This is a genomic window from Pedobacter flavus, from assembly GCF_036324285.1.
Lineage (GTDB): Bacteria > Bacteroidota > Bacteroidia > Sphingobacteriales > Sphingobacteriaceae > Pedobacter > Pedobacter flavus.
Genome location: NZ_JAZDQU010000002.1, coordinates 828,446 through 1,059,131 on the forward strand (window position 1 = coordinate 828,446; position 230,686 = coordinate 1,059,131).

Annotated in this window: 206 protein-coding genes, 3 tRNA genes, 1 other RNA gene and 1 pseudogene (2 of these 211 cut by a window edge); 98 read left to right on the forward strand and 113 right to left on the reverse strand. The window is 31.9% G+C overall.

The genetic code is table 11. The features are described from left to right. The 3 genes in view from VRU49_RS09825 to VRU49_RS09835 are tightly spaced (at most 19 nt apart) and all read right to left on the reverse strand, a layout consistent with a single transcriptional unit that may run on beyond the window. Positions 1 to 1,424, reverse strand: the 5' portion of a protein-coding gene (locus VRU49_RS09825; protein WP_330146608.1) for a DUF6850 family outer membrane beta-barrel protein. Its footprint begins 94 nt before the window's first position; only the first 1,424 of its 1,518 coding nucleotides appear in the window; its start codon is at positions 1,422 to 1,424; its stop codon lies off the left edge, out of view. 6 nt (positions 1,425 to 1,430) lie between these two features. Then, entirely contained in the window at positions 1,431 to 2,768 is a 1,338-nt protein-coding gene (locus tag VRU49_RS09830) for a DUF4876 domain-containing protein (RefSeq protein WP_330146609.1), read from the reverse strand. Positions 2,769 to 2,787: 19 nt separating this feature from the next. Beyond that, entirely contained in the window at positions 2,788 to 5,487 is a 2,700-nt protein-coding gene (locus tag VRU49_RS09835) for a TonB-dependent receptor (RefSeq protein WP_330146610.1), read from the reverse strand. Positions 5,488 to 5,772: 285 nt separating this feature from the next. Here VRU49_RS09835 and gndA point away from each other — a divergent pair, with 285 nt between their 5' ends. From gndA to pgl, 3 genes are read left to right on the forward strand one after another with little or no spacing between them, the layout of a single operon-like run. Then, entirely contained in the window at positions 5,773 to 7,203 is a 1,431-nt protein-coding gene (gene gndA, locus VRU49_RS09840) for an NADP-dependent phosphogluconate dehydrogenase (RefSeq protein ID WP_330146611.1), read from the forward strand. Between the two features lie 36 nt (positions 7,204 to 7,239). Further along, complete coding sequence (zwf, locus tag VRU49_RS09845) at positions 7,240 to 8,748, forward strand: glucose-6-phosphate dehydrogenase (RefSeq protein ID WP_330146612.1); 1,509 nt, start codon at positions 7,240 to 7,242, stop codon at positions 8,746 to 8,748. Further along, positions 8,748 to 9,440 (forward strand): 6-phosphogluconolactonase, encoded by a 693-nt coding sequence (gene pgl / locus VRU49_RS09850; RefSeq protein WP_330146613.1) that lies wholly within the window; start codon positions 8,748 to 8,750, stop codon positions 9,438 to 9,440. The genes zwf and pgl overlap by 1 nt, the downstream gene beginning before the upstream one ends. 56 nt (positions 9,441 to 9,496) lie before the next feature. Here the strand turns inward: pgl and argS are convergent, their stop codons facing one another. Together argS and VRU49_RS09860 are read right to left on the reverse strand one after the other, a co-directional pair. Further along, on the reverse strand, positions 9,497 to 11,275 hold the full coding sequence (gene argS, locus VRU49_RS09855) for an arginine--tRNA ligase (RefSeq protein WP_330146614.1): 1,779 nt from the start codon (positions 11,273 to 11,275) through the stop codon (positions 9,497 to 9,499). Further along, complete coding sequence (locus VRU49_RS09860) at positions 11,275 to 12,228, reverse strand: arginase (RefSeq protein ID WP_330146615.1); 954 nt, start codon at positions 12,226 to 12,228, stop codon at positions 11,275 to 11,277. The genes argS and VRU49_RS09860 overlap by 1 nt, the downstream gene beginning before the upstream one ends. A 225-nt stretch (positions 12,229 to 12,453) precedes the next feature. On the opposite strand from VRU49_RS09860, the gene VRU49_RS09865 reads away from it, so the two are divergent. From VRU49_RS09865 to VRU49_RS09880, 4 genes are all read left to right on the forward strand, one after another. Further along, a complete protein-coding gene (locus VRU49_RS09865; RefSeq protein WP_330146616.1) occupies positions 12,454 to 13,689 on the forward strand; it encodes a glycosyltransferase in 1,236 nt (411 codons plus the stop codon). Positions 13,690 to 13,763: 74 nt separating this feature from the next. After that, positions 13,764 to 15,446 (forward strand): tetratricopeptide repeat protein, encoded by a 1,683-nt coding sequence (locus VRU49_RS09870; protein ID WP_330146617.1) that lies wholly within the window; start codon positions 13,764 to 13,766, stop codon positions 15,444 to 15,446. 10 nt (positions 15,447 to 15,456) lie between these two features. Further along, positions 15,457 to 16,122: a response regulator gene (locus VRU49_RS09875; protein ID WP_330146618.1), complete on the forward strand. Its 666-nt coding sequence runs from the start codon at positions 15,457 to 15,459 to the stop codon at positions 16,120 to 16,122. 92 nt (positions 16,123 to 16,214) lie between these two features. Further along, positions 16,215 to 16,424: a hypothetical protein gene (locus VRU49_RS09880; RefSeq protein ID WP_330146619.1), complete on the forward strand. Its 210-nt coding sequence runs from the start codon at positions 16,215 to 16,217 to the stop codon at positions 16,422 to 16,424. Positions 16,425 to 16,771: 347 nt separating this feature from the next. Here VRU49_RS09880 and VRU49_RS09885 read toward each other — a convergent pair whose 3' ends face one another. The 10 genes from VRU49_RS09885 to VRU49_RS09930 form a co-directional block, all read right to left on the reverse strand. Beyond that, positions 16,772 to 17,548 carry a hypothetical protein gene (locus VRU49_RS09885; protein ID WP_330146620.1) on the reverse strand — a complete coding sequence of 259 codons (777 nt, stop codon included), beginning with the start codon at positions 17,546 to 17,548 and terminating at the stop codon, positions 16,772 to 16,774. Further along, the gene (locus tag VRU49_RS09890) at positions 17,545 to 18,243 is read right to left on the reverse strand and encodes a lycopene cyclase domain-containing protein (protein ID WP_330146621.1); all 699 of its coding nucleotides are present in this window, start codon (positions 18,241 to 18,243) and stop codon (positions 17,545 to 17,547) included. Before VRU49_RS09890 ends, VRU49_RS09885 begins: the two co-directional genes overlap by 4 nt. Before the next feature lie 7 nt (positions 18,244 to 18,250). After that, a complete protein-coding gene (locus VRU49_RS09895) occupies positions 18,251 to 18,703 on the reverse strand; it encodes a sterol desaturase family protein (protein ID WP_330146622.1) in 453 nt (150 codons plus the stop codon). 39 nt (positions 18,704 to 18,742) lie between these two features. Continuing rightward, entirely contained in the window at positions 18,743 to 19,168 is a 426-nt protein-coding gene (locus VRU49_RS09900) for an SRPBCC family protein (protein WP_330146623.1), read from the reverse strand. Positions 19,169 to 19,178: 10 nt separating this feature from the next. Continuing rightward, on the reverse strand, positions 19,179 to 19,703 hold the full coding sequence (gene idi / locus VRU49_RS09905; RefSeq protein WP_330146624.1) for an isopentenyl-diphosphate Delta-isomerase: 525 nt from the start codon (positions 19,701 to 19,703) through the stop codon (positions 19,179 to 19,181). A gap of 6 nt (positions 19,704 to 19,709) precedes the next feature. Further along, entirely contained in the window at positions 19,710 to 20,168 is a 459-nt protein-coding gene (locus VRU49_RS09910) for a hypothetical protein (RefSeq protein WP_330146625.1), read from the reverse strand. After that, entirely contained in the window at positions 20,165 to 21,001 is an 837-nt protein-coding gene (locus tag VRU49_RS09915; protein ID WP_330146626.1) for a phytoene/squalene synthase family protein, read from the reverse strand. The genes VRU49_RS09910 and VRU49_RS09915 overlap by 4 nt, the downstream gene beginning before the upstream one ends. A gap of 6 nt (positions 21,002 to 21,007) precedes the next feature. Further along, the gene (locus tag VRU49_RS09920; RefSeq protein ID WP_330146627.1) at positions 21,008 to 22,480 is read right to left on the reverse strand and encodes a phytoene desaturase family protein; all 1,473 of its coding nucleotides are present in this window, start codon (positions 22,478 to 22,480) and stop codon (positions 21,008 to 21,010) included. Further along, positions 22,473 to 23,369 (reverse strand): MerR family transcriptional regulator, encoded by an 897-nt coding sequence (locus VRU49_RS09925; protein WP_330146628.1) that lies wholly within the window; start codon positions 23,367 to 23,369, stop codon positions 22,473 to 22,475. The genes VRU49_RS09920 and VRU49_RS09925 overlap by 8 nt, the downstream gene beginning before the upstream one ends. Before the next feature lie 124 nt (positions 23,370 to 23,493). Beyond that, positions 23,494 to 24,894: an MFS transporter gene (locus tag VRU49_RS09930; RefSeq protein WP_330146629.1), complete on the reverse strand. Its 1,401-nt coding sequence runs from the start codon at positions 24,892 to 24,894 to the stop codon at positions 23,494 to 23,496. Between the two features lie 351 nt (positions 24,895 to 25,245). On the opposite strand from VRU49_RS09930, the gene VRU49_RS09935 reads away from it, so the two are divergent. From VRU49_RS09935 to VRU49_RS09950, 4 genes are all read left to right on the forward strand, one after another. After that, a complete protein-coding gene (locus VRU49_RS09935; RefSeq protein WP_330146630.1) occupies positions 25,246 to 26,640 on the forward strand; it encodes an arginine decarboxylase in 1,395 nt (464 codons plus the stop codon). A 68-nt stretch (positions 26,641 to 26,708) separates the two neighbouring features. Then, entirely contained in the window at positions 26,709 to 27,419 is a 711-nt protein-coding gene (locus tag VRU49_RS09940) for a 3'-5' exonuclease (protein ID WP_330146631.1), read from the forward strand. Positions 27,420 to 27,592: 173 nt separating this feature from the next. After that, a complete protein-coding gene (gene rnr, locus VRU49_RS09945; protein WP_330146632.1) occupies positions 27,593 to 29,728 on the forward strand; it encodes a ribonuclease R in 2,136 nt (711 codons plus the stop codon). An 80-nt stretch (positions 29,729 to 29,808) separates the two neighbouring features. Further along, complete coding sequence (locus VRU49_RS09950) at positions 29,809 to 30,777, forward strand: polyprenyl synthetase family protein (RefSeq protein WP_330146633.1); 969 nt, start codon at positions 29,809 to 29,811, stop codon at positions 30,775 to 30,777. Between the two features lie 102 nt (positions 30,778 to 30,879). Here VRU49_RS09950 and rpmA read toward each other — a convergent pair whose 3' ends face one another. From rpmA to VRU49_RS09970, 4 genes are all read right to left on the reverse strand, one after another. Continuing rightward, positions 30,880 to 31,260: a 50S ribosomal protein L27 gene (gene rpmA, locus VRU49_RS09955; protein WP_330146634.1), complete on the reverse strand. Its 381-nt coding sequence runs from the start codon at positions 31,258 to 31,260 to the stop codon at positions 30,880 to 30,882. A 47-nt stretch (positions 31,261 to 31,307) separates the two neighbouring features. Further along, the gene (gene rplU / locus VRU49_RS09960) at positions 31,308 to 31,619 is read right to left on the reverse strand and encodes a 50S ribosomal protein L21 (protein WP_330146635.1); all 312 of its coding nucleotides are present in this window, start codon (positions 31,617 to 31,619) and stop codon (positions 31,308 to 31,310) included. 108 nt (positions 31,620 to 31,727) lie between these two features. Continuing rightward, complete coding sequence (locus VRU49_RS09965) at positions 31,728 to 32,243, reverse strand: hypothetical protein (protein ID WP_330146636.1); 516 nt, start codon at positions 32,241 to 32,243, stop codon at positions 31,728 to 31,730. A 22-nt stretch (positions 32,244 to 32,265) separates the two neighbouring features. After that, positions 32,266 to 33,693, reverse strand: coding sequence for a dicarboxylate/amino acid:cation symporter (locus VRU49_RS09970; RefSeq protein ID WP_330146637.1), 1,428 nt, complete (start codon positions 33,691 to 33,693; stop codon positions 32,266 to 32,268). Positions 33,694 to 33,825: 132 nt separating this feature from the next. Between VRU49_RS09970 and VRU49_RS09975 the strand changes: the two genes are divergently transcribed. Genes VRU49_RS09975 through VRU49_RS09985 form a run of 3 tightly spaced genes read left to right on the forward strand, consistent with a single transcriptional unit; the run spans position 33,826 to position 35,458 of the window. Next, positions 33,826 to 34,323, forward strand: a complete 498-nt coding sequence (locus tag VRU49_RS09975) for an RNA polymerase sigma factor (RefSeq protein WP_330146638.1) — start codon at positions 33,826 to 33,828, stop codon at positions 34,321 to 34,323. Next, a complete protein-coding gene (locus tag VRU49_RS09980; protein WP_330146639.1) occupies positions 34,310 to 34,903 on the forward strand; it encodes a hypothetical protein in 594 nt (197 codons plus the stop codon). The genes VRU49_RS09975 and VRU49_RS09980 overlap by 14 nt, the downstream gene beginning before the upstream one ends. Positions 34,904 to 34,930: 27 nt before the next feature. After that, the gene (locus VRU49_RS09985) at positions 34,931 to 35,458 is read left to right on the forward strand and encodes a DUF922 domain-containing protein (RefSeq protein ID WP_330146640.1); all 528 of its coding nucleotides are present in this window, start codon (positions 34,931 to 34,933) and stop codon (positions 35,456 to 35,458) included. Here VRU49_RS09985 and VRU49_RS09990 read toward each other — a convergent pair. The 5 genes from VRU49_RS09990 to VRU49_RS10010 form a co-directional block, all read right to left on the reverse strand. Further along, positions 35,455 to 36,054, reverse strand: coding sequence for a hypothetical protein (locus VRU49_RS09990; protein ID WP_330146641.1), 600 nt, complete (start codon positions 36,052 to 36,054; stop codon positions 35,455 to 35,457). The two genes, VRU49_RS09985 and VRU49_RS09990, sit on opposite strands and share 4 nt — an antisense overlap. 66 nt (positions 36,055 to 36,120) lie before the next feature. Then, on the reverse strand, positions 36,121 to 36,642 hold the full coding sequence (locus VRU49_RS09995; RefSeq protein ID WP_330146642.1) for a thermonuclease family protein: 522 nt from the start codon (positions 36,640 to 36,642) through the stop codon (positions 36,121 to 36,123). Further along, positions 36,635 to 37,588, reverse strand: a complete 954-nt coding sequence (trxB, locus tag VRU49_RS10000) for a thioredoxin-disulfide reductase (RefSeq protein WP_330146643.1) — start codon at positions 37,586 to 37,588, stop codon at positions 36,635 to 36,637. Before trxB ends, VRU49_RS09995 begins: the two co-directional genes overlap by 8 nt. A gap of 60 nt (positions 37,589 to 37,648) precedes the next feature. Further along, entirely contained in the window at positions 37,649 to 38,818 is a 1,170-nt protein-coding gene (locus VRU49_RS10005; RefSeq protein ID WP_330146644.1) for a dipeptidase, read from the reverse strand. A gap of 9 nt (positions 38,819 to 38,827) precedes the next feature. Next, positions 38,828 to 40,456 (reverse strand): acyl-CoA carboxylase subunit beta, encoded by a 1,629-nt coding sequence (locus VRU49_RS10010; RefSeq protein ID WP_330146645.1) that lies wholly within the window; start codon positions 40,454 to 40,456, stop codon positions 38,828 to 38,830. A gap of 193 nt (positions 40,457 to 40,649) precedes the next feature. Between VRU49_RS10010 and VRU49_RS10015 the strand changes: the two genes are divergently transcribed. Continuing rightward, complete coding sequence (locus VRU49_RS10015) at positions 40,650 to 41,084, forward strand: hypothetical protein (RefSeq protein WP_330146646.1); 435 nt, start codon at positions 40,650 to 40,652, stop codon at positions 41,082 to 41,084. A gap of 8 nt (positions 41,085 to 41,092) precedes the next feature. On the opposite strand, the gene VRU49_RS10020 is transcribed toward VRU49_RS10015, so the two are convergent. The 5 genes from VRU49_RS10020 to VRU49_RS10040 form a co-directional block, all read right to left on the reverse strand. Beyond that, on the reverse strand, positions 41,093 to 41,554 hold the full coding sequence (locus tag VRU49_RS10020; protein ID WP_330146647.1) for a MaoC family dehydratase: 462 nt from the start codon (positions 41,552 to 41,554) through the stop codon (positions 41,093 to 41,095). Positions 41,555 to 41,557: 3 nt separating this feature from the next. After that, positions 41,558 to 42,148, reverse strand: a complete 591-nt coding sequence (locus VRU49_RS10025; protein ID WP_330146648.1) for an LOG family protein — start codon at positions 42,146 to 42,148, stop codon at positions 41,558 to 41,560. A 2-nt stretch (positions 42,149 to 42,150) separates the two neighbouring features. After that, positions 42,151 to 43,620, reverse strand: a complete 1,470-nt coding sequence (gene guaB / locus VRU49_RS10030; RefSeq protein ID WP_330146649.1) for an IMP dehydrogenase — start codon at positions 43,618 to 43,620, stop codon at positions 42,151 to 42,153. Between the two features lie 88 nt (positions 43,621 to 43,708). Next, positions 43,709 to 44,983, reverse strand: a complete 1,275-nt coding sequence (locus VRU49_RS10035; protein WP_330146650.1) for a M16 family metallopeptidase — start codon at positions 44,981 to 44,983, stop codon at positions 43,709 to 43,711. Continuing rightward, positions 44,973 to 46,214 (reverse strand): M16 family metallopeptidase, encoded by a 1,242-nt coding sequence (locus VRU49_RS10040; protein ID WP_330146651.1) that lies wholly within the window; start codon positions 46,212 to 46,214, stop codon positions 44,973 to 44,975. Before VRU49_RS10040 ends, VRU49_RS10035 begins: the two co-directional genes overlap by 11 nt. Positions 46,215 to 46,523: 309 nt before the next feature. Between VRU49_RS10040 and VRU49_RS10045 the strand changes: the two genes are divergently transcribed. Then, the gene (locus tag VRU49_RS10045; protein WP_330146652.1) at positions 46,524 to 47,648 is read left to right on the forward strand and encodes a CofH family radical SAM protein; all 1,125 of its coding nucleotides are present in this window, start codon (positions 46,524 to 46,526) and stop codon (positions 47,646 to 47,648) included. 120 nt (positions 47,649 to 47,768) lie between these two features. Here the strand turns inward: VRU49_RS10045 and VRU49_RS10050 are convergent, their stop codons facing one another. The 3 genes from VRU49_RS10050 to VRU49_RS10060 form a co-directional block, all read right to left on the reverse strand. Next, on the reverse strand, positions 47,769 to 48,647 hold the full coding sequence (locus VRU49_RS10050) for a Ppx/GppA phosphatase family protein (RefSeq protein ID WP_330146653.1): 879 nt from the start codon (positions 48,645 to 48,647) through the stop codon (positions 47,769 to 47,771). A gap of 1 nt (position 48,648) precedes the next feature. Beyond that, positions 48,649 to 50,730 carry a polyphosphate kinase 1 gene (gene ppk1 / locus VRU49_RS10055; RefSeq protein WP_330146654.1) on the reverse strand — a complete coding sequence of 694 codons (2,082 nt, stop codon included), beginning with the start codon at positions 50,728 to 50,730 and terminating at the stop codon, positions 48,649 to 48,651. Between the two features lie 84 nt (positions 50,731 to 50,814). Further along, positions 50,815 to 51,468 (reverse strand): hypothetical protein, encoded by a 654-nt coding sequence (locus tag VRU49_RS10060; protein WP_330146655.1) that lies wholly within the window; start codon positions 51,466 to 51,468, stop codon positions 50,815 to 50,817. A gap of 152 nt (positions 51,469 to 51,620) precedes the next feature. Between VRU49_RS10060 and VRU49_RS10065 the strand changes: the two genes are divergently transcribed. After that, positions 51,621 to 52,112, forward strand: a complete 492-nt coding sequence (locus VRU49_RS10065; RefSeq protein ID WP_330146656.1) for a YajQ family cyclic di-GMP-binding protein — start codon at positions 51,621 to 51,623, stop codon at positions 52,110 to 52,112. Positions 52,113 to 52,173: 61 nt separating this feature from the next. Next, positions 52,174 to 52,632 carry a hypothetical protein gene (locus VRU49_RS10070; protein ID WP_330146657.1) on the forward strand — a complete coding sequence of 153 codons (459 nt, stop codon included), beginning with the start codon at positions 52,174 to 52,176 and terminating at the stop codon, positions 52,630 to 52,632. A 56-nt stretch (positions 52,633 to 52,688) separates the two neighbouring features. Here VRU49_RS10070 and VRU49_RS10075 read toward each other — a convergent pair whose 3' ends face one another. Next, positions 52,689 to 53,744: a nucleoid-associated protein gene (locus tag VRU49_RS10075; RefSeq protein ID WP_330146658.1), complete on the reverse strand. Its 1,056-nt coding sequence runs from the start codon at positions 53,742 to 53,744 to the stop codon at positions 52,689 to 52,691. Between the two features lie 97 nt (positions 53,745 to 53,841). Continuing rightward, complete coding sequence (locus VRU49_RS10080) at positions 53,842 to 54,120, reverse strand: hypothetical protein (protein ID WP_330146659.1); 279 nt, start codon at positions 54,118 to 54,120, stop codon at positions 53,842 to 53,844. 442 nt (positions 54,121 to 54,562) lie between these two features. Between VRU49_RS10080 and VRU49_RS10085 the strand changes: the two genes are divergently transcribed. From VRU49_RS10085 to VRU49_RS10100, 4 genes are read left to right on the forward strand one after another with little or no spacing between them, the layout of a single operon-like run. Continuing rightward, the gene (locus VRU49_RS10085) at positions 54,563 to 54,997 is read left to right on the forward strand and encodes an RrF2 family transcriptional regulator (RefSeq protein ID WP_330146660.1); all 435 of its coding nucleotides are present in this window, start codon (positions 54,563 to 54,565) and stop codon (positions 54,995 to 54,997) included. Between the two features lie 54 nt (positions 54,998 to 55,051). Next, positions 55,052 to 55,522, forward strand: coding sequence for a hypothetical protein (locus tag VRU49_RS10090; RefSeq protein WP_330146661.1), 471 nt, complete (start codon positions 55,052 to 55,054; stop codon positions 55,520 to 55,522). An 11-nt stretch (positions 55,523 to 55,533) separates the two neighbouring features. Then, positions 55,534 to 56,259: an iron-sulfur cluster repair di-iron protein gene (gene ric / locus VRU49_RS10095; RefSeq protein ID WP_330146662.1), complete on the forward strand. Its 726-nt coding sequence runs from the start codon at positions 55,534 to 55,536 to the stop codon at positions 56,257 to 56,259. A 16-nt stretch (positions 56,260 to 56,275) separates the two neighbouring features. Beyond that, complete coding sequence (locus VRU49_RS10100) at positions 56,276 to 56,764, forward strand: azurin (RefSeq protein ID WP_330146663.1); 489 nt, start codon at positions 56,276 to 56,278, stop codon at positions 56,762 to 56,764. A 117-nt stretch (positions 56,765 to 56,881) separates the two neighbouring features. Here VRU49_RS10100 and VRU49_RS10105 read toward each other — a convergent pair whose 3' ends face one another. Further along, positions 56,882 to 58,087 (reverse strand): redoxin domain-containing protein, encoded by a 1,206-nt coding sequence (locus VRU49_RS10105; RefSeq protein ID WP_330146664.1) that lies wholly within the window; start codon positions 58,085 to 58,087, stop codon positions 56,882 to 56,884. Positions 58,088 to 58,214: 127 nt separating this feature from the next. On the opposite strand from VRU49_RS10105, the gene VRU49_RS10110 reads away from it, so the two are divergent. The 3 genes from VRU49_RS10110 (at position 58,215) to VRU49_RS10120 (ending at position 61,577) form a co-directional block, all read left to right on the forward strand. Then, complete coding sequence (locus tag VRU49_RS10110; RefSeq protein ID WP_330146665.1) at positions 58,215 to 59,720, forward strand: sensor histidine kinase; 1,506 nt, start codon at positions 58,215 to 58,217, stop codon at positions 59,718 to 59,720. Next, positions 59,708 to 60,400: a response regulator transcription factor gene (locus tag VRU49_RS10115; RefSeq protein WP_330146666.1), complete on the forward strand. Its 693-nt coding sequence runs from the start codon at positions 59,708 to 59,710 to the stop codon at positions 60,398 to 60,400. Before VRU49_RS10110 ends, VRU49_RS10115 begins: the two co-directional genes overlap by 13 nt. Before the next feature lie 160 nt (positions 60,401 to 60,560). Beyond that, a complete protein-coding gene (locus VRU49_RS10120; RefSeq protein ID WP_330146926.1) occupies positions 60,561 to 61,577 on the forward strand; it encodes a calcium:cation antiporter in 1,017 nt (338 codons plus the stop codon). Positions 61,578 to 61,734: 157 nt separating this feature from the next. Here VRU49_RS10120 and VRU49_RS10125 read toward each other — a convergent pair whose 3' ends face one another. Then, positions 61,735 to 63,048 carry a nicotinamide mononucleotide adenylyltransferase gene (locus VRU49_RS10125; RefSeq protein WP_330146667.1) on the reverse strand — a complete coding sequence of 438 codons (1,314 nt, stop codon included), beginning with the start codon at positions 63,046 to 63,048 and terminating at the stop codon, positions 61,735 to 61,737. Positions 63,049 to 63,159: 111 nt separating this feature from the next. Further along, positions 63,160 to 63,588: an Hsp20/alpha crystallin family protein gene (locus VRU49_RS10130; protein ID WP_330146668.1), complete on the reverse strand. Its 429-nt coding sequence runs from the start codon at positions 63,586 to 63,588 to the stop codon at positions 63,160 to 63,162. Positions 63,589 to 63,702: 114 nt separating this feature from the next. On the opposite strand from VRU49_RS10130, the gene VRU49_RS10135 reads away from it, so the two are divergent. Continuing rightward, positions 63,703 to 64,149, forward strand: coding sequence for an acyl-CoA thioesterase (locus VRU49_RS10135; RefSeq protein WP_330146669.1), 447 nt, complete (start codon positions 63,703 to 63,705; stop codon positions 64,147 to 64,149). 4 nt (positions 64,150 to 64,153) lie between these two features. Here the strand turns inward: VRU49_RS10135 and VRU49_RS10140 are convergent, their stop codons facing one another. The 3 genes from VRU49_RS10140 to VRU49_RS10150 are packed head-to-tail and all read right to left on the reverse strand — an operon-like array spanning position 64,154 to position 66,782. Then, complete coding sequence (locus VRU49_RS10140; protein ID WP_330146670.1) at positions 64,154 to 65,023, reverse strand: aldose 1-epimerase family protein; 870 nt, start codon at positions 65,021 to 65,023, stop codon at positions 64,154 to 64,156. Continuing rightward, positions 65,023 to 66,420: an FAD-binding oxidoreductase gene (locus tag VRU49_RS10145; protein WP_330146671.1), complete on the reverse strand. Its 1,398-nt coding sequence runs from the start codon at positions 66,418 to 66,420 to the stop codon at positions 65,023 to 65,025. The genes VRU49_RS10140 and VRU49_RS10145 overlap by 1 nt, the downstream gene beginning before the upstream one ends. Beyond that, a complete protein-coding gene (locus VRU49_RS10150) occupies positions 66,420 to 66,782 on the reverse strand; it encodes a dihydroneopterin aldolase (protein ID WP_330146672.1) in 363 nt (120 codons plus the stop codon). Before VRU49_RS10150 ends, VRU49_RS10145 begins: the two co-directional genes overlap by 1 nt. A 61-nt stretch (positions 66,783 to 66,843) precedes the next feature. Between VRU49_RS10150 and VRU49_RS10155 the strand changes: the two genes are divergently transcribed. The 4 genes from VRU49_RS10155 to VRU49_RS10170 all read left to right on the forward strand — a co-directional run bounded on the left by VRU49_RS10155 (position 66,844) and on the right by VRU49_RS10170 (position 69,015). Next, positions 66,844 to 68,034 (forward strand): acyl-CoA dehydrogenase family protein, encoded by a 1,191-nt coding sequence (locus VRU49_RS10155; RefSeq protein WP_330146673.1) that lies wholly within the window; start codon positions 66,844 to 66,846, stop codon positions 68,032 to 68,034. Position 68,035: 1 nt separating this feature from the next. Then, positions 68,036 to 68,413 (forward strand): SRPBCC domain-containing protein, encoded by a 378-nt coding sequence (locus tag VRU49_RS10160; RefSeq protein WP_330146674.1) that lies wholly within the window; start codon positions 68,036 to 68,038, stop codon positions 68,411 to 68,413. A gap of 109 nt (positions 68,414 to 68,522) precedes the next feature. Then, complete coding sequence (locus VRU49_RS10165; RefSeq protein ID WP_330146675.1) at positions 68,523 to 68,726, forward strand: hypothetical protein; 204 nt, start codon at positions 68,523 to 68,525, stop codon at positions 68,724 to 68,726. Positions 68,727 to 68,802: 76 nt separating this feature from the next. Continuing rightward, positions 68,803 to 69,015: a hypothetical protein gene (locus tag VRU49_RS10170; RefSeq protein ID WP_330146676.1), complete on the forward strand. Its 213-nt coding sequence runs from the start codon at positions 68,803 to 68,805 to the stop codon at positions 69,013 to 69,015. Between the two features lie 55 nt (positions 69,016 to 69,070). Here VRU49_RS10170 and lysA read toward each other — a convergent pair whose 3' ends face one another. Together lysA and VRU49_RS10180 are read right to left on the reverse strand one after the other, a co-directional pair. After that, positions 69,071 to 70,231 carry a diaminopimelate decarboxylase gene (gene lysA, locus VRU49_RS10175; protein WP_330146677.1) on the reverse strand — a complete coding sequence of 387 codons (1,161 nt, stop codon included), beginning with the start codon at positions 70,229 to 70,231 and terminating at the stop codon, positions 69,071 to 69,073. A 171-nt stretch (positions 70,232 to 70,402) separates the two neighbouring features. Then, a complete protein-coding gene (locus VRU49_RS10180) occupies positions 70,403 to 71,716 on the reverse strand; it encodes an aspartate kinase (protein WP_330146678.1) in 1,314 nt (437 codons plus the stop codon). A gap of 135 nt (positions 71,717 to 71,851) precedes the next feature. Here VRU49_RS10180 and VRU49_RS10185 point away from each other — a divergent pair, with 135 nt between their 5' ends. The 6 genes from VRU49_RS10185 to VRU49_RS10210 all read left to right on the forward strand — a co-directional run bounded on the left by VRU49_RS10185 (position 71,852) and on the right by VRU49_RS10210 (position 77,392). Further along, positions 71,852 to 73,594, forward strand: coding sequence for a phospho-sugar mutase (locus tag VRU49_RS10185; RefSeq protein ID WP_330146679.1), 1,743 nt, complete (start codon positions 71,852 to 71,854; stop codon positions 73,592 to 73,594). Positions 73,595 to 73,658: 64 nt separating this feature from the next. Continuing rightward, positions 73,659 to 74,300: an SCO family protein gene (locus VRU49_RS10190; RefSeq protein ID WP_330146680.1), complete on the forward strand. Its 642-nt coding sequence runs from the start codon at positions 73,659 to 73,661 to the stop codon at positions 74,298 to 74,300. Positions 74,301 to 74,341: 41 nt separating this feature from the next. Continuing rightward, a complete protein-coding gene (locus VRU49_RS10195; protein WP_330146681.1) occupies positions 74,342 to 74,725 on the forward strand; it encodes a c-type cytochrome in 384 nt (127 codons plus the stop codon). 22 nt (positions 74,726 to 74,747) lie between these two features. Beyond that, positions 74,748 to 75,135, forward strand: an RNA gene (gene rnpB, locus VRU49_RS10200) — RNase P RNA component class A. 132 nt (positions 75,136 to 75,267) lie between these two features. Next, positions 75,268 to 76,659, forward strand: coding sequence for a sigma-54-dependent transcriptional regulator (locus tag VRU49_RS10205; protein ID WP_330146682.1), 1,392 nt, complete (start codon positions 75,268 to 75,270; stop codon positions 76,657 to 76,659). Between the two features lie 10 nt (positions 76,660 to 76,669). Next, positions 76,670 to 77,392: an RluA family pseudouridine synthase gene (locus VRU49_RS10210; RefSeq protein WP_330146683.1), complete on the forward strand. Its 723-nt coding sequence runs from the start codon at positions 76,670 to 76,672 to the stop codon at positions 77,390 to 77,392. Between the two features lie 271 nt (positions 77,393 to 77,663). Here the strand turns inward: VRU49_RS10210 and VRU49_RS10215 are convergent, their stop codons facing one another. Continuing rightward, positions 77,664 to 80,039, reverse strand: a complete 2,376-nt coding sequence (locus tag VRU49_RS10215) for an endonuclease MutS2 (protein ID WP_330146684.1) — start codon at positions 80,037 to 80,039, stop codon at positions 77,664 to 77,666. After that, the gene (locus VRU49_RS10220) at positions 80,023 to 80,382 is read right to left on the reverse strand and encodes a DUF4296 domain-containing protein (protein WP_330146685.1); all 360 of its coding nucleotides are present in this window, start codon (positions 80,380 to 80,382) and stop codon (positions 80,023 to 80,025) included. Before VRU49_RS10220 ends, VRU49_RS10215 begins: the two co-directional genes overlap by 17 nt. Before the next feature lie 60 nt (positions 80,383 to 80,442). On the opposite strand from VRU49_RS10220, the gene VRU49_RS10225 reads away from it, so the two are divergent. The 4 genes from VRU49_RS10225 to VRU49_RS10240 are packed head-to-tail and all read left to right on the forward strand — an operon-like array spanning position 80,443 to position 84,039. Further along, positions 80,443 to 81,108: a YggS family pyridoxal phosphate-dependent enzyme gene (locus tag VRU49_RS10225; protein ID WP_330146686.1), complete on the forward strand. Its 666-nt coding sequence runs from the start codon at positions 80,443 to 80,445 to the stop codon at positions 81,106 to 81,108. A 2-nt stretch (positions 81,109 to 81,110) separates the two neighbouring features. Further along, positions 81,111 to 81,581, forward strand: coding sequence for a GNAT family N-acetyltransferase (locus VRU49_RS10230; protein ID WP_330146687.1), 471 nt, complete (start codon positions 81,111 to 81,113; stop codon positions 81,579 to 81,581). Continuing rightward, positions 81,582 to 82,862: an aspartate kinase gene (locus tag VRU49_RS10235; RefSeq protein ID WP_330146688.1), complete on the forward strand. Its 1,281-nt coding sequence runs from the start codon at positions 81,582 to 81,584 to the stop codon at positions 82,860 to 82,862. Then, the gene (locus VRU49_RS10240; RefSeq protein ID WP_330146689.1) at positions 82,849 to 84,039 is read left to right on the forward strand and encodes a THUMP-like domain-containing protein; all 1,191 of its coding nucleotides are present in this window, start codon (positions 82,849 to 82,851) and stop codon (positions 84,037 to 84,039) included. Before VRU49_RS10235 ends, VRU49_RS10240 begins: the two co-directional genes overlap by 14 nt. Before the next feature lie 52 nt (positions 84,040 to 84,091). On the opposite strand, the gene VRU49_RS10245 is transcribed toward VRU49_RS10240, so the two are convergent. Next, positions 84,092 to 85,177 carry a S1C family serine protease gene (locus VRU49_RS10245; protein WP_330146690.1) on the reverse strand — a complete coding sequence of 362 codons (1,086 nt, stop codon included), beginning with the start codon at positions 85,175 to 85,177 and terminating at the stop codon, positions 84,092 to 84,094. A 19-nt stretch (positions 85,178 to 85,196) separates the two neighbouring features. Next, positions 85,197 to 85,763: an RNA polymerase sigma factor gene (locus VRU49_RS10250; protein WP_431311601.1), complete on the reverse strand. Its 567-nt coding sequence runs from the start codon at positions 85,761 to 85,763 to the stop codon at positions 85,197 to 85,199. A gap of 145 nt (positions 85,764 to 85,908) precedes the next feature. Here VRU49_RS10250 and VRU49_RS10255 point away from each other — a divergent pair, with 145 nt between their 5' ends. From VRU49_RS10255 to VRU49_RS10265, 3 genes are all read left to right on the forward strand, one after another. Beyond that, entirely contained in the window at positions 85,909 to 86,115 is a 207-nt protein-coding gene (locus VRU49_RS10255) for a hypothetical protein (RefSeq protein WP_330146692.1), read from the forward strand. A gap of 119 nt (positions 86,116 to 86,234) precedes the next feature. Continuing rightward, positions 86,235 to 87,581, forward strand: coding sequence for an adenylosuccinate lyase (purB, locus tag VRU49_RS10260; protein WP_330146693.1), 1,347 nt, complete (start codon positions 86,235 to 86,237; stop codon positions 87,579 to 87,581). Between the two features lie 64 nt (positions 87,582 to 87,645). Next, positions 87,646 to 88,197: a NifU family protein gene (locus VRU49_RS10265; protein WP_330146694.1), complete on the forward strand. Its 552-nt coding sequence runs from the start codon at positions 87,646 to 87,648 to the stop codon at positions 88,195 to 88,197. Between the two features lie 48 nt (positions 88,198 to 88,245). Here the strand turns inward: VRU49_RS10265 and VRU49_RS10270 are convergent, their stop codons facing one another. Then, positions 88,246 to 89,820 carry a hypothetical protein gene (locus VRU49_RS10270; protein WP_330146695.1) on the reverse strand — a complete coding sequence of 525 codons (1,575 nt, stop codon included), beginning with the start codon at positions 89,818 to 89,820 and terminating at the stop codon, positions 88,246 to 88,248. Between the two features lie 240 nt (positions 89,821 to 90,060). On the opposite strand from VRU49_RS10270, the gene VRU49_RS10275 reads away from it, so the two are divergent. Continuing rightward, positions 90,061 to 91,212 (forward strand): prolipoprotein diacylglyceryl transferase, encoded by a 1,152-nt coding sequence (locus tag VRU49_RS10275; protein ID WP_330146696.1) that lies wholly within the window; start codon positions 90,061 to 90,063, stop codon positions 91,210 to 91,212. Positions 91,213 to 91,243: 31 nt separating this feature from the next. On the opposite strand, the gene mtaB is transcribed toward VRU49_RS10275, so the two are convergent. From mtaB to VRU49_RS10345, 14 genes are all read right to left on the reverse strand, one after another. Beyond that, positions 91,244 to 92,566 carry a tRNA (N(6)-L-threonylcarbamoyladenosine(37)-C(2))-methylthiotransferase MtaB gene (mtaB, locus tag VRU49_RS10280; protein WP_330146697.1) on the reverse strand — a complete coding sequence of 441 codons (1,323 nt, stop codon included), beginning with the start codon at positions 92,564 to 92,566 and terminating at the stop codon, positions 91,244 to 91,246. Between the two features lie 79 nt (positions 92,567 to 92,645). Beyond that, positions 92,646 to 93,209, reverse strand: coding sequence for a UbiX family flavin prenyltransferase (locus VRU49_RS10285; RefSeq protein ID WP_330146698.1), 564 nt, complete (start codon positions 93,207 to 93,209; stop codon positions 92,646 to 92,648). Positions 93,210 to 93,567: 358 nt separating this feature from the next. Continuing rightward, on the reverse strand, positions 93,568 to 94,260 hold the full coding sequence (locus tag VRU49_RS10290; protein WP_330146699.1) for a sulfite exporter TauE/SafE family protein: 693 nt from the start codon (positions 94,258 to 94,260) through the stop codon (positions 93,568 to 93,570). Then, positions 94,260 to 94,679, reverse strand: coding sequence for a FixH family protein (locus tag VRU49_RS10295; protein ID WP_330146700.1), 420 nt, complete (start codon positions 94,677 to 94,679; stop codon positions 94,260 to 94,262). The genes VRU49_RS10290 and VRU49_RS10295 overlap by 1 nt, the downstream gene beginning before the upstream one ends. A gap of 3 nt (positions 94,680 to 94,682) precedes the next feature. After that, on the reverse strand, positions 94,683 to 96,050 hold the full coding sequence (gene ccoG, locus VRU49_RS10300) for a cytochrome c oxidase accessory protein CcoG (RefSeq protein ID WP_330146701.1): 1,368 nt from the start codon (positions 96,048 to 96,050) through the stop codon (positions 94,683 to 94,685). 8 nt (positions 96,051 to 96,058) lie between these two features. Then, positions 96,059 to 96,940: a cbb3-type cytochrome c oxidase N-terminal domain-containing protein gene (locus VRU49_RS10305; protein WP_330146702.1), complete on the reverse strand. Its 882-nt coding sequence runs from the start codon at positions 96,938 to 96,940 to the stop codon at positions 96,059 to 96,061. Continuing rightward, positions 96,927 to 97,109, reverse strand: a complete 183-nt coding sequence (locus tag VRU49_RS10310; protein WP_330146703.1) for a hypothetical protein — start codon at positions 97,107 to 97,109, stop codon at positions 96,927 to 96,929. Before VRU49_RS10310 ends, VRU49_RS10305 begins: the two co-directional genes overlap by 14 nt. 2 nt (positions 97,110 to 97,111) lie before the next feature. Then, positions 97,112 to 99,253 carry a cytochrome-c oxidase, cbb3-type subunit I gene (gene ccoN / locus VRU49_RS10315; protein WP_330146704.1) on the reverse strand — a complete coding sequence of 714 codons (2,142 nt, stop codon included), beginning with the start codon at positions 99,251 to 99,253 and terminating at the stop codon, positions 97,112 to 97,114. 70 nt (positions 99,254 to 99,323) lie between these two features. Further along, positions 99,324 to 99,497 (reverse strand): cbb3-type cytochrome oxidase assembly protein CcoS, encoded by a 174-nt coding sequence (gene ccoS, locus VRU49_RS10320; protein WP_330146705.1) that lies wholly within the window; start codon positions 99,495 to 99,497, stop codon positions 99,324 to 99,326. Next, complete coding sequence (locus VRU49_RS10325) at positions 99,494 to 101,869, reverse strand: heavy metal translocating P-type ATPase (protein WP_330146706.1); 2,376 nt, start codon at positions 101,867 to 101,869, stop codon at positions 99,494 to 99,496. The genes ccoS and VRU49_RS10325 overlap by 4 nt, the downstream gene beginning before the upstream one ends. 3 nt (positions 101,870 to 101,872) lie before the next feature. Further along, positions 101,873 to 103,210, reverse strand: coding sequence for an oxygen-independent coproporphyrinogen III oxidase (hemN, locus tag VRU49_RS10330; protein WP_330146707.1), 1,338 nt, complete (start codon positions 103,208 to 103,210; stop codon positions 101,873 to 101,875). Continuing rightward, positions 103,210 to 103,653, reverse strand: a complete 444-nt coding sequence (locus VRU49_RS10335; RefSeq protein WP_330146708.1) for a Rossmann-fold NAD(P)-binding domain-containing protein — start codon at positions 103,651 to 103,653, stop codon at positions 103,210 to 103,212. The genes hemN and VRU49_RS10335 overlap by 1 nt, the downstream gene beginning before the upstream one ends. Positions 103,654 to 103,738: 85 nt before the next feature. Continuing rightward, positions 103,739 to 104,761, reverse strand: coding sequence for a response regulator (locus tag VRU49_RS10340; protein WP_330146709.1), 1,023 nt, complete (start codon positions 104,759 to 104,761; stop codon positions 103,739 to 103,741). Further along, complete coding sequence (locus VRU49_RS10345) at positions 104,761 to 105,945, reverse strand: PAS domain-containing sensor histidine kinase (protein WP_330146927.1); 1,185 nt, start codon at positions 105,943 to 105,945, stop codon at positions 104,761 to 104,763. The genes VRU49_RS10340 and VRU49_RS10345 overlap by 1 nt, the downstream gene beginning before the upstream one ends. 173 nt (positions 105,946 to 106,118) lie before the next feature. On the opposite strand from VRU49_RS10345, the gene VRU49_RS10350 reads away from it, so the two are divergent. The 4 genes from VRU49_RS10350 to VRU49_RS10365 all read left to right on the forward strand — a co-directional run bounded on the left by VRU49_RS10350 (position 106,119) and on the right by VRU49_RS10365 (position 110,409). After that, complete coding sequence (locus VRU49_RS10350; RefSeq protein ID WP_330146710.1) at positions 106,119 to 107,384, forward strand: TlpA family protein disulfide reductase; 1,266 nt, start codon at positions 106,119 to 106,121, stop codon at positions 107,382 to 107,384. A 23-nt stretch (positions 107,385 to 107,407) separates the two neighbouring features. Further along, on the forward strand, positions 107,408 to 108,799 hold the full coding sequence (locus VRU49_RS10355) for a sensor histidine kinase (RefSeq protein WP_330146711.1): 1,392 nt from the start codon (positions 107,408 to 107,410) through the stop codon (positions 108,797 to 108,799). After that, positions 108,792 to 109,544, forward strand: a complete 753-nt coding sequence (locus VRU49_RS10360) for a LytR/AlgR family response regulator transcription factor (RefSeq protein WP_330146712.1) — start codon at positions 108,792 to 108,794, stop codon at positions 109,542 to 109,544. Before VRU49_RS10355 ends, VRU49_RS10360 begins: the two co-directional genes overlap by 8 nt. 79 nt (positions 109,545 to 109,623) lie before the next feature. Next, positions 109,624 to 110,409, forward strand: coding sequence for a hypothetical protein (locus tag VRU49_RS10365; RefSeq protein WP_330146713.1), 786 nt, complete (start codon positions 109,624 to 109,626; stop codon positions 110,407 to 110,409). Between the two features lie 39 nt (positions 110,410 to 110,448). On the opposite strand, the gene VRU49_RS10370 is transcribed toward VRU49_RS10365, so the two are convergent. Next, complete coding sequence (locus VRU49_RS10370) at positions 110,449 to 111,174, reverse strand: LolA family protein (RefSeq protein WP_330146714.1); 726 nt, start codon at positions 111,172 to 111,174, stop codon at positions 110,449 to 110,451. A 35-nt stretch (positions 111,175 to 111,209) separates the two neighbouring features. Then, a complete protein-coding gene (locus VRU49_RS10375; protein ID WP_330146715.1) occupies positions 111,210 to 111,959 on the reverse strand; it encodes a hypothetical protein in 750 nt (249 codons plus the stop codon). Positions 111,960 to 112,191: 232 nt separating this feature from the next. Here VRU49_RS10375 and VRU49_RS10380 point away from each other — a divergent pair, with 232 nt between their 5' ends. Then, a complete protein-coding gene (locus VRU49_RS10380; protein ID WP_330146716.1) occupies positions 112,192 to 113,838 on the forward strand; it encodes a M28 family metallopeptidase in 1,647 nt (548 codons plus the stop codon). A gap of 83 nt (positions 113,839 to 113,921) precedes the next feature. Next, positions 113,922 to 114,044, forward strand: a complete 123-nt coding sequence (locus VRU49_RS11485) for a DUF2933 domain-containing protein (protein WP_431311604.1) — start codon at positions 113,922 to 113,924, stop codon at positions 114,042 to 114,044. On the opposite strand, the pseudogene rnhA reads toward VRU49_RS11485, so the two are convergent. Beyond that, a pseudogene (rnhA, locus tag VRU49_RS10385) lies at positions 113,986 to 114,384 on the reverse strand (ribonuclease HI); the annotation flags it as partial. The gene VRU49_RS11485 and the pseudogene rnhA sit on opposite strands and share 59 nt — an antisense overlap. A 164-nt stretch (positions 114,385 to 114,548) precedes the next feature. Between rnhA and VRU49_RS10390 the strand changes: the two are divergent. Both VRU49_RS10390 and VRU49_RS10395 read left to right on the forward strand, forming a co-directional pair. Next, positions 114,549 to 114,624: transfer RNA gene (locus VRU49_RS10390), tRNA-His, on the forward strand. A gap of 106 nt (positions 114,625 to 114,730) precedes the next feature. Continuing rightward, positions 114,731 to 115,666, forward strand: a complete 936-nt coding sequence (locus VRU49_RS10395) for a 3-keto-disaccharide hydrolase (RefSeq protein ID WP_330146718.1) — start codon at positions 114,731 to 114,733, stop codon at positions 115,664 to 115,666. A gap of 200 nt (positions 115,667 to 115,866) precedes the next feature. On the opposite strand, the gene fbp is transcribed toward VRU49_RS10395, so the two are convergent. Genes fbp through VRU49_RS10410 form a run of 3 tightly spaced genes read right to left on the reverse strand, consistent with a single transcriptional unit; the run spans position 115,867 to position 118,117 of the window. Further along, positions 115,867 to 116,901 (reverse strand): class 1 fructose-bisphosphatase, encoded by a 1,035-nt coding sequence (gene fbp / locus VRU49_RS10400; RefSeq protein WP_330146719.1) that lies wholly within the window; start codon positions 116,899 to 116,901, stop codon positions 115,867 to 115,869. A gap of 21 nt (positions 116,902 to 116,922) precedes the next feature. Further along, complete coding sequence (locus tag VRU49_RS10405) at positions 116,923 to 117,414, reverse strand: metallophosphoesterase family protein (protein WP_330146720.1); 492 nt, start codon at positions 117,412 to 117,414, stop codon at positions 116,923 to 116,925. 1 nt (position 117,415) lies between these two features. Next, positions 117,416 to 118,117, reverse strand: a complete 702-nt coding sequence (locus tag VRU49_RS10410) for a tRNA1(Val) (adenine(37)-N6)-methyltransferase (protein WP_330146721.1) — start codon at positions 118,115 to 118,117, stop codon at positions 117,416 to 117,418. 127 nt (positions 118,118 to 118,244) lie between these two features. Here VRU49_RS10410 and purL point away from each other — a divergent pair, with 127 nt between their 5' ends. The 3 genes from purL (at position 118,245) to VRU49_RS10425 (ending at position 125,789) form a co-directional block, all read left to right on the forward strand. Then, on the forward strand, positions 118,245 to 121,898 hold the full coding sequence (gene purL, locus VRU49_RS10415) for a phosphoribosylformylglycinamidine synthase (RefSeq protein ID WP_330146722.1): 3,654 nt from the start codon (positions 118,245 to 118,247) through the stop codon (positions 121,896 to 121,898). A 416-nt stretch (positions 121,899 to 122,314) separates the two neighbouring features. Beyond that, positions 122,315 to 124,498: a glutamine synthetase III family protein gene (locus VRU49_RS10420; RefSeq protein WP_330146723.1), complete on the forward strand. Its 2,184-nt coding sequence runs from the start codon at positions 122,315 to 122,317 to the stop codon at positions 124,496 to 124,498. A gap of 109 nt (positions 124,499 to 124,607) precedes the next feature. Continuing rightward, the gene (locus VRU49_RS10425; RefSeq protein WP_330146724.1) at positions 124,608 to 125,789 is read left to right on the forward strand and encodes an AIR synthase related protein; all 1,182 of its coding nucleotides are present in this window, start codon (positions 124,608 to 124,610) and stop codon (positions 125,787 to 125,789) included. Between the two features lie 124 nt (positions 125,790 to 125,913). On the opposite strand, the gene VRU49_RS10430 is transcribed toward VRU49_RS10425, so the two are convergent. Next, positions 125,914 to 129,198 (reverse strand): TonB-dependent receptor, encoded by a 3,285-nt coding sequence (locus VRU49_RS10430; RefSeq protein ID WP_330146725.1) that lies wholly within the window; start codon positions 129,196 to 129,198, stop codon positions 125,914 to 125,916. 321 nt (positions 129,199 to 129,519) lie between these two features. Between VRU49_RS10430 and lpdA the strand changes: the two genes are divergently transcribed. The 4 genes from lpdA to VRU49_RS10450 all read left to right on the forward strand — a co-directional run bounded on the left by lpdA (position 129,520) and on the right by VRU49_RS10450 (position 134,493). Further along, a complete protein-coding gene (lpdA, locus tag VRU49_RS10435) occupies positions 129,520 to 130,905 on the forward strand; it encodes a dihydrolipoyl dehydrogenase (protein WP_330146726.1) in 1,386 nt (461 codons plus the stop codon). 80 nt (positions 130,906 to 130,985) lie between these two features. Beyond that, positions 130,986 to 131,825: an MBL fold metallo-hydrolase gene (locus VRU49_RS10440; protein ID WP_330146727.1), complete on the forward strand. Its 840-nt coding sequence runs from the start codon at positions 130,986 to 130,988 to the stop codon at positions 131,823 to 131,825. 273 nt (positions 131,826 to 132,098) lie between these two features. Next, the gene (locus VRU49_RS10445; protein ID WP_330146728.1) at positions 132,099 to 132,959 is read left to right on the forward strand and encodes a sigma-70 family RNA polymerase sigma factor; all 861 of its coding nucleotides are present in this window, start codon (positions 132,099 to 132,101) and stop codon (positions 132,957 to 132,959) included. An 85-nt stretch (positions 132,960 to 133,044) separates the two neighbouring features. Continuing rightward, positions 133,045 to 134,493 carry a glyceraldehyde-3-phosphate dehydrogenase gene (locus VRU49_RS10450; RefSeq protein ID WP_330146729.1) on the forward strand — a complete coding sequence of 483 codons (1,449 nt, stop codon included), beginning with the start codon at positions 133,045 to 133,047 and terminating at the stop codon, positions 134,491 to 134,493. Positions 134,494 to 134,561: 68 nt separating this feature from the next. Here the strand turns inward: VRU49_RS10450 and VRU49_RS10455 are convergent, their stop codons facing one another. The 4 genes from VRU49_RS10455 to alaS form a co-directional block, all read right to left on the reverse strand. Then, entirely contained in the window at positions 134,562 to 135,251 is a 690-nt protein-coding gene (locus VRU49_RS10455; protein WP_330146730.1) for a response regulator transcription factor, read from the reverse strand. A gap of 87 nt (positions 135,252 to 135,338) precedes the next feature. Beyond that, positions 135,339 to 136,445, reverse strand: coding sequence for a TlpA disulfide reductase family protein (locus VRU49_RS10460; protein ID WP_330146731.1), 1,107 nt, complete (start codon positions 136,443 to 136,445; stop codon positions 135,339 to 135,341). Beyond that, positions 136,432 to 137,934 (reverse strand): Asp-tRNA(Asn)/Glu-tRNA(Gln) amidotransferase subunit GatB, encoded by a 1,503-nt coding sequence (gene gatB, locus VRU49_RS10465; protein WP_330146732.1) that lies wholly within the window; start codon positions 137,932 to 137,934, stop codon positions 136,432 to 136,434. The genes VRU49_RS10460 and gatB overlap by 14 nt, the downstream gene beginning before the upstream one ends. Further along, positions 137,912 to 140,545 carry an alanine--tRNA ligase gene (gene alaS / locus VRU49_RS10470; RefSeq protein WP_330146928.1) on the reverse strand — a complete coding sequence of 878 codons (2,634 nt, stop codon included), beginning with the start codon at positions 140,543 to 140,545 and terminating at the stop codon, positions 137,912 to 137,914. Before alaS ends, gatB begins: the two co-directional genes overlap by 23 nt. 111 nt (positions 140,546 to 140,656) lie before the next feature. On the opposite strand from alaS, the gene VRU49_RS10475 reads away from it, so the two are divergent. Next, positions 140,657 to 140,992 carry a MerR family transcriptional regulator gene (locus VRU49_RS10475; RefSeq protein ID WP_330146733.1) on the forward strand — a complete coding sequence of 112 codons (336 nt, stop codon included), beginning with the start codon at positions 140,657 to 140,659 and terminating at the stop codon, positions 140,990 to 140,992. 38 nt (positions 140,993 to 141,030) lie between these two features. After that, the gene (locus VRU49_RS10480) at positions 141,031 to 141,972 is read left to right on the forward strand and encodes a M28 family peptidase (RefSeq protein WP_330146734.1); all 942 of its coding nucleotides are present in this window, start codon (positions 141,031 to 141,033) and stop codon (positions 141,970 to 141,972) included. An 81-nt stretch (positions 141,973 to 142,053) separates the two neighbouring features. Here the strand turns inward: VRU49_RS10480 and VRU49_RS10485 are convergent, their stop codons facing one another. The 4 genes from VRU49_RS10485 to VRU49_RS10500 form a co-directional block, all read right to left on the reverse strand. Then, positions 142,054 to 143,538 (reverse strand): S41 family peptidase, encoded by a 1,485-nt coding sequence (locus VRU49_RS10485; protein ID WP_330146735.1) that lies wholly within the window; start codon positions 143,536 to 143,538, stop codon positions 142,054 to 142,056. Between the two features lie 71 nt (positions 143,539 to 143,609). Next, a complete protein-coding gene (locus tag VRU49_RS10490) occupies positions 143,610 to 144,152 on the reverse strand; it encodes a haloacid dehalogenase (RefSeq protein WP_330146736.1) in 543 nt (180 codons plus the stop codon). 2 nt (positions 144,153 to 144,154) lie between these two features. Continuing rightward, entirely contained in the window at positions 144,155 to 144,619 is a 465-nt protein-coding gene (locus tag VRU49_RS10495; protein WP_330146737.1) for a hypothetical protein, read from the reverse strand. Between the two features lie 7 nt (positions 144,620 to 144,626). Beyond that, positions 144,627 to 145,277, reverse strand: a complete 651-nt coding sequence (locus tag VRU49_RS10500) for an ABC transporter ATP-binding protein (RefSeq protein ID WP_330146738.1) — start codon at positions 145,275 to 145,277, stop codon at positions 144,627 to 144,629. Positions 145,278 to 145,435: 158 nt separating this feature from the next. Between VRU49_RS10500 and VRU49_RS10505 the strand changes: the two genes are divergently transcribed. From VRU49_RS10505 to VRU49_RS10525, 5 genes are read left to right on the forward strand one after another with little or no spacing between them, the layout of a single operon-like run. Beyond that, positions 145,436 to 146,218: a hypothetical protein gene (locus VRU49_RS10505; RefSeq protein ID WP_330146739.1), complete on the forward strand. Its 783-nt coding sequence runs from the start codon at positions 145,436 to 145,438 to the stop codon at positions 146,216 to 146,218. Next, positions 146,208 to 148,217, forward strand: a complete 2,010-nt coding sequence (locus VRU49_RS10510; protein ID WP_330146740.1) for a ComEA family DNA-binding protein — start codon at positions 146,208 to 146,210, stop codon at positions 148,215 to 148,217. The genes VRU49_RS10505 and VRU49_RS10510 overlap by 11 nt, the downstream gene beginning before the upstream one ends. Before the next feature lies 1 nt (position 148,218). Next, positions 148,219 to 150,267 (forward strand): ComEC/Rec2 family competence protein, encoded by a 2,049-nt coding sequence (locus VRU49_RS10515; RefSeq protein ID WP_330146741.1) that lies wholly within the window; start codon positions 148,219 to 148,221, stop codon positions 150,265 to 150,267. Positions 150,268 to 150,317: 50 nt separating this feature from the next. Further along, complete coding sequence (locus VRU49_RS10520; protein WP_330146742.1) at positions 150,318 to 151,094, forward strand: enoyl-CoA hydratase/isomerase family protein; 777 nt, start codon at positions 150,318 to 150,320, stop codon at positions 151,092 to 151,094. 13 nt (positions 151,095 to 151,107) lie between these two features. Further along, positions 151,108 to 151,740, forward strand: a complete 633-nt coding sequence (locus VRU49_RS10525; protein ID WP_330146743.1) for a hypothetical protein — start codon at positions 151,108 to 151,110, stop codon at positions 151,738 to 151,740. Between the two features lie 24 nt (positions 151,741 to 151,764). Here the strand turns inward: VRU49_RS10525 and VRU49_RS10530 are convergent, their stop codons facing one another. Further along, positions 151,765 to 152,211, reverse strand: a complete 447-nt coding sequence (locus VRU49_RS10530; RefSeq protein WP_330146744.1) for an NUDIX domain-containing protein — start codon at positions 152,209 to 152,211, stop codon at positions 151,765 to 151,767. Further along, positions 152,198 to 153,184, reverse strand: a complete 987-nt coding sequence (locus VRU49_RS10535) for a cation diffusion facilitator family transporter (RefSeq protein ID WP_330146745.1) — start codon at positions 153,182 to 153,184, stop codon at positions 152,198 to 152,200. Before VRU49_RS10535 ends, VRU49_RS10530 begins: the two co-directional genes overlap by 14 nt. Positions 153,185 to 153,302: 118 nt before the next feature. Between VRU49_RS10535 and VRU49_RS10540 the strand changes: the two genes are divergently transcribed. Beyond that, positions 153,303 to 154,496 (forward strand): pyridoxal phosphate-dependent aminotransferase, encoded by a 1,194-nt coding sequence (locus VRU49_RS10540; protein ID WP_330146746.1) that lies wholly within the window; start codon positions 153,303 to 153,305, stop codon positions 154,494 to 154,496. 8 nt (positions 154,497 to 154,504) lie between these two features. On the opposite strand, the gene VRU49_RS10545 is transcribed toward VRU49_RS10540, so the two are convergent. Beyond that, the gene (locus tag VRU49_RS10545) at positions 154,505 to 155,749 is read right to left on the reverse strand and encodes an ABC transporter permease (RefSeq protein WP_330146747.1); all 1,245 of its coding nucleotides are present in this window, start codon (positions 155,747 to 155,749) and stop codon (positions 154,505 to 154,507) included. A gap of 152 nt (positions 155,750 to 155,901) precedes the next feature. Here VRU49_RS10545 and queA point away from each other — a divergent pair, with 152 nt between their 5' ends. Then, on the forward strand, positions 155,902 to 156,951 hold the full coding sequence (gene queA, locus VRU49_RS10550) for a tRNA preQ1(34) S-adenosylmethionine ribosyltransferase-isomerase QueA (RefSeq protein ID WP_330146748.1): 1,050 nt from the start codon (positions 155,902 to 155,904) through the stop codon (positions 156,949 to 156,951). A gap of 20 nt (positions 156,952 to 156,971) precedes the next feature. After that, on the forward strand, positions 156,972 to 157,628 hold the full coding sequence (locus VRU49_RS10555; protein WP_330146749.1) for a 2-C-methyl-D-erythritol 4-phosphate cytidylyltransferase: 657 nt from the start codon (positions 156,972 to 156,974) through the stop codon (positions 157,626 to 157,628). A 33-nt stretch (positions 157,629 to 157,661) separates the two neighbouring features. Here the strand turns inward: VRU49_RS10555 and VRU49_RS10560 are convergent, their stop codons facing one another. From VRU49_RS10560 to VRU49_RS10585, 6 genes are all read right to left on the reverse strand, one after another. After that, a complete protein-coding gene (locus tag VRU49_RS10560; RefSeq protein ID WP_330146750.1) occupies positions 157,662 to 157,820 on the reverse strand; it encodes a lmo0937 family membrane protein in 159 nt (52 codons plus the stop codon). Positions 157,821 to 157,983: 163 nt separating this feature from the next. Beyond that, positions 157,984 to 158,205 (reverse strand): DUF2795 domain-containing protein, encoded by a 222-nt coding sequence (locus VRU49_RS10565; protein WP_008240955.1) that lies wholly within the window; start codon positions 158,203 to 158,205, stop codon positions 157,984 to 157,986. A gap of 87 nt (positions 158,206 to 158,292) precedes the next feature. After that, the gene (locus tag VRU49_RS10570) at positions 158,293 to 158,841 is read right to left on the reverse strand and encodes a cob(I)yrinic acid a,c-diamide adenosyltransferase (RefSeq protein ID WP_330146751.1); all 549 of its coding nucleotides are present in this window, start codon (positions 158,839 to 158,841) and stop codon (positions 158,293 to 158,295) included. 77 nt (positions 158,842 to 158,918) lie between these two features. Further along, complete coding sequence (locus tag VRU49_RS10575; RefSeq protein WP_330146752.1) at positions 158,919 to 159,674, reverse strand: ABC transporter ATP-binding protein; 756 nt, start codon at positions 159,672 to 159,674, stop codon at positions 158,919 to 158,921. 82 nt (positions 159,675 to 159,756) lie between these two features. Beyond that, positions 159,757 to 160,047 carry an Asp-tRNA(Asn)/Glu-tRNA(Gln) amidotransferase subunit GatC gene (gatC, locus tag VRU49_RS10580; protein ID WP_330146753.1) on the reverse strand — a complete coding sequence of 97 codons (291 nt, stop codon included), beginning with the start codon at positions 160,045 to 160,047 and terminating at the stop codon, positions 159,757 to 159,759. Then, entirely contained in the window at positions 160,044 to 160,775 is a 732-nt protein-coding gene (locus VRU49_RS10585) for a lysophospholipid acyltransferase family protein (protein WP_330146754.1), read from the reverse strand. Before VRU49_RS10585 ends, gatC begins: the two co-directional genes overlap by 4 nt. Positions 160,776 to 160,843: 68 nt before the next feature. On the opposite strand from VRU49_RS10585, the gene trpS reads away from it, so the two are divergent. The 11 genes from trpS (at position 160,844) to VRU49_RS10640 (ending at position 176,495) form a co-directional block, all read left to right on the forward strand. Beyond that, positions 160,844 to 161,842 carry a tryptophan--tRNA ligase gene (trpS, locus tag VRU49_RS10590; RefSeq protein WP_330146755.1) on the forward strand — a complete coding sequence of 333 codons (999 nt, stop codon included), beginning with the start codon at positions 160,844 to 160,846 and terminating at the stop codon, positions 161,840 to 161,842. Between the two features lie 37 nt (positions 161,843 to 161,879). Next, positions 161,880 to 162,494, forward strand: a complete 615-nt coding sequence (locus VRU49_RS10595) for a deoxynucleoside kinase (RefSeq protein WP_330146756.1) — start codon at positions 161,880 to 161,882, stop codon at positions 162,492 to 162,494. 16 nt (positions 162,495 to 162,510) lie between these two features. Further along, positions 162,511 to 163,245, forward strand: coding sequence for a 3-deoxy-manno-octulosonate cytidylyltransferase (gene kdsB, locus VRU49_RS10600; protein ID WP_330146757.1), 735 nt, complete (start codon positions 162,511 to 162,513; stop codon positions 163,243 to 163,245). Continuing rightward, a complete protein-coding gene (locus VRU49_RS10605) occupies positions 163,242 to 163,802 on the forward strand; it encodes a hypothetical protein (RefSeq protein ID WP_330146758.1) in 561 nt (186 codons plus the stop codon). Before kdsB ends, VRU49_RS10605 begins: the two co-directional genes overlap by 4 nt. A gap of 99 nt (positions 163,803 to 163,901) precedes the next feature. Further along, entirely contained in the window at positions 163,902 to 166,685 is a 2,784-nt protein-coding gene (locus tag VRU49_RS10610; RefSeq protein WP_330146759.1) for a TonB-dependent receptor, read from the forward strand. Next, positions 166,685 to 167,443: a GLPGLI family protein gene (locus tag VRU49_RS10615; RefSeq protein WP_330146760.1), complete on the forward strand. Its 759-nt coding sequence runs from the start codon at positions 166,685 to 166,687 to the stop codon at positions 167,441 to 167,443. The genes VRU49_RS10610 and VRU49_RS10615 overlap by 1 nt, the downstream gene beginning before the upstream one ends. A 122-nt stretch (positions 167,444 to 167,565) precedes the next feature. After that, a complete protein-coding gene (gene pyrG, locus VRU49_RS10620; protein WP_330146761.1) occupies positions 167,566 to 169,179 on the forward strand; it encodes a CTP synthase in 1,614 nt (537 codons plus the stop codon). A 21-nt stretch (positions 169,180 to 169,200) separates the two neighbouring features. Further along, positions 169,201 to 170,994: a membrane protein insertase YidC gene (gene yidC / locus VRU49_RS10625; RefSeq protein ID WP_330146762.1), complete on the forward strand. Its 1,794-nt coding sequence runs from the start codon at positions 169,201 to 169,203 to the stop codon at positions 170,992 to 170,994. Between the two features lie 154 nt (positions 170,995 to 171,148). Next, positions 171,149 to 174,001, forward strand: coding sequence for a S9 family peptidase (locus VRU49_RS10630; protein ID WP_330146763.1), 2,853 nt, complete (start codon positions 171,149 to 171,151; stop codon positions 173,999 to 174,001). A gap of 50 nt (positions 174,002 to 174,051) precedes the next feature. Next, entirely contained in the window at positions 174,052 to 175,221 is a 1,170-nt protein-coding gene (locus VRU49_RS10635) for a M14 family zinc carboxypeptidase (RefSeq protein ID WP_330146764.1), read from the forward strand. 2 nt (positions 175,222 to 175,223) lie between these two features. Then, positions 175,224 to 176,495: a nucleoside recognition domain-containing protein gene (locus tag VRU49_RS10640; protein WP_330146765.1), complete on the forward strand. Its 1,272-nt coding sequence runs from the start codon at positions 175,224 to 175,226 to the stop codon at positions 176,493 to 176,495. A gap of 102 nt (positions 176,496 to 176,597) precedes the next feature. Here VRU49_RS10640 and VRU49_RS10645 read toward each other — a convergent pair whose 3' ends face one another. The 3 genes from VRU49_RS10645 to VRU49_RS10655 all read right to left on the reverse strand — a co-directional run bounded on the left by VRU49_RS10645 (position 176,598) and on the right by VRU49_RS10655 (position 181,947). Next, positions 176,598 to 178,019, reverse strand: a complete 1,422-nt coding sequence (locus tag VRU49_RS10645; protein WP_330146766.1) for a SusD/RagB family nutrient-binding outer membrane lipoprotein — start codon at positions 178,017 to 178,019, stop codon at positions 176,598 to 176,600. A 10-nt stretch (positions 178,020 to 178,029) separates the two neighbouring features. Continuing rightward, complete coding sequence (locus VRU49_RS10650) at positions 178,030 to 181,239, reverse strand: SusC/RagA family TonB-linked outer membrane protein (protein ID WP_330146767.1); 3,210 nt, start codon at positions 181,237 to 181,239, stop codon at positions 178,030 to 178,032. 279 nt (positions 181,240 to 181,518) lie between these two features. After that, positions 181,519 to 181,947, reverse strand: coding sequence for a PaaI family thioesterase (locus VRU49_RS10655; protein ID WP_330146768.1), 429 nt, complete (start codon positions 181,945 to 181,947; stop codon positions 181,519 to 181,521). 101 nt (positions 181,948 to 182,048) lie between these two features. Here VRU49_RS10655 and VRU49_RS10660 point away from each other — a divergent pair. Both VRU49_RS10660 and VRU49_RS10665 read left to right on the forward strand, forming a co-directional pair. Next, positions 182,049 to 182,132, forward strand: a tRNA-Leu gene (locus VRU49_RS10660). A gap of 144 nt (positions 182,133 to 182,276) precedes the next feature. Next, positions 182,277 to 182,969, forward strand: a complete 693-nt coding sequence (locus VRU49_RS10665) for an SOS response-associated peptidase (protein WP_330146769.1) — start codon at positions 182,277 to 182,279, stop codon at positions 182,967 to 182,969. 66 nt (positions 182,970 to 183,035) lie between these two features. On the opposite strand, the gene VRU49_RS10670 is transcribed toward VRU49_RS10665, so the two are convergent. The 4 genes from VRU49_RS10670 to VRU49_RS10685 all read right to left on the reverse strand — a co-directional run bounded on the left by VRU49_RS10670 (position 183,036) and on the right by VRU49_RS10685 (position 187,727). Then, positions 183,036 to 183,509, reverse strand: a complete 474-nt coding sequence (locus tag VRU49_RS10670) for a hypothetical protein (protein WP_330146770.1) — start codon at positions 183,507 to 183,509, stop codon at positions 183,036 to 183,038. Between the two features lie 120 nt (positions 183,510 to 183,629). Then, positions 183,630 to 184,391 (reverse strand): MBL fold metallo-hydrolase, encoded by a 762-nt coding sequence (locus VRU49_RS10675; RefSeq protein WP_330146771.1) that lies wholly within the window; start codon positions 184,389 to 184,391, stop codon positions 183,630 to 183,632. A gap of 101 nt (positions 184,392 to 184,492) precedes the next feature. After that, complete coding sequence (gene lolA1 / locus VRU49_RS10680; protein ID WP_330146772.1) at positions 184,493 to 185,143, reverse strand: outer membrane lipoprotein periplasmic chaperone LolA1; 651 nt, start codon at positions 185,141 to 185,143, stop codon at positions 184,493 to 184,495. A gap of 73 nt (positions 185,144 to 185,216) precedes the next feature. After that, positions 185,217 to 187,727: an FtsK/SpoIIIE family DNA translocase gene (locus VRU49_RS10685; protein WP_330146773.1), complete on the reverse strand. Its 2,511-nt coding sequence runs from the start codon at positions 187,725 to 187,727 to the stop codon at positions 185,217 to 185,219. Positions 187,728 to 187,972: 245 nt separating this feature from the next. On the opposite strand from VRU49_RS10685, the gene VRU49_RS10690 reads away from it, so the two are divergent. Continuing rightward, positions 187,973 to 188,623 (forward strand): ankyrin repeat domain-containing protein, encoded by a 651-nt coding sequence (locus VRU49_RS10690; RefSeq protein WP_330146774.1) that lies wholly within the window; start codon positions 187,973 to 187,975, stop codon positions 188,621 to 188,623. Here the strand turns inward: VRU49_RS10690 and VRU49_RS10695 are convergent. The 3 genes from VRU49_RS10695 to pyrF are packed head-to-tail and all read right to left on the reverse strand — an operon-like array spanning position 188,620 to position 191,661. Then, positions 188,620 to 189,897, reverse strand: a complete 1,278-nt coding sequence (locus VRU49_RS10695; protein WP_330146775.1) for a DUF2851 family protein — start codon at positions 189,895 to 189,897, stop codon at positions 188,620 to 188,622. The two genes, VRU49_RS10690 and VRU49_RS10695, sit on opposite strands and share 4 nt — an antisense overlap. Before the next feature lie 46 nt (positions 189,898 to 189,943). Then, positions 189,944 to 190,837 carry a DMT family transporter gene (locus VRU49_RS10700; RefSeq protein WP_330146776.1) on the reverse strand — a complete coding sequence of 298 codons (894 nt, stop codon included), beginning with the start codon at positions 190,835 to 190,837 and terminating at the stop codon, positions 189,944 to 189,946. Next, positions 190,837 to 191,661 carry an orotidine-5'-phosphate decarboxylase gene (gene pyrF / locus VRU49_RS10705; RefSeq protein ID WP_330146777.1) on the reverse strand — a complete coding sequence of 275 codons (825 nt, stop codon included), beginning with the start codon at positions 191,659 to 191,661 and terminating at the stop codon, positions 190,837 to 190,839. Before pyrF ends, VRU49_RS10700 begins: the two co-directional genes overlap by 1 nt. 247 nt (positions 191,662 to 191,908) lie before the next feature. On the opposite strand from pyrF, the gene rho reads away from it, so the two are divergent. Together rho and pssA are read left to right on the forward strand one after the other, a co-directional pair. After that, positions 191,909 to 193,663, forward strand: a complete 1,755-nt coding sequence (rho, locus tag VRU49_RS10710) for a transcription termination factor Rho (protein ID WP_330146778.1) — start codon at positions 191,909 to 191,911, stop codon at positions 193,661 to 193,663. Between the two features lie 86 nt (positions 193,664 to 193,749). After that, positions 193,750 to 194,430 carry a CDP-diacylglycerol--serine O-phosphatidyltransferase gene (gene pssA / locus VRU49_RS10715; protein WP_330146779.1) on the forward strand — a complete coding sequence of 227 codons (681 nt, stop codon included), beginning with the start codon at positions 193,750 to 193,752 and terminating at the stop codon, positions 194,428 to 194,430. Here the strand turns inward: pssA and folK are convergent. After that, positions 194,419 to 194,922: a 2-amino-4-hydroxy-6-hydroxymethyldihydropteridine diphosphokinase gene (gene folK, locus VRU49_RS10720; protein ID WP_330146780.1), complete on the reverse strand. Its 504-nt coding sequence runs from the start codon at positions 194,920 to 194,922 to the stop codon at positions 194,419 to 194,421. The two genes, pssA and folK, sit on opposite strands and share 12 nt — an antisense overlap. Positions 194,923 to 194,987: 65 nt before the next feature. Here folK and sppA point away from each other — a divergent pair, with 65 nt between their 5' ends. The 4 genes from sppA (at position 194,988) to VRU49_RS10740 (ending at position 199,688) form a co-directional block, all read left to right on the forward strand. Then, positions 194,988 to 196,754, forward strand: coding sequence for a signal peptide peptidase SppA (gene sppA / locus VRU49_RS10725; RefSeq protein WP_330146781.1), 1,767 nt, complete (start codon positions 194,988 to 194,990; stop codon positions 196,752 to 196,754). 4 nt (positions 196,755 to 196,758) lie between these two features. Then, a complete protein-coding gene (locus VRU49_RS10730) occupies positions 196,759 to 198,432 on the forward strand; it encodes a helix-hairpin-helix domain-containing protein (protein WP_330146782.1) in 1,674 nt (557 codons plus the stop codon). Between the two features lie 81 nt (positions 198,433 to 198,513). Further along, positions 198,514 to 199,164, forward strand: a complete 651-nt coding sequence (locus VRU49_RS10735) for a hypothetical protein (RefSeq protein ID WP_330146783.1) — start codon at positions 198,514 to 198,516, stop codon at positions 199,162 to 199,164. Positions 199,165 to 199,199: 35 nt separating this feature from the next. Continuing rightward, positions 199,200 to 199,688, forward strand: coding sequence for a SixA phosphatase family protein (locus VRU49_RS10740; RefSeq protein ID WP_330146784.1), 489 nt, complete (start codon positions 199,200 to 199,202; stop codon positions 199,686 to 199,688). Here the strand turns inward: VRU49_RS10740 and VRU49_RS10745 are convergent. The 6 genes from VRU49_RS10745 to VRU49_RS10770 form a co-directional block, all read right to left on the reverse strand. Further along, a complete protein-coding gene (locus tag VRU49_RS10745) occupies positions 199,685 to 200,545 on the reverse strand; it encodes an AMP nucleosidase (RefSeq protein ID WP_330146785.1) in 861 nt (286 codons plus the stop codon). The two genes, VRU49_RS10740 and VRU49_RS10745, sit on opposite strands and share 4 nt — an antisense overlap. 63 nt (positions 200,546 to 200,608) lie before the next feature. Then, positions 200,609 to 201,844, reverse strand: coding sequence for an ATP-dependent Clp protease ATP-binding subunit ClpX (clpX, locus tag VRU49_RS10750; protein ID WP_330146786.1), 1,236 nt, complete (start codon positions 201,842 to 201,844; stop codon positions 200,609 to 200,611). A 41-nt stretch (positions 201,845 to 201,885) separates the two neighbouring features. Further along, a complete protein-coding gene (gene clpP, locus VRU49_RS10755) occupies positions 201,886 to 202,578 on the reverse strand; it encodes an ATP-dependent Clp endopeptidase proteolytic subunit ClpP (protein ID WP_330146787.1) in 693 nt (230 codons plus the stop codon). 272 nt (positions 202,579 to 202,850) lie between these two features. Continuing rightward, on the reverse strand, positions 202,851 to 204,200 hold the full coding sequence (gene tig / locus VRU49_RS10760) for a trigger factor (RefSeq protein WP_330146788.1): 1,350 nt from the start codon (positions 204,198 to 204,200) through the stop codon (positions 202,851 to 202,853). Positions 204,201 to 204,311: 111 nt separating this feature from the next. Further along, positions 204,312 to 204,393: transfer RNA gene (locus VRU49_RS10765), tRNA-Leu, on the reverse strand. Positions 204,394 to 204,594: 201 nt separating this feature from the next. Then, positions 204,595 to 205,176: a YdeI/OmpD-associated family protein gene (locus tag VRU49_RS10770; RefSeq protein WP_330146789.1), complete on the reverse strand. Its 582-nt coding sequence runs from the start codon at positions 205,174 to 205,176 to the stop codon at positions 204,595 to 204,597. Positions 205,177 to 205,342: 166 nt separating this feature from the next. On the opposite strand from VRU49_RS10770, the gene VRU49_RS10775 reads away from it, so the two are divergent. The 3 genes from VRU49_RS10775 (at position 205,343) to VRU49_RS10785 (ending at position 209,235) form a co-directional block, all read left to right on the forward strand. Beyond that, positions 205,343 to 207,313 carry a S9 family peptidase gene (locus VRU49_RS10775; RefSeq protein ID WP_330146790.1) on the forward strand — a complete coding sequence of 657 codons (1,971 nt, stop codon included), beginning with the start codon at positions 205,343 to 205,345 and terminating at the stop codon, positions 207,311 to 207,313. A gap of 7 nt (positions 207,314 to 207,320) precedes the next feature. Beyond that, a complete protein-coding gene (locus tag VRU49_RS10780) occupies positions 207,321 to 207,854 on the forward strand; it encodes a GNAT family N-acetyltransferase (RefSeq protein ID WP_330146791.1) in 534 nt (177 codons plus the stop codon). 190 nt (positions 207,855 to 208,044) lie between these two features. Next, complete coding sequence (locus VRU49_RS10785) at positions 208,045 to 209,235, forward strand: ATP-binding protein (protein ID WP_330146792.1); 1,191 nt, start codon at positions 208,045 to 208,047, stop codon at positions 209,233 to 209,235. Positions 209,236 to 209,284: 49 nt separating this feature from the next. On the opposite strand, the gene VRU49_RS10790 is transcribed toward VRU49_RS10785, so the two are convergent. Together VRU49_RS10790 and VRU49_RS10795 are read right to left on the reverse strand one after the other, a co-directional pair. Beyond that, on the reverse strand, positions 209,285 to 210,082 hold the full coding sequence (locus tag VRU49_RS10790; RefSeq protein WP_330146793.1) for an ABC transporter substrate-binding protein: 798 nt from the start codon (positions 210,080 to 210,082) through the stop codon (positions 209,285 to 209,287). 271 nt (positions 210,083 to 210,353) lie between these two features. After that, the gene (locus VRU49_RS10795) at positions 210,354 to 211,283 is read right to left on the reverse strand and encodes a fasciclin domain-containing protein (protein WP_330146794.1); all 930 of its coding nucleotides are present in this window, start codon (positions 211,281 to 211,283) and stop codon (positions 210,354 to 210,356) included. Between the two features lie 179 nt (positions 211,284 to 211,462). Between VRU49_RS10795 and VRU49_RS10800 the strand changes: the two genes are divergently transcribed. Beyond that, positions 211,463 to 212,071, forward strand: a complete 609-nt coding sequence (locus tag VRU49_RS10800) for a MarR family winged helix-turn-helix transcriptional regulator (RefSeq protein WP_330146795.1) — start codon at positions 211,463 to 211,465, stop codon at positions 212,069 to 212,071. Between the two features lie 55 nt (positions 212,072 to 212,126). Here the strand turns inward: VRU49_RS10800 and VRU49_RS10805 are convergent, their stop codons facing one another. Further along, complete coding sequence (locus tag VRU49_RS10805) at positions 212,127 to 212,801, reverse strand: arylesterase (RefSeq protein ID WP_330146796.1); 675 nt, start codon at positions 212,799 to 212,801, stop codon at positions 212,127 to 212,129. A gap of 133 nt (positions 212,802 to 212,934) precedes the next feature. Between VRU49_RS10805 and VRU49_RS10810 the strand changes: the two genes are divergently transcribed. From VRU49_RS10810 to VRU49_RS10820, 3 genes are all read left to right on the forward strand, one after another. Beyond that, entirely contained in the window at positions 212,935 to 213,615 is a 681-nt protein-coding gene (locus tag VRU49_RS10810; RefSeq protein ID WP_330146797.1) for an ABC transporter ATP-binding protein, read from the forward strand. Beyond that, entirely contained in the window at positions 213,599 to 216,136 is a 2,538-nt protein-coding gene (locus VRU49_RS10815) for an ABC transporter permease (protein ID WP_330146798.1), read from the forward strand. Before VRU49_RS10810 ends, VRU49_RS10815 begins: the two co-directional genes overlap by 17 nt. Before the next feature lie 91 nt (positions 216,137 to 216,227). Beyond that, positions 216,228 to 218,642 carry a TonB-dependent receptor domain-containing protein gene (locus VRU49_RS10820; protein WP_330146799.1) on the forward strand — a complete coding sequence of 805 codons (2,415 nt, stop codon included), beginning with the start codon at positions 216,228 to 216,230 and terminating at the stop codon, positions 218,640 to 218,642. 98 nt (positions 218,643 to 218,740) lie between these two features. Here the strand turns inward: VRU49_RS10820 and VRU49_RS10825 are convergent, their stop codons facing one another. Continuing rightward, on the reverse strand, positions 218,741 to 219,874 hold the full coding sequence (locus VRU49_RS10825; protein WP_330146800.1) for a serine hydrolase domain-containing protein: 1,134 nt from the start codon (positions 219,872 to 219,874) through the stop codon (positions 218,741 to 218,743). 242 nt (positions 219,875 to 220,116) lie between these two features. On the opposite strand from VRU49_RS10825, the gene VRU49_RS10830 reads away from it, so the two are divergent. Beyond that, a complete protein-coding gene (locus tag VRU49_RS10830) occupies positions 220,117 to 220,803 on the forward strand; it encodes a MarC family protein (RefSeq protein ID WP_330146801.1) in 687 nt (228 codons plus the stop codon). 47 nt (positions 220,804 to 220,850) lie between these two features. On the opposite strand, the gene VRU49_RS10835 is transcribed toward VRU49_RS10830, so the two are convergent. The 6 genes from VRU49_RS10835 to VRU49_RS10860 form a co-directional block, all read right to left on the reverse strand. After that, entirely contained in the window at positions 220,851 to 222,278 is a 1,428-nt protein-coding gene (locus tag VRU49_RS10835) for an alanine/glycine:cation symporter family protein (protein ID WP_330146802.1), read from the reverse strand. Positions 222,279 to 222,532: 254 nt separating this feature from the next. Next, positions 222,533 to 225,700 carry an efflux RND transporter permease subunit gene (locus tag VRU49_RS10840; RefSeq protein WP_330146803.1) on the reverse strand — a complete coding sequence of 1,056 codons (3,168 nt, stop codon included), beginning with the start codon at positions 225,698 to 225,700 and terminating at the stop codon, positions 222,533 to 222,535. Positions 225,701 to 225,792: 92 nt separating this feature from the next. Further along, on the reverse strand, positions 225,793 to 226,860 hold the full coding sequence (locus VRU49_RS10845; protein WP_330146804.1) for an efflux RND transporter periplasmic adaptor subunit: 1,068 nt from the start codon (positions 226,858 to 226,860) through the stop codon (positions 225,793 to 225,795). Between the two features lie 40 nt (positions 226,861 to 226,900). Beyond that, positions 226,901 to 228,271, reverse strand: coding sequence for a TolC family protein (locus VRU49_RS10850; RefSeq protein WP_330146805.1), 1,371 nt, complete (start codon positions 228,269 to 228,271; stop codon positions 226,901 to 226,903). Further along, positions 228,268 to 228,870 (reverse strand): TetR/AcrR family transcriptional regulator, encoded by a 603-nt coding sequence (locus VRU49_RS10855; RefSeq protein WP_330146806.1) that lies wholly within the window; start codon positions 228,868 to 228,870, stop codon positions 228,268 to 228,270. The genes VRU49_RS10850 and VRU49_RS10855 overlap by 4 nt, the downstream gene beginning before the upstream one ends. Beyond that, positions 228,848 to 229,465 (reverse strand): TetR/AcrR family transcriptional regulator, encoded by a 618-nt coding sequence (locus VRU49_RS10860; protein ID WP_330146807.1) that lies wholly within the window; start codon positions 229,463 to 229,465, stop codon positions 228,848 to 228,850. The genes VRU49_RS10855 and VRU49_RS10860 overlap by 23 nt, the downstream gene beginning before the upstream one ends. Before the next feature lie 221 nt (positions 229,466 to 229,686). On the opposite strand from VRU49_RS10860, the gene VRU49_RS10865 reads away from it, so the two are divergent. Next, positions 229,687 to 230,334, forward strand: a complete 648-nt coding sequence (locus VRU49_RS10865) for a DsbA family oxidoreductase (RefSeq protein ID WP_330146808.1) — start codon at positions 229,687 to 229,689, stop codon at positions 230,332 to 230,334. Between the two features lie 8 nt (positions 230,335 to 230,342). Here VRU49_RS10865 and VRU49_RS10870 read toward each other — a convergent pair whose 3' ends face one another. After that, on the reverse strand, positions 230,343 to 230,686 hold the 3' portion of the coding sequence (locus VRU49_RS10870; RefSeq protein ID WP_330146809.1) for an FUSC family protein. Its footprint extends 214 nt past the window's final position; the window shows 344 of its 558 coding nt (coding positions 215-558); the start codon falls outside the window, past its right edge — the gene reads right to left on this strand; the stop codon is at positions 230,343 to 230,345.

A 230,686-nucleotide genomic window follows, 5' to 3' on the forward strand; every position in this document is an offset into this window, starting at 1 on the left:
TTTTGAAATAATGCCCTAAATTGAATTGTTGATTTAAATCCAGGAATTAAATTTTTAGGTAAATATTCTACTGCTATTTCAGCTTTTCCTAAAGTGCTTCCCAAATACATATAATCGGCATAAGCCACCCCTTTTGTAAACATATTTACCTGTGTATTTGGCACTTTCAAATTAGTTGATAAAGGAAGCATTAAACCCAATCCCAATTGTGCACGAAATGTATTCTTCCAATATCTACCAACACTAATGGATGGTTCTAAAACAGAATAATCAAAAGTATGATTGGCTGCAGCATCTCTTTTATAATTTGAAAAATAATCAGCATTTACTGTAAACTCATAAGTTTTATATCCATCTACGATGGGTGCATATAAATATTTAGCTCTTAAAGCACTAAACTTATAAGTGAAATTTCTCGCTGCTAATCGTCTTAAATTATCGTCACCATAAGAATTGATAAAATTAAATCCAAATTGGTGCAATCGTGTTAAATTTTGTTGCGTAATTAAAAAATTAAAATCTATATTTTCTAATTGGAAGCTTCCAAATATTTGGTCTTGAACTGAGTTCTGAACTTCAATTTTATTTTCTGTTTCCTTAACTGAATATTTCAATCTTGCTGCAATTTCCCACGATTTAAAATTAGCCGCATAATTTAATTGCAACCCAGATAAGCTGGTTTTTCTGATAAAATTGTTCTGATTAATTTCCAGATAACCATATCCATAATTTAAATAAGATATTCTATCTGGATATAATAAGGTGCCCTGGTAATCTCTGTTTTTATAAAAAACATTAATACGCTCATTACCATAACCATATAAAACGCCTAAACCAATATAATGATGATTAAATTTATAAGAAATTTCAGGCGCAAAATTTAGTTGATAGGTATAAACTGAAGATCTTGGATCTACTGATCTATGAGAAGTATGATATTGATAATCAACACCAGTCCCAATAAATAATTTATCCTTAACAAGATTATAACTAATTAAGCCTCCCCCATTATATCCTTGTTTTTCGAATTTCCCAGGTTTACCAACAACAAAATAATAAGGCGAAAAATCATCGTGAATACCTTTCTGACTAAAAGCTAAACTATCTTCATTAGATCGTTCAAAATTAAAATACCCGTATAATTTAAATTTATTTACTTCACTAATTCCTTCGGCATTAAAAATTATCTTTTTTTGTGACTCTGCTTCTTGAGCTTGCTTTAAGCCACCTTTTTTATAATTATAGGTTAATCCAACTTGTGTTGATTTATTAATTGAAGAATTAAGTAACTGAGGGATTCCTAAACCAACTGTTTTAATTTTAGCTTTAGAAGAAGCATAAAAATACAAGCTATCTGTAGCGGATTGCGCCCTAACCACTACAGATAAAATGCTTAAACAAGAAAGTATTAAAGTCTTTTTCAATTTATATTATTTAAAAACTGTTTTCGATGGATCAGCCATATTGATAGATACAAAGTCTTCAGTTGAGTTATTCGTATCCTTTAAAATTCTTCTACCGTCAATGGTTTTACTGGTTGTTCTAATTACAGCATGTGAAGAATAGGCACCACCTAAAGTAAATGTAAATCCAGCATCTATGGCATCAGGCATTCTTTTAGCGGCTCTAGACGATGGTGTGGTATGTGCAATATCAACTGCATCGATAATTAAATTAATTGGCAATTGTTTGTATAATGTAGTGGTATTAGAAATCGCTTTTATTTCTGGAGAGGGAAAACCAGGTAATTCAGTCGGATTGGTTTTAGATTTAAAAATCACAATTCCTTCGTATCCATTATTATTTAAAATTAAATCGCGATCACCTCCTCTAAAAAACACTTTAACATTAGGAATTAAAGGATTATCTGTATCAGAGGCAAGTGGATTTATTCCTTCCAAATCGCCGTAATAAGCTTCAAAATCTGCGTTACTTAAGTCGATAGTAAGTTCTGGATTCTTAACCGAAACAGGTTTCCCATCAGAACCTACATAGGAAGCTTTATGGTTTTGTGCATTTTGCGCGATAATAATACTTGCACCTGGCTGTACTGGATATTGCTTACCATTTCCTGGAATCATTAAAAGCGACTTCATATAAACATAATTAGAATTCGGATTAGCTACATTCATCCCAATTGCATTTGCCCAATTATATTGTCCATTAGATAAATATGCAGGATCTGCAGTATCTACTGCCGACACTCTAGTATTTTTACCAAAAATCTGAGAAATATATAAACTATCGGCATAAAGAACCTGGTTAGAATTGTTATAGATTTCTATAAATTGATCTCTAAAAACAGCTCCATTAGTAGTACTAGAACCACCATAATAAATTTGCTTAATTACCCAATCGCCAATAGCCCCCGACTGCAAATTAATAGTAAGGGTACCAGAATTGGCCACAATATTGGTTTCTAAACTGCCATTAAACACAATATCTTGCGCAATAGTGGTACCGGTTAATAATTGATAATCTTTGGCTGATATAGTTAAGGCTGCCACAACACTGTAATTCCCAGGAGTAACACTTTCAAATACAATTAATCCGCTGGCGTCTGATATACCCTTTATAATTCTGCCATCCGTTTTATTGGTTAATGTTACTTCAGCATCTTTATAACTAAGGCCCAAAGATTTAATTTCTGGTGCAAAATTTAATTGCAAATTAGCAGCAACTCCAGCTACTTCATCTAAACTATCTTTTTTACAAGAAAACAGTATAATAATAAAGAAGGTAAAAAATGTAAATATTGATTTTTTCATTTTGTTGGTTTTTTTTTATCTAAAACTTAATTGAAATTTCTGCTCCTACACTGGTAGGATAAGAATAAGTTGTAACTTGATTTGTATTTGGATTAAAATGTCTGAATTGCAGGTTTAGAAAATTATATGCGTTTACAGAAAGTCGGATTTTTTCTTTAATCTCTTTAGAAATTCTAACACCTAAATTGGCATAAACAAATGGCAATTTAGTTTCACTATTGGCGGCAGTTGTTAAATTTAAATAGCCATAAGTTGGATCAGAGGCATTGAAATTTGGAATGTTAAACCTATTCATATCCTTATCCAAATAAGCAATAGGCTTATAACTGTCTGCTAATGTTTTGCTGATGTCCTGCCAATAAACATCGGCCAATAAGTTTACTACAAAACCAATTTTTGGAATGTGAGTAGTAGCAGCTACTTTACTCATTATATTTAAAGCTTCGTACTCATTGGCTGGATAAATTCCGAACCAAGCAGGTTTGCCTGCATCTATGTTCTCTTGTGATGTTGGAACAATTCGTTCTGCATTATTTTTATATTTACTATAACTAAATGAAGTATTTATACTAAAACTGGTTTTTATTGCTTCAATCTTATTCGAATTCACTCCCCATTCTAAACCCCAATTTTTAGAATGTAAATCGTTTCCTACGGTACTTACGCCTACATATTGCTTTTTATAAGTTCCAGTTGGCGCAATTATTGGTCTATTGTTAGGCACATAGGTGAACGAATAATTAGGTAAATTATAAGTATGGTAAACCGTATTACTACTAAAACCATTTTTATTATCTTTCCAATAGACTACTATTGAAGAATTAAAAACTTTGTTTTTGAACTGAAAACCCATTTCAGCTTGTTGAGATTCACTTGGTTTTAATTGACTATTATCTGCAACAATTTTATCCGTATAAACTAAAAAAATACTTTCATTTACATTTCCCGTAAATTGATTAAGAAGTATTAAATCGATATAATTTGGAGCGGGGAATCTATGCGCTAAAGTTGGAGATTTTGTAGCTCTACCATACGCTAAAGTTAAATTAAGATTCTTTTTAAACGCATAAGCTGCATTTATTCTGGGTTGAATAGAAGTTTTGGCATTCTGAACATCCAACCTCAAACCTACATTTAAATTTAAAGGCCGATTGTCTATCGTTATTTTTGTATTGTCTTGTAAATAAATACCATAATTTATAACATCGGGTAAGCTTTCATAAGAATATGGACGTTCATTTTGATAAGCAGAATTTGCCCAACGAGGCTTTGTAGGGTCTACAATTATACCTTCTCCATTGTTTTTAGAATAATACATATTGCTACCAACAGAGAAATTATGCCTTACCTTTCCTGTAAAAAACTGACTGTTTAAACTTAATCCCGCATTTAAATTATTCGGCTTTCCGATAATGTGTTCGGCTGCTAAATAAGTTCCTGGAATAAAATAACCTTCATAAATTTCCCCTGAAACATCTTTATCTGAAATACCCTTTGGTGATCCATTTAAATACCTTTGATTATAACTCTCCTGATAACCTTTACTATAACTAACATTAAAATTAATTGACTCTACAATTGATTCTTTTATAGATAAAGTAGCGCGATTAGAAAAGCTGAAATTTCTGGCTTTTGAAAATGTTTTTAATTCTAAACCATCATCGGGATCCAATTTAACATCATCTATTTTAGTACTAAAATCAACAGAAAAGGTGTTTTTCAACTGCGGTTTTAAATTTGCCGTCCAAATTAAATTGGTACTTATTCTATCATAAACTTTAGTTTTATCACTAGGATCTTCATTAGATTTAAGATAGTTTAATCCTAGATTTAACGCTCCCAAATTATGCTTTAATTTATATCCTTTAGATAAGGTATAATTTGTAGAACCTGCATTTATTCGCGTATTAAATTGATAAGGAGTTCTGCCCGCTTGTCTGTTAATAATAATGGCTCCATCTGTTAAATCACCATATTTTGCTGGTGCAACCCCAGAAATAACTTCTATACTTTCTATATTATCTGCTGGAATATCTCTTAAATCTAATCCTCCAAATGGCGTATCAAAACTTCCATAACTTGCACTCGAAATATTTCCATTACCCAGCCCCCATCTACCTAAATTCCTATTTTGCATATTCGCATTATTCGAAAGCTGAATATCATCTACCACAATAGCAATTCCTAATGAGTTATTCAATGCTTGTAATCCAGAAACTTCGGCTCTAAGTGTTAAGTTCTGAGGGCTATGCAAATTGGGCGCAACCATGCGTTTACCAGGCAAATTGTTTAAAATATCTGTTATACTAAAAGCCTGAGATTGCTCTATCGCTTGCCTATCGAATACGATTGATGAATTTGAATTTAATGTCTTTCTTTTTTGATTAAACTCTACATCTTTTAATAATAATGTAAGCGTTTGAAGTTTAAATACCGGTATTGTTTGTTGATTTAAACTAATGCTCGTTTCTAAACTTTTCTTGCCTACAAAAGTTATTTTAATTGTAAATGAAGTCGACTTACTTCTATTATTAAGATTAATGGTAAATATTCCATCGGCGTTAGAATATACCGTTTTATCGATGTCTATAAAATTAATGGCAGCAAATGACAAAGCATTATTTTGCTCATCAACTACTTTACCCTTAAGCTCAATCTGCTGAGCATTAATTTTTGAGATACCTGCAAACCAAACAAATGTTAATATTAGAAATTTCAATTTAGACTTATTATAAATAAGACGCAAATCTATTTAAAACCTTTCTAAATAACAACTTATTTAGAAAGATTCTTAATAAGTTGAACATCAATCCAATAGAAGCACATTACCTATAAATAAGCAAATTGTTACAATAAATTAAAGTAGAAAAAAGCTTGAATTTTGCTGATAAAACTCAAGCTTTTAAATAAATACCTCTTTAAAAATTGATAGAAATTAAATACCTCAGTTAATCAGGTTTTATAAAGCTTATTAGTAATTTCGCAGTATCATAAAACAACAATTATGCACACTGAAAAGTCTACTGGCTATAGTTTAGGAATGGTTGGATTAGGTACAATGGGAAGAAACCTCTTACTTAATTTGGCAAATAACGGTTTTAAGGTTACCGGATACGATAAAAATGCTGAAATGATTGCCTTACTTAAAGAAGAAGGTAAAGCGCATAAATTAGAAGCGTATAGCGATATAGAAAAATTTATTGCTAGTATTGAAACTCCAAGAACCATTATTTTATTGGTGCCTGCCGGAGCCATCGTAGATAGCGTGATTCAGGAATTAACCCCACTTTTAGCTGAAGGAGATATAATTATTGATAGTGGCAATTCGCACTTTACTGATACCGCTAGAAGATCTTCAGAATTAGAAAAAGTAAATATTAATTTTTTCGGGATGGGAATTTCGGGTGGCGAAGAAGGCGCTCGAAAAGGGCCAAGCATGATGCCAGGCGGCAATAAAGACGCTTATTCGGTTGTAGAGAAAATGTTCGATGCAATTGCTGCGAAAGTAGATGGAGTACCTTGTGTAACTTATATTGGCCCAGGTGCATCTGGTCACTATGTAAAAATGGTTCATAATGGTATTGAATATGCTATTATGCAACTTTTAGCAGAAGTTTATCAGCTATTAAAAGAAGGACTTAATTTATCTAATGAAGAAATTTATGCGACGTTAGACACATGGAATAAAGGGAGATTGGGTTCATTTCTCCTAGAAATTACCCGTGATATATTCTTATTTAAAGATGTAAAAACAGGAAATTACCTGGTGGATATGATTAAAGATGAAGCTAGATCTAAAGGAACCGGAAAATGGACTTCCCAAGAAGCTATGGACTTAGAAGTTCCCATTCCTACCATAGACGCTGCTGTTTCTACTCGTAATTTATCTAAATTAAAATCTTTACGTTTAAAATTAGAGTCGCAACTTAAAAAAGCTGAATCGCCTACCCCTACCCTAATAAATACGGATGATATAGAAAATGCTTTCTTTTATGCCATGGTATCTGCCTATGCTCAAGGAATGCACATGTTACATCAAGCATCAACTACTTATAATTACGATCTAAACTTAAGCAGTATTGCCAAAATTTGGAGAGGTGGATGTATAATTAGGTCTAAATTTTTAAATGAGATGTACGAAGCATTTGAAAAACAAGCAGATCTAACTCATTTATTCGAAGACACTAATATCCATGAAGCTGTAGAAGCGAGTAAAATAGCCACCCATAAAGTGGCTGATTTCGCTACAACATCTAATATTGCTATTCCATGCTTATCGGCTTCCATAAATTATTATAATATTTTGCATACCGGAAGAATGTCGTCTAATTTAACTCAAGCACAAAGAGACTTCTTTGGTGCTCATACTTTTGAAAGAATTGATGAAGATGGAATTTTTCATGCAGATTGGAACGGAATTTCACCTCAGGCATAAGAAATATAAAAATATAGACTTAGCTTTGTAATGCTAATGAAAGAAAATATAAATCCTACCATTATTGTTATTTTTGGTGGTACGGGAGACTTAAATTCTAGGAAATTGGGTCCGGCTTTGTATAATTTATATTTGGAAGGCTTTATGCCCGAAAAGTTTGAACTAATTGGTACCGCAAGAAGTAATTTAACGGACGCTAATTACTGCGATTTTTTAGAAGATGGCATAAAAAACTTCTCTCGTAAAGGGAAGGCACTTAAAAAAGATTGGCAGAAATTTACCAAGCACGTTTCTTATACGCCTGCTGATATAAAAGATCCAGAAAGTTTAATTACGCTAAAGAATAAAATTGAAAAAATTCAGGAAGAATTTGGTCCAGATACACAGGTAATTTATTACTTAGCTGTAGCTCCAAAATTCTTTTCTGCAATTGCAGACAGTTTACATAAATATGGCTTAGCAGGCGATAAAGACCATACCAGAATTGTAATTGAAAAACCTTTTGGCCACGACTTAGAATCTGCACAAGAGCTTAATCAAATGTTAAAACAACATTTTAGAGAGCGTCAGATTTATAGAATAGATCACTATTTAGGAAAAGAAGCCGTCCAAAACATAATGGCATTTAGATTTGCAAATTCGCTTTTTGAGCCACTTTGGAATAGAAATTATATTGAACATGTTCAAATTTCTGTTTCAGAATCTATAGGCGTTGAAGATCGCGGAGGCTATTACGATGGTGCAGGTGCTTTAAGAGATATGATACAAAACCATTTATTACAATTGCTTTGTATTATAGCTATGGAACCTCCAACCAGTTTTGATGCCAACGAAATTAGAGATAGAAAAGTAGATGCTCTAAAATCAATCAGAAAATTCACTAACGACTCGGTTAGAAAAAATGCAGTACGTGGACAATACACAGATGGTTGGATAAATGGCGTAGAAGTACCTGGTTATAGAAGTGAAAAAGATGTTAATCCGGAATCTAATACTGAAACGTATGCTGCTATAAAATTTAATATAGATAATTGGAGATGGCAAGGTGTTCCCTTCTACTTAAGAACAGGAAAAAGAATGCAACAAAGCTCTTCAATTATAACTATCCAATTTAAAGATGTTCCGCACCAGATTTTTCAAAATGAATCCGTTGAAACCTGGCAACAGAACAGACTAATCATCAGCATTCAGCCAGAAATGAGTATCAGATTGCAGGTTCAGGCAAAACGCCCCGGACTTAAAATGGTATTGAATCCTGTTGATATGATTTTTGATTATAAAGGCGCAAAACATACAGATACGCCTGAGGCCTATGAAACGCTATTATTAGATGTTATGACCGGCGATCAAACCCTATTTATGCGTGTTGATCAGGTAGAATATGCATGGGAATTATTAATGCCTATCTTAAATCATTGGGAAAATAAAACATCTATTAGCTTCCCTAACTATACCAGTGGAAGTTGGGGCCCAGAAGAAGCAGAAGCGCTAATTGCTAAAAATGGATTTTTCTGGTATTCACTACCTATTAAACATAAAGATTAATGCAAACTTTCTCTTTTAATACAACTCCAGAAGCCATCCAATCTTTAGCTAAACATATTATTGAAAGCGCTAAAGCTTGTATCGAAGAAAAAGGTTCATTTAATTTAGTTCTAACTGGTGGTAATTCGCCAAAAATGCTATACAATATTTTAGCAGACCAATATAAAAATGAAATAAATTGGGAGGTTGTTTACTTTTTTATTGGCGATGAAAGGCATGTTCCGTCTAATCATAAAGATTATAATGGATTAATGGCTAGAGAAAATTTATTAAACCCACTAAATATTAAGGAAGAAAATATTTTCTTGGTAAATACCAGCTTAACCCCACAAGAAGCTGCTGAAGATTATTATGCACGCATACTAAAACATTTTAACCAAGCCACTATAAATTTCGACTTTACCTTATTAGGCATGGGTGCCGATGCACATACAGCTTCCATCTTCCCTGGAACTACCATTTGTAAAATAAATCCAAACGAAAGTATAGAGGCCGTATTTGTTGAAAAATTAAACAGCTGGCGAATAAGTTTCAATGCCACCTTAATTAATCAATCGAAAGAAATAGCCTTTTTAGTTTTTGGTAAAGATAAATTAGATGCCTTTACCTCGGTCCAATCGCATCCCAATCAATTAGAATATCCTGCAAGTCTTATTCAAGGAAATGTGTTTTGGTACACAAATTTTAACTAACAAAAAAGGCAATGAATATAATCATTGCCTTTTTTAATTTCATTTAGTTCCTACAATTACATACGCTCTGGAACTTCAATTCCTAATAATTGCATTCCTTTTTTAAGGACTGATGCAGTTAAGGCAGATATATTTAATCTATGTTGTTTTAAAACTTCATTTTCCTCTTTTACAATTGGAGGAACTTCATGATAAAACTTATTAAATAATTTCGCTAAATCGTATAAATAATTTGCAATCAAAGCCGGACTATATGATTTTGCTGCCGATTTTATTTCATTTGGAAATTTAGAAATACTTAAAATTAATTCCAATGAAGTTGGATCTAAATCGACATCAATATTAGATACTTGTTGGTTATAATTGGCTTTACTTAATAAAGATTTTATTCTTGCATGTGTATATTGAATAAATGGTCCAGTATTCCCCTGAAAGTCTATACTTTCTGCTGGATCAAATAATAACCTTTTCTTTGGCTCAACTTTCAAAAGGAAATATTTTAATGCACCTAATCCAATTTGTCTGTATAAAACTACCTTGTCATCCTCATTAAAATCGTTGGTTTTACCTAAAGATTCCGTCTTTTCCTTAGCGGTTTCAATCATTTCATCAATCAAGTCGTCTGCATCTACCACAGTACCTTCCCTACTCTTCATCTTTCCGCTAGGCAAATCAACCATACCATAAGAAAGATGGTGTAAGCCCTTAGCCCACGACATGCCTAATTTTTCTAAAATCAGAAATAGAACTTTAAAATGATAATCTTGCTCATTTCCCACCACATAAATAGACTCCTCCATACCAAAATCAGCATACTTCATCTCAGCAGTACCTAAATCTTGCGTAATGTAAACCGAAGTACCATCGCCCCTTAAAACCAATTTCTGATCTAATCCATCAGCTGTTAAATCTATCCATACAGAGCCATCTTCTTTCTTAAAGAATACGTGCTTTGCTAAGCCCGATTCAATGGTATCCTTTCCTAATAAATAAGTATTACTTTCATAATAATATTTATCGAAATCTACCCCTAAATTTTTATAAGTAATTCCAAAGCCAGCATATACCCAGTCGTTCATCATCTTCCATAACTGAATAACCTCTGGATCGCCTGCTTCCCATTTCTGAAGCATTTCTTGCGCTTCAAGAATAAGTGGTGCTAATTTTTTAGCTTCCTCCTCGGTTTTACCAGACAATTTTAACTCATCTATCTGTTTCTTATACTCCTTGTCAAAAACCACATAGTATTTACCAACTAAATGATCTCCTTTTAGTCCAGAAGTCTCAGGTGTTTCTCCATTTCCCCACTTTTGCCAGGCCAACATTGATTTACAAATATGAATTCCTCTATCGTTAACCAAATTAACCTTAATTACATCATAACCTGCAGCCTTTAAAATTTCGGCGACAGAATATCCTAATAAATTATTTCTAACATGGCCTAAATGCAGCGGCTTATTCGTATTTGGCGAAGAATATTCTACCATTACTTTTTTACCATTAGCATTTGCAAAACCAAAATTTGGATTTAAGAGTGCCTCATTAAATAAGTTTAACCAATACTTATGAGCAATAGATAAATTTAAAAACCCTTTAATAACATTAAAAGAAACAACATCTTCAATATGCTCTTGCAAATATTTTCCTATTTCTTGTGCAGTTTCTTCTCCACTTTTTTTAGAAAATCTTAAAAATGGAAACACAACCAATGTAATTTCACCTTCAAATTCAGATCTAGTTGGTTGTAAATTGATTTGATTATCTGGAATTTCTGCCGAATATAATTCTTGGGCAGCTTTTTTAGTAAATTTTAATATTTCTTGTTCTATGTTCATTACGTTTCGTTTTGATAAGCATTAGATGCTTTAATCAGAATTTCAAATGCTAGTTCTGCGGTGATATTTTCTTTATCTAAGGTTGGATTTACCTCAACCATCTCAAAACAGCAAATCTTTTTATAAGTTAATAATCGGGAAATTAATCCACCTGCTTCCTTCTCTGTTAATCCCTGAGGAACCGGAGTTCCAGTACCTTTAGAAATAGTTGGATCAATAGAATCTACATCAAATGAAACATAAATAAGATCACAATCTTCTAAATATTTCATCGTTTCTATAACAATCCGTTCAACTCCCCGTTTCCGCACTTCTGTAGTGGTTACATTCTTAACTTTATGCTTTTTCAATAAATATTCTTCGGGTTTTTCCATATCCCGAGCAGATATTAAAACCAAATCCCGATAATTTATTTTTGGCGCAATATTTCCAGTATTCTTAAGCTGATACCAATAGTTAATTGTCTCTTGATCCGGATTATTAACACGCATATCTAAATTATCTTCGTCCAATGCCATTGCCAAAGGCATTCCATGCATATTTCCAGATGGTGTAGTATAAGGTGAATGCATATCAGAATGCGCATCTATCCAAATTACGCCTAATCTCGATTTTGGATGAGCCAATTTAATTCCCGAAATGGTACCTGCAGCCGTACTATGATCACCAGCTAAGATAATTGGAAACTGATTTTCGTTTAAAGTATGACTCACTTCCTTTTCTACCCGCTCTACCATGGTTAAAATACCAGATATACGTTTTGCATATGGACTTCCAGAGGCTTCCAACAATAAATGATTCTCATTTGGCACCTCAACAGTTTTATGTCTTTTAAAAAAACGACTATTAAAATCTAGGCCAGCAATCTTTATTGCATCGACACCCATACTTGCACCTCTGGTACCAGCACCAATTTCCGACTTAACTTCAATAACCTTAATAGCCTTAGTCATATTGTAGATGTTTAATTTGAAACTTTATTAATGAGTTAAAAATGTTAATATAGGTATAATTTAACACCCTAACCTACTTTCTCCAGAGAAAAAGCAATAAAAACACATTCTGTCCCAAATTTAATAAAAAGCTGTATAAGAAGGAATTTTTAAAGCGGGAAAATAGAGTTTATAAAAACCCAACAAAGCCAATTTTTAAGTCAAGATAACTTACATTTGCAAGGTATGGCTCCAATTTCTAATCGAATTTTAATAATAGGCTTAGTATGGCCAGAACCTACATCATCTGCCGCCGGAACCCGAATGATGCAACTCATTAAATTCTATAAATTGGAAGGATATGAAATCTTTTTCGCATCTGCCGCAAACAAATCTTCTTTTAGTGAAAATCTAGAAAAAATAAATATAACAGAAATTAACATTGAATTAAATAGCAATACTTTTAATGAAGTGCTACTTAATATAAATCCTAATATTGTATTGTTTGACAGATATATAACTGAAGAACAATATGGATGGAGAGTTAGGGAACAACTAGAGAATACTATTACCATTTTAGATACGGAAGACCTACATTTTTTGAGAATTTCTAGAGCTCAGTCTATAAAGAAAAATTCAGAAATTAACTTATATAACGATGTAACCCGGAGAGAAATCGCTTCAATTTTAAGATGTGATTTATCATTAATAATTTCTGAAGAAGAAATGAATCTATTAAAAGATGAGTTTAGAATTGATGAGGATTTACTGTTATATCTACCTTTCTTAGAAGAAATACCAGACCATAATCATACTTCAAATTGGAAAACATTTGAAGATAGAGCAAACTTTATGTTCATTGGTAATTTTTTACATGAACCCAATTGGCATACAACATTAACTTTAAAAAAAGAGATTTGGCCCAAATTGAGCAAATTATTACCCCATACTGAATTACATATTTATGGGGCATATCCTAGCGAAAAAGTTTACCAGTTAAATAATCCAAAAGAAAGGTTTATTATAAAAGGAAGAGCAGAAAATGCTGTAGAAACCCTTGGAAAATACAGACTTTTATTAGCTCCTATTAAATTTGGAGCCGGTGCAAAAGGCAAATTAATAGATTCTATGCAAAGTGGAACGCCTAATATAACCACTGTTATAGGCGCAGAAGGTATGAATATTGATCATATCTGGAATGGTGCTATTGCTCAAAACATGGAAGAATTTATTGATGAGGCTTATACTTTTTATACCCAATCTACAAATTGGTACAATGCTCAACAAAAAGGATTAGAGCTATTAAATTTAAAATACGATAAATTTAAGTTTTATCCTAAACTAACAGAAAAGCATCTTTACCTTTTAAATAATTTAAAAAACCATCGAATCAAAAATTTTATAGGTAGTATTTTAAATTACAACAATATTAATAGTTTTAAATATTTATCGCTTTGGATTCAAGAAAAAAACAAATTTTAAGTTAAAGTTCAAATTAAGAAGTGTTTCTTGTGTTTTTAAATTAAAAAATCTTTATTTTTAATTACTTAAAGCGCATGAAACAGAAAACAGTATTAATAATTATACTTTTAGTAGGATTATATTCTTGTAAAGAAAAAAACACACCCACTAATAAGGAACTAAAAAATGAATATTTTGAATTAGCAGAAAAGCAATTTGATGAAAACAAAATCGATTCTGCTTTTATAAATTATGCTAAAGCAAAAGAAATATTCAGAGAACTAAAAGACTCGGTTAACGAAGGAAAGGCATTATCTAACCAAGGAATGATTGCCGCCATGAAAGGAGATTATTATGGAAGTCAGCAAATTTTACTTGAAGCCCTCTCTAAATTCGACACCACTAACCACGAACATTTTCAATCTTTATCGTCTATAAATAATACTTTAGGTATTGCAAATTATTCGTTAAAAAACTATCAAGCATCCATAAAATTTTACAAAGAAGCATTTAAATATCAAACAGATAGTAATAAAATAATTACAGCATTAAATAATTTAGCGACTACCTATAGAAATGCAGGAGATTTAAAGCAATCGATTCAAATTTTTGAAGAAATTATTAAAAAACCAACTCATCCCGTAAATCATGCTCGAATCCTAGCTAATTATTCTTTTACTAAATGGAGCGCAGATAGTAGTTACAATCCTTTACCAGGCCTAGAAAAAGCATTAAATATTAGAATTAAAGAAAAAGATTATATAGGTCAAAATTCTAGTTATTCTCAATTAGCACAATATTACGAAGATTCTGACCGGTCAAAGGCGCTTTATTATGCTGAACAAATGTATAAAATAGCCAAATTAATCAATCACCCCGACAGTAAAATTGAGGCTTTAAGTTATCTTATAAATTTTAGTCACACCAATTTAGTCAAAAATTATTTCAATGAATATTTAAAACTAAATGACAGTTTAAATTCTGCAAGACAAATAGATAAAAATCAATTTGCATTAATTAGATATCAAACGGAGAAATTAAAAAACGATAAACTTCTATTAGAGCGAAACCTAGATGTTCAAAAAGACCAAATAATTAGGCAACGATTTATTTCTGGCTTAGTTGTATTTGGTCTAATTACCACCATATTTTTTTCAATACTATGGTATAAAAAAAGAAAGCAAAAATTAGAATTAGAATTACAAAGCTCTATCAGAGAAAATCAATTAAAAACTTCTAAAAAAGTACATGATGTTGTTGCCAATGGCATTTATAGAGTAATGAATGAAATTGAAAATCAATCTGAAATTGATAGAGAAGGAATCCTAGATAAACTGGAAGATATGTACGAAAAATCTAGAGACATTTCTTATGAAACCACCGATGAAGAATATGAAAATTTCCATTTAAAAATCTCCGATTTAGTAGATTCATTTTCTAATGAAAATAGAATTATTTTATTGGTAGGAAATTCGGAAAATTTATGGAAAAAAGTTAATGTTAATACCAAATATGAAGTAGAAAATATAATTCAAGAATTATTGGTAAATATGAAAAAACATAGCGAAGCCAATAAAATAACCTTGAAATTTGAAAATCTGAACAATTCAATAAACATAAATTATATTGATAATGGAAAAGGGTTTGATGATAAAGTAATTTACAAAAATGGATTAAATAGTACGGTTAACCGTATTAAAAACTTAAAGGGCGATATTACCTTTGATTCACAAATGAATAAAGGCCTAAATATTAAAATCAATTTCCCTATTTATTAAGTTTCAATAGATGATTCATAGAGTTCTAATTGCAGAAGACCATGAAACCGTAAATATTTCTGTACAGAAAACAATGAACGATTTCGGAGTTTCGGACATAAATTACAATTATTATTGTGACGATGCTTTTTTAAGAGTTAAAAAATCTATTTCGGAGAATAATCCATATGACCTTTTAATAACTGATCTTTCATTTGATACTGATCATAGAGTACAAACTCTAAAATGTGGCTTCGATTTAATAAAGGCAGTTAGAGAAATTCAACCAACAATAAAAATCCTTGTTTTTTCATCCGAGAATAAACCTGCTATTATTAAATCGCTTTACGATAATTATAATATTGATGGTTATATTAGAAAAGCTAGAAATGATGCAAAGGAGTTGAAATCTGCATTTGAAGCGCTCTTGGTAGGCAAAAAATATTTTCACCACGATTATAAAACCAATATTAACTCGCTAAATATTTTTGAATTTTCTGAATGGGATGTTTTTGTATTGAAGCTATTAGCTCAAGGCAAAATGCAAAAAGAGATTCCTGAAATCTTAGAACAAAATAATATTAAACCTTCTGGACTAAGCTCTATTGAAAAAAGGATAAATAAAATAAAGGAATCATTTGATATTATCACCACAGAACAACTCATCGCTTTTGTTAAAGAAAATGGAATTGTTTAAAAAAATTATATTTTTTTTAGCTTTTTACGGATAACCGTATAAATTGAGTTTGGCATTAATATACATTTGCTCTGTAACCAAACTATTAAACAATGATATACTTTGTAAACATTTTACCGCAATCAAATGGGGATCATGTTATTCATACAGAGAATTGTGCTCATTTACCAAACATGCGACAAAGAACTATCTTAGGATATTTCAAAACTAGCATGGAGGCAATAGAAGTTGCTAAAAAAAATTATGCTAAATGCAATGGATGTAGGGATTGTTCAGAAGCTATTTATAATAATTACAATTAGCACTTTTTTTTAAAGTGGGCAGACGCCTACTGCCCACTTTTATAACTGCATATTCTTTGATTTGTTTTGTTACCCATATCTTTAAAAAAAGATAATTTAATTACCTGAGCCTTTCCTCGGGCAATATTAACAATTGCCACAAGGAAAAACTCTGGAAGGATGATTAAAGGTGATAATGAATTTTTTAATTTCATAATCAGCTTATACAAATACTTACACTTCAAAAAACTCCAAAACGTAAGAATTATTTTCTAATTTAATTAATAATAATTAATATTCCAAATTTGGCATACTATATTTACTTTAAATTAGGATTTTGAAATCTAAAATTAACAAAACAACTTTTATTATTTAATAATTGTATTCTTTTTAGAATAAATTATAACCAAGGATGTTATTAATAAGAGGATTGCAACCACATTACTAACCATTACAATATTTGATGCTTCTATAACTGATCTATTTGCTACTGATATTGCTAAGAATGCCCAAACACCCACTAAACCAAAGAAAACTAAATATCGCCTCAATATCATAAAGATATTTACTACCCCGCCAATTAATATCATAAGAATGGTCCAGTTGATTGCAGAAATACCCCATCCCTCAAAACCAATACTGGTTAACCAAGCCGCAATGTTTGCTATCAAAGCTACTGATATCCAACCCGCATAAATACTAAATGGCCATAACACAAATAATCTAATTGCTAATGTATGTTTCTGTGTTTGGTCATCAAATTTCACTACTATCCTTAATATAGTGAATAACAGAAATATCATGATAACTACAGAAACTGCCATATATTCATACAACCAAGCCACAACCCATAATGAATTTGCTATACACGATAATACAAACCACCATCCTATTTTAGTGGATATTGTATTGTTCTTAGATTTATTAAACAAACCCCTTCCCGAATAAATTACGAATCCTAATAATCCAATATAAATTAAACCCCAAATTGAAAAAGCATAGCCTGCTGGGGTAAAATAATTGGAATATTTAGCAGAAACTATGCCCATGGTATTACCATTCAATACACCTGTGTTTGAAAGGTAATTCATTACAATTGTAAATACTAAGGCGAAGCCATTTAAAACAGAAAGTTTAAGGTTCATACAGGTTTTTCTTTATTGCCGTTCAAAAATTTCTTGTATAACAATAAATTCAATAAAATAAGTAAATAACCGTAAATGGAGTCTTCTACCGGAATGGTTAGCATTCTAATGCCCATAAAATCATCGGGGTTATATTTTACTACGGCATCTTCTATTCCAGTACCAGTTAATACACCATTTACAATAAAAAATGGCAATAATAGAATTCCATAAACAGTTGTAGCTTTTCCTATCCAATCTACTGGTTTAATGAATTTTAAATAAATACAAGCTAATGCAGTACTATAAAATGTTATTGCCGTATAAATTTGATTTATATAAATGGTTGCAATAACAATTAATGATAAAGAGAAAAGAATAAAAAAGAGGTTTTCAAATTTCTTATTCCAAGTTAAATCATAAAATTTATCTAGACAGAAATAGGTAAATATGCACGAAAATGGAATACAAATAAAGAATAAAATCTCTTCTATTGGCAAACCAACCAGTTTTATTCCGAGTATATAATTATCATTAAACCACCATACACCCATTTTAGTAAATATGGCATCCCAAATCACAAATATCAATCCAACTAAAATAGCTGCCGAAAAAAAAGCACCCCATGTTTTATTAAATTTAATCTTAGGATGAAATGAAAATAAAAATGGAATTATAATTGTGAAAAAATTCACTAATAAATATAATGATTTCATAGGATAATTATTTCTTTTTAGACTCTACAAAGTATTTAAATGGCACCCATAACATCCCAAAACATTCTCCATCTTCCTTTCCTAAATGTTTATGATGCATTTTGTGCGCTCTTCTTAACGCCTTTAAATAAGTGTTATTAGAATTTCTTAAAATTTTAAATCGTTGGTGTATAAAAATATCGTGAATAAAAAAATATGCAGCACCATAAAAGGTTATACCTAAACCAATAAAAAACCAAAAATTAAAGTTGTTTTGCATCCCCACATAGAGTGAAATAATGCCTGGTATTGCAAAAATTAGGAAAAAGAAATCATTATGCTCTAAAAATCCATCCGTTTCTTTTTTATGGTGATCCTTGTGGAATACCCACAGCCATCCGTGCATAATATATTTATGAGCAAACCACGCCACTCCTTCCATAATTATAAATGCGCCCAATACAATTAATATGTTTATCATCTTAAAACTTTATATAAAACGATTATGTAATACTTTTTTTCAATATGAAAAAATAAAGTCAACCTTATTTTTAACGAATAAAGAATGAGCTATATTTCCTAAAATCCCAAAAGGAAGCTCATATTTTAGATTATCTTTTATTAGTACTCCGTTATCTGACTCAACAAATGAATGGGTATGTTCCCAATACTTAAATGGTCCCCTTATCTGAATATCAGTAAATTCATGTAAAGGTTTAACATTTACTATTTTACTGGTCCATTTTAGAGGAACATTTAATAATGGTCTAACTCTATAATCTAATATCATCCCTTCCACAATATTAAAATTTTCTTTAGTCAAAAATTCAAATTGCATGAATTTAGGAGTTAGAATTTCCAAATTTCGAGGTTTAGTGAAAAATGACCAAGCTTCATCTAGTTGAATAGGCAGCCATTGTTCAGCATACAGTTCGTATCTTCTCATAATATATTTCTTAATTATTATGTAGCTTAATAGACGCCTCAATTTGTGGGAAACATATTCTTATCCAAGTTGAAAAATTATCTGGATACTGCTCCATTTCAAGTTTTAAATTATCTAAAGAGATATATCTCCAATCTTTTATTTCCGCAGGATTAATTTTTGGTTGCTGATCGCTCCATCCAAAATAAACATGATCTATTTCATGTTCTACCAGATCGTTCTCAAAATGAGATTTATATTGAAATTTAAATTGGAATGTAACTGGACATTGCATACCCAATTCTTGTTCTAATCTTCTAAATATGGCAGATTCTAAGATCTCGCCTTTTAAAGGGTGACTACAACATGTATTTGTCCAAACGCCAGGTGAATGATATTTTTCATCTGATCGTTGTTGCAGCAATAATTCGCCTTTACTATTAAATATAAAAACAGAAAACGCCCTATGAAGTAAGCCTATTTTATGTACATTCCACTTATCTAAATATCCCAATTCTACATCATCCTCATCTACCAGAATTAATAACTCTTCCATAAGTTGTTATTTAAGTTTATTATTTTTTAATGAATTAGAGATAAATTCTTTTAACTGAAGATCTTTTTCTTTATTCAAATTTTCATTTATAAAATCCAAATCCTCGGAGATATTACTTTTATACCCCAAGAATTTTGGAAGATTACTTTGTATCATCAGCCTTAAAAACCTCAATTCAATATTATTTTTATCTTTTGTAACTGCCTTTTCTAAAATATCTCTGCCCTTCTTAAAATTAGAATATTTAGAAATCGGATTAATTACATGCTTCGCCATAATTATAATCCCACTTCCTCTATATCCATGCAAAAGCGCATCATCCTCTCTTATTTTATTTAATCTGTTAATTAAATTTTCGCATGCTTCTTTACTTCTTACAGCATCTACATATAATTTTCTAACTTGATTTAGTTCTATTGATGTAGAGTTGATGAAAGTCAAGAATGCAATGAGCAATAATTTCATAGAATTCGCATTTTATAGCTCACAATACTATTAATCATTAGCCCAACTTTATGGGTATTGTTAATTCTTACTCTTTCTGCTAAAATCTTTGAAGCAGGCAATCTCTTGATTTTCTTGAATAACGATTTATAATAAATAAATGCTAAATAAACGCCTAATTTACAGTTAGCAGGCAACATTTTTATACCAACTAAAGCCTCTTTAAAATCAGATTCAATTTCACTTTCAATTTCTGATTTCTCTATTGCTGTGAATGCCTTGAAATTTACAGATGGAAAATAATTTCTACCCAAAATTTCATAATCGTCTTTTAAATCCCTTAAAAAATTAACTTTCTGAAAAGCTGCACCTAATTTCATAGCATAAGGTTTTAGCTTTTCATATTGTTCTTTGTTACCTTGACAAAACACATGTAAACACATTAACCCAACAACTTCTGCAGAACCTAAAATATATTCATTAAATTTTTCACGCGTATATTCAATTTTTTGCAAATCCATTTCCATGCTTTTTAAAAAGCTATCTATCAATTCAATTTCTACAGAATATGTGTTCACAACTTGTTGAAATGCGTTTAAAATAGGATTTGTAGAAATTTTTTGCTCAATTGCTTCATAAGTTTCTTCCTTAAATTTAGCCATGAGTTTTGCCCTATCGTATCCTTCAAAACTATCCACTATTTCATCTGCTACTCTTACAAAACCATAAATGGAATAAATAGCATTCCTTATTGTAGGACTCAAAAAATAAATACCATACGAAAAACTCGTACTATATTTTTGGGTAGTCATTTTGCTAATTCCTACAGATAAATCATCAAACAATTGCTTCATATATGTTTAGTTGGTTTTATTTAAAATAAGTTCTGCTGCTATTTTTCCGGATATTATAGATGGAGGTACACCTGGACCAGGTACAGTAAGTTGCCCTACGTAATAAAGATTTTCTATTTTCTTACTTTTAATAGAAGGCTTCAAATTAGCGGTTTGCATTAATGTGTTCGCCAATCCATATGCATTTCCTTTAAATGAATTATAATCCAATTTAAAATCTTCAACACAATAACTTTTCTTGTAGTCAATATGTTCCATCAACGGCTCTCCTATTTGCTTTTCTAATCGCGCCATCATCACTTTAAAATACTGCTCTCTTACTTCTTCAGTATCCTCCAAATCTGGAGCAATTGGCATTAATAAGAATAGATTTTCGTGTCCAGCCGGAGCTACTGTATTATCAGTTTTAGACGGACAACAAACATAAAATAAAGGTTTACTAGGCCATTCTGGTTGTTTATAAATCTCAACTGCATGTTGATCCAAATCTTCTTCAAAAAATAAAGTATGGTGTTCTAAGTTCTTAACTCTTTTATTTAGTCCGATATAATATATTAAACACGATGGCGCAAAAACTTTTTTTGTCCAATAATTATCTGAATAATTTCTTTCGTTGCTACTTAATAATTGCTTTTCAGTATGGTTATAATCTGCAGAAGAAATTACATAGTCGTATTCCAAATTTTCACCATTTACCTTGATTCCGCTGACAACCTTTTTTTGAGAATTGATCTTCTCTACTGGAGAATTTGTGTAAATCTTTACTTTATTTTCGATAGCAATTTTTGCCATAGCATCTATTACAGTCCCAAATCCACCAATTGGATACCATGTTCCAAGTTTTAAACCTGCATAATTCATTAAACTATAAAGTGCAGGTGTGTCTTTAGGCATAGCTCCCAAAAACAAAACGGGAAATTCCATTAATGCAATAAGCTTTGGATGCTTAAAATAGCTTCTAACGTGTTTACTAAACGAGGTAAAAACTTCCAGCTTGAAAACCCCCTTAATTAACTCGATATCTAAAAATTCTGTTAAAGATAAACCAGGTTTATAAACCAATTTTTTCATACCCACATCATATTTATATTGGGCATCATTCATAAAAGCTTGAAGTTTTAAGGAACTTCCCTTTTCTAAAGATTCAAAAAGTTCGCAAATTTCCTCAAAGTTAGATGGGATAGTCAGTAATTCTGATTGAGGAAAAACAATATTAAAGGCAGGACTTAATAAAATTAATTCATAGAAATCTGCAGCAGTATAACCAAAATCATTATAAAACTTCTCGAAAACATCTGGCATCCAATACCAACTCGGGCCCATATCAAATACATATCCCGACTCAGTTTTAATTTGTCGTGCTCTCCCACCTATCGTAGAATTTTTTTCATAAATATGAACTTCATGCCCAGCTTTCGACAAATAACAAGCAGCACTTAAACCAGAGAATCCAGAACCTATAATCGCTATTTTAGTCATTGTTTCCAACCCTTTCTAATAGTTCTTCAAAACACTCGAATGTCTCTAACCAAACTACATCATCTTTTAACTTTAATTGTTTAATCATTTTTGTTAAGCCACTAATAAATATTTTTCCTTTAATTTTTTTTGAGTTTATGGTTTCCAAATAGTTTTGAGGCTTAGAAACATGATTATTATGAACAAGAAACATTAAGACATTGTCGGGATTGAGCTCATTTAGTGATACATTTAAAGTATTTACAGGTACATTACTTCCTAAATATACTACATTTACGTTATTAATTTTTAATAAATAATAAGCAAACAACAATCCTATTTCATGAAACTCATCTTCAGGTAATAATAAAACCCAAGTTTCTTTATAATAATTATTACTTGGCAATAAATCTATTGAAGCAAATATTTTCTGCCTAATTAAATTAGTCATGAAATGCTCTTGCGCTGGAGGCAATAGGTTAGCAGTCCACATTAACCCTACCCTGTTTATTAATGGATAAACAATATTTTTGTAAGCAGATAGTACACCATAAATATTAAAACAATGCGCTAAAATTTTCGAAAATTCTTCTGCGTTAAATTGGGTTCCTGCTGTTATTAGCTGGGAAATAAAAACTTCACCCTTGTCTGGTGCTTCATCTAAATAAAGTTTTTTAATTAACGCTTCGAGCTCAGCATCAGATAATTTGCAAATTTTTGAAATCTTATAATCAGCTTCCAATAAACTCACAATATTCAGCAATCTTCTTAGTTGTAAGCCACTATAGTACCTTACGTTCCCTTCACTTCTTTCGGGTGTAAAGGCATTATAGCGCTGTTCCCATATTCTAATGGTATGCGCTTTAATTCCAGAAAATTGTGATAATTGAGCAATAGTTAAATTATCCATTTTGTTTAACTTTATTCAAATATAGTTAAACAAAATTAAAAACCTAATTTATGTTCAATTAGCAATGAAAATATAACATAAAACTTATAAACGCTTTTTTTAATTAGCCAATCCCCCAAATAATCTAGCCTACTTTCATATTATCGCCATCTTTAAAATGTAAACGACGAAATACAAAACCCGATAATATGGTTAAGAAACCTACTACTAAAAAAGTATATCTAAAGGCGTTATGCACTTCATGATGAATTAGATTGAGATCACCTTGAAAAAGCTTTAAAATAATTAAGCCAAAAGCAACGCCAAATCCTATAGCTAATTGCTGATTTACTGAAACAAATGAATTTCCACTACTGGTATGATAATGCCTTAAATCGGCAATAGAAATAGAGTTCATCGCTGTAAACTGAATGGAATTAAAGAAACCTAGAAAAGAAATAATAGGAATATACCAATAAATGGAACTGTTTATCCCAGGAATTGCTAAGCAACATATTAAAACTCCAATAATAAAAGTATTACTCATTAATGTTTTTCTGTAACCTAACTTATTCAGCACTTTTAATACGGCCGATTTACCAAACATAGCCGTGATTGCCATGGGCGCCACAATCCAACCAGAAGTTAAAGCAGATTTACCATATGCTATTTGAACCATCATGGGCAATAGCAAGGGAATAGAACTAATTCCTAATCTGGTAGCTAGATTACCTAAAATTCCCACCCTAAATGTTCTAACTTGAAAAAGATTTAAAGGGAAAATAGGATTTCTATCTTTCGAGGCATGTTTATAATAATAATACAACATAAAAAACCCAAGCAAGAAAATCAATAATACAGGGGTCATGTTTGCCGTATTTCCGAACATTTCGAGTGCAAGCGACAATGAAATTGAGGCAATCGCAAAAATTATAAAACCTTTTAAATCAAAATCAATTATAATGGATTTATAATTTGGCATATATTTTAAACTTAAAATCAACGCCAAAACTCCAATTGGGATATTTATTAAAAAAATCCAATGCCAACTCAAATAATCCACCATATAACCGCCCACCACAGGCCCCATAACTGGTCCGATTAAAGCGGGTATTATGGCAAAATTCATTGCTTTCATTAATTCTTTTTTAGGAAAAGTTTTAATTAAAGCCAGTTTTCCAACTGGAGTCATCAAGCTACCGCCAATTCCTTGAACAATCCTAGCAAATACCAATTGTGTTAAATCTTGAGCTAGCGAACAGAATAAAGATCCAATACTAAAAAGGATCAAAGAAATAATGAAGATTTTCTTAGTTCCAAACTTATCAGCCAAAAAACCACTTACAGGCATAAATAAAGCTAATGTTAAAACATAGCTTATTATGGCGTTTTGCATATCTAATGGCGACTCACTTAAATCTTTTGCGATGGCAGGCAACGAAGTATTAAGGATAGTTGAATCTAACATCTGCATAAAGATTGCAGTAGCCAATATTATGGGTAATATTTTTTTGGTAGTATTAGATACTTCAATTTGCGAATCCATTTATTTTATCCTATTCAATTAAAAAAATACATCCCAAATTATAAATACAAAACGCATTACAGGTTCAAATATTTATAAAATTTCCAGTTTCAAATTTTAGATTAAATCAAAACTAATTGTTCATATAAATGTATAAATAAAAACAACAGTGATTAATTAATTGTAAGTTTTATGTAAATGCAAAGGTTATACTTAATTCTACTTAAATAATTAACAAAACTTTATTCAAAGTGTCTTATATTTGCGAATTATTAGTACAATTTGTAAACCTAATCTGTTTTTTAGTTTTTACTTTTTTACCTTTAAAAATTCATCTATTTATACTTTTAAATTCTCATATTGAATTAAAAAATGCAGAGTTACTCCGAATTTCTTGACCTATCTGTTGGCTTCCCTCAGGAAGGTTTTACTGTAATCGACGATGAACTATATTTCCAAGATTTAAATCTAATGGAAATGATTGAAACTTACGGAACTCCATTGAGATTTACTTATTTGCCTCAAATCAGTAAAAAAATACAACAAGCAAAAATATTATTTCAACAAGCTATAATTAAAAATAACTATAGAGGAAATTATAAATATTGTTATTGTACTAAAAGTTCACATTTCAGACATATTGTCGAAGAAGCATTAAAAAACGATATCCACTTAGAAACTTCATCGGCATTTGATATGCCAATGATCGAAGCTTTAGAGAAAAAGGGGAAAGTAACTAAAGATATTACCGTAATCTGTAATGGTTTTAAAACATACCAATACAAGCAATATATAATTGATATGTTGCACGATGGTTATAAAAACATTATTCCAGTTTTAGATAATAAAGAAGAATTTAACCTTTACGATGATGAGGTGGAAATGGATACACCTTGTAATTTAGGTATTAGAATTGCAGCAGAGGAACAACCAGACTCTCAATTTTATACAAGCAGATTGGGCGTAAGATTAGAAGATGTTATAGAATTCTACAACAATAAAATTGTTTCTAACCCTAATTTCAGAGTTAAATTATTACACTTTTTTATTAATTCTGGTATTACAGATTCGCCTTATTATTGGAACGAATTAGAAAAGTACGTTACATTATATTGTAAATTTAAAAAGATAAATCCTGAATTAGATACGCTTGATATTGGCGGTGGAATGCCTTTCAAAGACAGTTTAGTATTTGATTTTGATTACGAATATATGGTTAACGAAATTGTGAAGCGTATTAAAGAAATATGTGCTGAACACGATGTAGTTGAACCAGATATTATTACCGAATTTGGAAAATACACAGTAGCCGAAGCTTCTGGTATTCTATATAAAGTATTGGGTCGTAAGCAACAAAATGATCGCGAAAAGTGGTTAATGTTAGATGGCTCTTTTATCACTAATTTACCTGATGTTTGGGCATTAAACCAAAAATATATTCTTCTACCGATAAACAATTGGGATGCCGAATATGAAAGAGTAAACTTAGGGGGAATTACTTGCGACGGACAAGATTATTATAATCAAGAAGCGCATATGAACTCTGTATTTATGCCTAAAACTAGAAAAGTACAATACCTAGGCTTCTTTAATACTGGTGCTTACCAAGAGGTATTAAGTGGCTATGGTGGTATTCATCATTGCTTATTACCTAGTCCAAAACATGTTATCATTAGAAGAAACAGAGACGAAAGTTTTAATTTCGAGGTTTTTGGTGAAGAACAAAACAGCAAACAAGTACTTAAAATTTTAGGATATACTTCCTAAATTTAAACTTATAATTTGATAGGCCTGTATTTAATTATATAGGCCTATTTTTTTACTTAACTTAGTGTATGCTCGCTCATATAAATTTACAACAGGTATTATTTTTAGACATAGAAACTGTTCCTCAATACCAAAATTTCGAGGAAATGCCTGAACATTTGCAAAAATTATGGGATAAGAAATCGAGCGGAATAAGAAAAGAAACTTCTGTAGAAGAGTTTTACAACAAAGCTGGAATTTGGGCAGAATTTGGTAAGATTGTTTGCATAAGTATTGCCAGGATAAAATTTGATTCCAACACCCCTCAATTAAGAATAAAATCGTTTTTTGGATCAGATGAAAAAGAAATATTAACGCAGTTTTTAGAAATTCTTAACAAACTCCCTCAGAAAGTACTTTTATGTGCGCATAATGGGAAAGAATTCGATTTCCCATATATCTGCAGAAGATTATTAATTAATGCCTTGCCCATTCCATCAATTTTAAATATTACAGGCAAAAAACCTTGGGAAATAAATCATTTAGACACATTAGAACTTTGGAGATTTGGTGATTTTAAGCATTATATTTCTTTAGATCTACTCGCGAATATTTTAGGTATAGAATCACCAAAAGCTATGGTTGATGGAAGTATGGTTAAAGACCTTTTTTATTTGGAAAAAGATTTAGAAAAAATTGTAAATTATTGTCAGTTAGATGTTCAAACAATTGCTCAAATTCTTTTGAAATTAAAAGGCAAAGCATTAATTAAAGATGAAGACGTAGAAATCGTTAAATAATTTAACAATTTCTGAATTTTAGGATTAAATTTTTATATCATCTTTAAGTATTTAAAATTATTAGATTCCTACAACAAACCAATTTTCCTTATATTGGTTTAATATAAAGAACCAGCAATTAAATAATGGTATGGGTTACTTTAAACCTACCTTTATAAAATCAATAAAAATATATGGCAAAAAACAAATCAGCCAACATTAAAGCAGTTTTAGCAAAATTAATAACTGGGGTTTTCGAAAAGAGCAAAAAGCAATCTTTAAATTATAAACAAATAGCAGCAAAGCTTAATTTAACTGATCCATTATCTAAGGAAATTATTCAAGAGATAATTCAGGATCAAATATTAGCAGGTGTTCTCGTACAATCTGAAAAGGGAAAATACAAGATCAAAGATTTAAAAATCCTAATTACCGGTACGGTAGATATGACTGCCGATGGGTCAGGTTATGTAGTTCCAGATGATGAATTTGAAAAGGATATTTATGTTGCTCCAAGAAAACTAAGAAATGCACTTAATGGCGATAAAGTAAGCGTGCATGTTTACGCCAATAAAAGTGGAAAAAAGAAAGAAGGCGAAGTAGTAGAAATTATAAAGCGCGCAAAAACAGAATTTATTGGTATTGCAAAAGTATCTGATAAGTTTGCTTTTGTAATTCCAGACGATAGAAAGATGTTGCACGATATATTTGTGCCTTTACCAGATATTAATCAGGCAAAAAACAACGAAAAAGTTGTTGTTTCTATCACAGATTGGCCAGAAGGTGCAAAAAATCCAATTGGAAAAATCACTAAAGTACTAGGTGTTCAAGGAGAGAATAACACTGAAATGAATGCCATATTAGCCCAATATGGTTTTCCACTTCAATTTCCTGATGCTGTAGAAGCTGAAGCAAATGCAATTCCAGAACAATTAACAGAGGAAGATTTAAAAGGAAGAAGAGATTTTAGAGAGGTTTTAACTTTTACAATCGACCCAGCAGATGCTAAAGATTTTGATGACGCAATTTCATTTAAAAAATTAGAAAATGGGGTTTATGAAATTGGTGTGCATATTGCAGATGTGTCGCATTATGTAAGACCAGGATCTGAATTAGACAAAGAGGCTTACGATAGAGCAACTTCTGTTTATTTGGTTGATAGAGTGATTCCTATGCTTCCAGAACGATTAAGTAATGGTGTTTGTTCATTACGCCCTAACGAAGATAAATTATGCTTCTCTGCTGTATTTAAAATGAATGATAAAGCAGAAATACTAGATAAATGGTTTGGCAAAACCATAATCCATTCTAATACAAGATTTTCATACGAAGATGCACAACTCATTATAGAAAATAAATTAGGTAAGCATGTTGATGAAATTTTAAAATTAAATGAATTAGCACATTTATTAAGAGAAGAAAAGTTTCGAAACGGCGCAATCAGTTTCGAAAGTACCGAAGTTAAATTTAAACTCGACGAAAAAGGAAAACCGATAGGTGTTTATGTGAAAGAAAGAAAAGATGCACATAAGTTAATTGAAGATTTTATGCTTTTGGCCAATAAACAAGTGGCAGAATATGTTGCAAAAAAACATAAAGGAAAAAATAAATTAACCTTCGTATATAGAAATCACGAAGCTCCTAACTTAGAAAATCTAAATAATTTTGTGACGTTTGCTGCCAGATTCGGATATAAAATAAACACCAAATCTGATAAAGAGATCGCTAAATCCTTAAATTATTTAATGGAAGATGTGGAAGGGAAAAAAGAGCAAAATATGCTAACATCCCTCGCAATTAGATCTATGGCAAAAGCCATCTATACTACTAAAAGAACCAATCATTATGGTTTAGCTTTTGATTTTTACACCCACTTTACCTCTCCTATTAGACGATACCCAGATATTATGGTGCATAGGTTATTGGAAAACTACCTCAACAATGGAAAATCAGCAAATGCTGAAGAGTTCGAGTTAGCAAGTATTCACTCATCTGCCATGGAGAAAAAAGCTGCCGAAGCAGAAAGAGCATCAATTAAATACAAACAAGCAGAATACTTAGAAGATAATATTGGTGAAGTTTATAAAGGAATTATTTCTGGAGTAACCGAGTGGGGTATGTATGTAGAAATCATAGAAAACAAATGTGAAGGTATGGTTAGATTAAGAGATTTAACTGATGATTTTTATGTTTTAGATGAAAAAAATTATAGAATTATAGGTCAACGTAAAGGAAAAATATACCAACTTGGTGATGAAGTTATGATTGTAATTAAAAAAGTAGATTTATCTAAAAGACAAATAGACTTTAAAATACATTCCGATTCCTAGATTTGAAATTAATAAGCTATTTTTGTTCCAAATAAGCGTTTTTTATCGCAATAAACAATACCTTTAAAGGGTAAAATATAATGCACAATATATCTGAATTACAAGTTATAGTAGAAGAGGCTATAAAACAATTACGATACCCCTCTAAGCCCGATAAACTTTATGCTCCAATAAGCTATATAATGGCACTTGGTGGAAAAAGAATTAGACCTGTATTGGTTTTAATGGCAGCAGAATTATTTGATGAAGATTTAAAAGAACCTCTACATGCTGCTATGGCAATAGAAACTTTTCATAATTTCACATTAATTCATGATGATATAATGGACAACGCTCCATTAAGAAGAGGAAAAATTACTGTCCACGAGAAATGGGGTGTTAATAATGCCATTTTAAGTGGAGATGTTATGATGGTTGAGGCCAACAAACAATTATCAAATCTAGATATATCAGTATTAAAAAGAGCGCTCTTTACATTTAATTCTACTGCACAAGGAGTTTGTCAAGGTCAACAATTAGATATGGAGTTCGAAAATCGTGATGATGTTACTCTAGAGGAGTATATTGAAATGATTAGACTAAAAACTGCTGTATTAATTGGTGGAGCATTAAAATTAGGCGCTGAAGTAGCGAATGCTTCTGTAGAAGATGCCGAAAATTTATATAGTTTCGGAGAAAATTTAGGAATTGCTTTTCAATTACAAGACGATATATTAGATGTTTACGCTAGTCCAGAGAAATTTGGAAAACAAATTGGTGGCGACATTATATCTAATAAAAAAACTTGGTTAATGTTACAAGCTATTCAAGAAGCAGAATCTGAAGAAATACTTACTATGCTACAGGTTTCAGAGGGCGATGAAGCTCTTTTAAAAGTAAAAACTGTAACTGAAATTTATAATAAATATAAAATTAAGGAACTCGCAGAGACGCAAGTTAAAATCTATATTGATAAAGCAATGCAAGCTTTAGATAATATTAAAGTTTCCGATGAACGTAAAGTTTATCTTCGAGCATTAACTCAAAAACTTATGGTAAGGGATAATTAAAATTATCCCTTTTTTTTATTCTTACTATTAAATAATATTCCAAAACAAAAAACCCCGAAATAAAAATTTCGGGGTTTTTTAATAATATTTTGCGAGTAATAATTACTCAGCAGTTTCAGTAGCTTTTTCTGCTTTTGGAGCAGCTGCTTTTTTTGCAGGAGCCTTTTTAACTGGAGCTTCTACAACTTCTTTTGCTTCAACTTTTTTAGCAGGTGCAACTGGTGCTTCTGTTAATGGAAGAATTGAAACATAAGATTTGTTATCTCTTTTCTTTTTGAATACTACTGTACCGTCTACTAATGCAAATAAAGTATGGTCTTTACCTAATCCAACATTTAAATCTGGATGGTGTTTAGTTCCACGCTGACGAACAATAATGTTTCCAGCAATAGCTGATTGACCACCAAATATTTTAATACCTAGGCGTTTGCTATGACTTTCGCGACCGTTCTTCGAACTACCGGCTCCTTTTTTATGTGCCATTTTTTATATTTTAAAAACCCTATTAAAGGATTAAAGTTAACAATTTATTATAAACTGATTCCTGAAATTTGAATCTTAGTGAATGATTGACGGTGACCATTTTTCTTTTTGTAACCTTTTCTACGTTTCTTTTTGAAAACGATCACTTTATCACCTTTTAAATGAGACACGATCGTAGCTGAAACTTTGGCTCCTTTTAATGCATCAGCACCTAAAGAAATTTTTCCACCATTATCAACCAACAACACATTGTCAAATTCAATACTAGCGCCTTCATCCCCTTGTAATCTGTGTACAAAAAGATGCTGGTCTTTTGCAACCTTGAATTGCTGTCCAGCTATATTTACTATTGCGTACATTGTTTATTTATTTTTTGTTATTGTTATTTTTTACGAGGTGCAAATATATGGGTTTATTTTGATAATTAAAAATATCTTTTACTTCTTACCCCTATTTCACAAAATATTTTAATTTTCAGCCTTGCCATAACGCGCATCAGCATCAGATATAGTAGTGAAAAATATTTTCTGCATTTGCGTTGCCACATCTTTCAATTTCTCACTTCCATTATAATCAGTAAGTAAGGTTACTGTTTTCGACCTACGTTGATAATTAATGGTCATCACATATCTTAAAGCTTTATTTGAATTTAGATCGGTTCCCGGATTTGCAATCAATTCTGGTAAATTCCAAAAACCTAATTCGTTTGCCTTGCTATGCAAATAAATAATTTCATTCTGCTTTAACTTAACTGTAGTTTTTATTAATGAATCCTGCGCATTTTCATACTGATATGCTCCAGTTGCAGAATCATATTTATTTATTTGATTATTCCCAGGGCCCCAGCTATATTGTAAAGAAACAAACTCCGACGACTTAAATGGAGCATTCATAATCATTGGTCTATAATAAATAACACAATAAATTAAGAATGGTATTACAATTACAATGGCAAGGAATATTTTCTTGGTTCTATCAGACACAATTATAAATTTAAATTAATAATTAAGTTAACTCTGGAGTAGGTGCTTCTGGATCATATTCGCCTTCCCATCTTGCAATTACAACAGTTGCCAAACAGTTACCAATTACGTTTACTGATGTTCTTGCCATGTCCATCAATTCATCAACTCCTAAAATTGCAGCAATAATAAACGTTGGTAAACCAAATTGATCTGCAGTTGCAATTAATATAATTAAAGAGGCTCTAGGAATTGCAGCTACACCCTTACTACTAATCATAAGAGTAAAAACAATTAATAATTGCTCGCTAAAACTTAAATGAATACCTGCTGCTTGAGCAACAAATATAGAAGCTAAAGAAAGATATAATGTAGTACCATCTAAATTGAAACTGTACCCAGTTGGAATTACAAACGATACAATTTTTCTAGGCACACCAAATTTCTCCATTGCACTCATCGCTTTTGGAAGCGCTGCATCTGAACTTGTTGTTGCAAATGCAATACTTACAGGTTCTTTTATAGCATTAATAAACTTCTTAATAGGAACTTTATTATATAATGCTATTGGGTACAACACAATTAATATAAATGCTATCAAAGCAACATATAAAGTGGCAACCAACATAAAGAGGTTCTTTAATATCTCTACGCCCATATGTCCAACTGTATAAGCCATAGCAGCCCCAACTCCAATTGGCGCAAAATACATGATTAAATTAGTAAACTTAAACATGGTTTCTGCCAAACTCTCACAAAAATCTACCAGTGGTTTTTTCTTCTTTTCGTCTATCATGGCTAAACCTATCCCGAATAGAACAGAGAAGATTACAATTTGTAATACTTGTGCATCATAGATGGCTTTAGCTATGTTTTCTGGAAATATATTTCTAAAAAAAGCTAAGGTTTTATATAACCAATGTACATTTTCTGGAAGCTGTTCTAACATTAAAGCATCACCTGGATCTACTGCCGGTTTTGGAAGTTCAGTATGCGGAATATTTGAAATATCAACACCAACACCTGCTTTTGATATATTAATAGCTGCAAGACCAATAAATAAAGCAATTGTAGTAGCACAGTAAAAATAAACCATCGACTTCCATCCCATTCTACCAACTTGCTTTAAATCGCTATGTCCAGCAATACCTACCACTAAAGTTGAAAATAAAATCGGCCCTACAATAGTTTTAACCAATTTAATAAATCCTTTACTTAAAGGTTGCATAGCTACTGCTACACTCGGATAATCTACACCCACAAATATCCCTATCGTCATACAAACAAGTATCCATGTTGTAAGATTCTTTTTAACAATAGCAAAGTAAAATAGAACAACAGCTAATATCCATCTAACGCTCATCATAGCTGGATCCGAAATCGCTACGATGTTAAAATCTTTTAGAATGGCCATTACAGAGGCAATGGTAATCATTAACAATGTAATTAACCCAATACGCTTTTTAATCATGTATATTTTTTTAATTCGTCCAACAAAAGTAATTATTTGAGACTATGAAGCAAACAATTATTACTTTTGCTTTGAAAAATATCGTAACATTTTCCACTACTTACTATCTAATAGTTACCGATTATATCGTAAATGGAGCAAAAAGATCAATTATTCAAACAAATTTTTGAGGCAAATTCTAAAAAGATTTTCCATTTATGCTATGGTTATACCGGTGATTCTGATATAGCCAATGATTTATTGCAAGAAACTTTCATGAAGGTTTGGCAAAATTTAGATAAGTTCAGAAACAAATCTCTCCTTTCTACCTGGATATATAGAATTGCTGTAAATACCTGCTTAACCTATTTAAGAACAGAAAAAAGACAAGCAAAAGACGAATTAACAGATAATATTATTGAAAATAAGTCGGAAGAGTATTCAGAAAAAAACGAGCAGATTGCTCTACTCTATAAAAGTATTTCTAAGCTAGAAGAAAATGATAGGTTTATTATAACTATGGTTTTAGACGAAATACCCTATCCGGAAATAGCGGAAATTTCTGGTATTAGTGAAGGAAATCTAAGAGTAAGAATACATAGAATAAAACAGAAATTAACCGAATTATATAATCAGCATGCAAAACTTTGATTTCATAGAAAAAATTTGGAATGATCATTCTGTTGAAGCTAAAATTTCTTCAGATGAGATGCTTGCGCAGGTAAAAAAAGATGTTGGCACGCTAAAGAATAAATCATTCGTGAATATTATTTTAATGGTAGGCTGTATAATTGTTTTATGTGTTTTATGGTATTTCTTAACTTTTTCATCAATAACCACTAATATTGGATTAGGCATAACTATTTTAAGTATCATAGTTTATTCGGTTTTACTTTATAAAGATCATGTGCTGATTAATAAAACTGATTTCACCGCCTACCCAGCCGAATATTTAACGTATTTAAAGCAATATCAAATAAATAGGTATAAATTATATAATTCTACTTACTGGATTTATGTTATTGCACTAACTGTAGGAATTGCACTTTATTTCATAGAAATTCTTCAATACTTCTCTATCGAATGGAGGTGGTTAGCAATTATCTTTACTTTTGGATGGATTCTATTTTGCTCTACTTATGTAAGAAAAATTGTAATGCGTAGAGAAAAAGATAGAATAGAAGCATTAATTGAGAAATTAGAAAGATTAAGCGCTCAATTTAAGTCGTAATACAATCTGTTTTTCGTAACTTACTGTATGTTTAAATACATAGTTTTATTTTCTGCATTATTCTTAATTACAGCAATTCCCCAACATAAGCCTATAAAATTAAATTGGGACGTGCATTTTAAAGGTGAACCCAACCTCAAATCAAAATATACTGCCTTAACTTCATTAGTTTTTAGATATGGTTATGAGTCTGCTGTTTCCAATAATAAGGTGAGTTTAAAATTTAATTTCCATGCAGATGTAAATCCACAAAAAAGTTGGTATAAATCTGATCGAATTAAAAATAAAGAAGAAAAAGATTATCTATTAAATCATGAACAAGGTCATGTTAACCTAAATTTTTTATTAAAAAAGGAAGCTGAAAGAGTTTTAGTTAAAGCAAAGTATTCTGCTAAAGATTATAAAACTACCATCAAAAAATTAGGAGATTCAATTATTAAAAAATACGATAATTTACAAAAACAATACGACGAAGAAACTGAACATAGTTTAAACAAAAAATCCCAGCAGAACTGGGATAATTATATTGATAATTTATTAGAATCTTATAATTAAGGGTTTTCTATTTGTTTAGAACTAAAGTTATTGTTTTGAATTTTATATTGAATTAATATTTCTTTGTTAGGCGTATTTAAAGAATCACTTTTAATGGTAAAAGTCCTAAATAATTCGCCGCTTTTAATATTAAATTTATCGTTTCCTAAATAATCATTTTTAAATTTAGTTGGTAATGATGGAAATGTAATCTTCCTAAATTCGTTATCTTCAAATTCATAAACCAATAAATCCGATTGATTTTTATTGCTCAATAACTCCACATAAAGTTCTGGATTTCCATCCGTATCCAAATCTAGATTCCAAAAACCTTTTATCTTTCCTTCTCTTTCTAAACTAAGCGCTTTAAATTTACTGTGAAGAGAATCAGACATTAAAATAGAAACACCGCCTACAGAATCATTACTATTACCCCACGAAATAGCTTCGAAATCTAATCCTGGTCTAATTTCTACTTTCTTATAAAAATGAAACGGATTCTTTGATTGCGGTGCAACATTGGTTTGTGATTGCTCGGTAGACTGTTTATCGCCACCACAAGCGAACATCATAAGAATAATGTTAAAAAACACGATTAATTTTATATACTTTTTCATTTGAGTTTATGATTTAAAAAACCAAATTATAAAAAGTATGAAGCATTAAGAAATTAATTATAGTTTTTACTTTTTAATTTTAGGCAACTTTCTAAATTCCCAAGGCGAAATTGGATTTTTATCTATCCATAATCCCTTTTTTAATTTTCTAGCTTCATTTTCCAATTGAGCTAATTCTGCAGATTTAGAATATTGTTTATAATGCCAAGCCAATCCTTGCTTTAAAAGCGATTTATTTAATGAAACTCCTTTGTCATTAAATACTTCACCTATAACTCTACCATATCCATCTTTGCCATTGTTCTTTATTCTAACATATTTTCCAAAACTAAAATCAGAAGTAAATTGCTTTGCTTTCTCTCCAAAAGCTTGCTTTTTTTCTGGACAGTCTATTCCATCAAGGCGAATAGTTATGGTAAACTTTTCTATAGTAATAATATCTATAGTATCACCATCTCTAACGCCAATAACTTTTACTCTGGGAAGCTGATAAAAATCAGAAACTGGCTGAAAAGATGTTAAAGATAATAGGCAGGTTAAAATTAAAAATGACCTGAAAAAACCTATAAACCGATTAGTTTTAAGCATGTTCTTTTGATGCCAAATAACGCTCTGCATCTAAAGCAGCCATACAACCAGAACCAGCTGCAGTTATGGCCTGACGGTAATAATTATCTTGTACGTCTCCGCAAGCAAATACACCCTCTATATTAGTTAAAGATGAGCCTGGCTTGGTAATTAAATATCCTGTTTCATCCATATCTAATTGACCTTTAAAAATATCTGTATTGGGTTTATGACCAATAGCAACAAAAAATCCAGTGATATTTAGTTCCTTGGTTTCTCCGCTAACATTATTTCTAACTTTAAGACCTGTGACATTTTTTCCATCACCTATAACCTCTTCGGCTTCTGTATTGTATAAAACCTCTAAGTTTGGCGTATTTAAAACCCTGTTTACCATAGCTTTAGAAGCTCTAAATTCGTCTCTTCTAACCAGCATATAAACCTTATTACATAGTTTAGCGAGATAAGTAGCTTCTTCTGCTGCTGTATCACCTGCACCTACAATTGCAACATCTTGGCCTCTAAAGAAAAAACCATCACATACAGCACATGCAGAAACCCCGAATCCATTATATTTTTGCTCACTTTCTAAGCCCAACCATTTAGCGGTTGCACCGGTAGCTATAATTACGGTATCGGCAGTAATTGTTTTAGTTTCATCAACCACAACTTTATGTGGAAGTGAAGAAAAATCAACTGAACTTACATATCCAAATCTAATATCAGTTCCAAAACGTTCGGCCTGTTTTCTAAAATCTTCCATCATCTCTGGACCCATAACACCTTCAGGATAACCAGGAAAATTATCAACATCTGTAGTTTTTGTTAATTGTCCGCCTGCTTCCATCCCTGTATACATTACAGGTTTCATATCTGCTCTAGCAGCGTAAATTGCAGCTGTATATCCAGCCGGACCAGAACCAATTATTAAGCATTGAACATGCTCTTGTACGTCGTTATTTTGCATTTGATTTTTTGTAGAGATGAGTGATATTTCTTAAAACAAAATTAAGAATTTTTAAAGATTTTATATCCCCTTAATGTCTTTTAAAAGTCTTAAAAAATTACCACCTAAAATTTTATGAATTTCATTTTTTGAATATCCTCGTTTATTTAAAACTTCTGTTAACTTAGGAAAATCTGCTACACTATTCATGCCTTGAGGAAAAGATTCTGCTCCATCAAAATCAGCCCCAATTCCTACATGATTTACCCCGATTAGTTTTACAATATGATCTATATGATCAGCAATTTTATCTATAGAAGGACCCAACAATTGAGCTTCTTTTATATGAATATTTACTACACTATCTATGGCTTTAGACCTTCCTATTGAGCTAGTTAAAGATTTTATTTCCGACTCATATTTATCGAAAAATTTCTTTCTATTATTGTCATATTCTGGATCTAAAAATCCACTGTAAAAATTCACTGAAATTACACCTCCATTTTTGCCAATTGCTTTTATCTGATCATCGGTTAAGTTTCTTGGTACAGGATTTATGGAATGAACAGAACTATGAGAAACCAAAACTGGCTTTGTGGTGTATTTTAAAGCGTCGTAAAAGGTTTTTTCACCAACATGAGATAAATCAACCATAACACCCACTTTATTCAATCTAGCAATAACCGATTTACCAAAATCATTTAATCCAGCTGAAGATGCTAATACTTTATTTTTAGACTCATCTGCAGCAGAACTTGCCCACGACAAGCTATTGTTCCAAGTTAAAGTTAGATAGATCATTCCTTTAGATGCCAAAGAATCTATATAATCTAAATTTTCATCGATCATATGTCCGCCTTCTACACCAATTAATGCTGCCAGTTTCCCATTTTTCACAGCATTTAGAACCGATTTACTGGAATTTACTAGTTCAATTTTATCAGGATTTCGCTTTATTAAGGCATTTAATGAATCTATTTGCTCTATCGCGGCTTTATAATTTCCTTTTTCATCGCTCCATACCGCAAAAATTTGAACATCTAAACCTCCAGCTTTAGCTCTTATTAAGTCAAACTGACCTGATGGCTGAAATTTTGCTAAATCGACCCCCGATTTTATCTGATTATGTAAAATATCACCATGAGTATCTACAACAATAGCAGAATTATGAATGATCTTTGCATCCTGAGCCCATGTATTTGACGAGATACTGAGTAATAATATTCCTAAAAAGGTAGATAATTTATGCATATTGTTATCCTAGGTTTGAATAATACCAGGGTTAAATCTTTTAGTTATTGGCGACTGCTGAGCGGCCTCTATACCCATAGATATTACTTTTCTAGTTTCTAACGGATCAATAATACCATCAACCCAAAGTCTAGATGCAGCATAATAAGGCGACGTTTGCGCATCGTAATCCTTTACAATCTGGTTTAATAAGTTTTCTTTCACTTTATCATCAATCACCTCCCCTTTAGCTTTAAGCGAAGATTCCTGAATTTGCAATAATACCTTTGCTGCTTGAGCTCCACCCATTACTGCAATTCTTGCCGAAGGCCATGCATAAATTAATCTTGGATCATAAGCCTTACCACACATAGCATAATTTCCTGCCCCATAAGAATTGCCTACTACGATAGTGAATTTTGGCACTACAGAATTCGCTACAGCACTAACCATTTTGGCTCCATCTTTAATAATTCCTCCATGTTCCGATCTGCTTCCAACCATAAACCCTGTAACATCTTGTAAAAATACCAATGGAATTTTTTTCTGATTACAATTCATTATAAATCGCGCAGCTTTATCTGCACTATCAGAATAAATAACACCCCCAAATTGCATTTCACCTTTTTTAGATTTTACAACTTTGCGTTGATTGGCAACAATTCCTACAGACCACCCATCTATTCTAGCTAATCCACATAATATACTTTGTCCGTACTCCTTCTTATACTCTTCAAATTCAGAATTATCAACTAAACGGTCAATAATATCATGCATATCATAGGGCTTTTCTCTATTATCAGGAAGTATCCCGTATAATTCTGCAGGATCTTTGGCTGGCATAACTGGAGCAATTCGGTTAAACCCTGCATTTTCTGGATTACCAATTTTACTTACAATATTTTTAATACTATCCAGACAAGCTTGATCATTTGGATGTTTATAATCAGTAACACCAGAAATTCCTGAATGAGTTTCGGCACCACCTAAAGTTTCGTTATCTACATCTTCTCCGATGGCAGATCGCACCAAATAAGAACCTGCTAAAAAAACTGAACCTGTTCCCTCAACAATCATAGCCTCATCGCTCATAATGGGCAAATATGCACCTCCAGCTACACAAGCACCCATAATTGCAGAAATTTGAACTATTCCTTCTGCAGACATTTGAGCATTATTCCTAAATATCCTTCCGAAATGTTCTTTATCTGGGAAAATTTCATCTTGCATAGGCAAATAAACCCCAGCACTATCTACAAGATAGATAATTGGCAATTTATTTTCCATAGCAATCTCTTGTGCGCGAAGATTTTTCTTTGCAGTCATAGGAAACCATGCACCAGCTTTCACAGTTGCATCGTTGGCAACAATCATGCACTGTTTACCCGAAATATAACCTATACCACAAATTACACCTGCAGAAGGACATCCTCCTTGATCTTGGTACATTCCATCGGCAGCAAATGCCCCTATTTCTAAAAAATTTGAATGATCATCTAACAAGTAAGCGATTCGTTCTCTTGCCAGCATTTTACCCTTTTCTTTATGCTTTTTGGCACTCTTTTCTCCCCCACCTTTCTCAATTACACTTAATCTATACTTTAATTCAGAAACCAGTTGTTTATTGATGTCTTCGTTGCGATTTTGGTCGATATTCATGTCTGCAATTTAATTTATTTTAATTGAATTCGCTAATTTCAATTCGTGAATTTACAGGTCAATTAGATTCAAAATGATAGATTTTTTTTATCCTATTTCACTAACAGTCATTATTCTATAATAATTGAAACTTTTAGACCAAATCCTGAAATAGTAAAGTAATTTTGCAAATTCAAAACTTTAATTTTAGAAAATGAAAAACTTAGTTTTAATCTTAATATTCGGTTTATTTTTCACCAATAGTTGGGCGCAAAAAGTTGCCACCTATTCTACTGGAACAACAGGTGAAGAAAATTATGAAAGTTTTGGATTTTGGGTAAATAACGAAGGAGAAAAAGATTTTATCACTTACAACTATGGTAAAGATAAAACTGAAGCCAAAATTACATATGCTGGATTAAGCAATTTTAAAGGAGTACCGTGTTTTAAAATACAATTCGCTAATAAACTACAATTATTTGTAATGATTAATGGAAATCAGCTACAAATTGCAGACAATTCAGGGAAATATTTAAAAACTTTTAAATGGGAATATGAAGGTCCCATTAATGGAATTGGGACCTATTGTAATGTCTGTGCAAGTGATGAAAATGAGGCCATTTTAATCACTAAAAAATTTATGAATTAAATAAATTTTTAATTATTGAAATGATATAAAAAGACGGTTTCACCTGTAAAAGCAGGTTTTGCCTCATCTTTTATTTCCATAGTTAGCGCAATTGTAACCTTTGTAACGCCACGTAGATTTACAATATTACTTAACTTTACTCTTAGCCTAATTTCACTATCTACCAACACTGGTTGTGCAAAACGAAGACTCTCTATTCCATAGTTAATCTCCATTTTTAAATTCTTAACTTCCGTTATTTGTTTCCATAACAATGGAATTAAAGAAAGTGATAAATAACCATGAGCAATGGTTTTTTTGAATGGACTTTCTATTGCTGCCCTTTCTGCATCACAATGAATCCATTGGTGATCTAAAGTTGCATCAGCAAACTTGTTTATTTGTTCTTGTGTTACCTTATGCCAATTAGAAATTCCTATTTCTTGTCCTAGGAATCGGGCAAAAGATTCGTGTGAGTCTATTATAACCATTTCTTAACTTAGATTTCTATCTTTAAACCAAACTTCATCTGGGGTTTCAGAAAACTCGCTCATTTTGTTTATTAAAATAGAAGGGTCTGATTCTACAAAAAGTAAATCTCTATTTTTAGGTTTCAAAAAACCTTCTTCAACCATTCTATCTAATTGAGCAATTAATGGGTCGTAAAAACCATTAAAATTTAGAATTCCTATTGGCTTGTTATGCAACCCAAGTTGCAGCCATGTAAGCACCTCAAAAAGTTCTTCTAATGTACCAAAACCACCCGGTAAAATCAAAAATGAATCAGAAAGATCTGCCATTTTTTGCTTACGCTGGTGCATATTTTCAGTTATTATTAGTTCTGTAACGCCTGTATGTCCAACTTCTTTATCTAAAAGAAACTGAGGAATCACACCTTTTACAATTCCATTACGCAACAGCATATTATCGGCCACTAACCCCATCAAACCAACCTTTCCGCCTCCATATACTACAAAAATACCTTGTGAAGTTAAAACTTCCGTAAGTTGTTCAATGAGTATTATTAGCTCAGGATTACCGTTAAAATTAGCGCCACAATAAATACAAACAGAGCGTAATTTCATGATTATCTACTATAATTTGGTGCTTCTTTAGTAATAGTAATATCGTGTGGATGACTTTCTCTCATACCAGCAGCGGTTATCTTTACAAATTGAGCTTTTTGTAATTGCTCAATCGTAGCAGATCCACAATAACCCATACTAGCTCTCAAACCTCCAACATATTGATACATTACTTCAGCTAATGTGCCTTTATAAGGTACTCTACCTACAATTCCTTCTGGAACAAGTTTCTTAATATCATCTTCAACATCTTGGAAATAACGATCTTTTGATCCTTTTTCCATGGCTTCAATAGAACCCATCCCTCTATAAGATTTAAACTTCCTTCCCTCATAGATAATGGTTTCACCTGGCGATTCTTCTACACCAGCAAATAAAGAACCAGCCATAACAGAACTAGCACCTGCAGCAATAGCTTTAGAAATATCTCCTGTATGCTTTATACCACCATCTGCAATTACTGGAACGCCAGTACCTTCTAGCGCTAATGCGCATTCATAAACGGCATATAATTGAGGTACACCCACACCAGCGATAATTCTGGTTGTACAAATAGAACCCGGACCAATACCTACTTTTACTGCATCTGCACCTGCTTCTGCCAATGCTTTTGCCGCAGCGCCAGTAGCAATATTACCAGCAATTACTTGTAATTCAGGGTATTTTGCTTTAACTTCTTTTAATTTATCAATTACGCCTTTAGAATGGCCATGCGCAGTATCAATTGCAATTACATCAACTCCCGCTTTCACCAATGCATCTACCCTTTCTAATGTATCGGCAGTTACACCAACCGCAGCACCTACACGCAATCTACCATGCTCATCCTTACAAGCTGCAGGGTAATGCTTAACTTTTTGAATATCCTTAAAGGTGATTAATCCTCTTAATAACCCTTCGCTATTCACAACTGGAAGTTTTTCTATTTTATGGTTCTGAAGTATTTCTTCAGCTTGTACAAGATTTGTACCTTCTGGTGCTGTAATTAAGTTTTCGCTCGTCATGATTTCAACGATAGGTCTTTCCATGTCTTTTTGAAATCTTAAATCGCGGTTTGTAATAATTCCAACCAATTTACCTGAATCATTTACTACTGGAATCCCACCTATTTTAAATTCCTTCATAATCTGAAAAGCATCAGCTACTACAGAAGACTCGTGTAAAGTTACCGGGTCGGTAATCATTCCACTTTCAGAACGTTTAACTTTGCGCACCTCTTCGGCTTGATTTTGAATGCTCATGTTTTTATGTAGCATCCCTAATCCACCATTCTGAGCAATGGCAATAGCCAACTCAGCTTCGGTAACTGTATCCATAGCGGCAGATACCAACGGCACTTTTAAACGAATTTTCTTGGTTAACCAAGTTGAAGTATCAACGTCTCTAGGTAAAATTTCTGAGTAAGAAGGAACGAGTAAAACATCATCAAATGTTAAACCTTCTGCTATAAATTTTGAGGAATTTGGCTGCATGTGCAAATAAATTAATAAGGATTATTTGCGGGGCAAATTTAAAGAAAAAACATTGAAAATTATAATTCTATTCCTAAAAAATAAGATTTTACTTCTTGCCGACAACCACCTCTACAAAATTAGCGGGCTCTAAATATTTCTGAGCTAAAGTTTTTAAGGTCGATGCATCAATCGTTTTAACTACATTTATATAGTGCTCAAAATACGCGTAATCCATACCAGAAAACAATAAATTTTTAAATTTCTGTGTATGAGAAAAAATATTTTCTAAGCTTCCTAACAATGAGCCCAACATAAAGTTCCTTACTAAATCTAGTTCCTTCTCCGTAATTTCCTCGGTTCTTAATCGCTCAATTTCTTTATAAATCTCTTCTAATGCCGATGCACATACATCAACACCTACCTCAGTTGTAATGTAAAACTGTCCGACTTCTTTTAATGGCACTATTGCGGCTCCAATCCCATAAGTATAGCCTTTATCTTCCCTAATATTTGTCATTAATCGAGAACCAAAATAACCCCCTAAAACACAAACTAACACGCATAATCCAGCGTAATCTTCATGTTTTCTATTGATAGAGATATTTCCAATTCTTATGGCAGATTGAAGAGCATCAGGTTTTTCTAAATAAACCTTTCTACCAATAGTTGGTTCAAAACTGTATTTTTTGGCTTCAGGTAGATTGTCGATCACTTTATTTTCGCCAAAAAATCCATTTAAATCTTCAAAATAACTAGGTTTTATATTCCCAGAAAGAATAATACTCATGTTATTTGGAATAAACGACTGATTATAATATTCGATTAAATCTTCACGCGTTAACAAATCATAATGCGATAACTGAATATCTATTCCGTATGGAGTATCTCCAAAAACTTCATGCGCAAAAGTTTTCTTAGCTAAGAAATCATTTTTTTGCATGTTTACTTTAAATTTTTGTTGTTGATTTCTTTTATAAATCACCAATTCTTCTTCTGGAAAAATACTTTCTTGAACAACTTCTTTAACAATAGGTAGAACCTGATTCCAATATTTTTCTAAAACATAAAGTGTTACAATTATACGGTCGGATGTATATTCTGCATCAAAAAATGCACCATATTGATCAATAATTTCTACCAGTTCTTTCGCCGAACGTTTAGTGGTTCCATTTTTAAGAAGCGCACTAACAGCCATTCCTTTCAATGGTTTATTTACATCAAAATATTTGTTCTCCACTAAAATTTCTAAACGGAGCATTTCCTGCTCACCACCCTTCATAAAATAAACAGGTATATTGTTATTAAGGTGTTTTAATTCTGGCTTTAAAAAATTAATATGGTTTATTGGATTGGCCTTAGGGGCTACAGTTCTATTTATCATTCGCTAAATAATATAAAATAGAGCATTTTTCGCGACCAAACTTTTGCTCTACTAATTTTAAAATTTCTGCCGTAGTTACAGCATTATATTTATCTCTCTCTAAATTAATTCCTTCGGCATCACCTAGTAATTCATGATAAGCTAAATCCATGGCTTTATCTAATAAACTTAATCTATTAAATGCTTCGATTGCAGCGCCTTTGTTTTTAACTTTAACCAATTCTGACTCAGAAATACCATCTTTTTTTAGTAAATCTAATTCATTCCAGATAGCTTGTTCAGCTTCTTCTACTGATACTCCAGTAGATAATCTACCTTCAATTAAAAACATTCCTGGATCAATACTTGAAGTTATATAAGCGTTTATATCGCTAAACAAAGGATTATCTTTTACTAAGTGCTGATGCAACCTAGAAGATTGACCCATCGATAAAATATCTGATAATAAATCGTACGCATAAAAATCCTTATCTAACCTACCTGGCATTTTAAAAGCCATGTAAATTGAATTTTGAGGAACATCTGCCTTTACAGTTAAAGATCTAAATTTTGTTTGTTCAGGTTCAACTGGTAAACTTCTAACGATTTTTTCTCCAGCATTAATCGGACCGAACCATTTCTTAGACAATTCTTCAACTTGCGCTCTATTTACATCGCCTCCTACAACTAAAATTGCATTTGCTGGATGATAATGTTTCTTGAAAAAAGCTTTTACATCTTCTATTGTCGCTTCTTCAATATGTTTTAACTCTTTACCTATGGTGGCCCATTTATAAGGATGCCTTGTATAAACTAATGGTCGTAATTTTAACCACACATCGCCATAAGGCTGATTTAAATAGCGTTGTTTAAACTCCTCAGATACTACGTTTCGCTGAACATCTAAACTTTTTTCGGAAAAGGCAAGATCCAACATACGATCGCTCTCCAACCAAAAAGCAGTTTCTAAATTTTCAGCTGGAAGTGTTATATAATAATTAGTTATATCGTTACTTGTAAATGCATTATTCTCACCACCCACACGCTGCAAGGGTTCATCGTAACTTGGAATATTAATAGAGCCGCCAAACATTAAATGCTCAAATAAATGCGCAAAACCAGTTCTATGTTCATCCTCATCACGAGCACCTACATCGTACAATACATTTAACACCGCCATTGGTGTAGTATGATCTTCATGGATTAGAACTCGAAGTCCGTTATCCAAGGTAAAACGTTCAAATTTTATCATAATTTATATGTGCAAATATAAGGAAAGTAGTTGGGAAGTTGGAAAGTCCGAGAAGTCGGGAAAGTCGGGAAAGTTGGATAGTCCGAGAAGTTGGGAAAGTTGGGAAGTTAGAATGGAATAGCAAGAAGACTTACCAAATAAGCAAAAAAGGACACATAATCATCTTTCAAACTTCACGGACTTTAGATCTACTCGACTTTCCCGTCTTTCGGTCTTTCGGTCTTTACTGTCTTACTGTCTTTCGGTCTTCACTGTCTTACTGTCTTTCGGACTTTACCTACTTTCGGACTTTACTTACTATATTTGTACATGAATGTTTCGGATTTACTAAAAAGAGCACTTCAATTTGAATTCTTAACAAAAGAAGAAGGTGTTTTTTTATATCATAACGCAAGTACTGCAGAATTAGCTTATGTAGCCAATGAACTTAGAATTATTCAAGTTCCGTCTGGAAAAGTAACTTGGCAGATTGATAGAAATGTAAATACAACAAATGTTTGTATCGCCAACTGTAAGTTTTGTAATTTTTTTAGACGCCCAGGCCACGAAGAAAGTTATATTACAGATATAGAAACTTACAAACAAAAAATTGAAGAAACATTTAGATTGGGTGGCGATCAACTTCTACTTCAAGGCGGGCATCATCCCGATTTAGGATTAGAGTTTTATGCAGACCTTTTTAAAAAATTAAAAGAACTTTATCCCGATTTAAAACTTCATGCTTTAGGTCCCCCAGAAATTGCACACATAGCAAAATTAGGAGGTTATTCGCATACTCATGTACTTCAGGTTTTAAAAGATGCTGGTATGGACTCCCTTCCAGGTGCTGGTGCAGAAATCTTAAACGACCGTGTAAGACGTTTAATTAGTAAAGGAAAATGCGGTGGAAAAGAATGGTTAGATGTAATGCGAGCTGCGCATCAGCTAAACATTACTACTTCTGCTACCATGATGTTTGGACACGTTGAAACTATTGAAGAAAGATTTGAACATTTAGTTTGGATTAGAGAAGTTCAATCGGAGAAACCTTCAGATGCTAATGGATTCCTAGCATTTATTCCATGGCCATTCCAAGACGATGGCACTTTATTAAATAGATTAAGAGGAATAAAAAACAATGTTACGGGTGATGAATATATCCGAATGTTGGCTTTAAGTAGAATTATGTTACCTAATATCAAAAATATTCAGGCTTCTTGGTTAACCGTAGGAAAACATGTTGCTCAAATTTGTTTACATGCTGGCGCCAACGATTTTGGATCAATTATGATTGAAGAAAATGTTGTTTCTGCTGCTGGAGCACCTCATAGATTTACTGCTGGTGGTATACAAGAAGCGATACTAGAAGCTGGGTTTACACCACAATTACGCGGCCAACAATATAATTATAGAGAATTACCTGCTGGTTTAAAAGATCAGGTTATTGACTATTAAGTATTTAATCATGTAGTTAGTAGTTAGTAAATAGTATTTAGTCTATAGTCTAAATACTGTCTATTGTCTATTGTCTAATGTCTACTGTCTACCGTCTACTGTCTACTGTCTTCTCCTCTTCTACAAATTCTCTTCCATCAGCATTCTTATAATACCGTCTGCTAGGCCAACCTTTGGAACATAAATATGTTTAATTCCAGCCCATTTAGCAATGGTAATATAAATTTCACTTGCAGGAATAATTACATCTGCCCTATCCGCTTTTAGGTCAAATTTTTTCATCCTTTCTTTTAAACTATAACTATTTAGTTCGCTATACATTTTTTGGAGTTTAGTAACAGATAATGCAACATCTTCCTTTTCTCCACTCATTCTAAACAACTTATTAATATTGCCCCCAGTTCCTATCCCATAAAGATTCTTCAATTTTGAGGTATGTTCTTTAATCCATTCCCGCATTTCAGTCCAAGTTTCTGGTCTATCCTGATTATCGAGCATTCTAATACCACCAATATTAAAAGATTTCGATTGGATTAATTTTCTTCCGATGAATATTGAAAGCTCTGTACTACCACCACCCACATCAATATATAAGTAGTTCTTATCTGGATCTAACTTTTCCTCTATATGATTAGCATAAATTATATTGGCTTCACGTTGTCCTTCTATAATTTCTATATCTAGCGCTGCTGTTTCTTTAATCTTATTAATTACCTCTTTTCCATTTTTTGCTTCACGCATAGCCGATGTAGCACAGGCTAAATAAATAGATACATTAAAAACCTCCATCAACTTTTTAAAAGCAATCATGGTATTTATTAAATCCTCTATTTTTTTAGGCGATAAATTTTGATTTATAAATGCATCATCACCTAACCTAAGCGGAACACGCAACAATAAATTCTTAGTATACTTGTAGCCCTTTTCGTTCTTAATTATATCTGCTATTAATAATCTAACAGCATTAGAACCTATATCTATTGCCCCGTATCTTAACATACTATTGATGCTTATTTTTCAAATAATTATAAGTCTCAAATTGAGACCTAATTTTAATTTTAGATGAATTTTTATTGTACTTATTCTTGTTTTGAGAATCTATTATTCTGGCTTTTACATTATCATTGAGCTGTAAATTGAGAATATGCTTAATTTCTTCTTTTAATTCAATATTAAGCACAGGAAATCCTACTTCAACACGCTTATCCAGATTTCTATTCATTAAATCCCCAGAAGATAAATACAACTCTTCGTTTCCATTGTTTCTAAACAAGAAAACCCTTGCATGTTCTAAAAATTTATCTATTATACTAACTACAGTAATATTTTCGCTAAAACCTGGAATACCTGGAACAAGGCAACATATGCCACGAACAATAAGTTGAATTTTTACTCCAGCATTGCTTGCTTTATATAAATGATGAATCATTTCTTCATCTGCCAAGCTATTAACTTTTATAATAATACTAGCTGGTTTTCCTGCTTTCGCAAAATTAGTTTCTCGTTTAATTAATTTATTAATTCTATTTCTTGAATCTAATGGAGAAACAATTAATGTTTTAAAATCACCTATAACTTTACCTTTATTTAAAGCTGCAAAAAGCCTTTTTAAATCTGATGTAATTAAATGATTAGACGTAAAAATACTATGGTCGCAATATAACCCGGCAGATTCTTCATTATAATTTCCGGTAGATAAATTGGCATAGTATTTTAATTTACCTTTCTCTAACCTTGATATTAAACAAATCTTAGAGTGTACTTTATAATTACTTAATCCATAAATTACATTGACACCAGCTTCAATTAAATTTGAAGTCCAGAATAAATTAGCCTGTTCATCAAATCTAGCCTTTAATTCTACCAAGCAGTTTACTTTTTTACCATTTTTAGCTGCATTAATTAATGCATTAATAACTCTACTATTCTCTGCTAATCTATATAAAGTAATATTTATTGATTTTACGCTTGGATCTATCGCTGCTTCCCTTAAAAACAAGAGAATATATTCGAATGATTGATAGGGAAGATTAATTAAAAAATCGCGATCTGCTATATTAGATATCAAGCTTTTCTTTTCGTTTATTCCCTTTATAGCAAGCGGTACAAATTTTGGATATTTTAAATGTTCGCCACCAATATCTGGGAACTTATAAAAATCCGAAAACTTATGATACTTATTCCCTTTAATTAAGTTTTCTCGATCTATTTTATATCCCTTCGAAATTTTCTTCACAATTTCAACAGGCATATCGCCATCATAAATTAAACGCATTGGATGACCTTTTTTGCGTTTATCTAAGCTCTTTTTTAATTCTTCAATAAATTTCTCATCAACTTCTTTTTCCAAATCTAACTCAGCATCTCTGGTGATTTGAATGGAATAAGCATTGGCCGATATATATTTGAAAATGTAAAATATATCGTCTAAACAGTACTTTATAATATCATCTAATAAGATAACAAAATTTAAATCGTTGGTTTTTGGTAATATTAAAAATCTAGGTAAATGAGTGGGCAATTCTATCCAAGCATAATCGCTTTTTTTGGTGTTTTCTTTTACAAGTTCTACTAAAAAGTATAAAGTTCTATCTTTTAATTCAGGAAAATAATGCTCGTCTCTTACCATAATTGGTACGAGTTGCGAAAGAATATTTTCTCTAAAATATTGCCTAACAAATCCTCCACGCTCAACGTTTAATTGCTTATCATTTAGGATAAAAATTTTCTCCTTACTCAACTGATTAACAATTTTTTGAGAAAAAAGATATTCGAATTTGCGCTCTTGTTTTACAACTATGGTTTTTATTTGAGCTAATAATTTCTTCGGACTATAACCTAATACTACTTTAGACTGATCATTTAAATTAGCAAGTCTTACCAATGTAGCTACCCTTACCCTATAAAATTCTTCGAGATTACTAGAATAAATAGCTAAAAACTTAATACGCTCTAACAAAGGAACAGTTTCATCTTCAGCTTCTTGCAATACTCGCTCATTAAAATACAACCAGCTTATTTCGCGGTTTAAAAACGGGTATATTTTGGTAGACATAATTTCTCTTTGCATAAGAAAATCCATACTGCATATGGACTTTCAAATCTCAAAATTATTGAGTTAAGTTTACATTAAATAATTGTTAAATCAATCTGATTTTTCTAGCAATTAAACATTAGTTGATGTATTGGATTTTGGCGTTTTATTTTGAATGTCAGTCTTTTTTGCAATTGTAGTTTTCTTAACCACTTTTGCCGTGCTGTTTTTTGGCGCTGATGAAATATTAGTTTCGCTTGGTGTAGAAACTTTAACAACTGGAATATTAGCTTTTTTAGTGGCATTAGCTCCCGAAGATCTTGTTGTTGCTTTTGTTAAAGTACTTTTAGCAACTGTTTTATTTGAAGGTGCTTTCTTTGCAACTGGTTCTTTAGTAGATTTCAATTTCCCAACTTCAGAAACATTTTTATTTATAGATTTCTTAACCTTTGCAATAACTTTTGGGGCTTCAACTTTTACACTACCCACTACTGGAGTACCTTTGACTTTTTTATCTTTTATTTTAGATTTAACTGGATTTTTAGAATCGGTTGATACCTTATCTATTTTTTCGGAAATAGCAGATTTTGCTTTTTTAAATTGCTTACCTAATTTTTTTGCAATTGCCTTACTTGCTTTTGCAATATCTGAAGCTAAAAATTCGGCATTATGACCTAAATCATTAACTACAGCTAAAAAACGTTCCGTTAAAGTTGATTCAATAATTTTCTTTGTTGAATCCTTTTCTTTCTTGGTTTTTGTATTCTTAATTTTGCTTGATTTCATGTCAAATTATATTTTAATAAATCTTAATCAATAAATTATTCTAATAATCATAAAAGGCTAAAAACCACTAAAATGTTTGCTTCTTGATAAGTAAACTTTAAAACCTAATAAATATCTATTAAATTTAACTAAAATATTTAAGATTATATAATATGCCAAGTTTTGATATAGTTAGTAAGGTAGATCCGCAAACACTTGATAATGCAATAAATAACGCAAAAAAAGAAATTTTAAACAGATACGATTTTAACGGCTCTGCTAGCACGATTGAGTTAGATAAAAAGTCAAATGTTATCACAATCGTAACAGAAGATGATATGCGTTTAAAAGCGATTATTGATTCTATTATTTCGAGGATGATGAAGCAAAATATTGATGCAAACAGTTTGGATTTTGGAAAAGATCAAGTTGCATCCGGAAATATGATTCGCAAAGAAGTAAAAGTTAAAGAAGGGATTGATAAAGAAGCCGCAAAGAAGATTGTTGCTAAAATAAAAGACAGTAAAATTAAAGTTCAAGCTTCAATTATGGACGACCAAGTAAGGGTTCAATCTAAGAATATAGATGATTTACAAAAAACTATTTCGCTATGTAAAGGAACTGATTTCGGTCAACCTTTACAATTTATAAATATGCGTAACTAATGAATTTCCGAAAACTTTAAAAGCATTTTTACATCTCCCTATCTATTTAGTAATACCATAAATGAAACAAACTTCAATTATTAAGAAAGAAGAATCCTTAAACGATATTAAAGTAAAACAGGCTTACGAAAGTTACGAAAAGTTGATAGTCGCCATTGAAGAAAAGAATATTCCTGAAAATATTAAAACTATAATTGATAAAGAAATTATTGAATTAAATGAGTTTGTAGGCACTAATAATGAACTTTTTATTAAAATAAAAAAATCACAAATTACCATTTTATCTATTTTACATTCCGAACTAAAAATAGTAGCAAAAAATCACCATAGAAATTATTGGCTAGTAATGGGTTTTACCATTTTGGGTATTCCTCTAGGCACTGCAATCAGTTTATTATTAGACAACTATGGCTATATTGGAGTAGGTTTAGCTGGAGGAATTCCTATTGGTATATTATTAGGAAAAGCGTTAGATAAAAAAGCAGCAATGGAAGGCCGACAATTAAATTTTGACAGATAAAAAGCAAGTTAATTTTTAAACTAAAAAGGTTTAAGCAATTGCTTAAACCTTTTTTATTATTCCTCTTCTTTAAAATATACTTTGTAATAATTCATGTGTTTATCATCATCATAACCTTTTTCTATCAAATCTTTATTCCCATGAATATAAATATGAAAATTACGATCTAATTTTAACACACTTTTATAATTTCTACTTTGTTTTTTTACTGCGGGTGCAGATATATCAAATTTTTCAGCAATTTCAACTTCAAACTCTTCTTCAAAATTCTGCTTATAGCTTTTAAAAGATTCAAATCCTGCCACACTACCTATTACTTCTTGTCCAAATTCTTCCAAATCAAACTGTTCTTTTTCTTTGAAATAATTTAAAGATTTATTTAACAAATCTATTTTCTCAGCCTTAGTAATATCATAATCTTCATCCAATTTCTGAGTTACAAAATTCTTATATACTCCTAAAATCTGTGAAGTATGACTGTAATTGTCATTCCTTGCTTTCAACATTAAAAAATCGTCCTTCCAGTACACTGCCTCTCCGCTTCTAGACGTCTGATCAACGACTGCAACTTTATATCCAGCTTCTTTTTCAGTTTTAAAAATTAAACAACCCTTATCTAGTTTATGCAAGTTAATAGCTTCCTGCTCGTAAGAAATTGAAAAATTGCCTTCTTCGGGCGCTACTTTTATATACGTTTCTTTGTTTTCAGATTTAAATATCCCAACGGCTTCTAATAGTTCACCTTCAATTTGCAAATCCGTAAATTTAGCGATATAAACCTCACCAGATTTAATTTTTGCATGATTACATTGATTATATAGATGTTTTGCTAATTGTTCAGTTTGTTCATGAAAACTACTAGGTTGTTCGAAAATTTGGGTAACAAAATGATATACTTCATTTAATTTCAAATCCTGATTAGGATGAAATAACCTGTAAATTTCATTTACCTTTTCGAACGGACTCAAAAAATAAGTTAATAGGATTTTATTAAGCTCCTGATCTTCTATCGTGTAAGGCGCATCTGATAAAGAATAATACTCATCAGCTAGTTTATTACCTACTTTATGGATAGAAACGGTTTCTAAGTTGGCTTGGAAATATGAAATCATGCGCAAATATAAGGGATATATGCAAGAGCATGGCGACAAATAAAAAATCGGAAAATATAGTTTTCAGCTTTCAAGAGGGCCGCTCTATTTCCAAAATCTAGGATATTCCCTCATCACTTCTTGCAATCAATACCCATTTATCTCCTTGTTTTTCAAAAAGGTATAACATAGCTCCACTTGCTGTAACTTCACCTATATATTCATAATAAACGGCTGCTTTTGTAAAATCATTAGAAAAAATGATAGGGCTCATAATTTCTGAAGCTTTATATCTCACGCTCCGATATTTTTTAGCATGAAAAGATTTAGTCTTTATAATATTCTGTTCAGGAGAAGATATTATTTTAGGGTCCAACAAAAAAGACCATTCCTCCATTTTCAGATATTTATGAACGGGGTCTTTAACCCGGTTTTGGGGAAGATCCCGATTTTTAATGGATTTTAAACCATCATAAATCAAATCTTTATTTATATAAATTTTCCTAGGCGGTCGCATATTCTTAATATATCTTTCTTGAAAAAAAAACTCTATACACAGATGTTTGAATATCATCAACTCCTTTATCCTTTTTGTGTATGCCACACTTCGACAATAACAGAATTGAAAGGAAAAGTATTGTATAGATTTTAACAACCCTTTGTACCTGTCCCAAATTGATTCTTAAATTCTCTGTTTCCATTGGTGCTAACTCCTGCCTATCATATTAATTCCGCAAAGCCAACCTAAACATACACAAGAATTATTTAAAAATTTATTTAAGATAAATTTGTCCGAATTAAAAATATAGCTTAACTTTATATCGTAATAAAAAGCAAGAATGTTCTCAAAAGCCTGCGAATATGGAATTAAAGCAATGATCTACATTGCTACCCAATCTCTTAACCATACAAGGGTTAAAATTGGCGATGTTGCCAAAAATTCAGGTTCTCCTGAAGCATTCACAGCAAAAATACTGGGATTACTAACCAAGCACAACATCGTTAATTCTTTAAAAGGTCCGTATGGCGGATTTGAAATAGATTTATTAAGAATGAAACAAATTAAAATCAGCGAAATTGTATTTGCAATAGATGGCGATTCTATTTATAACGGTTGTGCATTGGGTTTAAGTGAATGTAATAATGACAAGCCCTGTCCTATGCACGACAGATTTTTAAAAGTAAGAACCGAACTTAAACATATGCTTGAAACTACTACAATTTATGAGCTGGCAACCGAATTAAAGTCGGGTAACTCCGTATTAATGAAATAATTTTTTATCCTTATTTAAGACAAAAATATCCGAATTAAAAATTGAACAAACAATATGAAAGAAAATATCAGCACCGTAAAAATGCCTGTAGCGGTAATTTGCATTTTTGTGTGGATTGGATTTTTAGGCGCCATTAGTTTCATGGAAGCGTGGATGAAATTCCAGGCACCTGGCATTACCCTTCCCTTAGGGTTAGGAATTGGTAGAATGGTATTTAACGCCTTAAATAAAGTAGAATGGGTAATGTGTATCGCTATTCTGATAAATTTAATTTTTATCGGTAAAGACTTTTTAAAGTTCAAAAATATCACCTTTCTGATACCGCTGGTATTGCTAATTACACAAACACTATGGTTATTGCCCGCCCTGGATGCACGAGCACAATTAATTATTGATGGCGAAAGCGTAGCCCCCTCTAACCTACATGTGTACTTCGTACTAATAGAGGGCATTAAAACCATTTGCCTATTTATTTTTGGAGTTTCACTTTTTAAACGCGCAAAATCTATACAGGATATCACTTAAATTATAATAAAATGAGCATTACAAAAGAAACCATTATCGGACAACTAGTAGCTAACGATTATAGAACCGCTTCTGTTTTTAAACAAAAAGGGATAGACTTTTGCTGCAATGGCAACCGCACAATCGAGGATGCATGCAAAAAAAAAGGCATTGCTGCTAATTCACTTATAAACGAATTAACAGAGATTTCTACCCTAAAAAAAGATGGAGAAATTGATTATAAAACTTGGCCCCTCGATTTGCTGGCAGACTATATAGAGAAAAAACACCATAGATACGTGGAGTCTAAAATCGTAGAAATTATTCCCTTTTTAGACAAGGTAATGCGTGTTCATGGCGGTCGCCATCCAGAATTACTGGAAATTGGTAAACTTTTCAAAGAATCGGCGTCAGAACTTACCGGGCATATGAAAAAAGAAGAGCAAGTTTTATTTCCTTATGTCAGAAAAATGATAGAGTTTAATGAAGTAAATGCGCCATTTGGAACTGTACAAAATCCAATTCGAATGATGATGCATGAGCATGAAAATGAAGGCGATCGTTTTCGTAAAATTGCCGAGTTAAGCAATAATTACACCCCGCCTGCCGATGCTTGCAACACCTATAAAGTGACTTTTCACTTACTCAAAGAATTTGAAGAAGACCTACATTTACACATCCACCTAGAGAACAACATTCTGTTTCCAAAAAGCATCGCTATGGAACAAAAACAAACAACTGCAAATTCTATTAATTAACTATAATACACTTAAAATGAAAAAATCAATCTTATTATTAGCTGTAACAGCAATGTTTTTAGGTGCCTGTGGCAACAACTCGAATAAGGATACTACTTCAACAAATACAAAAACGGTTGCTACTGGCAATGAAGCGGTTGTTACTTTAAGCAGTGGCGACGATATGAAATTTGATCAATCTGAAATTAAAGTAAAAGCTGGTCAGACAGTAAAGCTAACTTTAAAACATACCGGAAATATGGATGCAACAATTATGGGCCATAATTTCGTTTTACTTGCTTCGGGAGTAGACTTTGATGGGTTTGTTACAGCGGCCATGGGCGCAAAGGCTACAGATTACATTCCTGCTTCTATGCAAAGCGATGTTTTGGCGCATACCAAAGTTGTTGGAGGTGGCGAAACTGTAACCATAGAATTTACAGCACCTGCGGCTGGCACGTACGATTTCTTATGTTCTTTTCCAGGACATTCTGGTTTAATGAAAGGTAAATTTATTGTTGAATAATTTATTGTTAATCAACAATATAAATGAAAAATAATTTAAAATTTGTTTTGTTTTTCAAATAATTTTCTTTATATTTATATATGGCTCGGCATGATTTATCATACCGAGCTTTTTTATTTATTTTTCAGAATCATAAAGCACTAGCATTTTCATTTTTCTTTCCGTTTTTTCTATCCGTAAACCAAGCGCTTCGATAGACTTAATAACATTATCGCGGGTTCGCATTTCCATCGTTGTTTTAATATCGTACTGGTCTTTTAAATTAGTTTCATCTACTACAGGTAAATCTAGTTCGTTACTCAGGTAATCGTTCGCAAAATCTTCTATACGAACCCCACTACCTTCATAACCATTCCCACTAAAACCATAAGTTGAAGGTTTAGAAGAAGGTGCAAGATTAAAATTCTCATTCGTTAACACATAAACGGGAATTATTTTATACTCTATACGCGCCTTTACAGGCAGTGAAGCGTTTAACGTCTTCTGAAAAATAGTATATAAACTATCTTTCTCTTCAGCATTCACCAAAATGTCTACACAATAAAGGCTTTGCTTATTCTGGTAATCATTAATTTTTTTTTCATCTGTTTCGTACATTACCTGCTTTTGTGAAACAATATTGTACGCAGATTTAAATATGGTTGTTAATCCGGTATTCACATAACTCAACCTTCTACCCGCATACGCACTTGTACCTCTGTACACCCTACCCATGCTCTGTTGTCCCTTCATATACCCACGAATGGTAAAGCTGTTGGTTAGGGTTGTATCAACTGCAAAAATATCGTCCGATGTGTTTACAGGTTTTTCATTTAACAATGCATCCGAATAAACCTTTCCGCCGGCCAAAAGTGTATCGATAAGGGATTGGGTAACTGAATGTGTTTTTACCAAGGCCACGATCTTGCGCTCCGCATTTAAGATCGCACTATGACTTACGGACGAGAGATTAAATAAATTATAAAACAGATAATTGGTATCTGTAGCCAACCACACGGTTGTAGGTTTATTCTTTAAATACGTTTTTAACTTCTGAGGGCTGTCATCCGAAATGCCAATAATCTGGACTTTGTCTGTATTTTTCTTTTGTAGTTTAGCCAATTCATCCATCTCTGGAATACATGGGCTGCACCAGGTACCCCAGAAATTTAATACATAGAGTTTTTTATCGCGGTTATTTACAAGATCGATGCTTTGAACAGGTGCGTTCATAATATTATATACCGGGATAGATGGGAACGGATCACCTACTTTAAGTGTAATACCTTGGGCAAAGGTAATACAAGGCAAAACTAGATAGACAAGAAAGAATGTTTTTTTCATATGATATGTTATTTATGCGTACAAATTTGGTACAACCTACCCTGAAACTGGGTTAACAAAAAGTTATTTCATGTTATATTATGTTAACAGAAAAGTTGAGAGCTAATTAATACTTATTTTTGAGTGAATGAAGAAATCGTTAATACTTCCTGGGCTCTCTATGTTTGCTATTTTAACTTTATTAGGATTGCAAGTGTATTGGATATCTAGTTTTTATAAAACCACTCAGCAGATTTTTGAGCGTGAAGTTAATATGGTCTATGAAGATGCTTTAAAAAAAGAATTTCAAATTCGAAATGACATTATAGCAAACAGGTTAACAAAAAAATTACTAGATACCAATTATATAGAAATAAGTAGTAGTATTAGGGAACAGGACAGTGTGGTTGTCTACAAAATAAGAAGTGTTAAAGATTTAAATGACGCCTTTTCTTCTAGTTTTTCCTTAAACCACTTTAACAAATCTTTAGATGCAAATAGATTACAAAGAGATAATGAGACGGAACTTAGCATAAAAAAGCAAGTTGTTAACCGTTATGTTGAAATGGTTAAATCTGAAGACTTAGAAAATCATATCATTTTTTTTCGTTCGCAATACTTAGGAAATTTCCTGGACACGCTTAAAAAGGAAGAATATTTCGATACGTTGAAATTAAGACCGGTTCTAGATCAATACTTAACAAAAAAAAATATTCATATTCCTTATAAATTTTATTCTGCAAAAACAGATAGTACAGTATACAGCTCTAATTTTCCTGAAGAACTAAAGAAAGAGTTTCCTGTAATTACACGTTCTCTGCCAACATATAGCGAACAAGCCTATGTTAGGGTTCTTTTTAAAAATCCTGCATCTTATATATTCAATGAAATGAAGATTTTAATTATCTGTTCTTTTATTTTAGTGATCGTTTTAACAACTTGTTTATATCAACTCATTAAAAATTTAAACAGAGAAAAAAGACTTTCTTCTATTAAAAATGACTTTGTTAGCAATATAACACACGAATTTAAAACCCCCTTAGCCACTGCAGTTGTTGCAATAGAATCATTAAAAAATGATGTCTTTTTTGAAGATAATGAAAAAAGAATGAGATACCTCAATCATGCGGGTCAGGAATTGCAGAGAATAAACACCTTAACTGATAAAATCTTAAAATTGTCTCTTTATGAAAACGAATTGCAACACTTTAAAAAATCGAATTTAAATGTAGATTTATTAATACGTGAACAGTTAGAATCTTTAAAAACAATATATAATGATCTAGGTGTTAACTATATAAACATGAATTCTTCTATCAGTATTTATGCAGACCCAATTCAAATGGAACATGCTATCAGTAATATTCTTGAAAATTCTATTAAATACGGAGGTTTAGATGTTAAAATTGAAATTGAAATTAATGCAGAAAACGATTACTTAGTAATGACCTTTTCAGATAATGGTCCCGGCATTCCTGCCCATGATCTGGCTTTCATATTTGATAAATTTTACCGGGCAAATTCCAATTCCAATATTAAAGGTTATGGATTGGGCTTAAATTACGTTAAGCAAATTATGCACAATCATAAAGGGTGGTATAAAGTAGCTAGTAACGAAAAAGGAACTACAATTATTTTAGGATGGCCGATTTAATAAAAGCTAAAATATTATTTGTTGAAGACGAGTTATCGCTTGCCGAAATCGTTAAAGAAACTTTAGAGTTGAAAGGATTCGAAGTAATACATGCTACAAATTGTGTCTCGGCACAAATCTTGCAAAAGAAAAATCCTGCAAACATATTTGTTTTAGATGTGATGTTACCAGATGGTGATGGATTCTCCTTATTAAAAAAATTAAGACAACATTATCAGACCCCAGCGATTTTTTTAACATCCAAATCCCTGCCCTCTGATGTTGTCTCGGGATTTGAAAGTGGAGCTAATGATTATTTAAAAAAACCATTCAGCATCGAAGAATTAATTGTTAGGATTAAATTTTTAATCGGACAAATTCAGACAACCAATAATGAAATAACCAAATATTCGAGAGTTATTGGAGATTATCTATTTCATTACCCAGTAGGAATACTAGAATATAAAGGCAACAATCGAAAACTAACCAACAGAGAATCAGAATTATTGCACAAGTTAACAACACATTCTGGCAATCTTCTAAAAAGAGAAGATTTATTAATGGAATATTGGGGAAATGACGACTACTTTTCAGGAAGAAGCTTAGATGTTTTTGTTACTAAACTAAGAAAATACCTAAAAGATGACCCTTCAATAGCCATCCTCAATTTTAGAGGTCAAGGTTATAAAATGATCTTATAATGTCACTTTTTAATAATTTAACAGGGCTATTCGAACATTATTTTGTTATTTTGTTAATATGGCATATAATAATTTTCTTAGTAAGAGATATAAAATATCTTTACCCTTATGGTCGGTATTCCTTCCGATACTATCTTTAGTTGTTTTACTATTGACCAACGTGGTAGAACCTTCTGCAATATTCTCAATTGCGATGGGCGCAACCTTAATCGCAGTGGTTTTGGCTGCAGTACACCATGCAGAGGTTGTTGCTCACAAAGTTGGTGAACCATTTGGAACTTTAATTCTTGCTTTAGCCATTACAGTTATCGAAGTTTCGCTAATTGTCTCTATAATGCTATCAGATAAAACAGGTGGTTCCGCAATGCTCGCAAGAGATACAGTATTTGCTGCCATTATGATTTTACTAACCGGTATTATTGGAATTTGTTTATTGGTGGGAGGATATAGATTTAAAGAACAATTATTTGTAAAACAAGGTGTTAGCGCATCTTTAATTGCCCTTACAGCCATTACCATTTTAACTCTTGTTTTACCTAATTATACAACTACAGAAAGCGGTCCATCTTATGCAAACAATCAATTAATTTTTATTGCAATTATGTCGCTGGTTTTATATTTAGGTTTTGTAGGGGTTCAGGCAGGTCGACATAGAGATTACTTCCTTCCCGAAGATAAATCGAGTGCAGAATCTGAAGACGAACACGCGGTACCTCCAAATACACTTACTACTATACTAAGTTTAGTTTTTTTAATAATTGCATTAACCTCAGTAGTTTTATTATCTAAAAAGCTTTCTCCAGATATAGAATCTTTTGTTTTTGAATTAGGCGCGCCAAAATCATTAGTAGGTATTATAATTGCAACTGTTATTTTATTACCTGAAGGATTAGCCGCACTTAGAGCTGCACGAAACAACCGATTACAAACCAGTTTAAATTTAGCCCTTGGCTCTGCATTAGCAAGTATTGGATTAACTATTCCTGCAGTAGCTATTGTAACACAATTAACGGATATGGAAGTAATTCTTGGGATTGATGCAAAATCTACTTTATTATTAGTCACATCTCTATTTACAATTTCTATAGCATTTAGCGCTGGAAGGACTAATATTTTACAAGGAATTGTGTTATTAGTGCTATTTGCAACTTATTTATTTACTACTGTTATTCCTTAGTAAATTTCAATATTTCTTAGAATAGAAATCGAGTATTTAAAGCATAAAAAAAAGAAGATAATTATCTTCTTTTTTTTATGCAATTCATTATTTCTAAAATGGAAATAACGAACAATATTTCTGAAAAAAGGTGTGTTTTTAATAAGTTAAAAACTAATTAAACTGTCTTTACATCCTCTTCTTTATAGTCTTGAATATCTGTAATGTAACCATTCACAATTAGGAAGTCAAATAATGGTTTTGCATCTTCAGTTACAGGCATATTTTTAGTGGTAATAACTTCCCCAGTCTTTTTATCTAAAAACGGATAAGCAAATAATTTAACATTCTTACTAAAAGTATCACTCACATAACTTAATAACTGATTACTATAATTATCTCCAAAATTATTGGAGTTAAAAACAAACTTTAAGTTGTTGATATTAGTAGAAATCCCTACACTCTTTGGTTTACTACGCTCTAAATATTTGGCTAATTTATTATGTCTGGCAAAATTACTCACAATTACCAAGTTACCAGTTTTGCATAAATCTCCGGCTCTTTGAGCTACGGCTTCTAAATCTACATTTTCTAAGTCGTCGTCGTCTGCAGTTAAAACATTAGACAATAAAACTTCAATAAGTACACTTAAATTTCCAGATTCAACTTTCTCTTTTCTTACGAACTCTTCAACTGCCTTATTTAACATACTAAAATTAGGATTTGATTTTTGACCATACTTGGTTCTCAAAATCATAATATCCTTTTTATAAAGTAAGTCTTTCGCTTGACAAGAATTGCCATTTTCATCGAAAATAGCAGCAGAAGAAAAGTCTTTTACAATAAGATATAGATTTAATAAAATATTATTACAATTCTTAAATGCTGGGCCAGAAACATTTACCAAATCTATTTCAACAGAGCCTACAGTTAAATTATCTGCCAATGACTCAATCATAGTTTTAGGATCTTGATAATGGTAAAAAGCAGCATAAACAAGGTTTACACCAATAATACCTAAAACATTATTCTGAATATGAGCATCTGTATCTAATAATCTTACATGAAAATGTATTTCACTTGGTTCTGAATCAGGTTCCGTTTGAAACTTAATACCAATCCAACCATGCGGATCATTACTTTTATTATAATTTAAAGTAGTTACCGTATTTGCAAAGGCAAAAAATGTTCTGTCTTGATATTTCTCTCCTACTAAACGCTCATTTAACAGCGAATACTCATGAGCTAACATTTTTTGAAGGCGAGATTGACTTACATATCTACCACTTTCTTCAGCCCCGTAAATAGCATCACTAAAAGTCATATCGTAAGCCGACATCGTTTTAGCTACAGTACCACTAGCGGCACCTGCAGTAAAAAAATTCCTAGCGACTTCCTGACCGGCTCCTATCTCGGCAAATGTGCCATAAATCTTAGAATTAAGATTAATTTTTAAAGCTTTTCTCTTAGTGTCTAATATTTCTCTTTGCATATTCAAAAATACCAAATTACTATGATATTGCATAAAAAAAGGGCGTTTCAAATATAAAACACCCTTTATTTGTGTAACAATTACACTAAACCAAACTTAACTAAACCAACTTTATAAAACCTTTATCTCTCTACTCATTAATTTTTCATCAACTTTTGCAATGGTAATGGTTAATATTCCATTTATATATTCAGCCTTGATAGACTCTAAATCTGCATTTTCAGGTAAGTTAAATGAACGAGCAAAAGAATTATAATCAAATTCTTGTCTAGAATAATCAATTGCAGTTCCTTCTTCTTTCTTCACTTCTGCCCATAAAGACAAAGTAGATTTCTTAACATTGATTTGAAAATCATCCTTATTTAATCCTGGTGCCGCTACTTCAATTTTGTAAGCTTCCTGATTTTCGTAGATATTAACCAATGGCATTTTACTAATACTATTAACTTTATTTATTGCATCACTGAACAATGAATCAAAAACATTGTTGAAGTATGGTGCACTATTGCGAGTTCTGTTATTGAATTTTACGAGTGTCATAATTTTAATTTTTATAGATTTATTGTTTACAAAGCTTATTCAACTGTTATACCAATGAGAATTTTTAACTTTTTTAAGTCATTTTGGCGTGAAAATAACAATCAACCAGTCAAAATGACCGAAATAAACCCCATTCAACCTTTTAAATACAAAACAAAAATTGATTTAAGATTCAATGATTTCGATTTATTAGGTCATGTTAACAACGCCACCTACCTAACCTATTTTGAAATCGGGAGAACAAAATATTGGCAACAAGCCATAAACTGGAATTGGAAAAAAACCGGAATAATTATCGGAAGTGCCTCTATTGAATATAAACAGCCTATTTTTCCAGAAGACACAATTTATATCTATATCAGAACTTCTAGAATCGGTATAAAAAGTTTTGATTTAGAATATTTAATCGTGAAAGAAATAAATAACAAAGAATCCATTTGCAGTACAGGTAAAACTTCTTGTATTGCATTTGATTACACTAGCAAAAAATCTGTATCCATTCCAGAAATTGAAAGAAGCAAAATGATTGACTTTGAGCAGTTAGATTTAAAAATCGCTTAAATCATTAAATTAAGCTTACACTCCATGATCTTTCGAAAGTTTCTGTAGGTGAAAGGGAATTTATACCTTCCTTTTCACTTAATTCTTGATTATGGTTAACCGAATCAGCAATTCCACACCAAGGTTCTAAACAAACAAAATTAGCGTTTTCTGCAGCCCAAATTCCGAAATAAGGAAAATCTTTAAATTCGAATTTCAACCCTGTCTGGCCCCCATCATTACTTAAAATAATTAAGTCACTTTTTAATGATTTAAACACCAATGCATCATCATAAAACAAATCGTAAGAAAGTGATAGTTGGTTATTTTTTAAGACCATTTCCTTATAGTCTTCACCAATTAATCCATCATAAATTTTATAGCAATTAATTTTATTATCCTTATTAAAATGCAAAGCATACTCGTTATATGAAGCTTCTGTACCGTTTCCAACTACAAATGCAGGATGAGCACCAATTGAAAACAACATCTCATCGTGGCCGATATTTACAACTTCATAATTGCAATATAAAACTGCATCGTTTAATTCATATTCCACATATAAACTAAAATCAAAAGGATAGAAATTTTTAGTTTTTTCAGAAGAATTCAATCGGAATTTTAACCTTGTCGAATTATTTTCTACAAGCTCAAACTCCATCTCCCTAGCAAAGCCATGTCTGTTTAATTGATATACCTTATCTTTAAACTTATATTCGTTTTGTTTTAGCGATCCTACAATTGGAAATAATAAAGGACTGGTTTTATTCCAATAAATAGGATCTCCAGACCACATTCTTTCTTTTAAATCCGGTTTAAATTTTAAACTTTTTAATTCAGCACCTAGTCCGCTAACTTCTACTTGTAGAAAATCATTTTCTAAAGCGTACATCATTAGAATATTTTTCCTGGGTTTAATATCCCATTTGGATCGAAAATAGATTTTATACCTTTCATCAATTGAATATGAATTGGAGAGTATTTAATCGACATATAATCTTTCTGCACATAACCAATACCATGTTCACCAGAAATAGTACCGCCAAGTGCAACCGTTAATTCAAATATTTCTACAATTCCAAACTTTAACTTTTCATTCCAATCTTCATCACTCATTCCTCCCTTAATAATATTGATGTGTAAATTTCCATCACCAGCATGTCCATAACACACGCTTTCAAATCCATATTTAATACCAATTTGTTTAATTCCATTAATTAATTTAGGCAATGCTGCCCTTGGAACTACTGTATCTTCTTCTTTATAAATTGAATTAGATTTAACAGATTCTGCCATCGTTCTACGCATTCGCCAAATATCTTCCTTTTGTTGGGCTGTATCCGCAAACAACACTTCGGTACAACCATTTTGCTCTAACACAGAATTTATGACCTCACAATTTTTAAAAATCTCGTCTAAATCATTGCCATCAATCTCAATCATTAAAAATGCTTCAATTTCCGGTTTTAAATCGAACTTAATATCATCAAATTCTATTACCCATTCTACCCCTCTACGTTCCATAAATTCTAAAGCCGAAGGTGTTACACCCGCTCTAAAAATTGCAGACACAGCAGCGCAAGCCGCCTCATTCGATAAAAATGAACCTAGCATCAAAACGTTTTGTTGAGGCTTTGGAATTAATTTGGTTACAATTTTGGTCACTATTCCTAATGTCCCTTCCGAACCAATTAAGAGTTGAGTTAAATTATATCCTGAAGCATATTTTAAGGTATTTGCTCCAGTCCATATTATATCGCCATTAGGCAATACAACTTCTAAATTTAAAATATACTCTCTTATTGTTCCATATTTAACCACTCTTGGTCCACCAGAACCATGCGCCACATTCCCACCTATGAAACAAGAACCTTTACTACTTGGATCAACCGGATAGAACAATCCCTTTTCTTCTACAGCATTCATAAAAACCTCAGTAATTACACCTGGCTCTACAGTAGCTTGTAAATTTTCGGTATCAATAGAAAGAATATTATTGAACTTCTCCATTGAAAGTAATAATCCGCCATAAATAGGAAGCGCCGCACCACTTAAACCGGTACCTCCTCCCCTTGGAGTTACTGGTATATGATGCTCATTACAATATTTTAATAATAAAGAAATTTGATCTGTATTTGTTGGTTTCACAACAATTTCGGGTAAAAACAATAAATCTTCTGTTTCGTCCTTACCATACTTTTCTAATTCTTCTTGATTTACAGTGTATGAAGCTGAATCAACAATTTTAGATATTTCCTCAATATGTGCTGAGGTTAATTTAGCGAATAACATTATTTAGTATATTTTAAACTTACTACCGAAGATCCAACTTCTCCAATCATAGGTGGATTATGTTTAATTATGGTTACCTCAGCCGAATTTATAAATGGGTAATCGTTTCTAATTTCCTCCAAAATTTCTTCAACTACTGTTTCTAATAGTTTTTTGGGCGTCTCCATAGCCCTATTGATGATGGCATTTAAATCTTCATAATTTAAAGTCTTAGAAAGCATTTCTTCTGTTTTAACTTTAAAAAATTCTACTTCCACATGCACTGTAAACCAACAACCTATAATTTGTTCTTCGGGATACCAACCATGGAAAGCATAAAATCTTACATCCTTAAGTGATATTTTCTGGATAAATTCTTCCATCTTTAGTATGCTATGGTCTATTTTATTACCTTTGAAAAAGAAGACCAAATATAAGAAAAAGATGAACCGTTCCGCTAAAAAAGACTTATACGAATCACCAGATTATTATTTATTAGACGAATTAATAACTGAAGAACACAAATTAATTAGAGCAACTGCCCGCGAATGGGTTAAAAAAGAAGTTAGTCCTATAATTGAAGATTATGCGCAACGCGCTGAGTTCCCTAAACATTTGATACAAGGATTAGGAGAAATAGGTGCTTTTGGACCAACCATTCCAGTAGAATATGGCGGTGCAGGTTTAGATTATATCTCTTATGGTATTTTAATGCAAGAAATTGAAAGAGGAGATTCTGGGATAAGATCTACTTCTTCTGTTCAAGGCTCATTAGTAATGTATCCTATTTTTGCTTATGGCTCTGAAGAACAAAAGAAAAAATATCTTCCAAAACTTGCTACTGGCGAAATGATGGGATGTTTTGGTCTAACAGAACCAGATCATGGCTCTAACCCAAGTGGCATGGTTACTAACATTAAAGATGCCGGCGATCATTATATTTTAAATGGAGCAAAAATGTGGATTTCTAATGCACCATTTGCTGATATTGCTGTTGTTTGGGCAAAAAATGAAGCTGGAAAAATTAAGGGAATGGTGGTTGAACGTGGAATGGAAGGCTTCTCTACTCCAGAAACTCATGGAAAATGGAGCTTAAGAGCTTCTGCTACTGGTGAGTTGGTATTCGATAATGTAAAAGTTCCTAAAGAAAATGTTTTCCCAAATATTGAAGGATTAAAAGGTCCATTAGGTTGCTTAAATCAAGCACGTTATGGTATTGCTTGGGGCGCATTAGGTGCAGCTATGGATTGTTATGATACTGCTTTAAGATATTCTTTAGAACGTCACCAATTTGGAAAACCAATTGGTGGGTTCCAATTACAACAAAAGAAATTGGCCGAAATGATTACCGAAATCACTAAGGGTCAGTTATTAGTTTGGCGTTTAGGAATGCTTAAAAACGAAAATAGAGCTACACCAGAACAAATTTCAATGGCTAAAAGAAATAGTGTTGAAATTGCATTAGATATTGCTAGAAATGCAAGACAAATGTTAGGTGGTATGGGAATAACAGGCGAATACAGTATTATGAGACATATGATGAATTTAGAGTCTGTTGTTACTTACGAAGGAACACATGATATTCATTTATTGATTACAGGTATGGATGTAACAGGTATCAACGCATTTAAATAAAATGGATTATAAAAAATATACCTATTTACCAGCCCCACCAGAAGAAGTTTATTTAGCGCTAACAAAAGCGCAAAGTATTCAATTGTGGACTGGAGCAGAAGTAGAATTTGAAGAAATACCTGAAACAGAATTTTCTTATTGGGATGGCGATATAACTGGTAAAAATATTAGTTTCGAGCCTTACAAGAAAATAGTTCAACAATGGTATTTTGGTGATAATAATCCACCTTCTATTGTTACAATTAAAGTTCATCCAGATAAAAATGGAACATCTTTAGAGTTTGTACAAACAAATATTCCTGACGAAGATTATAAAGATTTTACCGCCGGAATTGAAGAATATTTTATAGGTGGATTAATTGATTTCTTCGAAGAATAAATCAAATTTTAAAATTACTCAAACTCCAGAATTACTTTCTGGAGTTTTTTTGTGCTATTTTTTTATTTCATAATTTATTACGATATTTAATAAACTTAAACAAAAAAAAATGTCAAGGAAATTATCAGTAATAATATTAGACATCGGACTAATTCTGTTGGCTTATAGCACCCTAATTTATTTTAAACTAGATAAAGGAGAATCCAAAGGTCCTTTTTGGAACCATCAACTCTTAGATTGGATACCCTATTTAGGAGGAGCCATTACTATTATAGGTTTTATTTTGTTGAGCCTAAGTTTTAAAAAAAAATAATTTTATAGCCCGCCTCCATTTTCCCTAATTAAACTATACCATAAAACAAATTAGATCAATACTTTGTTATTTATATATGGGAAAATCAGTAGGAATTATTTTAATGATCTTAGGTTTAGTTATGTTGGTGTGGACCGGATTTACTTATACTAAAAAAGAAAAAATAGTAGATGCTGGTCCAATAGAAATTACATCAGACAAAAAAGAAAGTGTGAATTGGCCACCTTTTGCAGGTGGTATTGCATTAGTAGCTGGAGTTCTGGTTTTTATTGCCTCCAAAAAAAATTAAAATAACCTAAAACAGATCAGAAATGAGTCAGAAACATTGAGTTCCTGACTCTTTTTTATTTTACTTCATTATCGTAAACATGTACAATAGATGGCCTTAAATTATAATTTGATGCCATTACCTCGCCATATGCCCCTGTACTTCTTATAGCAAACAAATCGCCTCTTTGGGTTTCAGCAAGCAATATTTCTTTTCCAAAACTATCAGTACTTTCACAAATAGGCCCCACAACATCGTATTTAACCGTTTTTTCTACATCAATACGTGTTAAATTTTCCACTTGATGATAGGCTTGATATAAAGCTGGTCGCATTAACTCAGTCATTCCAGCATCTAGAATTATAAAATTCTTCTTTCTACCCAATTTAACATATAAAACTCTAGAAATTAACGAAGCACATTGTCCAACCAAAGCTCTACCTAATTCGAAATGAACTTCCTGATGAGGGCCAACATTTAAAAATTCAGCGAATATTTTAAAATATTCCTTGAAATCTGGAATTTGATTATTTGGATTCATATAATCTATCCCTAATCCCCCACCAACATTTAAAACTTTTAATGTAAATCCGCGTTCTTCAAACCAGGCAGAAAATTCATTTACTTTTATACACAGGTGTTTAAACACCTCCAAATTGGTTATTTGAGAACCTATGTGAAAATGAATCCCTAAGAATTTAATATTTTCAGAATTCCTTAAAACAGAGGCGCATAAAGGCAAATCCCAACTGTTTATCCCAAATTTATTTTCATCAAGGCCAGTTGTAATATTGGCATGAGTATGTGCATCAACATTTGGATTAATTCTTAAAGCTACTTGCGCAATTTTACTCTTTGCCTTAGCCAATTCGTTAATCACTTCTAGTTCTTGAACACTTTCTACATTAAATGCAAAAATATCTAGATCTAAAGCTTTGTTTATTTCTTTATCAGATTTCCCCACCCCAGCAAATACTACTTTATTTGGCGAAAAACCACATTCTATGGCCTTTTCTACTTCTGCTCCACTTACACAATCTGCTCCAAATCCAAATTCTTGAATTGTCTTCAAAACATTCTCATTAAAATTAGCTTTTAAAGCATAATGCACATGATATTTATAAGCCTTAGCTTCATTTGCACATGCTTCTAAAGTTTTTTTCAATAATTCTAGATCATAATAATAAAAAGGTGTTTCAATTTCTGCAAATTGCGCTATATTTTTAGGACTAAACATGTTAAAATTTATAATTGTAGGATTAGCTATTATTGTCTTACTATTTCTTCTGGCCAATCAAGTAGAATTTAAACTACAAAAAATTAGTCAAGAAGCATATAATAAAAAGAATAGAGCTATAATTTTCTTTGCGCTATTCCTCGTTTTTTTGTTTTTTCTATTTAGAAAATATTAATCAAAAAGTCTGCTGTGTAAACTTCTCAAGGCCTCTACTTTATCATCTTGATTAATTAACATAGAAATATTGTAATTACTTCCTCCATAAGAAATCATTCTGATAGGAATATGCTTCAAAGCTTCTAAAACTCGTACAGCAAAACCATGCTTTTCAGCTCCAAAATCGCCTACTACACAAATTATTGCTTGGTCTTTGTCTACTTCAACATTTCCAAAATCTTTTAATTCATCAATAATTTGAGGTAAGAAATCCAATTTATCAATTGTTAAAGATACGGCTACCTCAGAAGTAGTAATCATATCAATTGGAGTTTTATATCTTTCAAAAATTTCAAAAACTCTTCTTAAAAATCCATAGGCTAAAAGCATTCTGCTACTCTGAATTTTTATAGCTGTAATACCATCTTTTCCAGCAATAGATTTTATTTTACCTTTTTCACTTTCTGTGGCTATTAATGTTCCAGGTGCATTTGGCTCCATTGTATTTAATAACCTAACCGGGATCTTATATTTTTGAGCAGGAAAAACCGACTGTGGATGCAAAATTTTCGCACCAAAATAAGCCAACTCTGCAGCTTCATCAAATGATAATTTTGCTATAGGTTTGGTTCCTTTTACGATCCTTGGATCATTATTATGCATACCATCAATATCAGTCCAAATTTGAACTTCATCTGCCAATAAAGCGGCCCCAATTAATGAAGCTGAATAATCACTTCCCCCTCTTCTTAAATTATCAACTTCTCCAAAGCTATTTCTACAAATATATCCTTGAGTTATAAATAATTTTGTGTCAGGATGAGCTTCTATAAGAGGCTTTAAATGTGCAGTAATAAATGGGATTTCAGGCTCATTATCTACATCAATTTTCATAAAATCTAATGCAGGTAGCAATACTGATTTTATATTGATAGATTTTAAGTAAATATGAAACAATGAAGTGGATAGTAATTCGCCTTGTGCCAATACTATTTTCTCTTCGATTGATGTAAAATGCTCTTTGCAGAAATTATTTAAAATATTGAAATGATAATCAACAATATCATTTGCTTCTTCTTTTAATTCGTCCTTTAAACCTAATCCTTCAACTATTTCAACATATTGCTGCTTCAATTTCTTTATAGCATTTGCAGCATCCTCACGCTTATCATTTAATAATAACTTCGAGATTTCAGCTAAACTATTGGTAGTTCCAGAAACAGCACTCAACACAACAATTTGATGTTCAGCTGGATCTATAATGTCGACTAGGCTTTTCATTCGGTCGGCACTACCTACTGATGTACCACCAAACTTTAATATTTTCATTTTGGACTTTAAATTAATTTATAAATAATTGTGTGAATTTACCAATAAGGCGTGAAAATTCAGCTAGATGAAAACATTTTTAATTAAAATATAGATATAATCCATACTTTAGCCATAAGTAATACTTGAGCGTATATGAATATAGAATCTAACATTAAAGCAAATATAGAAAGCTGGTTAAACGGTGATTATGATGAGGCGACTAAAAAATCAATTCAAAATTTAATTGATACTGGTGATGAAACCACTTTAATAGATTCTTTTTATCGTAATCTTGAATTCGGCACTGGTGGATTACGTGGGATTATGGGGCCTGGTTCAAATAGAATGAATAAATACACGGTTGGAACTGCAACTCAAGGTCTGGCAAATTATTTAAATAAAACTTATCCAAATCAACCAATTTCTGTTGCCATTTCATACGATAGCAGAAATTTATCTAAATATTTTGCTGAAATAACTGCCGATGTTTTTTCGGCTAATAATATAAAAGTTTACTTTTTTAAAGCATTACGCCCTACCCCACTTTTATCATTTGCTATTCGCGAATTGGGTTGCAAAAGTGGCGTTATGGTTACCGCTTCTCATAACCCAAAAGAATATAATGGGTATAAAGCTTATGGTGAAGATGGCGGACAATTGGTAAGCCCTGCAGATAAGCTTGTTATGAAAGAAGTGGCCGATATTAAAAATATTTCTGAAATTAAATTTAATAGAGTTGATGAAAACATTGAATTTATTGGCTCCGAATTAGATACTTTATACCTTAGAAAAATTTCTGAACTCTCATTAGAACCAGAAATTATAACGCAAGAATCAGATCTTAAAATTGTATATACGCCTATTCATGGTACCGGAATAACCATAGTTCCTGCAGCATTATTAAAATTCGGATTTAGAAATATTCATGTTGTAAAAGAGCAAGAACAACCAGATGGAAATTTCCCTACCGTAATATATCCAAATCCTGAAGAAAAAGAAGCCATGACAATGGCACTTTCATATGCCGAAAAAATAGATGCTGATTTAGTTTTAGCAACAGATCCAGATGCAGACAGAGTGGGAATTGCGGTAAAAGATAACCATGGAAAGTTTATTTTGTTAAATGGTAATCAATCTGGCAGTTTACTAGTTCACTATTTGTTAGATAGATGGAATGCGGCAGGTAAATTAACAGGCAAAGAATACATTGTTAAAACGATTGTAACTTCCGATTTAATTGCAAAAATCTCAAAATATTATAACGTTGATTGTTTCGAAACCTTAACAGGATTTAAATACATAGGTGCCTTAATTACAGAATTACAAGGTAAAAGAGAATTTATTGGCGGTGGCGAAGAAAGCTATGGATTATCTGTTGGAGAATTAGTAAGAGATAAGGATGCAGTTATTAGTTGTGCATTTATTGCCGAAATGACTGCTTTTTATAAAAATCAAGGCAAGAGTTTATTTGATGCTTTAATTGACATATATATTAAACATGGTTTCTATAAAGAAACTTTACTTTCGCTTACTAAGAAAGGGAAGTCTGGCGCCGAAGAAATCAAATCAATGATGGAAAAGTTCAGATCAAATCCTCCTTCAACAATAGGAAATTCTAGGATTATTATACTTAAGGATTATGAAAAAGGAATTAAAACAGATCTAGTTAATAATACTACTCAACCGCTTAATTTTCCAAAATCTGATGTTTTACAATTTATCACAGAAAATGGAAATATTATTTCTGCAAGACCTTCTGGAACAGAACCTAAAATTAAATTCTATTGCAGCATAAATAGTAATTTAAACACGGTTGAAGATTATGAGAAAGTAAATACTGAATTAGACAATCATTTAAGTTCACTTTTAGTTGATCTTGGTGTTACAGAGATGTAATTTTTAATACTAAATTCTACCCATATAATCGTTTATACCTACATTTACGAATTATTTTAATACTATGAAATTTAGATCTATATTTTTATTTTCAATACTTGTTTTAAGTGTTATAACGGGATGTAAGGAAGAAAAAACATTACCAATTTACGGAGAAAGACATACGCAAGAAACTAAGCTTGCAAATGGCGAAATTAAGGTAGATACAATTTATAAAACCATCCCAGACTGGGAGTTTTTAAATCAAGATAGTGTTCTTATAAATCAAAAAACATTTGAAAATAAAGTATATATAGCTGACTTTTTCTTTACTTCTTGTTCAACAATATGCCCTATTATGCATAGGAACATGAAAACGATCTATGATGAGTTTAAAAATAATGATGATTTAATGTTCTTATCTCATACCATAGATTTCAAATACGATAAACCTTCGAGATTAAAAACCTATGCTCAAAAATTAGGTGTAGATACTAAAAAATGGCAATTTGCATATGGTTCAAAAGAAAAAGTTTATACCATTGCCGAAAAAGATTATTTGGTTGCTGCTAATGAAGACAGTACTGCAAGAGACGGTTATATTCATCAAGGTTTCTTTATTTTAATAGATAAACAAAGAAGAATTAGAGGCGCATACGACGGCACTAATGATGAGCAGGTAGAAAAATTGAGGAAAGATCTTCCTATATTATTAAAAGAAAAATAGTGCAGAGAAAAATTATAAGCTTATTATTTCTTAATTTTTTAGTGCTGATAATTATAAGTAGTTGCCAATCTGCTGAAGAATTGGAACAAGCAAAGTATTATATAAACGGCATGTCTGTTTATGAAAAAGCTTGCCAGAATTGTCATGGTAAAAAGGGAGAAGGATTAGGAGAATTAGTTCCTCCCCTAACGGATACTTTATTTATGCAAGCCAATAGAAATAAATTGGCGAGTATAATTAAAAATGGCACCAATGAAGAATTAATTATACATGGTAAAAAATATCAGGAAGAAATGAAAGGTTTCCCTGAAATGACTGATATGGATATTGCACAAGTTATAGTTTATATCACGAACTCATTTGGCAATAAACAAGGAATGTACCCATACAGCCAAGTTTCAATAGATTTATCACAGTCTAATTAGCCTTTTTACTATCTTTGTGAAAAATGTAGACTGTTCTATCGCTGCGATTTAGGTCGGAGAGGAAAGTCCGGGCAACAAAGTGCATCTCACTTGCTAACCGCAAGGTATTCAATTAACTTTGAGTAACGGAAAGTGCCACAGAAAATATACCGTCGGTCTTTTAGACCGATAAGGGTGAAAACGCGAGGTAAGAGCTCACGACAATTATGGGTGACCATGGTTGTGGTAAACCCTGGGAGTTGAAAGTCCAAATAGGTTCCATATGGAGTTGCACGCTTCGTTTTTTAGCTTTCAGCTAAAATTTAATGGAATGGGTAGGGCGTTTGAGCTATATGGCAACATATAGTCTAGATTAATGATAGAAATCCGTTTTACGGAAACAGAACCCGGCTTATAGGTCTACATTTTTTCTTTTTTATTAATTTAAAGAGAAATTTTAATTATCCAAACAATAGAATTTTTATCCTGTTTATTCCGTTAAAGAATAATAGAAATAAAAAAAGTATCTTGTTAAAAAAAAATCTAAAAGAAAATCATATTAAATGGCTAAAATTCTAATAATAGACGACGAAAGAGCTATCCGAAGTACCCTTCGTGAAATCCTAGAATATGAAAACTACGAAGTTGAAGATGTAGATAACGGAATAGATGGATTAGAACTAATTCGCAATAACAATTATAATGTAGTTTTATGCGACATTAAAATGAATAGAATGGATGGAATGGAAGTTTTAGAGCAATCATTGGCTTTAAAACCAGATATCCCATTTATAATGATTTCTGGCCACGGAACAGTAGAAACTGCCATTGAAGCTAGTAAAAAAGGTGCTTTCGATTTTATTTCAAAACCACCAGATTTAAATAGGTTATTAATTACAGTAAGAAATGCATTAGACAGAGGAACACTAGTTACCGAAACTAAAGTCTTAAAAAGAAAAGTAAGTAAAACCAGAGAAATTCTTGGAGAATCAGAAAGTATTACCAGAATTAAAGAGACTATAGAAAGAGTTGCCCCTACAGATGCTAGAGTCTTAATTACGGGTGCAAACGGAAGTGGTAAGGAACTTGTTGCTCGCTGGCTACATGAACGTTCTAATAGAGCTGAAAATGCATTAATCGAAGTAAATTGTGCTGCCATCCCTTCAGAATTAATTGAAAGTGAGTTGTTTGGACACGAAAAAGGCTCATTTACCTCTGCAGTTAAACAAAGAATTGGAAAGTTTGAACAAGCCAACGGCGGTACTTTGTTTTTAGATGAAATTGGCGATATGAGTTTGTCTGCTCAAGCCAAAGTTCTACGTGCTTTGCAAGAACATAAGATCTCTAGAGTTGGTGGCGAGAAAGAAATTGAAGTAAATGTTAGAGTTTTAGCTGCTACTAATAAAGATTTACTTAAAGAAATAGAATTAGGAAATTTTAGAATGGATTTATACCACAGACTAAATGTGATTAATATTCATGTACCTAATCTTACCGAAAGAACAGAAGACATACCAGTAATTGCTCAAAATTTTTTAGAGGAAATTTGCAGAGAATACGGTATGCCGATAAAAAAAATTAATGAAGCTGGAATGAAAGCCCTTAAATCGTTACCGTGGACAGGTAATGTTAGAGAGCTTCACAATATGATTGAACGTCTAATTATTTTAAGTGATAAAGTAATTAGTGAGCAAGATGTAATTGCATTTGCTAATCCAACAGGAGGTACTAATATTGGAAGTGGAAACGAATCTCAATCTACAAATGGCAATTCAATAAATTACGATGACTTCAAAAGTTTCCAGGATTATAAAGACCAGGCTGAAAAGGACTATATTAAATTTAAACTGGAGAAAAATAATTGGAACGTTAGCAAAACTGCGGATGAAATAGACATTCAGCGTAGTCATTTATACAGTAAAATAGAAAAATTTGGCCTAAAACGCCTCGATTAACCCCCATATTTTGAAAATACCACAGTTTAAAGATCTTATAATATTTGAAAATAATGATCTTATAGTAGTTAATAAACCCCCTTTCCTAGCTTCTTTAGATGATAGAACAGGAATGGGTGAAACCAATATTCTTAGAATGGCAAAAAAGTATCATGCAGATGCACAAGTTTGCCATAGATTAGATAAAGAAACTTCAGGCGCCATAATTATTGCAAAAAACCCTGAAGCATACCGACATATTTCAATTCAATTTGAAAAAAGAAAAGTAAATAAAATATATCATGCCGTAGTTCAAGGACAATTTGTTTTTGAAAATTTATTGGTTGATTTACCTATTTTAAATGAAGGAAATAAGCATGTTTCTATTGACAGAGCCGAAGGTAAAAGAGCAGAAACTTGGTTCAATTCTATTAAATACTTTAAACATTATACTTTAGTAGAATGTAAGCCGGTTACGGGTAGAATGCACCAAATTAGAATTCACCTAGCTACACAACGCGCTGCAATTGTAGGTGATGACATGTATAAAGGTAAACCTGTTTATTTATCGTCATTTAAAAGAGGATATAAATTATCAAAAGATGTAGAAGAACAACCCATTATGAAAAGGTTTGCTCTTCATGCAAGACAACTAAGTTTTAAAGATCTACAAGATAATACAATTGATATTACAGCTCCTTATCCAAAAGATTTTGAAATATTGCTAAAACTATTAGAAAAACACGATAGCTAATATCTAATTAAAAGTCATCAATCTACTTCATGATTGATGACTTTTAATTCATTTTGATCAATTCAAATTCAAAAACACTTATTATTATTTAGAATAATTAAAAATTACTACCTTTGTAGTAATGAATGATTCTACAAAAAACGCTGGGTTTCAAATTAATGATGAACAACAAAAAGGAATGCGATTCTTATTTTCTTGTACAGCAGAAATGAAAAAATGTTGCGAAAAATATAAAAAAGGAAAACGTTGTAAAAAATGTCCTAAGCGCTAATTAGGCAAGATAAACATAACTTATTCCATCCCCTCCTCTATCAGCGTGTTCATCCTCTATTCTTTTTACTTCGCTATATTTTCGTAGATATTCTCTGATCATTTTTCTTAATATTCCATCCCCTCTTCCATGAATAATCTTCAAAGATGGAAAACCTAACATGATAGCTTTATCTAAATATTTTTCAACTTCTGCCAAAGCCGCTTCGGTTCGCATACCTCTCAAATCCAACTCTGCTTTAAAATTAGTAGCCAAATCAGTCATACCACCAGCAAAAGCATTGCCTTGAGCTAACTTTTTAACCTGCTTATGGCTAACTTTTTTTACGGAATTTCTTTTTACCACAGTTCTTAAATCGCCCAAAGCCACTACCAAGGAGTTTTTATTAATAGTTATAACCTGACCAACCGCATCATTGCTTAATAATTTCACCCAATCTCCTGCAAGTATCTCATCATCATTTTCTTCAATTATAACTTTCTTTTTTGGCTCTTCTTTTATTTTATTCTCCTCTAAACTCCTATTTAAATTATCTCTAAGTGCTTTTGTAATTTCTTTATCAGCCTGCTTCTTCTTGATTTGAGAAATGGTATTTTCAACCAATTTATTTGCATTTTTGATGATGCTTTGAGCTTCCAATTTTGCTTCTTTAAGCAATTTCTTTTTATTCTCTTCTAAAAATTCTTTGTGCTTTTCATTTTCAGCCACTAAATTCTTAACCTTATTTTGCAGGTTTGCCAGATTAATTTTTGCTTGATGAACTTCCTTTTTCTCTTTCTCTAGTTCAACCAACATTTTATCTAAACTATTTTGCTTTGTACCTGTCTTTTTCTTAGCAAGTTCTATTACATCATTCTGTAAACCAATATTTTGAGCAATTTCAAATGCATAAGAACTTCCTGGCTTGCCTATATCCAAAATATATAACGGCTTCATTTTTGAGTTATCAAATAACATGGAGGCGTTTTCTAACCCTTCATTATTACCCGCAAAAAGTTTTAAGTTAGAATAATGTGTTGTTATTACACCTCTTACTTTTTTATTATTTAAAGTTTCCAAAACCGCTTCCGCAATTGGTCCCCCAAACTGAGGATCTGTACCCGTTCCAAACTCATCTATCAACACTAATGTTTTAGCGGTGGCATTTGAAATAAAATAGCGCATTTTATTTAAATGAGCACTATAAGTACTTAAATCACTTTCAATACTTTGATCATCACCAATATCAGCGAAAATTTTATCAAATACGCCAATTTCAGTATGTCCGTCGGCTGGAATTAATAATCCAGATTGTGCCATCATTTGCAATAACCCAATTGTTTTCATGCAAACAGATTTTCCACCGGCATTTGGCCCAGAAACCACTAGTATTCTTAAACTTTGATCAATATGCGCATTTAATGGAACTACAGTTCTATTTTCTTCTTTAAAGCTCAACATCAATAAAGGATGCCTTGCATTTTCTAATTTTAATTTAGGTTCATTCTTTAAAATTGGAAGTGATGCATTTATAGATATTGCAAATAATGCCTTTGCTCTAACAAAATCTAATTTGGTTAAAAACCCATGATAAGCAACTAATTGAGCATTATAAGGCCTTAACTCATCTGTTAATCGAGTTAAAATTTGAATAATTTCACGTCGCCTATCAAATTCTAAATCGCGAAGCTGATTATTTAAATTAAAAACCTCTTCAGGTTCTAAATAAACAGTTTGACCACTTGCAGATTCATCGTGTATAAAACCTTTTATTTTTCGTTTGTGGTCAGATAAAATCGGAATACACATTCTTCCATCACGCATAGTTAAAGAACCATCAGCAACATAATTCTTGCTTACTGCCGTTCTATAAATACTATCCATGCGCTTCCTAACTTCCTGCTCTCCTTTTGCTATTTCTGTAGTTATAGCCTGTAGCCTTTGAGATGCATTTGGTTTAATTTTTCCTTTTAAGTCAATTACAGACTCAATCGATCTTAAAATTCCTTGCTCTATTGGTAAATTTTCAAATAATGCCTCTAAAGCTGGATAAACATCCTTTCTTTCAGCAAAAAACCTTAAAACAGAAAATACGGTTTGCAAGGATATATATATTTGAAATACTTCTTCTTCTGTTAAATAACTACCTTCTACGCGTATTTTTTCGGTTAAACGTTTTATATCAAAAAATACATTTATCTGTAATGGCTCATTGTCTAAAAGAATGGTCTTAAACTCATGAGTCTGCCTTAAAAATTTGTCTATTTGGTCGAACCGGCTCATGACCTGCATTTTGCCCACCATTTCTTGTCCCATAGGACTTAGACAATGTTTCAACAATAATTGTCGGATTTCCGAAAACCCAACTCTTTCCTCGCAATTATTGGGATATAACATTTTGCTTATCTAATTTCTCCTCTTCTTTTAATATTTTATCCAAATCTGTAGTAACCTCTTGGTAAATAGCACTTAATTTTTCCGGATTTTGGTTGTAATAACTTAGGCTACGTGCGTATTGGGCAGAATCTACACCAAAATGCTTATAAATACTATTATAATAAACTGATCCAGACTTTCTTGAAGAATCTAACGATGTATAAGTCATTAAATAACCATCTACAACATGAATATTAATTAAAATATCCTTCATTTTTTCAGGAGCAATTACATCCTTTGGCACACCTGACTTACAGGCTAACAAAATAAGAATTGAACATATTAGTAAAATATTTTTGCGCATTCCAGATAAATTCTGTTGGATTTGAAATAAGGTTGTTAATTTTACCAAAAATACTGAATAATGAGCATTGAAGGGAAATTATTAAAATATAAAACATTAATTGAAGAAAAAAATGCAGTTTTAGTTGCAGTTTCTAAAAATCATCCGGCCGAAAAAGTTAAAATAGCATATGATGCAGGGCAAAGAATTTTTGGAGAAAACTTAGTGCAGGAGTTGGTAGAAAAAGCAAATTTATTACCTACTGATATTCAATGGCATTTAATTGGGCATTTACAAACCAATAAAGTAAAATACATTGCGCCATTTATTCAATTAATTCATTCTGTAGATAGTTTAAAGCTATTGAAAGAGATTAATAAACAAGCCTTAAAGAATGATAGAGTGATCGACTGTCTTTTGCAAATTTATATTGCAGATGAGGATACAAAATACGGTTTAGGCTTTGATGAAGTAATCGAAATTTTAAGATCACCAGAATTTGAATCATTAAAAAATATACGCATTTGTGGCGTTATGGGAATGGCTACAAATGGGGTAAGTAATACTCAAATTGGGATTGAATTTAATGAGTTAAAAGTGTTTTTTGATGGATTAAAAATTAGCTATTTTAAAAATCAGCCACATTTTAATATCATTTCAATGGGTATGAGTAGCGATTTTGAAATTGCATTAGCCGAAGGCAGTAATATGGTTAGAATTGGTAGTAGCATTTTTGGAGAAAGATAAATATGAATATTGAAATAAGAAAAGCTGTTAAAAGCGATTGCAAAAGACTACTGGAACTCATAAATGAACTGGCTGTTTACGAAAAAGCGCCTGAAGAAGTTACAGTAACTTTACAGGAATTTGAAGATGCAGGTTTTGGATCAAATCCTGTATGGGAGGCGATTGTGGCAATTGAAGATAATTTAATTATTGGATTTGCATTATACTATACGCGTTACAGTACCTGGAAAGGAAGAAGATTATATTTAGAAGATTTTATTGTTACTGAATCTAAAAGAGGTTTAGGTATTGGAAAAATACTTTTTGAAAGTGTAATTCAAGAGAGTAAAAATGGAAAATATAATGGCATGACTTGGCAAGTTTTAGATTGGAATGAGCCAGCTTTAAATTTTTATCAAAAATACAATGCCCAAATAGATAAAGGATGGCTAAATGGTTCATTAAGTAAACAACAAACAAAGGAGCTATTATAAATGCAAAAAGCAGTATATAAATTTGGTGGGGCATCTGTTAAGGATGCAGATGGTTTTAGAAATGTTGGCTCAATTATTAAAAATGCAAATATTCCGCAGTTGTTAATTGTGAACTCAGCAATTGCTGATATAACTAATCAACTCGAAAAGGTAGTTTCGGCCTTTAAAAATGACCAAATAGAAGTTGCGCAAGAATTATTACAAAAGATTAAAATCTTTCATTTTAATATAGCTCAAGAATTATTAGGTGAAAATGGTAGTTCACTTATAGACAACCTTTCGAATGCCTTAGTTGAAGTAGAATGGATTTTAGAAGAGCCTTTCCAAGACAGTGAAGATTATATTTATGACCAAATTGTATCTGTTGGTGAAATTTTATCATCCACCATTTTAGCAGCTTATTTAAACCATATTGGGGTAAATGTAATTTGGCAAGATGCACGAAATTATATTAAAACTGATAATAATTACCAAAACGCAAATGTTAATTGGTCGTTAAGTTGTTATTTAATTCAAAAAGATTTACAACCCTTACTAGACAAATATATTGTTGTAACACAAGGATTTATAGGAAGCAGTAGCGAAAATTTTTCTACAACCTTAGGACGTGAAGGTTCTGATTATTCTGCCGCCTTATTTTGCTCAGCAATAGATGGTGATCAAGTTACCATTTGGAAGGATGTACCTGGTGTATTAAATGCAGATCCAAAATGGTTTGATGACACTAAAGAAATACCTGAATTAAGTTATCAGGATGCTATAGAATTAAGTTATTATGGCGCGACAGTTATTCATCCAAAAACCATAAAACCTCTACAAAACAAAGGTATTCCACTATATGTAAGATCCTTTAAGGATTTAACTTTACCAGGAACAAAAGTCCAGAAAGACCAAATTCCTTTACCAATTCCATCTTTTATATTTAAGGTAAATCAAGTATTACTTTCTATTTCACCAAAAGATTTTTCATTTATAATTGAAGAAAACTTAAGTCAAATTTTTAGTTTATTTCACAAACATCAAGTTAGTGTGAATACTATGTTAAATTCTGCATTAAGTTTCTCAGTTAGTGTTGATGATCATCCAACAAAAATAAATTTGTTAATTGAAGATCTTAAGTTATTGTATAAAGTAAAATATAATAAAGGATTAGAATTAGTGACTATTAGGTATTACGATAAAGCTACTGTTGATAGAGTAACTGTGGATAAAAACATACTTTTAGAAATAAAAAGTAGATACACTTGCCAATTGTTAATGAAAAATAATGATTCCCTTTAATCCAACCCTTTTAAGTAAGGAGGTTCAAGCATTTATAAATAACAATTTAGACAAAGATATCTCGAAAATTAGTCTAAGTAAAAGTCCATTTTCTAATGTTTCTAGTGCTGAATTAGCCAATCAAATAGGTGCCAAATTAAAGGCTAAAAAAAAATTACCTACTTGGTTTAATACTGAAAATATATATTTCCCACCTACCCTTTCTATAGAACAAACTTCCTCAGAAATAACTGCTGAATTTAAAGCATCATTATTTAAAGGAAAATCTATGGTAGATTTAACACTTGGATTCGGGGTTGATGCGTATTATTTTTCAAAAAACTTTTCATCTGTTATTGGATTTGAAATAAATGATTCTTTAACTGCTATTACAAGACATAATGCACAACAATTAGGATTAGAAAATCTAAATGTTTTTAATGGTGATGGATTAGAAACATTACTTAATAACAATAAAGTTTACGATCTTATTTACATGGATCCTGCACGAAGAAACAGTGCTGGTAAAGTATTCAAATTAGAAGATTATACACCCAATTTCTTACCTCATCTAGATGAAATTTTATTAAAAACTAAGCTTTTGGTGATTAAAACTTCACCATTATTAGATCTAAATGCGGGCTTAAAGGAACTTAAAAATGTAAGTGATGTATATATAATTAGTGTAAAAAATGAATGTAAAGAGCTATTATGGATTATAAATCCGGATTATACAAAAAAAACAACCATTCATTCTGTCTGCCTAAACACAGAAATTAAGCAGTTTAATTCTGTTTTAAACCATATACCCTTTCAGCATAAGTATTTAAATCCAACAGAAATAGAATATTTATATGAACCAGACGTGGCTTTATTAAAATCTGGAGCTTTTAATGAAATTGCTGAACATTATAATTTAATTAAGCTAGATTTAGATGCTCAGCTATATACCAGTACAGCAATTAACCAACTTTTCCCTGGTAGAATATTTAGAGTAAAGCGAATTATAAATGCAAACGAATTAAAGAAAATAAAAAATTTATCTGCTAATGTTATTGTAAGAAATTACCCTGATACAGCTCAAAATTTAGTCAAGAAATACAAGGTAAAACCATCACAAAACACCTTTTTAATATTCACATCTCTAAAAGAATTTGGTTACTGTATTTTTGAGGTTGAAATAATTCAGTATTATTAAAAAAAAATCTGATGGTGCTCATCAGATTTTTTTAATTCTCTTATTCCCTATCCTAAAAAACTCTAACCATGAAAACGTAATCTTGTAATTTTTCAATTTGTTTAGTTCTCTTAAGCCCTAACAATTTACTGTTTTTACTAATTACAATTTTATTCACTAATGAGTCTTGAGGAATAGCATTTAATGCTTCTTTTATGAATTTAGACTTTACAGCAAATGCTGCACCATCCGTTTGATTTTCTTTACCTGAAATAACGCCTATAATTTGTCCATTGTTATTTAATAATGGTCCACCACTATTTCCTGGATTAACTGGTATAGCAACTTGGTATGCCATTGTGGTATCTCCACCAAATCCGCTTTTAGAGCTCACATAACCTTCGCCTAAAACAGCATCGTTCTTTGGATATCCAAGCGTATAAACATTCTCTCCTAATCCAATATTCGCAGTTTTTAAGGAATAAGGTAATTGAGGTAAGTTGCTAAATTTAGGGTCAACAATTTTAAGAATTGCTAAATCGTATTGCGGATCATTGTAAATATTAATTACTTTGAAAGATTCACCCTTACTATTTTGAACATAAATAGAGTCTGCATCTTTTACAACATGATAATTGGTACAGATATAACCATTAGCACTTAATGCGAAACCAGAACCTCCAAACTTTCCAGGATTTACCGCTGTTGGTTTGTTAGATTGTAGATTTCTTATTAGGTTATTTTGTGAGGTTCTTATTTTTGAAAGCTCGTTCTTCATTTCAGCATAAGTACCAACTTGATTTTTATTAGACTGAATAGTAAATAAAGCAACACTTAAAACCAATAGAAAAGATGCTGCAACCGCAATTGCCGACTTATTATTTCTCCATAATTGGATAATTTTGGTAGGTTTTGGGCCATGAACACTTACTAAGCTTTCTACATCTAACTCATCATGTATAGCATCTAATTTGGAATGAAACTCTAAATTAGACTTGTAGTTATTAATTGACTTTAAAAATAAAGCATGTTCGATAACTTTTTGGTCAATATTTACATCAGATTTACGTAGTGCTTCAAAAGCAGAAAGTTCATCTTCAGTTAATCTTCCCTCTAAATAATCTTCTATAATGGAATCTATCGCTAATTCTTTCCTCATTTCCCTATTTTTAATATTACTACTGCTGAAAAAACAACTTTTTTAATCGTTGAAGACATTTATACTTTTGGGTTTTTGCATTATCCGTATTCGTATAGCCAAATTTTTCAACTATTTCTTGCATGGATAAGCCTTTTATGTAAAAGTCTTGAATTATGGTACTACATGGTTCACCCAGCATTTCTAAAGAGGATTTCATTTTTGCAAACTCAAATTCTGTTTTTTCATGATCCTCAATCTCTTCTTCAACAGCTAAAACATCTTCAAAATCTTTAATATTACCAGCATTTCTACTTAAAACTGAAAGCCGTTTTAACCAAAGCCTTCTACAAACCGAATAAATAAAAGTTTTAAGTTTACTGGTTAATTCAAAATCCTCACTTTTGATTTTGTTGTATAATATTATTATGCATTCCTGATAAATATCTTTAGCATCATTTTCATCTCCGTTATTGTTTAAAATAAATTTTAGGACCATTGGAAAATAGCCTTTATATAATTTATCTAAAACCTGCTCAGTGTTGTTTAAAATGCCTAAAACAACTTCTTTATCTGATGGAATGGTATTACTCAATTTGTTATTCACTAATTAATACTTAATATCTTAAATAGTAACCCAAGGTCGGTATAAAAAATTAATATTTATTTTTTTTTCAAATCATTGGGTTACCTTTTTATCTTTGCGGTATTAAACATTAAAATTAATTAATTTATTTAAACAAAAATTTAGAATGAAAAACTTATTTAAATTCGGATTCTTAGCATTAGCTTTATCTTTATCAGTTGTTGCTTGTTCAGAGAAAAAAGCTGAAAACACTGACACTTTATTAACTGATTCAGGTATGGTTACTACTACTGTAGATACTTTAACTTCTGATTCTACAGTTACTGATACTTTAGTTGAAACTACTACAACTACTACTACTCCTGCTAACTAAGAATAGTAAGAAATATAAAAAATCCCAGTTTGTATTCAAACTGGGATTTTTTTTGTCCAATTTTTTTGCAATTCCTTTAAATCAATAAGAAAAAAGTAACTTTGCAAAAAAAATAATTCATGACCTTTACTGCATTACAAGCCATTTCACCTATCGACGGAAGATATAGAAGTACTACTGAAAACTTATCTACTTATTTTTCCGAATCAGCATTAATAAAATATAGAGTATTCGTAGAAATAGAGTACTTTATTGCACTATGTAATTCAGGAATTCCAAATTTAACCGAATTTGATTCAAGTTTATTCCCACAATTAAGAGCTATTTATGAGAATTTTTCGGAAGAAGATGCGCTTGATGTTAAGAATACAGAAAAAGTCACCAACCACGATGTTAAAGCTGTTGAATACTTTATAAAAGGTAAATTTGACGAGCTAAACTTATCAAAATATAAAGAGTTTATTCATTTCGGATTAACTTCTCAGGATATTAACAATACTGCAATCCCTTATTCTTTTAAATTGGCGTTAGAAGAAAGCTATTATCCAGCTATAGAGTCATTAATTGAAAAAATAAAATCATTAGCTACTGATTGGAAAAACATACCATTATTAGCTCATACGCATGGCCAACCTGCCTCGCCTACCAAACTTGGTAAAGAGTTTTTAGTATTTGCAGAACGATTAGAAATTCAATTAAATTCTTTAAAATCTATTCCTCATGCTGCAAAATTTGGTGGCGCAACTGGAAATTTCAATGCACATCACATTGCTTTTCCTAATCATAATTGGATTGAATTTGGCGATAATTTCCTGTCAAATCAATTAGGTCTTTTTAGAAGTAAACATACAACTCAAATTGAACATTACGATCAGTTTGCAGCCCAATGTGATGCTTTAAAACGTATTAACAATATTATTATAGATTTAGATAGAGATATCTGGACGTACATTTCTAAGAATTATTTTAAACAAAAAATAAAAGCTGGAGAAGTTGGCTCATCGGCCATGCCGCATAAAGTAAACCCTATTGATTTCGAAAATGCAGAAGGAAATGCTGGTCTTGCAAATGCTTTATTTGAATTTTTTGCCGCTAAATTACCTATCTCAAGATTACAAAGGGATCTAACAGATTCTACTGTACTAAGAAATATCGGGGTTCCTGTAGCGCATACTTTAATTACGATAAATGCTACGTTAAGAGGGTTAAACAAATTATTAATTAATGAAGAAGCCATTCATAATGATCTTGAAAACAATTGGCCAGTAGTAGCAGAAGCCATTCAAACCATTTTAAGAAGAGAAGCCTACCCCGATCCTTATGAAGCATTAAAGGAGCTTACTAGAACTAATGATAAAATAAATGCTGAATCGATCAGTAATTTTATAGAAACTTTAGAGGTAAATGAGGATGTTAAAGTCGAGCTCAGAAAAATAACACCATTTAATTATACAGGTGTTTATTAATTAAATGACGGAATAAAGACAAGCGTTCGAATAATGTCTATTAATTTTGAAAAAATTTGGTACTATGACTATTAACGTATATACAGAACAAACACCTAATCCTGCTACCATGAAATTCATGGTCAATAAATTATTAATTAATGGCAGTGAAGATTTTCCTACAAAAGAAAGTGCTGAAAATTCACCTTTTGCAAGAGAGTTATTTAAATTTAATTTTGTTAACGGGGTGTTTTTCGCAAGTAATTTTGTTACAATTACCAAAACAGATGATGCCGATTGGTCTGATATAGAAGACATATTAAAGGAATTTGTAAAAGGTGCTGTAGAATCTGAACAAAAAATAAAAGATAAGGAATTAGAAGAGAATTTAAATTTTGAAGGGACTGAAATTGAAATTAAAATTCAGCAAATTTTAAATGATTATGTAAGACCAGCTGTTGAACAAGATGGTGGTGCAATTTCTTATCGTTCTTTTGAAGATGGTGTAGTAACTGTAGAACTAAGAGGTTCTTGCAGTGGTTGTCCATCTTCAACGATTACCCTTAAATCGGGAATTCAAAATTTATTACAAAGGATGGTTCCTGAAGTAAAAGAAGTAGTTTCAGAAGCATTATAAAGAAGCAATTTATTCATTTAAAAAGTCCTTGAATTATCAAGGACTTTTTTATTTCGAAGAAAATTTAGAATTAAGTGAATTAATTAACTCTTTTAATTGAGCTTGTTGGTTTGCATTTATTTTCCCTTTATACAATTCAATTACACTTCTGTATTCTTCAATATATTTTTGAGAAGCAGTTGGACCAATAAATTCTACATCTTTAGAATTTAATGATTTAACCATTGTTTGCAAATCTGAAAAATTAGCCGCAAGATTTTCATTCACCATCAAATAGTTTAAATGATAATTTAAGTTATAAAATAGGTTTACTTGAGAAAAAACTGTACTCCCCTTGTACTTATTTAATATTCTAATTTTATTAAACTTATTAAGTAACAACCCTATTCTTTCATTTAAATAAGTAGCATCAAAATCCTTTAAATCAGCGTAATAAACCATATCTGAAATAGAATAATTATCAATCTTTTGAAAAACCGTTGCAACCAAATTATCACTAATAGAATTTGCCATTAGATAATCTTCAAGAAAATTTGAATACCTAAATATTGCCTCCATTTTAAAATTATCAAGTTTAATAATTAAATCCTTGAACGACTTATCCCAACTTATATTTTTTGGAGATAATAATTCTAATGAACCATCGTAAGGCAAATTATTTAAATAGGCAATGATTTTATTAAAGGCCTCTTCTCTCGAAGGTTGCAGCTTTATAAACTCTTCTACTAAGGCAGACTGATTAGCCTGATTATCATGAAACATAGTGTATAATAATCTAGCTTCTTTTATTGATTTTGAGGCATTTGGATAGGTAATAGAAGTAGCAGCTAAAATTCCATTTAGTGCGTAAATATATTCCTTTCTAACTTTAATACTTTCTTGTGGTGAGCTTACCCAATGTGCTTCGCCCCATAACAAATTCAATAAATCAGGCATATATTCTGGCTTTAAAGCAGCCATTTTATCAATAATAGCAGTAGAATACTCCAATCTTCTTTTCAGGAAAACTTGCTGTTGTGACGATAAATTTGCTGTTGTTTGATTTCCAATACCTGAAGCCATCACATAAAAATGATCGCTTTTTATATTTAATTTAGTGGCATTTTTTACAATAAAGGTTGAAATATCATCCAATTTAAAGCTTGATGAACCTCCTTGATAACTGGCATACATTCCATATGAAATCAAATTATAAAGTGGTTTAGCACCTTTATCAAATAAACTCTTCAATTCTAAAGTAGTTTTAGACAAAGCTTCAATATTTTCTGTTGCGAATGCTTTCCCATACCTTACCGAATTAAATCTGAATATTTCTTCATCATTTGTTGGCTTAATAGCTAAAAATTCATCTAAAACAGAGGCTGATTTTTCATGAAAAGCTTTAAAAAAATTGTATTTAAAGTTCATATCATTTAAAGAACCAACCCAAACTAATAGATCGTAAGTATCCTTTTTAGGAAACTCCTTCAATCTGCTAATAGATGAAATTATATCAACATCTTTTTCAGCATCATATAAAGATTGAGCTTCTTTTACTAAGGGGTTATTTTTATGGGAAAATAAAACCTGAGCTTTTGCAACAGAGAAAGTTAAAATAAATAAGGCTAAGAATAGAAATCGCAAAAATAGATTTTTAATTAAAAAAGATTGTAAAACCATACCCATAAAAAATTTGACTATTATTATTTAAATATAAATGATAATCAATCAATTAAACGAAAACTATATAATTATTTATTTCAAAAAATATTGAATTTACATCAACCTAACCGTTAGAAAATATGGTTGTTTATTTATTACACATAGGTTTTACTACCATTAGTTCAAAAAGTATTTTACTATCTTAGAGCTAAATTTTAATTTATGTTTCCTACCGTATCCCATTTTCTTGAATACTTATTTGGCGTAAATATTCCTCTTCCTTTTAACACATTTGGCGTTTTTGTAGCGCTTGCATTTGTTGCGGGTTATTGGGCAATGTCTAAAGAGTTACAAAGAAAGGAAGCCCTAAGCTTAATTTTTCCTATAAAAAAGAAAACAGTAATTGGCGAACCGGCATCTGTAATGGAAATTGGCACCAACGCTTTTTTTGGCTTTCTGGTTGGCTATAAGTTAGTTTATGGATTAATGAATTATAATGCATTAATTAACGATGCGCAAACTGTAATTTTATCTTCAGAAGGTAATTTATTGGGTGGTCTTGTAGCAGCTGGAATATTTGGTTATTTAGCTTATTCGGATAAGCAAAAGGCAAAATTACCTACACCAAAAACAGTTGAAGTTAGTATTCGTCCACATCAATTATTAAGTTCTATTGTAATTTGGGCAGCAGTATGGGGATTTTTTGGCGCAAAATTATTCGACAATTTAGAAAATTGGGATTCTTTTGTAAAAGATCCTGTTGGCGGATTACTTTCTTTTAGTGGTTTAACTTTTTATGGTGGATTAATTTGTGGAGGTGCAGCAGTAATTTATATTGCGAGAAAGAATGGAATTAAACCCATTCACATGTTAGATGTAGGTGGCCCTGGAATGATGTTGGCCTATGGAGTAGGAAGAATTGGTTGTCATTTATCAGGAGATGGCGATTGGGGAATTGTAAATTTAAATCCAAAACCTTTTTCATGGTTGCCCGACTGGATGTGGGCTTATACCTACCCCAACAATGTTGCTCAAGAAGGATTACCAATGGCAAATTGTGTAGGTAGATTTTGTTTTGAATTGCCACAACCTGTTTATCCAACACCTTTGTATGAAGTTTTTATGGCCTTGGTATTATTTGGCATCCTTTGGGCAATTAGAAAGTACATTAAAACACCAGGGGTAATATTTGGAATATATTTGATTATGGCCGGTGTAGAACGCGTTTTAATTGAATCTATAAGAGTTAACTCTAAATATCATATTGGAAATTTAGCTTTCACACAAGCAGAATTAATATCTACAATTTTAATCCTAGTTGGATTAGGTTTAATATTCTATGCAAATAATCGCAAAAAAAATGCTGTCGTTTAAAGCGACAGCATTATAAATAATATATATTTTTTTAATGTGTATGCACAGGTATTGAAGTTTCCATAACTTCCATCTCACCTTCTGGAGTTAACGCAACCATTTGAATTTGCTTTACTTCATTTACCATTACTGGGTCATACTTAGCTTTTACTTTAACATAGTTTCTAGTAAAGCCGTGCATAAATCCATTTTTTAAATCATCTTCGAACAAAACTTCTGCTTGTTTACCAATCTGACTTGTATAAAAAGCACGCTTTTTCTTTTCTGAAAGGATGTGTAACATCTTATTTCTTTCGAATGCTGTGCTACCTGCTACTTTACCTTTCATTTTAGTAGCTGGGGTATCTTGACGTTCAGAAAACGTAAATACATGTAGGTAAGAAATATCTAGATTATTTAAAAATTCGTAAGTATCTAAGAAATCTTCCTGAGTTTCACCTGGAAATCCAACAATTACATCAACGCCTATGCAGCAATCAGGCATAATTTGTTTGATGCGCTCAACACGTTCTTTGTATAAATCGCGCTGATATCTTCTACGCATTAAGCCCAAAATCTTATCAGAACCAGATTGTAAAGGAATATGGAAATGGGGTACAAACTTTTTGCTTGATGCCACAAAATCTATCACTTCATTACTCAATAAATTTGGTTCAATCGAAGAAATTCTAAATCTATCAATTTCTTCAACTGCTTCTAAAGCTTTTATTAAATCAATAAATTTATCAGATCTAACACCTTCCCTTATTCCAAAATCGCCAAGATTTACGCCTGTTAAAACGATTTCTTTAACTCCGCTTTTACCAATTTCTATGGCTCTTGCAACCACATTATCAATAGTATCACTTCTACTTCCACCTCTAGCTAAAGGAATTGTACAGTAGGTACATGGATAATCACAGCCATCTTGAACTTTAAGAAAAGTACGTGTTCTATCACCAAAAGAATAAGCTGCAACAAAATTATGGCCTACCTCTGAAATATCCTGTTGATGAATTTTTGCTTTAGGCTCTTTTGTTAAATCAGTAATAAATTCAACAATTCTAAACTTTTCTGCGGCACCTAAAACCATATCAACCCCTTCTATTTCTGCAATTTCTTGAGGTTTTAATTGAGCATAACAGCCCACAATGGTAATGTATGCTTGCGGTGAATACTTAAGCGCTTCTTTAACCACTTTCCTGCACTTTTTATCAGCATGATCTGTAACAGAACAGGTATTAATCACATAAACGTCAGCTGCATTAGTAAAGTCTACTATCTGATACCCTGCATCAGTAAAAAGACGTCCAATAGAGCTTGTTTCGGAGAAATTGAGCTTACAGCCCAGTGTATAAAAAGCTACTTTTTTCATGAATTTACAAAAATACGAAAAGATTAGTCAGTATTCTGTAAAATGAAAATCAAGTTGAAATTTTAATTAAAAATCTTGATTATTCATTCCATCTATAGGTAGTATGATCTAAACCAATCAAATCGACCACTCTATCAACTACTGTTAATGCCAATTCTTCTATATTTTGTGGTTTACTATAAAATGATGGCGTAGCCGGACAGATAATTCCATTTGCTTCTGTTACGGTTGCCATATTCCTTAAATGAATTAAACTTACTGGCGTATCTCTTGTTACTAAGATTAACTTACGTCTTTCCTTTAAAATCACATCTGCCGCCCTAGTAACCAGGTCGTTAGAAATACCATGCGCTATTCTTGCAACAGTACCCATACTACAAGGAATAACCACCATAGTATCGTACTTGGCAGAACCAGAAGCAAAAGGTGCATTGAAATCCATTTTATGGTAAAAATCAAACTGAAAGCCCTCAAATGAAGTGTCATCCAATTCATCCTTCCAAATTTGTTTTGCATTATCAGACATCACTACTCCAACTTGCTCTATTTGATCTGATAGAAGTTGTAATTTTTGAAGTAATAATTTAGCATAAATTGCCCCACTAGCCCCAGAAATAGCTACAATTATTTTCTTTTTATTCATGATTAAAGATAATAAAAAAAGGGCTGGAAACTAAAAGTAACCAGCCCCACATCTACCTATGAAAAACATACCCGGAAGGGTAAGTATCAAATATAGTTAATAATTTTTAATAAAATCAAAACATTATAAAAAATAAGCGCTCTTATTTTTACAAAATAAATTCAACACAAACATCACAATAAATTGATTATCAATAATTTAAATTATACAAAATCTAACAATATCATTATTTTTACAAAAATTAATTAAAGAGATATAAAATCCATATTGTGTTTAAAAAAGAACATTTAAACTATAATTTTTAACTAAAAACAATAAACTATTTGTGTTAAGAAATAATAAAATTCACTTCCTGTTTTTATTTACAGAAAGCGTCTATTGAATTTAAAATAATCGGAGAAATAAAAGGCAAGTCTAATTCTAAAGCCCTAGTAATAAAAAGTATTCCGAAAAATATACCGAATACTGGCACCCAAGTTTTAGGGTTAAATTTTATGTATTTTTTTATAAAGACACCTCCAACAGATAGAATTAATAATAAAGGAACTGTCCCTAGACCAAAAAACAACATAAATTTTGATCCTTCCATGATTGAATTGGCATTTGCCGATACACCTAATGCTACATACACCATTCCACATGGCAAAATACCATTTAACATACCTGCTAACAATGGAAAAAATCGAGATTGATAGAATTTTCCAAAGACTTTACTGAATAAATTTATAACCTTTTTATAGAAAGAATCATATTTCTTAAACCTAAAGCCAAATAGAGCATATATTGAAAGGGAAACCATAATGATTCCAATCCATAAACTTACTTTTTGATGGTCTATAAATAACCCTCCGGTTTTTCCAACTAGGACTATAAGTATGCCTAAAATTACATAAACCATAATCCTTCCAAAATGATAAATTAAATTTTTAAAAAAATTTACCCATCTAGAAGTATTATTGTAAGGTATAGCTAACAAAATCGGACCACACATGGCAACACAATGCACGCTGCCCATCAATCCCATTAAAGTAGCTACCCAATAAATGTTCATTATTTATTAATATAGGTCTCTTTTATATATTCCTTTCCATTAGATTTCCAATTTAATTCTAATAACCATAAACCACTTTTTAAATCAGTTATTGATTGTACAAATTCAGTTTTTGGAATATCGCTTTTAAATTCTTTATCTAATGCTGCATCCGCAGGACGTTTAATAGCTAAATTGAAAGTAGACGGAGATTTAAAACTAATAGAAATATTGGCGCTATCAACTTTAATTGCTGGTAAAGCAGCGGTATCTAATGCATTATTTAGCTTCACCAATTTCTTATCATATTCAATTCCTTGTTCGTAATAATCTTCATCTACTAAAGTATCTGTATGATGTAAAAACATATAATACGACATCCCCAAAATGAATATCATAAACAATATCATTCCTGTTATAATCTTGTGACCCCAATGCATATTTTAATTTGGCTGAGCGTAAAATGTTGATTTTACGGTGTTAATTTTTTGATTATTTTCAATAATAGAAATCCTTACTGGCGATTTAAATTCATCTATATCTGCCTTTTTCTTAATTAAGAAAAACGTAATGGACATACTACTATCCTTTTTTAAATGTTGGCCTCCTTGAACGATTTCTATACTATCTTTTTCATCTTCAGAAGCCAATCTAAAATGGATATCTCGATTAGATTTATTAGTAATCTCTGCGTTATATAAATTACTAATTTCTCCTTTTACTCTTTCTTGGTATAATGTTCCAGAAGCTCTTAATAAGGTTAAATCAACTTCTTTGCGATTATACATCATTAAGGAAATGGCGCTAAGCATTACAAATAAAACAATTATATAACCCCAGGCGCGCAAGCCTACCTTAAACGGTATTCCTTTTTTAATATAATCTGAATGATAGAAACCGATTAAATTGAGTGGTCTATTTGTTTTTTGCATTACAACATTGCAAGCATCAATACATGCCGTACAATTCACACATTCCATCTGAGTACCGTTTCTAATATCTATACCGGTTGGACAAACGTGTACACACAAGCCACAATCAACGCAATCACCTTTTGCGACAGAATCATTATGACTGATTTTACCTCTTGGTTCGCCCCTTCTTTCATCGTAAGCAACTATAATACTTTTATTATCTAATAATACACCTTGTAGTCTTCCATAAGGACAAATTGCTGTACAAACTATTTCTTTAACATAACTAAATACAAAGTAAAACACCATTGTAAATACCCATATCGAAATAAAACCAACTAAATGCTCGCTAATGGGCTCAGTAATTATTTTAAAAAGCGCTTTAGATCCAATTATATAGGCTAAAAAAGTATTAGAAATTAAAAGTGAAATAAAGATCCAAATGCCATGTTTTAAGACCTTTTTAAAAATCTTATTGGCATTATAAGGTTGCTTATCTAATTTCATTTGCTGGCTGGCATCGCCCTCAATCCAATATTCTATTCTTCTGAAAATCATTTCCAAGAATATGGTTTGAGGACACGCCCAACCACACCAAACTCTTCCAAAAATCGCTGTAAATAAAGCTATTGCAATTATCCCAACTAACATTGCAAAGCCAAATAAATAGAAATCTTGAGGTGTAAATTTCAACCAAAAAAATACAAATTTACGTTCAATAAAATTTAGTAAAACTAACTGTTCACCATTTACTTGAATAAATGGAAGAGCAAATAATATTACAATCAGTGTATAACTAAACCATTTACGACGATCGTATAATTTACCCGACGGCTTTTTGGGATAAATGAAATTTCTCCCAAAAAGTTTCAATGTATTTTTAAGGTCGGATGTCATAATTCTATTTATAAAGTTTCTTCCTCTTTTTCTTCCATCTTAACACCTTGAGGTGCTTTAGGATTTGGCGGATTACTTCCTTTAATTGAAATAATAAAATTGGTAATATCGCTAATATTTTTTGGAGACATATTTTTACCCCAAGCAACCATACCTTTATCTACAACACCATATTTAATAGTTTTAAAAATATCATTTACAGTACCTCCATGAAGCCAAAACTCATCAGTTAAATTTGGACCTACCGTTCCTTCACCCTTCTCTCCGTGGCAAGATTTGCAATAAGCGCCAAATAATACAGCACCATTTTCTATAACTGCAGGTGTTTGATCTACTTTAACACTATTTTCGTCGATAGATGCCCCTAACTTCTTTAAACTAGCTACTTTCTCTGCTTCAGCAATTGTAACTTCAGTTAAATACTCATCTCTTTGCGTACCTCCAATACCTGATACTTCGTAGATAAATAAATAAACAACTCCAAAAACAATAGTACCATAAAATAGAAAGTTAAACCATCCTGGAACAGGATTATTAAGTTCAGAAATACCATCGTATTTATGTTTTAACTCTAAATCCTTTTCTGCAGAAATTGGTTTTAAACTAAGTAGTTTTTCCCAAAAATTACTTTTCTTCTCCTCTACTTTTTCCCAACTAACTTTTTCATCTTTTACTAAAGGCTGAGGATTATTTCTTTCTGCAATTAACGTTTTAAAAGTGTTTAGCATTAAATAAACTACTATTACCAATAAAGCGGTAAATATTAATCCTGCTAAAACTACTATCTCTGTTGTACTTAAACCACCACCAGTGGCCACAACGGTTGTATCTTGGGCTGAGGTAAATTTTACCATCAGCCCTGCTATTAATAATAAACTAAACTTCTTCATCTTGTTTGTTTTGATCTATAATTGGCATATTGCTCATCTCTTCTATATATTCCTTCTTCATAAAGAATAGGTAAACAGCTACCAATAAGAAGAATCCAAAAAATACTAAGAGAGAAAAAATAAGGTAATTTTCGTCTCCAGAAAGCTGCTGTATAAAATGCTTAAACATATTTAGTTTTCTAAGTTGTTATCTAATTCTTGTCGTGCTTTAATATCTACTCCTAATCTTTGTAAGTAAGCTATTAAGGCAATAATTTCTCTATCACTCTCTATTTTGATGTTATCTTTAATCAAATCGTTTGCAATTTCTTCAGATTGCGCTTTCACTTGAATTAAAGCATTTTTAATCTGCCAATCAGCATATGGAACACCTAACTTAGACATAGCTCTCATTTTTGCTTCTGTAGTAGAAGCATCTAATTTTTGAGTAAATAACCATGGATAAGCCGGCATAATACTTCCTGGAGATAATGCAGTTGGGTCTAACATGTGGTTATAATGCCATGCGTTCGAATATTTACCTCCAACTCTATGTAAATCTGGTCCAGTACGTTTAGAACCCCATAAGAATGGATGATCATAAACATATTCTCCTGCTTTACTGTATTCACCATAACGTTCGGTTTCAGATCTAAATGGTCTAACCGTTTGTGTATGACAACCCACACAACCTTCTCTAATGTATAAATCTCTACCTTGTAATTCTAATCCAGTATAAGGCTTAACCGCTTGAATGGTTGGGATATTTGATTCAACTGTAAATGTTGGCATCATTTCGGCCATACCACCAATTAGAATCGCAATCAAAACAAAAATCATGAATTTAGTAGGTTTACGTTCTAATCTTCTATGCCATTTTTTGTCTAATGGATCTGTATCTGGAGTATTATCTAAAGGCATAGCTTCTGCCTCTTCGTTTGCCACCAATTTCCCTTTTTTCATTGTTTTCACAATGTTATACATCATTACAATAGCACCTAATAGGTATAAACCACCACCAATTGATCTTAAAATATGCATTGGGATAATTTGTAATGTTGTAGTTAAGAAGTTAGGGTATTTTAACATACCTTCTTCGGTAAACTCTTTCCACATTAACCCTTGAGTGAAGCCTGACCAGTACATAGGTACTGCATAAAATAAAATTCCAATTGTACCTATCCAAAAGTGGAAACTAGCTAATTTTTTAGAGTAAAGTTCAGTTTTATAAATTCTAGGGATTAACCAATACATTACCCCGAAAGTTAAAAATCCGTTCCAACCTAAAGCGCCTACGTGTACGTGTGCAACAATCCAATCTGTAAAGTGTGCGATACCGTTAATGTGTTTCAATGATAACATTGGCCCCTCAAAAGTTGCCATACCATAAGCTGTTAAAGCTACTACCATAAACTTTAAGGTAACATCTTCCCTAACTTTATCCCATGCACCTCTTAAAGTTAATAGTCCGTTAATCATACCTCCCCAACTTGGAGCAATTAACATAATTGAAAATACCACACCTAATGATTGAGCCCATCCTGGTAATGAAGTATATAATAAGTGGTGCGGACCTGCCCAGATATAAATAAATATTAATGACCAGAAGTGAAGAATACTTAATTTATAAGAGTAAACTGGTCTATTTGCCATTTTAGGAAGGAAATAATACATCAATCCTAAATAAGGTGTAGTTAAAAAGAATGCAACCGCATTATGACCATACCACCATTGTACCAATGCATCCTGAACACCCGCATAAACATAATAACTCTTAAAAAATGATACTGGTAACTGAACAGAGTTTACAATATGCAATACAGCAACTGTTACAAATGTTGCGATATAAAACCATATAGCCACATATAAATGTTTCTCTCTACGTTTTATTATTGTACCAAACATGTTTACACCAAAAGCAACCCAGATAATGGTTAATAATATATCTATTGGCCACTCTAACTCAGCATATTCATGTGAAGTAGTAAAACCCAAAGGAAGGGTAATTACCGCAGAAACAATAACCAATTGCCATCCCCAAAAGTGAATTTTACTTAAGGTATCATTAAACATCCTTGCTTTTAATAAGCGCTGTAATGAATAATAAACGCCCATAAAAATAGCGTTTCCTACAAATGCAAAAATTACTGCATTAGTATGCAATGGTCTTATCCTACCAAATGTAGTGTACTGATTTCCCAAATTCATTTGGGGAGAAAATAATTGAAGGGCGATTAACAACCCAACAGTCATGCCTATAATACCCCATATCATGGTGGCTAGACCAAAATTCCTTACGATTTTATTATCGTAGTTAAACTTCTCAAGATGCATATTTATTTAGTTATTATTGAACAAATCTATTTTATATGTGGTGACAATTGAATGACATCCATTTCTATGTTTAATGATCTTTATCACTTTTTTTATTACCTGTTACATCGTCGTCAAAAAGTATCCTTACGCCAGGTGTATGAACATCATCATGTTGTCCACTTGAAGAGGCCCAAAAGAAGGCTCCTAAAAAAATAATTGCCATCAAAATGCTGATTCCAATTAAAAAGTAGAGTATGGTCATATTAATTTATTTTTTCTTGCCGCAATTCTAGTAGCAATTGTGGTATATAAAATTATAGTCAAAGTACTTATTGGCATTAATACCGCAGCAATTAAGGGATAAAGCGTTCCTTGAACCGCGAAATACAACCCAACAACATTATAACTTGCGGCAATTAAAAAGCAAAACTTAACGATCTTCATTCCCCTTTTCGATAAGTTTAAAAACTGCGGCAAATATTTTATTGAATTACCTTGTAAAATAGCGTCACAACCCGGACTAAACGAATTAACATTGTCTGTTACAGCAATACCTACTGTAGCACGCTTTAATGCTCCCGCATCATTTAATCCATCGCCCAACATTAATACTTTAGCACCATCATTCTCCAAATTATTAATATATTCTTGTTTTTGGTGTGGATTCTGCTCAAAGTTCATTATTAACCTATCATTAAGTATATTATTAATAGCGGCTTTACTTTTTACAGAATCTCCTGATAATAAATGTAATGTGTAATTTTTTAACTGATCAAATAATTGCGATAAACCTTCTCTCCAACTTTGAGTTGTACTAAAGACACCTAAGTATTGTTCATTTATTGATGTATGAACACCTGACTTTAAATCATTTAAATGATGTACACCAATAAAAGATGCACTTCCAATTCTAATTAAATTTCCATCAACAATACCTTCAATCCCTGCACCTGGAATTTCTTTGAAGCTGGTAACTTCCTTTAACTCTGCAGGCCCAATATATCTTAAAATACTTTGACTCTGCGGATGGGCTGAATTTCTTAATATAGAAGCTAGATAATTATTTATCACCAAACTTCTTTTTCCTTCAAAAACAACTTGAGTTGATGACGTATCAGATAAAGTACCTGTTTTATCAAACACAATATGATTTACACTTGCTAAATGCTCTACCGTATCTGTACTTTTCACATAAAAACCTTTTTTATCAAATACAGACAGTATTGCAGATAATGTGAATGGTGTACTTAAAGTTAGAACACAAGGACAAGCCACAATAATAACGGCAGTAAAAGCAGACCAAGCCTTGTAATTATCGTTTTGAATAACCCAATAAAGCGTAGATAAGAAAGCGATTACAAAAACTGCTACAACAAAATATTTGGCAATTCTATCATTAAAATTATTGAGCTCATCTTTTTTAGTCGTTTCCGAATTCCATAAACTGGTTAAATAACTTTGAGATACCGGCTTAACTATCGTTAGTTCAATAGCTTCGCCTGTTTGTCTTCCTCCAGCATAAACCATATCCCCTAATTGCTTTTTCTCTGGTGAACTTTCGCCGGTTACAAAACTCATATCTAACCACCCCTCACCCTTCATTAATATAGAATCTGCAGGTATTAACTCTCCATTTCTAACTAAAATTTTATCCCCAACATTTAAAGCGCTCAATTGAACTGGTTTTTCTATTCCTTCATTTAATACAGTCACAGCTAATGGAAAATAAGATCTATAATCTCTATCGAAAGATAAATGATAATAAGTGCGTTGCTTTACCCATTTACCCATTAACAATAAGAACAATAAACCTGTTAATGTATCTGCAAAACCAGGGCCTGTACCACTAATAACTTCATACCCTGTTCTTAAAAACAAAACAATAATTATTAAGGTTAAGGGCATATCTAAATTTATGCGCCTTTGTTTTAAATGAATGTAAGACGATTTAAAATAATCTTGAGCACAATAAAATACGATAGGAAAACAAAACAATAAGTTTAACCAGGCAAAGAGCGATTTAAAAGCTTCATCAAAACTACTTAGTCCAAAATACTCTGGAAAACTAAACAGCATCACATTACCCATACAAAATCCAGCCACTGCAATTTTCCTGACTAAACTTTTATCGACAAATGATTTCTCTTTTACTACATCTTGAAGCGAAATTAAAGGCTCATAACCTATATTTATTAAATGCTCAACTACTTTTCTTAATGAAATATGGTTGTGCTTAAAATAAATAGTTACTTCTTTTTTTAGGAAATCTATTCTGGAACTATAAATATTCTCGTCTATTTTATATAAGTGCTCCAGTAACCAAATACAAGAAGAACAATGAATTGCGGGAATATAGAATCTTACTCTCGAATAAGTGTCATTTTTATAATCTAACAACTGATTAACTATTTCCTCTTCATCTAAATAGTTTAGATTACTTGTTGCTGATTTTTTTATTCCGGGGGTTTCTTCTAATTGATAATAACCGCAGAGGTTATTGGAAGACAAAATAGTATATACACTCTGACAGCCTAAACAGCAAAAATTTAGATCGTTATAAATATATTCACCTTCTACAGCTTCATTGCCGCAATGATAACATACTGTAGTTGTTTTTGCTATCGAAAATCCCATTATCTAAACTGTTAAACTAAATTTCTCAATTCCCGATACTTCTTCTAAATATTCATCAAAAACAGATGCTATATTTCTAAGAAATGATTTCCCCGTCTTTGTAATCACAAGGTAATTATTTTCTTTATAAATTAAACCATCTATTATTAATTCTTCTAACTTTTTAATTGTAAGCTCGTTTAAACCATCAGGAACCAATATTTTTTCTTTACACATTACATCCAGTATGATCTGCCTAATTTTCAAATCTTCTTGAGATAAGATATGACCTTTTAGTAAGGGCAAACTGCCTTCATTAACTATTTGGATGTATTTTTCTACTTCTTTTACATTTTGTGCAAATCCATACCAACTATCACTTATAGATGAAACACCTAATGCTATATTTAATAAAGTATGGCAATCTGTGTAGCCCATAAAGTTTCTATGGAGGGTATTATTGTTTTGTGCTTCGATTAAAGAATCTGATGGCAATGAGAAATGATCCATCCCTACTTCTAAATAACCAGCATTCATTAACATTTCCCTTCCAACTTTATACAATTCAAGTTTTTCGTCGGCACTAGGCAAATGAAAAGAAGTGAATTTCCTTTGTCCGGGTTTAACCCATGGAACATGTGCATAACTATAAAATGCAATGCGATCTGGACGCATTTCTATTACCTTTTCAATGGTATCAATTAAACCTTCTAATTTTTGTAAAGGCAATCCATAAACCAAATCAAAGTTTACTGATGCATAGCCTATTTCACGAGCTTGATTAACAACACTTACAACTTGTTCTACACTTTGTTTTCTGTTTATAATCTCTTGTACTTTAATATCAAAATCTTGAATTCCTAGACTAATTCTTTTGAATCCGTATTTAAATAAAACCTCAAGATGTTCTCGAGTTGTATTTCCAGGATGCCCTTCAAATGAAAATGCTGCATTATCTGCAATTTGAACTGTATTATGTATATTTTCTAGCAATAAACCCAAATTTTTGGGACTAAAAAAAGTTGGCGTACCTCCTCCTAAATGCAACTCTTTTAAAAGTGGTTTAGTACCTAAAATATCTAAGTACATATTCCATTCTTTAAGTACAGCTTCAATATAGGGGACCTCTACAGCATGATTTTTTGTAATTCGCGTATTACATGCACAATAAGTACATAAATCTTCACAAAATGGCAAGTGGATGTATAAGCTAATCCCCTCGCTTATACTTTGATAATATGACTCCTCCACTGTATGCTGCCATTTCTTTGGAGTCCAATTATTTACGTTCCAATTTGGTACTGGCGGATAACTTGTGTAGCGTGGAATCGCTACATTATATTTTTTAATGAGATTTTCCATTAGAGTTCAACAGCTTTTTTGGCACAACTATTCATACAAGCGCAAGCTTTACCCACACATTTACCCTTACCCCATAAATCCAGGTTTTTTACTACTTGTTCTAATCGTACTCTTAGGCTGTCTTCATCACTTATTCCATTCAGAGTATGAGCTGGAATATTAGAAATTTTAAATCCTAAAGCACCGGCAGCCTTTCTGTCAATATGATCTGTATTAACAGTAGTACAAGCTAAATATCTTATACCAGATTCTTTAAGAATCGGCAAAATATCGGCTCCTATCACATCATTAGGAAATATTAACAAAACGCCTTTTCCTGATGCTAAATATGCATTCTCAATGCTTAATTTTTCAGCAATAAATGCAAATTCATGCTTTTTATGATTTACTAAAATCAATGTCTCCTTTTCAAAAGAAGTAATATTATAGGCAATAGCTTTCATACAGATTTAATCTGTTCCAAAACTATTCCTTGAAGACAAAATATTAAGTGGCTATAATCAAACAATTATGTGATTTTCATCACAATTATTGTTTAATTTCTTTAAGTTTTTTTATTGAAGGTATAGAAATTGTTGACCCTGTTTTCTCTATTAGTCCTTCTTCAATAAAATCAGATAAATTTCTACTAATAGTCTCATTGGCAGTACCAACTGTATTGGCTAGATCCTCTCTAGAAATTCTAAATTTAGATTGATCGTTAACGATTCCAAACTTCTCTGCAAAGGAAATTAATACGAGTGCAATTCTTTTTCTAACAGAATTATAAGCAAGATTTAAAAGTTGTTTGTCTTTTTGAGATAAACTATTTGAAAGAAGATTTAAAAAAGTTGTAGATAAATTAGGGTATTTGTTTAACAACTCTAAAAATACTTCCTTCCTAATTAACCCAATCTCGCCTGTTTCTAAAGATTCAGCATTATTATTATGCGCTGTATTAAGTAGTAAAGCTTCATATCCAAAAAACTCATTTGCAGAACAAACATTAGTTACTATCTCTCTTCCATCATGATTGCTCACAAATATTTTAACTTTACCAGAGATCACATAATAAATGTAAGAAACATCGTCATTTTCCTGATATATGTTTTGCTTTGCTTTATAAGATCTAATACGAGCCTGACTAATTAATTCGTTCATTAAATTTAAGGCCGACTCATCATTAACTTTATTTTCTGAACTTTTCTTTAATCTTGCTTCAACGGTTTTTAGAAGTTCAATATCATCAAATGGTTTGGTTAAGTAATCATCAGCACCAAGATCCATCCCCTTTCTTATATCTACTCTTTCAGTTTTTGCGGTAATAAAAATGAATGGGATTTGTTTTGTCCGAGGATAATTATTTAGTAAATAAAGTACGCCAAAACCATCTAGTTCAGGCATCATAATATCACATAATATTAAATCTGGATGTTGAGCCATCGCAATTGCAACCCCTTCTTTCCCATCCGCAGCAGTTAAAGTATCATAACCAGAAAATTCTAAAATTTCCGCAGTATTTTCTCTTATATCAGCATTATCTTCAATTATTAATATCCGTTTCTTTCCCATTAAAATGTAAAATTCAAAGTAAATGTAGTCCCCTCGTTTAATTTGCTGACACAAGATATATGTCCATTCATTAACGCAGCATATCTCCTCGCAATATTTAATCCCAAGCCTGTTCCTTGTATATCGCCGGTATTATGTGCACGAAAAAAAGGTTCAAATAGATTTTTTTGTTCTTCTTCTGGTATTCCTATTCCATTATCTTTCACAATAATTTCTAATTGATTATCAAAAACCTTTGTAGAAAACTCGATTAAGGTATTCGGTCCAGAGTATTTTATCGCATTAGAAATTAAATTAAAAACGCAATTCTTAAGTAAGTTTGGATCTAAAAAGACTCTAGCATCTGTACCTGTATGTTCATAAACAATATGCTGGTCTTTCTTAGAAATCAATTGCATTTCTTCAACTATTTCATCAGCAAATTTCACAATATTAAATTCAACAGTATTGAGATGCACTTTTCCAGCTTCTAACCGCTCTAAGGATAAAAAATCATTTAATATAGTCGTTAAGTTATCTACCGAATTCTTGATCTTTTGAGTGTGCTTTTCAATATTTGTTAAATCAGAACGTTCTGCATATTTATTTATTAATGATGCAGATAACTGGATACCCCCCAATGGTGTTCTAAACTCATGAGAAGCCATAGATACAAACCTAGTTTTTAATTGATTAAGCTCTCTTTCTTTCTCAAACAACTGACTCATATTATCCTTAGCAGTCTCCAATTCAGAAATAATTTTCACTAAATCCTTGGTTCTTTCTTTCAACTGAAGTTCTAAATTTTCGGCTTGCGTCTTAATTTGATGTTCATGTTCTTTTTCTTTTGTTAAATCGTGAATAAATCCAGTGAAAATTCTTCGATCAGAAAATTTAACTTCACTTACACCTAATCTAAATGGGAAAATTCTACCGTCTTTTCTTAGGCCAGTAACCTCCCTACCAATTCCAATTATATGCCTTTCGTTTGTAGATTTATACTTGGCAATATATCCATCGTGCTGGTCTCTATAAGGTTGGGGCATTAAACATGAAATGTTTTTTCCAACAATTTCATCTGCTGAATAGCCAAACAAATTTAGCGCAGCAGGATTAATATGCTCAATTAATCCATTTTCATCAATGGTAATAATCCCATCAATTGCATTTTCGATAATGGCATTTAATAATTTGGAATGTTCAATCATTTAATTAGTTCAAAAGAAATTCAAATTTAAGAAGGAATAAGCGGCTTTCTACTATTAAACTATAAAAATTTACACTAACAAATTCACAATAAATTGGGACACATTCACATTTCCATTTACAGTTGCCCTGGCACCTACCTAATTTTGGTGTAACAAATAAAGCTTACAACATGAAAAGAAAAACATTTTTACTGATAGCATTTTTTATCCTGGCCACAGTTTCTGTCCTGGCACAGAAAACTACAATACAAGACAAACTGGGTGAAATGACTAAAGCGCCTAATCCTAAAAAGGTTTTAAAACTTTTTAAAGAAACTGTAAATGAATTTCAATTGAATAAAGTATCGGATGCCGAAACTTTTGATATGATGTACGGAACTTTAGCTCTAAGCAATATAATGAAGCAAAAAATTAAAGCCTATGAACAAAATATAGGAATGATACAAAATAAATTTAATCAAACTTCATATATGAATATGGCGGCTGATATGCTTTCAAATAATAAACAAACCCTTCAGTTATCAAAATCTATTGCCGAAAAAACACTCCAATTATATTATTCATTTAAGAATGATACAACAGCTAGACCTTTAGATTTTGACCCAATTAGTTGGAAAAGATTTATGGAAATGGCGAAGTATCCTTACCATGAAACTTATGCTAAAATTTTAAATGAGTTAAATCTATCAAAGGAAGCTTTATTACAACAAGAAATAGCTATTGAAGGCCTACAAATAGAAGAATTAGGTCAGACATCTGCTGAACTTTACGCAAAAATTTTAATCGCTAATAACAGAAATCAAGATGCATATATAGTTCTAAAAAGAATGGCAGAATTAGATCGTGCATCTGATAAAATGATTATTAAATTAAAAAACTTACATGAAGAATTAACTGGTGATAAAGCAGTTAAAATGCTTGATTCAATAAAGCAAAATTTAAGATTAGCCTATCAGCAAAAAGTGTTAAAAAAAATTATCAAGGACACAAAAGCACCATCATTTACTTTACAGAATCTAAATGGCATTCATAAATCCTTAGAAGACTATAAAGGTAAAGTGGTTGTAATTGACTTTTGGGCAACCTGGTGTGTTCCGTGCATACAGTCGATGCCAGCTATGGATCAAATGAGAAAAAACAATCCAGATGTTGCATTTCTTTTTATTGCAACACAAGAAAAACCTAATGGTGCTTTTGAAAGAGTAAAATCATTTATAGAAAAAAATCAATATCAATTCGAAGTATTGTTGGATTTAGTAGATGGAAAATATCCTACTGTAACGGATTATAAAATATCGGGCATACCAGCAAAAATAATAATTGATGCAAGCGGTAACCTATTATTTTCTTCTATCGGGTTTACAAACGAAAGCAATTTAGTGAATGAATTGCAAGCAATGATTGATATAGCTAAAGGTAAATCGCAATACAATTAATTACATTATATTAGCTATTCGCAATGAAAAATTATCAAGTATTTCTTTTAGTCCTCTTATGCCTATTTTCTATTGGCCTTAGTACGCATGCTCAATCGAATAACAAATTAAAATTTACTTATTTTAGTTTATCTGGACAAGGCATTAAAACATCAAATAATGGAACTGAAAAAACAGTAAACATTAATACAATTGGAGGATTAATAGAATTCGATTTTTCTAAAATAAACACCAATAAAAATTTAATTGTTGAATCCTATTTTAACTCAGATAAGACTATAAGAAAAAATGCTAATCAAGTATTTCTCAAAGTTGGTGACGAATATACAATTGAAATAAAAAATAAAGGAACAAATGAGTTAGTTCAACAATTTATTATCCATCGTATCATTCAAATTCCAAATTTAGATGTGGTATTAATAGATAAAAATGGCAAAAGATCTATTAATCTAAATGATAATAAAGAGATAACCACTGTACATTCAATTTCGCCTAAAACCATAGAAATAAACCCTTCTTCTACTACCGAAACCTTAGAAATAGCTTTTAAACTTCGAAATCTTAAAACACAAAAGACTTTAAATTATAATTGGTTAGCGACTCAAAATAAAATAGAATTAGATGGGAATTCCGATTATGAGCTACTTTATTATTATGTTTTACAACCGGAAACTGCTGGAACTTTAATCATAAAAACAGAAGTTATTTGGTATAAAAACACTGATTATTATATCATTTTAGGTGTTTTATTGATTTTGGCTGCCTTTTATTTCATTAATAGAAAAATGAAGAAAAAGGTAAGTATTTCAGAAACTGAACGTAAAAAGCTAGAAGCATCAGCTATTCGTTTACAATCTATGTTAAATCCTCATTTTACGTTCAATGCATTAAGCACCGTTCAAGGATTAATGAATACAGGAAGAATTGATGAAGCCAACCAATATTTAGAAGAATTTGGAAGTTTACTAAGAAAATCGTTAGCTAAGAGTCAATCTATTTTTAATTCCCTAGACCAAGAGTTGGAGATGATGCGCATGTATTTACGCATTGAATCTTTGCGTTTCAATTTTGAATGGGACATTAAAATAAGTGAAGATTTATATACTAGTGAAATTGAAATCCCTACCCTATTAATACAGCCCATCATAGAAAATTCGATTAAACATGGTTTAAAAAACAACAAATCAGCCAAGATTATAGTAGAATGTAAAAAACAAGATGATAATTTAAACATTACAGTAACAGACAATGGAAATTGGAAAGATGGACCATCTGGTTATGGGTTAAAAAACACAAAAGAACGTATAGACACCATAAATAACATGAGCCACAACAAGGCAATTATGCTTAGTTTTGATACTAAAATTGGCACGACTGTAAACCTCACCTTTTTCAATTGGTTAAAATATGATTAGAGCAATATTAGTAGATGATGAACAATTAAACATCAGCAATCTAAAGGCTTTACTAAATAAACATTGTGGTAGTGTAGATGTAGTCGGTACAGCCAATTCTGTAGATGATTCCATTGAATTAATTAATAAACTAAATCCTGATGTTGTTTTTTTAGACATTGAAATGCCTGATAAAAATGGTTTTGAACTATTAAAAGCATTTCAATCGCCTAATTTCGAAGTTGTATTTGTAACTGCCTATGATGCTTACGGTATTCAAGCCATTAAATTTTCTGCCTTAGACTATTTATTAAAACCGATTAACATAGAAGAATTAAAGGCTTCCGTAAATAAATTAGAAGTTACTTTGCAGCATAAGCGCGATAATAAAAGATTACAAAATTTAATTTCTTTATTAGACAAGAAAATCCCTAACGAAAGTCCAAAAATCGCATTACCAACCATGAAGGAAACATTTTTTGTTCCTATTGCAAATATTCTTCGATGCGAATCCTCTAACAATTATACCACCTTCTATCTCTGCGACGGAACGGAGCATGTTATTTCGAAACCCATATACGAGTTTGATGAAATGCTAAGTCCATACGGTTTTATCAGGTGCCATCAATCTCATTTAGTTAATAAAGAACATGTACGTAGTATCTTAAATCAAGATGCTGGTTATTTGGTGCTAAATTTTGGAAATAAAAACATTCCCATTTCAAAACAAAAAAAGGCTTTAATTAAGGAATTACTCTCTTTTTAACGCTTTATTCCCTTTATGTTATTTAGATATTGCTAAAGTATATCTAACTGATTATTTTTACTTTAAACCTAAATAACTAATGATGAAATTCATAAGGACTATTTTATTTGCTTTAATCTTGCTGATTTCAAATTCAGTATTTAGTCAAACTATTAATCAAGATTACCTTCCTGGATTAAATCTCTTATCGAGTTCCAAACAAGATTTAATAGAAACTGCAATAACTAACCTTCGCGCAATGATTATTAATAATCATAATGACATTTTAACCAAATTGCGAAAAGAAAGAGGAATAAAAGTTAACAAAAAGAACCTTAATCCATTATTAACTGAAATAGAAGCTTTTTATAGAAAAATATTAAGAGAAAATAATGAATGGAGATGGGATAAAACCAATAAATTAATTAAACCTTATGACATAAATATTGAGGAAATAATGGGCTATTCCCTCAATTCATTTTTAGTTCCCCCAACCAATACCCAATTTAATGGTGTAAAAACTGTTAGTATTTCATTTTACCTGGATAGAATAATGACTTTTAGTTTTTCCCAACCTTTAATCATAAATCATGATTATACCAGGTTTAATGGCTACCCTTATGATCAAAATAGCTTAAATGATATATTTAAGGTGGTAGAAAAGAACTTTGGATCTTTTACCCATCAACGTAATACCTATTATACATATGCATGTTCACAAAATGGACAACCAGAATATTCCGAAGAATTTAAGTTTAAAGAAATCCTGTTTGAAGGGAATTTAAACCTATTTTATGGTATGATACAACGACCTACATCAAATGGTTGTGTTCCAAATGGGCACCATTTAGCATCTATAAGTTTCTATATTTCGAGGAGATTATAAAAATTAACTTTATTCTATTAATTTAGAAATTTCTAAAAATTACTTCCAATAAACTTTGCCATACTTAGCTGGATCAAAAATAGCAGGGTCTAGTGTTACATTGGTGTTGTAATCTTGATATTCTTCTGTTTGAGTGAGTTTGCCATTTTGGTAAAAATCAATTAACATTTCATGCCATGCATTTCCAATTTTTATATGCCCATAGAAATGATAATCCATCTGCACTTTAGCGCTTAAATTATGTATAAATCGCACTAAATAAAGATCTTTTTCATCATACCAAATTTGATTTTTAGTCAAATCGCCTTCTTTTGCACCCAATACCCTAACTTTTTTTCCTTTCCAAGTGGTCGTATATTCTTCATTAATATCAATTCCGATATTCGAAATCGTTTTCTTTACGCTATCTAGCGGATGAAAATACATTCCTCCAACCAAATAGATTAGAAAGTTGTTATTTGGTAATGTTCTGGTTAACTTCCCATTGGTAAATCTATATTGTTTATCACCACTAAAAATAGCCGAACTTCCTGCTGCTCTATCGAAATCTATTCTAAAAAGATCTGGGAAAATACCCGCTTCATGCCAAGTCTGATAAATTTTTGTACTATCATTAATTAATACTGTTTTCTGAGTAAATGAAATAGATTTTGGCCATTTACCAGAATATTTATTCACTAATTCATCAATCAATGAGCTAGTTTTTTGTGCATTTACTTGCATTACGATTAACAATAAAAAAGAAAAAGAAATTATACGTTTCATAGGGTTTAAAAATATTGGTTATAAATTAGCGATGTTCATTTATCTAATTTAGGGTTCATCAAAATAGAATTTCCAAATTTATTTTGAATAGCATTTAGTGTAAAGGAACGATGATCTGCTCCTACCAGGAAAACTATCTTCTTACCCGTATTGGCTTCAATTACTTTTATAATATTCTTGGCGATTTCTTGATCTCTATTTAAGTAAAATTTAGCGAGCTGCTCATAATCTTCTCCCTTATAACTTTCGCGCATTTGAGCATAATAAATTTCATTTAGCATATCGTAAGTCCCATCATTTAGGGTATAAACATCTGCATTTAATGCAATCTTAACTTTAGCATCACCTACTATTTTTAATACAGCCAATTTCTGACGCATCAAACTATCAGCACCTAGCTTAACTTGTAGCTTTCTAATTGGACTCACATTTTCCCAGTATTCACGGGTAAATTGTTTACCAGCTACATCAGCACCTAACCAATCTATACCATATGTTTTTTTATGCTTGTAGCGCACCAAACTCTCATACATCTCATATGGATACATATTTTTAAGAAAATTTGAACTGCTATCTTTATCTTCAGGCCTAATTTCAACACCTACAACATCTGGATTTAACTTATCTATAAAAACAAATAAATCTTCGTACGTATAATTTTTATTAGTTTTATGCGCTGCGTGAATAGTACTAATTACATGTACTTCTGTTTGAGGACTTTGCGCATAACTTTGAAGCCCTATCCAACTTAAAATTAGAAACCCAAATAGAAATTTCCTTTTCATAATTATATAATTGCGTGTAGTTTATATTGACCTTTAGATGGTAATAAATTAGTTTTTGTTACTCCATTTGTGATAAAAAAATTTCTAATTTATTATAAAATTTTCCCTTAAGCTAACCAATCAATTATTTAGCATAACAGATAGATTGGTCAATTTTTTATATCTTTCCTACACCATTTATAGTTAAAAGAGATTTAAATTTTAAATAGATAATTTTAATTTACCAAATAGTATGAATTCACGCATTTTTCCTGCACTTATATTGGCAGCAACTTTAGCTTCTTGCGGCTCTGAAAAGAATAATATCGCGGAGGCAGATTCTATTGCCTTTAAGGCTATAAACGACAGTTTATTATCGCAACATATTTCTGTATTGGCATCAGACGAATTTGAAGGCCGACAACCCTCAACTGCTGGCGAAACTAAGACCATTAATTATCTAAAATCAGAATTCGAAAAATTAGGTCTGAAGCCAGGAAATGGTGATAGCTTTTTTCAAGAAGTCTCATTAGTAGCTGTAAAGTCTACCCCTAGCGTAATGAAAATGTCTTCAAAAAATGGTACATCGTTAAGTTTAAATTTTCTAGATGATTTTGTTGGCGCATCTCGTCACTTAGAAAACAATATCAAAATAGAAAATTCACCGTTGGTATTTGCTGGCTATGGTATTGTAGCACCAGAATACAATTGGAACGACTACCAAGGACTAGACGTAAAAGGTAAAACAGTAGTGGTAATGGTAAACGATCCTGGATTCTTAGATGCTAAACTATTTAAAGGAGCAAACATGACTTATTATGGCCGTTGGAGATATAAATTTGAAGAGGCGGCTAGACAAGGGGCAACAGGTGTAATTATTATTCATGAAGATAAAGCAGCTAGTTACGGATGGAATGTTGTGAAAAGCGGATGGTCTAAATCGAAAATGTATTTAGAATCTGAGGATGGAAATAAATCTTATGCACCATTAGAAGGCTGGATAACACAAGAAACAGCACAAAAAATGTTTAAACTAGCTGGAAAATCAGCCGATTTAATGGTTCAAGCTGGAAAAACAGGCTTTAAGCCAGTAGAATTAGATTTAACGGTATCTACCAATATTAATAATACCATCACCAAATCTAAATCGAACAACGTTGCTGCGGTTATACCAGGTAGTAAAAGAGCTGATGAATTTATTATTTATTCAGCACATTGGGATCATTTAGGAAAAGGAGAACCAGTAAATGGAGATTCAATTTACAATGGTGCGATAGATAATGCAACAGGCACGTCGGGTTTATTACTAATGGCAGAGGCATTTAAAAAAGCTAAAGTTCGACCCGAACGCTCAATTATGTTTTTAGCGGTAACTGCCGAAGAACAAGGTTTATTGGGTTCTGAATACTATGCTACACACCCTCTAGTTCCAGTAGAAAAAACCGTAGCTAACATTAATATTGATGCTATGCAAGCCATTGGTAAAACCAAGGATATAATTGCAATCGGTTATGGTCAATCGGAATTAGAAACTTATTTAGAAGAAGCGGCTAAAAGACAAGGAAGAGTAGTTTCTAAAGATTCAAATCCATCAGCTGGTTTTTATTTTAGATCAGATCACTTCAATTTCGCTAAAGTTGGTATACCTGCATTGTACACCGAAACTGGTGATGATCATATTACAAAAGGTGTAGAATTTGGAAAAGCGCATAAAGAAGCTTATAATAAAGATAGATACCATGCCGCGGCAGATAATTTTGAACCTGGAAAATGGGATTTATCTGGTATGGTGCAAGATTTACAACTATTATTTGATGTAGGTTATCGTATTAGTATGGAAAGCACATTCCCTAAATGGAAAGACGGATCAGAATTTAAAGCCGTTAGAGAAAAGAAATAAGTTCTAAATATTAAATTATTTAAATTTAAGAGTAGTCTAAATCGGCTACTCTTTTTTTTGTCCGTTAATTAATTTTTAGAACAATGTTTCCTTGGCTTGTTCAGATTCATAAAAGTGATCTATACCAATATTTGCCTTATCTTTTGATGCTGCTACAGCCAATTGATCACATCTTTCATTCTCAGGATGGTTATTGTGACCTTTGATCCAGACAAATTTAATTTGATGAATTTTATAAAGCTTCAAAAACTCTATCCAAAGGTCTTTATTTTTTTTGCCTTTAAACTCTTTTTTGACCCAACCAAATACCCACTTTTTCTCAACAGCATCTACTACATATTTACTATCAGACCAAATTGTAACATGACTTGGCGTTTTTAGTGCCTCTAAACCTTTGATAACAGCAAGCAATTCCATCCTATTATTGGTGGTTTTTCTAAATCCCCCACTCAATTCTTTATAATGTTTGCCTGCTTTTAGTACAACTCCATATCCCCCCGGCCCTGGATTCCCGCTCGATGCCCCGTCTGTATAAATTTCTATCAAAGTATTGGTAATAAAAGTTTTAGCTAATCTATATTTATTTAACTCTATATTAATATCCCAAAGATAAAGGTTTATTTAAGAGCTTACGATAAAAAAGGTTGATACTTTTTCAACTTTCTTTTGCATAAAGTCATACAAATAATTATCTTTGTCGCTCAATAAACGGTGGTTTTAGCTCAGTTGGTTAGAGCGCCTGATTGTGGTTCAGGAGGTCGTGGGTTCGAGCCCCATATTCCACCCAAAAGGTCTTAATTAAATTAAGACCTTTTTTTTGTTTTATACCTTTCCTATTTAGAACTAAAGAAATATCTCTTATCTTGCTCATGCTTAACTATGGCTTAATTTTATGACAAGAAAATTCTTTTCTGCTCTCGCAGTTTTACTATTACTAAATTTTACTTCTAATGCTCAATTAACAGATGCTAAAGCTTTAATTGGAAGATGGGATTTAACTTTAGATATGAATGGAAAGTTCTCGCCTTCTTGGTTAGAAGTAAAATTATCTGGATTTAAAACATTAGTAGGCTCCTTTGTTGCTACTACTGGAAGTGCAAGACCTATTTCGGAAGTAAAGTTTAATGAGGGAAGATTCTCTTTCGAAATTCCACCACAATGGGAAAGTGGCAATCAGAATTTAAAGGTAGAAGGTATTATTACACAAACAGGATTAGAAGGTTTTTTAACAGATAGCCAAGGAAAAAAATATACTTGGAAAGCTGTAAAAGCCCCATACCTAAATCGTAATGCCGCTATAAACTGGGGAAATCCAATTAATTTATTTAATGGGGTTAATTTATCTGGATGGAAAGCCGATGGTGAAAATCAATGGTTAGTAAAAGATGGTATTCTTACTAATCCAAAAGCGGGCGCAAATTTAATTACTGAACAAAAGTTCAATGATTTTAAGTTAGAAGTTGAATTTAGATATGCAAAAGGCGGAAATAGTGGTATTTACCTTCGTGGAAGATATGAAGTTCAAATAGAAGATAGCAATAAAGACACGCATCCTAACAGTGTATTATTTGGTGGGGTTTATGGATTTTTATCGCCAAGCGAAATGGCTACTCTGGGTGCAGGTGAATGGCAACGCTATGAAATTACTTTAGTTGGAAGAATGATAACTGTAGTAGCGAATGGAAAAACTATTATTTCAAATCAAGAAATACCCGGAATTACTGGTGGAGCTTTAGATAGCAATGAAGGTGAACCTGGACCAATTTATTTACAAGGTGATCATACAGCTGTAGAATTTAGAAAGATTGTAATTACACCAGCAAAATAACCTTTTCTGTGTAATTGCTGAGCAACAAAAAGTTCCTCAAATACCATTCTAAAATCTCAATCCTTATACTCCCAAAATGACATATAAAACAAACACCCAGAATTACAAATTAATTGTTATTCTGGGTGCATTATTTTTATATTAGTCTTACTAAAATCAGCTGAAATTCAGCTAAGAATTATTTTAGTTCAATTCAATTTTTATCCAGCGATACTCAATTTAGCTGCTACTGGAGAATAAGTCTCCATAAATTCTTCTGCTTTTTCAACCATTTTCTTGCTTCCAATAAAAATTGAAGTACGTTGATGAAGTTCTGTAGGCGTTAAATCTAAAATTCTATTTCTTCCGTCTGTTGCCTTCCCTCCTGCTTGCTCTACAATAAATGCCATTGGATTACATTCGTACAACAACCTTAATTTACCATTTGGCGAGCTAGAAGTTGTTGGATACATGTAAATACCACCTTTAATTAAGTTACGGTGAATATCAGCAACCATTGATCCAATATATCTTGAGGTATAAGGTCGGTTGGTTTCCTTATCTTCAACTTGAGCGTATTTTAAATATTTTTTCACTCCGTCTGGAAAATGAACATAATTACCTTCATTGATAGAGTAAATCACGCCATCTTCTGGCATTTTTAAATCAGGATGCGACAAACAAAACTCCCCTATTGATGGGTCTAATGTAAATCCATTAACTCCTTTACCTGTAGTATAAACCAACATAGTTGATGAACCATAAATTACATAACCGGCTGCAACTTGATCTGTTCCTTTTTGTAGTACATCTTCTATGGTTGCTAAACCATCGGTCGACTTCCTTCTGTAAATAGAAAAAATTGTACCTACCGCAACATTTACATCAATATTTGATGAGCCATCTAAAGGGTCAATACATACAATATATTTAGCATCCTGACTAACGGGAGAAGTAATTTGAACAATATGATCTTCTTCTTCAGTAGCCACAATACAGCATTCACCTCCACTAGTTAAGGCAGCTATAAATTGTTCATTTGCGAAAACATCCAGCTTTTTTTGACCCTCTCCTTGAATATTTGTGGTGCCTGCATCGCCTAAAATATCCGCAAGTCCTGCTTTATTTACTTCACGGTTTACAATTTTTGCAGCAATTCCTATATCGCGCAACAGTCTTGAAAGTTCGCCCTTTGCATATGAAAAGTCGGCCTGCTTCTCTATAATGAATTGTCCGAGGGTTTTTATTACTGCCATTTACTTAGTGTATTTTATACGTTATCTTGTTCCTAATTCTATGACCTCTAAGTTATGTATTTTTTCTTCAGATATACAAAATCTTATTAATGTTCTTACCTTATGCCATCCATGTTTTCCCGCCGCACCGGGATTTATATGTAAAAATTTATTTTTATCGTCATACATCACTTTTAAAATATGAGAATGACCAGAAATAAATAAATCTGGCGACTTAGTGTATATTTCTTGTTTAGCTTTCAAACTAAATCTACCTGGATATCCGCCAATATGAATCATTAAAACTTCAACACCTTCACATTTAAATCTCAAAACTTCAGGAAACTCAGCAGAAATGGTTTTATCGTCTATATTTCCATAAACCCCTCTTAAAGGTTTAAAGTCCGCTAAAGGTTTCGCAACATCTGGCCCAAAATCACCTGCATGCCAAATTTCATCGCAGTCTTTAAAATGTTTAAAGACAGAATCGTCTAAAAATCCGTGTGTATCAGAAATCAACCCTATTCTTTTCATATTAAAAAGCGATGAAATAATCTTTTAAACATAATTTATAGGCATTAGAATGAACCGAAGGCGCATCATAAAGAATAAAATCATTTTCTATGGTTGACTGCTTATGCTTAGAAAATTCAATAATCTGCCTGAAAGCAGGCTTTCCTTCAAAAGATTTTAAATGAATGACCGAAGCTTTATATAATCCATTTTTTTCAAACGTTGAATTATAAGCTATAAATTGATCTGGAGGCAATACTAACCAAAAACTACCATCATCACTCAAAAGTTCAGTTGATTTTTTAATTAATGCTTCGATAAAATCATTACTCGTATGTCGCGCAAGCCCTTTTTTAGGTTCTGGATTTTTTAAATCGTTTGTAAAAAATGGAGGATTTGATACGATTAAATCAAATTTAGCTTCACTATTAAAACTTAAAATATCTTGATGAATAACATTTACTCTATCAGAAAATTGAGAATTTTCAGCATTTCTTTTTGAAGTTTGAGCTGCACCACCCTCTATCTCAATCCCTATTACCTTAGCAAACACATACTTTTGTGCCAACATTAATGCAATTACACCTGTCCCAGTACCTATATCAAGTATGCTTGTTGGATTTTGATGATGGGCAATGGCGCCCAATAAAACTCCATCGGTATTTATACGCATCGCACAATTCGATTGATCTATTTCAAACTTCTTGAATTTAAATACCTGCATTCAGAATAATCGAATTGTATAACAACACTAATTTTATGTAAAAGTCATCAAAAATAATTAACATATTCTACTTTCTTTATAGCTTCTTTAAAATGATAAAGCTAAATTTGCACTTACAAATATTATCATGATCTATTTCTTCCAAAATTCTTCAAATACGGTCTATGTTCTACAAGCAAACAAAGACCTGAGTACCAACGATATTTCAAAACTCGAATGGCTATTTGCAGGCGCAAAAATTCATAACTCAGATAATCTTGCCGGAAATTTTGTCGGACCAAGAGCCGCAATGATCACACCATGGAGTACAAATGCAGTTGAAATTACCCAAAATATGGGAATCAGTGGGATCATTAGAATCGAAGAATTTAAAAAAGTAGCACCTGATTTTGAAAGTTTTGACCCTATGCTTTCGCAAAAATTTGAAAACATAGACCAAGATATTTTTACAATTAACATTCAACCAGAACCTATATTAGAAATTGAAGATATTGCATTATTTAATAATCAAGAGGGTTTATCTTTAAGTAAGGAAGAGGTTGAATATTTAGAAGATTTATCTAAAAGGTTAGGCAGAAAATTAACAGATTCAGAAGTTTTTGGTTTTTCACAAGTTAACTCAGAGCATTGCAGACATAAAATTTTTAATGGAAAGTTTGTAATCGACGGAGAAGAAAAACCAAGTTCTCTATTTAAATTAATTAGAAAAACTTCTGAAACACATCCAAATGATATTGTTTCTGCTTATAAAGATAATGTTGCATTTATAAAAGGTCCAACTGTAGAACAATTTGCTCCTACCAGAGCAGATGAACCTGCTTTCTATGAAAAAAGCATTTTCGAATCCGTAATTTCTTTAAAAGCTGAAACACATAACTTCCCTACTACGGTTGAACCATTTAATGGTGCAGCGACTGGTTCGGGCGGTGAAATTAGAGATAGATTAGCTGGTGGTCAAGGTTCTTTACCTTTAGCTGGTACAGCGGTTTATATGACTGCACTTTCGAGATTAGAAGAAAACAGACCATGGGAAAAAGCAATGGAAGCCAGAAAGTGGCTTTACCAAACCCCAATGGATATTCTAATAAAAGCATCTAATGGTGCAACAGATTTTGGTAATAAATTCGGACAACCCCTAATCACTGGTTCTGTTCTTACTTTTGAACATACCGAAAATGACAGAAAATTAGGTTTCGATAAAGTTATTATGCTTGCAGGTGGAGTTGGTTATGGTAAAAAAGAGCAAGCTCAAAAGAAAAAACCAAATGTAGGTGACAAAGTAGTTATCCTAGGTGGTGAGAATTATAGAATTGGAATGGGTGGTGCTGCAGTATCATCAGCAGACACAGGTGCTTTAGGATCTGGAATTGAATTAAATGCCATTCAGCGCTCTAATCCAGAAATGCAAAAAAGAGCCGCAAATGCCATTAGAGGATTAGTAGAAAGTAAAACCAATCCGATTGTCTCTATTCATGATCATGGCGCAGGCGGACACTTAAACTGCTTATCGGAATTAGTTGAAGAGACGGGAGGATTAATAGATTTAGATAAATTACCTGTTGGAGATCCTACCCTTTCTGCTAAAGAAATTATAGGTAACGAATCTCAAGAGCGTATGGGATTAGTTATTGGAAATAAAGATATTGAAACGCTTCAAAAAATAGCTGATCGAGAACGTGCTCCAATGTATACCGTGGGTGAAGTGACCGGAAATCATAAATTCACTTTTGAATCTAAAACAACCGGACAAAAACCAATGGATTTAGAACTTTCAGATATGTTTGGAAGTTCACCAAAATTGGTAATGGAAGATAATACGATTGAAAGATCGTATGCTGAAATAGAATATAAAAAAGAAGAAATACATAATTACTTAAAACAAGTTCTACAATTAGAAGCGGTAGCATGTAAGGATTGGTTAACAAATAAAGTTGACCGTTGTGTGGGTGGTCGCGTTGCAAAACAACAATGTGCAGGCGCATTACAATTACCACTAAATAATTGTGGTGTTATGGCATTAGACTTTAATGGAAAAGAAGGTATTGCAACTAGTATAGGTCATTCGCCATTAACCGCATTAATTAATCCAGCAACTGGAAGTAGAAATGCTATTGGAGAAGCGCTTTCTAATATTGTTTGGGCTCCATTAAAAGATGGATTAAAAAGTGTTTCCCTTTCTGCAAACTGGATGTGGGCTTGTAAAAATGAAGGTGAAGACGCAAGACTTTATGAAGCAGTTGAAGCTTGTTCTAATTTTGCTATTGATTTAGGAATTAACATCCCTACGGGTAAAGATTCTTTATCTATGAAGCAAAAATATGCGGATGGTGATGTAATTGCTCCAGGTACTGTAATTATTTCAGCAGCTGGAAATTGTAACTCTATTACTGAAGTAATCGAACCTGTTTTACAACAAGATGGTGGCGATTTATATTATATTAATTTCTCACAAGACCAATTTAAATTAGGAGGTTCATCTTTTGCTCAAATTTTAAATAAAATTGGCAATGATGCTCCAGATATCACCAACCCTGCTTATTTAAAAGAATCATTCAACGCAATTCAAAATTTAATAAAACAAGGTAAAATTAAAGCTGGACACGATATTGGTTCTGGTGGATTAATTACTACTTTATTAGAAATGTGTTTTGCTGAGCTAAACACAGGCGCCAAATTAGATTTATCTGTTTTAGGTGAAAACGACCCAATTAAAGTTCTTTTTGCAGAAAATATTGGTGTAGTTTTTCAAGGTGATAGCAGCTTAGAGTTAGAATTAAAAAATCAGCAAATAGAATTCTTTAAAATTGGTAGCGTAACATCTTCTGCATCATTAGAAATTAAAATAGGATCAGAAAATTATAGCTTTGATATTAATGAATTAAGAGATACATGGTATAAAACTTCTTACTTATTAGACAAACAACAAAGCGGAGAAGTTAAAGCAACTGAGCGATTCAATAATTACAAAAACCAACCATTAAAATATTCATTCCCTCAACATTTTACAGGCAAAAAACCTGTAATTGACGCATCTAAACTAAGACCAAAAGCTGCTATCATCAGAGAAAAAGGAAGTAATTCTGAACGTGAAATGGCTAATGCTATGTATTTAGCAGGTTTTGATGTGAAAGATGTTCATATGACTGATTTAATTTCTGGTAGAGAAACATTAGAAGACATACAATTTATTGGAGCAGTTGGCGGATTTTCTAACTCAGATGTATTAGGTTCTGCAAAAGGTTGGGCTGGTGCATTTTTATACAATGAGAAAGCAAAATTAGCTTTAGAGAATTTCTTTAAACGTCCTGATACTTTATCTGTTGGTATTTGTAATGGATGTCAGCTTTTTGTTGAGTTAGGATTAATTGCAGAAGGTAGAGTTAAAATGTTGCATAATGAAAGTGGTAAACACGAAAGTAATTTTACTTCATTAACTGTACAAGAAAACAATTCAGTAATGCTTTCTACATTAGCGGGCTCAACTTTAGGCGTATGGGTGTCTCATGGAGAAGGAAAATTTGAAATGTCAGACGCAGAAGACACTTACCAAATTGTAGCCAAATACGGCTATGATCAATATCCAGCTAATCCGAATGGTTCTAATTACAATGCTGCCATGATATGTGATAAAACAGGTAGACATTTAGTAATGATGCCTCATATTGAACGTTCTTTATTTCAATGGCATTGGGCAAACTACCCTAACGGACGAAAAGATGAGGTTTCTCCATGGATGGAAGCATTTGTAAATGCAAGAAAATGGATTGAAAACAACAAATAAAACACTTTAAATTATTAATATTTAATTTCAACTTTTTTAATCCGCTATTTCTAAAAATTGCAACTATGATCTTTAAATTTTATAATTGCTAAAATTAGAGATGGCGGATTTTTCTTGCCATTTGTTTTAGAATTCTAAAATTTTGTCCTATAATTTTAAATAATTAACTGCATTTATCTTAAAAAAGTATAAAATTAATCATAGTTTTTATTAAAATTTATAATTTTTCAGATGTTTTAACATAAAATACAGTAAAATTTTAACTAAAATTTCAAAAATCAATCAAAATTTCAAGCAAAACACAATCAAAATCATACTAAATTTAAAAATTAATAAAATATTTTCATTTTTTTTGATAAAAAATATTTAAAAAACTAAACTTTTATATATTTTTGTTCTAAATCATCAAAATATTCATGAAAAATTCAAGAAGCAACGCTTTAATTGAGGCTCAAAACAGAAAAACACCTGAAATTACTTCAGGATTTGACAAAATTTCTAGCTTTTATGGAGTAAACGTTTTCGATAAAAAGAAAATGAAAGATTACTTATCAAAAGAAGTATATGAAAAATTAATCAACTCAATTAATCAAGGTGATCTAATTAATCAAGAAGATGCAAATCAAATTGCAACAGCCATGAAACTTTGGGCTATGTCTAAAGGCGCAACCCATTATACGCATTGGTTTCAACCATTAACAGGATCAACTGCAGAAAAACACGATTCATTTTTTGAGCCAAGTGGCGATGGTGCAATCGAAAAGTTCGCTGGTAGCGCTTTAGTTCAACAAGAGCCAGACGCTTCAAGCTTCCCAAATGGTGGAATTAGAAATACGTTTGAAGCACGTGGTTATACTGCTTGGGACCCTTCTTCTCCAGCATTTATCATGGAGAATAAATCGGGTAAAACATTGTGCATCCCTACAGTTTTTGTATCCTACACTGGTGAAGCATTAGATTTTAAAGCGCCAATGCTAAAAGCTGTTGCCGCAATAGATAAAGCCGCTACAGAAGTTTGCCAATATTTTGATAAAAACATTACTAAAGTAAATGCCTCTCTAGGTATAGAACAAGAATATTTTTTGGTTGACTTATCACTTTATAATGCACGCCCAGATTTAGTTATGACTGGCCGTACCTTATTCGGACACATGAGTGCTAAAGGTCAGCAATTAGAAGATCATTATTTCGGTTCTATCCCAGAAAGAGTACAAAGTTTTATGGTTGATTTCGAAAATGAATCATTAAAACTTGGTATTCCTTTGAAAACCAGACATAATGAAGTTGCTCCTATGCAATTTGAATGTGCGCCAATCTACGAAGAAATTAACTTAGCAATAGATCACAACCAATTGCTAATGGACGTAATGGAAAAAGTAGCACGTCGTCATAATTTCAAAGTATTATTACACGAAAAACCTTATGCAGGAATTAATGGCTCTGGTAAGCACAACAACTGGTCGTTAATTACAGATACTGGCAAAAATTTATTAGCACCTGGTAAAACACCAAAAAACAACTTGATGTTCCTTGCCTTTTTTGTAAACACTATAAAAGCAGTAAGTGAGCATGCAGATTTATTAAGAGCAAGTATTGCATCGGTTAGTAATGACCATAGATTAGGTGCAAATGAAGCCCCTCCAGCTATTATATCTATTTTCTTAGGCCAACAACTTAACGAAGTATTAGACGAAATAGAAAGCTCAAAAGTTAGCAAAAAGGTAAAAGAAGAGCCTACAATGTGGTTGGGTATTCCTAAAATTCCAAATATCCTATTAGACAATACCGATAGAAACAGAACTTCACCATTTGCTTTTACAGGTAATAAATTCGAATTAAGAGCAGTTGGATCTTCTGCCAATTCATCGGCCTCTATGACTGTTTTAAATACAATTGTTGCCGATCAATTGGTGAAATTCAAAGCAGAAGTAGATAAATTAATCAAGAAAGGTGAGAAAAAAGATTTAGCCTTAGTAAATGTTATTAGAAAATACATTAAAGAATCTAAATCTATTCGCTTCGAAGGAAATGGTTATAGTTCAGAATGGGAAAAAGAAGCAGAAAAACGTGGTTTATCTAATATTAAAACTACTCCTAAATCGCTAGATGCTTATATTTCAGCTAAAACAGTAGAATTATTTGCCAATCATAATGTTTTCACTGAACGCGAATTACATGCTCGTCATGAAATTATGCTGGAGAGTTTCTTCAAAAAACTTCAGATTGAAGCCAGAGTAATGGGTGAAATGGTAAACAGCATGATTATTCCATCAGCTATTACTTACCAAAATGAATTAATTAAAAATGTAAAAGGTTTAAAAGAAATTGGCTTAGGCAATGAAGCTACAGAAATACCTATGCGCATTATTAATAAATTATCTGAGCATTTATCTGCTTTGAAAAATGGAATCGACAACATGCTTTTAGAACGCAAAAAAGTAAATGAAATGGGCGATTCTAGAGAAAAAGCAGTTGCTTATGATGAGAATATCAAATCATTCTTCGAAGATATTCGTTACCATACTGATAAATTAGAGCAAATTGTGGATGACAACAGCTGGCCACTTCCAAAATTCAGAGAATTATTATTTTTAAAATAATAAAGACAGAGAATTAATATTCTAAAATGACTCCTTCTTAATCAGTTGGAGTCATTTTTTTTACCCTATAACACCGCAAACAACTCATAAGTAATCTTATATTTGCACTATGAGTGATAACCGTTATAACCAACGTGGCGTTTCTGCCTCAAAAGAAGATGTTCATAATGCCATAAAAAATATTGACAAGGGAATTTTCCCTCAAGCATTCTGTAAAATCATCCCAGATATTCTTGGAAATGACAATGAATGGTGTAATATTATGCATGCAGATGGAGCTGGAACTAAATCTTCATTGGCCTACGCTTATTGGAAAGAAACTGGCGATTTATCTGTTTGGAAAGGAATTGCACAAGATGCGGTTATCATGAATCTAGATGATTTAATTTGTGTTGGAGCTACAGAAAACATTCTATTATCATCTACCATCGGAAGAAATAAACAATTAATTCCTGGTGAAGTACTTGCGGCAATTATTAATGGTACAGAAGAAATTCTAGAAGATTTACGAAATCATGGTATTTCAATTTTTTCTACCGGTGGCGAAACTGCTGATGTTGGCGATTTAGTTAGAACAATAATAGTTGATAGTACTGTTACCTGTAGAATGAAACGCGCTGACGTAATTAGCAACCATAATATTAAACCTGGGAACGTTATAGTAGGCTTATCATCTAGCGGAATGGCAAGTTATGAAACTAGCTACAACGGCGGTATGGGCTCTAATGGTTTAACTTCTGCAAGACATGATGTATTTCATAAATCAGTAGGCGCAGCATTTCCTGAAACTTACGACAATAGCGTTCCTCGAGATTTAGTTTATTCTGGATCAAAAAAATTAACAGACCTTATAGAAATACCTGGATTCGACTCAATTACTGCAGGCAAATTGGTACTTTCTGCAACTAGAACTTATGCACCAGTTATAAAGGAAATTTTAAATCAATTCAGATCTCAAATAGATGGCATTGTACACTGTAGTGGTGGCGCCCAAACTAAGGTACTTCATTTTATTAATGATGGAATTGAGGTAGTAAAAGACAATTTATTCCCAATCCCACCCCTATTTAAAATGATCCAAGAAGAATCGGGTACTGATTGGAAAGAAATGTACAAAGTATTTAATATGGGACATAGAATGGAATTATATGTTCCCGAAAATATCGCTCAAAATATAATTGATATATCAAAATCATTTAATATTGACGCCCAGATTATTGGAAAGGTAATTAAAGGAGAAGGAAAAACAGTTACTATAAACTCAGAATTTGGCGAATATAAATACAACTAATAAATAATTAAATCATATTAAAAAATCTGCAAACTTCACATTTGCAGATTTTTTTTTGAAAAAAAATACCATAAAAAAAGCCCCGAAAAAATTCGGGGCTTTCTATTTTGATTAAGATTATCTACTAAAAGATATATCTTAAACCTAATTGAAGTCTATAAGTAGAAGTAGCAGATAAGTTATCTTCGATAGCTTTATCACGTAAAGCACCACCTGAAGAAACAGTTGCCATTCTATAAACTGGTCTGTTATTAGCATCAACTGATTGGAATAACAATGGATTGTTAATCACAAATCTGCTATAAGTTCCCCAGTTTTTGTTAATTAAGTTTGCAGCGTTTACAACATCAGCACTTAATTGTAACGTATGTCTTCTACCATCTTTACCTGTGTTAACAAATAAATCTTGTAAAATTCTAACATCAACTTTGTTATACCAAGGTAATAAAGCACCATTACGTTCTGCCATTTTACCTCTGTTTTCTCTTAAATAAGGAGAAGAAGCAATAAATTGCTCAAATGCAGCATTTTGCTCAGCTACGGTATAAGTTCTACCACCAGCAGTAAACTGTTGGAATTGAGTTTGACCTGGTCTTGGGATATACATTAAATCAGTTGAGCTATTTCCGTCGCCATTGATATCGCCATTGTAAACAAAGCTATATCTTCCTTGGTGAGCACCTTCATAGAAAACTGAAATTGTTGTTCCAAAATGCTTAGCATATTCAAATCTGTATGAAGCACTACCTACTACACGGTGAGGAACTGCATATTGAGATACGTATAACTCATCAGCATTTGAAGTACCTACGTTAGGGTTAGAGTTCCAAACTGAAGAAGCTTGACTTCCTGGGTTACCAGTTAAATCTTTAGCTATTGTATAAGTATAAGCTAATGATCCTGAGAAACCACCAGTAAAGCTTTTGCTAACTTGTCCAGTTAATGAACTAGCCCAACCTCTATTACTGTTTTCTAAAGCGATAGCTGAAGTAATTCCGCTATTTAATCTGTTAGAACCAATGATACGCTCTCTAGTATAGTTACCTTCATAAACTACACCATTAGATTTGTTTTGGTTAACGTTTCTCATTTTCACACCATTGATGTCTTTTGTAAACATACCATCAAAAGTGAAAGTAAGACCATTATCTAAAGTTTTATCCATACCTAAATTCACTCTAAATACTTTAGGGAATTTAAAGTCTCTATCTACGAATACAACGTTAGAACTTGGAGTTGTACCAGCAGTAGAAGGGAATAAATTAGTATAAGCATCTGGATTAGAGTTTAATCTAATATTTGCCAATTGCGTTGCAGAAGTAATTGAACCTCCAAACTGGTACATACCAGTATTTGTAGGAACGTTAGTTAAGAATACGAAAGGAATTTTACCAGTGAAAATACCTAAACCACCACGGATAATACCAGATTTATCATCGCTAGTAAATCTGAATCCAAAACGTGGAGATAACATTACTGTACTCTTAGGGAATTTATCAGTGAAATAATTTCTTAAGTTACCATCTTTACCATAGAATCTCAATGCAGAAGTTGCAGGGTTGTTTAATGGATCTTCATGATAAATTGGCATATCAGCTCTTAAACCGAAAGTGAATTTAGCATTATCATTAACGTTCCACTCATCTTGGAAATATGCACCAGCTTGACCGATTTTTAATTCAGCAGAATAAACAGCGCTTTTTCCTGGGATTAATGATTTAGTATATGCGAAATAAATTGGAGCTCTATCGTTAATTAAGTCATCAATAGAATTAAAAACATAATAACTGTTAGAACCAGCCATAAACATATTACCTACTTCTTGGTACTCATAAGTTAAACCAGTTGTTAAAGTATGTTTACCTAAATAGAAACTTAAGTTATTTGTAAATGAATATACTTTATTAATAACATCATTGTTATAAGTATATGGATCTACTCCGAAGAACATCATGTTACTACCGTTTCCATCGAAAATATCAACTGAAGGGAATAATTCACCTGGGAAACTTCTTGTAGCTTGGTTTCTTGTATAAGTTGCTAAAAATTGGTTAGAAACTTTTGAATTTATTCTACTGTTTAACTCAATAGTACCACTTTTTGTAGTATTTAAGAAACCGTACATACTGTTTTCAAAAGCCATTGAACGGTTACTTATACGACCGAATGGTAATCTTGAAAGGTTTGAAGTTGCACCAGTAGGTCTAAAACCACCACCATTAGGAACACTTGTAGCGTTTGTAGAAGCGTCATCAGTACCTCTAAAATCACTATATTTTAAAGTTAATTTATGGTTATTGTTAATGTTCCAGTCAATTTTACCTAAAATTTTATGGTTATTGTTTTCAAAACCTGGGAAATTATCATAACCACCAGTTTGGTAACCAAATTTAGTATTTAAGTAGCTAGAAACTCTTTGCATGTCTGCAACAGTTGTAGATGACTCAGAACCTGCACCTTGTCCACCTTTAGGATAGAAAGTTACACCTGGAGCTAAATTTTCTTCTTTCTCAGCATTCACGAAAAAGAATAATTTATCCTTAATAATTGGACCACCTAAGCTTAAACCATAAGTTTTGCTTTTTGAATCTACGATAGAGTTTGAGATATCAGCACCTTGAACTTTAGTTCCGATAAAGCTTTGATCTCTATATAAACCGTATGCAGTTCCTTTAAAAGTGTTTGTACCACTTTTTGTTACTGCACTAATATTTGCTCCAGTAAAACCAGCTTGTCTTACATCATAAGGTGCAATATTAATAGAGATTTGCTCATAAGAATCAATAGAAATTGGCTGAGCACCACCACCTGGAAGAGGATCTGTTGATAATCCGAAATTGTTGTTTAAGTTAGCACCATCGATTTGGATGTTGTTGTAACGACCATCTCTACCACCAAAATTGTTTCCACTAGCTTGAGGAGTTAATCTTGTAAAATCAGTAATACTTCTGCTGATAGTTGGTAATACAGATAATTCTCTGCTCGAAACACTTGTGCTAGCACCAGTTTTTTCTTGAACAAATTTGTTTTTTGTACCTGTAATTGTAACAGCGCTAAGGTTTGTGCTAGTATTTGATAAAGTGTAATTCAAGTTGTAATTATCACCTAATTTCAAATAAACATCGGTTATTGTAGCTTTATCATATCCAATATAACTGATCTCTACAGTATATGGACCTCCAATTCTCATATTTCCGATTGTAAAACGACCGTCAGCATTGGTAACAGTCGTATAAACCGTACCAGAAGGTGTGTGAATTGCTTTAATCCCAGCACCAGGTAACGATTCATTTGAATCTTTAATAATACCTGTCATTGATGATGTAGTTACCTGGGCATTTACCTCAGAAATAAAGCCTACAAAAACAAAGACAATTACTACTAATTTAAATAGTAATGTTTTTTTCATACTCTTTTGATTATTTTTTGTTTGTTAAAATATGTTAAAATAACTCGACAAAGTTAAATATTAAAATTCTTACTCAAAGTATTTTTTATGTTAAATAATTATTAACTCAAGCAAAACTTATCAACAGTTAACACCCTAACTTACAAAATATAAATTGCACTTTATCAATATTTTAATACTATAATTTTTAAAATACAGTCCTATTTATATTTTCTAAACAATTAGTTAATCATTAAATTTAACGTACTAATTTAATGCCTTCTTAATTTAATCAACATTTTTCCTAATTTTGGATTTTCTGAATTACAATATCATAAAAATATGAATTACGACCTTATAGTATTAGGAAGCGGGCCTGGAGGTTACGTGGCGGCAATCAGAGCTTCACAGTTAGGCTTAAAAACTGCCATTATAGAAAGAGAAGCATTAGGCGGAATTTGCCTTAATTGGGGCTGTATCCCCACTAAAGCTTTATTAAAAAGTGCAAATGTTTTCGAATATTTAAAACATGCTGCTGATTATGGCATTAAAGTTTCTGACGCAGAAGCTGATTTTGGTGCAATTGTTAAAAGAAGTAGAGGTGTTGCTGAAGGCATGAGTAAAGGCATCGAATTCTTAATGAAAAAGAATAAAATTGATGTTATTAAAGGTGAAGGAAAAGTTAAACCTGGAAATAAAATCGATGTGAAATCTGCTGATGGTCAAAAAGAATATTCAGCTAAGAACATTATTATCGCAACTGGCGCAAGATCAAGAGAATTACCAAATCTTCCTCAAGACGGAAAAAAAGTAATCGGTTATCGCCAAGCAATGGTGCTTCCAGAGCAACCTAAATCTATGGTAGTTGTAGGTTCTGGAGCTATAGGCGTAGAATTTGCATATTTCTATGCAACTATGGGAACTAAAGTTACTATTGTTGAGTTTATGGAGAATATAGTTCCAGTTGAAGATGAAGATGTATCAAAACAACTTTTAAGAAGTTTAAAGAAAATAGGAATTGATATTTTAACTTCTTCAAGTGTAGAAAGTGTTGATACAAGTGGCAACGGATGTAAAGTTCAAGTAAAAACTGCTTCTGGTATGCAAACTATCGAAGCAGATATCGTTTTATCAGCTGCCGGAATTGTTTCTAATATTGAAAATATTGGTCTTGAAGAAACTGGTATTAAAACAGATAAAGGAAAAATATTAGTTGACGAGTATTATTCAACTAATGTTAAAGGTTATTATGCTATTGGCGATGTTGTTCCTGGTCAGGCTTTAGCTCATGTGGCTTCTGCAGAAGGAATTATTTGTGTTGAAAAAATAGCTGGACATAATCCTTCTCCTTTGGATTATAATAATATCCCTGGATGTACTTATTGCAGTCCAGAGGTAGCTTCTGTTGGTTATACAGAAAAAGCAGCTAAAGCGGCTGGATATACCCTAAAAATTGGTAAATTCCCATTCTCAGCTTCAGGTAAAGCAAGTGCTTCTGGTGCAAAAGACGGATTTATTAAACTAATTTTCGATGCCAAATATGGTGAATTATTAGGCGCTCACATGATTGGAGCAAATGTTACCGAAATGATTGCCGAAATTGTAGTTGCTCGTAAATTAGAAACAACTGGTCACGAAATGATTAAAGCGGTTCACCCTCACCCTACTATGAGCGAAGCTATTATGGAAGCTGCTGCTGATGCCTATGGGGAAGTAATCCACTTATAATTAAATAATAAAATTCTACTAAAAACCGTGAATATTTTGTTCAAGCAAATATATTCACGGTTTTTTTTTAACTTGCCTTTATGAATTTGCATACTATTGAAACCGGTTTTTTTAAATTAGATGGCGGCGCAATGTTTGGTGTGGTACCTAAATCTATATGGCAACGCTCTAATCCTGCTGACGAAAATAATCTTTGTACTTGGGCCATGCGATGCCTGCTAATTGAAGATGGTAAGAGGTTAATTTTAGTAGATAACGGTATCGGAAATAAGCAAGATGAAAAATTTTTAAGTCATTATCATCTTCATGGAAACGATAGTTTAGAAAAATCGTTAGCAAAATTAGGATTCAATAAAGACGATATTACAGATGTTTTTTTAACACATCTGCATTTCGATCATTGTGGAGGTTCTATTGAAAAACAAGGCGATTTATTAGTTCCTGCATTTAAAAACGCTAAATATTGGAGTAATGAGCAGCATTGGAAATGGGCAACAGAACCCAACCAACGAGAAAAAGCATCGTTTTTAAAAGAAAATATTCTCCCAATAGAAGCAAGCGGGCAATTATATTTTATTAATGATGAAACAGCCCTAAATTTTCATCCCGACATTAAAATTAGATACGCTTTTGGACATACAGACGCTATGATGTTGCCTCAAATTAATTACAAAGGCAGAACGGTGGTTTTTATGGCAGATTTACTTCCCTCAACTGGACATATTCCACTTCCATATGTAATGGGTTATGATATGTTTCCATTAACTACACTTAAAGAAAAAGAAGCTTTTTTAAACGAGGCTGCAGACAATGAGTATATTCTAATGTTAGAGCATGACCCAATTAATGAATGCTGTACAGTTATTAGAACAGAAAAAGGAGTGCGACTAAAAGACACATTCAAATTGTCTGATATTTAAGTTTTATCTGTGAAAGCAAAAATATTGATGTAAATCAACACTTAGGCTATAGTCTATTGATTATTAACAACTAAGAGGGGTATTCTTTATAAAAATTAGCTAAACAATCCGAAAATCCTATTGTTAAATTAAAAAAATAACAAGATATGGAATGATTTTTGCTATGAATAATTGTTGCAAATAAATTATAGAATTACAACATTTTCAGCATTTTATATTTTATATTTACATATCTTTGCAACCTCTCAATTTATATAGACACGAAGCAAATACATGAGACAACTCAAGATAACGCAATCGATTACCAATCGCGAAAGTCAATCATTAGATAAATACCTTCATGAAATCGGAAAAGTAGATTTAATTACTGCTGAAGAAGAAGTAATTTTAGCTAGAAAGATCCGCGAAGGCGATCAAGCAGCTTTAGAGCGCTTAACTAAAACAAATTTACGTTTTGTGGTATCCGTTGCTAAACAATATCAAAATCAAGGTTTAACTCTTGGTGATTTAATTAATGAAGGAAATTTAGGCTTAATTAAAGCAGCTAAGCGTTTTGATGAAACTAAAGGTTTTAAATTTATTTCATACGCTGTATGGTGGATTCGTCAGTCAATTCTTCAAGCTATCGCAGAACAAAGTAGAATTGTACGTTTGCCTTTAAATCAGGTTGGATCTTTAAGCAAAATAAGCAAAGCATTTTCTAAACTAGAGCAAGAATTTGAACGCGAACCTTCTCCAGAAGAATTAGCAGATATTCTTGAAACAACCGTAGAAAAAATCTCCGATACTTTAAGCAATTCTGGAAGACATGTTTCTATGGATGCGCCTTTTGTTCAAGGTGAAGAAAATACATTATTAGATGTATTAGAAAACCATGAACCAAATACAGATAGCATTTTAATTAATGAATCACTTTCTGAAGAGATAAAAAGATCTTTATCTACCCTAACAGAACGTGAACGTGAAATTATCGTCTTATTCTTCGGATTAAGCACAAACCACCCGCTTTCATTAGAAGAAATTGGTGAAAAATTCAACCTTACCAGAGAAAGGGTAAGACAGATTAAAGACAAAGCACTTCAGCGACTTCGTCATACTTCTAGAAGTAAAATTTTAAAATCTTATTTAGGATAAAATAAAAATAAAAAACATTGAAAAAGATTGGGTTAGCGCTCAATCTTTTTTAATTTTGCGGCAGTTCTAACCCAACCAAATTAATATGTTACAAAAATACCAATCTGAGTTTCAAAACTGGATAGAAAAAGAAAAAAAGGCCATTGAATTAATCAATGTTGTCGGAAAATTATGGTTCGATCGCTCTATTGAATTAGTTCTTTTCAGAAAACCATTATTTGATATCGGTAGCAGCGAAATTTTAGCTCATCACCAATATGCCAAAGAAGTAAGTGGAAAAGAGATTTCTATTTATGAAACGCTTGAATTAGCTAATGCAATACTAAACAGCAATCTGGCTCCTTCCAGAATTGATATTGGTAGATTAGCCGCTGAGTGGATAGATGAATCGAATGACGCGAAATCTGTAAATGAGTTTGTGATCAACAAATTAAGCGCTCATATTGGTAAAGACAAATTTACTCTTCAACCAAAAGATGTTGTTCTTTACGGTTTCGGTAGAATTGGTAGAATTGCAGCTCGCGAATTAATTATGCAAGCTGGAAAAGGCGAACAATTAAGATTGAGAGCCATCGTTACCAGAAGCTATAGCGATGAAGAATTATTGAAAAGAAGCGAATTATTAAGAACAGATTCTATTCATGGTCCATTTAACGGAACTATTGTAGAAGATTTTCAAAATAAAGCACTTATCATTAATGGTCAAATGGTTTACTTAATCGCGGCTAAAAACCCAGAAGATGTAGATTATACCCAATACGGCATTAATGATGCTTTATTAATAGATAATACTGGTGTTTTTAGAGATAGAGAAGGATTAGGAAGACATTTAAAATCTAAAGGTATAAGCAAAGTTTTATTAACTGCTCCTGCTAAAGGTGATATTCCAAATATCGTTACAGGTATTAATGATGGTGAATTTGATTATAGCAAGGAACAAATATTTTCAAATGCATCTTGTACTACCAATGCTATAGTACCCGTTTTAAAAATTATCGACGATTCTTTCGGAATTGAAAAAGGACATATTGAAACCGTTCACTCTTATACGAACGATCAAAACTTATTAGATAATTATCATAAAAAATATAGAAGAGGCCGTTCTGCTGCTTTAAACTTAGTTATAACAGAAACTGGTGCAGATAAAGCTGTAGCCAAGGTAATTCCTCATTTAGGTGGTAAGCTTACAGGAAATGCGGTAAGAGTACCTACACCAAATGTTTCTCTTGCTATTTTAAATTTAACCTTAAATAAAGTTACTTCTAAAGATGAGATTGAAGAAGTATTAAAACAAGCTTCTTTATTTGGTAATTTATCTGAACAAATAGAATATTCAATTAACAATGAATTGGTAAGTACCGACTTAATTGGAAATTCTCATGCATCTATTGTCGATGGTCCAGCTACCATTTTATCTAAAGACAATAAATCTGTTGTTTTATATGCATGGTACGATAATGAATATGGCTATACTAGACAAGTAATAAGATTAGCTAAGAAATTAGCTGGTGTTGTGCGATTAACTTATTACTAGGATTAATCCAATACAAAAAATGCAGCCCTGAAAATTCAGGGCTGCATTTTTTATGCACTTTTTCTATTTTAAGATAGCTCAAATTTATAACCTACTCCCTTTACGGTGGCTACATAATTTTCTCCCAATTTTTCTCTTAATTTTCTAATGTGAACATCTATAGTACGATTGGTTACCACCACACTATCTTCCCAGATATTCTTTAAAATAGACTCTCTAGTAAATACTTTACCTGGCTTCTGAGCTAATAAATAAAGTAATTCGAATTCCTTTTTGGCTAAAACTACTTTTTTACCATTCTGAAACACTAAATAAGCCTCTCTATCAATTACTAAATCGCCAATAACAACTTTATTATCTACTTGTTCAGTTGGACTAGAGTTCCTTCTTAAAATAGCGTTAATTCTACTTACTAAAGCTCGAGGTTTAATTGGCTTAGCTATATAATCATCGGCTCCAACATTAAAACCTGCAATCTCCGAATACTCTTCACTCCTTGCGGTTAAAAAAACCATAAAAGTATTTTTAAACTCAGGTAATGCACGCATAATTCTACAAGCCTCAATTCCATCCATTTTAGGCATCATAATATCCAAAATGATTAGATCGGGCAAAATTTTCTTGGCAATATTTATACCTTCATGGCCATTAGAGGCCGTAGAAACTTGATAACCCTCTTTTTTCAGATTGTATTCTATTAACTCTACAATGTCTGGTTCGTCATCAACAATGAGAATTTTTTGTTTTACAACACTCATGATATTTTTTTAACGAAAGTATAAAGATTATAAAAATTATAGGTTAAACCAAAGTTAATAAATCGTTAATAAAGTATTTAAATACTTTTACTTTATGGTTTTTGCCAAAAAAGCATCCAATTCATTACCTCGTAGGTTTTTCGCAATAATTTTTCCTTCTTTGTCCAGTAAAAAAGAAGAAGGGGTAGCTTGCAACATATATAATTTAGCAATCGGACCTTCGAAACCAAATCCATCGCCCCCTTGGGTCCAGGTTAAACCATCTGCTTTAATAGCTTCCACCCATGCAGCTTTATCTTTATCAATCGAAATTCCAAAAACTGTAAACCCTTTATCTTTATATTTATTATAAGCCGCTACTATCGATGGATTTTCTGCTCTACAAGGCTGGCACCAAGATGCCCAGAACTCTAACAAAACATATTTACCTCTAAAGCTATTTAAACTCACCTTCTCACCACTTGGAGTATAAGTATCAAAATCTGGAGCAACCGCACCAATTTGAATTCGCTTCATCGAATTCGCATTTGATTTAAAACTATCTACCAATTTATTACCTTCAAATAAATCCTTGATTTTATCTGCATACGCAATTAATTGATCTCCATTTTTATCCTGACGAATTAAATTAATTGCATAAAAACTTACCAACGATTTATAGTTGTCCATCGCAAACTTAACTATTTCATTATCCTCAGTTTGTTTAGCTTTTTCGTAATTAGGAGAAAATTTATCTAAAATTGATTGTCTATTTTCTGGATCAGCGGCTACTTTTTCCTCAAACTCGCCTTCAATTTTTTCTAATATACTGGCGTTTTTGTTCTTAATCTCGTTTAACTCATTTATATATTTTGCATCATCAGAACCTTCTAAAGTGTAGGCGCCATTAATGTCACTTGCATCAGCTTTTAATGTAATTTCATCACCGTTTTCAGCGACAAACATATAAGCATTATAGTCTAATATTAATCTAAATAATTCAGGGTTTTCTGCGGCACGTTGAAATATAAAATCCCCTTTATCAGAAAGAAAGGTACTATCAACAGGAACAGGTTCTGCATTTTCAAATGAATACAAATAAATCATTGATCCCTTTTCTGCATTTGCAATATTACCATTCAACACAAATTTTGTTTTGTCCTTGCATCCTGCTAATGCAATAATTAGAACCAATAACAGACTAATTTTTCTCATTTTCTAATTTTTTAATAATTAATGAATTTACTATTACGGGATCAAATTTTCCCTTACCTTCTTTCATAACTTCACCCACAAACAATCCCAACACGCCCTTTTTCCCCTTTTTATAAGCTGCAACCTGATGCTCATATTTAGTCAACACTTGCTCTACCAATGTCTCTAAAACCTGAGTATCATTAGAAACTAATAAACTAAGTTCCATTGCTAATTGCTCTGCGTCTTTTGTTGTACCTTCTAACGCAGGAATTAGTTCCTGAAAAACAGACTGATGAGTTATTTTTCTATCGTCGACCAAATTTATGATTTTAGCCAACTGATTAGGTGTAATTAGCCATTCATCTATCTCAATTTGACGCTCACTTAACAAAGCACGAATCGGGCCATTTAAAAAGTTCACTAACGTCTTAGGATGGGAAACATTAGGTAATGTTAAATTAAAAAACTTGAATGTTTCAGTAGCGTTTACCAAGATGCTTGCATCTTCTAATGATATACCATAATCTTCGTGCAATCTATTTATCAATGCAGAAGGCAATTCGGGCATATTTTCTTTAATGGTATTTAACCATTCGTCTGAAATAAATATTGGAGGTAAATCTGGGTCTGGGAAATATCTATAATCATTTGCTTCCTCCTTAGTTCGCATCGGACTTGTTTCTCCAGTTTCAGGATCAAAATTTAAAGTACTTTGAACAACGGGAATATTTTGATTGTTTAGTTCTACCTGCCGCTTAAATTCAAATTCAATTGCCTTTTTTAAATTACGGATAGAATTTAAATTTTTTACTTCGCATCGGGTTCCATATTCTGTTTGCCCAATAGGTCTAATAGAAATATTTGCATCGCAACGTAAATTACCTGCTTCCATATTTCCATCGCTAACATCTAAATGCCTGATTAATTTTCTTATCTCCGACAAGATAAGTCCGGCTTCCTCAGATGTTCTAATATCTGGTTCAGTTACAATTTCTATTAATGGCACTCCTGCCCTATTTAAGTCGATATAAGAATAGTTTGAATCTTGATCATGCAAACTCTTTCCTGCATCCTCCTCTAGGTGAATTCTATTAATTCTAATTCTCTTAACAATACCATCAGCCCTTTTAACATCTAAATAACCATCTACACAAATTGGGTTTTCGTCTTGAGTTATCTGATAACCCTTAGGTAAATCAGCGTAGAAATAACTTTTCCTATCGAAGGAATTAAAGTTCTGAATCTTACAATTTAAAGCAAGTCCAATTCTAACTGCTTTCTCAATTACTTGTTTATTTAATACAGGTAATGCACCTGGAAGCCCTAAAGAAACAATTGAAAGATGCGAATTTGCCTCGCCACCTGCTGCCGCAAAATCTGAACTAAATAGCTTTTCTTCTGTATTTAATTGAACATGAATTTCCATCCCTGTTACCAATTCAAATTGACTAGAATTAGTTAACTCAGGAAATGTAGCATCTATTTTATTGAATAAGTTTTTCTGCATGTTCTAATACTTTAGGCAAACCCTCGCTATCTTTACCTCCTGCTGTTGCATAAAAAGGTTGTCCGCCCCCACCACCTTGTATTAATTTTCCTAATTCCCTAACCATCTGACTTGCATTCAATCCCTTTTCTAAAAGGTTCTCAGACAACATAACAGTTATTCCTGGCTTATTATCAATATTAGAGGTTAAAACTAACACTAAATTATCTACCAATGTACGTACACCAAAAGCAAGCGATTTTACGGCATCGGCCGATGATAAATTAACATGTTTAGCAATAAAATTTACACCATTAATGGTTTTAATTTGATGAACTAGTTCATGTTTTAATTTTTCAGCTTGCTCAAGTGCAAATTTTTCTGCCTCCTTTTTCAAGTTGGAATTTTCGTCCATTAATTGTGCAATTACTGAACTTAAATCTTGTTGACCTTTGAACAAACTTTTAATTTTTGCCATCTCTGCCAACTGTTCTTCCACAAAATTAACTGCATTTTCTGCTGTTAAAGCTTCAATTCTCCTAACACCTGCTGCTACAGCACTCTCAGAAACTATCTTAAAATAACCAATTTCTCCAGTTGCTTTTACGTGCGTTCCTCCGCATAGCTCCTTACTAAATTGGTCGTCAAACGTTATAACCCTTACATAATCACCATATTTTTCTCCAAATAAGGCCGTTACACCCGAATCAATTGCTTGTTGATATGGAACAGATCTTTCTTCTTTTAATGGTATATTTTCTCTAATCTTAGAATTTACAATTCTTTCAATCTCAACTAATTGCTCATCTGTTACTTTAGAAAAATGACTAAAATCAAATCTTAATTGGGTTGGACTTACCAACGATCCTTTTTGATTAACATGATTACCCAACACTTGTTTTAATGCGGCATGCAATAAATGGGTTGCTGAGTGATTATCCTGAGAATTTAATCTACTTTGTTTATTTACAACGGAAGTAAAGCATGCATCAATAACTGGCGGAAGCTCATTAGTAAAATGTACAATTAATCCATTTTCCTTCTTTGTATCTATAATTTCGGCTACTTTATTTCCACTTTCATCAATTAGATACCCCTTGTCGCCAACCTGGCCCCCACTCTCTGCATAAAAAGGCGTAACATCTAAAACCAACTGAAATTGAGTAATTCCCTTAACTGTAATTTTACGGTATTTAATTATTTTAGATTGAGCATTTAAGCTATCATATCCAACAAATTCAGTATGCTCAGCGTTGCTAACAATTACCCAATCTGCGGTATCAATAGATGTTGCAGCTCTACTATTAGATTTTTGCTTTTCCAATGCTTTCTCAAACCCAGCTAAATCTACCGTCCACCCCTTTTCTCTTGCCATTAACTCAGTTAAATCTATCGGGAATCCAAAAGTATCCGATAACTCAAAAGCAAATTCACCATCCACTACATTATTTTTTGTTTCATATTTTTCGAAACGTTGTAATCCAGCAGAAAGCGTTCTTAAAAATGAAGTTTCTTCTTCTAAAACTACTTTTTGAACAAAATCTTGTTGATTTATTAATTCATCAAAAACACCCTTAAATTGTTCAGCTAAGATGGGAACCAACTGATTTAAAAATGGTTCTTTAAAGCCTAAATTAGTATAAGCATATCTAACCGCTCTTCTTAAAATACGTCTTATTACATATCCTGCCTTGTTATTAGAAGGCAATTGTCCATCTGCAATCACAAATGAAATAGCACGAATATGATCGGCCATAACACGCATTGCAACAGCTGCTGGCCAGTCTTCGTGTCCTGGTTCTGCAGAAGAATTATATTTTTTTCCGGATGCTGTAGCTATAAATTGAATTAAAGGTTGAAATACATCGGTATCATAATTAGAAGTTTTGTTTTGAAGCACTCGAACCAATCTCTCAAAACCCATTCCTGTATCAATATGCTTATTTGGTAAAACTTGAAGAGAACCGTCTTTTAAACGATTAAATTGAATAAATACATTATTCCAAATCTCAATAACTTGAGGATGGTCGGCATTTACCAATTCCTTACCGCTAACTGCAGCACGTTCTTCATCAGTTCTACAATCTACGTGAATTTCAGAACAGGGACCACATGGACCAGTATCGCCCATTTCCCAGAAGTTATCCTTTTTATTACCTAAAATAATTCGGTCTTCATCAACAAAAGCTTTCCATAATTCAAAAGCTTCTGAATCCATTGGAATATTCTCTGAAGGATCGCCTTCAAAAACAGAAACGTATAATCTATCTTTTGGTATTTTATATACTTCAGTCAGCAATTCCCAACTCCAAGCAATGGCTTCTTTCTTAAAATAATCACCAAAGCTCCAGTTGCCTAACATTTCGAACATAGTATGATGATAGGTGTCTATCCCCACTTCTTCTAAATCATTATGCTTACCCGAAACTCTTAAACAACGCTGAGTATCAGCAACTCTAGGATTTACAATTGCAGATTCACCGAGAAAAAAAGCTTTAAACTGATTCATTCCGGCATTGGTAAACATTAATGTCGGATCGTTTTTTAATACAATTGGTGCCGAAGCCACAATCTTATGTTGTTTTTCTTTAAAAAAATCTAAAAATGCTTGCCTAGTCTCCTTTGCTGTCATTGATGTATTCATACAACAAAATTAAAATTTTATTATTGGATTTTGTTAAAATCGCACTACATTTACATACTTTAGATAAAATTTGTAACTCATTAATTTTCAGAGAGAAGTATGCCTTACAAGGAAAGAGAAATAAATAAAATGTATTATACCATGGGTGAAGTAACCGAAATGTTCGGCGTTAATGCTTCTCAGATTCGATTTTATGAAAAGGAATTTGAAATTTTACAACCCAAAAAAAATAAAAAAGGAAACAGATTATTTACTCCAGCTGATATAGAAAACTTAAAGGTTATCTTTCACTTAGTAGATGAAAAAGGATTTACGTTAAAAGGAGCAAAAGAACATCTAAAGAGCAATAATTCTGAAGTTCGCGAAAATCAAAAAGTAATAGCTTCACTAGAAAAATTAAAAGCATTCTTATTAAAACTCAACGAAGAAATATAAACATCTATTAAACCTTAAAAACAACAAGTAAAACGCTAATGAGAAAATTATTATTTGTTGCCTTAATTGCTTTAAGCAGCTGTGCAACTACTAAAAAAGAAACTGCATTTAATGCAGAAGGAAAACTATTAAAAGATATTGAGACCTTATCTTCTGATGAATTTGAAGGTAGAAGAACAGGGACTAAAGGAGCAGAACTGGCTAGAAATTATATTTTAAACAGATTCAATGAAATTGGTTTACAAAAACTAGATGGTAAATCATCATTTATTGAAGATTTTTCATTTACAAGAAGAAACTCAACTACTCCAATTGAGGGAAAAAATATTGTTGGAATGATTAAAGGATCAACCAACAAAGCCATCGTTATAACAGCCCATTACGATCATATTGGCATAAACAATAACGAAATTTTTAACGGAGCAGACGACAATGCATCTGGAGTGGGAGCCTTATTACATATTGCCAGCTATTACGCAAAAAACAAACCAAAACATACTTTAGTATTTGTAGCTTTTGATGCAGAAGAAATGGGTTTACAAGGCGCTCATGCATTTGTAAAAGCCCCTACAATTCCATTAGAAGATATTAGAATGAATATTAATATGGATATGATCAGTAACAATGATAAAGGAGAAATTTATGCTGTAGGAACCTTTAAATACCCTGAATTAAAACCATTGATTACAAGCAATAATCCGGAATTAAAAATATTATTTGGACATGATGATCCGAAACAAGGACGTGATGATTGGACCAACCAAAGTGATCAAGGCGCTTTTAATTCGAAGAATATTCCATTTATTTATTTTGGTGTAGAAGATCATGCACATTATCATAAAGCAACTGATGAGTTTAAAACCATTAACCAAAAATTCTATATCAATGCTTCTAATGCTATTTTAAACGTAGTTAAGAATTTGGATAAGGCATTAGCTGTAGATCAAAGTGCTTTAAAAAGTAAACTAATTATGAAATAACCAGGATTGGCATCCTTATAAAAAAGGTAAAAAAAAAGCCCATTATGTTTATCTTAATGGGCTTTTTTAATTTAAAAGGACTTATTTAAATTTAAACCTAGGTCTATCTTCAATCATTCCTTTAAACTCTTGCTCATCAAACACTTTAGATAAATTATTTTCCTTATCTAAAGGCATAGGTGTTAAAGAACTCAACATTCTTGATTGGAGTGATGATAACGTAAAGGTGCCTTTTTCAACATAATTTAGTGCATAGGCTAAATAACGTTCGTTTACATCTCCAAAATCCTTTGTAAGATCGTCTGCTAAAGAAATATCAGGTACAAATCCATCAAAATAATCGCCAAAATTCAAATTGTTTTTTGTTTGAAATTGAGGCACATATAAATCAATTTTATCAATCGTAATTGCAAAAAATCCTACAGGTTTACCATAGGTAGTTCTTCCTATTACTTTTACATCCATAACTGCTTTTAAGTTATTAATAACTAATTCACTAGCAGAAGCCGTTGATCCTGTCACTAAAAAATATGCCCTTGTAATTTTATTAGCAGCACCTCTTTTCGCAAATATTTCCTGATTTCCGGCAGCTACCGTAGGCGCATAACTATAATCATACATAGAATAAATTCTTTCAACCCCATCATTTCCTTTTGCTCTAAATTTCTGATTTTGTAAAATAGTAGCCTGACCACTTTGCATGGTTGAATTAAAATAAGTGGTAAACATCACCTTACCATTTTGAGTAGAAGGTGCAATTAAGTTAGTTAATTCTGTTGCGGTAGAAACAGATCCTCCTCCATTATACCTAAGATCTACAATTACTTCTGTAATATTTTCAGAAGCAAAGTTAGAAAACACAGCATCTAAAGCTTGAACAGAATTAGCAGTAAAAGTATTATAAACGATATAGCCTACTTTTTTGGATCCAACTGTAAATACTTTATTAAATAATATTGGACTTATATTGTATGTCTTTCTAATAATGGTTGCATCTTTAGTAGAACCATCTAATTTTTTAACGGTCATCGTTATAGAGGTACTATTACCAAATAATCCTTTATTCAGCACATCTATTACAGTCTGACTACTTGCCACAATATTATTCTGACCGTCAAAAGCTACAATTCTATCACCCCTACCAATTCCTGCTTGAGCCGCTGGAGAATTGGGATACACAAATTTCACCCTTAAATCGTCGGTAGCAGTAAAAACTACAGAAAACCCATAATCGCCTGAAACCCCACCACCAATAGCTGCTGCAGTAGTTCCTCCATCAATAAATGAATATTTATCGATTGGCTTTCCTGGTGTTTTTAAATTTATAATTGCTTCTAAAACATCATCGTTTGTGGCGTATTGACGTGGATTAAAATTGGCATAGGTTGGCATACCTGTATTCCACAAGTAAACTTGTTGAGCGTATAAATAAATAGAATCCTTAGTTAATTCGGCCCTTGTTCCTGGATTATTAGGAGAAATTGTAGGAATAATTGGTTCAGTTTTTTTACAAGCCAACATTGTAAAAAGACTAAAAACACCAATTAATAGATATTTAAATTTCATAAAATTAGTTTAAAATTATAGATAGATATAAAAATCTAATTTAATATAATTTTTATCTATAATTTCAAAATTTAAGGATTTTTAACGTCGATCCAACAAACCTCATCCGTCGTTAAATTAATTGCTTCTGTTAAATTATTTTTTGCAGATAACCTATCCTTACCAAATTCTACAGTAAAATAAATTTTAATATCCTTTTCTAACCCATTCCACTCAATTTGCTTTATTTTATTGATCTGAACTTCCGGATTACCATCAACCAAAACAATAACCTCTAGGCCCTTTCCTACTGCCTCCTGCATTAAACTTAATGAAGATTGAAACAACAATAATTTTAAAGGTAAACGAGCTGTGCAATGCAATAAATTAAAATTATGCTCATATTTCTCAGGAATTTTAAACTTAGTTTGAACCTTCGAGAAAAGCTCTTCTGCTCCATTCGTTTCAAACTCATACTTTAAAAAATCTGTAATAGCAGCTGCATCCATTTGCTCAGTGTATTCCATAAATTGGGCAAATAGGTAATAAACCTGCAATAGATAATCCTTTTCGGGATATAGAACATTATCTAAATTAAAACAGATGGCTTTATATTTACTTAAATCGATTTCCATTACTAAATAAATGCTTTAAATTGAGTTCCTTCACTATTTTTAACATAAATTCCAGAACACTCCATTTTACTTTCCAAAAATTTGCCTGATATTAATTCATTTCCTTTTGAAAGAATTAATGTTTCCTGATCAACTAAAACAGATAATTCCTTAACATCAATGTTTATTTCAGAAGCTATGACAACTTGAATACCAAATTCTTCAAATAATGGAATAGCAACTTTACAACTTTCTATTTCATCTTTATATAAAGGAATCAACACGTCTGCATTTACATCTAAACAAGCCGTTAATAATTGATGTGCTAAAGAGTCTTCATTCTTTTCTCCTAGACTCTTAAAAGTAATATTTGAGACATTTATTGTAGATAAATCACCAAAATCGGCTAACGTAACCGAATGCAATTTTAACAATTTTCCTAGCTTAATGGATTTTAAACCTAACCCAGCAGTTATTAATATATTCACTTAATTTTTATATAATTAAACCGTCTTTCATTGTTACAACTCTATCACTTATGGTTGCTAGCTCATCGTTATGAGTTACAATAACAAAAGTTTGATTAAACTGATCTCTCAGCTTTAAGAATAAAGCATGTAATGCATTTGCATTTATGGAATCTAAATTACCTGATGGCTCATCAGCCAATATAATGGATGGATTATTGATTAAAGCCCTTGCAACTGAAATTCTTTGTTGTTCTCCTCCAGATAATTCTGCAGGTTTATGACTAGCCCTATCTTTTAAGCCAAAAAGCTCTAATAGTTCTATCGCCTTAGCTTTTATAGCTTTTTCTGATTTGCCCGCCATAAATCCTGGAATACAAATATTTTCTAATGCAGTAAACTCAGGTAATAAATGATGAAATTGGAAAACAAAACCAATATTCTGATTTCTAAAAGCACTTAATTGTCGACCAGATAAAATCGAAATATCTGTATTATTTAAAATTAAATTGCCTTTATCAGCATTATCTAAAGTTCCTAAAATGTGTAATAATGTACTTTTACCTGCTCCAGAAGCACCTACAATACTAACAATTTCACCTTTACTTACTTCAAAATCTACTCCTTTAAGAATGGGTAAATTCCCGTACGACTTATAAATACCACTTGCTTTTAGCATATACAAATGTAATCAATTGCTTAATCATCCAAAATTGATATCATAAGTAAACTTTTAAGGTTTAAAAAGTATTGATAGATATAATTAATAGTTATTATTTTAAAATATTAATTAATTTTAGTAAATTTGATTTATCATCCCATATAAATAAGTTCAAAATGAAATATGGGATTTTAATTTTATTTTATTGCTTAGCTTCTTCAGCATTTGGACAAGTAGGTTCACGGATTTCTGCATTAGGAAATAGTTTTACTGCTGTGAGAGATGAATGGAATGGTGCGCATAATCCATCTGCAGTATCTATATCTTCAATTCAAATTGCTATTAATTACCAATATGATTTAGAAAATTGGGGAATTTCAACACAAGCGGCTTTAATAAATGTACCCTTTAAAGAAAGAAATATACTTTCATTTTCCGCAAGTAAATTTGGAAATGCTATATACAACAATAGTAATTTAAACATTGCTTTTGCTCGAAGTTTTAAAAATTTTAATCTAGGAATTTCAGTTGCACAATCTGCTACAATAGTACCACAGCATATTCATCAACGTTCATATAATTTCAACTTTGGAAGTTTATTTCAATTAAACAATCAGTGGGCATTTGGAATTAGCTTTAATAATTTTTCTATTTCAAACTCATCTCAAGTTCGTCAGCACCCTATTAGAACACATTTAGGCGTAACCTATCAACCAACAGATAAAGTACTGGCAACCACTTCCTTTAAAATTGATAAAGATTTAAATAAACAGTTTAGCGGAGGTATTGAATATATAGTTCATCCAAAAATTGCTTTAAGAATGGGAATCATCACCTTCCCTTTTACACATCATTATGGTTTAGGATTAACACATAAAAATTTCAGGTTAAATAATTCCCTACGTCACCATAATCAATTAGGAATTCAACATCAAATCGAGATCAGCTATGCGTTTTAAACTTCTTCTATTTACTTGTTTACTTTTACCTTTATTAACTGCTGCATCAACCCAAGACACGCTTTTGAAAAAAGTAATTGATGCATTAGAAATTGAAGATGAAGACTTTGATTTAAGTGATCTTAACATACAATTAGAGCAACTAAGAAAAAAGCCTATAAATCTAAATAAAGCAACAAGAGAAGAGCTACAACAGTTAATTTTCTTATCTCCATTACAGATTTCCAGCATCTTAAATTATAGAGAAAAAAATGGTGAGTTTGTAAACCTATTTGAGCTCCAATCCATACAGAATATTCAACTGGATGATATAAACTTAATACTCCCTTACATTACTTTAAACACTCAAATAGAAGAATTTAAACTCAATAGCATTTTAAGAAACAACCAACACAAACTCTCAATAAGACATTCCTACCCTTTAGAAACGGCAATTGGATATAATAAAACTTCTGGAAGTAAATATCAGGGTTCTAAAAACAAGATTTTAATGCGCTATAGTTTCGCTGGAAATAAATATTTTTCGATGAATATAACCCTAGAAAAAGATCCTGGAGAACGATTATTCACTAAATCAAAAATTTTAGATCATACCTCTGGAAATATTACTATCCAAAATCTAAATAGGTTTAATAAAATAATTATTGGCGATTATACTACTCAATTTGGTCAAGGTTTAACCCTATGGACAGGGTTTGCCATGGGAAAAAGTATAGAAATGATTGGTCTTGTAAAAAATGAAACAGGATTAAAAGCTTATACTTCAGTAAATGAGTATAATTATTTCCGTGGAATTGGGTTGGATTTACGAATTATTAAAAACTTAAATTCTGCATTCTTTTATTCAAATAGAAATCTAGACGCTAATATAGACACGGTTTTAAACAATAAATTCACGACAAATATTTTAACTTCGGGGCTCCATAGAACGCAAAATGAAATAAATAATGCAAACACTCTAAATAATCAAGTATTCGGTAATGTAATTAGATATACCAATAAGGACTTAAATATATCGTTGATTAATTATTACAATAAATTTGAGCATACTATAATTCCTGCAAAACCTATTTACAATCAGTATGATTATAATGGAAACGACCTAATAAATTCTGGATTAGCATATGGTTATAGCCTTAAAAATTTATATGTTTTCGGAGAAATTTCTAAAAGCTTGCCTGGTGGATTTGCCTATTTAAATGGTGTATTAATAAATTTATCTTCCACTTTATCACTCAGTTTACTTCATAGGAAATACCCCATTAATTATTATTCTTTCAACAATAATGCAATAAGCGAAAGTACTAATGCGCAAAATGAAACTGGATTATTGTACAACCTAAATTTTCAATTCAATAAAAAATTTAAATTAATTTTTAGCTTAGATGATTTTAAATTTCCATGGCTAAAGTACAGGGTAAATAATCCAAATAATGGCCATACTTATCAATCCTCTTTTTACTTTACCCCCAACAAATTAGTTAAATTTCATTTTAATTTTAGATCTACTTATAAGCCTCAAAATGAGGAAAATCCATCAAATATTTTAGCGGTTACTCATTACAATAAAAACCAATTAAAACTTCAATATAGTAACGATAAAAACAATAAACTGGGATTTCAAACTAGTGTTTATTTAACAACTTATACCAAAGAAAAAACAAAAGAAAACGGATTTGCCTTACTTCAAGACTTTAATTATTTATTAGGTAAATCCTTTGCAGGTAATATCCGATTAGCCTATCTAAAAACTACATTCAATTCAAGAATCTATGCATATGAGCAAGATGTACTTCATGCTGGTGGATTTAACATGTACAATGGCCAAGGACTTAGGTTATACAAAAACTTAAAAATCAGGCTTTTTAACACCTTAAATTTCTACACAAAATATTCTATAACCTTATTTAAAAACACAAACACTGTAGGTTCTGGGCTTGATGAAATTAATTCGAATAAAAAACAAGAAGTAAAAATTCAGATGATGTTTAATTTCTAAAATGAAAAAATTAAATGCTAACCCATTTTTAAAACTAGTCATCTTCTATATTTTAGGATGTTTAATTTCCTTATACACCTCCTTTACTACAACTAACTATTTTTCATTTATTCTTATTATTACTTGCGGATCACTGATTTTTATTAATAGAAAACATTTAAAAAACAATTCCTCCATTTTTTCCAATATTATACTTTTTCTAACCTTAATTACTGGATTCCTACTACATAAAAACTACAATGAATTAAATTATAAATCACATTTCTCAAATTATAAATTCGAATATTTTGAGGCTAAAATCATTAATGAACCTGTATATAAAAATGATTTAATTCTATTTCATGCCGAGGTTGATAAAATCTTTCGCGATAAATGGATTTCAACTAATGGAAAAATAAATTTCACCATAAAAAAAGATACTTTAAGCAAGTTAAATCTCAATTACGGTTCAGTAATTTTATCATCTTCAACTATTAATAATACCACCCCACCGCTTAATCCAGGAGAATTTGATTTTAAATTTTGGTTAAGCACAAAAAACATCAATCATGCTAGCTTTGCTAATGAATCTCAAATAAAAACACTAACTAATTTTCAAGGAAATTACATCCAAAAACTTGCCTATGAAATAAGAAAAGTTAATATCGAAAAATATAAGTTGTTAATTAAAAATCCAGAAGCTTTGAGTATTGCGTCAACATTAATTTTCGGATATAGAGCAGAATTATCCAGCGAAACTTTAGAAGCTTTTTCATTAACAGGCACAATTCATGCCCTTTCAGTTTCAGGAGCCCATGTTGCCATTATTTACGTATTTCTGAATTATTTATTCTTCTTTTTAAACAATAATAAAACCTTAAAATTTTTCAAATTCTTAATAATAATTATCATTCTTTGGTTTTATGTTTTTATTACTGGATTCTCTCCTCCCGCTTTAAGATCTGTAATTATGATTAGTTTATTGATCACAGCAGACACTTTTAACAATCAATACAGCAGTATAAACATCATGGCATTTTCTGCATTGATATTGCTTTTATTCAATCCATTTTACATAAGCGATGTAGGATTTCAATTATCATATACTGCGGTATTAGGACTAATAATTTTACAACCAGAAATTGAAAAACTAATCAGAATTAAATCACCATTTATAAAATCCATTTGGGCATTAATAGCCATGTCGTTGGCCGCACAAATTGGCACATTACCACTAAGCCTTTATTATTTTCATCAGTTTCCCGTATATTTTTTAATTGGCAACTTATTTATAGCCTTACCTATAAACTTAATAATGGGTTTAGGGGTAGTAGTATTGATCCCAGGTTTTGGATTTTTAGGTCCGGTTTTAGATTGGTGTATTACATTTACCTATAACGGATTAATATTTATATCATCTCTACCCTTTTCAAGTGTTCAGAAAATTCAAATAGATATATTTCAAGTTTTAATTATTGTCTTATTAATTTCATCAATTACACTTTCATTAAAAATTAAAAGCTCAACATTTAAAATATCTTTAATTACCCTTTTCTTAATATTGATAACCTATAATGCCATTCTGAAATTATCGAAAAAAGACACCTTACTATTTTATAGCTTAAAACAAAATATCGGCATTGGAATAATCCAGCATAACAAATTAAACCTTTATACTAATCTAAACTCGGAAGATAAAATTTTCAAAAATGCTATACTTCCTGGAATTACCAATTTAAAAATAAAGGAATATCGAATTAACAATTTAGAGTTACCGAAAATAAATACAACTCATTTCCATTATCTAATCGCCAACCCAATAAAAAAGTTGTTAATCATAGATAACTGCGTAGAAAAAGCTCCATTTTTACCAAAAGGATATGATTATATTTTATTCCAGGGATTTAACTCATTATCAAACGAACAAAATTTGGAATTAATTTTAAACAATAAATTTGTGTTATTTGCTAGACAACCAACCCACTTAAACCTCCATCAACTTCCAGAGGTTTTAAAAAATAAAACCTATTTACTTTATCTTAATCCTAGCAAGGCATTTAAAATTGAATAATCTATCAGATTGTAAACTAAATTTCGTATAATTTTGTATATTTAAAGAAGATGGAAAAACTAGTGAATTTTACAGTTAATGACAGAATTGCTTATATCACATTAAACCGTGAATCAAAAAAAAACGCATTAAACCCAGAATTAGTAGCACAACTAACTGATGCTTTTTTAGAAGCTTCAAATAACCCAACCATAAAAATCATCATTCTTAATGCTAATGGAAGTGTTTTTAGTGCGGGTGCCGATTTGGAATATTTACAAAAGCTTCAAGTAAATACTTTTGAAGAAAATGTTGAGGATTCAAATAATTTAAAAAATCTATTTTCTCTCATTTATAATCATCCAAAAATTATTATTGCCCAAGTTGAAGGGCATGCCATTGCTGGAGGTTGTGGTTTAGCAACTATTTGCGATTTCGTATTTGCCGTACCAGAAGCCAAATTTGGCTATACAGAAGTAAAACTCGGTTTTATTCCGGCCATTGTTTCTGTATTTTTAAAGAGTAAATTGGGCGAATTAAAAGCAAAGGAATTGTTGTTTACAGGTGATTTAATAACTGCAACAACAGCTAAAGAAATAGGACTTATTAATTTTATAATAGATAAAAATTCAATACATCAAGAAGTAGAAAGTTTCGCCAAAAACATTTGCACTTCTACATCTTCAAATTCTTTAAAAGCAACAAAGCGCTTATTAAATTCTCTATATCATCCTGAATTAGAAAATCAATTGAATGAAGCAGTTCAATTAAATGCAGAAATCAGATCTTCTGAAGATTTCAAAAAGGGAGTGTCGTCATTTCTAAACAAACAACAGATTATTTGGTAAAAAAACAACTCGTATGATGTCAAAATTAAAATTTTCAATATTCACCCTAACTTTATTATGTATAACTCAATTCGCATTTTCGCAAAAGAAAATTAATGAAGGAATTGCATTTTATAATATCACATTTGAAATTGAGAAGCAAACCTATAATTCAGAACGTAACATATTTTTCAATGAGCATATATCTAGAATGGAAGCACATACTGAATTAGGTTCTTTATATGTATTTAATGATTTAATAAACGATACGGGGATGATTCTTTCAGATTTCGAAAATGTAGATGAAAATGTTGCCGCAATCATGACAAAAGAATTTATTAGTATGAGAAGAGCCTCTGAACCCAAATATTCTAATTTTATTCGTACAAATGAGAAACAAATAATAAATGGCTTTAATTGTGAAAAATATTCTTTTAAAAATGAACAAGGAGAAAGTCAAACCATTTGGGTAACTACAGATATTGAAATACCTGCAAATGATATAACCAGACTTTATCCTGTAAAAGGAACTGTAGTGAAATTTACTTCAAAATATGGGGAAGCTACATTAGCTAAAGTTCTTGAAGAAAAAACTGATCTAAAAAAAGAATTGAAAATCCCAGAGGGTTATAAAGAAATAAAACCAGAAGAGTTCTTCGGTGGTTAATTGTAACAACTAAAAATTACATCCTTATAAATCTAAAATACTTTTAAGATGTTGGATAGCCAATTGGTCCGTTTTAAAAGTTACATCGTCTATAGTTAATTCCGAAAGGGGTTTCCATCTAAAAACTTGATGTGCATTTATATCCTTACTAAAATCAAATGATTCAATATTGGTAGAAAATGTCATTTCTTCATTTGGATGAACTAAATAATAAATGGAAACTATCTGACTATCATTAAAACTAGATTGTTCGTAAAAATCAGTTGTATAGATATGTCTACCCACCTCAATATTCAAATTACACTCTTCTAAATATTCACGCTTTAAACAATCTACAATTCCTTCACCTAATTCCAATCCGCCACCTGGAAATTTCGTGAAAAATCTACCTTGTTTTTGTTCATCACTTAATAAAATTTCCTGCAAATCATTTATCAATAATCCATAAATCCGGATGTTAAAATAGCTCATGCATAAAGTGTTTTTGATTTAACCTTGTGTTCTTTTGTGTCCATTCTATCTCACCTGTAAAAGTCTCCTTTCTAACAGGACATTTTTTAACCTTACAATAATGGCAACATTCTGGCAAACATGGATCAGCATGAATAAAAAATTCAATATTATGAGGAGTTGAAGCATTAATCAGTTTATCAATATCTGAAATTTCTTGATGAACTTTTGCCAAATCGTAATAATAAGGTAGCGTAACATGGCAATCAATATGCATATCTGGCCCATATTGTTGTGCCCTTAAATTATGGACATCTATCCATTCATCTCTTCGGTTATTCTGCAAAACAGATACTATATTTACAATTACCTTTTCATCACTCTCGTCCATTAATCCGCCAACAGAAGTTCTAACCAATTTATATCCAGAAAATATTAAATACATTCCTGCTAAAATTGAAAACACATTATCCAACCACAACTTACCTGTAATTAAGATAAAAATTAACCCTATTATTAATGCTATAGAAGTATAAGTATCGGTTAATAAGTGTTTACCATCAGCATAAAGCGTAATAGAACGATGTTTCTTACCTTGATTAATTAAATATAATCCTGTAAGGAGATTTACAAGCCCAGTAGCAGATAAAATTAATGTACCTGTTGAAAGATGATCAATAACTGGAGGATTAACTAATCCATAAATTGAGTTGGCAATAATGATTATTCCAGCTATTAAAATCAATAATCCTTCTAAAAAAGCTGAAAAAAATTCAACTTTTCCATGTCCATAAGGGTGATTTAAATCTCTAGGTAAAGTTGATAAATAAATACTATAAAAAGCAAAACTACTTGCAACAACATTTACTATACTTTCGGTGGCATCGGTAAGAATTGCATTGGAATTTGTCAAAAAATAAGCCACAAATTTAGTTATCATTAACAAAATGCTAACTATTAAAGATATTAATATGGCTTTTCTACGCGGTTGCAATGGGATAAAATTACAAGATTAAAAATACATTTTAATGTATAATTTGCAATAAAATTGAAAAAAATCCCGGTAATTAAAAGAGGTTCCTATATTTGTCACAGTTTCAAAACAAGAAGATATGAATTACTTATCGAATAGAATAAACCAACTTTCTGAATCTCAAACCATTAAAATGGCTAAAATTGGTAGAGCTTTAGCTGCAGAAGGTATAGACATTATTAATCTAAGTTTTGGGGAACCAGATTTTAATACACCAGCAGGAATAAAACATGCCGCAAAACAAGCAATTGATGCCAATTATTCTTTTTATACTCCTGTTTCGGGATACTTAGATCTTAGAAATGCGATATCAAAAAAATTAAAAGAGGAAAATGGTTTAGATTATAGTGCAGATCAAATTGTTGTTTCTACAGGAGCTAAACAGAGTTTAGCAAATACCATATTGTGCTTAATAAATCCCGGAGACGAAGTAATAGTACCTACCCCATATTGGGTTTCTTATTCAGAAATGATAAAACTAGCTGAAGGAAAAAGTGTATTAATCCCTTCAACAGTAGAAAGTAATTATAAAATAACTGCCGAACAATTGGAAGCAGCAATTACGCCGAAAACAAAATTATTTATGTTTTCTTCACCTTGCAATCCAACGGGTTCTGTTTATTCGAAATCTGAATTAGCTGAGTTGGTTAAAGTTTTTGAGAAATATCCGAATATTTTTATCATCTCAGATGAAATTTATGAGCACATTAACTTTGTTGACAAACACGTTTCTATTGCATCTTTCGACTCAATAAAAGATAGAGTGGTTGTAATTAATGGCTTCAGTAAATCGTATGCTATGACTGGATGGAGAGTGGGCTATTTAGCTGCCAATAAAGAATTAGCAAGTGCTTGCGATAAAATGCAAGGGCAAATTACTTCAGGAACTTGCTCTATTGCACAAAGAGCCGCATTAGCAGCTTACGAGCAAGGTACAGCTACCGTACTTTTAATGAGAGAAGAATTTAGAAAAAGAAGAGATATTGTTTATGCTTTATTAAAAGAAATACCAGGAATTGAGGTAAATCTTCCCGATGGGGCATTTTACTTTTTCCCAAAAGTTAGTAGCTACTTCGGAAAGAGCTATGGAGATACAAAAATTAATAATGCAGAAGACCTTTGTTTGTATTTATTAGATAAAGCTCATGTTTCTACAGTAACAGGTGAGGCATTTGGTAGTTCAGAATGTATTAGAATATCTTATGCAGCAGCTGAAGATCAATTAATTGAAGCTGTTAAACGCATTAAAAACGCATTAAAACAACTTCAATAATTATATATTTAAGATCTTATTGCCTCTACAGGATCTAATTTAGAAGCGGAATAGGCTGGCCAGAAACCAGATATAACACCAATGGTGATGGAAATGCCTATTCCCAACATTACGTTATAAATATCTATCACAATTTTAACATCCGCTGCCCAAAGTAGTGTCCATAATAATAATTGAACCAATAGGAGTCCGAATAAACCACCTAAAATACAGAGTAATACAGATTCAAAAATAAATTGCAACAGTATAAAATAGTTTTTAGCACCTAAAGATTTTTGAATTCCAATAAGATTGGTTCTTTCTTTTACCGAAACGAACATAATATTAGCAATACTAAAACCTCCTACAAGAATAGAGAAACCTCCAATCACCCAACCAGCAATATTAACCATATCAAATAGTGAATCTAACTGTTTGGTAATCATTGTGGCTTTATTAATCGCGAAATTATCTTCAGCACCAGGCTTTACCCCCCTAACGGCCCTAAATTTCGCCGTAACTTCACTCTCCATCTCCGCTAAACTTATTTCATCTAAACCTCTAACCGTAATTTGAGGATTATAACGTTCACTATTTACATCAATAATACTTCTACCAAAACTTAAAGGAATTAACACTAACTCATCTTGTGAAATTCCCATCATATCCTCCCCCTCTTTTTTAAAAACACCAACTACCGTTACCCGCCTACCCATAAGTTTAATTTGCTTACCGATGGCAGATTCTCCATCAAACAAATTATTCGCAATGGTATAACCCAAAATACAAATTGGTGAACCGTTGGCATGTTCAGATTCAGTAAAATACCGACCTTCTTCAAAATCAAAATTCCAGGTTTTATTATATTCTATAGTCGCAGCTGTAATAGAAACACCATCTAATGAATTACTTCTGTATTTAACAGTCCTTCCAGATGCTGTAACATCATAAGTTATACCCTTTACATTATCTAATCTTTCTTTTAGCGCGTTGAAATCTCTATAGTTTGGTGTTGGTCTGTTCATATATTTCCACCAAGCAAAATTATCACTAAAAATCCAAGGCCATTTTTGAATATAAAGCGTATTAGATCCCAGCTTATCAACACTAGATTGTAATTTCGCACGGAAAGTATCTACAGCTGAAAAAACCGCTATAATCACAAAAATCCCAATGGTAATAGCCAATAAGGATAACATTGTTCTTAATTTGTTTTGGCGCAATGCATCGAAAGCGAACCTAAAACTCTCACCTATTAATCGAAAGATTATCATAATTATGATTTAGACCAAAGGTAATGAAAAACGTTACAGATAATTATGACTTATTTCAAACAATATCCGATTCATATTGATTTATAATAAAAAGCGAAATTTATTTTGTAAATTTGCGCCCTGAATAAATATTACATATAGTCGATATATCCATGAAATTATCTCAATTCAAATTTAACCTCCCAGAATCCTTATTAGCTTCTAATCCTTCAGAAGAACGTGATGAGGCACGTTTAATGGTTTTACATAAAGATAGCGGAAAAATTGAGCACAAGGTATTTAAAGATGTCTTGGATTATTTTGAAGACAGAGATGTAATGATTTTGAATAACACTAAAGTTTTTCCTGCTCGCCTTTATGGTAACAAAGAAAAAACTGGTGCTACTATTGAAGTATTTTTACTTAGAGAATTAAATAAAGAATTACGCCTTTGGGATGTTTTAGTTGATCCAGCTAGAAAAATTCGTGTAGGAAATAAGCTATATTTTGGTGATGATGATTTATTAGTTGCTGAAGTAGTAGACAACACAACTTCTCGCGGAAGAACTATCAGATTTTTATTCGATGGTACCGATGAAGAATTCAGAAAAAATGTAGAAATTTTAGGAGAAACTCCACTTCCAAAGTATATTAAAAGAAAAGCTACAGAAGAAGATAAAATTAGATATCAAACTATTTTCGCTAAACATGAAGGTGCAGTTGCTGCTCCTACTGCTGGTTTACATTTTAGTCGTGAATTAATGAAACGCCTTGAATTAAAAGGTGTAAATTTTGCTGAAGTAACTTTACATGTGGGCTTAGGAACTTTTAGATCAGTAGAAGTTGAAGATCTTACTAAACATAAAATGGATTCAGAGCAATTCATTATCGACGAAACTGCAGTAAAAATAGTAAATAAAGGTATTGAAGAAAAACGTAGAATTTGTGCTGTTGGTACAACTTCTATGCGTGCTATAGAATCTGCTGTATCTGCAAATCGTACTTTAAAACCTGCTAACGACTGGACAAGTAAGTTTATTTTCCCACCATATGATTTTAGCATTGCTAATTCTATGATTACTAACTTCCATACTCCAGAATCTACTTTATTAATGATGGTTAGTGCATTTGGAGGTTACGATTACGTTAGACATGCTTATGAAGTTGCTGTTAAAGAAAAATATCGTTTCTACAGCTACGGTGATGCTATGTTAATTATCTAATGTTTTAACCACCCTACATTATGCAATATTATGCAATTATCGTAGCGAGTGGGTCTGGAAATAGAATGGGTCAGAGTTTACCAAAGCAATTTTCATTGCTAAATAAATTCCCTATGCTATATTATTCCTTAAAAGCATTCCATAAAAGTAAATTCAAACCTCATATTATTCTGGTTTTAAATCCCGGACACGTACAGTTATGGGAAGAATTAATAGAAAAGTATAAGATAAAAATACCTCATCAAATTGTTTCAGGGGGAAAAGAAAGATTCCATTCTGTAAAAAATGGTTTAAATAGCATTTCTTCAACAGATGCTTTGGTGGCCATTCATGATGGTGCTCGCCCTTTAATTAAAACCGAGACTATAGATAAAATATACGAAGATGCTTCCAATCTAACCAATGCAATTCCGGTAATACCGGCTGCAGAATCCGTTAGATACGATCAGAAAACAATTGATAGAAGCTTACTCACTATAGTTCAAACACCGCAAACATTTAGCGCTGAAATATTAAAAGTAGCTTATCGACAAGAATATGATCCATTGTTTACAGACGATGCTTCGGTGGTTGAATCTGCAGGTTTTAAAATTTATTTTACCGAAGGCCAGCGTAGCAATATTAAAATTACTTTTAAAGAAGACTTAGTAATCGCAGAAAACTTATTAAAAATTTAGATCTGCATATTTTATGCAGATCTAAATCTTATTTTAAGTAGCCCTATTAATTAATTTTAATAGAACTGCTATCACTGCAATTACTAATAAAATATGGATTAAACCACTTCCTCCGTAATTGTACCCTCCTAACATTCCAATTAGCCATACAATTACCAAAATTACTGCAACGAAATAAAGTAAATTTCCCATCTTGTTTAATTTAAGTATGTAATAGGTTTAAATAAAGGTTAATTAATCACCTCTGATACTTATAACATTAAACTTGAATGATTGTTCAATAAAAAATAAAAAAACCTATTACATACCCTTAAACAGAGCATTATAATAGGTTTTAAAAGAAATTTATTCTTTATTAATATTCGTCTTCGTTAAAGAAGAAATCGTCTTTGGTTGGATAATCTGGCCATATTTCTTCTATAGTTTCATAAGGCTCACCATCATCTTCCAATGCTTGCAAGTTTTCAATAACTTCTACCGGAGCTCCAGAACGAATACCATAATCTATTAACTCATCTTTTGTTGCAGGCCATGGAGCGTCTTCCAAATGCGATGCTAGTTCTAATGTCCAATACATATATTTCTACTATTAAATTCTAATTTTATATTTTTCGCAAAAGTATAATAAAATACTTTATCATTGCAAAATATTTTTTAATATTTTCTAAACTCTTGGTTCCCAGATGTTTTCAGGCGCTCCAGCTTCTATATTAAACTTTCTAGAAAGCACAAATAAATAATCACTTAAGCGATTTAAATAAATTATTACCTTTTCTTCAATTTCATTTTCTATTGCCAACCCTACCACTAGACGCTCTGCTCTTCTACATACACATCTAGCTACATGACAAAAAGCAACCGCTTCGGTTCCCCCAGGCAATACAAAATGTTTTAAAGGGGGAATAATTAAATTGATTTTATCAATCTCCCTTTCTAATAATTCTATATCCGAATTATGTAAGTCAGGGATTTTCATTCTAGAAGTTTCTGGATCAGCTGCTAAAGTAGCGCCAATAGTAAATAATCTATCTTGAATTTCCTTCAAAATTTTTAATGTTTCAGGATCAGTTTTTTGAGTAGAGATTAATCCAATATAAGAGTTCAACTCATCTACAGTCCCGTAAGCCTCAATTCGCTCGTGATTTTTAGGTACTCTTTTTCCTCCAATTAATGAGGTAAGTCCTTTATCTCCCGTTTTGGTATAAATTTTCATTCTACTAATGTAATCGTTAGAAAGTTTATAGGGAAGAGTTTGTAGGAATTATAAATAACTAGATTGTAAAAAATCAATTAAATATTCTCAAAATCATCTCCCTTTTCTTTAAGGCGAGCCAATTTTGGAGAAACAGTCTTTATATCGGTATTTAAATAATCTTTTTCTATTAAACCATCACGCATTCTAACAATTCTATGAGCGTGTTGTGCAATATCCTCTTCGTGAGTAACTAGAATAATGGTATTTCCTTTACTATGAATTTCCTCTAATAAACCCATAATCTCAATTGAGGTTTTGGTGTCTAAGTTACCAGTAGGCTCATCCGCCAAAATTATTGAAGGATTATTTATTAAAGCTCTTGCAACAGCTACACGTTGACGTTGTCCACCCGACAATTCATTTGGCTTATGCATAACTCTATTTCCTAAACCAACATTTTCTAATGCAATCTGTGCCTTTTCTTCTCTCTCTTTTCGTTTATAACCAGCATAAATTAAAGGCAATGCAACATTATCTAATGATGTTGATCTCGGTAATAAGTTGAATGTTTGAAAAACGAAACCAATTTCTTTGTTTCTAACATCGGCCAACTGATTATCAGTCATCTGACTAACGTTAATTCCATTTAGAATATATGTACCTTTTGATGGCGTATCTAAACAGCCCAAAATATTCATTAAAGTAGATTTTCCTGAACCAGAAGGCCCCATTAAAGCCACAAACTCTCCTTTATTGATATCTAAACTTACCGATTTTAAGGCATGTATAACTTCAGAACCAATAACGTATTTTCTACCAATATCTTTAATATGTATTAAGGGAGTGCTCATGCTAGGTTTATATTTTTAATAAAATGGTTTCTTTTTTGTTTTAATTTAGACAGCAGAAACACTTTAATTGTTACAAGACTTTCTATTTTTCTATAATTTTAGGGACAGCAAAATAATCACCTTTCTTTAAAGGTGCATTCTTTAAGGCTTCCTCAGTAGTTAAATTTGTATTGGCCTCATCCGTTCTCCAACAATTTACAGCAGAATTTAAATAAACTAATGGTTCTACATGATTAGTATCCAATTCATTTAACTTATCCATAAAAGTTAAAATTTTTGATAATTCGGCTGACAAAGAATCTAATTCCTGATCTTCAACTTTAATTCTAGCCAAATTTGCTATTTTTTGGGTGACTTTGTTATCAATTTTCATGGATAGGAGATTTTTTGTTTCATAATTTCGTAAACCTTATCTTTCAAATCATTAGCCATAGAAACATCCATGTCTGCAGTTTCAATTGGTGCATGCACAAATATCTTAATAATTCCTGGAGTTGTACCCCTTTCTAATCCACTATCCCAAACATGTTCCCATAAATTAATTATGCTTACTGGCAAAATTGGAACTTTCTTTTCAATGGCTAATCTAAATGGACCATTCTTAAACTCTAAAAGCTCAGGTGGATAATCATTTCCTATTTTTCCTTCAGGAAAAATTATTAAACTCATATTGTTTTCTAAATTTTCCCCAACCCTTTTAAAGGCCTTGAAAGATGATATTCTACTTTCCCGATTTACAGGTATATCTATTGTTTTGAAAAATATCCTCCAGAATGGGCTCTTCAAAAGTTCTTCCTTTCCAATAAAATGATATTTTCCTTTCGCTAAAACACACATCACCAAAATATCTATAGAAGAAGCATGGTTTGCGCAATAAATAAAAGTCCTCTTCCTGTTTATTTTTTGTTCATATTCAAAACGAAAAATTAATCCCCCAAAAAAAGAACATAATGTACAACTTAACGTTCTAAAAACATTTAAAATGCCATAGGTTTTCGGACTCCTCGAAAAAACAAAAAAGAAAGGGAGAAATAGTAAATTAAAAAATACTATCCAAAAAAATAGCCAATAAGCATGGATATATCTTAATATTCTAGTCATTTAATTCCAAAAGTATAAAAAACAATTTTGGTGCAGATAAACTTCTTTGTTTTTATTAATTTCGGCCTATGAAAGAAATCGTTGTTAGTGGTATTCGTTCTACTGGAAATTTACACCTTGGTAATTATTTTGGTGCTGTAAATAACTTTATAAAAATGCAAGATGAATACAATTGCTATTTTTTTATTGCTGATTTACATTCCTTAACTACACATCCTACGCCTGCTGATTTACATAATAATGTTAAACAAGTATTAATCGAGTATTTAGCTTGCGGAATAGATCCTGAAAAATCTACCATTTATGTACAATCTGACGTTCCTGAAATTTCGGAATTGTATTTATATATGAATATGAATGCCTATTTAGGCGAATTGGAAAGAAGCACCTCGTTTAAAGATAAAGTTAGGGCTAATCCTGATAACGTTAATGCAGGTTTGCTAACTTATCCTGTTTTAATGGCGGTTGATATTATTATTCATAAAGCCACTAAAGTTCCTGTTGGAAAAGATCAAGAGCAACATTTAGAAATGGCCAGAACTTTTGGAAATAGATTTAACAGATTATACAATCATGATTTATTTCCAGAGCCGTATGCTTTTAGTTATTCAGATAATTTAATAAAAGTTCCTGGCTTAGACGGAAAAGGGAAAATGGGAAAATCGGAAGGGGAAGGAAATGCTGTATTTTTAAGTGATAGCCCTGAAATAATCCGTAAAAAAGTTAGTAGAGCGGTTACTGATAGTGGTCCAACTCAACTTAATCAGCTAAAACCTGAGCCTATTCAGAACCTATTTGATCTAATGAAAATTGTATCTTCAGAAGAAACTTATAATTTCTTTAATGAACAATACAATTCAATGAATATTAGATATGGTGATTTTAAAAAGCAAATTGCAGAAGATATGATTATTTTAACTGCTCCAATGAGAGAAAAAATTCAAGAAATCTCCGCGGATAGTTTATATTTAAGCAAAGTTGCAAAACAAGGTGCCGAAAAAGCTAGAGAAAGTGCTCAAAAAACACTTAAAGAAGTAAGAGAAATTATTGGTTTTAAACCATTTTAAAAATACAACGGCCAAAAGCCAAAATAATAAAATCTAAATGCATATAGCAATTGTTGGAAATATAGGAGCTGGAAAAACAACTTTAACAGGTTTGCTAGCTAAACATTATGGATGGGAAGCTCTGTACGAAGCGGTAGATAACAATCCCTATTTAGAAGATTTTTATAGCGACATGAAACGTTGGAGCTTTAATCTTCAAATTTATTTTCTAAATAGTAGATTCAGACAAATTGTAGAAATAGAAAATTCTGATAGAAATGTAATTCAAGACAGAACTATCTATGAAGATGCTTATATTTTTGCTGAAAACTTACATGAAATGGCTTTAATGACCACACGTGATCATGATAATTACAAAGCTATTTTCGATAATATCACTTCATTTATTAAACCTCCAGATCTTTTAGTTTATTTAAGAGCATCGGTTCCTACACTTGTAAATAATATTCAACGCCGTGGTAGAGAATATGAAGCAGGAATAAGAATTGATTATTTAGGGAAATTGAATGAAAAATATGAGAATTGGATTTCCAATTATAAATTAGGTAAATTATTAATTCTGGATAAAGATCAACTTGATTTCACAAATAATCCTGAAGATTTAGGCACCATAATTAATTCCATTGAAAGAGAAATAAACGGATTATTTTAATATTTCATTAAACCCTATGAAAATTTTAGGTGTTATTCCTGCACGTTATGCCTCAACTAGGTTTCCTGGAAAACCATTGATAGAAATTGGAGGAAAATCTATGATTAGAAGGGTTTATGAACAAGCAAATCTCGCCAAATCTCTTACCCATGTAATTGTTGCTACAGACGACCAAAGAATTGCTGATGAAGTAGAAAGTTTTGGTGGCGAATACGTAATGACCAATTCTGCTCATGAAAGTGGAACAGATAGATGTGCGGAAGTTGCCAAAATTGTAGAAGGTTATGATGTTATAATAAATATTCAGGGAGATGAACCTTTTATTAATCCTTTACAAATAGATTTATTGGCAAATCTGTTTAAGGAAGATACTGAAATAGCAACGCTAATTAAGCCTATTCAGGAACAAGACGAACTCGTAAATCCTAATCTACCTAAAGTTGTTATTTCTAAACAAGGTAAAGCTTTATATTTTAGCAGAACCCCTATCCCTTATTTAAGAGGTGTAGATATTCATAATTGGAATGCTAAACATCAATATTTTAGACATATTGGAATTTATGGGTATAGAAAAAATATATTGCTTCAACTAACAAATCTGCCCATTAGTTTGTTAGAAAAATCAGAACAATTGGAACAATTAAGATGGCTCGAAAATGGATTTAATATTCAAACTGCCATTACAGAGTTCGAAACTATAGCTGTTGATGTTCCAGAAGATTTAGATAAAATTAAAGCATGGTATCTATGAAAACCCTATTTACAAAAACTTTAATCCTTTTTTTTACAGCCATATTTTTAATCGGTTGTAAGCAAGAAGAAAAACAGGAAAATGGTTTAGTGGTTAAAGAATCTAACGAGAAAGTAGAATATTCAAGAATTTACCCATTCACTGGTACCAATTCTAAAGATATTTTTACGGTAAATCTAAAAGGTTCTAAACCTGAAGATATGGTGATCGACTTTTCTATTCAAAATGAACAAAAAGAAGTAATTTATAATGTAAGTATTAAAGGTTTAGATTTATTAGGCAGTACAGATCCAAACTTAGATTTACGATTAAAAGAAGATCAAATTACCTTCATTAAAAATATTGCTAAAGATTTTTTAAATGAAGAACATTTTCTAGAACCAGCTGTAATGCCCGACCAAGAAATTGATACTTATACTCCTGACCCTAAATTTTTTGAGGAATTAAGAAAAAATGGTTTAAACGGTTTCATGTATAGATTAGGTAAAGAAAATAAATACTATATCGCCTATTCTATTACAGAAAAGAAAGTTAAAGTTTATTACAATTGTTGTTAACGTTAAAAAATGTTAAAATTTTTCCGATATGTTAAATTTATTTCATAACTAAAATTTTAGTTATATATTAGCTGTTAGTTCTAACCAAACCTAGCTAATATGAACCTTAAACTTCTTCTCCTCCTCTCCCTTTTTATCTTTTCGGTTTCTGCAACCATGGCGCAAAAGGCGCAGATAAAAGGTACCATTGTTGACATCGCGGATAATAAAAAATTGCCTAATAGCAATGTCTTATTGATTAGAAGCACAGATAGTGTACTTGTTAAATCAATGAGGGCCGACAATGATGGAAACTTTCATTTTAAAAATTTAAAGCAAGGTAGATACCAATTACTGGTTACTTACCCTAAAATGGCTGATTATATTTCTTATCATAATCTGTCTGACAGCTCCAACATAGATAAAAAAGTAATTGCAATGGAGTTAAAATCCAAAGTAATTGAAGAAATTATCTTTACTGCAAAAAGACAATCCGTTCGAATTAAAGGCGATACGATATCTTATGTAGCAGATAGTTTTCAGGTAGCTGCTGGAGCAAATGTCCAAGAACTATTAAAAAGACTGCCCGGGGTTGAAGTAAATGAAGATGGAACAATAAAAGCTCAAGGAGAAACAGTAAATAGAGTTTTAGTTGAAGGAGATGAATTTTTTGGAGATGATCCACTTATGGCTACAAAATACCTTAAAGCCAGCTCTGTAAAAGAGATAGAAATTTTTGATAAAAAAAGTAAAACAGCAGAATTAACGGGAATAGATGATGGAAAAAAAGATAAAACCATCAACATTAAACTCAAAGAAGATGCAAAAAACGGCTATATAGGCAATCTTGATGCAAACTCAAATTTAGATAACCTAAAAGATTTAGGTGGAATGGTAGGCATCTTTAAAAATAAGTTAAAAGCCGCTGTTTATGGTAATGTTGCAAATATTGGACTCTCTAGTCAGGCGAATAGAGCATTCGAAAATTTAACTGGTGGAGATTACGACATAATAGAAATGGGTGATGGCGCACCAATGATGATGTTTTTTGCAGGTGATGGTGATTATTTTAACCCCTCAAATGGGTTACCTAATAACAAGACATTAGGGGCGCACATTTCTGATAGACTAAAAGATGGAAAATTAGGCTATAAATTGAATTACAAATTTATGGATAGAGAAAATACAAATCTAACAACTTCTAATTTCCAAAGACTACTTCCCAATCAACAAGTTTTCATAACTAATGGAAATGCCGATAATTTTGGTTCTAATAAAACCAATAATTTAAAAGGAAATACTGAAATAAAACTGGATTCATTAACTACATTAAAATTATCTTTTGGAATAAATCAGAATGAAAATTTAAGCACAGTGAATGAATTTACTCAAACAAAAGATGGTAATGGATTAGACATTAGTAATAACCGCCAGCAAAACAAGGGTAATGGTTCTGGAAATACTTATAATGGAAACATTAACTATTCTAAAAAATTTAATAAAGCAAAAAGATCGCTTTCTATTGATTTACAACCAGAATTTAAAGATTCAGAAAGTAGGCAGAATAGCTTAAACCTTACCAATTACTACAACAATGCTGGTATTTTAAATAGAGTTGAAAACCTTGATCTTTTAAAGATTAATTCTGGAAAACAAACTTCATTCGCTTCAAGAATTACCTATTCAGAGCCAATTTTTAAAAATTTATCCTTATTAGGTACATATAGCTTTAAAAATACAGTATCAGAAAGTTTAAAAAATAGCTACGACAACACTAAAATTGTTGGAGGAAAACCCTCTATAATAGATTCATTAAGTAATAATTTCGACTTCAATTCTACATCTCATGTAGGCAGAGCCGTATTACAATATAGTAACCCTAACTTCTCTATGAACGTTGGATTAGAAGCTACACAAACCAATTTAGTGTTAAACGACTTAGATAGAAAAACCAAATTCAGCAGAAACTACATCAACCTTGGTCCGAATAGCTTTTTACGTTATAAAATAAACAGAAATAATACTTTCTCAATATCTTATAATGGATCAACCAGACAACCCTCATTAGACCAATTACAACCTGTTAGAGAATTAAACAATCCGCTTTATCAGGTAGTGGGAAACCCAAACTTGAAACCATCATTTAACAATAATATACATGCAAGTCTAGGAGGCTATAATGCAAAAAGCATGACCTATATTTCATTATCTGGTAATTATGGCTTTGTACAAAATGAAATTGTTTCTACTGAAATGATTGATGCTAACAACAAACGAATTATTAGTTATATAAACATTAATGGTAATAAAAATTATGGATTCGGCATTTCTGGCGACAAAACATATGATGTTCACGAATTATCAATAGATGCAAGCGTAAGGTATGGTAGAACAGAAAGAACAGCATTACTAAATAATATTTTAAATAAATCCATAAGTGAAAATATATCCACTCGTTTAGGATTTTACATTAGTCCAAAACCTTTTATAATTAATTATTCATTTAATGCTAATATTTCTAAAGGTAATTCTACTGTTGGCGCAATTTTCTCAGGAAATGCAATTACGTATACGCATTATGGAAGAATCACTGCAAATCTTCCCTACGATGTACAATTCATAAATACAGTTAATATTACTGATCGTCCAAGAAATGCGGCATTTAAAGATCCATTAAGTATTCAGCAATGGGATGTAGAATTATCAGTAAAAACCTTAAAAACCAAGAATTTAAAAATTGCCGTTTCTGTAAACGATATTTTAGATCAACGCTTAGGATATAATAGAAATGTTTCGGGTAATACAATCAGTGAGAATACTTTCAGTTATATTCCTAGATATGTTTTATTAGGTATTAACTATAATTTTTCAGGTAATTTTAAATCATCCTCAACTCAACCATAATGAAAAGAATATTAATTATTTGCATAGCCTTATTTGTGGTTCAAAAAGGAACTGCTCAAGAGAGTTTTAACTCAAGAGGAAAAATAACTTTTGAGAAATCTGTGAACCAAAAGCGTGTACTAGACGACAGTGATTGGTTTCCTAGTGAATATAAGGATAGAATATCTACTTATAAAAAAAGTAATTGGGAATACCAATTTAATGACACTCATGCTCTATATAAAGAAGGTGAGAAAAATGCTGTTTCAAATGAATTTATGTTTTATACTTCAGGAGGTAATGGTCAATTTTACACCCAATTTAAAGATGGAAAAAGAATTTTCGTAAAAGACATTTCAAGTGTACCCTATCTTTTAACAGATACAATTCCAAAATTAGATTGGAAAATTCTTCCTGAAATAAGAATGATTGCGGGTTATGAAACTAGAAAAGCAACTGCTGTATTTAATGATACCGTTACGGTTGTTGCATTTTATACAGATCAAATACTAACTCAGGGCGGCCCAGAAGGTTTTACTGGATTACCAGGTATGATTTTAGGTCTAGCGATTCCCCGTTATTTTACAACTTGGTTTGCTACAAAAATTGAAATACTTCCTGAGACAGCATTAAAAATTCAGCCTCCAACCAAGGGACAAAAGGTTGATAATGAAAAAGACTACGCTAAAATGTTAGATATATTTTTAAGATGGACAGATGATAAAGTTAAACCTAGTCCAGAAGAAATCCGACGAAGAATTTATAGCTTTACCCTTTAAAGACAAAATATCTTAAAATAAAAGAAGGCCAGATAGAACATATTTATTATCTTTGTATCCCGTACAAAAGAAACTAAAGCAGCCTCAAAAAGCTGCTTTAGTTTTTGCAAATCACACGCGAAATGACTAAATACATTTTTGTTACGGGGGGAGTAACATCTTCATTAGGTAAAGGCATAATTTCTGCCTCTTTAGCTAAACTTTTACAAGCAAGGGGCTATAGAACAGCCATTCAAAAGTTTGACCCTTATATTAATATTGACCCGGGAACTTTAAATCCCTATGAGCATGGTGAATGTTATGTTACCGAAGATGGTGCAGAAACCGATTTAGATTTGGGTCATTACGAACGTTTTTTAAATATTCCAACTTCACAAGCAAATAATATTACAACAGGTAGAATCTACCAAAATGTAATAGAAAAAGAAAGAAGAGGAGAATTTCTAGGTAAAACAGTTCAGGTTGTTCCACATATTACGGATGAGATTAAACGCAACATGCGTATTTTGGGTGAAAGTGGTAACTATGATATTGTAATTACAGAATTAGGTGGTACCGTAGGCGATATTGAATCGCTGCCATTTATAGAGGCTGTACGGCAATTTAAATGGGAAGAAGGCAATAACAATGCAATTGTAATCCATTTAACCCTAGTGCCTTATTTAGCTGCTGCAGGCGAATTAAAAACTAAACCCACACAACATTCAGTAAAAGCATTATTAGAATATGGCATTCAGCCAGATATTTTAGTTTGTAGAACAGAACGTCATATACCACATGATGTACGTAAAAAAATAGCATTATTCTGTAATGTAAATATAAATGCAGTAATAGAATCTGTTGATGCAGCTACCATCTACGATGTTCCTTTATTAATGATGAAGGAAAATTTAGACAAAACTGTTTTGGCAAAATTAAAATTACCGACAAAGCAAGAACCAGATATGGAAAACTGGAAAGCTTTTTTAGGTCGCCTAAAAAATCCAACCTCAGAAGTTACCATTGGTTTAGTTGGTAAATATGTAGAATTACCTGATGCTTATAAATCTATAATTGAAGCTTTTATTCATGCAGGATCCAAAAACGAATGTAAAGTTACAGTAGAATATATTCCTTCTGAATCTATAATCCCATCAAACGTTAAAGAAAAATTAAATCATTTAGACGGAGTTTTAGTTGCGCCTGGATTTGGTAGCAGAGGAATTGAAGGAAAAATTGAAGCCATAAAATACGTTAGAGAAAATAAAATCCCATTCTTTGGTATTTGTTTAGGTATGCAATGCGCAGTAATTGAATATGGTAGAAATGTAATTGGATTAAAAGATGCCAATACAGCCGAAATTGATGAAAATTGCGCAAATCCAGTAATAAATATGATGGAAGATCAAAAAGCCATCATAAATAAAGGTGGAACTATGCGTTTAGGTTCTTATGATTGTGATATTAAAAAAGGCACAAAAGCTTATTCGGCTTATGGCAAAACAAGAATTCAAGAACGTCATAGACATAGATATGAGTTTAATAATGCCTATTTAAAGCAATATGAAGATGCTGGAATGGTAATTTCTGGTACTAACCCTCAGACCAACTTAGTTGAAATTATTGAATTAAAAGACCACCCATTTTTTGTTGGTGGACAATTTCATCCAGAATTAAAGTCAACAGTTGCTAATCCTCACCCACTTTTTGTTAAATTTGTATCCGCTGCGATGGAGCAAGCACATAAAAAGTCTTAATTTTTAAGATTAAAGCATATAATGGATAAAAATACTTTCACAGGAATGTTCCTCATCTTGATTATTTTAGCAGGATCATTCTATTTTTTTAAGCCTTCTGAGGCAGAAATCAATCAAGAAAAAGCAAGAATTGCTGCAGATTCTTTAAAAAAAGTTCAAGAAGCAAAACCACAGGCTCAACAAAATCAAAATATAGCTAAACCTACATTAGATTCAGTTGTTTTAACTGGTCCTTTTGCTACTGCTAAAACAGGAACGGCTCAAGAAACTATCTTAGAAAATGAGAACTTAAAAATCACTTTCTCCAATTTAGGAGGAAAAATAATTAAGGCAGAGCTTAAAAATGAAAAAAACTACAAAGGTAATGTAGTTTCACTTTTGGACAACAAAGGTAGTTTTGGCTTAAATTTCATGGCCGAAGGAAAATTGATTAAAACCAATGAGCTATACTTTACCCCTACTGTTCAAGGTAATACTATTACTTTTAGAGCAAATTATGGCGAAGGAAAGTTGGTTGAATATGTTTACAACATTATACCTAACAGTAATAATGTTGACTTTAACATCAATCTAATTGGTCTAAATCAAATTATTACATCTAAAAATATCCAATTAAACTGGCAAGCATCTTTATATCAACAAGAAAAATCATTAAAAAATGAACAATCCTATTCTGGGTCATTTTTTAAATATGCAAACGAAAATCCAGACTACCTAAGTTTACATAAAGACGATTCTAAAGTTCTTGATGAAGGTAAAATAGATTGGATCGCATTTAAACAACATTTCTTCTCTGCTATTTTAATCCCAAAATCTGGGTTTGATAAAGGAGAAATGGAAGTTAAATTATCTACTGATTCAAATATTGTAAAGCATTATTCTGCAAACATGGATTTAGGTTTCAACCAAAATTCGGTTCAGAATTATAACATGCGTTTCTATTTCGGCTCAAATAAATATACTTCTCTTAAGGCTCAAGGCCATGAAATTGAGAAGTTAGTTGATATGGGATATTGGCCATTAAAATACATCAACAGATTTGTAGTACTTCCTTTATTTAACTGGTTAGAAGGATTAAATTTAGGATATGGATTAATTATTTTAATGTTAACGATCCTAGTTAAAGGTGCATTATCTCCATTAACGTATAAATCTTACCTATCAATGGCTAAAATGCGTGTGCTAAAGCCTGAGATGGATGAAATTAAGGAAAAAGTGGGTGACGATAACCCTACATTATTACAACAAGAATATTTAAAATTATACAAACAAGTGGGTGTAAATCCATTAGGAGGATGTTTGCCAATGTTATTGCAAATGCCTTTTATTATGGCTTTCTTCTTCTTCTTCCCTAATTTATTCGAACTACGTGGCGAAAGCTTCTTATGGATGGACGATTTATCTACTTATGATTCATTCTTCGAATTTGGGTTTAATATTCCTTTTATTGGTAATCACATCAGTTTAATGTGTTTATTGATGACCATTTCACAATTAATTCAAGCTTACTATAATAACTTAACCGCAGGTGCAGCTTCTAACAACCAAATGAAATATATTGGATATATAATGCCAATCGTATTTTTTGGAATTTTAAATAGCTATCCTTCTGGGTTAAATTATTATTATTTCTTAGCTAATATGATCACATTTGCTATGCAATTTGCTATCAGAAGTATGGTAGATGATGATAAAATACATGCTATTTTAAAAGAGAAAAAAGCTCGTCCAGTTGAGAAAAAGAAAAAATCTAAATTCCAACAAAGAATGGACGATTATATGAAACAACAACAGTTAGAAAAAAATAAAAAATAAGATTTAATAAATCTAACCTTTAAACCATCCAGTTGAATTAAAACGCTGGATGGTTTTTTTTTGACCTATAATATGTAAAATTTAGATATACATTATCATAAATTCCTAAATTTTAGCAATATTTATAAATTAAACTATTCTAATTATTAAACAAATGCATAGAATTCTAACTTTTCTAATTCTTTTTGTTTCGATACAAGGATTTGCACAAAAAAAACCTGTAGATCACTCTGTTTATGACACATGGGAATCAGTTGGCTCTAAACAAATCTCATCAAATGGGGTCTGGACTTCATTCGAAATTCTTCAACAAGAAGGTGATGCTAAACTAAACTTGGTAAATTTAACCAACAACACTAAAATTATTGTATCTAGAGCTAGTAGAGCTCAATTTACAAGTGATTCAAAGTTTGCTGCTTTTTCAATTAAACCATGGTATTCGGATATTAGAAATGCCAAAATTAAAAAAGTAAAAGCTGATGATCAGACTAAAGATTCACTAGGAATTACCAATTTAACTACTAATCAAACAACCAAAATTAGTAGAGTTAAGACATTTAAAATTCCAGAAGAAGGTGGTTCTATTATTGCATATTTAATGGAGAAACCATTAGATTCTGCAAAAAAATCAGCGCCTGCATCAAACCAAGCGCCTCGTCAAAATGATAGTGCAGACGATTTACTTTTTGCTGATGACGTAACCGCTGGTCCAAAAAATGAAGGAACAGATTTAATTTTCAAAAATCTTACTACAGGTGTTGCAAAAACAATAAAATATGTAGTTGATTATGATTTCAATAAAAATGGTTCTCAATTAATTTATACGGTTAGTGGCCCTAAAAAAGACTCAAAAGCACCAGTAGGTGTATTTATTTATAATACAGTAACTGGAACTACTAAACAACTGGTAAATAAAAGAGGTAATTTTAAAGGGTTTACATTTGATGAATCAGGTGATTACTTGGTTTTCTTAGGTGAAACCGACGCTGAAAAAAAAGAAATTAAAGATTTTAGAGTTTATTATAACGGATTGAGCTTAGATTCTGCTCAAGTATTAGTTGATAATGATTTTCCAGGTATTCCTAAAAATTGGTCGATTAGTGGAGATGCTAGATTAAGTTTTAGTAAAGATGCTAAAAGATTATTTTTTGGATTAGCACCTACAAAAACTCCAAAAGACACAACTATTGTGGATTTTGAAGTTGCAAAATTAGATATTTGGGGATATAAAGATGAGACTCTTCAGACTCAACAATTAGTAAACTTAGCAAGAGATAGCAGAAAAAGCTATTTAGCTACGATGGATATCTTAAGTATAGATCCAACGGTTGTTCCTCTTGCAGATTTAAAAGTGCCAAATGTGAGCATTATTAATGAAGGTTTAAGTCAATATGCTTTGGGTTCTTCAGTTGATCTAGAAGACCAAATTGCAAGTCAGTGGACAGGTTCTGGTTTATCTAATTATTATTTAGTTAATATTAATACTGGATCTAAGAAAAAAATCATCGAAAAACTATCTGGAAATGCAAGTGCTTCTCCTAGTGGTAAATTTATTTCATATTTCGATGATAGAAATGGAAATTGGTACACTTATGAAATTGCAACTGGAAAAACCACTCAATTAAATGCTGGATTAAACATTTCATTTGCAAACGAAACTAACGATGTTCCAGATAATGCAAATTCATATGGAATTGCGGGTTGGTTAAAAGACGATAAAGCAGTTTTAATTAACGATAGATATGATGTTTGGCAGTTTTCTCCAGATGGAAAGCAAGCTCCTATCAACATTACAAATGGCTTAGGTAGAAACACAAAATTCACTTTTAGAATTAAAAGATTTGATTTTACTGAAAGATTTATTGATCCTAAAGCAGATCTATATTTTGATGCTGTAAACAATATAAATAAAGATGCAGGATTATATTTTAAATCTTTAAACAGCAAAAAAGATCCAGTAATGGTAATAATGTCTGCAAACAAGTATTTAGGTTTTGTTAAAGCAAAAGACGCTAATAGATATGTTTACGACAAATCTAATTATGCAGTTTCGCTGGAGATCTATACAACAACAGATTTTAAAACTGAAGTAAAATTAGCTTCTACAAATCCGCAGCAAAACCAATATATCTGGGGTAAAGCAGAATTAGTAAAATGGACTACACCAAAAGGATACGAATCTGAAGGTATTTTATATAAACCAGAAAACTTCGATCCTACTAAAAAATACCCAATGTTGGTATATTTTTACGAAAAAGTAAGTCAAGATTTACATGGTTATATTCCTCCAGCACCTACACCTTCGAGATTAAATATTTCTTATTTTGTAAGTAATGGTTATTTAGTTTTTACACCAGACATTAGCTACGAAATAGGATATCCAGGAAAATCTGCTGAAGAATTTATTAATTCTGGAGTTGAATATTTAAAGAAAAACAGCTGGGTAGATGGCAGTAAAATAGGTATTCAAGGTCAAAGCTGGGGAGGGTACCAAGTTGCACACTTAATTACTCGTACCAATATGTATGCAGCGGCATGGGCTGGTGCTCCTGTTGCTAATATGACATCGGCATATGGTGGTATACGTTGGGATTCTGGTCTAAATAGACAATTTCAATATGAAAAAACACAAAGTCGTATTGGTGCAACTTTATGGGAAAAAAGAGATTTATATATAGAAAACTCTCCTTTATTCTTCCTAGATAAAGTGAATACACCTTTAGCTATTATGGCAAATGATGCTGATGGAGCTGTGCCATGGTACCAAGGTATAGAATTATTCACCGGACTTCGTCGTTTAGGAAAACCAGTTTGGATGTTAAATTACAATAATGAAGCACACAACTTGGTTCAACGTCAAAACAGAAAAGATATACAAATTAGAGAACAACAGTTCTTTGATCATTATTTAAAAGGTGCTAAAGCTCCTGTTTGGATGACTTCGGGTGTTCCTGCTAGCCAAAAAGGAAAAACTTGGGGTTTTGAATTAACAGATGATAAACCTTAAATAATATTTATTAAGTTTAACCGCCAATTCTAAGAATTGGCGGTTTTTTTATGGAATTTACTCAGATTTTAAATCAATATCATCAGTTTATAGAATCGTCATTAAAAGATAGATTTTTTAAACATTCACATATCGAACATCTAATCCGTAAATACGCCCATGTATTTAAAATAAGAAAACTAGGAAATTCAAACGAAAATAGGTCGATCCATTTGCTCTCATGGGGAGAAGGGAAAACCAAAGTTCTATTGTGGTCGCAAATGCATGGAAATGAACCTACAGGAACAATGGCCATTTTCGATTTACTAAATTTCATTCTTCAAAATCTGGACAAACCAGAAATTATAGCTTTACAGCAAAATTGTAGCCTGCATTTCATCCCTATGGTAAATCCGGATGGAGCTGAAAGATTTATTAGAAGAAATGCGAATCAAATTGATTTAAATAGAGATTATTTGGATGCAATAACAATAGAAGCATCTATACTAAAAAAAATTAGAGATGAAATAAATCCAGACTTCGGATTCAATTTACATGATCAAAGTACATTATGGAGTGTTAAAAATAGTTTAGAACCTGCAACAATATCATTTTTAGCACCAGCCTATAATGAAGAATGTTCTGTAAACAAAGTTCGGGAAAGAGCCATGTTAGTGATTGCTGATATTTATTCGACATTATCAAAATTTATCCCAAAGAACATTGGCTTATTCGATGAAACTTTTGAGCCAAGAGCCTTTGGCGATAATTTTCAGAAAAAAGGAACCTCTACCCTATTAATTGAAGCTGGTGGCTTACAAAATGATCCTGAGAAACAAAATATTAGAAAATATTATTTCCTTAGTATTCTAAAGGGCTTGCTTTCTATTTCCAATCAAACTTATTTAAACAAATCTGTAGAAGATTATAGGGCAATTTCGTCAAACGCAAAGCAACTTTATCATATAATTATAGAGCGAGTTTCGGTTAACGGTGTGGAAACCAATATGTGCTTAAATTTCGAAGAAAATAACCTCAATCATCCAAACGTTTGGGTGGTTCACGACATTGGTAACACGACTGGATATAATGGTTATACCAAATTTTTAAATGGACCCTTTAAAATTTTAGAATACGTTGAAGTAGACAAAGAGGCAAACTTTAAATTACTCAAAGACAATGAAATTATTTTGGTATTTAAAAATGGAAAATTAGTAGATTCAACCCTTCAAATAAACTAAAAATGGCATTAAGCAGAATATGGTCAGCATTTATTATTATAGCTATTGTTGTAGCAAGTATTAAATGTTTCTTTTTCGGTCAATCCGATATTTTTAATTGGATGGTTATTGGTAAGGCAGACGACCCTGCAAATCCGCTTAAAATCGACGGACTAATAGAAACATGCTGGACTGCAGTTAATATCTGTCTGAAATTAATTGGTGTAATGGCTCTTTTTATGGGCTTTATGAGCATTGCAGAGCGTGCAGGAGGCATTAGACTGTTATCTAGATTAATTGGTCCATTTTTTTCTAAATTATTTCCAGAAGTCCCTAAAGGTCACCCAGCAACTGGACACATGGTTATGAATTTCTCTGCTAATTTATTAGGCTTAGACAATGCAGCTACGCCTTTTGGATTAAAAGCTATGGAAAGTCTTCAAGAACTTAATCCAAGTAAGGATACAGCATCTAATGCGCAAATTATGTTCCTTTGCTTACATGCTTCTGGATTAACTCTTATTCCAGTTAGTATCATAGCTATTAGATCCTCATTAAATTCAGCTAATCCAACCGAAATTTTCATTCCATGTATGATAGCCACATTTGTGGCGACCATGGCGGCTATGTTAATCGTTTCATTTAAACAAAAAATTAATGTTTTTCAACCAGTAATTTTAGCTTGGGTACTTGGAATATCCTCTATTATTGCCTTATTGGTTCTTTATTTAGTGAGTTTAAGTACAACAGGATTACAAGAATTTTCCGGAATTTTAAGTAATGGACTATTGTTGTTAATATTTTTCCTAATCATTTTAGGCGCATTATATAAAAAAATCAACGTTTATGATTCATTTGTAGAAGGTGCAAAAGGTGGATTTGAAACCGCTATTAGAATTATCCCCTACTTAGTGGGTATGTTAATAGCTATAAGTTTATTAAGAACAAGCGGCGCTTTTGGTATTGTAATAGATGGAATAAAATATGTTTGTGCTTTATTAGGTGCCGACACAAGGTTTGTTGATGGAATTCCTACTGCATTAATTAAACCATTAAGTGGAAGCGGTGCTAGAGGAATGATGATTGATACCATGACTACTCATGGAGCCGATTCATTTGCCGGAAGATTATCTGCTATTTTACAAGGTAGTTCAGACACTACATTTTATATAATTGCAGTATATTTTGGAGCGGTAAATATAAAAAACACAAGATATGCAGTTGGATCAATGTTGTTGGCAGATTTAGCCGGAATTATTACTGCCATTACCTTGTGTTATATGTTTTTTGGATAAAAAAGATTAAAACTTCTAAACAAGAACTAAAAAATTTACTTAGAAAATAAAAAAGAGGCAGCCAATGGCTGCCTCTTTGCATTAAAAAAACATAAACTTCAATTATGGTTTATCCCACCAAACTCTTGCATTTAAATCGTCTGCTCCTCCATAAGGAAACGAGGTAACAGCTGCATCATAATTAATTTTATTATTATTTCTTTCTTGTGTACCATAACCTTCTCTTCTAGGTATAGGTTGGTTATTATTATTTGGCGCTGGTAGCAAGAAATTTGGATATCCTGTTCTTCTCCATTCTGCCCAACCTTCATAACCATGTAAGAATAAATGTACCCAACGCTGATTTCCAATTTGCATTAAAGCATTGGCCGGATTATAAGCAACACCAGCATTAGCCATATAAGCCGCTAAGCCACTAACATCATTATTATTCCATTGTCTAATAGATTGCTCAATAGCTCTATCGTAATAAGTTTTAGCCACAGAATCGCCACCTGTAATCCATCCTAATTTTGCAGCTTCTGCCATTGCAAATTGCGATTGAGCATAAGTCACTAAATGAACAGGTGAATTTTGTTGTCTAACCGCTGAACCTAATAACGAAAAATTAGCAATTACTGCACTTGTTGGCAAACCATAATCTAATCCAACATAATTACCAGCTCCATTTTTATTAGCAAATACTGGCAACCTTGGATCATTTAATGGTAACATATAATCAACCACAGGTTTACTTACAGCAAACCAATTTCTATTTAATCTTGTGAAAGAATTATACCAATAGTTTTCATTTACTTGTTCTGCAAGATGTGGATAGGACAAATTATCTGCATTAGAAGTCATTAACCCATTAGCAACTGCTTTATCAAATTCTGCCTTTCCTTTGGCAGGATCAACTTTAGAAAGTCGCAATGCCATTAACTGATGTATGGTATTTGCTAATTTTTTCCATTTCGTAACATCACCACCATAAACAATATCATTCTTCACATTACCACTAACTATAGTTGCATTAGCTTCATCTAATAATGTAAATAAGGCGTTGTAAATAGCTTGTTGACTATCATATTTAGGTGTAAAATTAGCATCTCCTTTTAAAGCTTCAGTATAAGGTAATGGTCCCCATCTATCTGTCATATGCCAGTAGAAATAAGCTTTTAAAATTTTTGCTATTGCTATTTGATTCGCAATTGGCCCTTCTGTAGGTTCTAAAGAAGAACTATTAATTACAGATTCTAAATTCATCAATGGGCCAGTGTATAAACCATAGAAACTAAAATATATGGTCGTATATCTACTATTATCTGGAAATGATGTATTAGATAAGTATTGAGGATAATGTACACCATAAGGCGATGAACTTATTCCTGGTAAAAACATCTGTGCATTCGCAATTAATTGCGTTCCAGATGCTTTAGATGGATTATTTGGATCCGTATTTAAGGATTCATCAAATTTCTTACATCCTGTAACTACTATGAGTATTGCAGCAATTACAATTCTATATTTATTAAGTATTTTCATAGTCAAAGGATTAAAAAGTTAAATTAAGGTTTAAACCAAAAGAGCGCACGGTTTGCAATTCTCCTTTTTCTATCCAGCTAATAGAAGAACTACCTGACGATAATTCAGAAGGATCTAATCCTTTTGGCGCTTTTTGATAAATCATAACTGGATTTCTTGCTATTGCAGAAAGTCTGATCGTTTTAAATGGCGATTTTTCTAAAAATTTGCCATCAAAATTATAACCAACACTTACTTCTCTTAATTTAACATAAGTAGCATCGTACAACCATTCATCGTAAATTCTTGTACCAATATTATTTCTAAAATAGTCTCTAGCATCAACATATGTTGAAACTTCTTGACCACCAACATTGGCCCCACCAACAATAATTCCAGGTCCATAAACCCCAGAAATTTTATATCCACCACCACTTGCAAGCGGTGCCCTTACATTTACGCCTTTATCATTAAGAACAGCTGTTTCATATGCTTGACCTGATTTAACAGACAACATTCTAGACCAGCTAAAGAATTGTCCGCCTTTTTGAAAGTCAATCATCGCTGAAACATCAAATTTCCAAACTTTAAAATTATTTAAGATACCTCCTGTAAATTTAGGAAGTACACTTCCAAAATTCTTTGCAGGATCAAATAAAGGCATTGCATTTGCTCCAAGCAATATTCTTCCTTGTGCATCATACATATAACCTGGACCAATTAAAGTACCAAATGCTGCATTAACATCAGATCTTATGGCTACTCTTTGGCTAGAATATACGTTCGCATCTAATTCTAAACCAGCAATTCCAGGATATAATTCAGGAACACTATTTTTATTTCGTGCAAAGTTGATGTTAGTGTCCCAAGTAAAGAATTTATTTTGAACTGGTCTTGCAGAAATTGCTAACTCAATACCTTTATTCTCAATTCTTCCAGCATTTACAATGGTATTATCAAATCCACTACTTCCAGATACTGCCAAATTGATAATTTGATTCTCATTAGCTTGTTCATAATAAGTAAACTCTAGTCCTAACCTATTATTAAAAAATTTCAAATCTGTACCTATTTCAAAAGATTTCGCGAATGAAGGCTTAATATTTGGATTTTTTAAATTATCTGGAACCAATAAAGTATTAATATTTCCCGCAGCAGTAGGATAAACCGACCCTAAAGCATAAGTAAATGCGGTTTGATAAGGTGATAAATCTGAACCTGCAATTGCATAACTCGCTCTAATTTTACCAAAGCTCAATTTGCTGCTATTTAACAATTCACTAAATACAAAACTTCCAGATACAGAAGGATATACGTAAGAATTATTATTAGAAGGCAATGCCGATGAAATATCGTTACGAACCGAAGCATCTAAGAAATAAGTGTCTTTATAACCAATTGATGCCATCGCATACATACTTCTTAAATGTTTCTTTCTTAAAAATGAAGTACTCGTAGGTCTATCTAATGAGTTCGCGGCTGTAAATAAACCTGGACTTGCCAATCCTCCATTTGTAGCCTGATAATTTTGAGAATAATTAACCGTATAAAGGTTAGCACCCACATTGGCACTCAATGAAATATCTCCCCAATTTTTCATGTATTGACCCAAAAATTCGTAGTTATTTTCAGTATTCTGATATTTTCCTACTTGGTAACCATCTACCAATCTACCGCCAAGTGGTTCTTTGTGGGTTATATTTTGAGTAAACATATCAGAACGAATAAATCCGCTTAATTTTAACTCAGGTAATACTTGAAAAGTAGCATTAATATCTCCAAATACTCTATCTCTACTATCATTATTTAAGACTTCATAAGCATCAAAAAATGGGTTATTCCAATCCGATGGTTTATTATTTACAATTTGTCCGGTAGTAGTATTTGGGTTAACATTCCAATTCAAAATAGTACCATCAGCATATTTATAATTTCTTAAACGATTTATATCAATATTTCTTTGAAACCATTGAACAGCACCAGTAAATGAACCTTGGTACCCTTGAGTTGGACGCTGACCAGAATTATTTGCATAATTTACATTGGCGCCAACAGTAAGCTTATCCGTAATTTTTAAAGAAGTATTTAAACCGAAATTATTACGCTCTAACCAAGTATTTGGGGTAACGCCTTTAATATCCGCATTGGTATAACTAAATCTAAAAGTTGTATTTTCATTACCTCCAGATAAAGATATATGGTTATTTAAATTTGAACCAGACTCGTAAAAATCTTTAATATTATTTGGTTGAGGTACAAAAGGGGTTAATTGCCCATACATTGCATCTTGCGGATAAAAACTATAATACATTCTTACCGGTGTACCATCCATTAATGGGCCCCAACTTTCATCGTTACCGTTAATGTATTTCTGACCATTTGCAAGCGTTAAAAAAGTTTGATTATTTCCTACACCATAAAGATTTTGAAGTTCCATAAAGTTACCTACACGTTCCACAGAAAATGAAGAATTATAGTTTACATTTACTTTTTTAGGCCCCATTGAACCTTTCTTGGTTTCGATAATAATTACACCATATTGTCCACGGATACCATATAATGCAGAAGCTGCTGGCCCTTTTAAAACATTAATTGATGCAATATCATCTGGATTAATATCTTGTGAAACGTTTCCATAATCTACACCATTTTCACTTCCCGCAAAATTACTCTGCGCTATTGGCGTTCCATCTACCACCATTAAGGGTTGTCCGCCACCAGTAATTGAGTTTACACTTCTAATTTTAATTTTCTGTGTTCCACCCATATTTGCACCCGAAGAACCAGTAACTTGGATACCAGCAATTTTTCCGGCTAAAGATCCAATAACATTCTGTTCCTTAGTTAGTGTTAAATTTTCACCACTCACAGATTGAGTAGCATAGCCTAATGATTTTTCACTTCTTTTAATCCCTAACGCAGTAATAACTACCTCACCTAACTGGTTCGTACTAGTGGTTAAAGCGATATTAATTTGGGATCGATTATTAACTGCAATTTCTTGTGGTTCATATCCTAAATAGGATACTTGCAGTATAGCATTTGATGGAGCTGTTAAAGCAAAAGTTCCATCAGAATTTGAACTTGTTCCGGTTGATGTACCTTTTACTTTAATACTTACACCTGGGATTCCTTGTCCGCTATTGGCATCTGTAACCTTTCCAGTTATACTCAACTGGGCGAATGTAGATACAGAAACCAACAAAAGGCAGGAAATAATTAAAATAATTTTTCTGCTCATAGTAGGTAATTTAAGTTTATGTTTAATAGGAAGTTATGGAAATATAACAGTAAATTAAAATACTGTTAATCAATTTATAATCTGACTAAATAAAAAGTAATCTCAAATAATTGAAAACAATAACAGAGACAAAGAATTTATTAAATTTCACTACGAAGAAAAAAATATTTTTTCGTGTGAAACTCACCAATTTTCTAATCAAATTATAAACAACAAGTGCTAGAAAAACACTTTTACTTTTTTAAAGTAAATTTTAAAAAATAGGGGGAAAATCAATTATTACACATCAGTCATATTAGATGTACCCCTTGCAATTAAACGATTTTTAGAAGGTAAAAATACGTCGCACTGAACATTAATTATTTTTCTACCACGCTTTATAATTGTAGTCTCAGCAATAATTAAATCACCTTCTTTAGCTGGCGCAAAATAATCTATGGAATTATTCACAGTAGTGTATGCCGAACTTAGTCCTAATGTATAAACAGTTGCTCCAATTAAATCATCAATTATTCCAGCTGTAACACCTCCATGTAAAATCTGCATAGGGTTAGTCATCTCCTTTCTAACTATATAACTGCATCTTAATTTACCAGGTTCTGCTACCAAAACTGTTGGTTTCAACCAATTCATGAATAAAGAAGGAGAATCGGTTACTTCTTTTCCTAAATTTTCTCTAAAACCAGCTAGTCTGTCATTTTCTTCCATGTTTTAAAGTTAAAAAAAGCCAGCAAAAAAGCTATTTTATTTTCCTTAATATTTGGTTTCTTACCTTCAAAATTGAATAAAAACTTATATTTGCATCATATACCCGGGTGGCGAAATTGGTAGACGCACCATCTTGAGGGGGTGGCGCTGGCAACGGCGTGGCAGTTCGAATCTGCTTCCGGGTACTTTAATTTCTACGTTTTTCTACTTCGATTTTAAATTTTATCAATAAAGCTTAACCTATATTGTAAAGCCCCCTAAAAAATTTGCGAGAGCAATTAAGAGTCTCCATTTTTCCCATATTATTTTAAAAATTTATAATTTAGGATATGTGCTATACTGCTACACAAATTAGTAAAGTAAATAAATTAAAGGATGTTTATCAAACTCCAATAATTATTCCTGAAGATATAGAAAAACAAGTACCTCTTTTTAAGGCCGATGGATTTGCACATCCTAACTTATGGGTTTTAATTAATGAAGGCTTACAGCAAATGCAATGGGGATTAATACCCAATTGGAATAAGCCTTATGCTGATATGCTTAAAATGTCTAATAATACTTTAAATGCAAGGAGCGAAACGATTAGAGATCTGGTAACTTTTAAAAATAGTATTATAAATAAAAGGTGCATAATACCTTTGGATGGTTTTTTTGAGTATAAACAAGTTGAAGGAAAAAAATTGCCCTATTTTATTTATCCAAATAACAATCAATTATTTAATGTTGGTGGTATTTTTTCAAATTATAAAAATCCAATAAATCAGGAATGGATAACTACCTTTTCTATTATTACAGAGCCTGCCAATGAATTTATGTCGAGCATCCATAATACTGCTAAGCGTATGCCATTAATCCTAAAAAGCGATATGATAAAGGATTGGATAAATCCAAATTCACCAGCTAGTTTAATTGATGATTTACTTAGATATACTAGCGATGATAGTTTATTTTCAGCACATCAAGTTAAAAGTGATTTAAAAAAAGCGCCAAATAATGAAAGTGTTATAGCGCCTATTTAAATTAAAATGAGTGCTGATAAAATTATCAGCACTCATTTTAAAGCTTCAATAAACTAAAGTTAATCATTAATCTTCTTTACAAGCCACAGGAACTAGCTCAAACTTACTGTTTGAATAATCTATAGGCGTAGCTTTACTAAAATAAGCACGACCTAATAAGGTTTCAACCTTACCATCGCCCATTATGTATTTACCATCTTTCTTTAGAAAGGCAACTGGATTACTATACGTAGTAGGAAGTTCATTTATTTTAAAATTAAAATTACCAATCAAAGTATCGCCCAACATTTCGCCCCTAAAAGTTCCAACGTATTTTTGATTTTTAGACCAGTAATGAATGCTCATATTGCCTTCTATAAATTGCTTTCCTGTATCTACTTGCATCCACAAAGTGTCGCGTTCATAAACAGATTGAAAACAGGCTAATTTAGCTTTTGCTATATTACTTTCACCTTTATTTCGATTACAGCCAACCGAAAAAAACAACAAAGCTGCGAAAGCAATGGCAATTGATTGAAAAAGTTTAGTTGATTTATTCATGATATAGAATTAAAATAATATGATGTAATTTCTACTCAAAATCCATAACTAAAAAGAAAATAAAGCGATAATTGTTTTATTTTTCTTTAATCAAACATAAGCTTTTAAAATTAATTAATACTAGATTATTATTTCCATGCCATCATAAGCCACAAATAATCCATCTGGTAATTCTTCAGAAACATCTTTATGAAGACCCATATGATGACTTAAATGAGTGAAATAGGTTTTTTCAGCCCCTATTTTTTCTGCAAATTCTACTGCTTCAGCCAGTGTAAAATGAGATAAATGTTCCCTTCTTTGAAGAGCATTGACCACTAAAATTTTTGTCCCTTTAATTCGCTCAATAGAACTTTCTGAAATAGTTTTAGCATCAGTTATATATGTAAAATCGCCAATTCTATAGCCTAAAACAGGCATTAGATGATGCATTACTTCTATCGGAATTAGTTGAGTATGTCCTATATAAAAGGGTTCTGAATCTATATTATGTAGTTTTACTTTTGGCAAACCAAAATAACCAGAATCAGCAAAAATATAAGCAAACTCTCTATGAAGAGCTGCTTGAACTCTTGGAACAGCATAAATATCAATATGCTTATTCATTAGATAATTAAACGGACGAATATCATCTAATCCGGCTACATGATCTTTATGTTCATGCGTAAAAACAATAGCATCTAAATCCTGAACATTCGCTCTAAGCATTTGATACCTAAAATCTGGACCACAATCTATTGTAAAAGTTTCCGTTTTTGTTTCAACAAGAATAGAAACCCTTAAACGTTTATCACGAGGATCTTCAGATGTACATACATTACATTTACAACTAATAACAGGAACTCCCTGTGAGGTACCGGTACCAAGAAAAGTAATTTTCAAATCTCAAATAATTAGAGATCTAAAATACAATTTTATTAATTTAAGGGCATAAAAAAAGGTTTAAATAAATTTAAACCTTTCCATTTTAGATCTTTATAATATTATCTTAAGTCTACAATTTCAACGCCAGGATATTTCTTAGCATCGAAAGTAAAAACGCTTTCTGTAACCTTAACATTTGGATTAAAAGAATCTACAGAATACGTATAAACAGAACCACCTTTATCATATATTATAGCTCTAACAATATTTTTTGCAGTTTTATGAACAGATAAAATTACTTTAGTTAATTGTTTTTTACCATCAACTGGTGTAAGTGTTATCTGATAAACTGGTTTTCCATTAACAGTAGATTCGCCACTAAATGAATATTTAAAACCCTTTTCATAAATAGTAAATAACTTAGCTGGATTTAAGGCTTCTTCACTATTATCAACATTGTTGATTTGTACTTCACCATCATTTTTTAAATATATCCACTGACTTTTCCCATCGCTAATTAATTCTTGATTAGTCATGGTTACTTTGTATTTATTACTGTTCGCTTTTGCTACAAGTGTACCTTTTTGTGCCTCTTTAACTTTAGCTTTTGCGTTTTCCAAATTCATTGTAAAGTTGGCGCTAAGCATAGTATATGAACGGTATTTCTTACTTACTTCAGCTAAAATTGTTTTTGCTTTAGCATCTCCTTGGGCATGGGCAGTCGACAAGAAAGCCGAAACCACAACCAATAAGGTTAATAATTTTTTCATTTTTTTGTGTGATAAATTTTTCAAAATCCTTTTACGGTATCTTTAATTAAAGATAGATTTTCGGGCAAAAGGTTTAATTCTTATTTAGGTTATCCAAGAATTGTTCCAAAGCGTACTCATCAGGAATTAAAACTTCACGCGCTTTACTACCTTCAAATGGTCCAACTATGCCTGCAGCCTCTAATTGGTCGATTATACGCCCTGCACGATTATAACCCAATTTCATTTTTCGCTGAATTAAAGATGTAGATCCTTGCTGATGCATGACAATTAATCTGGCAGCCTCTTCAAAATGAGCATCTCTGTCAGATGGATCAAACTCCATTTTAGAGCCCTCTCCACTTTCATCAATATATTCGGGTAATTGATAAGCTTCAGGATATCCTCTCTGAATTCCAATAAATTCAGATATTCTATCTACCTCTGGCGTATCTACAAAGGCACATTGTAACCTTATTAAATCATTCCCTGTACTTAACAACATATCCCCTCTTCCAATTAATTGATCGGCACCACCACTGTCCAAAATTGTTCTACTGTCTATTTTAGAAAGCACTCTAAATGCCAATCTGGCTGGAAAGTTTGCCTTTATTGTTCCTGTAATAATATTTACTGATGGTCGCTGTGTGGCCAGAACCAAATGTATTCCCACAGCCCTAGCTAATTGTGCCAACCTAGCAATAGGCTGTTCAACCTCCTTACCTGCAGTCATCATTAAATCTGCAAATTCATCAACAATTAAGACTATATAAGGTAAAAATCTATGGTTATTATTAGGATTTAGCTTACGCTTGATGAATTTATCGTTGTATTCCTTAATATTTCTTACTTGTGCATCTTTTAATAAATCATAACGCTGATCCATCTCAATACAAAGCGAATTAAGCGTATTGATAACCTTTTTTGTGTCGGTAATAATGGCATCCGCTTCGCCTGGTAATTTTGCTAAAAAGTGACGCTCAATTTTATTAAATAAAGTTAACTCCACCTTTTTTGGATCTACCAATACAAATTTTAGCTGAGCTGGATGCTTTTTATATAGTAAAGAAACCAAAATTGAGTTTATACCTACAGATTTACCTTGACCCGTTGCTCCTGCTACTAACAAGTGTGGCATTTTACTTAAATCGGCAATATACACCTCATTAGAAATTGTTTTACCTAATGCTATCGGTAAATCCATAGTGGTTTGTTGGAATTTCTCAGTCGCTAATATGCTTCTCATCGAAACCATCTCTGGATGCAAATTTGGCACCTCAATTCCAATCGTACCTTTTCCTGGCATAGGCGCTATAATACGAATTCCTAATGCAGCCAATGATAAAGCAATATCGTCTTCTAAATTTTTAATTTTAGAAATTCTCACACCTGGAGCAGGAATAATTTCATAAAGCGTTACGGTTGGACCAATTGTAGCTTTAATCTTATCGATCTCAATATTATAATGATTCAAAGTTTCTACAATTTTATTCTTATTAGCTTCTAATTCTTCCGAATTAACAGAAATCTTATTTGAACCGTAATTCTCTAATAAATCTAAATGAGGATGTTTATAACTAGATAACTCTAAAGTAGGATCGAAAGTCCCAAAATCTTCTACCAATTTACTCGCCTTTTTTTCCTCTTCAGTTTGTTCTATTGTAAGTTCAGGAACTACAGGCGCAACTTCAACAGGATTTTCTTTAAAAGTATTTTCCCCGGTTTCTAATTCTATTTTTTCCTCTTCTTTTACAGGTTCAACTTCCAATCTATTGGGCGTAATTACAATATTCTGATCTCTTTTTGGAGTGAGAGGCTTATTTAAAGGGAATTCTACAGGTTCAGACACCACCTCATCTTCTAATTCAATATGCTCTGGGACATGTACATCTAAAGCAGTATCCTTTTCCTTTTTTGGAATTTTAAAATCAATATTATAAGCTATAATTAATGCTACTAATCCCGAAAAAACCAATAATCCTGCAATTCCTGCTCTACCTATTTGTACTTCTAATAATTTCTGACTCCAATAACCCAATTCGCCTTCCAAGAAATGTGGACCTTCGCGATAAAAGTTTTGAACAAAGGCAATCGTTAATGAAATAAACAATAAAAAGAAGAAGCTATAACCTAAAGTCTTAGAAATTGAAAAGATTTTAACCTTAAACAATAGTCTGTATCCTATTACAAAACAAACAAAAACAAACAAAAATGAAGCTATTCCAAACCATTCATAAATAAATTGATGAGAAAGCAAGGCTCCAATTTTCCCTAACCAATTTTCTACCGCTGGATTCTCAATTCCTCCAGCCTTAAGCTCTTCAATGGATTTGAATAAATTAGACCAACCTCCATTTGCATCTGAAACATAACTCTGATCTTCTTGCCATGTAAGTAAATAAGAAGTAAAAGCTATCAGAAGATAGAATGAAATTATTAAGAATAATAATCCTAAAATTTTAACAAATCTTCCATCCTGAAAATCCAGTTTTGGAAAAATCTCTCCTTTAATTTTATTAGTATTCTTACGCGAAGATTGATCTCCTTGACTTGCGCCAGGTTGTTTGAATGTATTAGATTTAAATTGGTTCCCCTTTAAAGGCATTTTTTTTCAGAATAAACAACAAATATAAAATATTACTACTAGGAGTACATTAATTTATTTAACGATTTTCCAATTTAGCAAGAATACAATTAGAAATTAAACTTTTTGAATTTTTTTTAGTCTGATATTCATATAGTTTACTCGTAAATTTCATTCTATAAGTTTTGTTTTAGGTTTTCCCATTCCAGATTAAATTTAATTTGGAATGGGATTTAAATTTACTATCTTTCCTAAAACTTCTAATAATGGACAAAGACCTTTTAGAAAGATTAATTGTTGAAAATCAATCTGATAGAATCACAGATCTACTCAACAACAATAATGGATTGGCAAGAGAATTAACCAGTCAAGGAATTTCCCCCATAATCCTTGCTTCCTTTTATAACCGTCCTGAAATTGCAAAAATTATAGCTTCGTATTGCACCAATTTAAACATTTATGAGGCCATAGCTATTGGGGATCAAGAAATAGTTCTAAATCTTCTTTTAGAAAATCCAGGTTTAGTAAATGAGTTTTCAAATGATGGTTTCCCTCCATTAGTTTTAGCAAGTTTATTTGGTTTTTTTAATCTTGTTGATACGCTAATTTCCAACGGTGCCAATTTAGAATTACCCACAGAAAATGGATTTGTAGTTTACCCCTTACATGCTGCATGTGCTGGTAATCATCTAAAAGTAGTACAATTATTACTTCAAAATGGTGCTAAACCAAATGTAGTTCAATCATCTGGTTTAACTCCTTTACATATTGCAGCCGAGTATGGAAATATAGAAATGATTATTGAGCTATTAGAAAATGGTGCCCTAACCCATTTTAAAATGGAAAATGGAAAAACCGCATCACAACTAGCAAAAGAAAAAGGCCACGTTGAAATTTCTGAAATACTAAGCAATTAAGACATAAGCTTTAATCCTACCCTACATTGTAAACATTTTTTGGGTGCGCAATAATGTTGACTTAGATGTAAAATTCCTTGAGATTGAAAGGCATTAGTAATTGGAACACCATAATTTCTATATAAATTTACTATTGCATTTTGCTCAGCAGGTAAATCTTCGAGTAGATGGATGGCTTTATTTTTTAAATCACTCCTATTTAAATAAGACCCATAAGCAAATAATAAAGTAGAAACAGTATTAATTAAAATAGAACTAACTGCCTGATTTCCAATTTGTGTACTATGTAAATTCCCTGTTTTATTAAAATGATAATGTGTCTCCCAATAAAGTGAAATATTTAAATTATTAAATAAACTCAATAATTCTTCTTTCGATTTAAAATTTAGAAAACTATCCAATAACTGATTATTTTGATTTAAAAATGCAGCCAATTGTGCAATTCTTAGGGTTGGAAAATTTGATGGCCTAGTTCGCAAAAACTTCCATAAATCTACTCCAATAGGCTTTAATTTATATTTCTTTCGTAAAAATTTAAAACTAGAATTTAGTTGTTTAACATAATTCTCATTGGAAACATTATTTAATAAACCTGATTGACCAAAAAGTAATGCTTCTATATAATGTAAATTTCCTTTTAAAGACTTAATAATTTTAAAGGGTAAGGAAAAAGCTAACATTTCAAATGGCAAACCATTTAAATGAAATCCGAAATTTTTAAATAATTGTTGATAGGTAGTTTGTTCCCAATCACCTTTATTAATTTCTAATTGTTTTAAAAAATAATCGCTTTTTAATATAATCCGGTTAACTGCCGAACGCTCTATTTGGGAATGAATAATTAATTCGTCTACAGAATTTAAGTTCGCAGAACAGGAAAATGGCGATAACGCATGAAAAACATTTTGATATTGACTAATTACTTGATAATCTATTACATGCTTTAATTCTAAAGTAGGTATTTCTGTACTGTTTTGTCGGAACACTACCTTGTCTACCTCATAAACCACATGTAAAATAACATTATTATAAACTATATCATTTTGATGATTGTGTAAATTCCAATCAGAAGAAAAACAATGAATCTCAATATTTCCACACCATAAAGTATCATTGATTTTAATTTTAGAATTGATAAAATCAGGGCCGGAATGAATATTCCAAAATCCGGCATCAATAATTTGAACTTTATCTCCCTCTACAGTATGCAGATTTAAAAATTGAAACTTTTTAAACTGCCAAATATACTGCAACAACTCCTCCCTAATCCGCATACTTAAAGTTACGAATTAAATATTAATTATTAAAATAAATTATTAATTAATTTTTACTCTTTTGATAATTGGTTATAAAAACACCAACTATGATAAGAAAAGTAGCAATCATTACATCAATTGTAATTACCTCGTCGAGCACTAACCAGCCTAAAAAGAGGGCAATTACGGTATTAAAATAAGTTAAAATAGAAACCTCAGAAGCACTAACCCTTTTCAATGCATAATTATAACAGAAAAATCCAACAATGGATCCAAAAACAGCCAAATATAAAGTAGCACTGATGCTTATTAAACTCCACATTTCGAAGTTTGAATTTCCAGTATTTAAGGCTAAAACTAACTGTACAACACCAGCTATAAAAAACTGATAAAACAAGTCTAGAAATATTCCCTGCGACTGATTATTAGTTCTTTTAGTATAAATAGTACCTATTGTCCACCCTGTTATGGCACCACCCAATAGCAATACGCCGGTTCGGTATTCAGGAACAAACAAACCTGAAACACCATCTCTAAATAAAAATACAACTCCTAAAAAGCCTAATAAAACCCCTCCAAAACTTTTAATAGTTGGTTTTTGATAACCCAAAGCAGCACTTGCAACAAAAACTAATATTGGAGAGAGCGAATTAACCAATGCAGCCAATCCACTTGGAACGGTCTTTTCTGCCAATGTTGTAAATCCATTTGCCACAACCACCATAAATAAAGCTAATAGAAGTTGTCTATTAAAATATTTCCAGCTTACCCATTTTAACTGATTTTTATAAATAAGATAAAACATCAGTATAAATGCTGCCAAAAACTGACGAATGGAAGTAACGTACCAACCTGGAATAGTTTCTACCGCTAAACTAATTCCTAAATAAGTGGTACCCCAAATAATGGCCACCCCAGCCATGGCCAAAAACAACTTAAAATCTAAATTTTTTAACATTATAAGCCTGCCGCAGATAAGATTAAATCCATTTCTACTTGTAACTTTAATGCTTCAGCTCTTGCTTTCTCGGCAAAATCCTTTCCTTTACTTGCAAAAATTATAGATCTACCAGCATTAATTAATAAACCACATTTAGAATTTAAACCATACTTACAAACCGATTGTAAATCTCCACCCTGAGCGCCTACACCTGGAACCAATAAAAAATGATTAGGCACAATAGATCTTATTTTTTGAAATGACTCTGGGTGAGTTGCGCCTACAACGTACATCATTTGTTCGTCTGTTGTCCAAGAAGAAGATACTTTTAATACATGCTCAAAAATAAATTCATCATCATGTTTTAACAACTGAAAATCTTCGTGTCCTTTATTAGAAGTTAATGCCAATAAAATAACCCACTTGTCTTGAAATCCCAAAAATGGTGTTACTGAGTCTTTTCCCATATAAGGAGCAACCGTAATCGAATCAAAATTCATTTCACCTGCTTCACTTAAAAATGCTTTGGCATACATATTAGAAGTATTACCAATATCACCTCGTTTTGCATCAGCAATTGTAAAAAGTGATTCAGGAATATAGGCTTTGGTTTTTTGTAAAGTTTCCCAACCCTTTAATCCTAAACATTCATAAAAAGCCGTGTTTGGTTTATAAGCAACACATAAATCTTGTGTAGCATCTATAATTTGTCTATTAAATTCTAAAACAGGATTTTCAAATTCCAATAAATGTTCTGGTATTAACTCCATAACTGGATCTAATCCAACGCATAAAAAAGATCGCTTTTTTTGAATTTGATTGAATAATTGTACTTTGTTCATGATTGCAAACAAATATCGTTAATTATAACAAGGTAAAGTTGATAAAGGAGAATATTTTCTACTTTTTTTAATAATTTTACATAATTTATTTGCAGAATAAAATTCATTTACATACAATTGTGCAATATTTCCAACAGTTTATCAGACCGTTCGGGTAAATTTTCCTTAAAATCATTCATTATTATTATAAAAAGGGCAGTTTGTCGCTGTATTCTGGTAAATCCTATTAAAAAGTCTCTGAATATAAATGTTCAATAAAACAGATCTAAATGAAAAACTCACACCAGAATTACGTGAGTTAGCCAAAAACCTAGGTATACAAGAAGTTGAAACACTACGCAAGAACGATTTAATTGAACAAATCGTAACAATTGAAGGTAACGAAAGTGAAAAACCCATGTTAAAAAAAACAAAGAATACTAAATCTAAAGCCTTAGAAGTGAATGAAGCTAATGTAGAAGTTGAAACTTCTTCAACAGAAACCCCTGCATCTGCACCCAAAAAGAGAGCGAGAATTGTAAAATCTGAAAAAGTAAATAGTCCAACTAGAACTGAAAATACAGAATTCACAAATACACTTTTTGAACCAAATGAAGTTACTCCGGTAACTGTAAATGAAACTACTAACGAAGTTTCTACCCATGCTGAACAAGAAGAAACAGCAAATGAAGTTACAAATGCTGAAGTTGAAGATAATACGAATCGTAAACCTAAAAAACATTCTCATAACCACCCCACTCCTGGTAACGAGTTAACAGCTGCAGCAATTGAGGAAAGAAATCAAGAAAGAAATAAAAATAAAGACAATGGTAATGGTAAACCAAAGAACGGGCATAACCATAGCAATAGTCATAAAAACAACGAAAACAGCTATTCTAATTTAGACTTCGATAATACCATTACTAACGAAGGTATCTTAGAAATTATGCCGGATGGTTATGGGTTTTTAAGATCGGCAGACTACAATTATTTATCGTCACCGGATGATATTTATGTTTCTCAAAGTCAGATTAAACTTTTCGGCTTAAAAACTGGAGATACAGTTAAAGGAAGTATCAGACCACCAAAAGAAGGAGAAAAATATTTCCCATTGGTAAAAGTAATTACCATTAACGGAAGGCTTCCGGCCGATGTAAGAGACCGAGTACCATTTGATTATTTAACACCACTTTTCCCTACTGAACGCTTAAATTTATTTACGGATTCTAATAATTATAGCACTAGAATCATTGATTTATTTACACCTATAGGAAAAGGCCAGAGAGGTTTAATCGTTGCTCAACCTAAAACAGGTAAAACCAATTTACTAAAAGAAGTTGCCAATGCAATTGCAAAAAATCATCCCGAAGTTTATTTAATTATTTTATTAATTGATGAGCGTCCGGAAGAGGTAACAGATATGGCAAGAAGCGTTAGAGCTGAAGTAATTGCTTCTACTTTTGATGAACCAGCTGAAAGACATGTTAAAATTGCAAATATTGTTTTAGAAAAATCTAAACGCCTTGTAGAATGCGGACATGATGTGGTTATCTTATTAGATTCTATTACCCGTTTAGCAAGAGCTTATAATACAGTGGCTCCAGCTTCTGGTAAAATATTATCTGGAGGTGTTGATGCAAATGCGCTACATAAACCAAAACGTTTCTTTGGAGCAGCTAGAAACATTGAAAAAGGTGGTTCTTTAACCATTCTTGCAACTGCTTTAACAGATACAGGTTCTAAAATGGACGAGGTAATCTTCGAAGAGTTTAAAGGTACTGGTAATATGGAGTTACAATTAGATAGAAAATTATCTAATAAACGTATTTTCCCTGCAATTGATATTACTCAGTCGAGCACCCGCCGCGATGATTTATTACACGATAGAGATACTTTACAACGTGTATGGATTTTAAGAAACCATTTGGCAGACATGAACAGTCAAGAAGCTATGGAATTTGTACAATCACAAATTAAAGGCACAAAATCTAACGAAGAGTTCTTAATTTCTATGAATAGTTAGAAATTATTATTTCCTCATTAATATAAATTATAGGCCATTTTTAATTAATTTTGAATGGCCTATTTTTTTTCACTAATCTCAAATTTATGGTACGCCATCTTCCCAATGCAATTACTTGTGCAAATCTTTTTTCTGGATGTATAGGTATTGTTTACGCTTTTAATGGTGATCTTAAAACTGCTGCTTGGTTTGTTTTAGCATCAGGAATATTTGATTTTTTTGATGGATTTGTAGCCAGACTTTTAAAAGCTTATTCCAATATTGGAAAAGATTTAGACTCATTGGCAGATGTAGTAAGTTTTGGTTTTTTACCTGGTGTAATTTTTTATCAACTACTTAACCAAAGTGATTACACGAATGCATATATCCCCTATCTTGGATTTATAGTTACCATTTTCTCTGCATTAAGATTAGCTAAATTTAATAATGATGCTCGTCAAACTACCGATTTCATAGGTCTAAATACCCCTATGAACACTTTTGTGGTGATTAGTTTACCTTTTATTGCCGACGAGTACCCATCGTTAATTTACTCTACTTACTTTTTATTAGTGAGTATTGCCTCTCTTTCTTATCTTTTAATTAGCGAACTAAAATTATTTTCACTTAAAGTTGGTGATCTAAGCTGGAAACTAAACCGTTTTAAATACATTTTCCTTTTAATTACCCTTGTATTAATAGTGGTATTAAAGTTTAATGCTGTTCCATTTATTTTATTACTCTATATAATAGCTTCCTACTTACATTTTAACAAATCAACTTCTTAATACCTTCTTTACAGCTAATTTATCAGGATTTAATAAAATTAATTCTTCTACCGACTTACCTAATAATGGGTGAACCCAATCTGGAGCAATTTCTTTTAATGGTATTAAAACAAAATTTCTAAACTGAAGTTGAGGATGAGGAATTATTAAATTGGGTTCGTTAAAACATTCAATACCGTAGAATAAAATATCAATATCAATAATTCTCGGGCCCCAATGTACCTCCCTTACCCTACCCATTAATGTTTCAATAGCAAGAACTTCAGCTAACAGTTCGTGAGCAGTTAATTGAGTAGAAATTTCTATTACTTGATTTAAAAAAGCTTCTTGATCGTTATTGCCCCAAGCTTCTGTTTCATAAATTGATGAAATGTTTAAAATTTTACCACATTTATGCTCAATATGTTGAATAGAATTGTCTAAATTAGATAACCTATCACCTTTATTTGTGCCTAATGACAAAAAAACAATATTTGTACTAATTTCATTCATAATACTATCTCCTTCTTACAATAACTCTTTCTTATATTTGAAACCACTAATATAATCGCTTTCTAATGAAACAATTCTTTAAATATGTTCTAGCTACTGTTGTTGGGATTATCCTAACCTCATTTTTGAGTTTAATATTTTTTATTTTTATTATTTCGGCCTTTGTTTCCAGTATAAACAAAAATGAATCAGTAATGGTTGAAGATAAATCTATTTTATATGTCGACTTAAATCAGCCAATTATAGAAAGATCCTTAGATAACCACTTCGATTTAGACTATTTAATGGGCGTAGAAGCTGATAAAATTGGATTTTTTGACCTAATTAACGGTATAAAGAAAGCAGAAACCGACGATAGAATTAAGGGAATTTATATTAATGTATCGGCGCCACAATCTGGAATGGCGACCATGAAAGAAGTTAGACAAGCCTTAATTGAATTCAAAAAAAGTGGTAAACCAATTATTGCATATAGTGAAGTATATTCTCAAGGCGCTTATTACTTGGCTTCTGTTGCCAATAAAGTTTACTTAAATCCTCAAGGCGATTTAGAATTTAAAGGCCTTAATTCGGAAGTGATGTTTTTTAAAGGCGCATTAGATAAAATTGGCGTTGAGATGCAAATTTTAAGAGTGGGCGATTTTAAAAGTGCAGTTGAACCATATACCAACACCAAAATGAGCGAGCCAAATAGATTGCAAGTATCGCAAATGGTAAATGGTATTTACGATGAAATAATTAAGGAAATTGGTAGTTCAAGAAATATATCTACGGATTCATTAAAATCTATAGCTAATCAATATAAAATCCAACAGCCGGAAGATGCTTTAAAATACAAAATGGTAGATGCTTTAAAATACAAAGACGAAGTATTAGAAGAACTTAACACCATTACTAATACCAAGAAAAACAAGAACTTTCCTATCGTTTCTATAAACGATTACATTAAAAATAAAGTTGAAACAGACATCTCCAATAAAAACAAGGTTGCTGTAATTTATGCTAATGGCGAGATTACTGGTGGCGAAGGAGATGATGCTACAATAGGTTCTGAAAGAATATCAAGAGCCATTAGAAAAGCAAGAATAGACAGCACTATTAAGGCAATAGTTCTTAGAGTTAATTCGCCAGGAGGAAGCGCCTTGGCTTCTGAAGTAATTTGGAGAGAAGTATCCTTAACGAAGAAAGTAAAACCAGTAATTGCTTCATTTGGGGATGTTGCCGCTTCTGGAGGTTATTATATTGCAGCTGGTGCCGATTCTATTTTAGTTCAACCCAATACAATAACTGGATCAATTGGTGTATTCGGGATTATTCCAAATGCTCAAAAATTATTAAATGATAAAATTGGTATCACCTTCGACAATGAAAAAACTGGACAATTTGCCGATATAATGAGTTTAACCAGACCTATGACACCAGGTGAACGCTTTATTTTACAAAATGGAATCAACAGAGTTTACAATGTATTTATAAATAGAGTATCAACAGGTAGAACCCGTTCAAAAGAATATATTGAAACAATTGCTAGTGGTAGAGTTTGGACTGGAAAAGATGCGGTTAGAATTGGCTTGGCCGATAGAGAAGCTGGATTTAAAGAAGCTATTGAATCTGCTGCCAGAAAAGCAAATATTAAAAATTATAGACTGGTAGAATATCCAGAAAAATTAGATCCAATCAAGGCCTTATTAAACAATTCTAAAAACAACATTCAAACCTATTTCCTTCAAAGAGAATTAGGAAATGAATATTCAATTTACAAAAAAATAAAAGAAGCATCACAGCGCTCTGGCATACAAACTCACATGATGTTTGTACCTGTGATTTATTAAAATAATGGAAAATAAAGCAATAGCAAAGCAAATTAAACTGTTTGCTCAACTATTAGAATTACATGGCGAGAACTCCTTTAGAACTAGAGCTGTAGCAAATGCTGCCTTTACTATAGATAAATTACCATTTAAAATAGTAGAAAAAACAACAGCAGAAATAGAATCTATTAAAGGAATTGGGAAGAGTTTAGCCTCAAAAATAGAGGAATTAAAAACCAATGGTTTTATAACCGAACTAAAAAATTTAATTGAAAACACCCCTCCAGGTGTAATAGAAATGCTTTCTTTAAAAGGCTTAGGCCCAAAAAAAATTGAAATCATTTGGAAGAATTTAAACATTAAAAACCTGGGCGAATTATATTACGCATGCAACGAAAATAGGTTAATAGAAGCAAAAGGATTTGGATTAAAAACCCAACAGGAGATTTTAAAATTAATTGAATTTAAAATGGCTTCGAATGGGAAATTTTTATTCGCTCAGGCACAACCTATTGCCTTACAACTATTTGAAAAAATTTCTATTTGGCTAAACCAATTTAAAGCAGGCGCATTGCTTGGCATTGCTGGTGAGTACAGACGTGCTTTTGAAATTATTAATGTATTAAATTTTATAATTGGAGCGGAAGATGATTTAGTCATAGAGTCCGAACTTTCTAAATTATTTGATTCAGAACTAACCTATTCAACAGAAAAAGGATACCAAAGTATTACTCCTGAAGGCTTAAAATTTTATATCATCATTGTAAATAAGGACAATTTTTATAAAAAATATTTTGAACTAACTGGATCCGAAGAACATGTTAGTAGTGTTTTAAAATTAACAAATAAAGAAACCTTTAATTCTGAAGAAGAAATTTACGAATCTGCAGGTTTAGCCTTTATTGAACCAGAATTAAGAGAAAACCTTGGTGAAATAGAGCTTTCAAAATCGGGAAAACTACCAGAATTAATTACCTTCAAAGAAATTAAAGGAGCCTTGCACAACCACTCAACTTGGAGCGATGGTGTACATACCCTAAATGAGATGGCCATCTATTGCAAAGACTCCCTTAAATTAGAGTATTTAGGAATCTCAGACCATTCCAAATCTGCTTTTTACGCAAGAGGATTAACGGAACAACAAATTGTTGACCAACATTTAGAAATTGATTTAATAAACGCTACCCTATCCCCTTTTAAAATATTTAAAGGCATTGAAAGCGATATATTATATGATGGTTCTTTAGATTATTCGGATGATGTTTTAAAATCTTTTGACTTTGTTGTGGCTTCGGTTCATAGCAATTTAAAAATGAATGAAGAGAAAGCTACAGAACGATTAATTAAAGCTATAGAAAATCCATATACTACTATATTGGGGCATCCTACTGGCCGATTACTTTTATCGAGAACAGGTTATCCAATAGATTTTAAAAAAGTAATTGATGCCTGCGCAGCTAACCGTGTTGTGATTGAGATAAATGCAAACCCTTTACGATTAGATTTAGATTGGAGATGGCATAGATATGCACTAGAAAAAGGGGTAATACTATCTATTAATCCAGACGCACATAGGAACGAAGGATTTATGGATATGCAATATGGCATTCACGTAGCAAGAAAAGGAGGCTTAACCTCTAAAAATTGCTTAAATTGCATGAATTTATCAGAAATAACAGAATTTTTCAAAAGTAAATAAGCAGCAATGGCTGAAAAATATATTTTTTGCATGAAATGGGGAACCCTATATGGTCCCGATTACGTGAACCGGTTATATTCAATGGTTAAAAGAAACCTATCTTATCCATTTAAAATGGTTTGTTTTACCGATAATTCTGAAGGAATAAATGAAGAAATAACTTGCTACCCTATTCCTGAAATGAATTTACCTGGTGGGTTGCCAGAAAGGATGTGGAAAAAGTTATCGACTTTAAAATCGGATCTTTACGGATTAGAAGGAACTGCCTTATTTTTAGATTTAGACATTGTTGTTGTAGATAAATTAGATCCATTTTTTGATTTGGAAGGTGATTTTATAATAATCAAAGACTATAGAAAACAATGGAGAATAACTGGAAATTCATCCGTTTATAGATTTAAAATTGGGGCTCATGGTTATGTATTCGACGACTTTTTAAAGGATTTTGAAAACATTCGTAAGCGACATAGAAACGAGCAAGAATATTTAACTCAAGCCATTTTTGATAAACAAGGCATTCAATATTGGCCTAAAGAATGGTGTCCGAGTTATAAATACGATGCTATTTCTAGAATTCCATTTGCATTTTGGAAAAAGCCAACCATTCCTCCAGGTGCAAAAATTCTAATTTTTCATGGCGAAATTAATCCACATAAAGCCATTGAAGGAGGATTTGGAAAATGGTATAGATATGTTAGATCTGCACCATGGATTAAAAAATATTGGTATTAATTTAAACCAAATCTCCCTTTTTAGGTTAATTGTTTATGGCTAAAAAATTAGTAATTGTAAGACATGGACAAGCATCTCATAATTTAGATGCGGGAGATTTTAATAGAAAACTAACTGATTTAGGGAAATCACAAAGTGAAGAAGTAGCAAACAAAATACTTCAGCATAATTGTATCCCAGATTTGTTGATTTCTAGTAATGCAAATAGAGCTTTTAATACAGCAAAGATATTCGCGAAAACTTGGGGTATTGATGAAAAAAAAATATTCATAAACCCTTCCATTTATGAAGCTACCTTAAATAAACTCTTAAACCTGGTTAATGAAATAGAGAACAAATTTAACCATGTAGCGATATTCGGGCATAATCCCGGTCTTTCTGAACTTGCCGAATATCTTACTGGTTTAAATTTTCAGTTATCTACAAGTGCTTTAATCATTTTAGAATTTGATGTAGATAACTGGATGGAAATTACCCGCAATTCTGGAAAATTTTCCCTCTATTTAGAGCCTAGTGATTTTTAAAATTGCAGATGTTTTACAGTCTGTCCTTTATTGATTAATTGCTTCAACGAGTCAATTCCAATCTTAAGATGCGTTTCAACATAAGTAGCTGTAACACTGCTATCGCTTTCAGAAGTCTTAACTCCTTCTGGTATCATGGGTTGATCAGAAACTAACAATAAAGCACCGGTAGGAATTTTATTAGCAAAACCTGTAGTAAAAATAGTTGCCGTTTCCATATCCACAGCCATGGCTCTAATACTATTTAAATACTTTTTAAACTCTTTATCGTGCTCCCATACCCTTCTATTGGTGGTATAACATGTTCCGGTCCAATAATCTCTTGCGTAATCTCTAATAGTTGTAGAAATAGCCTTTTGTAAAGCAAATGATGGCAATGCAGGAACTTCGGCCGGTAAATAATCATTAGATGTACCCTCACCCCTAATTGCTGCAATTGGAAGGATTAAATCGCCTAATTGATTTTTTCTTTTCAAACCACCACATTTCCCTAGGAATAACACTGCTTTTGGCATTAGAGCAGTCAATAAATCCATCATTGTAGCTGCAAGTGGACTACCCATACCAAAATTAATAATCGTAATTCTACCAACTGTAACGCTCTGCATAGGTTTATCAATACCCATAATCGGTGCATTATCATGCCATTCAGAGAACAATTGAACATATTTACTGAAATTGGTTAATAAAATATAATCCCCAAACTCTTCTAATGGGCGACCTGTATATCTTGGCAACCAGTTGTTAACAATATCTGTCTTGGTCTTTAAGCCTGGTTTTACCGGAGTCTCTACTTCATTAACTTTATTTCCATTTTTTGCTTTGTGTACTTTTTTTACGTCTTTTTCTTCATTCATATATTTTCCTTTCTTTTATTATTACTATTATACAAAAAATCCCCCGCAATGCGGAGGATTTTATTAGGCAGCTTGTAATTTATTGATATCTACCTTTTCAAATTTTTCCGTCGCATATTCCAGCGTAATATTCAAATTTTTCTCCTTTTCAGAAGGCATTTCAAACATGGCATCCAACATAATAGATTCGCAAATAGATCTTAATCCTCTTGCTCCAAGTTTATATTCCATTGCTTTATCTACAATAAAATCTAATACTTCATCTTCAAAAACCAAATCAATACCTTCAATTGCAAATAATTTTTGGTACTGTTTAATTAAAGAATTCTTTGGTTCTGTTAAGATATTTCTTAAAGCCGATTTATCTAAAGGTTCTAAATATGTTAGAACTGGAATTCTACCAATTAATTCTGGTATTAGTCCAAAAGCTTTTAAATCTTGAGGTGTAATATATTTATATAGATTTTTTGCATCTATTTCAACCTCATTCCTTTTAACTTTATAACCCACAGTTTGTGTGCGTAACCTATTAGCTATCTTTCTTTCTATACCATCAAATGCTCCGCCACATATAAACAATATATTGTTTGTATTTACTGCGATCATTTTTTGGTCTGGGTGCTTTCTACCACCTTGAGGCGGAACATTTACCACTGTACCTTCCAATATTTTTAACAAAGCTTGCTGAACGCCTTCCCCAGAAACATCTCTTGTAATTGAAGGATTATCACTCTTTCTGGCAACCTTATCTACCTCATCAATATAAACAATACCACGTTCTGCTGCTGAAACATCGTAATTTGCTGCCTGTAATAACCTCGACAAAATACTTTCTACATCTTCTCCAACATATCCAGCTTCTGTTAAAACAGTAGCATCTACAATACAGAAAGGTACATTTAAAATTTTAGCAATTGTTTTAGCCAATAAAGTTTTACCAGTTCCAGTTTCTCCAACCAGCATGATATTAGATTTTTCAATCTCTATCTCGTCGTCTTCAACCTTCTGGTTTAATCTTTTATAATGATTATATACGGCTACAGAAAGTACCTTTTTAGCATCATTCTGTCCAATAACATATTGATCAATATGCGCTTTAATTTCTCTTGGTTTTAAAAGCGTTAAAGGTCCTTCAACAGAATTAGATTTTCTTACGTCTAAATTTTGAATTAGAAGATCGTTTGCCTGAACAACACATTTATCACAAATAAAAGCGTCTAATCCCTCTATTAACATTAAACTATCTTGTTTACTAGAGTGACAAAAAGAACATCTTGAATCTTTATTTTGTTTCGCCATTTTATACTATTTAATATCCATTAAAGGATAAATTGTAAGAGTTATTTCTTCTCCTTATTTCCTAATACTTCATCAATCATTCCAAAACTCTTAGCCTCATCCGCTTTCATCCAATAATCTCTATCTGATGCTTTTTCTACCCATTCGTAAGTCTGACCAGAATGTTTAGAAATAATATCGTATAATTCTTTTTTAAGCTTAAGCATCTCACGAAGATTGATTTCCATATCAGATGCCACACCTTGAGCGCCACCAGAAGGCTGATGAATCATTACCCTAGAATGTTCTAATGCTGCACGTTTTTCTTTTGCTCCAGCAACCAATAAAACAGCCCCCATAGATGCAGCCATACCTGTACAAATTGTAGCCACATCTGGTGTGATGTATTGCATCGTATCATAAATTCCTAAACCTGCGTAAACAGATCCACCTGGAGAATTTATATACATTTGGATATCTCTATCAGCATCTACCGACTGTAAAAAAAGCAATTGCGCTTGAATTACGTTGGCATTTTGATCATGAATTGCATCGCCTAGAAAAAGAATTCTATCCATCATTAAACGAGAGAAAACATCCATTTGAGCTACATTTAATTGCCTTTCTTCAATAATGTACGGCGTCATTGATGATGGATTACTATTGGTTCTTCCGATATAACGATCTACATTTAAACCGTTAATTCTATGATGTTTAACAGCGTATTTTCTAAATTCTTCTTTATTTATCTTCATTTTATATCAAATTAGGCTATTTTAAAATTTTAATTCTATACTTAACGTATTACTCTACTATTGTAATTTACGTGCCAATATATTTATTTCTACTATATAAGCCAACCTTTAGTATTTAAGATGACATTTTAAAGTTACTTTATTTTAAGGTGAAAATAAGCCAATCACCTACAAACAAGCATTTTAACACCTTAATCGTTATATTTTATTAAAAAAAAGGAGTAGTTAAACAACTACTCCTTTTTAATATTCATTCTGACAAAAGGTCAGGATTATTTTACCAACTCAACAAATTTATCGTAATCGATTTCTTTTTTGTTTAAAGTTGCTACAGATTTTATATAATCAAAAGTTTTAATTGCTTTTACTTCATCTAAAATTCTGTTAGCGTTGTCTTTTTCTTTTAAGAACTGAGTAGTGTATTGAACTAATTGTTCTTCAGGCATAGGACTTGGGCTATACATAGCAAACTGACTATTTAAACGTTGTTTTGCAGTTTCAAAAACATCTTCATATTTAATTTCGATGTTATTGTCCTTCATCAATTTATTCTCGATTAAAGTCCATCTCAAATTCTTAGCAAAATCATCATATCCTTGAGCTAATTCCTCATCACTTAATTTCTCGTTTGTTGCTTTTAACCAACGTTTTAAGAAATCATCTGGTAATGCGATATTGTTTTTCTCTAATAATTCTGCATAAATATCGTTGCTTAATTTACGTTCAGCATCTTGCTCAAACATAGATTCAATTTCAGTACGGATTTTCTCTCTGAAACCAGCTTCGTCTGTAACTGTACCTGCTTCGAATAGTTTATCGAAAAACTCTTGATTTAAATCAGCTTCTTCTAAACGATTAACGTTTTTAACAGTTAATTGGAAATTAGATTTTAATTCTGCTGCATCAGCATCTTCAATTTTTAAAATCTTAGCGATTTGAGCTGCATCATTGTTTAAAGTTTTTTGTAAATCTAAAACAACAACATCATCTTTTTTAAGTCCAACTAAAGATTTTAAAATCTTTTTATCAGTTACTAAATCTAAACGTAAAGAAGCTGTATTTGTAATACCACCTTCGAAAACGGTTCCATCTGGACTTAATTGTACAAACTCACCATATAAAACATCACCTTCAACTGCAACTTCTGGATTGGTCATCTTTCCGTAACTGCGACGAATATTTTTAATACGCTCTTCTAAAGTTTTGTCATCCGCTTTAACAACATATTGCGTGTATTTATCTTTAGAAGTGATGGTTATATCAATTTCTGGAGCTAAACCTAATTCGTATTCAAATTCAAATTCATCGGTATTATCCCATTTAAATTCTTTTGAATCATCCATCACTGGAAGTGGTTGACCTAGAATATCAATTTTATTATCTGTTAAATAATTGTTTAATGTTTCAGAAAGCATTGTATTGATTTCTTCAACTAAAATACTTTTGCCATACATTCTTTTAATGTGGGCAACTGGAACCATACCTTTTCTGAAACCAGGAAGATTTGCTTTCTTTGCTTGCTCTTTTAAAGCTTTATCAACTCTCTCAGAATAATCTGCTGGGGCAATTTTAACCTTAAGTTTTGCGCCTAAATCGCCTGTTTTTTCTTGTGTTATATCCATTTTTAGAACTTAACGTGTAGATTTTAAACTTTTTAAAAAGAATTTTCTACAATTCAATTATTTAATATCAATTATAAAAAAAATCCCCCGCAATGGACGGAGGACTTATTGTGCGGATGAAGGGACTCGAACCCCCACGCCGTGAAGCGCCAGATCCTAAGTCTGGTGCGGCTACCAATTACGCCACATCCGCATTATTAGGATTATTTTGGATTGCAAAGATAAGAATTAGCAATGAAAATTCAAAAAAGAGAGAGAAATAAATGCAAAAAAAGATTCAACGCTTATAACTATTTAAAATAGAAAGATTTGCAAAAATAGATAATGTTAACTTCGCATACATTAATCTAATAAATGATCAATTTTAACTTATTCCACCAATTCAACTTCTAAATTAATCATCCATCCCCTTGCCTTCTTTTATAAAATCGCAATATTTGGCAACTCTATTTTTCCTGGTTTCTGATCGTTTTGCCTCTCCAAAATAAATAATATAAGCTTTTTGTCGGCCAGGAGTTAAATTATTAAATGCTGATGCAAGTTTTTCGTCTTCCTTTAATGCCTGCTCAAACTCAATAGGCATTTCATAATCTGCCACTGTTTTCAACTTTACTTTTGCTCCAGATTTTTCTATTTCAATAGCTTCTTTAATATAAGCACTAATCCATTCTCGCTTATCCACTATTTCATCTAAAGAAGTAAATCTTAATTGTCGGCCCGATTGCACATGCTCAGTTTGTTTAATTAAAATTTTCTCGGGATCTTTCATTAAAGCGCCTTTATGAAATAACAAAGCACAATATTTCTTAAAGCCGTGGATAATAATCACATTTTTACCATTTAGGGTATAACATGGATGATTCCATTTTAACTCTTCCACTAGTTCAACTTCAGCTGTCACCAATTCTCTAAGAATTTGAAACTCAATCTTCCATCTTTTGGCGTTTAAAAAGAAATTATCTACTGCTTTATTCATATCGATTAATTTTAATCGAATTTAACAAAACAAACTTAACATCAATTATTTAACACAACAAAAAACACTTCAAAATGATATTAAAACCCTATTCATTGTCACTTTATAATTATAATTAAAAACGTTAAAAAAATATTTCTATCTTACTTTTTTTAACCAGAAAAATATGATAAAGAAATTTATTGCTGTTCTAATTTTTATTTCAGGAACTAGCTTTAGTCAGGCGCAAAACAACATTACTGTAGAAAATATTTACACAATGCCTTCAGTAAATAGTCCAGTTTTATCACCTAAAGGCGATAAATTAATTTATATAACCAACGAACCTGGTAAATCTAATCCACAGAGCCTAATTTTATTAGACTTAAACACACAGAAATCTGAAACGATTCTCAATACTGGTAGCGACCCTCAATGGTCGCCCGATGGACAAAAAATAGCTCTTAGAGCTAATTTAAATGGAAAATCTGGAATTCACGTACTTAATCTTAACGATAAATCAACTAAATTTATTGCTCAAATAAATAATAGTAATCACTTTTTAGGTCATTCTGCGAATAAAAATTACGCCTGGAGTCCAGACGGAAAAAGTATTGCTTTTGTGAGTGCCGATTTAAGCTCAGCACCAACTGTAGATCCATCAGCACCTAAAGTAATTGAACGCATTTTATACAAATCTAGGACATCGTTTTCTGATAATAGATTGACTAAAATATATGTAGCAAACCTAGAAAATGGAGAAATAAAAACCCTTACGCAAGATATATACGATAGCCATTCTATTACTTGGAGTCCGGATTCTAAGAAAATAGCTTATATCTCTAACCATACAGCCGACCCAGATGCAAACTACAATAACGATATATTTATTGTTGATATCGCTACTTCGAAAATAGAACAAATCACAAAAACACCTGGCACCGAGCATAATCCAAATTGGAGTCCCGACGGGAAATACATCCTTTATCCTGCAACTGTAAGATTAAGAAACACAAAAGATAGCTCTGGTGAGGACATGAAACTTTACACCTACGAAGTAGCTACTGGAAAAATAACTTGTATAACACAAAACCTAGATGAAAGATTAGATGGTGCAAAATGGACTAACGATAGTAAATCTTATTACTTTGGATTCCCAAAAAATGGAAAACGAGTTTTATATAAAGGAACCTTAAACAGCGAAATTATAACACCCATTGTAGATGAAAACGCAAGTGTGGGCAGACCAACTACTGGGGGCAACAAAATCGCCTTTACAAAATCGACCCCTTCACAACCAAACGAAATTTACATCACTTCCAACGAAGGAAAAACCGTAACTCAGATCACTCAGCTTAGCACCAATTGGTTAAAAGACAAAACCCTTGCAAAAAATGAAGACTTTTGGTTTCAATCGCACGATGGTGTTAAAGTTCATGGATTTATCGCTTATCCAGCTAATGTGGCAAAAGGCGTAAAAATACCTGTAATTCATAGAATTCATGGCGGTCCACATGGTGCATTCGGATTTAGTTATACAGACATCAACGAAATATTGGTAGCCAATGGATATGCTGTTATTTCATTAAACCCAAGAGGATCTTCGGGATATGGACAAAAATTTACTGATGGGACCTATCAAGCTTGGGGTGGTGGTGATTATTTAGATCTTATGGCAGGAATAGATTATGCCTTGGAGAAATATCCATTTTTAGACGCCAATAGAATGGGTGTAACTGGAGGTTCTTATGGAGGATTTATGACCAATTGGGTAGTTACACAAACCGATAGATACAAAGCAGCAGTCACATCGGCATCGGTGAGCAACTTGATTTCCTTTTATGGAACATCTATTTATCCAGATTTAATTGAAACAGAATTTAACGGAATGCCGTGGGACAATTATTCGTTATTATGGCATTTCTCGCCAATGGCGCATATTAAAAACGTTAAAACACCAACACTTATAATACACGGTGAGAATGATATGGATGTGCCCGTTACACAAGCAGAAGAATTCTTTATTGGTTTAAAAAAATTGGGTGTACCTACCAAATTTATACGTTATCAGAACGAGGGACACGGTTTTACCCAACAAAAAAATAGATTGCACAACAACCAACAATTATTAGCTTGGTTCAATCAATACTTAAAATAAAATGGCTATGACTGATTTTCCATCTTTACAAACTCAACGACTTGAGATGAGACAAATTCAGTCAACCGACTTAGAAAATATCTTTAAAGGACTCTCTAACCCCTTAGTAATAAAACACTATGGGGTTAGCTATTCTACTCTTGAAGCAACTCAAGAACAAATGGCCTGGTACCAAAACCTGTACAACACCAACACAGGAATATGGTGGGCAATTTGCGCTAAACTAGATGGTACTTTTTATGGAGCTGCTGGATTTAACGACATACATCCACAGCATAAAAAAGCCGAAATAGGCTTTTGGTTATTGCCAGAATATTGGAATAATGGAATTATGCAGGAAGCATTAACAAAAATCTGCCACTATGGTTTTGAGCACATGAAATTGCATAGAATTGAAGGTTTTGTTGAATCAGAAAATAGCAATAGCAAAAAGGCTTTAGAAAAAATGGACTTTCTCCATGAGGGTACACTTAGAGCATGTGAGTGGAAAAATGGAAAATGGATAGATGTGGATATTTATGCCAAAATAAACCAATTATAAAAAATTCAATAAAATAATAGATTCCATAAAACAAGTCGTAATTAGAAATTAAAAATCTCTAAAATCAATTTTTGCTTTCTATAAAAAGCAATATTAACATATATTTGATATTTACAAAAAGCAATATTATACATTTTTTGCTTTTTATAGTTAACAAAAATTAGTATATTTGTTAATTACAGTTAACAAAATGGAAAATTTAATCCTAGAATTTCAATTAAAACTGGCAAATACATCTCTAGATGTACAACGATATCTTTTAAATACAATAGATATCAATAACCGGCTTATAGCAGTTAAAGGTGCCAGAGGCTCTGGAAAAACAACCCTTTTATTACAGATAGCAAAACTCCATTTAAATCCAAGTTCAACTTTATATGTAAGCTTAGATCATATCTATTTTTTTGACAATAAACTTTATAATTTAGCAAAACAGTTTAGTCAATTTGGTGGCACTCACCTCCTATTAGATGAAGTACATAAATACCCAAACTGGTCCAGGGAGATTAAATTAATATATGATAACTTCCCCGAATTGAGTGTCATTTTTACTTCTTCTTCCATACTAGAGATTTACAAATCTGAGTCCGACTTAAGCAGAAGAGCTGTATCTTACTACCTTAAAGAGCTTTCTTTCCGAGAATTCCTACAATTTGAAACCTCCATACAATTTCCAAAATTCGAGTTTTCAGAAATCTTACAACATCATCCAGAATTGGCATCAAATATCTTAAAGAAAATTAAACCCCTTCCTTTGTTTAACAAATATTTAAGAATTGGTGCGTATCCTTATTACAAAGAAAATGAAAGTTCTTACTCACAAAAGCTACAAAACATTATAAACCTCACTATTGAAATAGATATTAACGCGGTAGAAGATCTTCAGTATGACACCCTTGTAAAACTTAAAAAACTACTTATAACCATTGCAAGCAGTGCCCCGTTTACACCCAACATCAGTAAATTGAGCGAGAAGATAGGGCTATCAAGAAATATGTTGGTGCAGTGCATTAAAATTTTAGAAAGAGCAGGCCTAGTGAATGAACTATACAGAGACAATTCTGGCATAGGTGTGCTCACAAAACCAGAAAAACTTTACCTCAACAACAGCAATTTGATGTATACTTTGGCCGCAGAAAACATAAACATTGGAAACGTAAGAGAAACGTTTTTTCAAAATCAGTTTAAAGGCTTACATGAGATTAACCTTTCTGATCAAGCAGATTTCATAATAAATAAAGCATTCACTTTTGAAATTGGAGGTAAGAACAAAAAGAAAAAGCAGATTCAAGCTGTAGAATATGCCTATGTAACTAAGGATGATATAGAAATTGGTTATAAAAATGTGGTACCGCTTTGGTTGTTTGGCTTCCTTTATTAAGTCCGATGGAGATTTATAGAGGGAAGATTAAGCTACTACTCTAGAATTTTTACAAGTAATCTCTCAATTCAAACAAATACTGTATAGACTTTACCATTCTGCTTCCGTACCAAGAGAACATCTCCCCATCTACCAATAAAATATGAGCCTCAGGCACAAGTTGTTTGAGCGCTTCTATATGCTGTTCCTTAAATGGATAAGGTTCTGAAGAAAGAAAAATATAATAAGGATTAAGCTCTAGGATATCCTCATCCTTTAAAATTGGGTATCTTGTTGATTGCACAACATTTGTTAACCCGAAAGTATTGAGCACATCATCTATAAAAGTATTTCTTCCTGCGGCCATGTAAGGCTTATTCCAAATTAAGTACAACACCGACTTATTAAAATGAAAAGAACCCGGGCCTAGCGTTTTAATATCTCTAAATCCAGTATTTATTAATTCCACCAAATAGCTTGCTTCAGGGGAGCGATTGGTAATTGCACCTACATCTACAATCGTTTGCTTTGCTTCCTCCAAATTATGGATATCGCTCATCCAAACTGGGAAAAACTTCTGCAACTCCTCAATCTCCTCCTTCGTATTTTCTTCTTTATTTCCGATAATTAAATCGGGCTCCAAGCGCTTAATTAATTCGATATTTAGCTTTTTAGTCCCCCCTACTTTAACCTTATTTTCAAACCATTTCTGCGGGTGAATACAAAATTTGGTAATACCAACTACCCTATCTTCAAGGCCGAGATCGTACAACAACTCTGTTTGCGACGGAACCAGAGAAACGATTCGTTGTGGCGGAAAAGGTATCTGAATAGAATTCCCGAGATGATCTGTGAAAGTAGAAATCATAAGCGCAAAATACGGAATTTAGTGAATTTAAACACCAAAGGCGAGCCGACTAATAATCGTAAGCATTAATAAAAATTAGTTTATGAAGGTCATTTGGGCGTGCCCAAGGTCGGGCTATTCAGGGCTTCGGTCCGCCATCTGGCGGGACAAACCCTTACTATCCCTCACGCGAATCTTCTAGAGAAATTGATCTTAAAAAACCCACCACTTGTAATTTTTATTTATACAATGTGGTGGGCAAGAAAAATTAGAGAATCAATTAACTTTAAAACTAATTATTAGGTAGTAAAACTTGATCTATTACATGGATTACACCGTTGGTTGTTATGGTATTTACAGCAGTAATATTTGATGCTGATGTATTGTTTGCACCTTTAACTTTTGCACCACCTGCTAATGTAACCGTAACTGTTCCTCCATTTAATGTTGCTGGAGCTACACCTTCTGTTAAGTCGCTCGATAAAACACGGCCACTAACCACGTGGTAAGTAAGAATTTTAGTTAAAACAGCTGGATCTGCCGCCTGAATTGCTGCAATATTAGCAAAACCAGCGTTGATGAATGCTTGATTTGTTGGCGCAAATACAGTGAATGGTCCAGTACCAGAAAGAACTTGTGCAACGTTAGTGCTTCCTTCACTTGCTCTTAATACCGCAGCAACTAAAAAGGTGAAATTAGCATCGGCTTGTGCCGCTTGTACGATGTTGCCTACTGGTGGCATTAATACTTTGTTAATTACATGAATAACACCGTTGCTAGCCGAAATGTCAGCACTAATTACACTCGCTCCGTTAACAAATACACCTGAAGTCTTTTTAGCTACAAAAAGATCAACATTACTTACTGTTTTTACAGCACTGTTTGTTGATGATGTAATGGCTGATGAAGCTACACTTTGACCTAATACATGGTATTGCAATATGCTTCTTACTGTTGCAACTGGTAAGGCTTTAATTTTTGCCTCAGTGTCTAATCCTGCTGCAATAAAGGCCGCATTATTTGGCGCAAATACAGTAAATGTTCCAGTACCCGATAAAGTACTACCTAAATCAGCATGTACTACTGCTGCTTCTAATAACGAAAAGTCGTTATTGTTTACTACAATGTCTACGATAGTGTTGCTACTAGCCATCGACTCATCTTTTTTACATGCCGTAAAAACAAGGGAGGTTAAAACAACAGCAATCGTTGTTTTATTCATAATTCTAGAAATAAAATTTTTCATATAATTTATAGTTTTTTTGTACAAAACTATACCAAATAGCATACCAAAAAGTATAATATTGCACTATTTAAGTGCAAATAATTTCTTTTATTTAACAAAATAGTGTATTTTTATACTATTAAACCGACATAGGTTTTAAAATATTTACAAAAAAAATGTATTATAAACTTATTCAAGAGCTCGTAGATTTAGTTGAATTATATGAGCAAGATGATAAAAAAGGACAACCAGATGTGACTTTATTTGTACAATGGGCACATAAAAGACTAGAGCTTTCCAATGACAACAATGCTGTAGAGCCAAATTGGCAGGGTAAAGAATTAGGCCGCTCTCCTGAAAGTGTAATCAATACTTCATTAGTACATTTATATAGGTATGCCAAGTTATTGGCGAAAGATGCGATAGCTGGTTCGGAGTTTTCTACACCAGATGATTTTATTTATTTGATTTGTCTGGTTGCAAATGGCAGCTTGACAAAAACTGCGTTGATAAAATTAAACGTTCATGAAAAATCGGCAGGTATGCAAATCATAAACCGATTAATTGCTCATGGTTTGGTAGAACAAGAAACTACAGAAACCGATAAAAGAAATAGAATGATACATATTACACAAAAAGGCAGAGCAGTTTTGGAAGAACGTATGGATAGAATAAGAGCGGCTTCAAGTAATGTGTCTGAACCTTTATCGCATCAAGAAAAAATGCAATTGATTAGTTTATTGAGCAAGTTGGAGAGTTTTCACGAAGTGAAAAATGGAATATAATTGTACTAAATCAATTATATAAACTGTTCAACCCAACGATCTTTTTAAATATTTTCTATAAATTTTCAACCAAAATTGGCCATAAATTTTCGGCTATAATTTTATGTCCTTCTGCTGTCGGGTGAATGCCATCACCTTGATTTAATTTTCTATCGCCAGCTACACCTTCTAGCAAAAATGGCATAAACGACATGCTATTTTTTGTGGCTATTTTTGGGAAAATTTGTTCAAAAGCCTTTGCATAATCTGCCCCCATATTTGGCGGCACCATCATTCCTGTTAAAATAATTCGGGCATTAGGATATTTTGCTTTTACTTTATCTGTAATAAATTGTAAGTTCCTAGATGTTTCTTCAACAGGAATACCTCTTAATCCATCATTAGCACCCAATTCAAGTACAAAAACGTCAATTTTTTGTTTTAAAATCCAGTCAATTCGCCCCTTTCCTCCTGCTGTAGTTTCTCCACTTACACCCGCATTTACTACTTTATAAGGTAGATTTAAATGGTCTATTTTTTGCTGAATTAAAGATGGAAATGCTTGGGCTGGATCTTCCAATCCATAACCCGCAGTAAGACTATCACCAAAAAATAAAATCGTATTTTTATTTTCCGCATTTTTAACCATAGCATTGGTACCTCCAGTACTTTGTTTAGTTGTTTTCGGATCACTACAACTCTGTAAAACTAGAACTAAAATTAATGACGATATATAGCTTAAAGACTTCATTTTTATTTAGAATAAATTGAACACCACAAAGGTATTTATGTAAGTGTATATTTTAAACATAATAATGACATATAAATCCCATTAATTCCCTTACTTTAGAGATTATGACATTAAACTTATAGACAAACTTACTTTGGAAATACTAAAAATTAAAAATCTCAGCAAGACTTTCTCCAGTGAGGGTAAGTCTTTAAAAGTTTTAGACAACATTAGTTTTACGGTCGAAAAAGGTGCCTCAGTGGCTTTAGTTGGTCCATCTGGCAGCGGAAAAACTACTTTATTAGGTTTGTGTGCAGGATTAGATAGAACCAGTACTGGCGAAGTTTACCTCAACAACGAACTTATCAATCATCTTTCTGAAGACGATAGAGCCGCGATTAGAAATCAACATGTAGGTTTTATTTTCCAAAATTTCCAATTATTGCCCACCCTTACGGCAATAGAAAATGTTATGGTACCACTAGAGTTACGTGGCGAAAAAAACAGCAAAGCTACCGCTGAAGCTCTATTAGAAAAAGTAGGCTTAAATAATCGCGCTGATCATTATCCATCTCAATTATCAGGTGGAGAACAACAAAGAATTGCAATTGCAAGAGCATTTTCTAATAATCCATCTATTTTATTTGCCGATGAGCCAACGGGAAATTTAGATAGTGAAACGAGTGAAAAAATTGTTAAGCTCTTGTTCGATTTAAACAAAGAAGCAGGTACAACGCTAATTATGGTGACACACGATTTAGAATTGGCCGCAAAAACACAAAGAATTATACGCATTAAAGGAGGTAATTTAATTTCTGATGAAAAAACGGCTTAATTTACCTTGGCTTTTTAAAATGGCTTGGCGCGATAGTAGAAGAAATCGCTCTAAGTTAATGCTGTTTATTTCATCTATTATTTTAGGTATCTCCGCATTAGTGGCAATTTATACTTTCGGAGTCAACCTAAATAAAGATATAGACCAGCAAGCCGCCACGCTTTTAGGGGCAGATTTAGAAATTGCTGGCAATAAAAAACCAACCGAAAAAGTTCAACAATTAATTGATTCTATTGGTGGAGAGCGATCGGAAGAGCAAAATTTCCCTTCTATGGCTATGTTTATGAGCAATGGAGGTACCCGATTGGTTCAGGTTAGGGCATTATCAGGAAATTTCCCCTATTATGGAAGTATAGAAACTATTCCAGCCGCAGCAGGTATTTCTTTTAGAAATGCACAAGACGCATTGGTAGATAAAAGTTTATTATTACAGTTTAATACTAAAGTTGGTGATAGTATTAAAATTGGTGATATAACCTTTAAAATCGCTGGCTCTATTACTAAAGCACCCGGACAAACAGGATTTGCAGCATCAGTTGCTCCAGTAGTTTATATTCCTTTAGCCTATTTGGAAGCAACCGGATTGGTTAAAGTTGGAAGTAGGATAAACTATAAGTATTATTTCAAATTAAAAGAGTCTGTAAATGTAGAAGCACTTGCAAAAGCTATTGATGGAACCTTAGATAAGGACGATTTTAGATATGAAACAATAGCTTCTCAGAAAGAAGATACGGGTAGATCTTTTGCCAACTTAACCAATTTTCTTTCATTAGTGGGCTTTATTGCCTTATTATTAGGATGTATTGGCGTAGCAAGCGCTATTCATATTTATATTCGCGAAAAATTAGCATCTATTGCTGTTTTACGCTGTTTGGGGACTACAAGTAAGCAGGCATTTATAATTTTTCTGATCCAAATTACTGGAATTGGATTTATTGGATCGTTAATTGGCGCTGGTTTAGGTACATTAATTCAGCAATTATTACCTGTAGTTTTTAAAGATTTTTTACCTATAGAAATTTCATCAGAAATATCCTATCTATCCATATTTCAAGGTATTTCTGTTGGTGTTCTAATTTCTATTCTATTCGCGCTATTGCCATTGGTTAATATTCGCAAAGTATCCCCTTTAAATACTTTGAGAAATGTTGCCGATTTAGATCAAAATAAGTTCGATTGGGTGGCATTCTGGATCTATACGCTAATTGTAGTATTTATATATACGTTTACCTGGATTCAGATTGGCTCAGCTTTACAAGCTTTAATTTTTACCATCGGTATTTTTATCGCATTCTTACTGCTTTTTGCAATGGCAAAATTACTGATGTTTTTAACCAAAAAATTAATTCCATCGAAATGGGGCTATTTATGGCGACAAGGTTTCGCTAATTTATACAGACCTAATAATCAAACCATTATATTAATAATTTCAGTAGGATTAGGCACTTTATTTATTAGTTTATTGTTCTTAATACAGTCTACGTTACTAAGTAGAATTCAGTTATCAAGTAGTTCTAATCAGCCAAATATGGTACTATTTGATATTCAAACTGCTCAAAAAGAAGAAGTAGCTAAATTGGTTAAAGAAGAAGGATTTCCTGTGATACAAGAAGTACCAATTGTGACACTTAAGCTAGATGAAATTAATGGAAAAACACAGGCAGAATTGAAGAACGATTCTACTAACAAGATTCCTAGAAGAACTTTTAGCAGAGAGTTTAGAGTAACTTATAGATCCGAATTAACGGATGCAGAAAGCATTAGATCGGGTAAATGGGTTGGCGAAGCCAGTGGCGATGGACCAATTCCAATTTCTATTGAAGGTGATTATGCCAAAAGTCTTTCACTTAAATTAGGTGATGAACTTTTATTCAATGTTCAGGGCGTTCCTATGCTTACCAAAATTACAAGCTTTAGAAATGTGGAATGGGGAAGAATTCAAACTAATTTCTTGGTGGTTTTCCCTAAAAATTCATTGGAAAATGCACCCCAGTTTCATGTATTGTTAACTAAAACGGAAGTTGGAAAAGATGCTGCTCAATTACAAACTAAGGTGGTAAGCAAATTCCCAAATATTTCTATTGTTGATTTAGGTTTAGTTCTTCTAGTGTTAGACGATATTCTTGATAAAATTGGGTTTATAGTACAGTTTATGGGTGGTTTTAGCATAGCAACCGGCTTAGTGGTTTTAGTAGCTTCTGTTATGATAAGTAAATACCAGCGAATTAAAGAAAGTGTATTACTTAGAACATTAGGTGCCAGCAGAAAACAAATATTAATGATAACTGGATTAGAATATTTCTTTTTAGGAAGTTTAGCCGCAGCATCCGGAATAATATTATCCCTAATTGGAGGTTGGGCATTGGCAGTTTATAGCTTTAAAGCACCGTTTATTATCGATTGGATTTCGATTTTAAGTTTATTTGGTATTGTAACGGCTTTAACCATTTTAATTGGATTATTTAATAGCAGAGGAATAATTAGTAAACCACCTTTAGAAATTTTAAGGGGCAATTATTGATAATTCGTCACTTTTTTTAGCTTATTCATCACATTTTTAATTTTAAGGTGAGTTTTATTTAAAATTTTGGATAGTAAAAACAACTATCTATATGAAAAAAATTTTAATAAAACTCACTTTTCTATTTCTCGGAATCACCTTTTCCCAATTACTCTACGCTCAAAATAAATCTAAATTAAGTGGCACTTTAATAGATTCTGCGACGCTATCTCCTATCCCCTTCGGAACATTAAAATTATTAAACCCGGAGAAGAATGTAGTTAAAGTAGCAGCAAGTAACGAAAAAGGTGAATTCTTAATAAACGATATACCACTCGGAAAGTACGCTTTAAATATTATGTCTCTTGATCATGAATTAAAAGTGCTGAACTTAAATTTTGAATCTTCCGCAATAATGCTAGGTTTAGTTTCACTAAAATCAAAATCTACGGTTATAAAAGAGGTTGAATTTGTTGCTCAAAAGAAAATAGTAACTAAGGATGCTGATAAACTGGTTTATGATATTCAAGCTGATCCAGAAAGCAAAAGTTTAGATGCATTAACCATTATGAATAAGGTGCCTTATTTATCGGTTGATGGAAATGATCAATTACAATTAAAAGGTAAAACAGAGTTCAAAATATTTGTAAATGGCAGGCCTTCTAGTATGATGGAGAGAGACTATAAAAACATCCTTAAATCTATGCCCTCTGCCAACATCAGCAAAATTGAAGTAATTACCAATCCTTCTTCTAAATACGATGCCGAAGGTATTGATGGAATTATAAATATTGTTACCAACAAGCGAGTTCTAGATGGTTACTCTGGAAATTTAAGCTCAGGTACTTCCTTCCCTAATGGTACACCAAGATTAGGATTGTCATTAACTACAAAAAATTCAAAATTTGGATTCAGCGCAAATGGATCTTATAGTTATAATAATAGTCCATACATTTCCAGTTTTAACACTTTATCTAATCGTGTAAATCAACAAACGCTTAATCAGAATGGTTTAAGTAAATCGAGCAGCAAAAATGGCTATATCTATACCGAAGTAAGTTATGAATTAGATTCTTTGCAGTTATTTACAGCTTCATTAAGTTGGAATAAAAATGCTGGAACTAATAATAATGAACAATTATCCGTTTTAAATGATCAACAAAACATCCTACAACGTTATTTATTGTTAAACGATGGTACAACCAAAGGTCACGGAAATGACTTTTCAGTAAATTATCAACTTGGCTTTAAAAACAACAAAAAGAAATTACTTACGTTCAGTTACAATTATTACGACTATGCCAATTCCTTAAATTCTTATCAAAATTTAAGTCAAGTTATTAATTTCAATCAGCCTAATTACCGACAAAACAATCTAGGTACAGTTGATAGTCATACTGCTCAATTAGATTTTATACAACCTATTAACAAATTAAATTTTGAAGCGGGTGTAAAAGCTACTTACAGAGCAAACAAAGGCGATTATGTTTACGATTATTTTGATATAATTACTCAAAATTATATTATAGACGCTTCCAGAACTAACATTTACACAAATGACCAACTAATTCTCGGAGCTTATAATTCACTTTCCTATAAATTTAAAAAGGTGAGTTTAAGAGGTGGATTAAGGTTAGAAAATACTATTGAAAATGCTGAGTTTATATCTACAAAAACAAATGTTGAACAAAATTATTGGAGCTTATTACCAAACATTGGAGTATCTATTAATCTAACTGACAATAAAAGTTTAAGTACCAATTTTACTCAACGTATTAACCGAGCAGGAATTAATAAACTAAATCCATTTGTAGATCGTTCAAATCCTAACTTTGAGAAAGCTGGAAATCCAAATTTATATGCTCCAAGAGTAAATACCTTAAATTTAGAATACAGCTATTTTAATAAATTAAATGCTTCAGTTGGCCTACAATTTAATCAAGCTAAAGGAATGTTTATTCCTGTAGACACCTTTGATCCTGTTACACAAATTACCAGATCTACGTTCGAAAATATGGGCAAAATGAAAGGTATTGGATTAAATTATTATTTAAGTTATCCAATTACTAAAAAATGGAATTTTAGCTCAAATGGTGGTGGCGAATATATTGATGTAAATACGCAAGTAGGTGGGAAATTCGAAAATATTGATATTTATATGGGGAGATTTAATTTAAATACGGCCTATTCTATTAAAAATAATTGGCGCGTAAATGCATCATTTAATTTCAATAGTGCCACTCCAAATACGCTGCAATCTAGAAATGTATCTTATTCTGCATCAAGTTTTGGATCATCAATAGATCTTGCTAAAAATAAAATATCCTTAAGTGCATCTGTTAATAATCCATTTAACAAATACAGAGATAATTATTCTGAAATAAACAACCAACAGGTTTTCCAAATTAATAGTCAACAAATCTATTTCAGAAGAGTAAATTTTAGCGCCAATTATAAATTCGGACAGCTAAAAGGTGGAATAAAGAAAAACCAAAGAAACATTAGAAATGATGATTTTTCTAACTAAATCACCCATTTAATTTTAAAGAAGGTTTAACAAAATAGTATTTGTTAAACCTTCTTTTTTTAAACTAATAATAGTCCAGACTAAATAAGCTCAAGCAATTATTTTATTATAGTGTCGTATAAATAACGGATGGCTTTAGTAGTAATTTCAATTTGTCCATCCTTACTTTTTCCATCGCTACCATTCGTTAAAACAACGAAACCAAATTTCTCCTTAGAATTAAAAAACATTGAGCTATATAATCCATATGCAGAACCTGTATGGCCTACCATTTTCTTCCCAGTGATAAGTTGTTCGGTATTCAAAAGTGCCAATCCATAATTTTCATCTTTAGAAAGAGGCTTTTGCATTTCAAGGGAACTTTTTTTAGAAATAATTCGCTGAGTAGAAGACTTCCCAAAATTCATGTGCATTTGCATATAAACAGCTAAATCGCTTGCTGAAATTTTCATTCCGCCAGTTGGCGAAAAAATAGGAGTAGTATAACCTAAAACATGATTACTTATTTCTGCTGCTCGAGAAGGATAAGCATTTCCTTCTTCAAATTTATTTAATTCTCTGTTCCATGTATAAAGCTTTACAAATTTTTGGCGATCGAGAAGATCTACATCGTAACCACCATAAATTTTTAACGGATCCAGAATATTTTCTTTGATATAGGTGTCGTATCGTTTACCCGAATAACGCTCCACAACTGCACCTACCATATTATAGTTCAAATTACAATATTGATAAGCGGTACCTGGTTCATATTTATTAAAGTTCTTCTCGTATTGATTATTCTTTGCTGGATTAATGCTGTCAAAATTAAAATAACCCTGACTATCATTAAGACTAGAAGTATGAGAAAGTACCATTCTTAAGGTTATTACTTTATCTGGAAAATTTGGATTGCGAACTTTAAATCCGATTAAATCGCTGAAATCGCTATCTAAACCAAACTTCCCTTGTTCTATTAACTGCATAATAGCAGTTGCCGCGAAAGATTTTGAAATAGATGCAATTCTAAAAATGTCGGTATTATTTACTGGAATATTCTGTTCTATATCTTTTAATCCTAACGATTGACTATAAACCAACTTATAGCCCTTTATTACTGCTACCGACATACCCACTCCATTGTGCGCTTTCATGATTTTTTCTAATCCAGCAGCAATTTCATCCTTGCTTTGAGCATTTACAAGTACACCAAAAGAAGTAAGCAGAAATAATAAAATTAGATATTTTCTCATAAGATTATGTTTATTTAGATGCTAAAATTAAGCTTTAAAATTTAATTTATGCTTAAATAATGTCCAACGTTTGTGTTTATTTTTTATAAAATGTATCTTATAGAAAATAGTGTAAATGTGAAATCTAACATTATATTTGAATTTACAACTACTGTAGCTGGGTTGTATTGGTTTAATATAGGCTACAAAAGTTTCAAGATTTTAAATCATTTAAATAATTCACATTTTAAAAAAGGATTATCGTGCAAATAGATTACCATGCTTTTCTAAACTTAGTTTTCATAGGCTTCTTCGCTATTTTTCCAGTAGTTAACCCTATTGGAGGAGGATTTTTAATGAGTCCGTTTTTTGAAAATTTAAACAGAAAAGAACGACGAATTGCTGTAAGAAAAGTGGCCTTTAATGCCTTTTTAGTTTGTGTTGTATCTCTCTTTGCGGGACAATGGATTTTAAATTTATTTGGAATTTCTATTCCAATTGTTCAATTGGCGGGTGGAATGATGATTTGTAAAATGGGATGGGAATTTCTTACTGCAGATGACAAACCAAAAAAAACAGGGAATGAATTAGATAAAGAAGTGTCTGGAAAAACAAAAACCTCTGCCCTACACGATATTTCAGGTAAATTATTTTATCCGATTACATTTCCTGCAACAACTGGTGCTGGAACTATTTCGGTATTATTTACTTTAAGTGCACATGGCGCAAGTTTTGGAAGTACAGCCTATTACATTAACACAGGGGCTATTTTAGTTTCAATTATAGCAATCTGTCTTATGATTTACTTTCTTTATTTCAATACACGTGCGATCATAAAATTTTTAGGTGCTGGAGGAGAAAATATTGTTAACAGAATTTCTGCATTTTTAATATTTTGTGTTGGATTACAAATTGGTGTTACAGGCTTAAAATCATTATTTAACTTATAAAAAAACAGCACCTAAAAAAGTGCTGTAAAAAAATATTTAACCTCTAATTATTTATTTTCGTCCCAAATTTCTGCATGCTTAATACCTAAAGCTTTTGGACTAAACACAGGATCTTTACCTGCTTTTTTCTGATCTTTATAATCTTTCCAGACCTTTAAAGCAGGTTTACTCAATAGTATGATCGCAATTAAATTTAACCAAGCCATCATGCCTACACCAATATCACCAAATGTCCATGCTAACTCGGCTGTTTTTACAGATCCATAAAATACTGTCCCTAAAAATACCAATCGCAATAAATTCTTTACCATTACATTTTCCTTATTCAATAAATAAGTTAAGTTGGTTTCTGCCATATAATAATAAGCCATGATGGTAGTAAAGGCAAAAAAGAATAAAGAAACCGCTACAAATCCGCTACCAATTGCAGGAAAATGCGATGCGACAGCAAATTGAGTGTATTCAGCACCAATAATAGCGCCTGGAATTTGTTCTACAATAAATCCACCTTCCGGATTTATAACATTATACTGTCCAGTAAAAAGTATCATTAACCCAGTTGCAGTACATACAAACAAAGTATCTATATAAACTGAAAATGCTTGTACTAAACCTTGTTTAGCAGGATGACTTACCTCGGCTGCCGCAGCGGCGTGTGGTGCAGTACCTTGTCCAGCTTCATTTGAATAAACCCCTCTTTTAATCCCCCAAGCAATTGCTGAACCAAATACGCCGGCAAATGCAGGTTCTAAATTAAATGCAGACTTAATAATTAATTCAAAAACAGCTGGTATTTCTTTAATATTTAATCCTATAATAATTAGAGCCATTAAAATATAGGCTCCAGCCATAAAAGGAACAACTATTTCGGCTACTCTTCCAATTCTTTTTACCCCACCAAATATGATTAATCCTAATAATAAACATATCCCAATTCCAGTGTATGCTACAGGTATTTTAAACGCATTATCCATACTAATAGCAATGCTATTACTTTGTACTCCTGGCATAAAAATAGCCGTACTTAAAATGGTTGCAATACAAAAAAGTACGGCATACCATTTTATTCCTAATCCTTTTTCAATATAATAAGCTGGTCCGCCTCTATACTCACCATTTTTAAGTTGCTTATAAACCTGACCTAATGTAGCCTCAATAAATGCAGAAGCACTGCCTAAAAATGCAATCACCCACATCCAGAATAATGCCCCTGGTCCGCCCATTGCTATTGCAGTAGCTACCCCAGCTATATTTCCTGTACCAATTCTTCCTGAAATAGCAATTGCAAAAGCTTGAAATGAGCTTACCCCTTTATCCGAACTTTTACCATCAAAAAGCAATCTCCACATATCTTTGATATACCTAATTTGTAAAAATCCAGTAGCTATGGAAAAATAAACTCCCGTTACCAGACATAATCCAATTAGTGCATTGCTCCAAATAATATCATTAATTCCCTTAATTATACTTTCCATTTATATTGTTTTTGATTCAACAAAGAAAACAATTTTTTTATAAGAGATAGCATTGATGATGAGTAGAATTGGCAAAACAAACTAAATATTTACATACCGATAGAGCTAAACATCTATTATTCAAACGCTTAATCATAAACAATAATTTTCAATATATTTTTAATTGAAAACTCTGGAAAGGAAGGTTAGATTTTCCTCAAAAACAAAAAAGCCCGATCAAAACTTGAACGGGCTAGATATATTTTAAAATAGAATTAATGCTTTAAATCATATTCATGAACATCTATGTGATCATAATCTTCTACCATTAATTCTTCAATTGATTTTTCTGCTTTCTTTCCACCAAACTTATTGATTAGTTTATCGAATATTTGGTAAATAACAGGTACAATAATTAATGTTAGGAATAATGAACTTATTAAACCTCCAATAATTACCCAAGCTAAACCATTTTTCCATTCAGCTCCTGCACCCGATGCAATTGCAATGGGAAGCATACCAAACACCATGGCAATAGTAGTCATTAAAATTGGTCTTAAACGAGCCTGGTTAGCTAAAATTAATGCTTCCACTGTAGATTTACCCTCAGCTTTCATTTGATTGGTAAAATCGACAAGTATAATCGCATTCTTTGCCACCAAACCAATTAACATAATTACCCCTAAAATGGTAAATATATTTAATGAGTTGTTGGTTAATCCTAAGGCTAATAAAGCTCCAATTATAGATAAAGGTATCGAGAACATTACCACAAATGGATACACAAAGTTATCGTATAAGGCAACCATAATTAAGTAAACCAACACAATAGAAGCTAATAACGCAACACCTAAAGTACCAAAACCTTCACTTTGGTTTTCCATATCACCGGCCCAAACATAACTAATACCGTTTGCAGGTGGCATTTGATCCAATTTAGATTGAAAATCAGCTACAATTGTACCTGTAGGTCTTCCTACAGATTGTGCTTGAATAGATACAGCTGTACTTTTATCCCTTCTGTATAATTTACTCGGACCTGATGCTTCTTCCACTTTTGCAAATTGTTTCAATTGCACTTGTTGTCCGGCATTGTTTACAAAAATTAAATTTCTTACATCTTCTAAGTTCTTACGATTAAAAGTCTGATAGCGAATATTAATGTCGTACTCGTACTCCCCTTGTCTAAATTTACCATCGGTATTACCGTTAAAAGCAGTTTGCATAGTTCCACCCACGGTTTGTAAATTTAATCCTAGAGCCGTCATTTTATCTCTATCTACCTGAACCATAATCTCAGGATTTCCTGCTTCCAACGACAACTTAGTTTCTGTAGCACCCGGAATTTTCATTAATTCTAAACGTGCTTTTTCTGCATAATCCAATACTGAATCTAAATCAGAACCCGTAATAATTAACTCAATTGGAGCACGCTCAGCAGTTCCTAAAATACTTACAGGAATAGTTTTAATTTTAGCACCCACTAATAGTTTCTTTAACTCCATCCCTACTTTTGCAGCATAAACAGTTGCATCGTCCTCACGTTTCTTCTTTTCAACCAATTTCACGGTAATTTCTGAAGCATATGCAGATGCTAAACTTCCACCCATACCTTCACTTGATTGACCTACAGAAGTAATTAAAGAAACAATTTCTGGTTTTGTACTTAAATACTCTTCTGCCTTAGTGGTCATTTGATTGGTTTGTTCTATTGACGCATCTTTAGGTAATTCTATTTGCACAATAAACTCACCTCTATCACTTTTAGGGAAAAACTCCGCACCTATATAACCTGCACCTAATAAATAAAATGAAGCAATTAACAATCCAAAAGTTACGCCCAATGTAGTTTTCTTATGACCTAATGACCAAACTAAAACACTGGTTACCCATTTGGTAAAACGACCTAACATTCTTTCAAAACCAAGAATAAATCTTCCTACAAAAGAATCACCGGTTATGCGTTCTAATTTTCCAAATCTCGAAGAAAGTAAGGGCACAATAGTAAATGATGCTAATAATGATAACATTGTCGAAATAATTACCACCACACAAAACTCTCTTAGGATATCGGATACTAAACCTGTACTAATTGCAATTGGGAAGAAAACCACCACAATTACCAAGGTAATTGAAGTAACTGTGCCCCCTATTTCCTTAGTTGCATCAAAAGCAGCTCTCACCTTATTCTTACCCATCTCCATGTGTCTATAGATATTCTCCAATACCACAATCGCATCATCCACAAGAATACCTACCACCAATGATAAACCTAGTAAAGACATTAAGTTTAACGAGAAACCTAATAAATTCATTCCTATAAACGTTGCAATTAATGCCGCTGGAATGGCAACCATTACAATTACCGCATTTCTTATACTATGTAAGAAGAAAAGCATTACGATTGCTACCAATACGATCGCTAATACTAAGTCGAAAATTACAGCATTTGCTGATTCTAATGTATAAACAGAACTATCGTTAGCTATTTTAACTTTCAGTCCGTTCGCTGCATATTGTTTCTCAATCTCACCTACAATTTTATGAACACCCTCACTAACTTTTACTGCATTTGCATCTGACTGTTTTAAAACTTGTAAAGCAATAGAAGCTGTACGATCTACACGCGAAATTTTTTCTACATCCTTTTGAGTATCTTGTACATCGGCGATATCAGACAATCTGATTTGAGCACCACCATTTCCAGTACCTACTACTAAGTTTCTTAATTCTTGTACAGTTCTATATTTACCCGCTAAACGAATTAAAATATCTTGATTTTCAGTTTTAACACTTCCAGTCGGGAAATCTAAGTTAGAACTAAGAATATTTTGTTGAACCTGTAAAAGCGATAAACCATAACCTTCTAGTTTATTCGCATCAATACCTACTTGGATTTCACGTTCCTGACCACCCACTAAATTTACTTGAGCAACACCTTGTACCCTAGAAATCATCGGCGAAATACGTTTATCCATTAAATCGTAAAACTCCGCATCGTCCATTTGGGCGGTTGCAGACATGGTAATAATCGGTAAATCGTCTAATGAAAACTTATTCAAAGCTGGCGATTGAACATCATCTGGCAAATTACCTAAGATGGCATTTACTTTCCTTTGCGCATCGTTTAGGGCTAAATCTACATCAGCTCCAGAATTTAATGTAATCGTAACAACCGATAAACTTTCATAAGAATTTGCATCTATCTTTTTTATATTTTCAAGTGAAGAAACTGCATCTTCAATTTCCTTGGTTACTGTATTCTCTACCTCACTTGGCGAAGCTCCTGGGTAAACTGCACTTACAGAAACTACAGCTGGAGAGAATTTTGGTAGCAACTCATAATTAAGGGAAAAGTAACTTAACAATCCCAATAATGTGAGTACGGTGAAAGCAACAACAACTAAGGTTGGTCGCTTTATGGATACTTCTGTTATTTTCATCAGTATATTTTTTTATCTTTTTTTAAGCTGTAAGTCCCCAAAAGAATTCACAACTCTTATTATGTTGTTTTATTTAACAGATTGGTTAAAAATTATTTCGTTAATGGTGCAACTTTAGTTCCGTCAACCAAATTAATTTGTCCACTCGTAATTACCACTTCACCTTCTTTTAGACCGTCTAAAATCTCTACCATATCACCAACCACTCTTCCAGAAACAACTTTACGTTCTCTAGCCGTATTTCCATTTTCTAAAATGTAAACTTTATTACTGCTAACACTACCAATAAATGCTGTTCTAGGAACAGTAATTGAAGCTGCTTGTGCTGGGAATTCAAAAACTGCAGTACCGTACATTCCTGCTTTTAATTTATTCTGAGGATTAGAATATAATTCGATCTCTACTGGGAAGTTTAAAGTATTGTCTGCTTGTGGAGCAATGAAACTAATTTTTCCATTGAATTTCTCACCAGGAAATACACTTGTTAAAATATCTACTTTATTTCCAACTTTTAATTGAGCTACTTGAGATTCGTTAACGGTAACTCCTAATTTTAATTTAGAAACATCAACAATTTCAAATAATTGATTTCCTGGAGAAACATAAGCACCTTGCTCAATAAATTTTTTATTAACAATTCCGTTAAATGGCGCCTTAACGTTTGCATCACCAATTTTAACTTTAGCCTGTTTTAATCTTGCTGCAGCATTTTTTGCATTTAGGCGAGCCTGATCTAATTGTTGTTGAGTAACGCCACCTGTTGCATAAGAACTTTCGTATCTAGCTAAATCTCTCTCAGCATTGGTTAATGCATCTTGAGCTGTTTGTACATCTACAGATAAAATATTAGTCTCAATACTAGCAATTAATTGTCCTTTACTAACTCTTGAACCTTCTTCAACATAGATTTTGGTAATTCTACCAGAATTTTCTGCATTAAAGGTAATGCGTTGATTGGCAATAAAATTTCCGTTAACACTAAAATTCATATCAACAACATTTTTAGAAATAACAGCAGTTCTTACTACCACATCTCCTTTAGAACCTTCGGCAACAACCGCAGTTTTAGCTTCGTTCTCTTTTTTGTTTTTTGATAATACCCATCCAATTAATGCAAGTACAGCAACAACTGAAACGATTGATATAATAATTTTTTTCATTTTTATGAGTTATTTTGATTGGTATTTGCTACCTGTTGTTTTAGTTTAGTAATGATTTAATTGTTCCGTTCGATTTTTCTAGCTGAATTTCTGCTAGCTTATAATTTAAAATAGCTTGAGAATAACTGTTTTGAGCCGATGTTCTAGCAGTTTCTGCATCCAAAAGATCAGTTAAAGTAGCCAATCCATTTTTATAATTATTCTGAGTACTTGTATAAACCTCCTCAGCCAATTTTACGTTCGCTAATTGAGCATTTAAAGTATTTAAACTGTTTTTTATCTGGATTTTTGCATTTTCATTAGCTAAATTCAATGAAAGTGAGTTATCTCTAATATCTTCATCCAGTTGCTTTAAATCAATTTCGGCTTGTTTTATTCTAGCACGAGTTGCGCCTCCATTAAAAATAGGGATTTTTAGTGACAAACCTATGCTTCCCATATCATACCAAAATGCATCACTACTTCTATTGAAAAGATTGAACTTATTGCTCATTCCGTTATAAGAATAGTTACCTACTAAACCTAAAGTTGGATAATATTCTGCCACATAAGCTTTCTTTTGATAATTTAAAAGCTCCTTTTGTTTTAGTAAAAGTTTAAATTCTACACGTCCAGCTAAATTTACTGAATCAGCCAATTTAATAGCTAAATTGCTTTCAATATCCTTTAATTCTGCATTCGGAATAGAAACTACTGTTGAAATAGGCATACCGATTATGTATTTCAACATATTTTCTTGTTGAGTTACCGCATTAATTAATTGATCGCGTTGGGTACGTAGATTAGTTAAATTAACTCTTACCCTATCTAAATCAATACGCTTAGCTAAACCGTTTTTATATTGATCTGCTACCGTTTTTTCTACCTGTGAAACCGAAGAAATATTAGCATCTATAACGCCAATTTGTTGACGAGTTACTAAAACTTGATAATAAGCAGTAGCTGCTTGTAGAATTACCGCCTCTTCCGTTAATTCGGCACTTAAATTATAAAAAGACTCACTTGCTTTAGCAGCCTGCAACCCCGTAAACACCTGTTGATTAAACAATTGCTGACTTAAAGCAACCCCTGCACTCGCATTAAAAGTTGTTCCACTTTCAATTGCAACAACTTGTCCAGGTTTACCAAAAGCATCTCCAGGTAATACAAATTGTGGTTTAATAAACTGATCTGTTAAAGTTCCATTACCTGTAATTTGAGGCAAAGCTTGTGCACGAACTTCCTTTGTTTTATATCTACCGCCTTCAATATCCAACTTTGCTTTTCGCAAATTGGTATTATTCTCTACTGCATATTTTAAGGCATCTTTAAAAGTTAGGGTTAACTCTTGCGAAAATGCAACTTTTGTAGTAGAAGCGATTAAAATGGTTATCAATACTCTTTTTATAGAGCTTTGTATTGAAATTTTCATCCTGCTTTTTTTATATATTTATTAATAAGTTCTTTTCCTTGTTGATTGGTTATTCCATGTAAATAGAAATTGGTTAACGTAATTAGAATATCCTTTGTATGCCAACCGGCTGATAAAAAAGTGTTGTTTGTAAACGAATTCTCTATCAATCCTAATCTAATTAATGCTACTTCCTCTAAATCTAATTCAGCTCTATAAACGCCACTTTCTTTTCCTCTTCTTAAATTAGATTTTATTTTCTCAGACAATATTTCCGCTTTATACTTTGCAATTTTTTCCATTAATTCTGGATACGATTTCTCTATTTCAAGAAAAAATGAAAGCTTAATGAGCTGAACTTGATTTCCCATATTATACATCTGAGAATAAACCTCCTCTACTACGTCCGTAGATTTATCAGTTATTGCATTCATCGAAATCGCACTTTCCTTCAGTAATTCTTCAACTACAGAATGAACAATGGCATTCTTATTTTTATAGTATTTATAAATCGTCTTTTTCGATATTCCCAAATTTTTAGAAATATCTTCCATAGTGATATTTTTAATACCATAGGTATAGAACAATTGTCTAGATTTATTTAATATCTTTTGCTCCATAATTTTGATTGGTAATTCCTTTGATAAAAATTTCACATAAATGTTTCTGCTTCTGATAAAGTTTTTCAAAAGCATCTTGATCTGGAAAAACACATTTTTGCAAATGCAAAAACAATCTTAATCCCATTAAAGAGTCTAAAAATAAATCCGCAATTATATTGGAATCCTTAATTACTAATTTACCTTCTTTTTTTGCAATTTCTAGAACATTTGTAATCAGTTCCTCTTCCTTCACTCGTAGATCCTGAACCAAGGCCATTAATTTCTCATCTTTTAATGGCTCATTATCCATTTCACCCAAATGCAACATGAAATACTTTTTCATGAAAGTATATCTGTAATCAATTAAGGAAGTCATTGCCGCTGCATAATCCATTTTCTTGTCGAAAATGCTTTTAACATAAGCCAAATACTCTCCAATGATTTTTTCTGCTACCGCAAAAATAATGGCAGACTTATCTGGGAAATAATAGTATAAAGAAGGCTTAGACATAGCAAGATCATCCGCTATTTCGTTCATTGTGGTTTTATTTATACCATAATGAGAAAATCTACGTAATGCGCCTGCTATTATTTGTTCACGTTTCTTATCCATTATTAAATTTTACTTTCTGACTTTTCGATTAATAAAGTCAAAATTACAAATAATATTCCAGACTCATAATTTTCATAAATAAAATTTCTCAAATTACTTAAGTATGACACGGAAAGTTTATTTAAAGCAATAATGTTAATCCTATTAAGATAATGCTGATATTCTTATTTAATTTAGTCGCATTATTAAATTTATAAATGTGATTAATAATGGATAAAAAAATGAAAATTGAAATATGGAGCGATATAATGTGTCCATTTTGCTATATTGGAAAAAGAAAATTTGAAGCAGCTTTAGATCAATTTCCAGAAAAAGACCAATTGGAAATAGAGTGGAAAAGCTATCAATTATCTCCAAATATGGCTACAGATCCTTCTAAAAACATGCATGAATTCCTTGCTGCTCATAAAAACATATCAGTTGAACAAGCCAAAGCCATGAACGATCAAGTTTCTGATTATGCTAAATCAGTAAATTTAGAATATAAAATGGACAAAGCTATTCCAGCCAATTCATTTAAAGCGCATAGGTTATTACATCTTGCTAAAAAACATGGTGTACAAAATGAAATGGAAGAATTTATATTTAGTGCCTATTTTACTGAAGGATTAAATATAGACGACAACCAAGTTCTGCTTAAATTGGCCGAAAAAGCAAAAATTCCAACCGAAGAAACGCTGAAAGTTCTAGAAGGCAATGAATTTGCGGAAAATGTTAGATTAGACATTTATGAAGCTCAGCAAATTGGCGTAAATGGGGTTCCATTTTTTGTTTTCAATAATAAATACGCCTTTTCTGGAGCACAAGATTCATTGTATATGCTAGAAGTTATAGAAAAATCATTTTCTGAATGGAAAAACGATAATTAGTTTATCTATTACTTGGTATCAAAATTTTTGAGTCTAGAAAAATCAGATTTATCTGAATTTAAGTCCAAATAGAAAATATCCTTCTTTCTGAAATGAAAAATAATGGTAATTAAAATACCTACAAAACAACCTGAGAATACAGCAATTAATCGCTCTATAGGTGTATTAAAGGATTGAATAGCATCTTGAGGCATGGTGATAATGATGGCTGCTACTAATGCAGATCTTATAGAAGCGTCTAACTTACAAACATAACCTATAGCTAGGGTGGTAGTGATCACCAAAATTACCACCCAAATATCCATCATCTGAGGCATTAGCGTAAGAAATATTAATCCTACTCCACCTCCCA

What these genes read in the sequence shown, in the direction of transcription:
- VRU49_RS09830 (WP_330146609.1), bottom strand. Translation starts at nt 2,768, where the DNA reads ATGAAAAAATCAATATTTACATTTTTTACCTTCTTTATTATTATACTG.
- gndA (WP_330146611.1), top strand. Translation starts at nt 5,773, where the DNA reads ATGCACACTGAAAAGTCTACTGGCTATAGTTTAGGAATGGTTGGATTA.
- zwf (WP_330146612.1), top strand. Translation starts at nt 7,240, where the DNA reads ATGAAAGAAAATATAAATCCTACCATTATTGTTATTTTTGGTGGTACG.
- pgl (WP_330146613.1), top strand. Translation starts at nt 8,748, where the DNA reads ATGCAAACTTTCTCTTTTAATACAACTCCAGAAGCCATCCAATCTTTA.
- argS (WP_330146614.1), bottom strand. Translation starts at nt 11,275, where the DNA reads ATGAACATAGAACAAGAAATATTAAAATTTACTAAAAAAGCTGCCCAA.
- VRU49_RS09860 (WP_330146615.1), bottom strand. Translation starts at nt 12,228, where the DNA reads ATGACTAAGGCTATTAAGGTTATTGAAGTTAAGTCGGAAATTGGTGCT.
- VRU49_RS09865 (WP_330146616.1), top strand. Translation starts at nt 12,454, where the DNA reads ATGGCTCCAATTTCTAATCGAATTTTAATAATAGGCTTAGTATGGCCA.
- VRU49_RS09870 (WP_330146617.1), top strand. Translation starts at nt 13,764, where the DNA reads ATGAAACAGAAAACAGTATTAATAATTATACTTTTAGTAGGATTATAT.
- VRU49_RS09875 (WP_330146618.1), top strand. Translation starts at nt 15,457, where the DNA reads ATGATTCATAGAGTTCTAATTGCAGAAGACCATGAAACCGTAAATATT.
- VRU49_RS09880 (WP_330146619.1), top strand. Translation starts at nt 16,215, where the DNA reads ATGATATACTTTGTAAACATTTTACCGCAATCAAATGGGGATCATGTT.
- VRU49_RS09885 (WP_330146620.1), bottom strand. Translation starts at nt 17,548, where the DNA reads ATGAACCTTAAACTTTCTGTTTTAAATGGCTTCGCCTTAGTATTTACA.
- VRU49_RS09890 (WP_330146621.1), bottom strand. Translation starts at nt 18,243, where the DNA reads ATGAAATCATTATATTTATTAGTGAATTTTTTCACAATTATAATTCCA.
- VRU49_RS09895 (WP_330146622.1), bottom strand. Translation starts at nt 18,703, where the DNA reads ATGATAAACATATTAATTGTATTGGGCGCATTTATAATTATGGAAGGA.
- VRU49_RS09900 (WP_330146623.1), bottom strand. Translation starts at nt 19,168, where the DNA reads ATGAGAAGATACGAACTGTATGCTGAACAATGGCTGCCTATTCAACTA.
- idi (WP_330146624.1), bottom strand. Translation starts at nt 19,703, where the DNA reads ATGGAAGAGTTATTAATTCTGGTAGATGAGGATGATGTAGAATTGGGA.
- VRU49_RS09910 (WP_330146625.1), bottom strand. Translation starts at nt 20,168, where the DNA reads ATGAAATTATTGCTCATTGCATTCTTGACTTTCATCAACTCTACATCA.
- VRU49_RS09915 (WP_330146626.1), bottom strand. Translation starts at nt 21,001, where the DNA reads ATGAAGCAATTGTTTGATGATTTATCTGTAGGAATTAGCAAAATGACT.
- VRU49_RS09920 (WP_330146627.1), bottom strand. Translation starts at nt 22,480, where the DNA reads ATGACTAAAATAGCGATTATAGGTTCTGGATTCTCTGGTTTAAGTGCT.
- VRU49_RS09925 (WP_330146628.1), bottom strand. Translation starts at nt 23,369, where the DNA reads ATGGATAATTTAACTATTGCTCAATTATCACAATTTTCTGGAATTAAA.
- VRU49_RS09930 (WP_330146629.1), bottom strand. Translation starts at nt 24,894, where the DNA reads ATGGATTCGCAAATTGAAGTATCTAATACTACCAAAAAAATATTACCC.
- VRU49_RS09935 (WP_330146630.1), top strand. Translation starts at nt 25,246, where the DNA reads ATGCAGAGTTACTCCGAATTTCTTGACCTATCTGTTGGCTTCCCTCAG.
- VRU49_RS09940 (WP_330146631.1), top strand. Translation starts at nt 26,709, where the DNA reads ATGCTCGCTCATATAAATTTACAACAGGTATTATTTTTAGACATAGAA.
- rnr (WP_330146632.1), top strand. Translation starts at nt 27,593, where the DNA reads ATGGCAAAAAACAAATCAGCCAACATTAAAGCAGTTTTAGCAAAATTA.
- VRU49_RS09950 (WP_330146633.1), top strand. Translation starts at nt 29,809, where the DNA reads ATGCACAATATATCTGAATTACAAGTTATAGTAGAAGAGGCTATAAAA.
- rpmA (WP_330146634.1), bottom strand. Translation starts at nt 31,260, where the DNA reads ATGGCACATAAAAAAGGAGCCGGTAGTTCGAAGAACGGTCGCGAAAGT.
- rplU (WP_330146635.1), bottom strand. Translation starts at nt 31,619, where the DNA reads ATGTACGCAATAGTAAATATAGCTGGACAGCAATTCAAGGTTGCAAAA.
- VRU49_RS09970 (WP_330146637.1), bottom strand. Translation starts at nt 33,693, where the DNA reads ATGATTAAAAAGCGTATTGGGTTAATTACATTGTTAATGATTACCATT.
- VRU49_RS09975 (WP_330146638.1), top strand. Translation starts at nt 33,826, where the DNA reads ATGGAGCAAAAAGATCAATTATTCAAACAAATTTTTGAGGCAAATTCT.
- VRU49_RS09980 (WP_330146639.1), top strand. Translation starts at nt 34,310, where the DNA reads ATGCAAAACTTTGATTTCATAGAAAAAATTTGGAATGATCATTCTGTT.
- VRU49_RS09985 (WP_330146640.1), top strand. Translation starts at nt 34,931, where the DNA reads ATGTTTAAATACATAGTTTTATTTTCTGCATTATTCTTAATTACAGCA.
- VRU49_RS09990 (WP_330146641.1), bottom strand. Translation starts at nt 36,054, where the DNA reads ATGAAAAAGTATATAAAATTAATCGTGTTTTTTAACATTATTCTTATG.
- VRU49_RS09995 (WP_330146642.1), bottom strand. Translation starts at nt 36,642, where the DNA reads ATGCTTAAAACTAATCGGTTTATAGGTTTTTTCAGGTCATTTTTAATT.
- trxB (WP_330146643.1), bottom strand. Translation starts at nt 37,588, where the DNA reads ATGCAAAATAACGACGTACAAGAGCATGTTCAATGCTTAATAATTGGT.
- VRU49_RS10005 (WP_330146644.1), bottom strand. Translation starts at nt 38,818, where the DNA reads ATGCATAAATTATCTACCTTTTTAGGAATATTATTACTCAGTATCTCG.
- VRU49_RS10010 (WP_330146645.1), bottom strand. Translation starts at nt 40,456, where the DNA reads ATGAATATCGACCAAAATCGCAACGAAGACATCAATAAACAACTGGTT.
- VRU49_RS10015 (WP_330146646.1), top strand. Translation starts at nt 40,650, where the DNA reads ATGAAAAACTTAGTTTTAATCTTAATATTCGGTTTATTTTTCACCAAT.
- VRU49_RS10020 (WP_330146647.1), bottom strand. Translation starts at nt 41,554, where the DNA reads ATGGTTATAATAGACTCACACGAATCTTTTGCCCGATTCCTAGGACAA.
- VRU49_RS10025 (WP_330146648.1), bottom strand. Translation starts at nt 42,148, where the DNA reads ATGAAATTACGCTCTGTTTGTATTTATTGTGGCGCTAATTTTAACGGT.
- guaB (WP_330146649.1), bottom strand. Translation starts at nt 43,620, where the DNA reads ATGCAGCCAAATTCCTCAAAATTTATAGCAGAAGGTTTAACATTTGAT.
- VRU49_RS10035 (WP_330146650.1), bottom strand. Translation starts at nt 44,983, where the DNA reads ATGATAAATAGAACTGTAGCCCCTAAGGCCAATCCAATAAACCATATT.
- VRU49_RS10040 (WP_330146651.1), bottom strand. Translation starts at nt 46,214, where the DNA reads ATGATAAAATTTGAACGTTTTACCTTGGATAACGGACTTCGAGTTCTA.
- VRU49_RS10045 (WP_330146652.1), top strand. Translation starts at nt 46,524, where the DNA reads ATGAATGTTTCGGATTTACTAAAAAGAGCACTTCAATTTGAATTCTTA.
- VRU49_RS10050 (WP_330146653.1), bottom strand. Translation starts at nt 48,647, where the DNA reads ATGTTAAGATACGGGGCAATAGATATAGGTTCTAATGCTGTTAGATTA.
- ppk1 (WP_330146654.1), bottom strand. Translation starts at nt 50,730, where the DNA reads ATGGATTTTCTTATGCAAAGAGAAATTATGTCTACCAAAATATACCCG.
- VRU49_RS10060 (WP_330146655.1), bottom strand. Translation starts at nt 51,468, where the DNA reads ATGAAATCAAGCAAAATTAAGAATACAAAAACCAAGAAAGAAAAGGAT.
- VRU49_RS10065 (WP_330146656.1), top strand. Translation starts at nt 51,621, where the DNA reads ATGCCAAGTTTTGATATAGTTAGTAAGGTAGATCCGCAAACACTTGAT.
- VRU49_RS10070 (WP_330146657.1), top strand. Translation starts at nt 52,174, where the DNA reads ATGAAACAAACTTCAATTATTAAGAAAGAAGAATCCTTAAACGATATT.
- VRU49_RS10075 (WP_330146658.1), bottom strand. Translation starts at nt 53,744, where the DNA reads ATGATTTCATATTTCCAAGCCAACTTAGAAACCGTTTCTATCCATAAA.
- VRU49_RS10080 (WP_330146659.1), bottom strand. Translation starts at nt 54,120, where the DNA reads ATGGAGGAATGGTCTTTTTTGTTGGACCCTAAAATAATATCTTCTCCT.
- VRU49_RS10085 (WP_330146660.1), top strand. Translation starts at nt 54,563, where the DNA reads ATGTTCTCAAAAGCCTGCGAATATGGAATTAAAGCAATGATCTACATT.
- VRU49_RS10090 (WP_330146661.1), top strand. Translation starts at nt 55,052, where the DNA reads ATGAAAGAAAATATCAGCACCGTAAAAATGCCTGTAGCGGTAATTTGC.
- ric (WP_330146662.1), top strand. Translation starts at nt 55,534, where the DNA reads ATGAGCATTACAAAAGAAACCATTATCGGACAACTAGTAGCTAACGAT.
- VRU49_RS10100 (WP_330146663.1), top strand. Translation starts at nt 56,276, where the DNA reads ATGAAAAAATCAATCTTATTATTAGCTGTAACAGCAATGTTTTTAGGT.
- VRU49_RS10105 (WP_330146664.1), bottom strand. Translation starts at nt 58,087, where the DNA reads ATGAAAAAAACATTCTTTCTTGTCTATCTAGTTTTGCCTTGTATTACC.
- VRU49_RS10110 (WP_330146665.1), top strand. Translation starts at nt 58,215, where the DNA reads ATGAAGAAATCGTTAATACTTCCTGGGCTCTCTATGTTTGCTATTTTA.
- VRU49_RS10115 (WP_330146666.1), top strand. Translation starts at nt 59,708, where the DNA reads ATGGCCGATTTAATAAAAGCTAAAATATTATTTGTTGAAGACGAGTTA.
- VRU49_RS10125 (WP_330146667.1), bottom strand. Translation starts at nt 63,048, where the DNA reads ATGCAAAGAGAAATATTAGACACTAAGAGAAAAGCTTTAAAAATTAAT.
- VRU49_RS10130 (WP_330146668.1), bottom strand. Translation starts at nt 63,588, where the DNA reads ATGACACTCGTAAAATTCAATAACAGAACTCGCAATAGTGCACCATAC.
- VRU49_RS10135 (WP_330146669.1), top strand. Translation starts at nt 63,703, where the DNA reads ATGACCGAAATAAACCCCATTCAACCTTTTAAATACAAAACAAAAATT.
- VRU49_RS10140 (WP_330146670.1), bottom strand. Translation starts at nt 65,023, where the DNA reads ATGATGTACGCTTTAGAAAATGATTTTCTACAAGTAGAAGTTAGCGGA.
- VRU49_RS10145 (WP_330146671.1), bottom strand. Translation starts at nt 66,420, where the DNA reads ATGTTATTCGCTAAATTAACCTCAGCACATATTGAGGAAATATCTAAA.
- VRU49_RS10150 (WP_330146672.1), bottom strand. Translation starts at nt 66,782, where the DNA reads ATGGAAGAATTTATCCAGAAAATATCACTTAAGGATGTAAGATTTTAT.
- VRU49_RS10155 (WP_330146673.1), top strand. Translation starts at nt 66,844, where the DNA reads ATGAACCGTTCCGCTAAAAAAGACTTATACGAATCACCAGATTATTAT.
- VRU49_RS10160 (WP_330146674.1), top strand. Translation starts at nt 68,036, where the DNA reads ATGGATTATAAAAAATATACCTATTTACCAGCCCCACCAGAAGAAGTT.
- VRU49_RS10165 (WP_330146675.1), top strand. Translation starts at nt 68,523, where the DNA reads ATGTCAAGGAAATTATCAGTAATAATATTAGACATCGGACTAATTCTG.
- VRU49_RS10170 (WP_330146676.1), top strand. Translation starts at nt 68,803, where the DNA reads ATGGGAAAATCAGTAGGAATTATTTTAATGATCTTAGGTTTAGTTATG.
- lysA (WP_330146677.1), bottom strand. Translation starts at nt 70,231, where the DNA reads ATGTTTAGTCCTAAAAATATAGCGCAATTTGCAGAAATTGAAACACCT.
- VRU49_RS10180 (WP_330146678.1), bottom strand. Translation starts at nt 71,716, where the DNA reads ATGAAAATATTAAAGTTTGGTGGTACATCAGTAGGTAGTGCCGACCGA.
- VRU49_RS10185 (WP_330146679.1), top strand. Translation starts at nt 71,852, where the DNA reads ATGAATATAGAATCTAACATTAAAGCAAATATAGAAAGCTGGTTAAAC.
- VRU49_RS10190 (WP_330146680.1), top strand. Translation starts at nt 73,659, where the DNA reads ATGAAATTTAGATCTATATTTTTATTTTCAATACTTGTTTTAAGTGTT.
- VRU49_RS10205 (WP_330146682.1), top strand. Translation starts at nt 75,268, where the DNA reads ATGGCTAAAATTCTAATAATAGACGACGAAAGAGCTATCCGAAGTACC.
- VRU49_RS10215 (WP_330146684.1), bottom strand. Translation starts at nt 80,039, where the DNA reads ATGTTATATCCCAATAATTGCGAGGAAAGAGTTGGGTTTTCGGAAATC.
- VRU49_RS10220 (WP_330146685.1), bottom strand. Translation starts at nt 80,382, where the DNA reads ATGCGCAAAAATATTTTACTAATATGTTCAATTCTTATTTTGTTAGCC.
- VRU49_RS10225 (WP_330146686.1), top strand. Translation starts at nt 80,443, where the DNA reads ATGAGCATTGAAGGGAAATTATTAAAATATAAAACATTAATTGAAGAA.
- VRU49_RS10230 (WP_330146687.1), top strand. Translation starts at nt 81,111, where the DNA reads ATGAATATTGAAATAAGAAAAGCTGTTAAAAGCGATTGCAAAAGACTA.
- VRU49_RS10235 (WP_330146688.1), top strand. Translation starts at nt 81,582, where the DNA reads ATGCAAAAAGCAGTATATAAATTTGGTGGGGCATCTGTTAAGGATGCA.
- VRU49_RS10240 (WP_330146689.1), top strand. Translation starts at nt 82,849, where the DNA reads ATGATTCCCTTTAATCCAACCCTTTTAAGTAAGGAGGTTCAAGCATTT.
- VRU49_RS10245 (WP_330146690.1), bottom strand. Translation starts at nt 85,177, where the DNA reads ATGAGGAAAGAATTAGCGATAGATTCCATTATAGAAGATTATTTAGAG.
- VRU49_RS10255 (WP_330146692.1), top strand. Translation starts at nt 85,909, where the DNA reads ATGAAAAACTTATTTAAATTCGGATTCTTAGCATTAGCTTTATCTTTA.
- purB (WP_330146693.1), top strand. Translation starts at nt 86,235, where the DNA reads ATGACCTTTACTGCATTACAAGCCATTTCACCTATCGACGGAAGATAT.
- VRU49_RS10265 (WP_330146694.1), top strand. Translation starts at nt 87,646, where the DNA reads ATGACTATTAACGTATATACAGAACAAACACCTAATCCTGCTACCATG.
- VRU49_RS10275 (WP_330146696.1), top strand. Translation starts at nt 90,061, where the DNA reads ATGTTTCCTACCGTATCCCATTTTCTTGAATACTTATTTGGCGTAAAT.
- mtaB (WP_330146697.1), bottom strand. Translation starts at nt 92,566, where the DNA reads ATGAAAAAAGTAGCTTTTTATACACTGGGCTGTAAGCTCAATTTCTCC.
- VRU49_RS10285 (WP_330146698.1), bottom strand. Translation starts at nt 93,209, where the DNA reads ATGAATAAAAAGAAAATAATTGTAGCTATTTCTGGGGCTAGTGGGGCA.
- VRU49_RS10290 (WP_330146699.1), bottom strand. Translation starts at nt 94,260, where the DNA reads ATGAACATTTATTGGGTAGCTACTTTAATGGGATTGATGGGCAGCGTG.
- VRU49_RS10295 (WP_330146700.1), bottom strand. Translation starts at nt 94,679, where the DNA reads ATGCATTGGGGTCACAAGATTATAACAGGAATGATATTGTTTATGATA.
- ccoG (WP_330146701.1), bottom strand. Translation starts at nt 96,050, where the DNA reads ATGACATCCGACCTTAAAAATACATTGAAACTTTTTGGGAGAAATTTC.
- VRU49_RS10305 (WP_330146702.1), bottom strand. Translation starts at nt 96,940, where the DNA reads ATGAAGAAGTTTAGTTTATTATTAATAGCAGGGCTGATGGTAAAATTT.
- VRU49_RS10310 (WP_330146703.1), bottom strand. Translation starts at nt 97,109, where the DNA reads ATGTTTAAGCATTTTATACAGCAGCTTTCTGGAGACGAAAATTACCTT.
- ccoN (WP_330146704.1), bottom strand. Translation starts at nt 99,253, where the DNA reads ATGCATCTTGAGAAGTTTAACTACGATAATAAAATCGTAAGGAATTTT.
- ccoS (WP_330146705.1), bottom strand. Translation starts at nt 99,497, where the DNA reads ATGACCATACTCTACTTTTTAATTGGAATCAGCATTTTGATGGCAATT.
- VRU49_RS10325 (WP_330146706.1), bottom strand. Translation starts at nt 101,869, where the DNA reads ATGGGATTTTCGATAGCAAAAACAACTACAGTATGTTATCATTGCGGC.
- hemN (WP_330146707.1), bottom strand. Translation starts at nt 103,210, where the DNA reads ATGGAAAATCTCATTAAAAAATATAATGTAGCGATTCCACGCTACACA.
- VRU49_RS10335 (WP_330146708.1), bottom strand. Translation starts at nt 103,653, where the DNA reads ATGAAAGCTATTGCCTATAATATTACTTCTTTTGAAAAGGAGACATTG.
- VRU49_RS10340 (WP_330146709.1), bottom strand. Translation starts at nt 104,761, where the DNA reads ATGGGAAAGAAACGGATATTAATAATTGAAGATAATGCTGATATAAGA.
- VRU49_RS10350 (WP_330146710.1), top strand. Translation starts at nt 106,119, where the DNA reads ATGAAAAGAAAAACATTTTTACTGATAGCATTTTTTATCCTGGCCACA.
- VRU49_RS10355 (WP_330146711.1), top strand. Translation starts at nt 107,408, where the DNA reads ATGAAAAATTATCAAGTATTTCTTTTAGTCCTCTTATGCCTATTTTCT.
- VRU49_RS10360 (WP_330146712.1), top strand. Translation starts at nt 108,792, where the DNA reads ATGATTAGAGCAATATTAGTAGATGATGAACAATTAAACATCAGCAAT.
- VRU49_RS10365 (WP_330146713.1), top strand. Translation starts at nt 109,624, where the DNA reads ATGATGAAATTCATAAGGACTATTTTATTTGCTTTAATCTTGCTGATT.
- VRU49_RS10370 (WP_330146714.1), bottom strand. Translation starts at nt 111,174, where the DNA reads ATGAAACGTATAATTTCTTTTTCTTTTTTATTGTTAATCGTAATGCAA.
- VRU49_RS10375 (WP_330146715.1), bottom strand. Translation starts at nt 111,959, where the DNA reads ATGAAAAGGAAATTTCTATTTGGGTTTCTAATTTTAAGTTGGATAGGG.
- VRU49_RS10380 (WP_330146716.1), top strand. Translation starts at nt 112,192, where the DNA reads ATGAATTCACGCATTTTTCCTGCACTTATATTGGCAGCAACTTTAGCT.
- VRU49_RS11485 (WP_431311604.1), top strand. Translation starts at nt 113,922, where the DNA reads ATGTTTCCTTGGCTTGTTCAGATTCATAAAAGTGATCTATACCAATAT.
- VRU49_RS10395 (WP_330146718.1), top strand. Translation starts at nt 114,731, where the DNA reads ATGACAAGAAAATTCTTTTCTGCTCTCGCAGTTTTACTATTACTAAAT.
- fbp (WP_330146719.1), bottom strand. Translation starts at nt 116,901, where the DNA reads ATGGCAGTAATAAAAACCCTCGGACAATTCATTATAGAGAAGCAGGCC.
- VRU49_RS10405 (WP_330146720.1), bottom strand. Translation starts at nt 117,414, where the DNA reads ATGAAAAGAATAGGGTTGATTTCTGATACACACGGATTTTTAGACGAT.
- VRU49_RS10410 (WP_330146721.1), bottom strand. Translation starts at nt 118,117, where the DNA reads ATGCAGGTATTTAAATTCAAGAAGTTTGAAATAGATCAATCGAATTGT.
- purL (WP_330146722.1), top strand. Translation starts at nt 118,245, where the DNA reads ATGATCTATTTCTTCCAAAATTCTTCAAATACGGTCTATGTTCTACAA.
- VRU49_RS10420 (WP_330146723.1), top strand. Translation starts at nt 122,315, where the DNA reads ATGAAAAATTCAAGAAGCAACGCTTTAATTGAGGCTCAAAACAGAAAA.
- VRU49_RS10425 (WP_330146724.1), top strand. Translation starts at nt 124,608, where the DNA reads ATGAGTGATAACCGTTATAACCAACGTGGCGTTTCTGCCTCAAAAGAA.
- VRU49_RS10430 (WP_330146725.1), bottom strand. Translation starts at nt 129,198, where the DNA reads ATGAAAAAAACATTACTATTTAAATTAGTAGTAATTGTCTTTGTTTTT.
- lpdA (WP_330146726.1), top strand. Translation starts at nt 129,520, where the DNA reads ATGAATTACGACCTTATAGTATTAGGAAGCGGGCCTGGAGGTTACGTG.
- VRU49_RS10440 (WP_330146727.1), top strand. Translation starts at nt 130,986, where the DNA reads ATGAATTTGCATACTATTGAAACCGGTTTTTTTAAATTAGATGGCGGC.
- VRU49_RS10445 (WP_330146728.1), top strand. Translation starts at nt 132,099, where the DNA reads ATGAGACAACTCAAGATAACGCAATCGATTACCAATCGCGAAAGTCAA.
- VRU49_RS10450 (WP_330146729.1), top strand. Translation starts at nt 133,045, where the DNA reads ATGTTACAAAAATACCAATCTGAGTTTCAAAACTGGATAGAAAAAGAA.
- VRU49_RS10455 (WP_330146730.1), bottom strand. Translation starts at nt 135,251, where the DNA reads ATGAGTGTTGTAAAACAAAAAATTCTCATTGTTGATGACGAACCAGAC.
- VRU49_RS10460 (WP_330146731.1), bottom strand. Translation starts at nt 136,445, where the DNA reads ATGAGAAAAATTAGTCTGTTATTGGTTCTAATTATTGCATTAGCAGGA.
- gatB (WP_330146732.1), bottom strand. Translation starts at nt 137,934, where the DNA reads ATGCAGAAAAACTTATTCAATAAAATAGATGCTACATTTCCTGAGTTA.
- alaS (WP_330146928.1), bottom strand. Translation starts at nt 140,545, where the DNA reads ATGACAGCAAAGGAGACTAGGCAAGCATTTTTAGATTTTTTTAAAGAA.
- VRU49_RS10475 (WP_330146733.1), top strand. Translation starts at nt 140,657, where the DNA reads ATGCCTTACAAGGAAAGAGAAATAAATAAAATGTATTATACCATGGGT.
- VRU49_RS10480 (WP_330146734.1), top strand. Translation starts at nt 141,031, where the DNA reads ATGAGAAAATTATTATTTGTTGCCTTAATTGCTTTAAGCAGCTGTGCA.
- VRU49_RS10485 (WP_330146735.1), bottom strand. Translation starts at nt 143,538, where the DNA reads ATGAAATTTAAATATCTATTAATTGGTGTTTTTAGTCTTTTTACAATG.
- VRU49_RS10490 (WP_330146736.1), bottom strand. Translation starts at nt 144,152, where the DNA reads ATGGAAATCGATTTAAGTAAATATAAAGCCATCTGTTTTAATTTAGAT.
- VRU49_RS10500 (WP_330146738.1), bottom strand. Translation starts at nt 145,277, where the DNA reads ATGCTAAAAGCAAGTGGTATTTATAAGTCGTACGGGAATTTACCCATT.
- VRU49_RS10505 (WP_330146739.1), top strand. Translation starts at nt 145,436, where the DNA reads ATGAAATATGGGATTTTAATTTTATTTTATTGCTTAGCTTCTTCAGCA.
- VRU49_RS10510 (WP_330146740.1), top strand. Translation starts at nt 146,208, where the DNA reads ATGCGTTTTAAACTTCTTCTATTTACTTGTTTACTTTTACCTTTATTA.
- VRU49_RS10515 (WP_330146741.1), top strand. Translation starts at nt 148,219, where the DNA reads ATGAAAAAATTAAATGCTAACCCATTTTTAAAACTAGTCATCTTCTAT.
- VRU49_RS10520 (WP_330146742.1), top strand. Translation starts at nt 150,318, where the DNA reads ATGGAAAAACTAGTGAATTTTACAGTTAATGACAGAATTGCTTATATC.
- VRU49_RS10525 (WP_330146743.1), top strand. Translation starts at nt 151,108, where the DNA reads ATGATGTCAAAATTAAAATTTTCAATATTCACCCTAACTTTATTATGT.
- VRU49_RS10530 (WP_330146744.1), bottom strand. Translation starts at nt 152,211, where the DNA reads ATGAGCTATTTTAACATCCGGATTTATGGATTATTGATAAATGATTTG.
- VRU49_RS10540 (WP_330146746.1), top strand. Translation starts at nt 153,303, where the DNA reads ATGAATTACTTATCGAATAGAATAAACCAACTTTCTGAATCTCAAACC.
- VRU49_RS10545 (WP_330146747.1), bottom strand. Translation starts at nt 155,749, where the DNA reads ATGATAATCTTTCGATTAATAGGTGAGAGTTTTAGGTTCGCTTTCGAT.
- queA (WP_330146748.1), top strand. Translation starts at nt 155,902, where the DNA reads ATGAAATTATCTCAATTCAAATTTAACCTCCCAGAATCCTTATTAGCT.
- VRU49_RS10555 (WP_330146749.1), top strand. Translation starts at nt 156,972, where the DNA reads ATGCAATATTATGCAATTATCGTAGCGAGTGGGTCTGGAAATAGAATG.
- VRU49_RS10560 (WP_330146750.1), bottom strand. Translation starts at nt 157,820, where the DNA reads ATGGGAAATTTACTTTATTTCGTTGCAGTAATTTTGGTAATTGTATGG.
- VRU49_RS10565 (WP_008240955.1), bottom strand. Translation starts at nt 158,205, where the DNA reads ATGTATTGGACATTAGAACTAGCATCGCATTTGGAAGACGCTCCATGG.
- VRU49_RS10570 (WP_330146751.1), bottom strand. Translation starts at nt 158,841, where the DNA reads ATGAAAATTTATACCAAAACGGGAGATAAAGGACTTACCTCATTAATT.
- VRU49_RS10575 (WP_330146752.1), bottom strand. Translation starts at nt 159,674, where the DNA reads ATGAGCACTCCCTTAATACATATTAAAGATATTGGTAGAAAATACGTT.
- gatC (WP_330146753.1), bottom strand. Translation starts at nt 160,047, where the DNA reads ATGAAAATTGATAACAAAGTCACCCAAAAAATAGCAAATTTGGCTAGA.
- VRU49_RS10585 (WP_330146754.1), bottom strand. Translation starts at nt 160,775, where the DNA reads ATGACTAGAATATTAAGATATATCCATGCTTATTGGCTATTTTTTTGG.
- trpS (WP_330146755.1), top strand. Translation starts at nt 160,844, where the DNA reads ATGAAAGAAATCGTTGTTAGTGGTATTCGTTCTACTGGAAATTTACAC.
- VRU49_RS10595 (WP_330146756.1), top strand. Translation starts at nt 161,880, where the DNA reads ATGCATATAGCAATTGTTGGAAATATAGGAGCTGGAAAAACAACTTTA.
- kdsB (WP_330146757.1), top strand. Translation starts at nt 162,511, where the DNA reads ATGAAAATTTTAGGTGTTATTCCTGCACGTTATGCCTCAACTAGGTTT.
- VRU49_RS10605 (WP_330146758.1), top strand. Translation starts at nt 163,242, where the DNA reads ATGAAAACCCTATTTACAAAAACTTTAATCCTTTTTTTTACAGCCATA.
- VRU49_RS10610 (WP_330146759.1), top strand. Translation starts at nt 163,902, where the DNA reads ATGAACCTTAAACTTCTTCTCCTCCTCTCCCTTTTTATCTTTTCGGTT.
- VRU49_RS10615 (WP_330146760.1), top strand. Translation starts at nt 166,685, where the DNA reads ATGAAAAGAATATTAATTATTTGCATAGCCTTATTTGTGGTTCAAAAA.
- pyrG (WP_330146761.1), top strand. Translation starts at nt 167,566, where the DNA reads ATGACTAAATACATTTTTGTTACGGGGGGAGTAACATCTTCATTAGGT.
- yidC (WP_330146762.1), top strand. Translation starts at nt 169,201, where the DNA reads ATGGATAAAAATACTTTCACAGGAATGTTCCTCATCTTGATTATTTTA.
- VRU49_RS10630 (WP_330146763.1), top strand. Translation starts at nt 171,149, where the DNA reads ATGCATAGAATTCTAACTTTTCTAATTCTTTTTGTTTCGATACAAGGA.
- VRU49_RS10635 (WP_330146764.1), top strand. Translation starts at nt 174,052, where the DNA reads ATGGAATTTACTCAGATTTTAAATCAATATCATCAGTTTATAGAATCG.
- VRU49_RS10640 (WP_330146765.1), top strand. Translation starts at nt 175,224, where the DNA reads ATGGCATTAAGCAGAATATGGTCAGCATTTATTATTATAGCTATTGTT.
- VRU49_RS10645 (WP_330146766.1), bottom strand. Translation starts at nt 178,019, where the DNA reads ATGAAAATACTTAATAAATATAGAATTGTAATTGCTGCAATACTCATA.
- VRU49_RS10650 (WP_330146767.1), bottom strand. Translation starts at nt 181,239, where the DNA reads ATGAGCAGAAAAATTATTTTAATTATTTCCTGCCTTTTGTTGGTTTCT.
- VRU49_RS10655 (WP_330146768.1), bottom strand. Translation starts at nt 181,947, where the DNA reads ATGGAAGAAAATGACAGACTAGCTGGTTTTAGAGAAAATTTAGGAAAA.
- VRU49_RS10665 (WP_330146769.1), top strand. Translation starts at nt 182,277, where the DNA reads ATGTGCTATACTGCTACACAAATTAGTAAAGTAAATAAATTAAAGGAT.
- VRU49_RS10670 (WP_330146770.1), bottom strand. Translation starts at nt 183,509, where the DNA reads ATGAATAAATCAACTAAACTTTTTCAATCAATTGCCATTGCTTTCGCA.
- lolA1 (WP_330146772.1), bottom strand. Translation starts at nt 185,143, where the DNA reads ATGAAAAAATTATTAACCTTATTGGTTGTGGTTTCGGCTTTCTTGTCG.
- VRU49_RS10685 (WP_330146773.1), bottom strand. Translation starts at nt 187,727, where the DNA reads ATGCCTTTAAAGGGGAACCAATTTAAATCTAATACATTCAAACAACCT.
- VRU49_RS10690 (WP_330146774.1), top strand. Translation starts at nt 187,973, where the DNA reads ATGGACAAAGACCTTTTAGAAAGATTAATTGTTGAAAATCAATCTGAT.
- VRU49_RS10695 (WP_330146775.1), bottom strand. Translation starts at nt 189,897, where the DNA reads ATGCGGATTAGGGAGGAGTTGTTGCAGTATATTTGGCAGTTTAAAAAG.
- VRU49_RS10700 (WP_330146776.1), bottom strand. Translation starts at nt 190,837, where the DNA reads ATGTTAAAAAATTTAGATTTTAAGTTGTTTTTGGCCATGGCTGGGGTG.
- pyrF (WP_330146777.1), bottom strand. Translation starts at nt 191,661, where the DNA reads ATGAACAAAGTACAATTATTCAATCAAATTCAAAAAAAGCGATCTTTT.
- rho (WP_330146778.1), top strand. Translation starts at nt 191,909, where the DNA reads ATGTTCAATAAAACAGATCTAAATGAAAAACTCACACCAGAATTACGT.
- pssA (WP_330146779.1), top strand. Translation starts at nt 193,750, where the DNA reads ATGGTACGCCATCTTCCCAATGCAATTACTTGTGCAAATCTTTTTTCT.
- folK (WP_330146780.1), bottom strand. Translation starts at nt 194,922, where the DNA reads ATGAATGAAATTAGTACAAATATTGTTTTTTTGTCATTAGGCACAAAT.
- sppA (WP_330146781.1), top strand. Translation starts at nt 194,988, where the DNA reads ATGAAACAATTCTTTAAATATGTTCTAGCTACTGTTGTTGGGATTATC.
- VRU49_RS10730 (WP_330146782.1), top strand. Translation starts at nt 196,759, where the DNA reads ATGGAAAATAAAGCAATAGCAAAGCAAATTAAACTGTTTGCTCAACTA.
- VRU49_RS10735 (WP_330146783.1), top strand. Translation starts at nt 198,514, where the DNA reads ATGGTTAAAAGAAACCTATCTTATCCATTTAAAATGGTTTGTTTTACC.
- VRU49_RS10740 (WP_330146784.1), top strand. Translation starts at nt 199,200, where the DNA reads ATGGCTAAAAAATTAGTAATTGTAAGACATGGACAAGCATCTCATAAT.
- VRU49_RS10745 (WP_330146785.1), bottom strand. Translation starts at nt 200,545, where the DNA reads ATGAATGAAGAAAAAGACGTAAAAAAAGTACACAAAGCAAAAAATGGA.
- clpX (WP_330146786.1), bottom strand. Translation starts at nt 201,844, where the DNA reads ATGGCGAAACAAAATAAAGATTCAAGATGTTCTTTTTGTCACTCTAGT.
- clpP (WP_330146787.1), bottom strand. Translation starts at nt 202,578, where the DNA reads ATGAAGATAAATAAAGAAGAATTTAGAAAATACGCTGTTAAACATCAT.
- tig (WP_330146788.1), bottom strand. Translation starts at nt 204,200, where the DNA reads ATGGATATAACACAAGAAAAAACAGGCGATTTAGGCGCAAAACTTAAG.
- VRU49_RS10770 (WP_330146789.1), bottom strand. Translation starts at nt 205,176, where the DNA reads ATGAATAAAGCAGTAGATAATTTCTTTTTAAACGCCAAAAGATGGAAG.
- VRU49_RS10775 (WP_330146790.1), top strand. Translation starts at nt 205,343, where the DNA reads ATGATAAAGAAATTTATTGCTGTTCTAATTTTTATTTCAGGAACTAGC.
- VRU49_RS10780 (WP_330146791.1), top strand. Translation starts at nt 207,321, where the DNA reads ATGACTGATTTTCCATCTTTACAAACTCAACGACTTGAGATGAGACAA.
- VRU49_RS10785 (WP_330146792.1), top strand. Translation starts at nt 208,045, where the DNA reads ATGGAAAATTTAATCCTAGAATTTCAATTAAAACTGGCAAATACATCT.
- VRU49_RS10790 (WP_330146793.1), bottom strand. Translation starts at nt 210,082, where the DNA reads ATGATTTCTACTTTCACAGATCATCTCGGGAATTCTATTCAGATACCT.
- VRU49_RS10795 (WP_330146794.1), bottom strand. Translation starts at nt 211,283, where the DNA reads ATGAATAAAACAACGATTGCTGTTGTTTTAACCTCCCTTGTTTTTACG.
- VRU49_RS10800 (WP_330146795.1), top strand. Translation starts at nt 211,463, where the DNA reads ATGTATTATAAACTTATTCAAGAGCTCGTAGATTTAGTTGAATTATAT.
- VRU49_RS10805 (WP_330146796.1), bottom strand. Translation starts at nt 212,801, where the DNA reads ATGAAGTCTTTAAGCTATATATCGTCATTAATTTTAGTTCTAGTTTTA.
- VRU49_RS10815 (WP_330146798.1), top strand. Translation starts at nt 213,599, where the DNA reads ATGAAAAAACGGCTTAATTTACCTTGGCTTTTTAAAATGGCTTGGCGC.
- VRU49_RS10820 (WP_330146799.1), top strand. Translation starts at nt 216,228, where the DNA reads ATGAAAAAAATTTTAATAAAACTCACTTTTCTATTTCTCGGAATCACC.
- VRU49_RS10825 (WP_330146800.1), bottom strand. Translation starts at nt 219,874, where the DNA reads ATGAGAAAATATCTAATTTTATTATTTCTGCTTACTTCTTTTGGTGTA.
- VRU49_RS10835 (WP_330146802.1), bottom strand. Translation starts at nt 222,278, where the DNA reads ATGGAAAGTATAATTAAGGGAATTAATGATATTATTTGGAGCAATGCA.
- VRU49_RS10840 (WP_330146803.1), bottom strand. Translation starts at nt 225,700, where the DNA reads ATGAAAATAACAGAAGTATCCATAAAGCGACCAACCTTAGTTGTTGTT.
- VRU49_RS10845 (WP_330146804.1), bottom strand. Translation starts at nt 226,860, where the DNA reads ATGAAAAAAATTATTATATCAATCGTTTCAGTTGTTGCTGTACTTGCA.
- VRU49_RS10850 (WP_330146805.1), bottom strand. Translation starts at nt 228,271, where the DNA reads ATGAAAATTTCAATACAAAGCTCTATAAAAAGAGTATTGATAACCATT.
- VRU49_RS10855 (WP_330146806.1), bottom strand. Translation starts at nt 228,870, where the DNA reads ATGGAGCAAAAGATATTAAATAAATCTAGACAATTGTTCTATACCTAT.
- VRU49_RS10860 (WP_330146807.1), bottom strand. Translation starts at nt 229,465, where the DNA reads ATGGATAAGAAACGTGAACAAATAATAGCAGGCGCATTACGTAGATTT.
- VRU49_RS10865 (WP_330146808.1), top strand. Translation starts at nt 229,687, where the DNA reads ATGAAAATTGAAATATGGAGCGATATAATGTGTCCATTTTGCTATATT.